The following is a 230,686-nucleotide window of genomic DNA, read 5'->3' on the forward strand; positions in this document are numbered from 1 at the left end:
TTATCGAGTTGCTCGGCGATCGGAGAGAGCCGGCGCGGTTCAAAGACGCCCACAACGATGCAGGCACTCCGCTGTTTCTCCGGGCTACCGCTTTTTACACTGAACTCCATGCACTACGCTCCTGAATCTTAAAGACAACGGCGGCGGCTACGGATAAAATTGCAAGCTTTCGTAACTCGTGTCCGCTGTTGCGGTGACTTCGTGTTAATCTTAATGTTACTTCGGTTTCGGCACGTCAAAATCGGGTCTTACGCGCGTATCCGCTGAGTATATTAATCTTAGCGATCATTTCGACGACTCAAGAGAATAAATGACGTTTAAGCCATGAAACAAGCTATTTTCCAGCAAAAACACTGGTTTTTACGGGCGTATTTAAAGTGATAATCATAAGATATCTGGTACGGGAGACGCTAAAAAGCCAGCTTGCGATCCTATTCATCCTGCTTCTGATTTTCTTTTGTCAGAAACTGGTCAGGATTTTAGGCGCAGCCGCTGATGGCGAAATCCCGACGAACCTCGTGCTCTCACTGCTGGGGCTGGGCGTGCCGGAAATGGCGCAGCTTATCCTGCCGTTGAGTCTGTTCCTCGGTCTGTTGATGACGCTGGGCAAACTTTATACCGAAAGTGAAATCACCGTGATGCACGCCTGCGGCCTGAGCCGCGCGGTATTGGTGAAAGCGGCGATGATCCTCGCGTTATTCACCGGTATTGTCGCTGCGGTCAACGTTATGTGGGCGGGCCCGTGGTCTTCCCGCCATCAGGATCAGGTGCTTGCCGACGCGAAAGCGAACCCCGGCATGGCGGCGCTGGCACAAGGGCAATTCCAGCAGGCGACGGATGGCAATTCGGTGCTGTTTATCGAAGGCGTTGAGGGCAAAAACTTCAAGAATGTCTTCCTGGCGCAGATTCGTACTAAAGGTTCCGCCCGTCCATCAGTCGTCGTGGCGGATTCCGGCCATCTCTCGCAGCATAAAGATGGCTCTCAGGTGGTGACGCTCAATACCGGTACCCGTTTTGAAGGCACCGCCATGCTGCGCGATTTCCGCATCACTGATTTCCAGAACTATCAGGCGATTATTGGTCACCAGGCGGTGGCGCTCGATCCGTCAGATACCGAGCAGATGGACATGCGCACGCTATTTAAAACCGATACGCCGCGCGCGCGCGCCGAACTGCACTGGCGCTTAACGCTGGTGTTTACGGTCGTTATGATGGCGCTGATGGTAGTGCCGCTGAGCGTGGTCAACCCGCGTCAGGGCCGCGTACTGTCGATGCTCCCCGCCATGCTGCTTTATCTGGTCTTCTTCCTGCTGCAAACCACGCTGCGCTCGAACGGTGCGAAAGGCAAACTCGATCCGTTGGTGTGGATGTGGCTGGTAAACATGGCCTATTTAGCGCTGGCTGTGGTGCTGAACTTGTGGGATACGGTGCCAATGCGCCGGGTTCGCGCCCGTTTTACGCGTAAAGGAGCGCTATAATGCAGGCTTTTGGCGTACTTGACCGCTATATCGGTAAAACCATTTTCACCACCATCATGATGACGCTGTTCATGCTGGTGTCGCTCTCCGGCATTATCAAGTTTGTCGATCAGCTGAAAAAAGCAGGCCAGGGGAGCTATGACGCGCTGGGCGCCGGGATGTACACCATTCTCAGCATCCCGAAAGATATTCAGATCTTCTTCCCGATGGCGGCGCTGCTTGGCGCGCTGTTAGGGCTGGGCATGCTGGCGCAGCGCAGCGAGCTGGTGGTCATGCAGGCTTCCGGCTACACCCGCATGCAGGTGGCTCTGTCGGTAATGAAAACCGCTATTCCGCTGGTGCTGCTGACCATGGCGATTGGCGAGTGGGTCGCGCCGCAGGGTGAGCAAATGGCGCGTAACCAGCGTGCGCAGTCGATGTATGGCGGCTCGTTGCTCTCCACGCAGTCAGGTTTGTGGGCGAAAGATGGTAATAATTTTATCTATATTGAGCGTGTAAAAGGCGACGATGAACTCGGTGGCGTGAGCATTTATGCCTTCAATAAAGAGCGTCGTTTGCAGTCGGTGCGTTATGCCGCGTCGGCGAAGTTCGATCCGCAGGAGAAACTCTGGCGACTGTCGCAGGTTGATGAATCTAACCTGACGGATCCGAAACAAGTTACCGGTGCGCAAACCGTGAGTGGCACCTGGAAAACGAACCTGACGCCGGACAAACTTGGCGTGGTGGCGCTGGATCCGGACGCGCTATCGATCAGCGGTTTGCACAACTACGTGAAGTACCTCAAATCGAGTGGCCAGGATTCCGGGCGCTATCAGCTCAATATGTGGAGCAAAATCTTCCAGCCGCTGTCCGTGGCGGTGATGATGCTGATGGCGCTGTCGTTTATCTTCGGGCCGCTGCGTAGCGTGGCGATGGGCGTACGCGTTGTCACCGGTATCAGTTTCGGCTTTGTCTTCTACGTGCTGGATCAGATTTTCGGCCCGTTGACGCTGGTGTACGGCATCCCGCCGGTCGTCGGCGCGCTGTTGCCGAGCGCCAGCTTTTTCCTCATTAGCCTGTGGCTGATGACGCGTAAAAGCTAGTTGATACCTGAAAAGAGAGGCTGAGGCCTCTCTTCTTTTTTCTGCAAGGAGCACTGCATGTTGATACGCGCAGCAACGCATCTCTCAGCCATGATCGTCTCTTGTTTGTTGAGTACGCTGGTTACCATAGCAATGCTTGGCGCGCAGTGGGCGCTTTCCATGCTCAGCGATAGTGCGGTGCTGGTACTTGAACTGCTGGTGGCCATTATTGCGCTGAGCCTGGTACGCTGGCTGATCCAGCGAGCGGATGCGCTGGCGCAGCAGGTTGGCACCGTGCGACGCGGTTCGCCGCAAGAGTCGCAGGCAGACCGGGTGCTCGCCCGTTTTAGCGCGGCGGAAAACACGCTGAGCAGTCTGTGGGTCGTTTTTTCACTTCCGGCCATCGCCGGGTTCTTTCTGCTGGATTCGCATATTGCCAGGTATTTGCACGCAGCGTTGCTGGTACTGGCGATTATCGGCGCGATTGTGCTGGGCAACCGTCTCGACACGCTGCGCAACCTGCGCGGTTACGCGGTGGATTTTGGTCGCAAAGCACCGTAAAACCCATTCAGTAAAATCTGTTCTTTACCCCGTCCCGCACCGCGCGGGCTATGCTTGAGGAACGATTCACAACTTTTTGGAATATTATGTCCAGATTCTTTTTCAATGACCGCAAACAGCTGGTCAATGATGCCATTGAAGGTTTGGTAATTTCTGCACCACACGGCAACCTCGTTCGACTTGATATCGATCCCGCTATTCGTATTGTGGCCCGCGCCGACTGGGATAAAAGCCGCGTCGCGGTGATTTCCGGCGGTGGTTCCGGGCATGAACCGGCGCATGCCGGTTTTGTCGGCAAAGGGATGCTCACCGCCGCCGTCTGTGGTGATGTCTTCGCTTCGCCAAGCGTGGATGCGGTGCTGAACGCGATTGTGGCAGTCACCGGCGATCGCGGCTGTCTGCTGATCGTGAAGAACTACACCGGCGACCGGCTGAACTTCGGCCTCGCGGCAGAGAAAGCCAAGCGCTATGGCCTGAAGGTGGAAATGGTGATTGTCGCAGACGACATCGCCCTGCCGGACAACAAGCAGCCGCGCGGCATCGCCGGTACAGCGCTGGTGCATAAGATTGCGGGTCATGCTGCGGAACACGGTAAGTCGCTGAGCGAAGTGCGCGATATCGCTCAGCAGGCCTGCGACAACGTTTTCAGCCTCGGGCTGGCGATGGAGACCTGCAACCTGCCGGGCGGCGATAGCGAAGAGGGGCGCATTCAGCACGGGAAAGTCGAGCTGGGGCTGGGTATCCACGGCGAACCTGGCGCGACCACTGTTGATACGCACAACAGTAAGGAGCTTATCGATACGCTGGTTAAACCGCTAAAAGCGGCGGTAGGTGACGATCGGGTGGCGGTGCTGATTAACAACCTCGGCGGCGTCTCGGCGCTGGAAATGGCGCTGCTGACCAAAGAACTGGCGCACTCAGCCTTTAAAGAGCAAATCGCCTATCTGATTGGCCCCGCGCCGCTGGTCAGTTCACTGGATATGAAAGGGTTTTCGCTATCCGTCTTGCGCCTGAATGCCACTTTCGAGCAGGCGATTTGCGCCGATGTGCAGACCGTAGGCTGGCAGAAACCGGTGCCGTTCGCGCCGATGAAAACCCAGCCACACAGCGCGGTGTATGACGGACTGGAGATTGAACCATCCGACAACCCGCAGGTGAAAGCGCTGGTCAGTACGGCGGTGAATACGTTGATTGGCCTGGAAAATCGGCTTAACGCGCTGGATGCGAAAGTGGGCGATGGCGATACTGGTTCCACCTTTGCTGAAGGGGCGCGGGAAATCAAACAGTTGCTGGAGCAGAATGCTCTGCCGTTGAACAACACCTCGCAACTGCTGCAACTGGTTGGCGAGCGGCTGGCGACAGTGATGGGCGGTTCCAGCGGCGTGCTGATGTCGATTTTCTTCACCGCCGCAGGTCAGGCCGTACACAACGGTACGCCGTTGCCGGCAGCGTTACTGCTGGGGCTGAAGCAGATGAAACATTACGGGGGTGCGGATCTCGGCGATCGGACACTGATCGACGCGCTGCAACCGGCGCTTGAAGCGCTACGCGATAGCGGGCTGGATGCCGCGGTAGCTGCGGCTAAAACTGGTGCGGACAGCACGGCGACAATGCAAAAAGCGGGTGCCGGGCGCTCATCGTATGTGAACAGCGAAAATCTCGACGGGGTAACCGATCCGGGGGCTGTCGCGATTGCGGAAGTGTTTGCTGCTATTAGCAGGTAAAACCCGCCTTGCTGGAAAGCGGCTTTGATTTCGCTTTTGAAGGGTATCCCGAAAACCGTAAAAGAACCGCCAGCCAGGCCAGTCAGAAGTCAAACCAAAGACATTAAGGTAGCCCAAATTCTGGCACTGGTCGCGTTAACAAGACGGGTTAGCGCAATCAAAAAGCCCGGCAATAGCCGGGCTTTTTCACATCAGAAATCCGCTTTTAACACCACGCGGTAACGGGCTTTGCCGTCGCGCACGTGCTGCAACGCTTCGTTAATCTGCGACATCGGGAACATTTCGGTGGTCGGTGCCACTTTCGCGCGTCCGGCGAATTTCATCAGCTTACGCAGTTCATACGGTGTGCCGGTTGCGGAGCCGGAAACGCTGCGATCGCCTGCGATCAGCGTAAAGGCCGGGACTTCGAGCGGCTTCAGCACCGCGCCAACGGTGTGAAAATGCCCGCCGTGGGTGAGTGCCTCAAAGTAGGGCTGCCAGTTCAGATCAACGTTTACCGTGTTGATGATCAGATCGTACTGACCCGCCAGCGCTTTCAGCGCATCCGCATCGCGGCTGTTCACCACGTAATCGGCCCCCATAATGCGTACTTCTGCCTCTTTCGCCGGGTTCGAGCTAAACGCCGTTACTTCGCAGCCCATCGCGTGCAGCAGTTTAATAGCGATATGGCCCAGCCCGCCGATACCGATCACGCCAACGCGGCTGGTGGCGGTGATGTTGTGCATCAGCAGCGGTTTAAACACGGTAATGCCGCCACATAACAGCGGGCCGGCGGTTTCGATATCAATGCTGTCCGGCAGCGGGATCACCCATTGCCAGTCGGCGCGCAGTTTATCGGCAAAGCCACCGCGATTGAGAATGGTTGGCACCGCGCCTTCCTGGCAGTTGATCTGGTTGCCATCAATACAGGCATCACAGTGCCCACAACTGCGCGCCGTCCAGCCGATGCCCACGCGTTGTCCGATTTTCAGACCTTTATTTTGTGCCGCGCTGCCCAGATCCACCACGCGGCCAATCACTTCATGCCCGGCGACCAGCGGATACTGGGAGAAGCCCCATTCGTTATCGATCATCGAGAGATCCGAATGGCAGATCCCGCAGTAATCCACCTGCACTTCCACATCTTCCGCCGCCAGTGGGCCAGCGTCATACTCCTGCAGCTCCAGGGCGGCGCCAGCCTGCGGTGCGGCGTAACTTTTAATGATGCTCATCACGGATTCCTTTGATTTAGAGAGAGACGCATGAAGTGTAGGGCATTGGCAGGCTCTGCGGCAGCTTGCGGGTGTACATACCGCCCGTTTCGTTAATGTATGGCGGTGTATGGCACGCCGCAGGCCGCTATTTTCGGATTTTCCATACGGCTATTTTGGCGCGGTGACTTTGCAACACGATGTGTCCGAACCATCCTCAAAAGGTGCTGTACCCACCCACAAACCCGGAGCAACTACCATGGTGAATCAACCGCAAAGTACAGGCGCTGGCGGCCTGGCGCTAATTAAATCTTTTGAAGGGCTTAGGCTGGAAAAATACAAAGATGCCGTGGGTAAGTGGACCATTGGCTACGGACATTTGATCTTACCGAATGAAAACTTCTCCCACCCGATTACCGAAGCCGAGGCCGAAGCGCTCCTGCGTACCGATCTGCTGATGACCGAGCGCGGGGTACACAAAGCCGTGAGGGTGGATCTCAATCAGAACCAGTTTGATGCGCTGGTGGCATTTACCTTTAACCTTGGCGCAGGCAATTTGCAGAGCTCGACGCTGCTTAAACTGCTCAACCAGGGGGAGTACGCACAGGCGGCAGACCAGTTTCTGCGCTGGAACAAAGCGGGCGGTAAAGTGCTGGCCGGGCTGACAAGGCGGCGTGAAGCCGAGCGCGCGCTGTTTTTAAAACCTGTTTAACCCGGCACGTGTCTTAGGCCATTTTCCCCGTTTTTTACCGCCATCCAGCCAATATTTTCAGCCTCTTCGCTCTATTACTGTGGGTTTGCGAATTCGCAACGCGATGTTTTCGTATAACCCACAGGAGTATGCATTATGGATTCACAATTTATTGGATCGGTCATTAATGCACTGCCGCTGGAGCACATGATTGGCGGCCCACTGCAGGCAATGATCAAAGCGCAGGTGCAGGCGAGTAAAGCGTACGCCGACTTCCTGCTCTCGGTGTGTATCAAGGACGGTAAGGCGGAGTCGGTGCAGTTTGACTACGACGAAACCGTGGTGGATGACAAGGGCGTTATCCAGGGCGTGGTGAAAAAGACCATGCGCATCCCGCTGCTGGCGGCCATTTCCCACCCTAACATCAGCATCGAAGAGGGCACCATCGACTTCGAGCTGGAAGTCTCCCAGAGCGAAGCCAGCAGTAGCCAGACCGAAGCGGAAGCCTCGCTGGAAGCGTCTGTTGGCTGGGGGCCGTTCAGCGTGAAAATCACCGGTCGCGTCTCGCACAAAGCCCAGCAAACCCGCTCCAGCGATACCCGCGCGAAGTACAGCATCCATACCCAGGTTAAACGTCAGCCACCGCCGGAAGCTCTGATGCGCGTGATTGATTTCCTGACGGATGCCGCAACACGCCCGGCTGTCCTGCCGTCAGAGGCGAAAAAGCTGGAATCGAAACAGCTTGATGCCTACCCCGAAACGCCTGCCACAGCGGAAAAAGCGCCGGCGTAATTCTCGCTATCTCCACCCTGAGGCTGCCTGGCAGCCTCATTTCTCACGGAGTGCACTATGTCAATGAAAGACTGGCTTCGCGGCAACCGTAGCGCGGCACCGAAGGCGGATTCCCCCGCGCCACAGCCTGCGCCGGAGGAGGGGGCCGGGCTGCCACCTGCCGATCCGCCACCCGAAGATATCGCCGGATTACCGCCTGCCGATCCACCGCAGGATCCGCCCCCCTCTCCGGGGGATGGTACGCCACCTTCTGCTTCGGGTGTGACGCTGGCCGATATCACCCGCGGCATGCAGCATGCGGCCTCGGCGGCAAACCAGCTTATTGCGCACCAGTACATGCAGGCGCTGGATCCTTTTTTTGAACACAGCGACGACGGGCGGCTGGTGCCGAAGATCATCGAAATGGCACTTGATGATCGCCACCACTTTGAGTTGCCGCTGGTAGCGCTCGCGACGCCGCGCGGGCTGATGCTCGAGAAAATGAAAGTGTTTCTTACCGTGCGTACCGACGCGGTGGAACAGCAGAGCGCAATGTCCGGCACGCCTGACGACGCGGTTAGCCGTTTTCACGTCAGCATGTCGCCACCGAGCCATGGAAGCAGCGGGCGCGACAGCGGGCATGTGGATATCGAAATGCAGTTCACCGTGCTGGAGCCGCCGGAGAGCGTGCTGCGGCTTATCGAAGAGTACACCCGACAAGTTCTTCCTCAAGTAACCGACAGGAGCGATGACAATGGCTAATCAACCCCTGAGCACCGGCGCTGCCGGGCTGACGCTGATTAAATCTTTCGAAGGGCTAAGCCTTGAGAAGTACCGCGACGCGGTAGGCAAATGGACCATCGGCTACGGGCACTTGATTTTGCCCAATGAAAACTTCCCCCAGGCGCTGAGCAAAGTGGAGGCGGAAGATCTGTTGCGCGCCGATCTCGGGATGACCGAACGCGGCATCCACAAGTATGTGACGGTGGATCTTAACCAGAACCAGTTCGACGCGCTGGTCGCCTTCGCCTTTAACGTCGGGCTTGGCAACCTGCAGAACTCAACGCTGCTGCGCCTGCTCAACCAGGGCCAGTATCAGGAGGCGGCCGATCAACTGCCGCGCTGGAACAAAGCTGGCGGCAAGATTCTGGCGGGGCTGACGCGCCGACGTGACGCCGAACGCGCGCTGTTTCTGGCACCGATTAACTGAGCCCAGGAGTGAAGAGATGAAACGATATCTGCCGATAGTCACCTTTGTCGGTCTGCTGCTAACGCAGCCCGCGTGGGCAGAATTGCCGCAGTGCAGCGCGGTGGTGCAGGCGGCTAATCAAGAGTTAGCAAAACTGAATAAGAAAACCGTTCAGGATGACAAAAAACTGACGGCTCTGCTCAAAACCCTGAACCGCGATGACGTGCTGCCAGCCGATTACGTCACGCGCGATCAGGCCATCAAACTGGGCTGGAGCGGCAAGGCGGAGGACTCGCTATGGAGCGTGTGGGCGCTGAACAAGAAGCAGTTGGGCGGCGACCCGTGGAGCGGTAAACCGCTGCCGGGCAAAGGCAAGTGGTACAGCGCGGATATCGATAGCGTGCGCGGTCTGCGCAGTAACAAGCACCTGATTTACAGCCCGGAAAGCGCGACGCGTTATCTCACTACAGATAACGACGCCACAACCGTCACGCTTCCTCCTTGCCAGTAGTCGCTATTGCGGCCTCATCCCATTCGTTGAGGCCGCCTGTTCAGGAGGGAAATACGATGGCCGCAGATGGGCTGCAATTGCTAAGCCAGGGGCTGGCCGCGCTCGCCGGATTGTTCGGCGGGCTGAGCGTGTCGTTTTTCTGGCAGCCGAAAAAACTGCATCAACACGGGCGCCTGGCCGCCGGGATCATCATTGGCGCGATTAGCGTGAGCACCACTTTCACGCTCGGCGGGTTTATTGCCCGCTGGCTGGGGATGAACTTTAAAGACAGCGATATCGCCATGGGGATCGGCTATTTTGTGGGCGCGATAAGCGTCGGCATGATTGCCTGGCTGGCCAACTTCTTTAACCGCCGCGAAGGGCATGACATTTTACAGGTGGCCGGTGAGTTAAAACGCGCAGCTCGCGGCGTGAAAGCCGCACCGCGTCGCCGTGCACCGCGACGCAAACCAGGGGAATCATCATGACGCTTAAACTCCTTTTTTGGGCCATCACGCTGGTGGATGTGGCGATTGCGGCGATCATTTTTATTAGCGCCCTTAGCAGCCGTATGCTTGATATTCCACTGTGGTATCGCATTGGGCTTTTAATTACGGCGTTCGGTTTTACCGTGCAGGGCTGTTTGAATTTACCCTACCTGTTGTTTAACGTGATATTAATGGCTCAGGAGTTACCTTTCTGGATCTTAAAAGATGTTGGTATTGGGATAATCTCAATTTATTATTTTTGGCACACCATGCACAAAGATGATAAATCCAGCAAAGCACCGATACGTAAAAAAACGGCGGGAGTGAAAAAGACGCCGGTCGCTAAAAAAGTCCCTGTTGCTAAAAAAACACCAACCCCACGCGCACAACGTAAGAAGACGCCCGCCCAATAATTAACGCGGAGTAGTCAATTTGTTTTGCTGCTCCGTGAAGTGGCCCAGGCCATTTATCTCGTCTGCACTGGTCACCTGGCAAATATTCAGCAATTCACTGCGGCGCTAATTTAATCCTGCGAATTCGCACTTCCTTTATTTCACTCGCAGGAGATGATTATGTCTGTAAACTCTGTTTTTTCACGTAAGGTTAAAACGCGCAGCATTATTTCTGTGGCTGCGGTATCACTATTTTGCTTTTCAACAGCGGCGATGGCAGTTAATGTTGGTCCGGCCTGTAACCTGCCCGGTGCGGGCCTGACTGCCGCGCAATGGGCGCAGAATCAGGATAACGCCGGCGGGCATATGACGACGTGCCATGTCGGTAAAGCCGACGCATGGCTGCAGCAGCGCACTGTTGCCAACCAGCCGGGATGCCCGCAAACGAATACCGCTTCGACATGGACGGATGCGAATGTGGCGTGGAATTCGATCGGTAACACCATTCAGGCGTTCTGTGCTGGCGCGGCCAACCATACCGCGGCGGTTAATTTCACCATTGCGCTGGGCGGGAATGGCACTGCGAACGTGGGCAGGGCGTATGGCAATGGGGCTTTTTATAATATCGCCAACGATCGCCACGCGTTTATCCGCTTAGTGAATAACGGTGGACAGTGGCGCGTACAAACAAGTTATCCAAGAAATTAAGTTAAACGACAGGAGCATTATGCCCACGCATAATGCTCCTTTTACGCTCAGGAAAACGAAAACAAGCTAACGTGAATCAAATAACGACAATCAGGACTACTCTTCCGAATACATCATCGCAGCCTGAGTGCGGTTATTCACATTCAGACGGCGGAAAATCGATTCCAGATGCGCTTTCACCGTGCCCGCGCTGATATTTAAATGGCGGCTAATTTGTTTATTTGACTCCCCGGCGGCCAGTAATTTCAGGATTTCACGCTGGCGTTCACTCAGGCGGGCAAGCGCGCTCTGCCCGTTGTCCAGTAACGTAATGCTCTCCTGTGGCAGACAAAACATGCCAAGCGACGCGGTACGGAGCGTTTGCGCGATGGTTTCCGGGGGAGAATCACGCCTGATAAACGCCATGGCATGATGATTTAAAAAAAGCCGTAATAATGTCGGCTGACATTTATTCATCAGCATCACTACGGGGATATTCGGATGACGACAAGCTAAAATATCCAGCAATTCGAGGCTTGAGGTTTTATTACCATCGCCATCGAGCAGAATTAACGATGCCGGAAATTCATTAAGCGTATCATCAATGTCTTTTTGATTATTCAGCCCACGAACTTTTACCTCCGGAATATATTGCGATAGTACTGATGCCATTCCTTCAATAAATATTGACTGCTTGTCAATCATGAGTACATGCATACATTATCTCCACGTAATAGCGTTCGCCATTGAGACTGGTAATCATCAAAGTATTCAATGAAATGCAAAAAAAGAAACAGGCTAATTGTCATAGGTCTTTTAACCGATATGACGGTTTAGACATTATTAGATGGTTTAAAGTGATGAAGAAAATATTATATATTAAGAATGGTCGCATTGCTATTTTACGGATTGTTAGCAGGCTTTGTTTTTACAAATATCGGCAGAGTGGCACGAACGTATATTTCGCTAGTCGGGTTATTTGCGAGACTGGCAGAAGAAGGGAAGGTTGAAGTGCTGGCGGATTGTGATGTTGGAAGGGCAGGGGCTGATGTGGAATGTTCAACGATGGGTGCTGGAAGGATGAACGTTATGGATCGAAGGGGGCAGCGGGTAAGGGATTAAGAGGATAAAAGGGGGTTAAGGAGGAAAGGATTTATAAAGAGAGAGGCGACAGCTTGTAGAACGTTGATTTTTTCAGCACTTAGCGGCGTATGACAACATCGTGACTTGCATAGCCGCCCGCGGCAGGTATAATCCAACACGTTTCCGCATCCCCTTCAGTGCCGAAGTGGCGAAATCGGTAGACGCAGTTGATTCAAAATCAACCGTAGAAATACGTGCCGGTTCGAGTCCGGCCTTCGGCACCATCGGAACATCAATAGACGTCAACGGACGTCTTTTTTTGTGCCTGAAATCCAGTATCCGCAAGGCTTTCCTCGCTTTTTCACTCAACCTAAGTCAACCTGATTCAATCTACATCAACTAACTGATGCGGGTACAACTGCGGGTATATCGCGGTTCGATAATGTCTGTACCCACACAGAACCCTTGAAAGGATACTCATCATGGCTCTGAGTGATGTGAAGGTTCGTTCGGCTAAACCTGAAGCAAAAGCCTATAAACTTACTGACGGCGACGGTATGGTTTTGCTGGTTCACCCGAATGGCTCAAAATACTGGCGGCTGCGTTATCGTTTTGGCGGTAAGGAGAAGATGCTGGCGCTTGGGAAATATCCTGAGGTTTCGCTGGCGGATGCCAGGGCTCGTCGCGATGAAGCCCGTAAGCTGTTAGCTAATGGCGTCGATCCTAGTGAGAACAAGAAAGCCGTTAAGGTAGAGCAGGAGCAAGAGGCGATAACGTTTGAAGTGGTAGCTAGAGAGTGGCACGCCAGCAATCAGAGGTGGTCTGCATCGCATAGCGCTCGTGTATTGAAAAGCCTCGAAGATAATCTCTTTGCTGCCATCGGTAAGCGGAACATTGCTGAATTGAAGACACGGGATCTGCTTGTACCCATCAAAGCCGTCGAGTCATCCGGGCGGCTCGAAGTTGCCGCCCGTTTACAACAGCGAACTACTGCGATTATGCGCTTTGCCGTTCAGAGTGGCTTAATCGACTATAACCCCGCGCAGGAGATTGCTGGTGCGGTTGCTACGGCGAAAAGACAGCATCGTGCTGCTTTGGAACTTAATCGCATTCCTGAATTGCTTCACCGCATCGATCACTATTCTGGCAGGCCGTTAACCCGACTGGCGGTTGAACTCACTTTGTTGGTTTTCATCCGTTCAAGCGAGCTGCGTTTTGCCCGTTGGACAGAAGTGGATTTTGAAACGGCTATGTGGACGATCCCAGGTGAGCGTGAACCGCTGGAAGGTGTAAAGCATTCTCAGCGTGGTTCGAAGATGAAGACTCCTCATCTTGTTCCTTTGTCGCGGCAAGCCTTAGCCATTCTGGAAAAGATCAAAAGCATGAATGGGAATCGAGAGCTGATTTTCGTAGGCGATCATGATCCCCGTAAGCCGATGAGTGAAAATACGGTGAACAAGGCACTTCGAGTGATGGGCTATGACACAAAAACGGAAGTCTGTGGGCATGGGTTCAGGACGATGGCGTGTAGTTCGTTGATTGAGTCGGGGCTGTGGTCGAGGGATGCAGTGGAGCGGCAGATGAGTCACCAGGAACGTAACTCTGTGCGGGCGGCTTACATCCATAAGGCGGAACATCTTGGGGAGCGTAGGTTGATGTTACAGTGGTGGGCGGATTATCTGGATAGAAATCGTGAAAGTAGGGTTAGCCCATTCGACTTTGGTAACCATTTATTCAGTTAAATCAAGATAGTTGCAGATAATGGCTTTACATGTTTACGAACAATATACTTGAGTGCTAAAGCAGAACGAAAGCAGTTTTTTTATCAAAAATGGCTTTTAGTACTCGGATTTGAGGAGGTATCCTGATGAACCATGAGCAGTTAGTTCAGTATGGATTCAAGTTTGGAAAAAATGGACCTCATGCAGCGCGTTGCATGATGATCGAAGAATTGAAGATATTGCTCCAGGCACGGCCTGAGAACACCTTACAAGAAGAATATAGGGTAAGTATTGTGGATGACAATATTCTTCATAAACCCAGTTCTAGTGCCAGGAAACTAACTTATCGGCACATGGTTGGTCTTTATGGGATGTCTCCGCACATACCTTTGTTCAAATTTTTTCGTCAACTTTGGGAGCTATCTGAAGAAGCTCAGCCTCTACTCGCACTGCAATTGGCTATTGCAAGAGATCCACTACTTCGAGAATCTGTTGGGGTCATTACGGCACTTAAGCCTGGGCAAATCTTACCCAGAAGCGTTATGGAAGAACACCTAGCAAAAGACGATCCAGATCGATTTAGTCAGGCATCACTTCAGTCATTTGCTCGAAACATTAGTGGCACATGGACTCAATCAGGTTATCTTTCGGGTAAGGTTAAAAAACAACGTACTGAACCAAAAGTAACGTATGTGAACGTGGTTTTTGCTCTACTTCTTGGGCACTTCCAGGGGCTTTCAGGTAAACGTTTGTTTGATAGCTTTTGGATGAAACTATTACCAGTTGATGAAACAACTTTGTACGAGCTTGCATATAGAGCAACTTTGCGCGGCCTGATTAATTTCAAACAAGCCAGTGAGGTCGTTGAAGTGTCTTTTGCACCTCTGAATCTCCTAGTTAAGGAATAACGTGATGTCTGACAGATTGTCAAAATTACTGAAAAGTTTTTCCAGTCACATCAGTGTGCCATGGGGTAACAATATCTCAGCTGAAGAGAAAGCTATCTTTGTCGTATATGACAAAGAGGATGAGCTTAAGCTTCGTGCTCGCATGACTGAATTCGAGCATGCATGCATCGAAAGCGAGCACCCATGGCTGTTGTTGGACTTGACCAATGAGTTCCCCTACTGGATGGCCAGACAGGACTACAAAGAGGCTTATTTCGAAGATCCAGAGTATCTGGAAGGAAGCTATGACTATTTTGCTGAAGAGCTTGTGTCGAAACTCCATGAGCAGATTAATGCGCACCAAACACCTGAATCTGTAGTAGCTCTTATGGGATGTGGGACCATGTTCGGCTTTGTATCAGTCTCCGCTTTAGTTAAATCTTTAACGACTCAAGTACAGGGACGCTTGGTGGTATTTTTCCCCGGAGAATATCATGAGAATAACTACAAACTGCTCGATGCCAAAGATGGCTGGGGATATCAAGCCACTGCGATCACCATAGCTTAACTAGGTAAAGAAAAATGCTAAACCGCGAAATTTATAAACTTGACCCTCTGGAAAGCAAATTGGCCAACAACGGTGTGGCTGAGGTAAAAGATGATCTCTCCAAAGGGGCTCTTGAAACATTAGATTATGAGCTGCGGACGTTTGTCTGTAGCGGGGCTTATGCCAAAGGCATGGCTGATATTCTTAGCAACTACTTACGAAACGTTAAAAGTTCTGGTGAACAACCTGCAGTTTGGATTTCAGGCTTTTTCGGTTCTGGGAAATCGCATCTAGCTAAAATGCTCAGAACCCTTTGGGTGAATCAGAAAATGGAGAGCGGAGCAGATGCTCGCTCATTGGTTGAGTTACCCGATGATGTACGACAATATTTTGACGAACTTTCAACATTGGGAAGTCGACTGGGAGGACTTCATGCCGCGTCAGGAACTTTGGGGGCGGGAGCAGAAGACAAAGTTCGATTAGCCTTGTTGGCGATCATTTTCAAATCAGCTGGGTTGTCTGAGCAATATCATCTTGCCCAATTTGAACTTTGGTTAAGATCTGAAGGGGTGCTTGAGCAAGTAAAAGCTTACATCCAACAGCATGCCAAAGGTAAAGAAGGCGAAGACCTTTGGAAGAAAGAACTGCGCAATCTCCATGTTTCACCAGTCATGGCGAATGCGCTGTTACATGCTTTACCATCTCTTGGAAGTGATGCTAAAGAAGTACGAGATATGCTGCGTGCGCAATATAAAATTGTTGATGATGTATCAAATACGGAAATGGTTCAGTCGATTGTTGATGCATTGTCAAATGAAGGCGAAATGCCCTTAACTTTGGTTGTTCTTGATGAGGTTCAGCAGTATATCGCTGATGATCCCGATCGTGCTCATCTTGTGCAAGAGACCGTTGAAACATGCTGTAAAGCTGGTGCACTTAAGTCGAAATTACTTTTCGTCGCCACAGGGCAAAGTGCCTTATCCGGGTTGCAAAACCTGCAACGCCTTATGGGGCGTTTCCAGATTTCTGTTCAGCTTGAGGATACTGATGTCGATGCGGTAATCCGGAAAGTTATTCTTCAGAAGAAAGAAACTGCCAGAGCTGAGATCGAATCCGTGGTACATCATAACCTCGGTGAGATTAATCGTCATATGAGTGGTTCTGTTATTGAAGCTCATAAAGACGATGAAAAATGGATGGTTGCAGACTATCCGTTACTGCCAGTGCGTCGTCGTTTCTGGGAGCGAGTCCTTCCTGCGCTGGATAAAACCGGAACCGGATCCCAACTACGAAATCAGTTACGTGTAGTGCATGAGGCCACAAAATCTACGGCGCTTAAACCGTTGGGTTCAGTTGTCCCTGCCGATTTTATCTATGAACAAATTGCAATCAACCTGCTACAAACGGGTGTTATTGGCAAAGAGATCTACGAAAAGATAGCTCGCTTCAAGGCTGGGGACGAAGATGAAGTCCTCCAGGGTAGAGTGCTTTCGTTGATACTACTCATTAGTAAACTACCAACAGATATCAATCACGGTATTGCCTCAACGGAAGCTTTCCTCGCTGATTTGCTTCTGGAACATTTAAGTGATGGTAAGCATGAACTGAGAGCAAAATTGCCACATTTAATTCAACAACTGGTTGATGACGGCGACTTACTGCCAATGAATACTAGTGCAGGTGTTGAATACAGGTTGCAAACACTTGAAAGCCAGCAGTGGCATGATACTTTCAAACAACAACAAAATGATCTACGCGGTAACCCACAGCGTTTAGAAACGTTCCGCAGCCTCGAAATAAAAAACCGTGTTAACATTGCTTTAGGGTTTGGTAGCGTTAATCAAGGGGTCAGTAACGAACCCCGTAAGATCACCGTGTGTTTCGATCAGGATCTTCCTGCCGATGCTAAAAAAAATCTCTATGCTCATGTAATTGAATGTAAAGAAAAAGCTTTCGAGGATGCAGTGCGTAGTGCGAACCCTGATGACGCTACTATTTTCATTCATGTTCCATCCATTCGCCGTAATGAGCTACTGAGCGCAATTGTCGATTTTAAAGCGGCGGAAACAACTCTGGAAGTGAGCGGGATACCCTCTACGGATGCGGGTAAAGACGCTCGCGCTGCAATGGAGCACCGGAAGTATGAAGCTGAGCGCACCAAGAAACTGATCCTTAAAGAAATTATTGATGGTATCCAGGTACAAATGGCTGGTGGGAGCGAAGTACCTGGCGACACATTAGTTGAGCAGTTCCAGAATGCAGGTAAGAAAGCATGTGAACGGCTCTACACAGAGTTTAAGCAAGCAGATCAAAAAGGATGGGATAAGGTATTTGAGCGGGCAAGTAAATTCGCTGATGCAAATGCTCTGGAAGCTGTAGGTCATAATGATGAAGTGGAAAAGCATCCTGTCTGTGTCGCCATTAAACGCTATATCGGTGTTGCAAAAACTGGGGGAGAGATACGAGATAACTTTATGTCTGCTCCATTCGGCTGGCCGAAAGATACCGTTGACGGCGCACTTTTTACCATGTTGGCAGCTGGTGTATTAAAAGCAAGCGATTCTCAGGAGAAATCAGTCGATGCGAAAAGTTTGGAGCGCAGCAAAGTCTCTCAAACTAACTTTCGGCCTGAAACTGTTAGCTTGACGCCACGACAGTTGGCGGGCATTAGAAGTTTGATCCATGCGATTGGTTTGAACTGCACCAATGGTGAAGAACAATCCAAATTAAGAGATGCGATAGAAACCGCCAAGCAATTGGCTCGTAAAGCGGGAGGCGACGCCCCGTTACCATTACCACCAAGAGCAGAATTACTTGTTGAAGTTGAAAGACTTTCTGGTAATGAACAGCTAATGGCTGCCTTCGAACGACATCGCGATATTATCGATGAAGTGGAGAGTTGGAAAGGGCTTGCTGAAAAAGTGTTCGTCAGACAAGCTCGTTGGGGCGAACTAAAATCGGCGCTTAAGTATTGCCAAAATTTAGTTGGTTTTGACGAGCTCATGGACGAGGTGCATGCGATTGAGCAAAATCGAAGTCTGTTAGCCGATCCTAATCCAGTACAGCCGTTGCTGAAGCAGGTAATTGAAAAAATTCGCGTTGCGATTTTGAAAAAGTACGAAGATTTTCAAACTGAATATAACGAGTGTCTAAAGGAATTGCATGAAGATGCAATCTGGAGCCAGCTTTCTACAGAGCAGCAGGAGCGATTGCTGACAAAGCATCATCTGGATAACCTGGAAATGTCACCATTATCTGATAACGACAGAGTACTCGATTGTATTGAAAATACCTCGCTAGAACAGTGGAGTGATAAAACCTCTGCTTTGGCAGGCCGTTTTAGCCGTATGCGGCAGGATGCGGTTGATATGTTGGTGCCTAAAGCAAAAATCGTACTTTTACCAAAATCAGTCATTGAAACAGAGGCTGAGCTCGATTCCTGGTTGGCAAAAGTTAGACAAGAAGTTATGTCCGCTTTAGCTGAAAATCGTCCTGCATCGTTGAAATAACCTCTCATCACACCTGAAGTTCAGACAACCTTGTCTGGGCTTCAGGTGCGAGTCTATATGCAAAATTAGAAGTAACCTCAATTTAAGAGTACTACATGCGACAGTCACTGGATAAAACGCTTAGAAATCAGCTGGAAAAAGTCGTTGTCAGGGCCCGAGAACTGATAGAAAAAGCTGCATCAGAAGCATTAATACGTTTAGGAGTGGAGACGGCGGAAGCTCCGGCATACCTGAACGATGATGAGCGTAAGCTGCGTAATCGCCTACGAGCCCATGCCCGCCAGTTGGGAGATAAGCTGCAGTCTAATGGTGTGCAGGGAACTGAACGCCTGCGGGCGGAGGTCAGCTATGAGCACTGGCATCGTATGTTGTTTGCCCGCTTTTTGGAACAAAACAATCTGCTGATGCTGGATAAATATCTTGCTGTCACGCTGACCGACTGTCAGGAATATGCTGAAGAAGAAGGCTGTAAAGATGGGTGGGAACTGGCCGGTAAACTGGCGCAGAGAATGCTGCCTCAGGTATTTAGGGTCGATTCCCCCATATTTGAGCTGCAAATTCCCGTCGACCGCATTCGTGAATTAGAGGATTTGATTCTGACACTTCCTGGTGCGGTGTTTCAGGCCCAGGATAGCCTAGGATGGTGTTACCAGTTCTGGCAAAGCAAACGTAAAGACGAAGTAAATGCCGCGGGTATTCCGATTGGTGCGGATGAGTTAAGCCCGGTCACCCAGTTATTCACTGAGCCTTATATGGTGAGCTTCCTGCTGGATAACAGCCTGGGGGCGTGGTGGGCGAAAAAACAGCTGACGGATGCGGATTTACGCTCGGCCAGTGATGAGAAAACCTTACGTCAGGCTGCCGCTATCGAGGGTGTGCCGCTGGAATATCTGCGTTTTGTTAAAACCAGCGATGAGCAGGGTGAGTTGTGGCAAGCCGCCGGCGGCTGGTTTGATGGCTGGCCACAGGAAGTTCGTGCACTGAAAGCGCTGGATCCGTGCTGTGGTTCAGGGCATTTTCTTGTTGCATTATTCCTGATGCTGGTGCCAATGCGTATGCAGCTTGAAGGTCTTGATGCCAGAAGCGCTGTAGATAAGGTGCTTGCTGATAACCTTTATGGCCTTGAACTAGACAGCCGTTGTGTGGAGATTGCAGCCTTTGCTCTGGCGCTGGAGGCCTGGCGTTATCCCAATGCCGGTGGTTACCGAGCCCTCCCTACTATAAATATTGCCTGCTCCGGGCTGGATGTTAGTGCTGCCACGCAGGAATGGCAGGCTTTGGCAAAACACAAGCCGGAAATCAGTGAGGCACTTGGCTGGTTCACCCGAACTTTCAAAGATGCCCCTATACTGGGCAGCCTGATTGATGTCAACATGGCATATTACGAAGGAAAAACTGAAGGAAAATCTGCACCTTGGCAAGTACTAATGAATTTACAAGCCACAACAAATGATGAAGCGAAAACGGCTCAGGTAACAGCTCAAGGGCTAGCTATGGCAGCGCATCTTTTGTCACAGCGGTATTATTTAATTGCTACAAATGTGCCATATTTGGGTCGAGGGAAACAATGTAAGATATTACAAGATTTTAGTGAGCAATTTTTCTCTGAAGCGAAGTCTGACTTGGCTACCATATTTATGGAGCGCTGTCTGGATTTCAGCCCAGCTGGTGGTACAACAACGATTGTTTTACCTCAAAATTGGTTATTTCTCTCCAGCTATAAAAAATTTCGCGAAAAGTTGTTGACTCGAGATACGTGGAGTCTTTTAGCTCGTTTAGGTTCTAAGGCGTTTGAAACTATTTCAGGAGAGGTGGTGCAGGCTATTCTTATCACTCTGAACAAAGGTTCAGCTCCTGAGGGTACTCTATTACATTGTTTGGATGTCTCTGAAGTAAAAAGTGCATCAGAGAAAGCAGAACAGTTGAAGATTTCTTCACCGAAAGGACTTGTGCAGTCTAGGCAGTTGGAAAACCCTGATGCAAGAATAATGATTCAAAAAGTTATTTATAAAGGTGGTTTTTTAGGCGAAAAAGCAACGGCTTATCAAGGGATAGTTACTGGAGATAGAAACTCATACATCTTCAAATTTTGGGAAATAGATACTTTAGATTTGGATTGGGAATATTTTGTTGATGGATTTGCTAGCCACGAACAAGTCACCGGACGAGAACAAATCATCCATTGGGAGCAAAGTAGAGGGAGATTATATAAATTCGCGTCAGAAAACCGTGCAAGACTTCATGATATGCATGAGTCTGGAAATAGACATTGGAAAAGAAAAGGGGTAGCAATTACCCGAATAGGGTTGAAAGCGACTCCCTATTATGGAGAGAAGTTCGATAATAACCTTATAACTATTGTTCCAGTTGATGAATGTGATCTTAATGCGATTTGGAGTTACTGCACCTCTGAGGATTTTCGAGTCAGCATCAGAGAGTTAGACCAAAAACTTAGTTTAACTAATGCTACTGCCTGTAAGGTACAAGTTGATTTGAATGAATGGGATAGTTTTTCACTCTTTCCCAAGCTTTATACTAATGACCCTACTCAATGGCTTTTCCATGGTCATCCTTGTGGTTCTGTCGTGTGGGATGAAAAGAAAAAGTGCACCGTCATCACGGATAAGCGTACCGATGAAACTGTATTGCAAGTTGCTATAGCTCGCCTATTGGGGTACCGGTGGCCAGCAGAGCTGGATGACAAAATGGAACTGGCTGATGAAATGCTTCACTGGCTTGGTAAATCTGATGAATTGCTTAAACTCGTGGATGATGATGGCATAGTCTGCCTGCCAGCACTTCGCGGGGAAAAAGCCGCGGCTTCTCGCCTGGAAGCCATGCTTCAGGCTGCCTACGAAGAGGATTGGTCATCCAGTGTTCTCAGTGATCTGCTTGCCAGTGTTGGTAGTAAGAGCCTTGAAACCTGGCTGCGGGATAAGTTCTTTGAACAACACTGCAAGCTCTTCCAGCATCGCCCGTTTATCTGGCAAATCTGGGATGGTCTTAAAGATGGATTCTCAGTACTGGTCAACTACCATAAGCTCAATTACCAGGGTTTAGAACGCTTGATTTATACCTATCTTGGTGACTGGATCCGTACTCAGGAGCACGGTTTCAAAGAAGGCATTGATGGTGCAGAAAGTCGTTTGATGGCGGCTAAAAACCTCAAAGACTCGCTGGAAGCCATCCTTAAAGGAGATGCCATCACCGGCAAGAGTGGTCTCGACATTTTTGTGCGCTGGAAACCGTTACACGAACAACCTATGGGCTGGAACCCGGACTTAAATGATGGTGTGCGCCTAAATATTCGGCCATTTATGCAGGCACCAGATGTAGATAAGAAAGGCGCGGGAATATTGCGAGCAAAACCCAATATTAAGTGGGGTAAGGATCGCGGCAACGATGTTGAATCGGCCCCCTGGTATTACCTGGGCCTGCAATATGGTGAAAAAGAAGGGGCCCGTATCAATGACCACCATATCAGTCTTGCAGATAAACAAGCTGCCAGAGACGAACATGAAAATAAGGAAAATCACGGATGATTAAATCAGTATTCAACTATCCGGTGTCAACCTTGTTGGATATTGAAGCCGGGGTGGTGTATGCCATCCCACGCTACCAACGGGAGTATACCTGGGGTAAATGGCAATGGGATGCCTTGTTTGAAGATCTGTTAGAAAACGACCTTAATTACTACTTGGGGTCGATTATCTGTATCAACCAAAGTACAGATACGCTGGCTCTGCAGCAGTTAGAGTTGGTGGATGGCCAACAGCGAATGACCACATTGTCATTATTGTTAGCTGCTATTTATGCAAGCTACAACCAGTTGGGCATTGAACTTCAGATGGAGCAGCAGATAGAGCTGTATAACCTGAAGCATAAATTGGTGCTGAAAAAGAATGCGGACCAGCCCCGATTAGTACCTCAGGTGCAAAATGCCAACCAGCAGGATTACCTGGCGGTGTTGAAAGAGGCTGGCATTCTTAAAGAAGCTGAGTGGGTTTCCAATGCAGGTAATCGTCGGGTATTTCGCGCCTATCGACATTTTTTAATGCGTATTGAACAGTATGTCAGTGAGAGCGAAACCCAATTGCAGGCACTGAATGCGCTACTTGATAAAGTCAATGCATCTACTCTAGTAAAAATAGAGGTGGCAAGTCATTCAGATGCTTACACCCTGTTTGAGTCACTTAACAATCGCGGTGTGCCTCTTACCGCGATTGATTTAATGCAAAACAAGCTACTGGCGAAGATCGAACAGATTGAGCCGGGCAGTATTGATAAGTCTTTTATCAGCTGGACCAAAGTGATGGAAGCCCTGGGGGATGATTATGGGGTACAAGAGCGTTTTTTCCGTCAGTACTACAATGCGTTCAAGCCTGAGTTAAAAGATATCGTCAATGTACCAGTAGCGACGAAATCTAATCTTATTCAAATTTTCGAAAAATTGATTGCTCATGATCCGCATCAATTCCTACAAGCTATGCGCAGTCATTCTGACTGGTATGCGCAGATTGTAGGGAATTGCGAAGTTCCGGATGAACCTAAACTAACAAAACTGCTTAAAAGTCTGGATAGAATTCAAGGCGCTCCTTCTTATCTCTTATTGCTAATGTTGTTTGCCAGACGACAGAACTTAGCATTGAGCATTGAGCATATTGAAAAAGTGGTCACTTTGCTGATCAACTTCTTTGTCCGTAGGAACACTACTGATGTGCCTGCTACTCGGGATTTAAACCGCATATTTATGGAGTTAACTGAAATTCTGCAAAGCTGCCACGGTGAGCAGGTTGTCAGTGCTATTGCTAATACCCTAGGGTCTGTCAGTACCTCTGATGAGCATTTCCGCCAAGCACTTAGTGGTGGCCTATATGAAGAAAATAGCTGGGTCTGTCGCTTTATTCTGTGTGCTCTTGAAGAGAGTATGATGACCAAGGAAAACCAAGTAGACCTGTGGGCGGTAGAAAGTAAGCAATATGTGTGGACCATCGAGCACGTATTCCCCCAAGGTATAAATATACCGGACTCTTGGGTAGATATGCTGGCAGATGGTGATAAAACGCTAGCGGAGCAGTATCGTCAAAGTCATGTCCACAAGCTTGGTAACTTGACAATCTCGGGTTACAACAGCTCTTTAGGGAATAAAAGTTTTTTAGAAAAGCGCGATCGTACAACTCGTGATAAACGCCCTGTCGGCTATAACAATGGGTTGTATTTAAATCAAGAGTTGGCTGTTGCCGAGACGTGGTCAGTAGAACTAATTGAGCAAAGAACAGCAATGATGGTGGATAAGGCCCTGACTCTTTTTAGTTTGCCGGGTGTAGTCAGGAGATAACGAATGCAAGTAATTGATAAATTGATAGAGCAGCTACGAGGTAGTGCAAATTTTAATCCTGCGGTGCAAGAGGCCCCTGCAGCGGTTCTATGGACAGATGAAGCTTGCCAATGGCAAAGTGCTATGCCTTTGATTAAACAATTCATTCCCGAGCTGCTCGAGCTTGGTGAATATCAACCAGAGCAGCGGATTGGTCCGGCTATTTGGTTAAAGTGTGCCATTGCTGGGGTGTTGGAAGAGGTTATGTTACCTGAAGGTCGCACACCAATTATCTATCTTCCTAAAATTGGGCGAAAAGCGTTACGCGCTATCGAAGATTGTCCGGACTATTTACGACCTTTAGCTGAATTGCAATATCGAGGATGTTGGTGGGCCTATAATACAGCAGGTCGTGACTGGAGTATAAGTTCTTTTCTGACAAACCCACGCGTTGGGCTTGAATTAGACGTAGCAAAAGATAAAAACACATTAGAAATTATCCCCCAAATCTTGAAGGATCTTTTAGAATCCCGTATTGAAGACCTACAAGGAAAGCGGTTAGAGGCTAAAGATTTTCAATCATTAGTATTTAATGATCCTATTAAAGATCTTCTTGGGTGGCTGAATAATCCCGAAGATAAGCGTAAGCAGTGGGACGACAATAAATGGTCGCTTTTCAGTAATACTTGCTCAAGTCAGTTTGGTTATGAACCAACAGATGCTAATTATTCTCAAATGCTCGCATCCCTTTTATCTGCCCAAGGGGCGTGGCAAGAAGTGTGGCAGCGCTTTGAAGATACCGCACATAACCTATCAGGATTAATCCTTGTCCTTCGTGATGTAACCCCTGATTTAGCTGCTGATTTAAGTCATTATCCTATTGAAAATACTCGCGATGAAAAAAGCCTTGCCGATGCGCTTGCTGGCCTTCCTCAACTTGATGTAAACAAAGTTAGAGGAACTATCTGTTCACTATATCAACAGAATAAAGAGCGCGAAAGCTGGCTTTGGTATCGATTAGGAGAATCTAAATACCTCGAGATTTTGGCCCATCTGGCAAAAGTCGCTGAATTGACCCAGCAAGTGTTCAATCATCAGTCACCGGAAGAGATGGCAGAGCTATATCAGGAGTGCTTCTGGCAAGTCGATGCTGCAGCGTTGCAGGCCATGGCATTGGCAAAAGAACCGGGCCAACAGGAATTAGTCGCAAATGTATTAAAAATAATATATTCCCCTTGGTTGAACGAGGTATCGCTCAACTTCCAACAGTTGGTTAAAAGAAAAGGATATCCCGGGAATACTGAAATTAAGGAAGCGACAGCTACTTACCAGGTTAAAGGGATGGTAGTGTTTTTTGTAGATGGTTTGCGTTTTGATTGCGCTAAAGTATTAGAGCGTAAGCTTACTGCGCGTCATTTGATTATCGATACCAAAACACAATGGAGTGCTCTGCCATCTTTAACTGATACAGCGAAAGCTGCGGTTACTCCTGTTGCTGCACTTTTGAACGGTGCTTATGACACTCAGGATTTTAAGCCTTCAGTAGTGGCAACGGGTAGTGAGTTTAGTAGCTATCAATTAAAAAAAGCATTGGCACAACAGGGGTGGCAATACCTGGAAGGATTGGATACTGGTGAGCCTAATGGCTTAGCGTGGCTACAAACAGGTGACCTGGATAACCTGGGACATCAGCAGCAAAGAAAATTACCTCTTGGTATTGATGATGTTCTTGAAGAAATAGCTGATAGGGTTAGCTATTTGTTTGAAGCAGGATGGAAGCAAATCCGTATTGTCACGGATCATGGTTGGTTATGGCTTCCAGATCAATTACCTAAAGCAGATCTTGAAAAACCATTGGTTCGTAAGTACTTATCAAGATGTGCTATTCTCAAGGATAATGCCAGTACGAATTTGCCTCAGGTAGAGTGGTATTGGAATTCCTCAGTGTCACTTGCCATGGCTCCAGGCATCAGTGCATTTACTGCGGGAGATTACTACAATCATGGTGGCCTAAGTTTGCAAGAATGCCTGACACCTGTAATTAAAGTTACTAAGGACTAGAATTTTATTACTTAAAATAAGTTTCATCGAATATTTTCTAAAAGCCGCTTATAACGGCGGCTTTTAGCTATTTGAACACGCTGGAATTGTGGATGCGAGATAGCTGTTTTGTGGTTACTTTTTTTTGTTCTGTCACTCCACTAGAGTAGTTTCCGCGCTGATATAGCACCATAATCGTATCGTCATATTCACAACCTAAGGCTTCACTAATTTCCCGCATATCCTCTCGGTCCATGGCACGTTTGTAAGCATCTTTTTGTTTAGAAAGATTATAAATACTGAATACACACGCAACTATGAGTTTGTCAGCAGTGGTCTCTCCGCCACCAGGGTTAACAATTAAGTTGAATTCTACATCTTCACCCAGCTCCAGGCGTGAATTAAAATCCAGCACTCTGCTCTTCGCACAGCTCGGCGAGAAGTCATTATAGGTGACTCCATTTACCCACTGAGCTTTTATCCAGTTCCTATCATCACCTCTCATTGCACGACCAGCTTTAGGATAGGGCGCTCCTTCATTCAGGAATTCGTCACGAATTAATTTGATTGCCTCAAGCAGCTGTGGATCGTTGGTATAGGCGCTGAAATTAGCTTCGGGCTCAGACAATTTTCCAGGAATGACTAGGTAGCTTTGAGTTAGGAATGTTTCCGAATCATCACGTTTTTTGGTGATTACAGTTTCAGTAAAAGGGGTGATAAACATTCCTCGGTCAAAGCCTCTGACTTGATATTTCGCACAAATATCTTCAAATGAATACCGTAACCCATCGAAATCATTCAATTCATCGCTGGCCTCGAGATGATCAAGTAGTTCTGAATACGCTCGAACAGCTTCCAAGTTTGTAAAATGTTTCGCCTGAGTATTCTGGTGGTATCCACATGCTCTGCCAACGTTGGCTTGCACCACTGCGGCTATATTGGCAATAGAGCTATCCCATGTGTTTATTAGCGTGTTTTTCATTTCTTGGCCAAAGTTAATACCAGCGCGAAATCCAGCCACAGTTATAGCGATTATCTTTTCATCAAACATTGCTGCTGTTTCGTACGCTCGTTTGAAGTCATCGATAGATGAGAGTTCGTGATCGTCAACGCCAACAAGCTTTTGACCTATGATTAAGATTTGCTCCTCATCTACACCTTGATTAATCAGTACTTGTTTGGCTGTGTTTGCTTGACTTGATGGAACCCTAATTAGTGACCAGCCTACGCCCTGATGTTCTTTAAACTGGCGTATAAAGCGCTTTTGTAGCAGTGAATCTTCACAAAAATCGCGCTGATCATCATCAAGTTTGACCAGCTGGTTACCGCGATGCATTTGTCGAATGCCATGATATTCATCGCTAGCTTTGTGAAATACCAAAGACGTATTGAAGCTGTGACGTAGAATGGAATCTTCGCTAGCTGAGTAGAGTGAGCTAAATGGAGTTGCGGAAATAAATACAACTTTACAGTCTACATTATCTTGTTCCAGGTAATTAAATACCTTTTCATAGCGAACACTATCAATGCCAGAACCATAGTGACACTCATCGATGATGATGAGCTTAGGTGGTTGGCGCTTAAAATCCGATTTAAGCGCATTATCTATATTTGTGAAGTTACTAACAACGACATTTTTGCAGGGTGCAAGGTCACGCTTTGCTTGCTCTTGAAGTGCCAGATCTGCCATTGTCACAAGATATAAAGTATCTTTTAAGTATTTCCGGTTAGCCAATAATTCATCGGGTAAAGATAGTCTCTGAAGGCAGGCAAGGGCAAGAGCGACACCTGATTTTCCTGACTGCATTTCCGCAATAAGGATCACTGCTTTTGAACCAGAGTTCAATTTAGTAAATGCTTTCTCAGCAGCGTTGCGTTGGTGTTCAAAAGTATTTTCAGCCATTGAGCTCTGGACATAGTTGCGATACTTATTTGAGCTATTCATATGTCAATATAAAGTTTAGGGGGCATGCAGCCCCTTGTATTAATAAGTAGATTCTACTTTGTCAGAGAAATGGGATTCATCGCTAAGCTCACCTGACTGCTCAGGAAGTTCGTTGTGCTGTTTCTTAGCAAGAGTACGTTCAAGGTCATACTCACCGCGCTTGTAGATAACAAGTAGAGTGTCATCATGCTCAACACTAAAGTAGTCGCACATCTCCCAAACATCTTCAAGAGTCATAATTTTCTTTGCGACATTTCGGCGAGAAATGTTGTAAACGCTAAAAATGGTTGCTACCACAAACTTATCTTCAGATAACTCTCCGGAACCAGGTGCTACAACGCGGTTAAACTCTAAATATTCCCCATTATCAATTTGTTGGGTGTGGGTTTTAGTTTTTTCTTTTTGAGTTCCGTCAGCGCGTGCCTTCTCAGGGTTATTGTAACTATCCCCATTGACCCAATGTGCCTTGATCCAGTTCTTGCCTTTACCTCGCATAGCTCGATTACCTTTGACGCTTGGCACACCTTTAATCGTGAACTCTTTGCGAATAATATCGATCGCCTGAAGAAGATACTTATCTTTGGTGTACTCGGTGAACTCTGCATCATCGTCAAGAAGTTTTGCGGGTACAGCAATGTAGCTATCAGTTTTATACGTTTCAACATCACCGATTGGGCGACGACGTTTGTATTTGATAGTTAACCCAACATCCAAACCGTTGACATGGTATTCCTGGCACACATCTTCAAAAAATTCTTTTAACCCTTCGAAATCAGACGCTGCTTGGTCAGAGCAGGTGTTTTCAAGATGGTCAAGGATACAAGCATAAGCCTCAGCTGCATTTAAGTTAGTGAAATGAGTTGAAGAGTTGTTTTCATGGTAACCACACGCCCTGCCAATGTTGGCTTGCACCACTGCGGCCACACTGGCAACTGTACTATCCCACGTCGAGATGAGATTATTTTTCATCATCGCACCGAAGTTGATCCCAGCTCGAGCTCCAGCAACCGTAATAGCGATTAGTTTTTCTTCGAACAACTGAGCATCATCAAACTCCTTTTTGAATTGCTCAATGCTGCAATGTTCATCTTCTGGTACCCCAGCTAATGAATTACCAATAATGTAAACAGCATTCTCATCGATGCCTTGCGATATGAGAAACTGCTTAGCTTCCATCGCCAAACCAGCGGGCACCCTTACGAGTGACCATCCCATACCTTTATGACTCAGAAATTGTTGAACAAACTCATCGCGTTGAACGGACTTGCAAAGGAAGTTACGACTTTCATCCTCAAGGCCTTTGACCTTACTATTCATTAGCATCTCTCGGACGCCGTAGTATTCATCGCTAGTTTTGTGGAATACCAGACGGGTGTTAAAGTCTCGACGCAAGATTGAGTCTTTTAGGGCCGCTTCAGCAACATTTCGGGCTTGAGTTAATAGTTCTGCATCATTATCATTCTTGGCTTCTTGTTGAAGTTCTAGAGCTTCTTGATATTCAGTCTCTGCTCCATAGAGAGCACCGAAGGGGGTGGCTGAGATGAAGACGACTTTACAACTATCGTTCTCTTGTTCCAGGTAGTCGAAGATCCTACTGTATCGAACAGCAGTGACATTTGAGCCATAGTGACATTCATCAATAATAATTAGCTTAGGTGGATTGCCTTTAAATTCATTTTCCAATGCCTTTTCGAAGTTCACAAAATTACTGACGACAACATTCTTGGCAAGCCTGAGGTCTTCTTCAGCTTGTTCTTTGAGGGCGGTATCAGGCATTGTAACCAGGTAAAGTGTGTCTTTTAGCTGCTTACGGTTGCAAATATCTGTCTCGGAGAGACTTAATCGCTGTAAGCAACACAGGGCTAGCGAAATGCCTGATTTACCTGCCTGCATTTCGGCGGCTGTCACTACTGCTCGCACATTGCCAGTTAAAGCATCAAATACTTTGGTAGCTGCTGTTACTTGGTGCTGATGTAGCGCTTCGCTCTGAAGAACAGAAAGTACTAGTTGTCGATGTTTTTGTGCTTGTGCGTTCAACTTTACATCCTGATTTTGTTTACGTTATTAATACTCGTAAGTGGTGTTTAGTTATCATGCGATAGAGTTCTATGTAACCAAACACTACGCAGATGCAAATGTTGACAGCTCTACACACCGACTTTCCTGAATAAAGTTTGGTCTGGAAGCTTAGGGAACAGGTTTTTTGTTCTTATGGATGTCATTATGAGCGTTTTTTCTAGCTATTAAAGTGTAATATCTTCGTTTTGTTAAGCCTGTTGATGACCCACGCAACAGCGTGATTGTTTGATTCGTCGATCTGCCCCTCCCTCCTAACATGCATAGCTGAGCTTTATGCATAAAGTGATGTGGTGGACGCCCCTCCCTAAGGTTGTCACTGGCTGCAAACCCTGCAAGCGCAGGCGGCATCACCAAAGCCCAAATGGGCCGTCATAAAAGTTACAGTAGGGAGTACAAAGTGGTGCTAGAAAATGCTGCTGGCGGTATACTTGCGGCCCAGGCGCTACCATACCTGACCGCACTTCTTTGATGCTTGTGCAAAATCATTTGAACGCCCTGATTATAGTTCCCAGTAGAGTCCCCCGCACAAGTTAACGGGAATGCGTTAATGTGTTTGACCTGCTCCCCGTTGATTAATACACCGCGATGTTAGTAATGTCTTCATAAGCCACATGAGGACATCCCCATGAAGAAGCGTTTTTCCGACGAACAGATCATCAGTATCCTCCGCGAGGCTGAAGCCGGGGTTTCTGCCCGTGAGCTCTGCCGTAAGCACGCCATTTCCGACGCCACCTTTTACACCTGGCGTAAGAAGTATGGCGGTATGGAGGTGCCCGAGGTTAAGCGCCTGAAGTCGCTTGAGGAAGAGAACGTCAGGCTCAGGAAGCTGCCTGCCGAAGCCATGCTGGATAAGGAGGCGCTTCAGGTGGCTCTGGGGCGAAAGTACTGACGACAGGCCAGAAGCGGGAAGCCGTGGTGTTGATGTGTGATGCGACCGGTCTGTCGCAACGTCGTGCCTGCCGGCTTACAGGTTTGTCCCTGTCGACCTGCCGTTATGATGCTCAGCGTCCGGCTGCTGATGCACATTTATCAGGGCGTATTACTGCGCTGGCGCTTGAACGCAGACGTTTTGGTTATCGGCGCATCTGGCAGTTGCTGCGTAGGGAGGGCCTTCACGTCAATCACAAGCGGGTATACCGTATTTACCACCTTAATGGACTGAGCGTAAAACGCAGACGGCGCCGTAAGGGGCTGGCGACCGAGCGGTTTCCACTTCTGCGCCCGGATGCACCGAACCTTACATGGTCGATGGATTTCGTTATGGACGCACTGGCTAACGGTCGCAGGATCAAGTGCCTGACCTGTGTGGATGATTTCACGAAGGAGTGTCTGACGATCACCGCTGCTTTCGGTATTTCAGGCGTTCAGGTCACGCGTATTCTGGACAGCATCGCGTTGTTTCGGGGGTATCCGACGACAACAAGAACCGATCAGGGCCCGGAATTTACCTGCCGCGCGCTCGATCAATGGGCCTTTGAGCATAGTGTGGAACTACGGCTTATCCAGCCAGGTAAGCCAACGCAGAACGGATTTATTGAGAGTTTTAACGGACGTTTTCGCGATGAGTGTCTGAATGAACACTGGTTCAGCGATATTCTTCATGCCCGGAAAACGATTAATGACTGGCGGCAGGATTATAACGAGTGTCGTCCCCATTCATCACTGGATTACCAGACACCAGCTGAATTCGCAACGGACTGGCGAAACAGGAAATATGAAGAAAAACCAACCGATATTACTAACTGAAGGTTGTATCTAATCCCGGGGGGCAGGTCAGAAATGGCCCGTAAGGTTGCCGAAACAGAAAGTGAAGATGGCTGGCCACCATCTCATCAGGCTGAGGGATAAAACATGATTAATGGAGAACTAGTGTTGCTTGAAATGGCTTGCAAGCAGGGTCACGGACGGAACGGGCAGGATCGGCTAATCATCCGCCCTCCTTCACAACGTTCCGCCTATTTAAGAAAGGCACAGTCCGCTGATCAATATTTTTGAATATCAATGGAAAAAACATCTAAACAATATTGCTAAAATATTCCGTTTAGAAATTAATTAACAGTTTTTGTGATTTTCATTATCCCGCTGATATATTCATTAACTTCATCTTTTTTAGGCTCTCTGTCTTTATTATGATCACATAAATTTCTTATATCGCCGAGGTGCTGTATGAATCTCCATGTGGTAGTGTCGGTAATATCATTATCTTTGAGAGCTTGATTATATTCTGAAATTGATGGATTGGATTTTTTTTGTTTGATTTTATGAACTGAACAAACATGGGCTAAATGTTTTTCAAGCACCACGCCGGCCACTGCACCCGCAGCACGGATAAACCCTTTTTTATTTAATTCGTTAGCCGTATCAAGTTCAGAGTCGTAAATATCAGCCTGAAGAATCTCTTTAATATCAAACAGTGCACTTTTAAATCTTTCTCTTGCAGAGTTAAGTATCTTTGACTGAATTATCATCTTTGGAATGGCATCTTCAGGTCCACGGGTCCTATTGCCATTGACAATGTTTATGAGATAATCAGAAATGGTGTAGTTAGAATAACTTAACTCTTTTCTTTTTGGATCTGCTTTATAAAGGGATTCGAATTCACTCAGTCGTTCAGGAATGATTTGAGATATTACCCTATATGCTTTTGTATACCAGCGCTGATACTCTTGATGTACAGATACAAATTCCCATCCTTTTTCAGTAATTTTTTTTATTGCATCTTCATCAAGCTGATCTTGCTCTTTGTACATTGAATAAACTAATTGTGTGCCCATTTTATCCAAATCGGTTAATTCTTTTTTCAACTGTTCGAATTTGGTAGTCATCATTGACCTCAATATAGAGAAGGAAAGGATGTCAAAACAAGGTGGCCTAACTTTCGTTAGGCCGGGCTTGTTACGCCATCATTTACGCAGCAGGAAAACCAGAGCGATACTTACAGGTATAACAAGAGAGGCATGAAGCCCAACACTTGCCAGAGCCAAGATAAGACCGCTCATAGCACAGATACGTTTAGACAGCAGGTCTGAGCCCTTTTCGACAGTATCCATAGAATACTCCTTGAGGTTGCCTATGAGGGGGCACTCAAACCCGTAGCACTTCTTAAATTTCAGTTGAACGGCTGCTACGACCCAACTGTAGAACACTGAGGAATACTCGGTTATACCTTACTGCGGTATCCTATGGGTATCCTAGAAAAGCAAGAGGACTTACAATATATCTAAGTCCTTGAAAAATGGTGGCCCCTGTTGGGTTTGAACCAACGACCAAGCGATTATGAGTCCCAACCTAAAATCTTAAAAAAACAAGTATTTATAAATTTATCAACGGCTTAAAACTTCGAATAGTGAAGAATGATGCAGCATAGTGATTAGGTCTGCTGCCATTTTGCTGCCAATCCTCTCGCTTCCTTGAGTGGCAGAAAAGCCTACTCAAATTTTTAGTACAGGCAGAAAAAACATTGAATTCGTATTGCAATTGGCCGATCGTATTTACAATTAAATGTCACTTTTTTTGATACTGATAAGGGGTTGAAATGTCAAGTCTAAGGGATATGGAAGAGCTTATAAGTGATATTGTTGATGTGGAATTAAAAGAGTATATGCGCGAAGCATTAACATGCTACATGACCGGAGCTCACCGGGCATGCATCGTTTTATCATTCATCGCCATATTTGAAGATTTATTAAAGAAATTGGACGGCTTAGCATCCACAAATAAAACAGCTAGAGCTATATTGACTGATGTTAATAAAAAAAGAGAAGAGCAGAAGGTGTACGAGAATGACTTACTGAATAAACTAAAAGCTGAAAAAATACTTACTGAGTTAGATGCTGATTTCCTCTCTGTGTTGAGAACTCTAAGAAATAAAGCTGCTCACCCTTCTGGTCACAAGCCAACGGCTGAAGAGGCAAGATATGTTTATTCTGAGACTATTAGACTATTCCTTTCTAAGCCAGTGCTTTCAACCACCCAAGTGGCAGACCAAATACTATCAAAGCTAACAAATGCATATTTGTTTCCCACTACAAATATACAAGATCATGCTACTGTAGTTAACGATGGTGTTAAAACTCTACATCCCGATGGTTATCCTTACCTATTAAAAAAACTAATTGAATCATTGAATGATGCTAATGAGGTGGTAAAAAATAATGCTAAGAGATATTTACTGGGATTGTCGAGTAAGCCTCTTAATCAAGATGTTTTAGAGCAAATAAAAAAACAAGTTTTAGAAGAGAGTAGCTCAGATGAAGGTAAGGGACAGTTGTTAATGGAATGTATTTCAGCAAATGCAAATTTGTTGAATGGGTTGGATGAAATAGTCTATTTAAGATTAAATAAAATGTTCGGGGATATAATAAGAACTACCAAAACAGCAGACCAACATACATACTTGAAACATCCTGTTCAGATAGTAAAAAGTATTCTATGCATAGATAAATCTTTAATTGATAAATACTTCAAGGCTAATATCGATGATGTTCTGAAGGTATATAAATTTAGCCCTGTGTTAATGGGTTTTATAGGGGGTAAAGATTGGGCAAGGAATAAGTTAATAATTAATATATTTGAAATGGCCGGTTCCTCTACCTTTGATGAGGCAAATTCTTTCGCTAAAAGTGCCGGTGCCTATGATAAAGATATTGCTGCTCTTATGAGTGATATAGAATGTTTTGAATTAATTGTTCATGTATGCGATGCAGCTATTTGGGGCTCTTACGGGGCGGACGGAATGATGAAGGGTAGATTTAACAATATACCAAGAATAAAAGAAAAAGCTATAAAAGCTCTTCAAAATAGAACAAAAGATTGCCAAGATTTAATTGAAAAAATAAAGCCTGATTTGCCTGAGGCTAGTGTTTTCGAGAAAGATGTCCTTTGATTTTTTTAAAGGGCGTTGATTTCGCCCTTTTATTGTAATGAGATAAGATTTAGAGGATTCAACTCTACAGCTTCTGTCAGATGGTCTGGAGCAAAATGTGCATAGCGCATTGTCACTTTTATATCCGTATGACCAAGGATGCGCTGGAGTACGAGAATATTGCCTCCACGCATCATGAAATGGCTTGCGAAAGTATGCCTCAATACGTGCGACATTTGGCCGTCAGGTAGTTCAATTCCTGTGCGTTTTAAAGCTCCCCTGAAAGCAGAATAGCAGCCGATAAATACTGGTTTTGATGTTCTTACTTTAGGTAGTATTTCGAAAAGCTCATCACTAATTGGAACGGATCTATTTTTCTTACCCTTTGTTTTTATAAAGGTAATCTTCCCTGGACTGATTTGCTTCCCGGTTAGAGACTCAGCCTCGCCCCAACGCGCACCTGTCGCAAGGCAAATTTTTACTATAGTTACTAAATCTTCCGCTTTGCTCTTCTCGCACTCAGCTAAAAGTTGTCTAACTTCTTCAATTGTTAACCAAGCCAGCTCAACCTCATCAATTTTAAATTCTCTGATGTTTTCAAGCGGGTTCGGTGCATTCCAATCGTCAAGCCGTTTTAGTTCATTGAACATCGCACGAAAATACGCCAGTTCAAGATTTACTGTGCGGGGAGTAACTGCCTTTACGCGATCAGAGCGAGTTATTTTTCCACTCAAACGTTGCTCGCGGTAGGTTGCAAAAAGCTTAGCGTTAAATTCTGTAGCAAGAGGGTTACCCATAGCTAAGCAGGCAAACTCCATAGCACCTTTGCGCTTGATTCCATCAGACAGGGTTACTCCATGCGCATTGAACCAGGTCTCAACCAGATCCGTAACGCGTCGTTTATCTGGTTTCTCTCCTAGCCAGGGTTTTTCCTGTGTCTGATCTTTTATATGGCGTTCGAATGCCAGCGCCTCACCTTTCGTTGCAAACTGACGACGAATACGCCTCCCGTCTCTACCATTGGGGAAAATCTGAGCCTGCCATTTACCATTAGATAATTTTGAAACAGCCATAATTAGAACGGTATGTCATCCTCGATGATTTTTGACAGATAAGGTGAATTAATGCTGACTTTTGACAGGGTTCTACCTAGCTTGAATTGTAGATGCTCTTTTCCATTTTTATCTAGGATTAAACCCTGTAATGTACCGATATTTTTATTTTCTAAAGTATCATAATATAGATTCCCTATAAGGCTTTCAATAGGATAGAAATCAAGTTGGTCCTTGAGTGACTCTCCTATATTTGAGTATCTTTTAGCATCGTCAACGGAAATTAAGGAGCTATTTACATTATTCATCGATTGTTTTGGTGGGTTCAGCTTCTGCTCCAACTCTTTTATCGCTTTGAATAAGAGGGAATTTTCTTGACTTAATACTGTTTTCTCACCAACTTGGGCTGGCTGAATCCTTAATAGCTGTACGATTGAGTTAATATCATTACTATCTGCGCCATAAGTTGAGTTCAGCGCCGAAGATATTGATTGAACGTTTAGTTGTGCATTATCTATTCGTAATGAACTATCATACTCAAAATAACGAAAAGCTTGCACATCAAATGGGCTCGTTGTTTTTTCGTCTTTAATTAATACCGTTTTTTTATTAAAGGCTTGCCTTAACCCAAGCTCATACATCACGTTAGGATTACGCCCGCTTAAGTCACATATGGCAATATCGCATTCAATAATTTTGCGGAGTATATCTAATACAATGAAGTTAGAACTTGTGACATCATCAGCCCGTATTGGATTAAAACCAGCAAGATTACAAGATGGCTTAATTATATGATTGTAGACTCGGTCAAAATGCCTTGATTCATAGCCTTGCATATCTGCGATTGGCATAATTACAAAGCAACTTGGTTTATCCTTATCTGCTTTATTAATAGCAGCTTTTTCTTGATCTTTCTCAGGGGATGTAGTCATGCTAAATCCTTAATCGATAAATTCAGTTTTAGTAATAATTTTACCAAGGACCTTAACATCAGAGGCTCCGCATTCAAATGATGCCTTGCCGTTCTCGATCCTTACACGGCCACCTGGAAATCTGTAAATTTCTCTTACACTGGCTAATTTGTCGAATTCTATTAGCCACAGACCATCTGTTACCTCACCTTCATACTTATCGACTAAATAGCGAGACTTGTCTGTTGAGACAACAAATGGTTCAGTTAACCCTTCTGGAATTTCGCTGTTGTCATAAACAATTTCGTTTTGTGATGTCAACAACCCATTTGTGATTTTAAAATATTTCAAAATAGTTGCACGTTCATCTTTGCCGTCCTCAAACATCATTCCTTCACCACAACTCAGCCAAAGAAGCGAAGCACTGGTTTCAAGGCTGCAAATAACAACCCAATCAGCTGGAAATGTATCTCTTGCATACCGATTAGCCATGGTGCTTTGTGAAATATCTAAGTGATTGCAAAAAGCCTGTCGTGAAGAGAAACCATATGCTTTAAGTATGCGTTCTATAACCTTTTGTCCCCCATGGTTTTTCATGATCGAGGATTTCAACTCATTTTTAATATGGCGAATTGTGATTTTATGTGTTGACATTGGCGTTTTGTGATCCTATTCTCCGATCTGTGAATGTTTGAATAGTTTTGAAAACTATTAAATAGTTTTGACAATACCCAAACTTAGGATAGTGCATCATGAATCGTAATTTTTCAATGCGTCCCTGCTTCAACCTTGTAGTGTCTGAGCCATACATCACTATTGATGAGTTTTGCCGCCGAACCGGCTACAAGCTTAGCTATGCCCGCCAAATGATTCGTGAGGGCAGACTTCCAATCCGTAAAAAAACAAGGCGTTAACAGCCTTATCGAAGTGAACCTGTTCGCCCTGACGGTGGAAGCGGCTCAGGGCTGCGAAATCACAATGCAAGCCTGATAAATCCATTTTGGGATATAAAGGAATTTCCAACATGTTAGATTTTCGCGTTTCGTCACATACACACTTTGATGACGCTTGCAGAAAATTCGCGACTACTCACAACGTGAAAGAGCTGGCTGTTAAGGCAAGTATCAAGCCGCACACTCTTTACAACAAACTCAACCCGGAACAACCGCACCAGTTAACACCACGTGAAATCTGGTTGCTGACAGACCTCACCGAAGATTCAACGCTGGTTGATGGTTTTCTGGCTCAGCTCCATTGCTTGCCGTGTGTGCCGGTTAATGAGCTGGCGAAGGACAAGATGCAAACCTACGTCATGCGTGCAATGGCTGAGCTTGGCGACCTGGCGGGCGGCGCAGTGTCAACAGAGCGATTAACCCAGACAAAAAAATACAGAATGGTTGAAAACGTTAATTCTGGTATCCGCATGCTTTCGCTGACCGCGCTCGCATTACAGGCGCGCCTCCAGGCTAACCCGGCAATGTCCAGTGTCGTCGATACCGTTAGCGGCCTAGGCGCGTCATTTGGCCTGATATGAGGTGAGGATGAATAACGAACCTTCATTCGCGTCTTTACTCGTTAAGCAAAGCCCTGCCATGCATTACGGACACGGCTGGATTGTGGGCGAGAACGGTCAGCGCTGGCATCCGGTGCGCTCACAAACTCAGGCAAAGCCTGTTTCTTTCAAGGGGGCTGCATGGCTATCGAAGCTGTTTCCGCAACGGTTCCGCTAAGCACTGGCGCGCGTATGGCCGGCCTGAATCATATCGCCGAAATACGCGGGCGTTTCTGGGGGGATAGCTGGAAAGAGGTCGAGCAATTCGTCGCGAATATGCGCGATACACGCGACCCACAGCATGAAGACAACGAGCGTGCACTGGCCGCTATTTTCTTTCTGGCAAAAATACCGGCAGTTCGTCACGGGCTCAAATTAAGTGAGCTGACTACTGACGAGAAAAAAGCGCTTATTTCAGCAATGAACCATTTTCGCGCAGTCGTGAGCTTATTTCCCAAACGGCTAACCATGCCGAATTAATATCAACAGAAATTTAATGGCGTAAACCCGCCGGGCATTTCTTTGCCCAAATTCAGGAGAAAGCAAAATGCAAAATATCGAAACCCGCAATTTTGAAGCTGATAACGATGTACTGGTCAGCTTGCTTAATAAAGCTAAAAACGAAGAGCGCCGAGACCGCGCTTTAGCCGTGTCTATCCGTCTTGAGGCGTTGGCTATCCATATCACTAAAAAAGGCCTGAGCGGTAAAGAAGCTGCGGAACTGCTGCGCCTTGAAGCCGTTCGCTACGAAAACGAATCTCAGGAGCTTCACTGATGGCCGATGCAATGGATCACATCCAGCAGCGCGAGCAGGAAGAACGCGAGCGCCACATCAACAACGCGCGCAGCCGTATAAGCGCGCCATCTCGTTTTATTTGCGAAGAGTGTGAATCACCAATCCCTGAAGCCCGTCGCATGGCGATTTATGGCGTATCGCTTTGCGTGACCTGCCAGCAAATGCTCGAACTCAAAAACAAGCATTACAGGGGGGCAATTTGAGCAAGACGCACAACCTCAAAACACAACCTGAACATTTTCGGGATGTTCTTCTCGGTATTAAAAAAGCTGAGCTACGTCTCGCCGACCGTGATTTCGCGGTCGGGGATTCGCTCTGTCTGAATGAATATGGCGAGTCAGAACATGATGCAAATCTTGTCGGGTTTACAGGTGCTTTTATTTTCGTGCGGATTACCCATATCACTGATGTCAGCGAATGGGCGCCGGGATATGTGATGTTAAGCATTGAGCGCCGCCAGGCCAGCGCAACATGACGGTAAACGTAACCTATGCCTGGCCGTGGAACTCGCCACGGTCAGCCATCGCCAGCCCTTATCTGACCTACGCCGAACAGCATCGCCGCGATCATATGATTGCGGCGTTGCTTCATGCCCGCAAGGCGTTATCGCTTCAGCCTGAATGCGTCCGTTATGACGTGTACCGCACCGCCGCCACTCTGGAACAACATCACGACAGCCAGCGAGCCAATGCCTTTTTAATCAGCTTTTGCAAAAAAGCATTGCCGCGCCTTGAGCTGGTCGCAAAAAAATATAAGTCCACCGGCATTAATCACGATGTATCTGCCGCCATTTTTAACAGCCATTTTGATACCGGCGTGTTGCAATATCTGGCCTCACGCCTGGTGAATATGGTGGCGCGGTTTAACCGGCTCCCGGATATGTCGAAAGCCGATATTGACCTCCTTGCCGCCGACATCGCGAATTTTATTCGCGGTGAGCTGGCGAATAATGACGACACCGATGCCGGAGAACTTAAGGCGCTTTATCGCTGGTATATGCGCGCCGGTATGATTGCGATGCAATTCAATATCACTCCGCCTAATTGGGAGCGCGTTACAAACAAATATGTCGGCCAGGATGAGATCGCACCGGCGGTAATGCGCATGTTTAATGAAACGTGGTGGCGTGGCCGCTTGCGCCGTGTTGCATCTGCCTGGCGCGAACATCTGCAAATTGCCGTTGGCAACGTCAGCAAGAAAAAACACGCCTATGCCAGCAAATCATGCGTGACAGACTGGCGCGAGCAAAAGCGCCGAACCCGCGAATTTCTGAAAGGTCTGGAGCTGGAAGACGAGGACGGCAACCGCATCAGCCTGATTGAAAAATACGACGGCTCTGTCGCTAATCCGGCCATTCGCCGCTGCGAGCTGATGACCCGCATTCGTGGGTTCGAAAATATCTGTAATGAGCTTGGTTATGTCGGTGAATTTTATACGCTGACCGCACCGTCGAAATATCACGCCACAACTAAAGCGGGCTACCGTAATCACAAATGGAACGGTGCGAGTCCGTCCGATACGCAGAATTATTTAACCTCTCTCTGGGCGCGCATCCGCGCCAAACTTCACCGCGAAGAAATCCGTATTTTTGGCATCCGCGTCGCCGAGCCACATCACGACGCCACACCACACTGGCACATGTTGATGTTTATGCTGCCGGAAGATGTCGAGCGTGTTCGCAGGGTTATTCGTGATTATGCGTGGCAGGAAGATGAGAGCGAGCTCAGCAGCGATAAAGCCAGAAAAGCCCGTTTTCACGCCGAGGCTATCGACCCGGAGAAAGGCAGCGCTACGGGGTACGTTGCTAAATACATTTCCAAGAATATTGACGGTTATGCGCTTGATGGCGAGAAAGATGATGAAAGCGGCGAGCTGTTGAAAGAGACGGCTCCCGCTGTTTCAGCCTGGGCGGCTCGCTGGCACATCCGGCAATTCCAGTTTATCGGTGGCGCGCCTGTGACGGTATACCGCGAATTGCGTCGTCTGGCTGACACTGAAACCGCCCACGGTCTTAGCGTGGAATTTGCCGCCGTTCATGACGCCGCTGATGCTGGTGACTGGGCGGGCTATGTCAACGCGCAGGGCGGCGCGTTTGTCCGTCGTGATGATTTACAGGTGCGCACGCTCTATGAGTCTCGCGCCGAGTTTAACCAGTATGGCGAGGAGACTGTCTGCATTCGTGGCGTGTACGACGTCACAGTCGGTACAGGTTCACCGATTCTGACCCGCCTCACTCAGTGGAAGATTGTCCCGAAACGCGCTGTTGATTTGGTCGTTGACCTTAAGGGCGCGACCGCGCCCTCTCGGAGTTCTGTCAATAACTGTACGGGGAGCGAAAGCGATCCACCGACGCTGGATTTATCAAAACCATTAAATCGATATCAGAGACGGCAGTTAACTAACAGGTTAAGGGATAAAAAGCCGACCGAGCGCCGCAATTTTATCCACGGAACGCCAGCGCAGGATGGAGCGATAACAAGGACGATTGACGAAATACAGCTTTTAACCGGCATCACTATAAGCCGGTGCGAAGCGCTGCACTTAATGGCGCATGGCAAAAGTTGTTTTAACGGAAAATGGTGTCGGGGATCCGAAGCGGGAGAGGTTTTTTCTACCGCCCCACCTTTTTTTGCAAAGGCTAAGGAAATCCTTGCCCGTGTTGCCGTTTTGTCTGGAATGGTGAAAGAAAACTGAGAAGACGTTCAAATTTATATCTCAAAGATACAAAGGGTTATGGTTGATTTTTTTATTTCACTTTGTACAAACAATCATTATACTGTATGTTTATACAGTATCTCATGTGGGAGAAGTTTTGTGAGAAACGAATTAAAAGAACAGGTCATGCTTGAGCGTGTTGAGTTGATTGCGCGTCTGACTACTGAGGGAGCGTGCCATGAAAGGGATCGCGAAATAGCACTGAATTTAATCGCAGAATTAGCGAGTGGTAATTTAATGAAAAACAATGCATTTTCTATTGCTTTTTCAGCTATTCCTTTGGAAAAACAATAAATAATAATTAAATTGCCGCGTCATTGATTATGTGGGATTTAGATGCATCGGGCTGAGTTAGAGAACCCCGCAATACGATAAATGATTATCGTATTGCGGGGTTGAGCAACGAGCTACGCAAGGCGGTAGGGGGCTTTATGGGGGCGTGAGTACAATTTTCAGATTATCTATCGTGGGGGAACATTACCGTTTTTTGTTGGCGGCGGTTGGGTCTTTTCCCAGCGTTTAAAAGAATATAGCGGCGGTTATTGGCTCGGACGCACGTGCCATGATGCATTTGATTTTGACAGATCTGTATCTTTGTCTCAGGGATTAGATTTTATTTTTTACTTAAGAAATTGCTGAGTGAAAACACAATGAACCTACGGCGCAGAATGCTGATCCAAATTTATTATTATTTTGAAAGTCCAGCGATATTTATTAATAATATCGCTGGAAATAATATCATTTATTAAAATATTCAAGAAGAGTTAACCCATTAGCTCCCAAGCTAACCAACCCCTCAACACGATTGATCGACTCTACGGTTGTCTTCACGATATCTTTTAATTTTGAGCCTGTTTCGGTAGTTTTCATCATTTTATTAAAAGGCTCTGACATGCAGGCATGTCCCATTGTTGCCTCCGTTGCAGAGATAATTGGTTCGATGCCAGTTAGCTCATAATCTTCGAAAGCACGAATCATATTATTGATGTAGTGCAAAATGTCTTTTCTAGTTTCTACTTCAAATTCTGATCCCATAACGGATTTTTTTAGCTCAAGTAATTGTTGCATAATTTCTTGTATTTTATCAGTTTTTAGCTTTCCAACTTGCCCTTTTGTTTTAAAAAGGATAGATAACATTCCAAGATCGTTTAAAGCAGCGTCGCTCACGCGCGACAGCGCATTTTGCAAAGGTTCATTGAGATTCAGACAGGTGAAAAACTGATGGAGCGATGGTCTCCAGTTTGGGGCGGGAATTTCTTCGTCTGGGAAATAGTCTTGTATGGTTTCATTAATTTTTTGGGGGATGCACATAAATTTAGCAATTTTTTCCCATAAAATAGAATCCCTTTCCGGACTTTCTGGTATATCAAAGACATTGATTAATGCTTTCTTAGTAGATAGACCTTGATCTTGTTGCCTTAACTTGGTCAGGAAGCTGCGTAGTGTCTGAGCAGAATTATCGATGTGCATTTTGAAAAAAAATCCCAAAAGCATTAACCCTACTGAATTGCAAGTAAAAGTTCAATAGCAATGCGTCAATAGGATGCATGAAGTCGCATTTATTTTAATATAAGTCTACTTGTCTATGATGCCAGAACTGGCATGGTGCCAATGGCTTAGTACAACTGCATCAAAACCGCCCTTTGAAGCGGGCAGGCGAGGCGGGGAAAGCATTGCGCGCTCGTTCATAAAATGTTTATTGTAAGCGCAACGCCGTGATTAGCTCAGACCCCGAGAAAAAGGAAAATCAAAATGGCAATAGAAGAGCGGTTGAGAAGCCTTGCACAAACTAATAGTAACTATTCGTTATTATTGGCGCAGTGGGAATTTGATAAAAAACTTCTGCAAAGAGCCCTTAATGCTGTATCAACTACTTTCCCTCACTATAGTCTGCATGACTCATCCCATTCATCAACAATAATAACGCAAATAGAAAAGATAATTTTACCTGATATCGATAAACTATCAGCAACTGATTGCTGGTTATTGCTGGAATCATGTTATTGGCATGATGCAGGTATGATTATTACTAAACAGCAAAAAAAAGATTTGGTTAATGATAAGGAGTTTCAAATATTTCTTGATGAACACATTGAATTTCAATCTGATTTAAGTATACATGCTAAGAAAATAAAAAATAAAACTAACATAGAGTCGTTTGATGATATACTTCAGTTTTCTGACTCAATGATGTTTTTAATTGCCGACTATTTTCGCAGAAAGCATCCAAAAGTGTCTGGTGAGTATGTTTATAACCCAGAACTTATAGAAGTTAAGTCACCGAGGAACTATCTAATCCCGAGTAGATTATTTGGAATTATGTCTGAAATTGTAGAGTGCCATGGAAAGGATAGATGTGAGATCTTGAGATTGCCGCATACTAATGACGGCATGGATGCGAACGATTATGCTCATCCTCGTTACGTAGCCGCTCTTCTGAGACTTGGGGATTTATTAGATATTGATGACGGACGGTTTTGTGAAACCTTAATGGCAAGTATAGGTGACGTTCCGAAAACATCAATTGATCATAAAGGTAAGCATGATTCAGTTACAAGTCTTTATATTAATTGTGACCTAATAGAAATTGTCTCTATATGTAAAGAATATGGGAGTTATAACGCTCAAAGAGGTTGGTTTGATTATATCGCAGATGAGTTTCATTTTCAGAAAAATAATTGGAACAATATCTCGCCGAATAATAAATATAAAACCCTGCCAGTAATATCTAAATTGGAATGCAAACTAATAGATCATATCGGGATTGATAATGCCCCCCCAAAGATAAAATTAGATATTAAAAGGGTTTATGACTATATTACGAATACATCCATTTATAATGAAAAATATCCATATATCAGAGAGATTATACAAAATGCCATTGATGCTACGATATATAAGGTCTGGAGTGATATTGATTACAAATTTCAAGGCCGGATTGAGGAATATTGCGATATAGAACTGCGGGAGCAATTTATAAATCTTTTAAATAAAGAGAAAATTGATATTCTATTACACCCTTTGACGTCATTTGATGATAAGTTAAAATATAGATTAAGTGTTAGAGATTATGCTACAGGAATGTCTTTAGAGGATGTCAAAAAAGTATTAAACGTCGGCTCTCCCTCTAGCTCAAAAAGAAAGCGTTTTTTGAATTCAATGCCAAATTGGGCAAAGCCTAATGGTTTTTTCGGGATAGGGCTTCAAAGCGTTTTTACTATGAGTGATGATGTAGTAATTAAAACACGCTGCCCTTATGGTAGTGGCTATATAATAGAGGTTATTAAAACAGGTTCGAATCCTGATTTTAAAATTAGAGAATTTAAAGATGATTATTTCCATGGGACTGAGGTGGCTTTATCAATAAGTGAGAATAAAATACCTACATCAGTTCCCTCCTCTGCTTCAAATGTAGTTAGGAGTTTTGATCCATTCTGCCATGACAAGCTTGAAATTATTCCCTCTATTATTGCGGACTTAATAGGACAAACATTTAGATCATCTCCAATAGAACTTTTATTAAATGGTGATAATTTCTTAAACCAAAATACAAATGATGAGGAAGAAGTTTTTCATACAGATTTTACTAATGGTATGGATTTCGCTCTAAGAGTGGATCTTGAATCAAAGTATACGTCCTCAGTTTATTATAAGCGAAGCAAAATAGAAGCAAAATTCCTGACTTCAGGATTGAGTGGGGTTTCAGGCGTGGTTGATTTATTTTGCGATAATGCTGGTGATTGGGTGACTATCAATAGGGCCGAACTTAAACGTGAGAAGCTTGGCGATCTTTTAGATTTGATAAATCTTGTTGTTAAAGAAAATAGAGTCCATATAACAAATAATACTGATGATAAAAGTGAAGCCGCTTTTTTTTACTACTCTAGGTTTGATATAAAAAATGATAATCTCTGGCAGGATTATGTTATTAATGGCATTCCGGTAAAAGATTATTTTTTCTCAGAGAAGCCAATTGGTTTCCATGTGGGTGGTTTAAGAAATAAAAACTTGATAGATTTTAATAGCTACCTTACTGTTTGTCTCGCGGAATTATGCGTCAGACTTAAGTATAGTGTGAGATTTATTTTTACAGGTGAGCACGAAGAGGATGTAAGATATGGCGGAAAATATCACACTTTTAACGTCATTCTTAATGATGATGGGAAAGAGAATATCAGCGTTGATAAAGCGTTAATTAAGAAAGGATTAAATTCTAAATCACGTCAGTTAAGATATGTTATCCCCTGTTATCATGAAGATTATTTGGATATATCCCTTCCAGTCGACAAAGTGCCTTTATGGGCTTTTAATATGCTTCACCCTTGGGCTTTTAATAAATTTTTGGTTGCTCCGAGAGACGATGTTTTTGGAAGTAGGCTGGAAGATGCTAGGGGGGTGTATAAGTATTATAAAGATCATGATGTTACTGTTTTGGATGTGGATGTCTTTGTTCGGAAATATATGGATATGTGGGAAGATATGTATTCTTAAAATTGCAGGGCGAGGTTTCCTCGCCCTGTCATTAAATTTTTATTTTGTGAAGTCAATAAGTGCATATAAGCTGAAATTCATTACGTCTTCACCAACCCAATTATTGATTTCTTTAAGCTGCTCTTGTAACGGAGTTAATTCATTACGAACAAATACTTGTGCAGCCTTCACGACGTCACCGAAACCACTGGTATTGTTCGGCATCATCCCCATCAGTTGCGGTGGCACACGATGTGCGCTTAACAGGTCGCTTTCGCTAACTTTTTTAATATTAAAAAAGTCATCCTTGGTTGCCACTTCACTTAGCGGAATTATTTTAATGCCGTCGGATTTCCCGTTCGGCGCATAGAAAAACAGGTTCTTAAAGTTTCCGAGCCCTTTCGAATCCCGCATCGCCTTGCGCAGCGCCTCAACATCGGTACTGCTTTGCGCGGCATCGGTGACATACATAATGTAACCCGCGTGCGCACCGTTCTGGTAATACTTGCGCCGGAACAGCGTCGCCGACTCATTCAGCCACGCTGAGTTAAGCGCGCTGAGATATTCCGGCATTCCGTAAATCTCCTGGTTAATATCGGGCTCCAGCAGGTGGAACACGGAACCGGGCGCAAACTGATGCGGTTTCGTGAAGTTCTGAATATACCAGTAGGAATCCTCCTCCACGCCGCGCCGGGTGTACTTTGCCGGCGATGTTTCAAGCTTGAGTGTCTTTCCGGATAGACTAAAGCGTCTCTCCAAAAAAGCGTTACCAAAAACAAGGAAATCTAATACAAATCGGCTGAAATCCTGACGTGATAACAGAGGGTGCGGGATATACGTCGACACCAGAATGTTGCGTTTAACGTACACCGGCGAGCTGTGGTGAACAGCGGCGCGCATACTTTTTGCCAGCCCCGAAAAACTTATCGGCGGCTCGTACCACTGGCCGTTATGGACGCATTCGACATAATCGAGAATTTCGCGCTTATCAAGCACCGGCACTGGTTCGCCGAAGGTAAACGCCTCCATACTCTGTGCGGGCGCGGCAGTGTGCTGGCGCGGTTTCGGTGTGTATTTTTGCTTTTTATTTTTGCTCATCAGTTGAAGTCCAGAATGGAAGATGACGACTGGCCGGTCGCGGCGGTCAGCGGTTCGTTAATCAGTACGTGCATGGTCGCCCAGGCTAAATCCGCGTGGCTGGCTTCCTCGGTGCGGCTGGCCTCATAGGTGGCACTGCGCCCGCTGCTGGTCATGGTTTTGCGGATGGACATAAACGACTGCGTGATGTCGGTGGCGCTGACGTCATATTCGAGACATCCGCGCGTGATGGTGTCCTTGGCCTTGAGCACCATCGCGGTTTTCATTTCCGGCGTGTAGCGAATGTCACGCGCTGCCGGGTAAAACGAGCGTACAAGCTGGAACACGCCCTGACCGAGCCCGGTCGAGTCGATGCCGATGTATTCCACGTTGTATTTTTGCGTGAGCTCGCGGATGGATTCGGCCTGTGTGGCAAAGTCCATCCCTTTCCACTGGTGGCGCTCCAGAATGCGGAACTTGCCCCCGGCAACCAACGGCGGCGCGATAACCACGCACCCGGCGCTGTCGCCACGGTGTGAGGGGTCGTAACCAATCCACACCACGCGATGCCCGAATGGCCGGTCGGCAAATGGCTGAAAATCCGTCCATTCCTCCATGCTGTCGACCATGCAGCGTTGCAGCTCCTCGAACGGAAACACTGACGCCTTGTCATCGACAAATTCACACATGAACAGGTTGCGGAAGTCATCCGCACTGTTTTCCCGCCGCAGGGCATCCAGGTCAAACAGCGTGCAGCCCCCGGCGAGCGCGTCCTCGATGGTGACAATCTGCCGCCACTGCCCGTCAGCACATGCCACGCCGCGCGCTAACGCCGCGTGACTGATATCGATATCAACCCGCTCGCTGGCGCTGGCGCGCCCCCGGTTAAACAGGTCGCCTGACCAGAACGGGTACGCGCCGTGACCGAGTGAGGAGGGCGTCGAAAAATAGGTGGTGCGCAGGTGTTTTTGCGACGCCATGCCCGACGCCACTTTGCGCAGTTTCTGAAAATTGGGGATCCAGAATATTTCATCGACATACAGGTCGCCGTTATGGCTCTGCGCGGTGTTTGAATTGGTGCCGAGAAATAACAGCTCCGCGCCGTTGTTGCCGATAACAATCGGGTCGCCGCTCAGGTCGACATCGACAAGGCGGGCAAAGGCGATGATGTATTTGCGGAACACATGCGCCTGTGTTTTCGACGCCGATAAAAATATCTGGTTCTGGCCGGTTTGCAGGGCGCGTAACAGCGCCTCGCGGGCAAAATAAAATGTTGCGCCAATCTGGCGGGATTTAAGGATGTGCCTGATGCGGTGCTCCAGCCCGGCCTTGTGCCAGCCGAGCTGATAGGCGAAAGACTGGTCGAAGAAAATCTCTTCCAGTTTTTCTATGGCTTCCTCGCTGAAATAATTCTTTTTCGGCTTCCTGCGCTCCCCTTTATTGCGGTTGGCCACGTTGGGATTCAGGTCGGCCTCGTTGCCGGTCTGGCCGTAACGGTTGATGCGCGCAAAGCGCTCCATCTGGCGCGCCAGAAAATCAGCAACCTTGAAATCATGCGCGGTCAGCTCCGGCTTGGCATAGAGCTGAATTAACCGCGCCTCTAAGGTATTTCCCACCCGGTCTAACGGGGCGGTGTCGTCCCATCCGTCGCGCTGTTTCCAGCTCTGCACCGTCGGGCGTTTGGTCTGCAACATTTCCGCGATTTGCGGCACGGAAAACCCCTGCCAGTACAACAGCGCCGCCTGTCGTCGCGGGTCATTTAAGAGTGTGGTGTCGGTGGTGATGGTCATGCCTGCCTCGCCGTCATGGATACAGGGCAAGGCTACTCAAGCGCGACCGGCGATTCGCTAAGCCGCTGATGTGCAGGGGGCAAGCCATCCGTGACTGATGGCGAACCAGCGGACGAGCCGGGAAACTAGCCCCTGAAATCAACGTGACTCCTTCACACATAATCAGGACTGCTGACGATGGCAAAAAAAGTCTCAAAATTCTTTCGTATCGGCGTCGAGGGTGACACCTGCGACGGGCGCATTATCAGCGCGGCCGATATTCAGGAAATGGCCGATTCATTCGACCCGCGTGTTTACGGCTGCCGCATCAACCTCGAACACCTGCGCGGCCTGTTGCCTGACGGCGCTTTCGCCCGTTACGGGGATGTGGTTGAGCTGAAAGCGGAGAAAATCGAGGACGATTCCGCGCTTAACGGCAAGCTGGCGCTGTTCGGCAAAATTGCCCCGCTCGACACGCTGGTCGATATGGTGGCGAAAGGCCAGAAAGTTTATACCTCAATGGAAATTCAGCCGAATTTCGCCAACAGCGGCAAATGCTATCTGGTTGGTCTGGCCGTCACTGATGACCCGGCAAGCCTCGGCACTGAGTATCTGGAATTCTGCCGCACCGCCAAACACAACCCGCTCCAGCGCTTCAAGGCCAGCCCGGAAAACCTGTTCTCTGTTGCCACCCTGGCCGAGCTGGAATTCGAGGACGCCCCCGAAACCCTGCTGAACAAGCTGACTGACTCGGTGAAAGCCATTTTCAGCCGTCGCCAGTCCTCTGATGACGCCCGTTTTAACGATGTCCACGAAGCCGTGACCACGATTGCGGAGCGCGTCCAGACCAGTCAGGACAATGCCGAAACGCGTTTCACCTCACTGGAGAGCGAGCTCACCGCGCTTAAGAAAAGCGTGGCTGATGAGGCGAGCAAAACCACTGAGCAATTCAGTGCGATCACCGCCACCCTGGACAAAACACCGGGTAACACGCAGCCGCGCCGCAAACTGAGCACCGGCGGCGACGGTGCTGCCGCTGCGCTGACCGACTGCTAACCGGCCTCCCTCTTTCATCACAGGACAAACGACACAATGCGTAAAGAAACCCGCTTTAAATTTAATGCCTGGCTGACCCGCCTCGCTGAGCTTAACTTCGTCAGCGTGGACGACCTGAGCAAGAAATTCAGCGTTGAGCCGTCGGTGACGCAGACGCTGTTTGACAAGATCCAGCAATCCTCTTCCTTCCTGCAAAAAATCAACATGGTGGTGGTCGGCGAGCTGACCGAGGAGAAAATCGGCATCGACGTCAACGGCACGATTGCCAGCACTGCCGACACGTCGAACGGCGTGGAGCGCAAGACCGCTGATTTTTCGAAAATGGACGCTTACCGCTATTTCTGTCAGCCGGTGAACTTCGATTTTCACATGAAGTACAACAAGCTCGATCTGTGGGCGCGTTTCCAGGACTTCCAGACCCGCATCCGCGACGCGATCGTCAAGCGCCAGGCGCTGGATTACATCACCATCGGCTTTAACGGCGTGAGCCGTGCGGCAACCTCTGACCGCCAGAAAAACCCGCTGTTGCAGGATGTGGCCGTCGGCTGGTTGCAGAAGTACCGCAACGATGCACCGGCGCGCGTCATGAATAAGGTCGTTGATGACACCGGCGCGGTCATTTCCACGACCATCAAGGTCGGCAAGAAAGGGCATTACAAAAACCTCGACGCGCTGGTGATGGATGCGCATGAAACGCTGATTGCCGAAATTCACCGCGAAAACCCGGAAATGGTGGTCGTGTGCGGGCGGCGCATCCTGACCGACAAATATTTCCCGATGATCAATAAATTCCAGCCGAACACCGAGCAACTGGCCGGGGAGCTGATTATCAGCCAGAAAACCATCGGCCAGTTACAGGCGGTGCGCGCGCCGTTCTTCCCGGCGAACAGCATTCTGATCACCACGCTGGATAATCTCTCGATTTATCTCTACGAGGACGGCCACCGCCGCCACATCATCGAGAATCCGAAGCTCGACCAGGTGGAAAACTACGAGCAGGTGAAAGTCGACTTTGTGATTGAAGATTACGAAGCCGGTTGCCTGATTGAGAACATCGAAATTCTTGAGCCGGAAGAAGAGGAAACCCCGGAAGGCACCACCGCCACTGTGTTTGCGGCGGCAATCGTCGACGCCATGAAAGCCCTGACGGCCGCACCTGCTGGCGGGTCGGAAACTTCCACCACCGGCGAAGGAGCGTAACCGATGGCGAGCCCCGCACAGCGTCACGCGATGCGGGTCTCGGCCATGCTGGCCGCGCAGCGGGATAACGCCCCGCTGCGCCATGCCACCGCTTATGAGCAGATGCTCGTTAAGCTGGCCGCAGACCGCCGGACGCTGAAAGAAATCCACTCGAAAGAGCGTAAAGCCGACAAAAAGCGCGAGCTGCTGCCGTTTTATCTGCCGTGGGTGACGGGCGTACTGGAGAACGGCACCGGCGCGCAGGATGCCATTTTAATGACGGTCATGCTGTGGCGTCTCGATGCCGGTGATATTCCCGGCGCGCTGGAAATCGCCCGCTATGCGCTGCGCTACAACCTGTCGATGCCGGAAAATCATGCGCGCACCGTGCCTTACATGCTGGCCGAAGAGGTGGCGCTCGCAGCTCTGCGCGCCCGCGATGCCGGTCAGCCGGTCAGTGCGGCGATCCTTCTCGACGTCATCAGCATGACCGCAAAAGCCGACATGCCCGACGAAGTGCGCGCCCGGCTGCATAAGGTCGCCGGTCTGACACTGCGCGATGCCGGTCAGCTCACTGACGCCATGACCCATCTGCAACGCGCGATCCAGCTCGACCGTAATGCCGGAGTGCGTAAGGACATTGAGCGCCTCACGCGCGAGCTGAATCCGAAGTCTGTTGCCGCAAAACCCGCGCCGAAAGCGCCCGCGAAAGCGGCGACACAGAAAAAAACAGCCACACCGGCGAAACGCGGGCGGGGACGCCCCCGCAAAAACGCCGGTTAACAGAATGCGCCCCGCGCCAGGGCGGCACGCCGGTCAGTGAAGGTGTTTCACCTTTTCAGCAACCGGCGTCCACCGCCCGCCTTTTCAGAGGTAGTCATGACGACGCTGATTATTAATAAAAACGAAGAGCCGCAGCCGGATAACACCGTGGTCATCCCGCCGCCCGCGGGCGACGAGCCGGTGATTAAAAACACGTTTTTCTTTCCCGACATTGAGCCGAAACGTGTGCGTGAGCTGATGCGCCTTGAGCAGACTATCGCCCCGGCGCGGCTGCGCCATGCCATCAAAACCGGCATTGCCGAGACGAACGCCGAGCTTTTTGAGTACCGCGAAAGCCAGATTAAGGCGGGCTTTGCGCGCCTTGCTGATGTGCCCTCGGATGACATCGACGGCGAGAGCACGCGGGTTTTTCATTACCAGCGCGCCGTGTGTGCGATGGCAACCGCCACACTGTATGAACGTTATCGCGGCGTGGATGCGAGCGCGAAAGGCGACAAAAAAGCCGACAGCATCGATACCACGATTGATGAGCTGTGGCGGGACATGCGCTGGTCAGTGGCGCGCATTCAGGACAAACCGCGCTGCATCGTGGGACAAATCTGATGAAGGTCATCGCGCATCAGGGCGACACGCTCGATGTCATCTGCGTCCGTCATTACGGGCGTACTGAGGGGGTATTCGAGGCGGTGCTCGCTGCGAATCCGGGACTGGCTGAACTCGGCGCGGTGCTGCCTTACGGCACGGCGATCGAACTGCCGGACATTCAGACCGCGCCCGTACAGGAAACGGTGAATTTATGGGACTGAGTATGGAAAAAATCACCTCCTCGCTCGCCTACTGGATAAGCGTCGCGCTGACCTTCTTTGGTGCCATGACGCCGCAGGACTTTGCCGCGTATTTCGGCGCGCTGGGCGTCGTGGCGACTGTCGGGGTGAACTGGTATTACAGGCGCAAAAGCTATGCGCTGCTTGCGCTACAGGTCGGACAAAACGCCCTGAGCAGTAAGGAGATTAACAATGTCATCAATCGTTAAGCGTTGCAGTGTGGTCGCGGTGCTGGCACTGGCGGCACTGTTGCCTGATTTTCGTTTACTCAGTACCTCCCCGGACGGTCTCGCCCTGCTGGCAGACCTTGAGGGGTGCCGTCTGCGCCCCTACCAGTGCAGCGCGGGGGTATGGACATCAGGCATCGGCCACACTGCCGGGGTCGCGCCGAAACGCGATATCACCGAGCAGGACGCGGCAAAAAATCTTGTTACTGACGTGCTGAATACGGAGCGCCGCCTTGCGGTCTGCGCGCCGGTCGACATGCCGCCGCAGGTTTACGACGCGGTGGTCAGTTTCGCCTTTAACGTCGGCACCGGCGCGGCATGTAAGTCCACGCTGGTCTATTTCCTGAACCAGAAAAAGTGGCAACAGGCCTGTGATCAGCTCCCGCGCTGGGTCTATATCGATGGCGTGAGAAATACCGGGATGGAAAACCGCCGCAAGCGCGAGCGGGATTACTGCCTTAAGGGGGCAGAATGAAAACGCTAATCGTGTTGCTGATTCTGACCGTCGTCGGCCTGCTGTGGCTGCGCCATGAAAACGGCACTCTTCGCGAGTCTTTTGATAAAGCCAGCCGCGTTGCCAGCGAGCAGAAAACGACGATTGGCATGCTGAAAAATCAGCTCATTGTTGCCAGTGACCGGGCGGATAAAAACGAACGGGCGCAGGTGGATTTACGCCAGAAGCTGCTTGCCGCCGGGGAGCGGGAAGCCCGGCGGGAACAGACCATAACGAGGTTGCTCAATGAAAACGAAGCCTTTCGCCGCTGGTACAGCGCTGACTTGCCTGATGCTGTGCGCCGGTTGCACAAGCGCGCCGCCTGCGCCAGTGCCGGTGACTGTTTACAACGGCTGCCCGAAAGTGAGCCTTTGCCCGATGCCGGGAAGTGATCCACATACCAACGGCGATTTAAGTGCGGATATCCGCAACCTTGAGCGGGCGCTGGAAAGCTGTGCGCTTCAGGTCGAAACCGTCAAACAATGCCAGGATGATATCGATGCTCAAACCCGACAGTCTGCGAAAAGCCCTGATTAATGCCGCGCCGGTGCTGGCGACTAACCCCGATATGCTGCGCCTGTACGTGGACAGCGGCAACATTGCCGCCACGCTGGCGACCTCGCTGTCGTTTGAAAAACAGTACACGCTGAATGTGGTTGTCACGGATTTTACAGGCGATTTTGATTTGATCCTCGTGCCGGTACTGGCCTGGCTGCGCGAACATCAGCCTGATATTCTCAGTACCGACACCGGGCAGAAAAAAGGCTTTGTCTTCGAGGCTGATATTAACAATGACAGTAGTTTTGATATCAGCATCAGCCTGTTACTCACCGAGCGAACGCTGGTTGATGAGGTTGGCGCGGCGCTGCATGTGCGATGCATCCCGGAACCGCCACTACCGGAGCCGGTGACGCGCCCGGATAAGTTATATATCAATGGTGAACTGGTGAGTCAGTGGAATGGATGAATTTAAGCCATTCGACGATAAGCTCGCGGGGTTGCTTGCTGCTCTTTCGCCCGCAGGCCGCCGACGTCTGACTGTCGATATAGCGAAGAAGCTGCGCCAGCGCCAGCAACAGCGGATTAAATCGCAAAAAGCGCCCGACGGGACGCCATACGCACCACGAAAAAGCCAGTCGCTACGCGCAAAGAGAGGCCGGATTAAGCGGGAGATGTTCGCAAAACTGCGCACTAACCGCTATCTGACAGCCAGCGGTAATGACAGGGCGGCAGTGGTGGAATTTACCGGGAAAGTGCAGCGTATTGCGCGGGTTCATCAGTATGGGCTTAAAGACCGGCCAGCGCGCAATAGTGAGGAGGTGCAATATCCTAAAAGGCAGTTGTTGGGTTTTGATGGGGTCACTATACAAGGAATAGAAGAAGAGATATTACTATGGCTATTAAACACATAGTTTATGTGAGTAAACGGCATGGATAGGAAATTTGGGATTTTAAGAACTAAAATCAAGCAATCGCAAGGCGTTGTGATGGAACGCATAATAGCAGAGCATAATGCAGACTTATGTGTTCTATGTGGAAGCACAGTTGAGATTACAAAAGAGCACATCATCCCGCAATGGGCGTTTGAGGCAAATCCAGCAAAATATTTGGTGAGCGCGAAGAATAATCAGCCTACTACTTACATTAGAGCAACAATTCCCGCATGTAGAACATGTAATTCAGACTTGCTTGGGGCTTTCGAAGATAACTTAAAAAGGATGTTAGTAGAAAAGGAACCTGAAGAGTTCAATAACTATGATCGTGATTGTATTATTTGGTGGTTACAGTATATAGGTTTTAAATTGCAATTAATGGATCTTAGAAATCGCTTTTTAAAATATAAAGGTAATGAATATATACCTTTCTTATCAAATATTCCTGTCGCTATGTTTTGGGGTCGCGACACCACTCCAGGACAGGTATTTCGAATATTGAGAAAGAGTAGGCGAAACCTCACTACAAAGAGGAAGGGTAATAAGTACCATTCTCTGGTTGTTTTTAAAACATCAAACGGGAGCTTTCATTTCTTTCATAAGGTTAATGAGTTTATTTTTATTGAGATACCTCAGATAAAGAAAGCTTTCTTTTTATTCTATAGTAAAGAGTTTAAAGATTATGAGAAAGCATGTGAGGAATGCAGGGAGATGATCGAAAAGTTCTATGACAGATAACTCTAAAGTTATATTGTGCGCTATGTAAGTTGCGTCGTTGCCGAAAAAATTAAGTGTTGTACGTAGCCTAGGGAGTATAAGGCTACGCACTTGTTTTATGTTGGTTATGTATTCTCAATAGAGGCTTTATATTCCCTTACTTTTTTTCCTGCTGTCAAATGTTGCACTAATGAAAATAGCCATATTGTTCCAAGTGTTAAATAAATATACGCTAATGTTGATAAGGACTTTTTAGCTTTGTTAATTGATTTTATTTCATCAGCAAGCCACCATTGATATGACTTACTCTCATCAAGGAATTTTGTGCAGGCTATCGCAAAGATTGATGTGCTATCGATAAGTTCTAAGGAATTTTTACAATCTTCTTTACTATGGATTGTTGGAGGACTGTTTTTAGTATATTTGTTTGTGATGAAAAAGTTATCCTTCGAGATATAATAACTAAACTCTTTATAATCGAATTTTGCATAGCCTTCAATAATGGGCTCTTGTACATACCATGCCACAGAGCCAAGAATAACCAGAGTTAATCCCATCATAAATGAACGGATTTTTCTTGGTAAAGACATAGGGAGTGTTACATCTCCCCATGAGCTCGTGAAATAAAAGTCCGATGATTTTAAAAATCCATCATTTAAACCTTTCTGAATTAGTCTTGCATCTTCTATTTTTGTGATATTTATTCGGTTTATTATTTTGAAAAGCTGAACATTGAACCATTTTTCATCGAGAAATTTCATTTTTCTGTCTGAGTAACCAATGTTCAGGTGGCGGAATAAAAATCTTAATAAGTTGGCTATTCCATAAGCCCTGCTCATTACAAAAATAAAAACAACAATGTAAAGGATGTAGGTTAATATTTCTTTTTTTTCAACTAATGACTCTGGCATAACTCCCTCTCCAAATGATGTGTGGTTATCCATATAACGGCTTTCAATACCATACCTTTAATGTTTTAGGCATTCTTCGTTGTATGAACATACCAGCAAACATCAACGAACTTGCCCGCGCTCTCCGCAATATGGTACGCACCGGCTTTGTGGTCGAAACCGATCTCGCTGCCGGTCGCTGCCGTGTGCAGACCGGCGGCATTATTACCGACTGGCTCCAGTGGCTGACCCAGCGCGCGGGGCGTTCGCGTACGTGGTGGGCTCCTTCCGTTGGTGAACAGGTGTTAATCCTGGCCGTCGGGGGCGAGCTCGATACCGCGTTTGTGCTGCCCGGTATTTTCTCCGATGAGAATCCCGCGCCGTCTGCCTCGGCGGACGCCTGGCATGTTGCTTTCCCCGATGGCGCGGTTATCGAGTACGAACCGAAAACCAGCTCCCTGACCGTCAGCGGCATCAAAACCGCCGACGTCACCGCATCCGAGTCCCTCACCGCCACCGTGCCGGTGGTAACAGTCAAAGCGTCTGTGCGCATCACGCTCGATACGCCGGAGGTGATTTGCACGAACAAGCTCATCACCGGTTCGCTGGAAGTGCAGAAAGGCGGCACCATGCGCGGCGATATTGAGCACAGCGGCGGTGCGCTGTCGTCCAATGGCAAAGTGCTGCATACCCACAAACACCCCGGCGACAGCGGCGGCACGACAGGAACACCATTATGACAGCCAGTTACACCGGTTTGCGCCGCAGTACCGGCGGGACAATCACCGACGCGGAACACATCAGCCAGAGCCTGAGCGACATTTTGCGGACGCCGGTTGGCTCGCGCGTGATGCGCCGGGATTACGGCTCGCTGTTGTCTTCCATGATTGACCAGCCGCAGACCCCGGCGCTGGAGCTGCAAATCAGGGTCGCCTGTTATTTCGCGGTGCTGAAATGGGAGCCGCGCATCACCTTAAGCGCGGTGACCACCGAGCGTCAGTCTGATGGTCGCATGGTGGTCAGCCTGACCGGCGAGATTGCCAGCACCGGCGACGCCCTTTCGTTAACCATCCCTGTGAGCTAACACCATGCCGATTGTTGATTTAAGCCAGCTCCCCGCGCCGGATGTGGTTGAGGCGCTGGATTACGAGAGCATTCTCGCCGAGCGCAAGGCGACACTGGTTTCGCTGTTTCCGGCGGAGCAACAGGACGCCGTCGCCCGCACACTGGCGCTGGAGTCCGAGCCACTGACCAAATTTCTGGAAGAGAACGCCTACCGGGAGGTTATCTGGCGGCAGCGCGTCAACGAAGCCGCCCGCGCGGTGACGCTGGCAAGCGCCGAAGGGAGCGACCTTGATGTGATGGCCGCGAACAACAACACCGCACGGCTGACCATCACCCCGGCAGACGAGACCGCCATCCCGCCGGTGGCGGCGGTGATGGAGTCCGATGCCGATTTGCGTCTGCGCGCGCAACAGGCGTTTGAGGGGCTCAGTGTGGCCGGTCCGGTTGGTGCCTATGAATACCACGGACGCAGCGCCGACGGGCGTGTCGCTGATATTTCTGTCGAGAGCCCGACACCGGCCTGTGTGACCATCACCGTGCTTGCCCGCGAGGGTGACGGCACCGCCGCCGGTGACCTGCTGGCCGTGGTGGAAAAGGCGCTCAACGCGGATGACGTGCGCCCGGTGGGTGACCGCGTGACGGTGCGGGCGGCGGAGATTGTGCCGTATGCGGTGGCCGCCACACTCTGGTTTTACCCTGGCCCCGAAGCGGAACCCATTCGCGCCACGGCTGAGCAGAAACTGAAAGCCTATATTACTGCGCAGCACCGGCTGGGGCGTGACGTTCGCCGGTCAGCCATTTATGCCGCGCTGCATGTTGAAGGCGTCCAGCGCGTGGATCTGAACGAGCCGCCAGGCGACATCGTGCTCGGCAAACATCAGGCGTCTTACTGCACCGGGTACAGCATCACCACCGGGGGAAACGATGAATAGTGACCGGCTGTTACCCGTTGGCTCGTCGCCGCTGGAAGTGGCCGCCGCAGCCGCAGCGGCTGAGATTGCCCGCGTCCCGGTGCCGCTGCGCACCCTGTGGAATCCGCAGACCTGCCCGGTGGCGCTATTGCCCTATCTGGCATGGGCCCTGTCGGTCGGCCGGTGGGATGCCGACTGGCCGGAAGCCACGAAACGCCGGGTGATAACGGCCTCGTTTTTCGTCCATCAGCACAAGGGCACCATCAGCGCCCTGCGCCGCGTGGTGGAGCCGCTCGGTTTTCTTATCGAGGTGCGCGAGTGGTGGGAGCTTAACGAAGAGCCGGGCACATTTCGCCTGGTGGTGGGCGTGCTCGACGGCGGCATCACCGACGAGATGTATCAGGAGCTGGAGCGGCTTATCAATGATGCGAAACCCGCCAGCCGCCACCTGACCGGGCTTGCCATCAGCCTGAGCACATCGGGCGAGTGTTACGTCGACGCGGGAAGCTATGCCGGAGACGAGCTGGTCGTTTACCCCTATTTACCTGAGGACATCACCGGCGGCGGGGAATATTTCCCGGCCTCGGCCATTCATTTTATCGACAACGTGAGAGTAAGCGCATGACCGCGAAATTCTTTGCCATTCTGACCAACCAGGGCGCGGCACTGCTGGCAAACGCGACCGCACTGGGTACAAAGCTCAACATTACGCAAATGGCCGTGGGCGATGGCAACGGCACATTGCCGACGCCGGACGCCACGCAAACGAAGCTGGTTAACCAGAAACGCATCGCCCCGCTGAATATGCTGAGCATTGACGCCAGCAATACCAGCCAGATTATTGCCGAGCAGGTTATCCCCGAGAACGAGGGCGGTTTCTGGATACGTGAAATCGGTCTTTATGACGATAGCGGCGTGTTAATTGCCGTGGCGAACTGCCCGGAAACCTACAAGCCGCAGTTGCAGGAGGGAAGCGGGCGCACTCAGACCATCCGCATGGTGCTGATTGTCTCCTCGACGGCTGCCGTCACGCTGAAAATTGACCCGTCGGTCGTGCTGGCAACACGCCAGTATGCTGATGACAAGGCTATCGAGGTGAAAAACTACGGCGACAACCTGATGAAACAGCATATCGCAGCCAGCAACCCGCATACGCAGTATGCACCCCTTGCCAGCCCGGTTTTTACCGGCGCGCCGAAAGCGCCGACGGCAGCACAGACGGCAAACGACACTCAACTGGCAACGACGGCATTTGTTAAAGCGGCGCTCACGGCGCTGATTAACGGTGCGCCGCCTGAGCTGGATACGCTCGGTGAACTGGCGGCTGCGCTGGAGGATAAGCAACCACGCAACGCTACGCTGACGGCTCTGTCGGGAAAAAGCGCGACTGAAATTCTTGAATACCTTGGTTTAGGTGAGGGTTCTGCGTTGCCGGCTGGTGTTCCGATACCCTGGCCAACGGAGACACCTCCTAAAGGCTGGATTAGGTGTAATGGCGCGGCTTTTACGGCGGAACAGTATCCCAGGCTGGCGCAGGCCTATCCAAACCTTAAATTGCCTGACTTACGGGGGGAATTTATCAGAGGGTGGGATGACGCCGGGAGAGCTGATCCGTCGCGTACTTTGCTGAGCTGGCAGGCTTCCCAGAACGCGGCTCACGTTCATGACCAGACATTGATGTTTGTTCAGGCAAACGGAACGGTCAGAGCCTCGGTCACTATCAATGAGGGACAGGGGCCATATGGTGATCGCATGGCTTCATCGGGTGGCAATGAATCAAGGCCACGGAACATCGCATTTAATTACATCGTGAGGGGGGTATGATGGCGAAAGCAATATTAGATAACAATATGATAGCCACTGTGGCCGGTGATATTACGATCTTTAATTTCAAGGGTGACACGCGGGAATTTCTTTCTTCTTCAATCGAATATATCCCAATTGGCGTTGGTCTTCCTGCTAATTCCTGTACGGATGCACCGCCGGTACGGCGCAAAGGTAAGGTCGTTTGCAGGGCTGTCGATGGTCTTTCATGGGAATCTCTTGCCGATCACCGGGGCGAAATAATTTATTCGACTACCACCGGTCAGCCTGTCGAGGTTTCTGCGCCTGGTGAATTTCCCGCCGGAACAACGATGCTCGCCCCGATAACCCCTTATGACGTATGGAGTGGCACTGAATGGGTAACAGACCGCAATGCGCAACATGCCGCAGAAATATCGGCCGCTGAATCAAAGCGAGCATCATTACTGTCAGCGGCGCAGAGTGCTATCAGTATCTGGCAAACGGAGCTGACACTCGGCATCATTACTGATGACGACAAAGCGAGCCTGATTACCTGGCTTGCCTATGTTAAGGCGCTCAAGGTAGTTGATTGTAGTTCTGCTCCGGATATCAGTTGGCCTGAACAGCCCTGATGCATTGGCGGGGGCGATAAATGCTCATTGCTCCCGTTTTTTGATTATCCGTAATTGTTGTAATACCTCCCAGCCAGCTCTGTTTGCTGGTCTGCAAATAAACCTGCCCTGAAAATATCACTCACCCCCACACCACGGAGTTAAACGGATGAGTGATTATCATCATGGCGTGCAGGTTGTCGAAATTAACGACGGCACGCGCGTCATTTCCACCGTCTCGACCGCCATTGTCGGCATGGTCTGCACCGCCAGCGATGCCGATGCCGCGACCTTTCCCCTTAACGAGCCGGTACTGATTACCAGCGTACAAAGCGCCATCGCAAAAGCCGGTAAAAAAGGCACGCTGGCGGCATCATTGCAGGCCATCGCTGACCAGGCAAAACCGGTGATTGTCGTTGTGCGTGTCGCGGAGGGCACCGGCGACGATGAAGAGGCTGCGCTCGCGCAGACCGTTTCCAATATCATCGGCACCACGGACGAGCACGGCAAATACACCGGCCTCAAGGCACTGCTGACCGCCGAAGCCGTCACCGGCGTGAAGCCGCGCATTCTCGGTGTGCCGGGTTTTGACACGCTGGAGGTGGCGACCGCCCTTGCGCCGGTTTGTCAGAAACTGCGCGCGTTCGGCTACGTCAGCGCGTGGGGCTGCAAAACAGTATCTGATGCCATCAAATACCGCGACAATTTCAGCCAGCGCGAGCTGATGGTTATCTGGCCGGATTTTCTCGCCTGGGATACCGTGAAAAATGCGACCGCCACGGCATACGCCACCGCCCGTGCACTCGGTCTGCGCGCCTACATCGACCAGTCGGTCGGCTGGCACAAAACCCTGTCTAACGTCGGCGTTAATGGCGTCACCGGCATCAGCGCGTCGGTGTTCTGGGATTTGCAGGAGCCCGGCACCGATGCGGATTTGCTTAACGAGGCGGGCGTTACGACACTGATTCGCAAGGATGGCTTTCGTTTCTGGGGTAACCGCACCTGTTCCGATGACCCGTTATTCCTGTTTGAGAACTACACCCGCACCGCGCAGGTGATTGCCGACACGATGGCCGCCGCGCACATGTGGGCGGTCGACAAGCCCATCACCGCGACGCTTATCCGCGATATTGTCGATGGCATTAACGCCAAATTCCGCGAGCTCAAAATGAACGGTTACATCGTCGATGCGAGCTGCTGGTTTGACGAAGAGGCCAACGACAAAGAGACCCTGAAAGCCGGAAAACTGTATATCGATTACGACTACACGCCGGTTCCCCCACTGGAAAACCTGACCTTACGCCAGCGCATCACCGATAAATATCTGGCGACGCTGGTTTCCTCGGTCAACAGCAAATAAGGAGCCAGACTAAATGGCAATGCCGCGCAAGCTCAAATACATGAATGTGTTTCTGAATGGCTACAGCTATCAGGGGATCGCCAAATCCATCACCCTGCCGAAGCTGACCCGCAAGCTGGAGAACTATCGCGGCGCAGGAATGAACGGCGTCGCGCCGATTGATATGGGGCTCGATGATGATGCCCTGTCGATGGAATGGTCGCTCGGCGGTTTCCCGGATTCTGCTATCTGGGAGCTGTACGGCGCAACCGGCGTCGATGCCGTGCCGGTTCGTTTTGCGGGCTCCTATCAGCGCGACGACACCGGCGAAACGGTCGCCGTTGAGGTGGTCATGCGTGGCCGCCAGAAAGAGATCGACACAGGCGAAGGTAAGCAGGGCGAAGACAGCGAGTCAAAAATCTCGGTTATCTGCACGTACTTCAAACTGACGATGGACGGCAAAGAGCTGGTTGAAATCGACACGCTCAACATGATTGAGAAAGTGAACGGCACCGACCGCCTCGAACAGCACCGCCGCAATATCGGCCTGTAATTTTTCACCCGGTCAGCGACGCTGGCCGGTTACCCGCATTCCCGATTATGAAGAGAACACCATGAAAAACGAAAACGTGATCACCCTGGAAACCCCCATCAAACGCGGCGAGCAGGTTATTGACCAGATTACCCTGATGAAACCCAACGCCGGAACGCTGCGCGGCGTCAGCCTCGCCTCGGTGGCAAACTCCGACGTCGACGCGCTAATTAAAGTACTGCCCCGCGTGACTGCGCCGTCACTGACCGAGCAGGAAGTCGCCGCGCTGGAGCTGCCTGACCTTGTGGCGCTGGCCGGTAAGGTGATTGGTTTTTTGTCGCCGGGTTCGGCGCAGTAACCTTCCCGCCCGACCTGTCAGTCGATGACCTGATGGCGGATATCGCGGTGATTTTTCACTGGCCGCCATCCGAGTTATTTCCCCTGAGCCTGACCGAGCTCGTTACATGGCGCGAAAAAGCGCTCCAGCGAAGCGGAAACACCAATGAGTGATGTGAAATTACAGGTATTGCTCAGGGCTGTTGACCAGGCGACCCGCCCGTTAAAATCCATCGAAAAGGCCAGCAAAACGCTGGCCGGCGATATCCGGGCGACGCAAACCACATTACGTGAGCTCAACAGCCAGGCATCCAGAATCGAGGGTTTTCGCAAGACCAGCGCACAGCTTGCCGTGACCAGCCAGTCGCTGGCGAAAGCGAAACAGGAAGCCGCCGCGCTGGCCGTGGCGTTTAAACAGACCGAAAACCCGACCCGCGCACTGGCCGCCGCAATGGAAGCCGCGCGCAAAAATGCCGCCGCGCTCCAGCTTAAACATAACAGTCTGCGTGAAGCGGTACAGCGTACACGGCAGGAACTCAGCCAGGCGGGCATCAACACGCGCACGCTGGCCGCTGATGAGCGCCGCCTGAAAACCAGTATTGGTGAAACCACCTCGCAACTTAACCGGCAGCGCGAGGCGCTGGCGCGCGTCAGTGCGCAACAGGCAAAACTGAGCGCGGTTAAGCAGCGTTATCAGGCGGGAAAAGAGCTTGCCGGTCAATCGGCGGCGGTCGGCGCTGCCGGTGTCGGGATTGCCACGACTGCCACGCTGGCCGGTACGGCACTGTTAAAGCCGGGATTTGATTTTGCGCAGAAGAACTCCGAGCTACAGGCGACGTTAGGCGTAGCGAAAGACTCAGCAGAAATGACCGCCCTGCGTAAACAGGCGCGCCAGCTCGGCGACAACACTGCCGCCTCGGCTGATGATGCTGCCGGGGCGCAAATCATCATTGCCAAAGCGGGCGGCGATGTAGCCGCCATTCAGGCGACTACGCCGGTCACGCTGAACATGGCGCTGGCGAACAAGCGCACGATGGAAGAAAACGCCGGTTTGCTGATGGGGATGAAATCGGCTTTCCAGCTTTCAAACGATAAGGTCGCGCACATCGGTGATGTTCTCTCGATGACGATGAACAAGACCGCCGCCGACTTTGACGGCCTGAGCGATGCGCTGACCTATGCGGCACCGGTGGCAAAAAATGCCGGTGTAAGTATTGAGCAAACGGCGGCGATGATTGGTGCGCTGCATGACGCCAAAATTACCGGCTCGATGGCCGGGACGGGGAGCCGCGCGGTGCTCAGCCGTTTACAGGCTCCGACCGGCCAGGCGGCTACTGCCATCAAGGAGCTTGGTGTCAAGACCGCCGACAGCAAGGGAAACACGCGCCCGATATTCACCATCCTGAAAGAGATTCAGACCAGCTTTGATAAAAATAAACTCGGCACCGGGCAACGTGCCGAATACATGAAAACCATTTTCGGCGAGGAGGCGAGCTCAGCGGCTCAGGTGCTGATGACAGCCGCGTCGACCGGCAAGTTAGACCAGCTTACTGCCGCGTTTAAGGCGTCCGATGGCAAAACCGAGGAGCTCGTGAAGGTCATGCAGGACAACCTCGGCGGCGACTTCAAAGAATTCCAGTCAGCTTATGAGGCGGTCGGCACAGACCTTTTCGACCAGCAGGAATCCTCCCTTCGCAAACTGGTGCAAACCGCGACCGGGTATGTGCTTAAGCTCGACGGCTGGATCCAGAAAAACAAGGGACTGGCGCAGACCATCAGCACCATCGCGGCGGTGGCCGTCGGGATTATCGGGGTTGTCGGCGCAATCGGTCTGGTGGCGTTCCCGGTTATCAGCGGTATCAACGCCATCATTGCGATTGCCGGGGTACTCGGCACCGTCTTCAGCGTCGTGGGTGGCGCGATCATGACGGTACTCGGCGCGCTCACCTGGCCGATTGTCGCGATTGGCGTCGCCATCGTCGCCGGGGCATTGCTGATTCGTAAATACTGGGAGCCCATTTCGGCCTTTTTTGAGGGCGTGATCGAAGGGCTTAAGGCGGCGTTTGCGCCGGTCGGGGAGCTGTTCTCACCGCTGAAACCGATGTTTAACTGGCTGGGGGAAAAGCTCAAAGCCGCCTGGGACTGGTTTACCAACCTGCTTGAGCCGGTGAAATCGTCTCAGGAGCAACTCAACGCCTGCAAGGATGCCGGGATGCGATTCGGCCAGGGGCTGGCTGATGCGCTGATGTTTCCGCTTAAAGCGTTCAACAAGCTGCGCGCGGGTATTGAGTGGGTTCTGGAAAAGCTCGGTGTCATTAACAAGGAATCGGGCGACCTCGATAAAACGGCGGAAAAAGCCGGTGCTGCGAAAGCAAATGCGACGCAAAACCCGGCCATCAGTAACGGCGGGTATATCCCCGCAACCAGCTCTTATGGCGGTTATCAGGCGTATCAGCCCGTTACCGCTCCCGGTGCCGGGAAAGCGTACACCGACAACCGGCAGAGCCATTACAACATCACGCTTAACAACGGCGGCGCACCGGGCGGCGACCTCGGGCGTCAGTTGCAGGATGCCGTTGAGAAAGCCGACCGGGACAAGCGCGCCCGCGAACGCGCCAGTATGCGAACCGACGGATAAGGAACCACTGAGATGATGCTTGCACTTGGCTTTTTCGTTTTTATGCGTCAGACGCTGCCGTTTCAGAGTATGCAGCGCGACGCGGAATACCGCTGGCCGTCAAACAACCGCGTCGGCAAGCGTGATGCCTTTCAGTTTCTCGGCGTGGGTGAGGAGAAAATCACGCTCAGCGGCGAACTGTTCCCGGAGCTCACCGGCGGACATCTGACGCTGACCGCGCTGCGCCTGATGGCGGAGGAGGGGCGCGCTTGGCCGTTACTGGCCGGAACCGGTCTGATTTACGGGATGTACGTTATCAACAGTGTCAGCGAGACCGGCACCGAGTTTTTTGCGGACGGCTCACCCCGGAAAATCACCTTCACCATGACACTGACCCGCGTCGACGAGTCGCTCGCGGCGGTGTATGGCGACCTGAATAAACAGGCCGACAGTCTGGTCGGTAAGGCGAAAGAAGCCGCCACAAAATTAACGTCAAGCTTGGGGTTCTGATGTCAGAAATACTGTATAGCGAAGCGGGGAGCACGCTCACCCCCGCGTTTATGCTGAAAATTGACAGCAAAGATATTACCGGCAACATCAGTGACCGCCTGATTAGCCTGACCATGACCGACAATCGGGGGGTTGAAGCTGACCAGCTCGATATCGAGCTCAACGACGCCGACGGGCGTGTCGTTCTGCCGGTGCGCGGGGCGGTGCTGACGCTTTTTCTGGGGTGGAAAGGCTCGGCGCTTATCGGCAAGGGCAGTTTCACCGTGGATGAGGTTGAACACCGGGGCGCGCCGGATACGGTGACCATCCGCGCCCGGAGCGCCGATTTTCGCGGTTCCCTGAACTCGCGGCGCGAGGAGTCATGGCACGATAAAACGCTCGGTATGATTGTCGGGACCATCGCGACACGTAACAAACTGACGGCGGCCGTTGCGCCGGAGCTGGCAAAAATCGTTATTCCGCATATCGACCAGTCGCAGGAATCTGACGCCAAATTCCTGACCCGGCTTGCCGACCGGAACGGCGGCGAGGTGTCTGTCAAAGCGGGGAAACTCCTGTTCCTCAAACCGGGCAATGCAGTCAACGCCAGCGGTAAACCCATCCCGCAGGTGACCATTATCCGCAGCGACGGCGACCGGCATCAGTTTGCGATTGCCGACCGGGGTGCTTACACCGGCGTAACGGCTCAGTGGTTGCATACCAAAGAGCCGAAGCCAAAAAAGGTGAAAGTGAAGCGCAAACCGAAAGAGCAGCACCTGCGCGCACTGCAACACCCGAAAGCCAAAGCGGCGAAAAAGAAAGAGGCCAAAGAGCCAGAAGCGCGCGAAGGTGAATACATGGCCGGTGAGGCTGATAACGTATTCGCGCTAACCACGGTCTATTCAACAAAAGCCCAGGCAATGCGCGCAGCTAAAGCAAAGTGGGACAAGCTACAGCGCGGCGTTGCCGAGTTCTCAATAAGTCTCGCTGTCGGTCGCGCCGAATTATATCCCGAAACACCGGTAAAGGTTTCGGGATTTAAAAGCATCATAGACGAGCAGGCGTGGATAATTACCAAAGTGACCCACTCGCTCAGCAACAGCGGCTATACAACCGCGTTAGAGCTGGAAGTCAAACTATCGGATGTCGAGTTTGAGGCTGATGATCACGGCGATGATTCAGACGACAGCGAAGAGTAAAAATAACCCGCTTTACGCGGGTTGTTTATTCTCTGTCCAGCTTATTTGGATGGTTTAAATAACCGGGTTTTGGACAGCAACAAAGCTTTTGCGGGCTCGTCCATCAGCTTACCCATTTCACTACAACTCGCCGCCGGGTTCTCAAACGTGTAACCCGTCGCTTTAAACTGATTAACGACGTTGATCTCACTAATATTTTTTAAGAAAGACGCGGGAACATCTTTTGTCCATATAGGGGAACATATGCCTGATGTGGCTAAGGCTTCGTAGGCTTCGGAAGGAATATTTTTCTCTGGCAGGACGATTGTTAAGGCTTTATCTGCCTGCGTGATGGCTGTTGGCTGCCAGGGTTTCAGGCTTTTTTGCAATAGCCTAACCGTATTGTCAGGCGTTCTTGCCATTACTGCAGAAGGTATTAGCAACAATGAACATAGCATACAATGTTTCAAAACAGACATAGAACATCCTTTTTCGATTAATCTGAAAACATATATTACGATTTGTGAATAATAGGGTATGATTAGTTCACGTTTCGTGAATGGAGGTGAATCATGTTCCATTGTCCACAGTGTAAGCACGCTGCGCATGCTCGTACTAGTCGCTATCTTAGTGAGAACACAAAAGAACGCTACCATCAGTGCACCAATATCAATTGCAGTTGCACCTTTGTGACGATGGAGTCGATAGAGCGCTATATTGTGACGCCAGGTAAAATTGACCCTGCACCACCGCACCCAAATCAGACCGGACAGCGCCAATTATGGTTTTAAATTTACCCGCTTTGAGCGGGTTTTTTTATGGGCTTTTCTGCAATCGGGAAAAATTCTGCTGCCATTTTGCTGCCAATTGCGAATCGGATAATAAAAAAGCCACCGTGACAGGTGGCTTAATTAGATGATTTTAAAGCTTAAATTTGGTGGCCCCTGTTGGGTTTGAACCAACGACCAAGCGATTATGAGTCGCCTGCTCTAACCACTGAGCTAAGGGGCCGTGGCGGGGAATTATAAAGTAACTTACCCCTGCAATCCAGCAGGAATCACCTAGCTGATGTTTTTATAAACAACGCATTTTCAATCTCTTATACTGGAGTTTATCGCTTTTGTACGGGAGTTAAGCATGATCCACGATATTCTGGCGCCGGGACTGCGGGTGGTGTTTTGTGGCATCAATCCGGGTAAATCATCTGCCCATACCGGTTTCCATTTTGCCCATCCGGGGAATCGTTTCTGGAAAGTTATCCATCAGGCCGGTTTTACTGACCAGCAACTGCGCCCCGAAGATGAGCGGCATCTGCTGGATACCCGCTGTGGCATCACTATGCTGGTTGAGCGCCCAACAGTGCAGGCCACGGAAGTCGGGTTGCACGAGCTGCGGAACGGCGGCAGGGAACTGGTCAAAAAAATTGAGGATTATCAGCCTGCTGCGCTGGCGGTTTTAGGAAAGCAAGCCTTTGAGCAGGCGTTTAGCGTACGCGGTGCAAACTGGGGTAAGCAAAATATGACGATCGGCGTGACGCAGGTCTGGGTGCTGCCAAATCCCAGTGGGCTTAATCGTGCAACGCTGGATAAGCTGGTGGAAGCGTATCGTGAACTGGACGAGGCACTGGTGACGCGCGGGCTGTAACGGCAACTAGCGGGCAAAAAAAAGCTCCCGTGCGGGAGCTTTTTTATCGCCTGACGAATTAATCGTCGAGGAAGCTACGCAGCACTTCAGAACGGCTCGGATGGCGCAGTTTACGCAGCGCTTTCGCTTCGATCTGACGGATACGTTCGCGGGTCACGTCAAACTGTTTACCCACTTCTTCCAGCGTGTGGTCGGTGTTCATATCGATACCGAAACGCATACGCAGAACTTTCGCTTCACGGGCGGTCAGGCCAGCCAGAACGTCGTGCGTTGCGGCGCGCAGACTTTCAGTGGTTGCAGAGTCCAGCGGCAGCTCGAGGGTGGTATCCTCGATGAAATCACCCAGATGAGAATCTTCATCATCACCGATTGGTGTTTCCATGGAGATAGGCTCTTTCGCGATTTTCAGCACCTTACGGATCTTATCTTCCGGCATCAGCATACGCTCAGCCAGCTCTTCCGGCGTGGGTTCACGGCCCATTTCCTGCAACATCTGGCGGGAGATACGGTTGAGCTTGTTGATAGTCTCAATCATATGCACCGGAATACGAATGGTGCGCGCCTGATCCGCGATGGAACGGGTGATCGCCTGACGGATCCACCAGGTTGCATAGGTGGAGAATTTGTAACCACGGCGGTATTCGAACTTATCAACCGCTTTCATCAGACCGATGTTACCTTCCTGAATCAGATCGAGGAACTGCAGACCGCGGTTGGTGTATTTCTTGGCGATAGAAATAACCAGACGCAAGTTCGCTTCCACCATCTCTTTCTTCGCACGACGCGCTTTCGCTTCGCCGATAGACATACGACGGTTGATGTCTTTTACTTGCTCAATGGTCAGGCCGGTTTCTTCTTCAATCTGTTGCAGTTTCATCAGGCTGCGTTGAACTTCTTCTGCCACTTCATGCAGTTTTTCCGACCACGGTTTGTTCATGGCCAGAGCAGCGTTGAACCAGGTTTCGTTGGTTTCGTTGCCGGTGAACAGCGTAATGAAGTTTTTCTTCGGCATTTTGCACTGTTCAACACACAGTTTCATGATGATGCGTTCCTGGGTACGTACGCGATCCATCATGACTCGCATGCTGTTGACCAGGTAATCGAACTGTTTTGGCACCAGACGGAACTGTTTGAACACTTCAGACAGCTTCAGGATCTCTTCCTGCGCGGCAATGTGGCTTCGTCCTTTGGCTTTGATAGTGTCGCGAGTCAGTTCGTACTGGGTACGTAGCTCAGCGAATTTTTCACGCGCCAGTTCAGGATCGATGCTGTTGTCATCATCGCTGTCGTCGTCTTCTTCATCTTCTTCGTCTTCATCATCATCCATCTCTTCGCTGGAGAGTTCAGAACCGACGTGGGTCGCGGTTGGCGCCATGTCTTCTTCAGCGTTTGGATCGACAAAGCCGGTGATCAAATCTGAGAGGCGAGCCTGTTCAGCTTCAACGCGATCATACTGCTCCAGCAGATAGGTGATCGCTTCCGGGTATTCGGCAACGGAGCACTGAACCTGGTTGATGCCGTCTTCGATGCGTTTAGCGATGTCGATTTCGCCTTCGCGGGTCAGCAGCTCAACGGTGCCCATTTCGCGCATGTACATGCGCACCGGGTCAGTGGTTCGCCCGATTTCAGATTCAACGCTGGAAAGCACTTGTGCGGCGGCTTCTTCCGCATCTTCGTCAGTGTTGTTGGAGTTTTCGGCCAGCAACAGATCATCGGCGTCCGGTGCTTCTTCCATCACCTGGATGCCCATGTCGTTGATCATTTGGATGATGTCTTCGATCTGATCGGAGTCGACGATATCTTCCGGCAGATGGTCATTGACCTCGGCATAGGTCAGATAGCCTTGCTCCTTACCACGGGTGACAAGAAGCTTCAGCTGTGACTGCGGGTTTTGCTCCATAAGACGGTATCCACACTTAATTCATGAGGGTTGGTGTCGGTCGGCGAAATAAACCGCCAACATTTAACGCGAGGGTGTATTTATATTTTTGCCGCTGGCCCTCATCGCGGCTGTCGGGATCTTCCCGATCGGTTATCGGCACTTAAGCCGTTGAATTCACTTTTTTGCCAGTTCCTGGTTCAATTGCCAGAGTTCCCGGCGTTCTTCGCTGCTTAAACCATGTGTGCGGTCACGAGCTATTAACTCTTCTTGCCGCCGTTCAAGCATCGAATCAAACATATGATTGAGCGCGTCGGTGAACGTTTTTTCAGCGATGTCTTTATCTGCTATATCGTCCCACATCGACAGTTTTTCAAGGGTTGCGGCCTCTTTTGTGCCGCGATAGTGCTCAAGCAACTGGCCAGTAGTCAGGCCTGGCTGTGACAAACAAGTGTTGACCAGTTCTGTAAATAAGCCAAGCCCGGCAAGCCTTGAGTGATCCAAACCCTCTAACGGCGGCACCTTCGGAGCCAGTTCCGGGTTCTGGATCAATAACCCTATCAGTATACGCATGGTTGTGCGTTTTAGCTGCGGAGCGGGGCGCGGCGTTGCGCTTTCCACCTGTTTTGGCATTAATCGATCAAGTTGCGCATCGTCGAATATGCCAATTTTATTCCCCAACAGCTGGCGCAGCTGGATGCGTAGCGTTTCGCCCGGCACCTGGTTGATTAACGGCAGCGCTAATGCGGCAAGCTGCGTTGTACCATCCGGTGTGGTTAAATCCGCCTGCGGCAACAGGCTGTTGAACAGAAACGTGGAGAGCGGCAGAGCCTGCTCCATCCGCGCTTCGAACGCCTCTTTGCCCTCTTTACGCACCAGCGTGTCCGGATCTTCGCCATCCGGTAAAAACATAAAACGCAGCTGACGGCCATCGCTCATATAAGGCAGCGCAGTTTCCAGCGCTCGCCATGCGGCATCACGGCCAGCACGGTCACCGTCGTAACAACAGATAACATTTTTAGTTACGCGAAAAAGTAACTGAATATGATCCGCCGTTGTTGACGTTCCAAGCGACGCCACCGCGTAGTTGATGCCGTATTGCGCCAGCGCCACCACGTCCATATAGCCTTCGACGACTAGCAGTCGCTGAGGCTCGTCATTGTCCTGCTGCGCTTCATAAAGGCCATACAGCTGACGGCCCTTATGGAAAATATCTGTTTCCGGGGAGTTCAAGTATTTAGGCGTATCGTTACCCAGAACGCGCCCACCAAAACCAATCACCCGGCCACGTTTGTCACGAATGGGAAACATGACCCGTTCGCGGAAACGATCGTAACTGCGTCCCTGATCGTTTGTGACCAGCATGCCCGCATCAATCAATGATTTACGGTTTTCGCTGTTGCCGCCAAAACGCTTTAATACGTTGTCCCAGCCGGGTGGCGCGTAACCAATGGCGAACCGCTCAATGATTTCGCTGCTCAAACCGCGTCTGGACAGATACTGGCGTGCAGGCTCTGCGGCAGGTTGTGTCAACGATTGCTGATAAAACGCGTTTAGCCCATCCATTAATTGATAGAGCGTTTGCCGTTGATGGCGCTCTATCAGGCTGGGTCCACTGCCTGCTTCAAATGGCACTTCAAGGTTGTGCATTGCCGCCAGTTCTTCGACGCTTTCGACAAACTCGAGCTTGTCGTAGTTCATCAGGAAGTCGAGGGCGTTGCCATGCGCGCCGCAGCCAAAGCAGTGGTAAAACTGTTTTTCACCGTTCACGGTGAAAGAGGGCGTTTTTTCGTTATGGAAAGGACAACACGCGTGATAGTTCTTGCCCTGCTTTTTCAGCTTTACACGCGCGTCGATGAGATCGACGATGTCGGTGCGCGCCAGCAGGTCATTAATAAAGACACGTGGAATTCGTCCAGCCATAAGCCCCGTTTTGATCTTTTATAGCCGTTGTTTTCCGGGCCAACATGATGCGACCGAAATCCGCAGGTTATATCAGGTTATAAACGAAAATAAGCCGCGCATTCCTTTCGGAAGCACGGCCTTACAACTACAACTCGGTCTAAACGAAAGGGCGCTTGCCCTGACAGATTAGTACAGACGAGTACGGCGTGCGTTTTCGCGAGCCAGTTTCTTCGCGTGACGTTTCACTGCGGATGCTTTAGCGCGTTTACGTTCGGTAGTCGGTTTTTCATAGAACTCACGACGACGAACTTCCGCCAGAACACCTGCTTTCTCGCAGGAACGTTTGAAGCGACGCAGAGCTACGTCGAACGGCTCGTTTTCACGTACTTTAATTACCGGCATGTGCCTCTCACCTTTGATTAATTCGGTTTGCCGCTGGCGTTCACGCCAGCTTATTTCAAAATGGTGCGGAATTTTACTGCAAGTGCTGCTGCTTTGTAAAGCACCGCCGCCCTTTTTGAAAGGGGACTTTTGTAAGGGTGAGGAGTATACACGAACTCCGCTGCAGGAGTGAGCAAAGTTTTACTTCGACCCGCATTCGCCCTACACTGCGCGCTATTGCAAAGAGGTAAACAGAGTCATGCGCATACTGGGCATTGAAACATCCTGCGATGAAACCGGCATCGCAATCTATGACGATCAACAAGGGCTGTTAGCCAACCAACTGTATAGTCAGGTAAAACTTCACGCCGATTACGGCGGTGTTGTGCCAGAGCTGGCTTCACGCGATCACGTGCGTAAAACCGTACCGCTGATTCAGGCCGCGTTGAAAGAGTCCGGATTAACTGCGAAAGATATCGATGCAGTGGCTTACACCGCAGGGCCTGGTCTTGTCGGTGCGCTGCTGGTTGGCGCGACGGTTGGTCGTTCGCTCGCTTTCGCCTGGAACGTTCCCGCCATCCCGGTTCACCATATGGAAGGGCACTTGCTGGCGCCAATGCTGGAAGAGAATCCACCGGCGTTTCCATTCGTTGCGCTGCTGGTTTCCGGTGGGCATACGCAGCTTATCAGCGTAACCGGCATCGGACATTATGAGCTGCTTGGTGAGTCGATTGATGATGCCGCCGGGGAAGCTTTTGATAAAACGGCTAAGCTGCTGGGGCTTGATTACCCGGGCGGGCCGATGCTCTCAAAACTGGCGGCTCAGGGCACGGAAGGCCGTTTTGTTTTCCCGCGTCCGATGACCGATCGTCCGGGGCTGGATTTTAGCTTCTCCGGTCTGAAAACTTTCGCGGCGAACACCATTCGTAACAACGGTTCTGACGATCAAACCCGCGCCGATATTGCGCGTGCGTTTGAAGACGCCGTAGTCGATACGCTGATGATCAAATGCAAGCGTGCGCTGGATCAAACCGGTTTTACGCGTCTGGTTATGGCCGGTGGCGTGAGCGCCAACCGTACGCTGCGCGCGAAACTGGCGGAAATGATGCACAAGCGTCGTGGCGAAGTATTCTATGCACGCCCGGAGTTTTGCACCGATAACGGCGCGATGATCGCCTATGCGGGAATGGTGCGTCTGAAAGCGGGTAATGATGCAGGGCTGGGTGTGACTGTACGTCCACGCTGGCCACTGGCGGAGTTGCCTGCGGCGTAAACCGTGATGGCCCGGTAGCACACTGTGCGCCGGGCGATATTATGACGCTTTTCCTTTCTCTTCTTTTTTCTTCTTCAGCTTCGACCAGATTTTGCCTTCCTGATGTCGCCACAGCCGCTGAATATTGTCGTGATGGCGTAGCAGGATCAGGCAGGACAGCATCGCGACCGGGAAAGTGAACTGCGGTTTGAACCACCAGACGTAAAATGGCGCGATCAACGCGCTGACAATCGCCCCCAACGATGAATAGCCGCTCAGCAGCACCGTTAACAGCCAGGTTCCCGCCATCACGCCCGTTAAATCCCAGCCGATAGGTGCGATAGCGCCAAATGCCGTCGCCACGCCTTTACCGCCTTGAAACTTAAAGAAAACCGGCCAGATATGACCCAGACAGGCGGCAATCGCGATAAGGCCGAGCCAGAACGGTGTTACGCCAAGGGCATACGCGCCCCACACCGGCAGCATGCCTTTTAAGACATCAAAAATCAGTACCGTTAGCGCGGCACCTTTGCCACCAATGCGTAATACGTTGGTCGCTCCGGGATTACCGGAGCCACTCTCGCGCGGATCGGGCAGACCGGCGATGCGGCAGACCAGAATGGCGCTGGAAATAGAGCCACAAAGGTATGCAAGGAGAATCATCCCAGGCGCGATTGCACTCATAACGCTGTTCCGTTGTGAAAATGTCGTTTTATTCTCTGCATCCATGGATAATACGCATAAATGATGGAAAGTGGTATCCAGGTTTTGCGCAAAATCTGACAGGTAGCCAATAAAGATGCGGCCTGGCGGCGGCAATGACGGGGCAAATAGCAGGCGAGGTGAAATGGACATTGTATTTATAGAGCAACTTTCGGTTATCACCACCATTGGTGTTTACGACTGGGAACAGACCATTGAGCAGAAGCTGGTGTTCGATATCGAAATGGCCTGGGATAACCGCGTGGCGGCGAAAAGCGACGATGTGAATGATTGTCTGAGCTACGCGGATATCGCTGATGTGATTATCGGCCACGTCGAAGGCGGGCGTTTTGCACTGGTTGAACGCGTTGCGGAGGAAGTCGCTGAGCTGCTGCTGGCTCGTTTTAATTCGCCCTGGGTACGTATCAAATTGAGTAAACCTGGCGCGGTTGCGCGCGCGCTGAATGTGGGTGTGGTTATCGAACGTGGCCTAAATCTGAAAGAAAGTATTTAAATTCATAATAGTTAAACCAAGCGCTAGTATTCAGGTCATAGATCTCGGTCTTTCGCGGCTTCTCCACGGGATAAGCCGTTTTTTATATCTTTTTAGGGGTTTATTTGATGGGCGATATGCATTCATTGCTGGTAGCAGCCATTCTGGGTGTCGTTGAAGGTCTCACAGAATTTCTGCCCGTATCCAGTACCGGTCACATGATCATCGTGGGGCATTTATTAGGCTTTGAAGGTGATACGGCAAAAACGTTCGAGGTGGTGATCCAGTTAGGTTCGATCCTCGCGGTGGTGGTGATGTTCTGGCGACGTTTGTTTGGCCTGATTGGCATTCATTTCGGCAGGCAGCCGCATGAAGGGACTGGCACCGGCCGCCTGACGCTGATTCATATCCTGTTAGGCATGATCCCGGCGGTGGTGCTGGGGCTGGTATTCCACGATACCATCAAATCGCTATTTAACCCGCTCAATGTGACCTATGCGCTGGTAGTCGGGGGTTTCTTGCTGATTGCCGCCGAAGTGCTGAAGCCGAAAGTCCCGCGCGCGCAGGGCGTGGATGATATGACCTATCGCCAGGCGTTTATGATTGGTTGTTTCCAGTGTCTGGCGCTGTGGCCGGGTTTTTCCCGCTCCGGGGCGACGATCTCCGGCGGCATGTTGATGGGCGTTAGCCGCTATGCGGCGTCCGAGTTCTCTTTCCTGCTGGCGGTGCCGATGATGATGGGCGCGACGGTACTGGATCTCTACAAGAGCATGGGCTTTCTCACCGTGGGTGATATCCCGATGTTCGCCGTGGGCTTTATCACCGCATTTATCGTTGCGCTGATCGCTATCAAAACCTTCCTGGAGCTGATTAAACACATCTCCTTTATTCCGTTTGCGATTTACCGTTTTGTGGTCGCAGCAGCGGTTTATCTGGTCTTCTTCTAAGACTTGCGCCCTCAGTCTTTCGGCTGAGGGCAACGATGTTCCTTCCAGACCGCCAGCGCTGCAATCCGTCGACGCGTCAGCTCTTCCCGCACTTCTGCTCCCGTAAACCCTGCCTCTATGACTGCTTTCGTTGGCACGGCGCGCGCCACTTCCCAGGCTTCACGCAGTAAACGCCCCTGCGAATAGTCGCAGGCTTCAAAACCGGTGCGCCCACGCACGTCCGCTTCGCTGGTCAGTGCGATTTGCTCGACACGCTGCGGTTTACGCCATGCGTCGATGGAATCGAACAATTTGACGATGGTTTTCGGCTGCAAAATGGGGAAGGTATGGATCAGGTCGTGAAACTCCGCCACCAGTTTGGCTAAATCGCGGATCTCGTTGGGTACGCGCAGCCGCTGGCACAACCCCTCGACCAGTTTAACGCCCGCCGGGCCGTGCCCATGATGGCGCGGCCAGAGCGATTTTGGCGTCAGCGCTTTGCCTAAATCGTGGCACAATGTGGCGAAGCGCACATCAACATGCGGGCTGAGCATCGCCGCCATCGAGAGCGTCATTAACGTGTGCACACCTGTATCGATCTCCGGATGCCATTTCGCCGGTGCCGGTACGCCAAACAGCGCGTCGATCTCCGGGAACAGCACTTTCAGCGCACCGCAATCGCGTAGCACCTGGAAATAAACCTGCGGATTGCGGGTTTGCAGCGCACTCTCGGTCTCTTTCCACACCCGTTCGGGTGTCAGGTGTTCAAGTTCACCCGCATCGGTCATCGCGCGCATCAGAGCCTGCGTTTCATCGGCGATACGGAAGCTAAGGTGCGCGTAACGGGCGGCAAAGCGCGCGACGCGTAACACGCGAAGCGGATCTTCACCAAAAGCCGGGGAGACGTGGCGCAGAATGCGGTTACGCAGATCCTGCTGGCCGCCATAGGGATCGATAATCTCGCCCTGGCTATCTTGCGCCAGCGCGTTCACGGTTAAATCACGGCGCAGCAGATCCTGCTCCAGCGTCACGTCTGGCGCGGCATAACAGGTGAAACCGGTATAGCCGGAGCCAGATTTGCGCTCGGTACGCGCCAGCGCATACTCTTCGTGGCTTTGCGGGTGGAGGAATACAGGAAAGTCGCGGCCTACCTGCTGGTAGCCCGCGTCGAGCATCTCTTGCGGCGTCGCGCCGACAACAACCCAATCTTTGTCTTTGACCGGCAGGCCCAACAACGTATCACGAACTGCACCACCGACCAGATAACTCTTCACGCCGCCACTCTCCTCTACACATTTGCCGACAGATAATACGTAAGTGTAGAGAAGATGGCGAATCTGCTTAGTTCATCCAGCGATCTTTGCGTTTACGGGTGGGGATCATATGCGGTAACAACAGGCCGAGGATCAGGCCCGCGCCCAGCACGCCGCCGCCATACATAAACCACTGCATAATGATGGTGCGCTGTTTGTCATCGAGTTGCAGGTTCGCGGCATTCACCTTCTTCTGCGCCACGATTAACTCATTTTTGAGCTTTTGATTTTCATCTTTCAGACCGCTAATCACGCCATCGCTCTGGGCGACTTTCTGCTGCATCTCAGCGGTTTTCTGGTTCCAGGTATTATCGATATTGCTCAGTTTATCGGTCAGCGTTTTCACCTGGTTTTCCAGCTCTGGCACGCGGGTGCGCAGACTTGGCTGGCTGTTCAGCTCTTTCAGTGGTATCCACGCGGTACGCCCGGTGCTATCGCGCACCTGGCCGTAATCACTGTTTTCTTGCAACAGCGTGACTTCCTCGCCGGCATTTACCGTGCCGACAAGGCGATAATTATCGCCCGGGCCGCTACGTACCCAGGTATTCAGTTCATCGGAAACATAACGTTTTTCTTCGGCGTGGGTACCAACAGACACGCTAAGTGCAAAAAGGGTTAATCCAATCAGGCGTAATTTTGGCATCAGGCAGTCATTATTTTCATTAAACGTGAGTGATAAACAGTGGCAACAGTCTGACGACACCCGGCTGCTGGCATCAATCGGAATCTTCCAGGTCAAACTGCGCACTTACGCGAACTTTTGCACCCGTCAGATTGCGCATTGCATGGCAATTTGACGCAAAATACTATCTACTGACAAACATCGGGCGCGTTAGTTCGCCGAAATTTTCACTGATGTGACATAACCATAAGTGCAAGGCCATGGCTCAGGAAATCGAATTAAAGTTTATCGTGAAGAGCGATAGCGTGGAAACGCTTCGTCAACATCTGCACACGCTGACCGAAGAACATATCGCGTCCAGCCAGTTACTCAACATCTATTACGAGACGCCGGATAACTGGCTGCGCGGCCACGATATGGGGCTGCGCATCCGCGGTTTTGACGGTCAGTACGAGATGACGATGAAAATCGCCGGGCGGGTAATTGGCGGTTTGCATCAGCGGCCTGAATACAATATTCCGCTTACCCAGCCGGAACTCGATCTGGCGCGCTTCCCGGCGGAAGTATGGCCTGATGGCGTACTTCCGCAAGATTTACAGGCGCGAGTGCAGCCGCTGTTTAGCACCGATTTCTACCGTGAAAAATGGCTGGTTAACGTTGGCGAGAGCCGCATTGAGATTGGCCTTGATTTAGGCGAAGTCAAAGCGGGTGAATTTGTTGAGCCGATTTGCGAACTGGAGCTGGAACTGCTGAGCGGTTCTCCGGCGGATATCCTCAAGCTGGCGCGCCAGCTGGTGAATGTCTCCGGGCTGCGTCAGGGTAGCCTGAGCAAAGCGGCGCGCGGTTACCACCTGGCGCAGGGCAATGCCGTGCGTGAACGCCGCCCAACGGCGATTCTGCAAACCCCTGCCAAGGCCAGCGTTGAGCAGGCTTTTGCCGCCGCGCTGGAACTGGCGTTGTCGCAATGGCAATACCATGAAGAGCTGTGGGTGCGTGGAAATGAGAAAGCGAAAGCCGATGTTCTGAGCGCCATTGCCTTGCTGCGCCACACGCTGGCGCTGTTTGGCGGTATTGTCCCACGCAAAGCGAGCGCTCACTTACGTGATCTGCTGACCCAGTCTGAAGCGACCATTACGTCTGCCGTTTCAGCGAATACGGCGGTGTGGAGCGCGCAGTCAGCCCTGGCGAAACTGGTGCTCACCGAGTGGTTAGTGACGCAGGGCTGGCGAACCTTCCTTGATGAAAAAGCGCAGGCCAAATTCGCCGACTCCTTTAAACGCTTTGCCGATGTCCATCTGTCACGCTGCGCCGCCGAGCTGAAAAAAGCCTTTGCCCAGCCGCTGGGCGACAGCTATCGCGACCAGTTGCCGCGCCTGGCGCGTGATATCGACAGCGTGTTACTGATGGCCGGGCATTACGATCGCGCACGCGCCGTGGAGTGGCTGGAAAACTGGCAGGGGCTTCAGCACGCCATTGAAACGCGCCAGAGAGTCGAAATCGAACATTTCCGTAATACCGCGATTACCCAGGAGCCGTTCTGGTTGCACAGCGGAAAACGTTAACGAAAGGATATTTCGCATGCCGCACCACGCAGGATTGTCGCAACACTGGCAAACGGTTTTTTCTCGTCTGCCGGAAGCGCTCACCGCGCAGCCACTGAGCGCGCAGGCGCAGTCAGTGCTCACTTTTAGTGATTTTGTTCAGGACAGCATCATCGCGCATCCTGAGTGGCTGGCAGAGCTTGAAAGCGCGCCACCGCCGGCGAACGAGTGGCAACACTATGCGCAATGGCTGCAGGCGGCGCTGGAGGGTATCACCGATGAAGCCTCGCTGATGCGCGCGCTGCGGTTGTTTCGCCGTCGCATCATGGTGCGCATCGCCTGGAGCCAGGCGCTCCAGTTGGTGGCGGAAGAGGATATCCTGCAACAGCTCAGCGTGCTGGCGGAAACCCTGATTGTTGCCGCGCGCGACTGGCTCTATGACGCCTGCTGCCGTGAGTGGGGAACGCCGTGCAATCCGCAAGGCGTGCCGCAGCCGATGCTGGTGCTCGGTATGGGCAAACTGGGCGGCGGCGAACTCAATTTCTCATCTGATATCGATTTGATTTTTGCCTGGCCGGAAAATGGCGCAACGCGCGGCGGACGCCGTGAACTGGATAATGCGCAGTTTTTTACCCGCCTTGGTCAACGGCTGATTAAAGTCCTCGACCAGCCAACGCAGGATGGCTTTGTCTACCGCGTCGATATGCGCTTGCGCCCGTTTGGCGACAGCGGCCCGCTGGTGCTGAGCTTTGCCGCGCTGGAAGATTACTACCAGGAGCAGGGGCGCGACTGGGAGCGCTACGCGATGGTGAAAGCGCGCATTATGGGCGACAACGACGGCGACCATGCGCGGGAGTTGCGCGCCATGCTGCGCCCGTTTGTTTTCCGCCGCTATATCGACTTCAGCGTGATCCAGTCCCTGCGCAACATGAAAGGCATGATTGCCCGCGAAGTGCGTCGCCGTGGCCTGAAAGACAACATAAAACTTGGCGCGGGCGGGATCCGCGAAATTGAATTTATCGTCCAGGTTTTCCAGCTGATTCGCGGCGGTCGCGAGCCTGCGCTGCAATCGCGTTCGCTGTTGCCGACGCTTGCGGCCATTGATCAACTGCATCTGCTGCCGGATGGCGACGCAACCCGACTGCGCGAGGCGTATTTGTGGCTGCGACGGCTGGAAAACCTGCTGCAGAGCATCAATGACGAACAGACACAGACGCTGCCGGGCGATGAACTGAATCGCGCGCGCCTCGCCTGGGGAATGGGTAAAGAGAGCTGGGAAGCGCTGAACGAAACGCTGGAAGCGCATATGTCGGCGGTGCGCCGGATCTTTAACGAACTGATTGGCGATGATGAAACGGATTCGCCGGAAGATGCCCTCTCTGAGAGCTGGCGCGAACTGTGGCAGGATGCGTTGCAGGAAGAGGACTCTACGCCTGTGCTGGCGCATCTCGCAGAGGACGATCGCCGCCGCGTAGTGGCGCTGATTGCCGATTTTCGCAAAGAGATGGATAAACGCACTATCGGCCCGCGCGGGCGGCAGGTGCTCGATCACTTAATGCCGCATCTGCTCAGCGATGTATGCTCGCGTGACGATGCGCCAGTGCCGCTGTCGCGCCTGACCCCGCTGCTTACCGGGATTATTACCCGCACCACATACCTTGAGCTGCTGAGTGAATTCCCTGGCGCACTGAAACACCTCATTTCCCTGTGCGCCGCGTCGCCGATGGTTGCCAGCCAACTGGCGCGCTACCCGATCCTGCTCGATGAACTGCTCGACCCGAACACGCTCTATCAACCGACGGCGATGAACGCCTATCGCGATGAGCTGCGCCAATACCTGCTGCGCGTGCCGGAAGAGGATGAAGAGCAACAGCTTGAGGCGCTGCGGCAGTTTAAGCAGGCGCAGTTGCTGCGCGTGGCGGCGGCGGATATCGCCGGTACGTTACCAGTAATGAAAGTGAGCGATCACTTAACCTGGCTTGCGGAAGCGATTATTGATGCGGTGGTGCAGCAAGCCTGGGGGCAGATGGTGGCGCGTTACGGCCAGCCGACGCATCTGCACGATCGCGAAGGGCGCGGTTTCGCGGTGGTCGGTTATGGCAAACTGGGCGGTTGGGAGCTGGGTTACAGTTCCGATCTGGATCTGGTGTTCCTGCACGACTGCCCGATGGATGTGATGACTGATGGCGAGCGTGAAATAGATGGCCGCCAGTTCTATCTGCGACTTGCGCAGCGCGTGATGCACTTGTTCAGCACGCGCACATCGTCCGGCATTCTTTATGAAGTCGACGCGCGTTTGCGCCCATCTGGTGCTGCGGGAATGCTGGTGACCACTGCGGAATCGTTCGCTGATTATCAGAAAAACGAAGCATGGACGTGGGAACATCAAGCGCTGGCCCGCGCGCGCGTGGTGTATGGCGATCCGCAACTGACCGCCGAGTTTGATGCCATTCGCCGCGATATCCTGATGACGCCGCGCGACGCCACTACGCTGCAAACTGAAGTGCGCGAAATGCGCGAAAAAATGCGTGCCCATCTTGGCAACAAGCACAAAGACCGCTTCGATCTGAAAGCCGATGAAGGCGGTATCACCGACATTGAGTTTATCGCCCAATATCTGGTACTGCGTTTTGCCCATGACAAGCCGAAACTGACGCGCTGGTCGGATAACGTGCGCATCCTTGAAGGGCTGGCGCAAAACGGCATCATGGATGAGCAGGAAGCGCAGGCATTGACGCTGGCGTACACCACATTGCGTGATGAGCTGCACCACCTGGCGCTGCAAGAGTTGCCGGGACATGTGGCGCGCTCCTGTTTTGTCGCTGAGCGTGCGCTTATCAAAACCAGCTGGAACAAGTGGCTGGTGGAACCGTGCGCCCCGGCGTAAGTGTGATATCATCGCGCGCAAATTTTGTATCTCTCAGGAGACAGGAATGAAAGTGACGCTGCCAGAGTTTAAGCAAGCCGGTGTAATGGTGGTGGGTGATGTGATGCTGGATCGTTACTGGTACGGTCCAACCAGCCGTATCTCTCCGGAAGCGCCAGTCCCGGTTGTGAAAGTCGATACCATTGAAGAGCGACCGGGCGGTGCGGCAAACGTGGCGATGAACATTGCCTCGCTGGGCGCAACGGCGCGTCTGGTTGGTCTGACTGGCATTGATGATGCGGCGCGCGCGCTGAGCAAAGCGCTGGCGGATGTTAACGTTAAATGTGACTTCGTTTCTGTTCCGACGCATCCAACCATCACTAAGTTGCGCGTGCTGTCGCGCAACCAGCAGCTGATTCGCCTGGATTTTGAAGAGGGTTTTGAAGGGGTTGATCCGCAACCGCTGCATGAACGCATCAGCCAGGCGCTTGGCAACATTGGCGCGCTGGTGCTGTCCGATTACGCCAAAGGGGCGCTGGCAAGTGTTCAGCAGATGATCGCGCTGGCCCGCAAAGCCGGTGTGCCGGTGCTTATCGATCCGAAAGGCACGGATTTTGAACGCTATCGCGGTGCCACGCTGCTGACTCCGAACCTGTCCGAGTTTGAAGCGGTGGCCGGGAAGTGCAAAAGCGAAGATGAGATCGTGGAACGCGGCATGAAATTGATTGCCGATTATGAGCTCTCTGCGCTGCTGGTTACCCGTTCCGAGCAGGGGATGACGCTGTTGCAGCCGGGCAAAGCGCCGCTGCATATGCCGACCCAGGCGCAGGAAGTGTATGACGTCACCGGTGCGGGCGATACGGTGATTGGCGTGCTGGCGGCGACGCTGGCGGCCGGGAATTCGCTGGAAGAGGCGTGCTACTTCGCCAACGCGGCCGCAGGCGTGGTGGTCGGTAAACTCGGTACCTCAACCGTGTCGCCAATCGAGCTTGAAAATGCCGTGCGTGGCCGTGCGGAAACCGGCTTCGGTGTGATGACGGAAGACGAACTGAAAGTCGCTGTCGCGGCGGCGCGTAAGCGCGGCGAGAAAGTGGTGATGACCAACGGCGTGTTCGACATTCTGCATGCCGGGCATGTCTCTTATCTGGCGAATGCGCGCAAACTGGGCGATCGCCTGATTGTTGCGGTTAACAGTGATGCGTCCACCAAACGCCTGAAAGGGGAAACCCGTCCGGTGAACCCGCTGGAGCAGCGCATGATTGTGCTGAGCGCGCTGGAGGCGGTGGACTGGGTGGTGTCGTTTGAAGAGGATACGCCGCAGCGCCTGATTGCCGGGATCCTGCCGGATCTGCTGGTGAAAGGTGGTGATTACAAACCCGAACAGATCGCGGGCAGCGAAGAGGTGTGGGCGAACGGCGGGGAAGTGCTGGTGCTCAACTTTGAAGACGGCTGCTCAACCACCAACATCATCAAAAAGATCCAGAAAGACAGCCAATAACGGCGCTGCTGGTGAACGGTGAAAAGAAAAAGCCCTCTTTATGAGGGCTTTTTACTATTGTTCATCAACCGGTGGAATGGCGGGGGCCGGTTTCACTTCGGCGACGTTGCCACTGCTGCGGCTTTCCAGCTCGCTGAGGCGCTGTTCCAGCAACGCCAGTTTTTCGCGGGTGCGCAGCAGAACCTGCGTCTGCACGTCAAACTCTTCGCGGCTCACCAGATCGAGGCGGGTTAACTGCGATTGCAGCGTCTGACGGATTTTCTTTTCAACGTCTTCCCCAAACTCACGGATCCCTTTCGGCATGGATTCGTGAACCTGTCGCGCAATCTGTTCAATTTTCTTCGGATCAATCATGTTGGGGTCCCTGTTCGGATAGGCTCATAGGGTTATTGTAGTGTGATAACCCCAGGTGATAAACCAGAATTGTTTGAAGCTTATGCATTGCCGAAGATTATCAATGGCGTTATAGTTATCGCGCTTATTCTCAGGGCGGGGCGAAATTCCCCACCGGCGGTAAATCAGCGCATGCTGAAAGCCCGCGAGCGCTTCAGGTTAACGCCTGAAGGTCAGCAGATCCGGTGTAATTCCGGGGCCGACGGTTAAAGTCCGGATGGGAGAGAGTAACGAATCTGTCGGGCAATGACGCCCGCTCGCGTTATTTTTTTGCCGCATTGCGACACTCCTAAGACTGCCCTGATTCTGGTAACCATAACTTTATTGAGGTCTTTTACCATGAATCAGACGCTGCTTTCTTCTTTTGGCACGCCTTTCCAACGTATTGAACACGCGCTTGCCGCGCTGCGCGAAGGCCGCGGTGTGATGGTGCTCGATGACGAGAACCGCGAAAACGAAGGCGACATGATTTTCGCCGCCGAAACCATGACCGTTGAGCAGATGGCACTGACCATTCGCCACGGTAGCGGCATTGTTTGCCTGTGCCTGACCGACGAACGCCGTAAACAACTCGATCTGCCAATGATGGTAGAGAACAACACCAGCGCATTTGGCACCGGTTTTACTGTGACCATTGAAGCGGCGCATGGCGTAACCACCGGCGTTTCGGCGGCTGACCGTATTACTACTGTTCGTGCGGCGATTGCCGATGGCGCAAAACCGTCCGATCTGAACCGTCCAGGCCACGTGTTCCCGCTGCGTGCGCAGCCGGGTGGCGTGCTGACCCGTGGTGGTCACACAGAAGCGACTATCGATTTAGTGACGCTGGCAGGCTTCAAACCGGCGGGTGTGCTGTGTGAATTAACCAATGATGATGGTTCAATGGCGCGCGCCCCGGAATGCATCGCGTTTGCGAAACAGCACAATATGGCGGTAGTGACGATTGAAGACCTGGTGGCTTATCGCCAGGAACATGAGCGCAAAGCCAGCTAACAGTTAACCTTCTCCGTAAAAATCCGCAGCTTTTAGCTGCGGATTTTTTTTGCCTGTCCTGCATCAAAGTTTGGCGCGCTTCTGGTCATCACGCATTGAAAATGAATTGTTCTACTTATAAAGTGGTAAGCGTTGCGGCGAGTATTACAAGGGATTTGAGATTTTTCTAACTCGTTCCATTTAAGTGGCTTTGTAATTAATTTGTGAAGCAATTTTTGCCGAATATATGACGGAGGCAATGTGTTCATTTCCTGGTATTGGATTGTGGCTGTTGTTGTGATTGTCTTTGGTTATATCCACGTGCTTAAACGTAATTGCAAAGCCTGCCGTCATGATCGGGAAGCGATATATAAAGGTTATTTACGCGTGGTGGAGGAGTTGAAAAAACACCGGCGCGTTGGGCAGGGCGATTAATACACCGCTGCCCGTCATCACTCTGACTTACCCGCCAAACCCCATCGCCTGTAACGCCACCAGGCTTAATCCCATCACCGACATGCCGCACAGCACGCCATAGCTTGGGTTGTTATTGGGATCGATCTCTTTTGCCAGCGGCATCAGCTCATCGACCGACAGCGCTACCATGATCCCGGCGACTGCAGCCATAATCGCCGCCATCACTACCGGTGATACCAGGCTTCCCAGAATCAGCCACGCCAGCACCCCACCAAGGATTTCCGCCATACCTGAAATACCCGCCCAGAAAACCGCACTGCGTTTTGACCCGGTCGCCGCATAGACCGGCCCTGCAACCGCCAGTCCTTCAGGAATATTGTGTAATGCGACCGCAAAAGCGATGCCAAAGCCGAGTTCCAGGTCGTTACTGGCGGTAACGTAAGTGGCGATCCCTTCGGGAAAATTATGCAGGCTGATACCGAGCGTCAGCAAAATGGCGGTACGGCGAATGCCGCGCGGAAAAGTTTGCTGTGTGCCCTGCATTAAATCTTGCGGATGCGCGTGCGGCAGCAGGCGATCCAGTGCGAAATAGCCCAGCAACCCGACCACAAACATGCCGTAGCCGAGCATGGGCGACATATTTTCCGTTGCCAGCGCGGCGGGCAGCATCTCCATCAGTGAGATAAGCAGCATGATCCCGGCGGCAAAACCGAGCGAAAACGCCAGTACGCGGTTTGAGGGCTTCTGGCCGATAACACCAAGAAGCGCGCCAATAAACGTCGCCGCGCCTGCCAGGATGGTCAGAATCAAAGGTACTGACATAAGTTACTCCTTTATGATAATCATTCTCATTAATCTAAGATTTTGTTGCAAAAAAAGCGAGACGGAGTGGCGACCTTTACGCATTCCTTACATTCAAAATTACTGATGATCTTCATCATGGTTATCTGAGTTCTTCACCCGCCGAAAAAGCGTAATCTACGTTTATCAAAATAGACACACTCAGTAAGGATATCACCATGTCAGCACCTCGCATGCCTGCACTGTTTTTGGGCCACGGCAGCCCAATGAATGTGCTGGAAGATAACGTTTATACCCGCGCCTGGAGCGCTCTGGGCGAGACGCTGCCACGCCCGAAAGCGATTGTGGTGGTATCCGCGCACTGGTTTACTCGCGGAACCGGCGTGACCGCTATGGAAGCGCCGAAAACTATCCATGATTTCGGCGGTTTCCCGCAGGCGTTATACGATACGCATTACCCTGCTCCGGGCTCGCCGGAACTGGCGCAACGCCTGGTGGAATTACTCTCGCCAGTGCCGGTAACGCTGGATAAAGAAGCCTGGGGTTTTGACCACGGTTCATGGGGCGTGTTGATTAAAATGTACCCGAACGCGGATATTCCGATGGTGCAGCTCAGTATCGACAGTACCAAACCAGCGGCATGGCACTTCGAAATGGGGCGCAAACTGGCGGCGCTTCGCGATGAAGGTATTATGCTGGTGGCCAGCGGTAATGTGGTACATAACCTGCGTACTGCGCGCTGGCATGGCGAAAATACGCCGTATCCATGGGCCATTGCGTTCAATGATTATGTGAAAGAGAACCTGACCTGGCAGGGGCCAGCCGAGCAGCATCCGTTGGTCAATTATCTTGACCATGAAGGTGGTTCGCTCTCTAACCCGACGCCGGATCACTTCCTGCCGTTGCTGTATGTGCTTGGCGCATGGGATGGCAGGGAACCTGTGTCGATACCGGTCGATGGTCTCGAGATGGGATCGCTCAGTATGCTCTCGGTGCAGGTTGGCTAAATGAATGGCGCGTTATGCGCCATTTTTTTGCCTGAAAATGGAAAACTTCGAGGAGGATCGCAAAAAAAAGCACCTGAAATACGGTTTTTTTGAAAATAAAAAGAGCTTCGCTACAAAAATGAAACGCCGTGCTGAATTTCGGCTCTTTTTGTGAACATCATCGTCGCAATAACCCACCTGAGTGACTACGCTTCAGAATGTCTGTTTTTCAGACATACCCATAAAAACAATCCGGTGTAAAGCCACGAACATTCTGTTCGCGGTCGGTCTTTTGCGCCTAAAAAATAAACCCTCTGGAGACACGGAAATATGAACTCAGCGAAAACCTTACTGAAAGTCTGTATTAGTTCCGCTCTGCTGTTTATCTCCCACGCCTCTGTCGCCCAAACCTTTCGCGCTGCCGATGTTCACCCCGCCGACTACCCGAATGTGGTGGCGGTAAAACATATGGGGGAAAAGCTCAGTAAGGCGACAGACGGTCGGCTGGATATTAAGACCTTTCCAGGCGGCGTATTAGGCGATGAGAAGCAAGTCATTGAACAGGCACAAATTGGCGCCATTGATATTATTCGTGTCTCTATGACGCCAGTGGCGGCGATATTACCGGAGATAAATGTCTTTACGCTGCCCTATATTTTCCGCGATGAAGACCATATGCACAAAGTGCTGGATGGCATGATTGGCCAGGAAATTGGTAACCGCCTGTCGGAAAGCAGCAAATCACGGCTGATCTTCCTGGGCTGGATGGACGCCGGGACGCGTAACCTGATCACCAAAGCGCCAGTCACTAAGCCGGAAGATCTTAAGGGTATGAAGATCCGCGTGCAGGGCAGCCCAATTGCGCTCGATACCCTGAAAGCGATGGGCGCTAACTCGGTGGCGATGGGGGTCAGCGAAGTGTTCAGCGGAATGCAAACCGGTGTGATCGATGGCACGGAAAATAACCCGCCCACTTTCGTTGCGCATAACTATTTACCGGTCGTCAAAAATTACACCTGGAGTAAGCATTTTATTATTCCCGAGCTGTTTTTGTTCTCAAAAGCCAAATGGGACAAGCTGAAAAAAGAGGATCAGGAATTAATTCTGAAACTGGCGAAAGAGGCCCAAGCTGAGCAGCGAGAATTATGGAAAACCTATAACGAAAAATCACTGGAAGCGATGAAAACGGGCGGCGTGCAATTCCATGACATCGATACCAAAGCGTTTTTTGAAGCGACACAACCGGTTCGTGATAAATACGGCAAAGAGCATCAGGAGCTGATTACCCGTATTCAACAAGTGCAATAACTTTTGCCGGGCAGGCGCGTTTTGTGTTCTGCCCACTTGCAACTTTCACCGGGAAAACTGCTATGGCTGAACGCTATTCGTTGTTGATGGATATTCTGTACCGGATATCGATGTGGATTGCAGGTCTGGCGCTGTTAATTATGGTGGCGATTATTCCGGTGGGCATTTTTGCCCGCTACGTCATGAACAGCGCGTTATCGTGGCCGGAGCCGGTCGCCATTATTTGCATGGTGACCTTTACCTTTATTGGCGCCGCCGTGAGTTACCGCGCGGGTTCGCATATTGCAGTCAGTATGGTTACCGATCGTTTAAGCGAACCGCTGCGCAAAATCTGCTTTGTGATTGCGGAGTTGATGCTGCTGGCGATCAGCATTTTTATTCTCTGGTACAGCACTGCGTTATGCGCGGAATTATGGGAACAACCGGTCGCCGAATTCCCGCTCTTTACCGCAGGAGAAAGCTATTTGCCGCTGCCTGTCGGTTCTGCCATTACCATCTTGTTTATTATCGAAAAAATGCTTTTTGGCGCGCAATATCACCGCCCGGTGGTGATGCTGGGTTCGTCGAGCTAATCCCCGATCACATCCCGTAAGGAACGTTTATGGATGCATTTATTCTGCTCTTTACGCTGGCTATTATGCTGGCGGTGGGTGTACCGGTGGCTTACGCCGTGGGCATTAGCGCAGTGCTGGGCGCGTGGTATATCGATATTCCACTGGAAGCGGTGATGATCCAGCTGACGAACGGCGTGAATAAGTTCTCGCTGCTGGCGATCCCGTTTTTTATTCTCGCGGGCGCGATCATGGCCGAAGGGGGGATCGCCCGGCGGTTGGTGAATTTCGCCTATATCTTTGTCGGCTTTATTCGCGGCGGACTGTCGTTAGTAAATATTGTCGCTTCCACATTTTTCGGCGCAATTTCCGGATCGTCCGTGGCAGATACCGCCTCGATCGGTTCGGTGATGATCCCGGAAATGGACAAAAAAGGGTATCCGCGTGATTTTGCCGCCGCGGTCACCGCCAGCGGCTCGGTGCAGGCGATCTTAACGCCGCCGAGCCATAACTCGGTGATCTACTCGCTGGCGACGGGCGGTACGGTTTCTATTGCGGCGCTGTTTATCGCCGGGATCCTGCCGGGGCTGTTGCTCAGTTTTACACTGATGGTGATGTGCGTGGCATTCGCCCATAAACGCGGCTATCCAAAAGGGGAGCGCGTGCCGTTTCGCCAGGCGTTGAAGATCTTCGTGGATACGCTGTGGGGGCTGATGACCGTGGTGATCATCATGGGCGGCATCCTGTCCGGGATTTTCACTGCGACAGAGTCAGCGGCGATCGCCTGCCTGTGGGCCTTTTTCGTCACCATGTTTATTTACCGCGATTACAAATGGTCGGAACTGCCTAAACTGATGTACCGCACCGTTAAAACGGTGACGATCGTGATGATCCTGATTGGCTTTGCGGCCGCGTTCGGGGCGGTAATGACCTATATGCAATTGCCCGCTCGCATTACGGAAGCCTTTACCCAAATTTCGGATAACAAATACGTTATTTTGATGTGCATTAACATCATGCTGCTGTTGCTCGGCACGCTGATGGATATGGCACCGCTGATTTTGATCCTGACGCCGGTGCTGCTGCCGGTGACCAATGCACTGGGCATCGATCCGGTACATTTTGGCATGATCATGCTGGTGAACCTGGGAATTGGATTGATCACCCCGCCTGTCGGTTCGGTGCTGTTTGTCGCCAGTGCGGTCAGCAAGCAGAAGATCGAACAGGTGGTAAAAGCGATGCTGCCGTTCTATCTGATCCTGTTCCTTGTATTGCTATTGGTGACCTATATTCCGGCGATATCGCTGTTCCTGCCGAAGCTGTTTGGCGTGTTGTAAGGCAATAAAAAACCCGGCCTGCGTTGCCGGGTTTTCTCTTATTCCACAAAGATATGCGGATAGAAGCGGGAGAGATCCTGCGTTATCAATGCGCGATCTTCGCGAATGCCGATCCCGGCGGGTTGATCGTTGATAAGCCAGCTGCCAATCAGCGTATAGCTGTCGCCGAATTTGGGTAGCGGGCAGAACTGTTGCACGATCATGCCTTCTTCGCCATACGGTCCTTCAACGGCTTCGACCGTTTTGCCATTTTCAATGATCGATACATTGGCGCCTTCGCGGGAAAAAATAGGTTTAACAACGTATTTTTCTATCTCCGGGTGCGCGTCTTCGGCAAAATAAGCCGGCAGCAAGTTCGGGTGATCCGGGAACATTTCCCACAACATCGGCAACAGGGCCTTGTTGGAAATAATGCTTTTCCAGGCGGGTTCCAGCCAGCGTACGCCTGCGTCTTCCAGCTTGGTCGAGAACATTTCGCGCAGCATATATTCCCACGGATAGAGCTTAAACAGGTTACCAATCACCTGGTCTTGCAAATCCGTGAACTGACCTTTTTCCCCGAGACCAATATCTTCGATATAAAGGAATTCGGAGGCCAGCTCTGCTTCTGTCGCACAATCCTGCAAATATTGCACCGTACCGCGATCTTCGACCGTATCGCGGCAGCAGGTGAAATGCAGCAGCTGAAAACCGTGCTGCTCACGCAGTTCGGCAAAGCGCTCAATCAGCTTCTCTTGCAGGCTATTGAACTGATCGCTGCCTTGCGGCAGGTTGCCGGCGTTGAGCTGATCTTCCAGCCAGATCCACTGAAAAAACGCTGCTTCATACAGCGAAGTCGGCGTATCAGCATTGTTTTCCAGCAGCTTAGGTTCGCCCACGCCATCCCAGGCGAGATCGAGGCGCGAATACAAAGAGGGCTGATGCGTGGCCCATGACTGGCGCACAAAACTCCAGGTGTGCTTAGGAATGCGAAACTTCGCCATCAGCTCATCGCTGGCAACGACTTTCTCCACCACCTTCAGGCACATCTGGTGCAATTCTGCGGTGACCTCTTCCAGCTTTTCAACCTGTGCTAGCGTCAGCTTGTAATAGGCATCTTCACACCAGTACGGCTCGCCGTACATGGTGTGAAAGTTGAAGCCGTACTCGGTGGCTTTTTCGCGCCAGTCCGGGCGCTCGGTAATACTGATTCTTTCCATGGCGCTTAGCCGCCCATTGAACGGGTGGTTGTACCGCTGGCGCTACGCTGCATGGTGTTCTGCTTCGCCACAGACTCACCAAAACCGCCGCGCGTTACCGTGGTGGTGGTCGCCGGTTTCGGTGCCATCGCCGTTTTCGGCACGTTAATAGTACGGCCGGGCTGCGCTGCGCCGTAGCCTTTACCGGAAGCATCGGTGTACTGACCGTAAGCCGGGCTGGCCGGGTTACGCGAGCTGAACAGCGGCTGCTGCGCAAAGCCTGCGCCGCCACCCATCATACGGCCCATCATGTAACCGGCCATCAGCGGCATCCAGAAGCTGCCGCTGGACTGCGCCTGTGCCTGGTTTTCCGGCGCTACGCCAGCCTGCACCGGTGCAGCCTGGCACTGACCTTCACCGAACTCGGCAACGCAATCTTCACGCGTGGCATATTTCGGTGCGGTACGCTCGGCTTCTTTCAGCGCGTTGTTATATGCGGCGGTACATTCCGCGCTTTTCCCCGGGTTCGCCGATGAGCAATCATCCGCGTTTTGATACAGGGAAACTGTCTCGTCACTTTTTTCACAACCCGCCAGCATAAAAACGGTGGTAACCGCCAGCGCGACAGGCGTCAGATGGCGCGCGCTCCAGCTTTTGCGGAACGTCGCGTGTTGGATGTTTTTTGTCCGTTTCATTGTAATATTCCTGGACCCCAAAGGCATGAGTAAACGCTCAGGATAGAGGATGAGGGAGGGAAGTTAAAGCAAGGAGGGGAGGCCTTTACGTTGCCTTACGTAAAAACGGGGGCTGGATGCCCCCGTTGTCGAAAAGTACTGCTTAACGTTTCACGCTGGTGCGTGCGGCGGCAGGTTGCGCGTTGCCGTTGAAGTTATCAACGCTGGCTGCCTGCTGCGCATTTTCAGGCGCGACGCTTTCCGGCGAGGTATCGACCGGTTTACCCAGCGTGCTGTTCAGCGCCAGCAGATCCTGCTCGTTCAACGAACCCAGCGCAGCTTTGATGTTCAACTGGTTGATCAGGTAATTGTAACGTGCGCTGGAGAGCTGCTGCTTGGCGTTATACAGCGTGGTGGTCGCGTCCAGCACATCGACGATAGTACGCGTACCCACGGAGTAACCCGCTTCCATCGCATCCAGAGAGCTCTGGGCAGAAACCACTGCCTGTTTGTAGGCGTTGATGCTGCTGATGGAGGCATTCACGTTGTTAAAGGAGGAGCGCACGGTCTGCACCACGTTGCGGTGCGCGCTTTCCAGTTGCTCGCTTGCGCCAACAAAGTTGTACTGCGCCTGTTTGACCTGCGAACTCACCTGGCCACCCTGATACAGCGGCAGGGAGAAGCTCAGACCCACTTTATTCTGGCCAGCGTCAACATCCGGGTTTTGCGCGCTTTTGGAGCCGCTGTAAGAGGTGTTAGAAACACCTGTCGAGGCGGTTAAATTCAGCGTTGGCAAATGACCATCCTGCGCCTGGCGAATTTGCTCGCGCGCCAGATCCTGGCTCAGACGCGCCTGCAGCAGCGTCAGGTTACGGTTTTCCGCTTCCTTCAGCAGCGCATTAACGGCTTGCGGTTTATCGGTCTTGAAGTTGTCGACGTTCAGCGAGGCCAGTTGCGGGTAGTAATTACCGGTGACCTGACGCAGCGCTTCCACCATGTTGTCGAGGTTGTTGCGCGCGGTCACTTCGTTCGCCAGAACGGTATCGTACTGCGAGCGGGCGTTTTGCACGTCGGTGATAGCGACCAGGCCAACGTTAAAGCGTTGGGTCGTTTGATCCAACTGGCGGTAGATAGACTGTTTCTGTGCTTCAGTGTAGGAAAGCGTATCAATGGCGCTCAATACGTTGAAATAGGCGGTGGCCGTATTCAAAATCAACGTTTGCTGATCGGTCTGCCAGGTGACGTCCTGAATACCGGCGGTTTTTTCCTGCAGCGTCAGGGCACGCCATTTTGACATATCAAAAATGGTTTGCGTTAACTGCAGGGAAGCGCTGGTGACATTCGAATTGACACCTTTGCTGTCACGGTAGCCATTGGAATAGTCATAATCTGCACCCAAACCAAGCTGAGGCAGTAACGGGCTACGCGCTTCGTTAATCTTTTCAAAAGCAGCATCGCGGTCAGCGGCGGATTTACGCAGATCCGGGTTGCTCAAACGCGCCTGCTGATAAACCTGTAACAGGTTTTCTGCCTGGCTCATGGCGCTGAAGCCGGTCAGGCTCAGGCCGATAAGGAGGGGGAGCAATTTCTTCATTTGCATTCCTTGTTGTGAAGCAGTATTAGCGCTGGTCTAAATTAGAAAAAATAATCGCCGATTCTACCAGATAGTGGCACCGCTTCAGCTTGGCGTAACGTGCCATCGGCGTAAATATGCATCAATCTATCACATAGCACTTGAAACGATAGCTATACAGGCTTGAAATCAACTGTTTTGTCATTATTTCAAAAGAGACGCCGCCCATGAGTAAGCCAGTAACATCCGCAGTGACTTTCACAAAAAACGATGTAGAAATTATTGCACGGGAAACACTCTATAGCGGTTTTTTTTCGCTCGATCTATACCGCTTTCGCCACCGTTTATTCAATGGCGAAATGAGCGGTGAAGTCCGCCGTGAAATTTTTGAACGCGGTCATGCCGCAGTCTTGCTACCCTTTGACCCAGTGCGCGACGAAGTTGTGCTGATCGAACAGATCCGCATTGCGGCGTTTGATACCAGCGAAACCCCATGGTTACTCGAAATGGTGGCCGGCATGATTGAAGAGGGCGAAAGCGATGAAGATGTTGTGCGTCGCGAAGCCATCGAAGAGGCCGGTCTGCACGTTGGTCGTGTGAAAAGAATGTTGAGTTATTTGGCAAGCCCTGGCGGCACCAGTGAGCGTTCCGCCGTGTTGGTGGGCGAAGTGGATGCCACGCAGGCCTCGGGTATTCATGGTCTGGTGGATGAAAACGAAGATATTCGTGTTCATGTGGTGAGCCGGGAACAGGCTTACCAGTGGGTAGAAGAGGGGAAAATCGACAACGCAGCGTCTGTCATTGCCCTGCAATGGCTGCAACTGCATCATGAGAGCTTACGAAACGAGTGGAAAAAATGAAGCGTTATACACCTGACTTCCCAGAAATGATGCGCCTGTGCGAAACCAATTTCGCCCAGTTGCGCCGCTTGCTGCCGCGTAATGACGCAGCGGGCGAAACGGTGAGCTATCAGGTGACCAACGCGCAGTACCGGTTAACGATAGTCGAGTCCACCCGCTACACTACGCTTGTGGAAATTGAACAGACCGCGCCATCAATTAGTTACTGGAGCTTGCCGTCAATGACGGTGCGCCTTTATCACGATGCGATGGTGGCTGAAGTGTGTTCGAGTCAGCAGATCTTTCGTTTCAAAGCGCGTTATGATTATCCGAATAAAAAGTTGCATCAACGCGACGAAAAGCATCAAATTAACCAGTTTTTGGCCGATTGGCTGCGTTACTGTTTAGCACATGGAGCAATGGCGATTCCGGTTTGTTAGCGTCGTGAAACCTAAGGACACCATTTGGAAAGCCTGTTAAACCTCTCTCTGGCGGGTGAGCCCAGAGTGAGGGTATTACAAATAACTGATTCTCACCTGTTTGCCGAAAAGCATGAAACGTTGTTAGGGGTGAATACCTGGGAAAGCTATCAGGCGGTACTGGAGGCTATCCGCTCTCAGCAGCGTGAATGCGATCTTATTGTCGCCACCGGCGACCTGGCACAGGACCATACCGCTGCGGCTTATCAGCTTTTCGCTGACGGCATCGCAAGCTTTGACGCGCCTTGTGTTTGGCTGCCGGGTAACCACGATTTCCAGCCCGCCATGTACAGCACGCTGCAGGATGCGGGGATCTCGCCAGCGAAACGCGTTTTTGTCGGCGAGCACTGGCAAATTCTGCTGCTGGACAGCCAGGTGTTTGGCGTACCGCACGGTGAATTGAGCGAGTTCCAGCTTGACTGGCTGGAAAAGAAACTCACCGACAGCCCGCAGCGCCACACCTTATTGCTGCTCCATCATCATCCACTCCCTTCCGGCTGCAGTTGGCTCGATCAACACAGCCTGCGTAACGCGGGTGAACTGGATAACGTGCTACAGCGTTTTCCGCAGGTGCGGTATCTGTTGTGCGGGCATATTCACCAGGAGCTGGACCTCGACTGGAACGGCCGCCGCCTACTGGCGACGCCATCGACCTGCGTCCAGTTTAAACCGCACTGCGCCAACTTTACGCTTGATACCATCGCGCCCGGCTGGCGCTGGCTGGATCTCTACCCGGACGGAACGTTGCACACAGAAGTTTGCCGTCTGGAAAGCACCCAGTTCAGGCCGGATACCGCTTCAGAAGGTTACTGATGTCCACGCTCCTTTATCTGCACGGGTTTAACAGCTCGCCGCGTTCCGCCAAGGCGACGCTGCTTTCGCAATGGCTGGCGCAGCATCACCCGGAGATCAACGTGATTGTGCCGCAACTGCCACCTTATCCCGCTGCGGCGGCAGAATTGCTGGAATCACTGGTGCTGGCGCAGGGCGGAAAACAGCTCGGTATCGTCGGCTCTTCGCTCGGCGGCTATTACGCCACCTGGCTTTCGCAATGTTTCATGTTGCCTGCGGTGGTGGTGAATCCCGCGGTGCGACCATTTGAATTGCTGGCAGATTATCTTGGCAATAACGAGAACCCCTACACAGGGCAGCAATATGTGCTAGAGTCTCGCCATATTTACGAGCTCAAAGTGATGCAAGTTGACCCGCTCGAAGCGCCGGATTTAATCTGGCTGCTACAACAAACCGGGGACGAAGTGCTGGATTACCGCCAGGCGGTGGCATATTACGATGCCTGCCGTCAGACAGTGGAAGAGGGCGGAAACCATGCCTTTGTGGGCTTTGAGAATCATTTCACACAGATTATCGATTTCCTTGGGCTGCATTGAGCCATCAGGGAAACGATGCGGTCACTATCTACGAACAAACCATGACGCAATCCTACAACGCTGATGCCATAGAGGTACTCACCGGGCTTGAGCCGGTTCGCCGCCGTCCGGGGATGTACACCGATACCACGCGCCCTAACCATCTGGGCCAGGAAGTTATTGATAACAGCGTCGATGAAGCGCTGGCGGGCCACGCTAAGCGCGTGGACGTGATCCTGCACGCCGATCAGTCGCTGGAAGTTATCGATGACGGGCGCGGTATGCCGGTGGATATCCACCCGGAAGAGGGCGTTCCGGCCGTTGAGCTGATCCTCTGTCGTCTGCACGCGGGCGGTAAATTTTCCAATAAAAACTACCAGTTCTCTGGTGGCTTGCACGGCGTCGGCATCTCGGTGGTTAACGCCTTGTCCCGCCGCGTGGAAGTGACCGTCAAGCGTGACGGCCAGGTCTATAGCATCGCGTTTGAAAACGGTGAAAAAGTGCAGGATCTGCAAGTGATCGGCACCTGCGGTAAACGCAATACCGGCACCAGCGTGCATTTCTGGCCGGACGAATCCTTCTTTGATAGCCCGCGTTTTTCCGTGTCCCGTTTGACCCATCTGCTGAAAGCCAAAGCCGTGCTTTGCCCGGGCGTCGAGATCACCTTTAAAGATGAGGTGAACAACGCCGAGCAGCGCTGGTGCTACCAGGATGGCCTGAACGATTATCTGTGCGAAGCGGTAAATGGCCTGCCGACGCTGCCGGAGAAACCGTTTATCGGCAATTTCTCTGCGGAAACGGAAGCGGTGGATTGGGCGCTGCTGTGGCTGCCGGAAGGCGGCGAGCTGCTGACGGAAAGCTACGTCAACCTGATCCCCACCATGCAGGGCGGCACGCACGTTAACGGTCTGCGTCAGGGATTGCTGGACGCGATGCGCGAGTTTTGCGAATACCGCAATATTCTGCCGCGTGGCGTGAAGTTGTCGGCGGAAGATATCTGGGATCGCTGCGCTTATGTGCTGTCAGTGAAGATGCAGGATCCGCAATTCGCCGGGCAGACCAAAGAGCGATTATCTTCCCGTCAGTGCGCCGCGTTTGTTTCTGGCGTGGTGAAAGACGCATTCAGCCTGTGGCTGAACCAGAATATTCAAACGGCGGAACTGCTGGCGGAGATGGCGATCTCCAGCGCCCAGCGTCGTATGCGCGCCGCCAAAAAAGTGGTGCGTAAAAAGCTGACCAGCGGCCCGGCGTTGCCTGGCAAGCTGGCGGATTGCACCGCGCAGGATCTGAACCGCACCGAACTGTTCCTCGTGGAAGGTGACTCGGCGGGCGGCTCCGCCAAACAGGCGCGCGATCGTGAATACCAGGCGATCATGCCGCTGAAAGGTAAGATCCTGAACACCTGGGAAGTCTCTTCGGATGAAGTGCTGGCCTCGCAGGAGGTGCACGACATTTCGGTGGCGATCGGCATCGATCCAGACAGCGACGATCTGAGCCAGTTGCGTTACGGCAAGATCTGTATTCTCGCGGATGCGGACTCCGATGGTCTGCACATCGCTACTTTACTGTGTGCATTGTTCGTGAAGCACTTCCGCTCCGTGGTGAAAAACGGCCACGTCTACGTGGCGCTGCCGCCGTTGTACCGTATCGACCTTGGCAAAGAGGTTTATTACGCGCTCACGGAAGAAGAAAAAACCGGTGTGCTGGAGCAGTTAAAACGTAAAAAGGGCAAACCGAACGTGCAGCGCTTTAAAGGGCTGGGCGAAATGAACCCGATGCAGTTGCGCGAAACTACGCTGGATCCGAATACCCGTCGCCTGGTGCAACTGGTGATTAACGACGAAGACGAGCAGCAGACCAACGCGATGATGGATATGTTGCTGGCGAAGAAGCGCTCAGAAGATCGCCGCAACTGGCTGCAGGAAAAAGGCGATATGGCGGACATTGAAGCCTGATAATCACCGTTGCAAAACAAAAAAGGGATGCTTAATGCATCCTTTTTTGTTTTTGTGTTATCAGCGACTTGCGATGACCTAAGAATTATCTTAAGGTTTTTGTTGGTCGATAGGGCAGCGATGAAGGACGCAATATGAACCATATGGATGAGTTAATTCTCAAGTTAAAAGACAATGTTAAACAAGCTAACAGCAGCCAGCAAAATAGCTTTGCGTATATCATCGGTAATAATGGCTCGGGAAAAAGCCGGGCATTAAGAGATATTGCAGAAAAAATAGCAGCAGACGATGGTGACGCAAAAATATTGTGTGTTGCCAATACAGTTTATGACAGGTTTCAAGGTCTTAAAGATAAGCGTATTATTTATCTTGGTATGAGGAACGTCAACAACGCTATCTTTTATGCAAGTATCGGCCGGCAGTTAGCTACCTATTTGACTGCGCCAACGCTTGTGAAAGAACAGCTTGAGAAAATTGAAAAAAATATGCAATTAAAATTCAAGCTTTCAATCACAGAGCAAGGTAAGAAGTATACTGAAGTATTAGATCGCAAGAGAAAGAAAACCAGCATTGATAAAATTATATCCGCTGAGAATGGGAAAAATGTTGAAGCACTTTTTGGCAGTGAACATTTTGTTTCTGATTTAAAGCCAGAGCAATCAAAATTCTTGAATACTTTCTTATCGTTAAGGCCAAAAAATATTAAAGTGTTGCTAGATATGCAACATGGGCAGTACGATTTTGATGAGTTGAGCAGCGGTGAACAAACCAAGATTTTGACCAGTTTGAAGATCGCACTCAATGCGGAAGATAATTGTGTCATCTTAATTGATGAACCTGAAATCAGTTATCATCTGCACTGGCAAATGACTTTTCACAACGATCTGGAAGAGCTTCTTTCCCGGAATAAAGGTATCTACTGTATTATCGCAACACACTCCCCGGTTGTGGTATCAGAAGCTATGCGACAGAAAAAAACCGATGCAGTTATTATAATGGATAAAGGAAATGAAACATCACCGATTATCTATAAAAATTCCCATGAAATTGCCAAAGAATCTTATGATCGAGTCATTCTCGATTATTTTTATACTTCGCCCTATCGCTCTACTTTTGTCGAGGAGGAAATTGCCAGAACTGTGACCAACTTGACTCCCGATTCAAGTTCTGCACAGGTTAATGAGGCGGTTGCCAGTCTGAAAAAAATAAAACAAAAGGTGCAAGGCCTTGGAGGGAAAGAGGGGTTAATAAAACAGGCTATTGATATAATTGAAAATATGAAAGAGTGGAATGACTCTATTGCAAATAGGGTAGTAAGCGATAGAGAGAGTCGAGGTGATGATTATGTTGAATAATATAGCGATCACTCAGGATGAGAAAGATATAATAATAAGATTGCAGGCGCTGTTAGCCAGTAATACTCTGAAGCCTTCTGAGGTTTGGACTTGTTTTTCTCTCCCTAAGCGTGAACAATATTTTTTTTCTGGGCGTCAAAAAAACAAAGTCCAAAAGAGAGAAATATTCACGACGCAGGAGATTAACTGTTTAAAAGAGTTAAAGAAACGTCTGGTTGCCGACTTGCTAAAACATAGTAATAAACGATGCTGTTATTGCAAGCGTAGTGTTGGCCGTTACGGGAGAAGTTTGCAAATTGAGCATATACGAGGAAAGACATTAAACCCTTCGCAGATGTTTGTCCTCGATAATATGACCATGGCATGTGTGGATTGTAATCAAACTAAAAGCCATGCCATCGATAAGAATAATATTTCTCATACTATTATTGACCCAAAATCAGCCAATTTTGTTTACACCAATCATTTAAACTATATTCAGATCTCCAGCGCTGATTTTCATTATTTAAAATATAAATGGGTTGCTAACTCACTTGGCAAAAACACCTATGAAAAACTCGATTTCCCGTTTCTTGAAAATATGGAAGTACTGGCCAATATTAGCCCCAGAACGGGCGAGTTGATTGACCGGCTGGATCAGAGTATTGCAGAATTTATTGGGCGACCTGAAGCTGAAGACGTTGCTGAATTTATGATGGTGTTAAAGAGAAGAATAATCAGGCAACCCTGATACCTACCTGCTCCAGTTTATCGTGGTGAAGCCGGTATCCAGTTCGCTTCCCGGATGGCGTGACAGAACCATACCTTAGTAAAAAACACAGTCGGTAAAAGTCAGCGCGGTTTAGCGCGAAGAGTTTTCCGGTATTGCAGCGGCGTTTCGCCAATGCCTTTCTTAAACGCGCTGATGAAGTAAGTCACATCGGAAAACCCCACTTCGCTGGCGATATGATGAATGGCCAGCGCGCTATGTAGTAGCAAGTCGCACGCTTTGCGCAAGCGCAAGGTGTTCAGATACTGGTGGATAGGTTCGCCGGTCTCAAAATGGAAACGGCGCGAGACATAGCTGCGGGATTTTCCTAACTCCTGCGCCAGTTGCGCAAGACTGAATTTCTGCCGGTAATTCTCCTCCAGCCAGAACATCACCGGTGTGGCAATGCCGTTGCGTTCATCCGGCAATTTCTGCTTATCTTCCGGCAACATACTCAACAGATTAAGCAACAAACAGGCGACCTGCTCGCCATTCAGACTGTGGTTTTCGGCAAGCCTAGCGTAGCTGCTAAACAGGTGGTCGATATGCGGGTGAATAGCCGCGACATCCATCACCACTGCCGCGCCACCGCGTAAAGCGAGATGCTGCAAACGCTGGTGATTGTGCGGGAACGCGCGCAGGTTTTGCAGCACGGCATGGTGATCAACGTGAATAATGGTGCGCCGATAAATGGCCTGCGCTTGCTCATCCACCATCACTTTATGGATGGTGAAAGGCGGAAAGAAAAAGAGCCGCCCAGGGCGCATGGTGTACTGGCGGTTATCAACCATCACCACGCCAAAACCCTCTTCAACGTACAGCACCTCCAGACACTGGTGCCAGTGGTGATAACGCACGGTATTGGCGAACAGGCGGCTAAACGACACCACCGCATCGTTTAACGTGATCAATTCAAGCCGTTCGTTCTGCAATGGTGTCGTCATAGTGCAACCCATCTCAATTTTTAACCCGCAGGGTCCATTTATAAACCACGGTTTTAAATTTTTTCAACAGCGGGTTCAGGCAAAGCGTGCCGATGTGACAAAGCTAACATTTCCGGCGGTTGTTCATTCACTATCCTTCAGCCACACCATGAAGGAGAGAACGCTATGCAGGCGGCGGAAGTGAAAACATCAAATCCATTGTCATCCCGCGACGATGTGGTCGGCGCGCTGAAGCAGATGCTGGCGGCGCTGGATAAACAGTTTCCTGAAGGGGCGTCGCATTTTTCGCTGGGAGCCACCAGCGCGCATTACAGCGATGCGATTGCCGAAATGGAAGGGCTGTCCCGTGCGTTATGGGGGCTGTTTCCGTTAATGGCCAGCGGCGACGCAGAACCGTTCAGCCACAAATATCTGGCAGCGATCAAACGCGGTGTCGATCCACACAGCGCGGGCTACTGGGGCGCAACGGAACCCTACGATCAGCGGCTGGTGGAGATGGCGGCTTATGGTCTCGGGCTGGCGCTGTTGGGCGATAAATTCACTACGTTAATGAGCGAAGCTGATGTCCGCAATCTGCACCAGTGGCTGAACCAAATTACCGACGCGCAGATGCCCGACAGCAACTGGAATTTTTTCGCCATCATGGTGCAGCTCGGTTTTAAACGCGCCGGATTACCCTGGGATGCCGCAGCCATCGAACGCCGTTTTCGCATGATGGATGCTTACTACCTGGGTGACGGTTGGTATTCCGATGGCCCGGGCCGACCAAAAGATTACTACATCTCGATGGCATTCCATTTTTACGGGCTGATTTACGCCACGCTGAACGCGGAAGACGATGCAGCGCGCGCGGCGACGCTCCGCGAGCGGGCAACGCTTTTTGCTGAAGATTTTATCTATATGTCAGCGGCGGGGGGCGAATCCGTGCCTTTTGGCCGCAGCCTGACGTACCGTTTCGCAATGGTTGCTTTCTGGAGCGCGGTTGCCTTTTCCGGGCTGGCGGTGTTTTCTCCTGGCGTGGTGAAAGGGATTATCCTGCGCCATTTGCGCTGGTGGTTACGGCAGCCGATTTTCGATCGCGACGGTATTTTAACGCTCGGTTTCGCCTACCCGAACCTGGCGATGTGTGAAGACTACAATTCGCCGGGCTCACCATACTGGGCGCTGAAAGTTTTCCTGATTCTGGCGCTGCCGCAATCAGACGATTTCTGGCAAGCAGCAGAACTGCCGCTACCTGCGCTAAACACGCAGCGCACGATTGCGCCTGCCGGACAGATTATTGTCCACAGCGATCGCTCGCGGCATGTCTGGATGCTCACCGCCGGCCAACTGGAGCTGAACAATTACGTCAATACCGAGGCGAAATACACTAAGTTTGCCTACTCAAGCTGTTTTGGTTTCACCATTGAACGCGGGCGCTACGGAATTAAACACGCCGCTTGCGACTCAATGCTTTTGCTCAGCGACGGGGATAACTATTTTCGTGGCCGCCGCGAGTGCGACGACGTCGTTGTGACAGAACAGGCGATTTTCTCGCGCTGGTCGCCATGGTCAGACGTGCATATCGCAAGCTGGCTTATACCGTGCGGCGACTGGCATCTGCGCGTGCATCGCATTGATTCCGCGCGTCATTTGCAAAGTGTGGAGGGTGGATTTGCGGTGCTGAAAGCGCCGCATCGCAACGAGCAGGGCGGTAGCCTGGTGTGCGCGGAAAATGGTGTCAGCGGCATCTTTGAATTACTTCCCACCGCGCCGCGTGAAGCCGACAGCGTAGTCACACCGCCCAACAGTAGCATTATGTTTTCTCCTTGCGCGTCAATTCCGCTGCTGCGTGGAAATATTGCGCCGGGCAGGCAGTGGCTGGCCTGTGCAGTTCAGGCGGCTATTACCGAGCAGGCTTTTGATTTTGTCTTACCGCAGTTGAATATCGAAGAACAGGCGCTGGTGATTAAAAAACCGGGGCAGAAAAATAATATTGTTATTGCCTTTTAATTCCTGGCTACGGCCGGGCTATAAACTCCGAACCCTACATGCTTTCGTCGAGGATAGTATGGAAAAGATCGCGATAAATAATAAAGCCGAATATTACAAAATCAGTAGCTTTATCTTTCTCTATTTTTTTACCTGGTCGGCAAGTATCGGCTTACTGGCTATCTGGCTAGGGCAAAAAGCCAATCTTAGCGGCACGGTTATTGGTACGGTGTTTGCCATTAACGGGATCTTTTCCGTTATTTTAAAACCGATTTACGGTTACATTCTGGATAAAATCGGTATGAGCAAATATTTGCTCTATTTTGTAGTGCTGATGTCGGCATTAATGGCACCCTTTTTTATCTACGTTTACCAGCCGTTATTAATTTCAAATACCCTGCTGGGCATTATTGTTGGCGCTATCTATTTAAGTTTTGCCTGGTATGCGGGCGTCGCCGCCTGCGAATCTTATACCGACCGCTACAGCCGCTTAAACGGCATGGAGTTTGGTCAAATCAGGATGTGGGGCTCGCTCGGTTGGGCGGTGGCATCCTCGTTCTCCGGCCTGCTGTTTAACCTCTCACCGGCGTATAACTTCATCATGGGATCGGTCGCGTCGCTTATCATGCTGGCGGTGCTGCTGAGCCTGAAAGTCAACGTTAACGCCGCCAACGCCAGCGAGGTGCTGACCAAAGAGAAAATCGCCCCGGCGGATGTCTACGCTCTGCTGCGTAACCGCAAATTCTGGGCATTCTGTCTCTATGTCGCCGGTGTGGCGTGGATGATGTTTATCGCCGAGCAGCAGTTCTCCCGCTATTTCGTCACCTTCTTTGATGATGTTCATCAGGGCAACGCCGTGTTTGGTTATCTGGGTACGGTGCAATCCGGCATGGAATTCGTCATGTATATGGTGATCCCGCTGTTTGTGAATTTCATCGGCGCGAAACGCGGATTATTGATTGTCGGGCTGGTGGTGGGGGCGCGGTTGATTATTTCCGGACTGTGCGAATCGCATCTGCTTATTTCAGTATTAAAACCGTTATACGGTCTTGAGATTTGTCTGCTGCTGGTGTCAGTCTTTAAATATATTGCTGAACATTTCGATAAACGTGTTAATGCCACCATGTATTTATTAGGCTACCAGGCAATGTTATATGTCGGTAATGTCGTGGTCTCTTCCCCGGCCGGTATTTTGTATGACCGCATCGGTTTTGAAAATACCTATATTATTATGGGCTGCGTGGCACTGACCTTCACATTAATTTCGCTGTTTACGTTATCGGCCTGCCAAAGTAAATGGCGTCAGCATCGCGCACTGGATATCGCGGGAAATAACTAGCGCGTTAACGGCTATTTTAAATTACGCACCAAAAAGGAACCGAAATATGTTAAGTAAAATCGTTGAGGAAACGTTACGCGATTATCCCGGCGCACCTGTGGATGCGCAGGTATTTAAAGATGAACTTGATTCGGCGCGTAGCCATACCCTTGAACTGATTCGCCGTCATTTAACGGAATTCGGTGAACGCTTTCCCGCCGAAACCTGCGTACAGGGTTATTACCCGTTAACCGACAATATTGAGTGGACCACCAGTTTCTGGACCGGGCAGCTTTGGCTGGCGTGGGAAATGAGCGGTGATGAGCGGTTCCGGGCGCTGGCAGAGCGCCATGTGCGCTCGTTCGGCCTGCGCATTGCCGGGCGCAGCGACACCAACACCCACGATCTCGGTTTCTTATATACGCTTTCGTGCGTGGCAAGCTGGCGGCTGACCGGCAATCGCGACGCGCGCGGTTTCGCCCTGCTGGCGGCAGAAGCGCTGCTGGAACGCTTCCACCACAAAGCGCAGATCATCCAGGCGTGGGGCGATCTGCGCGATCCCGAACAAGCCGGACGGATGATCATCGACTGCAATATGAACCTGCCGCTGCTCTACTGGGCAACTGAACAGACCGGGGATCGGCGCTTTGCCGATGCGGCGCAAGCCCATGTGCGGCAGGCGGCGAAATACCTGATTCGCGAAGATGCCTCCACGTTTCATACGTACTATATGGATATCAACACCGGTGCGCCGCGTTACGGCAATACGCAGCAGGGCTACGCGGATGATTCCTGCTGGTCGCGCGGGCAGGCGTGGGGGATTTACGGTTTTCTGCTGAGCTTTATCTACACCGGCGATCAAACGATGGTAGCGCTGTCGAAACGGCTGGCGAACTACTTTCTCAACCGTTTGCCGGAAGATGCGGTGTGCCACTGGGATCTGGCGCTGGTCGGCACCGATGCGCTGCGCGATTCGTCATCGGCGGCGATTGCTGTCTGCGGGCTACTGGAGCTGGTTAAGCATCTGCCCGTTACCGATCCGGACAGAGAACGCTACCAGCAATGGGCAATGCGCATAATGTCATCGCTTAATAAGCACTATCTGGCGGGGAAAAACGAACCGACCAACGGGCTGCTGAAACATTCCGTATATCATCTGGCGAGCAATAAAGGCGTTGATGAGTGTAGTAGCTGGGGGGATTACTTCTATGTGGAAGCGCTGATGCGCTTTTCGCAGAGCTGGAAACTCTACTGGTAAAAGCAGTGTCCCTCTCTTTAAACGGAGAGGGACAAACGCTTAGAGACCCGCTTCCAGGATGCGGATATGCGTCTCAAGCACGTCGCCTTTTACCGCTTCGCTCCACGCTTTCATATGCGGTGTTTGCAGGTGCGCTTCAAGATGCGCCACGCTTTCCCACTGTTCCACCATCATGATCGAGTCCGGCGCGGTCGCCTGGAAACTCACATTTGCGACGTGATCGACCAGCGGCGCATAGCCGTGGCAACCCGCTTCCTGCAACACGACCGGCACAATCTTCGCGAACTCATCGAGTACCGCCTGGCGGTGATGCTGTCCTGGACGGGTACGGATTTCTGCAATAACTGTCAACATGATTAACCTACTCCCTATAAGTCCAGCTTCACAGTTAAGCAAAAATCTCACCGAGATGCTTGCGATATTCTGCGATATAGCGCGGCACATCCGGCATTTTAATCACGTCGTTAACGATAAAAGTCGGCAGCGCTTCCATGCCAAGGAACTGGTTCGCTTTATGGAATGGCAGATAAACCCCGTCAACCCCGACGCCGTGGAAGAACTGCTCTTTATCCGTAAATGCTTCCATTGGCGCGTTCCAGGTCAGCGACAGCATATAGGTTTTGCCCTGAATCAAACCGCCGGAACCGTATTTTTTTGAAGCGTCAGAACGTGTGCGACCGTCGCTGGCATACAGCGAACCGTGGCCTTCAGTAAACACATCGTCCATATATTTCTTAACGGTCCACGGCGCGCCCATCCACCAGCCTGGCATTTGCCAGATAATGGTGTCGGCCCACAGGAAGTTTTCCACTTCCGCTTTGATGTCGTAATCGCCGTCGGTACGTACGGTTTTAACATCATGCCCGGCGTCGCGCAGAAAACTTTCCGCGACCTCGGTCAGGGTGTCATTGAGTTGACCGTTAGAGTGCGCGAATTTCTTCGCACCGTTGATAATTAAGATATTGCTCATTAGAAATCCTTGGTTAAATGCGTTTGACCGCGATTTTAACCGTATCAACGGTGCGGAAAAATTGGCAAAACGTGCAAAGACTTTTGCTTGAGCCGCAATAAACGCCGCTACCAGCTTACCTGCGCGATAAAACCGCCTTGCGGATGATTGCCAAACGTGACGCGCAGGTGATGCAGGCGGGCAATGCGTTGCACAATTGATAACCCCAGCCCACTGCCGGTTTGCGTTTGTCCCGGCGGCCGATAAAAACGCTCGCCAATGCGCGCCAGCGCTTCATCGTCAATACCGGGGCCATTATCGCGAACGCTAAAGGCGGTGGCGTCCAGCGTTACATCGACCACGCTGCCTGGCGGGCTGTAGCGAAGAGCATTATCCAGCAGATTACGCACCAGCAGGCTAAGCAAAAGCGGTTGCGCCTGGCGGCTGACTACAGGGGCATTGAGATGCAGGCGTATATCGATACCTGCTTGCTGCGCTGTCGGGTAAATCTCCATTACCGCCGATTGCAGTAGCTCCGCCAGAGAAACCGTTTGCAGATCGTCGAGATCATCAAGCGAGTCGAGCCGCGAAAGGGTGAGTAATTGATCCACCAGGCGCGTGGCGCGATCGATACCCACGTGCAACTGGGCAAGGGCTTTTTGCTGTGCGGCGGGATCATCATCGGAAAGCTGTGCGACCTCGGTTTGCACTTTCAGCGCCGCCAGCGGGCTGCGTAACTCATGCGCGGCATCAGACGTAAAGCGCCGTTCACGCTGCATCATTCTGTGCGTGCGGTCAAAGAGTTGGTTCAGCGCATCCACTAACGGGCGCACTTCATTGGGAACGCCCTCGTTACTGAGCGGATCGGCACGATCCGGCGCCCGTGAGCGCAGCGCCTGCGCCAGTTTTTTCAGCGGCCGCAATTCCAGGCTCAGCAATACGATTAACAGCACCAGCATCAGAGGCAGGGCGATAAGCCACGGTGTGAGCTGCGAGGTGATGATCTCCAGCGCCATCTCGTGGCGATAATCCCACTCCTGGCCGACCACCACACGGAATTTCCCGTTCGGCGCAGTAAGCCACAGGAAACGCCATTGGTCGTCGTCATCACGTAGCTGTCCGTTCTCAAACCCTTCCCGCCGGTAGTTATAGGGGATCGCTTTGCCGTTTTCGCCATCATTCAGCAGCATGTTGCCGTCGGTTGAGTAGATAGCGAAAGCCAGCGCGTCATCATCCAGATGGCCGTGTTTGATCTTCTTTTTACCGAGCGACGGCGCGGCGTTTTTCAGCGGCTCAAACTCCATCACGCTCAGCCGTTTGGCAAACAGCGTTTGCTGGGTATCAAACAGTTTGTCGAGTTTATCGCGGGTTTGTTGCCAGGCAACCAGACTGGCGCTGAGCCAGGCGACCATCGAGAGCAGTAAAAAGAGCATCGTCAGGCGCAGGCGTAAACTCAGCGGGCGGGTCAGTTTCATGCGTCTCCCAGGGTATAACCGATGCCATGAACGGTGCGGATAAACGCCGTACCGAGCTTGCGGCGTAAATGGTGTACATGCACTTCCACCGCGTTGCTGGTGACCTCGTCGTCCCAGGTATAGAGCTTCTCTTCGATTAATTTACGCGGCAGCACGCGCCCGGCATTACGCAGCAGCAGCTCCAGCAGGGCGAACTCTTTCGGTTTTAGCGCCAGCGTTTCGCCGTCAAGCGTGGCGACCAGATTACCGGGATCGAGCGTGACGTTGCCGTGGCGCAGCACGCTGTGCGTCTGCCCGTGGCGGCGGCGAATAAGCACTTCGAGCCTTGCTGCTACTTCAACCAGAGCAAAGGGTTTGCACAAATAATCATCTGCGCCCAGCCGCAGTCCCTCAACGCGCTGGTCGATGGCATCGCGTGCGGTGAGGATTAACACTGGTTCCACGCGCTTTTGCTCGCGCCAGTCGCGCAGAATATCCAGCCCGTCGATGCCGGGCAGCGTTAAGTCGAGGATCACTGCATCATAAGGCGCGCTAAACAGGGCGGCCTTGCCTTGTTTGCCATCGGTAAACCAGTCGACGCTGAAGCCTTTTTTGCCCAGCCCGGCTTTTAAACCGTCGCCGATGAGCGTGTCATCTTCCACCAGTAAAATGCGCATCTTGCCTCCTTTCACTCCGTGTGATTGGCAGTAAAACCGCTGCTGGTCGACAATGTACAGCGGAAAATAATCTTTTTTCCCGTTAAGAAGTCGTTAAGGAGTGACGGGTTAAATGGACGTTAACCATCGTAAGGGAGATAAAACATGAAAAAGATTGCTGCACTTGTCGCTGTTCTCACACTCTGTTCCGCACCCGTTTTCGCGGCGAATACGGGCGGTTTCACCGGGCCGGGCGCAACCTCGCAGAGCGGCGGTTTTACCGGGCCGAACGGCAGCAAAGCCACTGTTGAAAGCGCGAAATCACTGCGCGACGACGCCTGGGTGACGCTGCGCGGTAATATTGTCGAGCGCATCTCTGATGATACCTACCTGTTTAAAGATTCGACTGGCACCATCAATATCGATATCAACCACAAGCGCTGGAACGGCGTGACCGTTGGGCCACAAGATACGGTAGAGATCCAGGGCGAAGTCGATAAAGACTGGAATTCGGTAGAAATAGATGTCAAAGAGATCCGCAAAGTCACTCAGTAAGCGCTAAACGCGCGTGAAAAAATCGCTCATCGCTATGACTCCTCGCCGCAGATAAGGTAGTATCTGCGGCAATATTGCCGCCGCACAGGCGGGCGCATACGTTGAGGAATCACGATTAATGAGCGATATGGCAGAGCGCCTTGCGCTGCATGAATTTACGGAAAACGCATACCTGAACTACTCCATGTACGTCATCATGGATCGTGCGTTGCCGTTTATCGGTGATGGCCTGAAACCCGTTCAGCGTCGCATCGTTTACGCAATGTCAGAACTGGGGCTGAACGCCAGCGCGAAGTTCAAAAAATCCGCCCGTACCGTGGGTGACGTGCTGGGTAAATACCATCCGCACGGCGACAGCGCCTGCTATGAAGCGATGGTGCTGATGGCGCAGCCGTTCTCCTACCGTTACCCGCTGGTCGATGGCCAAGGCAACTGGGGGGCGCCGGACGATCCGAAGTCCTTCGCGGCGATGCGTTACACCGAATCCCGTCTCTCCAAATACGCCGAGCTGCTGCTGAGCGAACTGGGACAAGGTACCGTTGACTGGGTGCCGAACTTCGACGGCACGATGCAGGAGCCGAAAATGCTGCCTGCGCGCCTGCCGAATATCCTGCTCAACGGTACCACCGGTATTGCCGTGGGGATGGCGACGGATATTCCGCCGCATAACCTGCGCGAAGTAGCCAACGCGGCGATTACCCTGATTGAGCAGCCGAAAACCACGCTCGATGAGCTGCTGGATATCGTGCAGGGCCCGGACTACCCAACCGAAGCGGAAATCATCACCTCCCGCGCTGAGATTCGCAAAATCTACCAGAACGGTCGCGGTTCGGTGCGTATGCGCGCGGTGTGGAAAAAAGAGGATGGCGCAGTGGTCATTACTGCGCTGCCGCACCAGGTTTCCGGCGCGCGCGTACTGGAGCAGATCGCCAGCCAGATGCGCAATAAAAAGCTGCCGATGGTCGATGATTTGCGTGACGAATCGGATCATGAAAACCCGACGCGTCTGGTGATTGTGCCGCGCTCCAACCGCGTGGATATGGAACAGGTGATGAACCACCTGTTCGCCACCACCGATCTGGAAAAAAGCTACCGTATCAATCTGAACATGATCGGCCTGGATGGCCGCCCGGCGGTGAAAAACCTGCTGGAGATCCTCACCGAGTGGCTGGCGTTTCGCCGTGATACCGTGCGCCGCCGCCTGAATCACCGGCTGGATAAAGTGCTCAAACGCCTGCATATCCTCGAAGGTTTGCTGGTGGCGTTTCTCAATATCGACGAAGTGATCGAAATCATCCGTACGGAAGATGAGCCGAAACCGGCGCTGATGTCGCGCTTCGGTCTCAGCGAAACGCAGGCGGAAGCGATCCTTGAGTTAAAACTGCGCCACCTCGCCAAACTGGAAGAGATGAAGATCCGCGGCGAGCAGGACGATCTTGCAAAAGAGCGCGATCAATTGCAGGCGATCCTGGCCTCTGAGCGCAAGATGAACAACCTGCTGAAAAAAGAGCTGCAAGCCGATGCCGACGCATTTGGCGACGATCGTCGTTCACCGCTGCACGAGCGCGAAGAAGCGAAAGCGATGAACGAGCACGATATGCAGCCGTCTGAACCGGTGACCATTGTGCTGTCGCAAATGGGCTGGGTGCGCAGTGCCAAAGGCCATGACATTGACGCGCAGGGGCTGAGCTACAAAGCGGGCGATAGCTGGAAGTCTTCCGTGAAAGGCAAGAGCAACCAGCCGGTGGTGTTTATTGATACCACCGGGCGCAGCTACGCCATCGACCCGATTACGCTGCCTTCCGCACGCGGCCAGGGCGAGCCGTTAACCGGTAAGCTGACGCTGCCGCCGGGGGCGACCGTTGAGCATATGATGATGAGCAACGAGGACCAAAAACTGCTGATGGCGTCCGATGCGGGTTATGGCTTCGTTTGTACCTTCAACGACTTAGTGGCGCGTAACCGTGCCGGTAAGACGCTGATCAGCCTGCCGGAAAACGCCAAAGTGATGCCGCCGCTGGAGATCGAGAACGACAGCGACATGCTGCTGGCGATTACTGCGGCGGGCCGCATGTTGATGTTCCCGGTCAACGAGCTGCCGCAGTTGTCGAAAGGTAAAGGCAACAAGATTATCGGTATTCCTTCCGCTGATGCGGCGACAGGGGCAGATAATCTTGCGCATCTCTATTTGCTGCCGCCACAAAGCACGCTGACCATCCACGTGGGCAAACGCAAAATCAAACTGCGTCCGGAAGAGCTGCAAAAAGTGCAGGGCGAGCGCGGACGTCGCGGTACGCTGATGCGCGGCCTGCAAAAAATTGATCGCGTCGAGATTGACGCGCCTTCCCGCCCGGGTGCGGGCGACAGCGAAGAGTAATCTTCGCCGCCAGGCTCCTCACCTTCCCGGTGGGGAGATCTTTCTGAGAAAATTTCCCGTAAAAGCGTTGTTAATTCGTGCATTGCGATTAACAATACGTTTTTTTAAAGGCCGCACACCCTACTGCGGCCTTTAAAAAAATAGCCCAGGCCCGTTGCGGGTCGACGGCGACACAGCCAGTTTCAGCGTGATGGCGCTGGCGTGTATATAATGCTCAAAGGTATGGGCTTCAGAGGTTTGTTATGCTATTCATTTTTCGCGTCATTATTGTCGTCATCTACTCCATTCTGGTGTGCGTATTCGGCTCTCTCTATTGTTTATTCAGTCCGCGTAATCCTAAACACGTTGCTACCTTCGGCCATATGTTCGGTCGCCTTGCGCCGGTCTTTGGTCTGAAAGTCGAAACCCGTCTGCCGGCAGGCGCGGAAAAGTTTGGCAACGCTATCTATATTGCTAACCACCAGAGCAACTACGATATGGTGACCGCCTCCAGCATTGTGCTGCCGCCAACGGTCACTGTCGGTAAGAAAAGCCTGCTCTGGGTGCCGTTCTTCGGTCAGCTTTACTGGCTGACTGGCAACCTGCTCATCGATCGCGATAACCGCGCAAAAGCGCACGGCACCATTGCCGAAGTGGTGAAACAGATCCAGAAACGCAATATTTCCATCTGGATGTTCCCGGAAGGCACCCGCAGCCGCGGTCGCGGTTTACTGCCGTTTAAAACCGGTGCGTTTCATGCGGCGATTGCCGCCGGTGTTCCAATCATTCCGGTGTGTGTTTCCAACAACGCAAACAAAGTTAACCTTAACCGCCTGCACAACGGGCTGGTGATTGTCGAGATGCTGCCGCCGGTTGATGTTTCGCAATTTGGTAAAGATCAGGTACGCCAGCTGGCGACGCACTGTCGCGAACTGATGGCGGCAAAAATTGCAGAGCTCGATAAAGAAGTTGCAGAACGCGAAGCAACCGGCCGGGTTTAATCTGTTTTATTTCGCAACACCGGAGGAGCGAAAACCTCCGGCGCATTGAGTCAGTTTTACACGGAGCAAATATGTCACTCAGTCGGCGTCAGTTTCTTCAGGCATCCGGGGTTGCGCTTTGTGCAGGCGCGGTGCCGCTGAGGGCAAATGCTGCCGGGCCGCAACCGCCGTTACCCATTCCTCCGCTGCTGGAATCCCGGCGCGGTCAGCCGCTGTTTATGACCTTACAACGCGCGCACTGGTCGTTTGCCACCGGCACGCGGGCGCAGGTTTCCGGCATTAACGGGCGTTATCTCGGGCCGACGATCCGCGTCTGGAACGGCGATGACGTTAAGCTGATTTACAGCAACCGGCTGGCGGAAAACGTGGCAATGACCGTGAGCGGTTTGCAGGTGCCAGGCCCGCTTATCGGCGGCGCGGCGCGCATGATGACCGCCAATAACGACTGGGCGCCGGTACTGCCGATCCGCCAGAGCGCGGGGACGCTGTGGTATCACGCCAATACGCCGAACCGTACCGCGCTGCAGGTGTATAACGGCCTGGCCGGAATGTGGCTGGTCGAAGATGAGATCAGCAAATCGCTACCGATTCCTAAGCACTACGGCGTGGATGATTTCCCGGTCATTATTCAGGACAAACGGCTGGATAATTTCGGCACGCCGGAATACAGCGAGCCGGGCAGCGGTGGATTTGTCGGTGATACGCTGATGGTCAACGGTGCGCAAAGCCCGTATGTCGAAGTCTCTCGCGGCTGGGTGCGTCTGCGTCTGTTAAACGCCTCAAACTCCCGCCGTTATCAATTGCAAATGAGCGATGGTCGCGCGCTGCATGTGATCGCCGGCGATCAGGGTTTTTTACCCGCGCCTGTTTCGGTTAAACAGCTTTCGCTGGCACCGGGTGAGCGGCGCGAAGTGCTGGTGGATATGACCAACGGCGATGAAGTGTCGATCACCTGCGGTGAAGCGGCGAGCATTATGGACCGCCTGCGCGGCTTCTTTGAGCCGTCGAGCATTTTGATCTCCACGCTGGTATTGACGCTGCGACCGACCGGCCTGCTGCCGCTGGTCACCGACACGCTGCCGATGCGCCTGTTGCCGTCCGACATTCAGGCCGGTACGCCAACCCGCAACCGCGACATTACCCTGGGCAGCGATCCGGGCATTAACGGCCAGCTGTGGGATACGCAGCGTATCGATATTACCGCCCAGCAGGGCACCTGGGAGAGCTGGATGGTGCGAGCGGAGATGCCGCAGTCGTTCCATATTGAAGGCGTCATGTTCCTGGTGCGCAACGTGAATGGCGCGATGCCTTTCCCGGAAGATCGGGGCTGGAAAGATACGGTCTGGATTGACGGGCAGGTTGAGTTGCTGGTGTGGTTTGGTCAGCCTTCGTGGCCGCACTTCCCGTTCCAGTATCACAGCCAGACGCTGGAAATGGCCGATCGCGGTTCGATGGGGCAACTGCTGGTGAACCCCGCGCCATAACTGAGCTGGCCTGGTGGCTACGCGCTTATCAGGCCTTGACAAAATCCTCCTTCATTTCATGCAAGTTTACGGCGTATAATCGCCGCCCTTTGATGATTTTTTTACCACCTTTGGAAGCAAGATGAGCGCAATATCCCTGATCCAACCGGATCGTGACCTTTTCTCATGGCCCCAGTACTGGGCGGCCTGCTTCGGCCCCGCGCCGTTTTTGCCAATGTCGCGCGAAGAGATGGATCAACTTGGCTGGGATAGCTGCGACATCATTCTGGTGACGGGGGATGCTTACGTCGACCACCCGAGTTTCGGCATGGCGATTTGCGGCCGTATGCTGGAAGCGCAGGGCTTTCGCGTTGGCATCATCGCCCAGCCGGACTGGAACAGCAAAGACGACTTTATGCGCCTCGGTAAACCGAACCTGTTCTTCGGCGTGACCGCTGGCAACATGGACTCGATGATCAACCGCTACACCGCCGATCGTAAGCTGCGCCATGACGACGCTTACACGCCGGATAACGTCGCCGGTAAACGCCCGGATCGCGCGACGCTGGTTTATACCCAGCGCTGTAAAGAAGCGTGGAAAGATGTGCCGGTGATCCTCGGCGGCATCGAGGCCAGCCTGCGCCGTACCGCGCATTACGATTACTGGTCCGATACCGTGCGTCGATCGGTGCTGATCGATGCCAAAGCTGACATGCTGATGTTTGGTAACGGCGAGCGCCCGCTGGTGGAAGTGGCGCACCGCCTCGCTGCCGGTGAACCGATCGGTGAAATCCGCGACGTGCGTAACACCGCGATCATCGTCAAAGAAGCGCTGCCGGGCTGGAGCGGCGTTGATTCCACGCGCCTTGATACGCCGGGCAAAATCGATCCGATCCCACATCCGTACGGCGACGATCTGCCGTGTGCCGATAACAAACCGGTAGAACCGAAAGCGCAGGAAGCAAAACGTGTTACCGTTCAGCCGCCGCGGCCGAAACCGTGGGAAAAAACCTACGTGCTGCTGCCTTCTTTTGAGAAGGTGAAAGCCGATAAAGTGCTCTACGCGCATGCGTCACGCATTCTGCACCACGAAACGAACCCAGGCTGCGCCCGTGCGCTGATGCAAAAGCACGGTGACCGTTACATCTGGATCAACCCGCCAGCGATTCCGCTCTCAACCGAAGAGATGGACAGCGTTTTTGCGCTGCCTTATAAGCGCGTGCCGCATCCGGCATACGGTACCAGCCGTATCCCGGCTTACGAGATGATCCGCTTCTCGATTAACATCATGCGCGGCTGCTTTGGGGGGTGTTCTTTCTGTTCGATCACCGAGCATGAAGGGCGCATTATCCAGAGCCGTTCCGAAGATTCGATCATCAACGAAATCGAAGCGATTCGCGACACGGTGCCCGGTTTTACCGGCGTTATCTCCGATCTTGGCGGGCCAACCGCCAACATGTATATGCTGCGCTGCAAATCACCGCGCGCCGAGCAGACGTGCCGTCGTCTCTCCTGCGTTTACCCGGATATCTGCCCGCACATGGACACGAACCACCAGCCGACCATCGATCTCTATCGTCGTGCCCGCGATCTGAAAGGTATCAAGAAGATCCTCATTGCTTCCGGCGTGCGTTACGATCTGGCGGTGGAAGATCCGCGCTATGTGAAAGAGCTGGCGACGCATCACGTTGGTGGTTATCTGAAGATTGCCCCGGAGCATACCGAAGAGGGGCCGCTGTCGAAGATGATGAAACCGGGAATGGGCAGCTACGATCGCTTTAAACAGCTGTTTGACACCTATTCTAAAGAGGCGGGTAAAGAGCAGTATCTGATCCCGTACTTTATCTCTGCGCACCCCGGCACGCGCGATGAAGATATGGTGAACCTGGCGCTGTGGCTCAAACGTCACCGCTTCCGTCTGGATCAGGTGCAGAACTTCTATCCGTCGCCGCTGGCTAACTCGACGACCATGTATTACACCGGGAAAAACCCGCTGTCGAAGATCGATTACAAGAGCGAAGAGGTGGTGGTGCCGAAAGGGGATAAACAGCGCCGTCTGCATAAAGCGCTGCTGCGTTATCACGATCCGGCCAACTGGCCGCTGCTGCGCCAGGCACTGGAAGCGATGGGTAAAAAGCACCTGATTGGTTCGCGCCGTGAATGCCTGGTGCCGGCGCCTACGCTTGATGAAATGCGCGAAGCGCGTCGCCAGAATCGCCAGTCGCGCCCGGCACTAACCAAGCACACGCCGATTGTGCATCAGCGCAGCAACGGCAAAAACACTGGCGCTGCGCCAGCGAAGAAAAAAGCCTCCCGCATGCGCTAAACATATAAAAATCCCGGCGAGATGCCGGGATTTTTATTTTCTTTAAACAAAAAGGCCACAACGATAGCGTTATGGCCTTTTAGAAAAACTTAACCCCCAAACTGATCCGGGTCCGGCCCCAGCCGTTTACCGGCATCCAGTTTGGCGATCTCCGCCAGCTCGTCTTTATCCAGGCGGAAATCCCAGACGTTAAAGTTCTCGGCGATACGTGCAGGTGTAACCGATTTCGGAATCACCACCAGGCCGTTATCAAGATGCCAGCGGATCACCACCTGAGCAGGCGTTTTGCCGTATTTATCCGCCAGATCGCGAATAATTTTCTGATCAAATACCCCTTCGCCGCCCTGCGCCAGCGGGCTCCAGGACTCGGTCTGGATTTTATGCGTCGCGTTCCAGGCATGCAGTTGCCGCTGCTGCATTAACGGGTGCAGTTCGATCTGGTTGATAACCGGGATCACGCTGGTTTCATCAATGATCTTTTGCAGATGGTGGATCTCGAAATTACACACGCCGATACTTTTTACCAGCCCCTGTTTTTGCAGCTCGATCATGCCTTGCCAGGCCTCAACGTAATGATCGATAGCCGGAACAGGCCAGTGCATCAGATACAGATCGACGTAATCCAGTTGCAGCTTTTTCAGGCTGGTTTTCAGCGCTTCGGCGGGATGTTTTTGATCGTCATTCCACAGCTTGGTGGTAATAAACAATTCCTCACGCGGCACCCCTGCATTGGCTAAGGCTTTGCCAACGCCCTCTTCGTTCTTATAGGCGGCGGCGGTATCAATGGAGCGATATCCCACCTCCAGCGCCTTTTGGATGGCGGTTATCACTTCCTCGTTGCTCGCTTTCCACACGCCAAGACCCAGTTGCGGCATCAGGTTGCCGTCAGAAAGCTTAATCACGGTTGGATGTGTCATGCATTTCTCCTTTGAATAAGCTTACCGGGACGCGCCCGGTAAGGTGATGTGCATTAAGTGTGGTCGAAAAAACCAAAAACGGAAGGCGGGGCAATGAGACCTTAACGTGCCGCTTCGTAAATACGACGGCTCACATCCAGCGTGATATCCTGGCGTTCGCCCAGTTTCGTCATGCCGTGCTCTTCCAGTTTCGCCAGCAGCGCCGGAATGGAACTGCCGTCCAGACCATAACCGGAAAGGCGGGTCGGAACGCCCATCTGCTCGAAGAAGTTGCGCGTGGCTTCGATAGCCGCGTCAATGCGCTCGTTATCGGAACCTTCTTTGATGTTCCAGACGCGCTCTGCGTATTGCAGCAGTTTTTCGCGTTTGGTATCGCGCTTCTCATTCCACAGCGCAGGCAGAACCACCGCCAGCGTCTGGGCGTGGTCAAGACCATGCATCGCGGTCAGTTCATGACCCAGCATATGCGTAGCCCAATCCTGCGGCACGCCAGCGCCAATCAGGCCGTTCAGCGCTTGTGTCGCCGCCCACATCACGTTGGCACGCACGTCGTAATTTTCCGGCTCCTGCAACGCTTTCGGGCCTTCTTCAATCAGCGTCAGCAGAATACCTTCGGCGAAGCGATCCTGAATTTTGCCATCAACCGGATAAGTGACGTACTGCTCAACGGTATGAACAAAGGCGTCGACCACGCCGTTCGCCACCTGACGCGGCGGCAGGGTATAGGTGTAGACCGGATCCAGTACCGCGAAGACCGGCTGAACGAACGGGGAGTGGAACGCCTGTTTGTCGCCGGTCGCTTTACGTGACACCACTGCGCCCGCGTTGGACTCGGAGCCGGTTGCCGGCAGCGTCAGCACGGAACCCATCGGGATGGCGCTTTTAATTTCGCCGCCGCGTGTTTGCAGGATATGCCATGGATCAACGCCCTCGGCATAGTGAGCCGCTGCGGCGATAAATTTGGTGCCGTCCAGCACGGAACCACCGCCTACCGCCAGCAGAAAGGTGATGTTTTCGTCTTTAACGACCTGTACCGCTTTCATCAGCGTTTCGTAAGTCGGGTTCGGTTCGATGCCGCTGAATTCGCGCACATCCAGCCCTTGCAGCGCGCTGTAAACCTGGTCGAGCACGCCGTTTTTCTTCACGCTGCCGCCACCGTAGGTGATCAGCACGCGTGCGCCAGTCGGGATTTGCTCACGCAGATTGGCAATGGCACCTTTGCCGAACAGGATGCGGGTCGGGGTATGCAGATTAAAATTGTTCATTGCTCGTTCCCTTCTTATTGAGGTGAAAAAAAGTGCGGCGGTGTTTTGCCCAATGGCGATTATTGTGGGCGCGGGCACGCGCGCTCTCAATGCACATTCCTGCCGATGTCTTGCCTGTTTCTCCTTGTGGCTGGAGAAAAAGCCCAAAAATTTGCACACTGTACGGGTCGAAATAGTCTACCGGAGTGGCGAAAAATGAAGCGTGAAGAGATTTGCCTGCAGCTCACTGAAAAGATTAAACGATTGAAAGTGAATGAAAATAGGCTCAATGCACTGCTGCCGGATATCCGCTTGCTGTACGGTACTCAACCGGGAACCCGTACGCCGGTGATGTATCAGCCGGGCATCGTTTTTCTCTTTTCTGGTCACAAAATTGGTTATATCAATGAAAGGGTCTTTCGTTATGACACCAATGAATATTTACTGCTGACCGTGCCGTTGCCGTTTGAGTGTGAAACCTTCGCCACGCCGGAAGTGCCGCTGGCGGGGATCCGTTTGAATGTCGATATCCTGCAACTGCAGGAACTGTTGATGGATATTGGCGAAGATGAACATTTTCGCCCGGATGTGGCGGCAAGCGGCATTAACTCGGCGGTGCTTTCAGAAGAGATCCTCTGTGCCGCTGAGCGTTTGCTGGATGTGATGGAGCGTCCGCTGGATGCGCGTATCCTCGGTAAACAGATTATCCGCGAAATGCTCTACCACGTGCTAACCGGGCCGCGCGGCGGGGCGCTGCTGGCGTTAGTTAGCCGCCAGACCCATTTCAGCCTGATAAGCCGTGTGCTCAAACGCATTGAAAGCCAGTACACGGAAAACCTCAGCGTTGACCAACTGGCGGCGGAAGCCAATATGAGCGTCTCGGCGTTTCACCATAACTTTAAATCGGTGACCAGCACGTCGCCGCTGCAATACCTGAAAACCTACCGCCTGCACAAAGCGCGCATGTTAATGGTGCATGATGGTATGAAAGCCGGGGCGGCGGCCATGCGCGTTGGCTATGAAAGCCCGTCGCAATTCAGCCGTGAGTTTAAGCGTTATTTTGGCCTGACGCCGGGAGAAGATGTGGCGAGAATTCGCATGATGCAGGGAATGTAAAACGTCCCCTCTTCATGCCGAAGAGGGGAACACGTTACGCGTTGCAGTACTTTTTCTTCAGCACTACCGTGACGGCGCCAACCAGGCCGACCACCAGCAGGAACACCGGCAGCAGCATCAGGAATGTCATGACCTGATCTTCATGGCGTTTTACAAACGGGATCATGCTGATGGCGTAGCCCAGCGAGGTCACCGCGCCGACCCACAGCAGCCCGCTGAGCCAGTTAAATAACTGGAAACGGCGGTTAGAGAGGCCGGAGATGCCCGCCATCGTCGGCAGCAGAGTGCGGATAAAGGCCAGGAAACGCCCCGCCAGCAGTGCCAGCAGACCGTGACGGTCAAACATATAGGTCGCCCGCTCGTGATATTTCACCGGTAACTGCGATAGCCAGCTTTTCACCACGCGCGTATTACCAAGCCATTTGCCCTGGATATAGCTCAGCCAACAGCCGAGACTGGCGGCGGAAGTGAGGATGGCTAACGTCGCGACGAAATCCATGCAGCCGCGCGCAATCAGCGCACCAGCCAGCAGCAGCAAACTGTCACCGGGTAAAAACGAAGCAGGAAGCAGGCCGTTTTCTAAAAAGAGGGTGGCAAACATTACTAAATAAACAACACCCACAACATGTGGATTTGCCAGCGCAGCAAAGTCGTGATGCCAGAGCGCAGCAATAATATCTTGAATAACAGCCATGGACTTTCCCGTGGAACCGCGTAGAGGAGGCTATTGTACTCCAGTTCGCCTGAAACACCTTGATCGGGGGCGCAAGAAACGAGAATTTTCTGAATACTTACGCCCGTAAGCCAGGTTTACACGATGCGCTGGAAGCCCGCCACTAAATCCTCAATCAGATCGTCAACATTCTCTAAACCAATGTGCACTCGGATTAATGTGCCGGTGAAATCCACTTCGCCGTCCGGGCGAATCGCCGCCAGTTGCTCCGGCTGATTGGCGAGTATCAACGACTCGTAACCGCCCCATGAATACGCCATGCTGAACAGCGAGAAGTGGTCGAGGTAGTTCGCTAACTCTTCATTGTTCAGACGTTTATTGAGCACAAACGAAAACAAGCCGCTGCTGCCACTAAAATCCCGCTTCCAGTACTCGTGGCCTTTACTGCCGGGAAGCGCCGGGTGATTCACGCGCGCCACCTGCGGATGTGCCGCCAGCCATTCGGCAATTTTCAGGCTGCTTTCGTGGTGCTGACGCAGACGAACGCCCAGCGTACGCAGGCCACGGCTGGTCATATACGCCGTGTCGGCATCCACCATTTGCCCCATCAAATAGGCGTTTTCGCGCAGTTGTTCCCAACAACGGGCATTGGACACCGCCGTACCAATCATGCCGTCGGAGTGGCCAATCAGGTATTTGGTCGCTGCCTGAATGGAGATATCAATATCGAATTCCAGCGCCCTGAACAGCACGCCCGCCGCCCAGGTATTGTCGATCATAATGATGGCGTCTGGCGCAACGCTTCGCACCGCCTGCACAATCGCCGGAACATCGTGGACTTCCATGGTGATTGAGCCGGGAGATTCCAGGAACACCACTTTGGTGTTCGGCTGAATCAGCCGCATGATGCTGGAGCCGATCATCGGGTCGAACCAACTGGTGGTGACACCCAGTTTGGTGAGAATTTTGGTGCAAAAATCCTGGCTGGGTTCATAGGCGGTGTTGGTCATCAACACATGATCGCCTTGTTCAACAAACGCCAGAATGGTGTTTGCCACCGCCGCCGCGCCGCAGGGGAAAAGCGTGCAGCCCGCGCCGCCTTCCAGTTCGCACATCGCGTCTTGCAGCGAAAAGTGCGTGAGCGTGCCGCGACGCCCGTAAAACAGCTCGCCGTTGGCACGGTTACGCGTCGCGTGTTTTTTGGCTTCAACGGTGTCGAATACCAGTGAAGAGGCGCGCTGGATGACGCTATTCACCGACCCTTGCGTGTATTTTTTGCTGCGCCCTGCGTTAACCAGAGCGGTATCAAGATGCTTTGCTGTCATTCTCGCTCAACCTGTTTTTATACGTCTGGATGTCCAGACTACCATGATTGTTGGCGGATGCCTCGCAGTGTTATGCCGGTGAGTGAATTTTTTCCAGAAAATGTTCAATGGTGTCTGTTTACTGCGTAAGCGCAAAGAAAATGACTTTTAATTCAGGCACTCTGCAAATACTAATGAGAACTACTATCAATTCGACGACTTTTTGATATCATGGCGCACAGATTTTGTGATTTGCGTCTCGGAGATACACTGTGGGTAATAATTTGATGCAGACGGATCTATCCGTGTGGGGCATGTACCAGCATGCCGACATCGTTGTGAAGGTGGTGATGATCGGTCTGATTCTGGCGTCGGTCGTCACGTGGGCGCTTTTCTTCAGCAAAAGTGTTGAGATGATTTCGCACAAGCGCCGCCTCAAGCGTGAGCAGCAGCAGTTGGCTGAAGCCCGCTCTCTGGATCAGGCGAGTGAAATTGCTTCCGCTTTCCACGCCCGCAGCCTGAGCACAATGTTAATCAACGAAGCCCAGAACGAACTGGAGTTATCTGCTGGCAGCGAAGATAACGAAGGCATTAAAGAGCGCACCGGTTTTCGTCTGGAACGTCGCGTTGCCGCCACCGGTCGCCATATGGGGCGCGGGAATGGCTATCTGGCAACGATTGGCGCGATCTCGCCGTTTATTGGTCTGTTTGGTACCGTCTGGGGCATCATGAACAGCTTCATCGGCATTGCGCAGACGCAAACCACCAACCTCGCGGTTGTCGCGCCGGGCATCGCGGAAGCGCTGCTGGCAACGGCTATCGGCCTGGTTGCAGCTATCCCGGCGGTGGTGATTTACAATATTTTCGCCCGTATGATCGGCAGCTATAAAGCGATCCTTGGCGATGTTGCCGCGCAGGTTCTGCTGCTGCAAAGCCGCGATCTGGATCTGGCCGCCAGCAACGCTCAGCCGGTTCGCACCGCGCAAAAATTACGAGTAGGTTGATTCGTCATGGCAATGCGTCTTAATGAAAACCTGGACGATAACGGCGAAATGCACGAAATCAACGTCACGCCGTTTATCGACGTGATGTTAGTGCTGCTGATTATCTTTATGGTGGCCGCGCCGCTTGCCACGGTTGATGTGAAAGTTAACCTGCCGGCATCGACCAGCCAGCCGCAACCGCGCCCGGAAAAACCTGTTTACCTGTCGGTAAAAGCAGATAACACCATGTTTATTGGTAACAATCAGGTTACCGATGAAACGATGGTTAACGCGCTGAATACGCTAACCGAAGGTAAAAAAGACACCACCATCTTCTTCCGCGCGGATAAAACCGTGGATTACGAAACAATGATGAAGGTGATGGATACGCTGCATCAGGCGGGATATCTGAAGATCGGTCTGGTGGGCGAGGAAGTCGCGAAAGCGAAGTAATGCCTAACACAACAAAAAAGCTGGCGGATGCCAGCTTTTTTTATGCCTGTTATCCAAGGTGCTCGCCGCCCGTCACGCCATGCACTTCGGCGGTAACGTAGCTTGATTCCTGGCTCGCCAGATAGACATAAATCGGTGCCAGTTCCGCAGGCTGGCCGGCACGCTTCATTGGCGTTTGCTGGCCAAACTGCGGCAGTTTCTCCTGCGGCTGACCCCCGGCAATTTGCAGCGCTGTCCAGATTGGCCCCGGGGCTACGATGTTAACCCGAATCCCTTTTTCCGCGACCTGCTTCGCCAGTCCCCGGCTGTAATTGAGGATTGCCGCCTTGGTTGAGGCGTAATCCAGCAAATGCGTGCTCGGTTGATACGCCTGAATAGACGAGGTGGTGATGATGCTCCCGCCCGGTGGCAGCAGCGGCACGGCTTCCTGGGTGATCCAGAACAGCGCAAAAACGTTAACGGTGTAGGTTTGGGTAAATTGCTCCGTTGTCAGGTTGGCAATCTCTTCCACGGCAGTCTGTTTGCCTGCCACCAGCGCCAGGATATCCAGCCCGCCAAGCTGCTCTTTTGCCTTGTGCGGCAAAGAGCGGGCAAAAGACTCATCGGTCAGGTCACCGGGAATTAACACCGCTTTGCGCCCGGCGGCTTCGATTTGCGCCTTCACCTGCTGCGCGTCTTCCTCTTCCGCAGGCAAATAGTTGATGGCGACATCTGCGCCTTCGCGCGCATAGGCAATAGCCGCCGCGCGACCAATGCCCGAATCGCCGCCGGTCACCAGCGCTTTGCGATCTTTTAGCCGCCCGCTACCGACGTAGCTGTTCTCGCCGCAGTCGGGAACGGGATCCATCTTCGACTGTACGCCTGGCGTTGGTTGCCGCTGTTTCGGGTATTCGCCAGTGTAATACTGCGTGGTGGGATCCTGCATTTTCGTCTGGTTATTCGCCATTACGTACCCTCCATATCGGTTGTTGAGTACTTAAGGGTAGAAGCCTGAGCTGAAAATGCAGACTAATTCAGGATTATCTTGAGGCAAAGGTGTACAAGCGAGGGAAAGGTAAAGGGCTATTTTGTGTTGGCGGATCGCTTTGCCGCCGCTTCTTCTTCCAGTGCCACGGTCGTTACATTCGAGGTGCGGAATTCGCCATCGCTTAGTTTGCGACTCAGGCGTAACGTCGCGGTTTCGCGGCTCAGAATGTACTGATAGTTCGCCTCCAGGCGACCCATGATTTTGTCCCGCAACTCCGGTTTTTGCGCGATGATGGCGTCGATCACCGCACCATAAATCTCTTCTTTCACCTGCAGCGGATAAATTTCGCGACGGTTCTGCCATTTCAGGCGCACCAGCGCCGCAGGAATAGAAACCAGTTCACGCGCGATTCGCTGAATAGTCTCGTTTTTACTTAATATCAGGGCTTCTTTATTTTGCTTTAAGATAAATTCATCGCTTTTTTTCTCTTCCAAAGCTAAATAAACGTTATTATTATCGACCTCGTTCACGTTATTCATCCCCAAACTTATAAAACATTGGCGTATCTTTTTCTCGGGTAATGAGGTTAAGCCAAATCTCATTACCTGCTTCATTTATTTGCTGAGTTTTATCCGCAATTATTTGGCTTAATGTTTGGGCATCTATCTCGCCTTCCGCTTGTAAATCATTAAGTAAACGCGCGAAGGTCTCGATTTTTACCACACGCAATAGCCGCTCTTTTATATGGCGGTCGCGTTCTTCCAGCAGCATATTTCTCGACTGCCCGGTACGGTTGGCATTCGCTAATATATCGTTAGCATGTTCAGCGAGTGTTCTTTTACCCTGAGTTAAATTAGGCTCTTTTCCTTCTTCTCCAGGCTTGGTTTCAACGGCAGAAATGTGAAATCGTGCCGGGACAAGATTCTCGGGAAGCATTTCCAATGTCCTTTAATATCAACAGGGAAGAGGGTGTTCAGGCGTGAGGTGCGTTGACAATATCATGGCGCACTTTTAAAATCAAAAAAAAGGAGCCTGCTCATGAACAGTATTTTTTATTCTGTTATTGCTTTATTGCTGCTGACGGGCGGCGTTCTTTTATTGATGCGTGAGTACAATAAAAAAGCTCCCCTTAGTGAAATTGACAATCCGCCTTTACCACCGCAACCGTTGTCAAAAGAGGAGGGGGAAGATCATTTCTCCGCGTTAATGAATGCGATTACTCCAGTGTGGTACTGGCGCGTTAATCATGAATATATAGATTTTCTTCATGCGACAATTAAGCGCATGAATATGGCGGAATTAAATAGTACGCCTGGGTTATTTGAAGCGCAGCGTCGCTGCAGCGATCTCAATTCAGCGGTGTATAAGTATTACGACAATATAAAAAAACGCTGCGTAAATGGTGAAAAAGTACCGCATTCGGATCTGGATGTGCTCAACCTGCGCCAGTGTTTTCGTGAATTCAGTATGGAAGCGTATCCCGCGTTGGTCGTGCTGGTATGGCCAGAGAACCAACGTCCCTGGGTCAATCCCGAAGAGGTGTAGCGCCGTGTTGCTTTAGTGTTGCAAATTGTTTGCCTGGCTGGGATATACTGAACGCCGGTTTAGCAATCTGAAGAGACTTTACGCAACATGGAACGCTTTCTGGAAAACGCAATGTACGCTTCGCGCTGGTTGCTCGCCCCGGTTTACTTCGGCCTCTCCCTCGCCCTGCTTGCGCTGACGGTAAAATTCTTCCAGGAGATTTTTCACGTCCTGCCCAATATCTTCAATCTGGCGGAAGCGGATTTGATCCTGACACTGCTGTCGCTGGTGGATATGACGCTGGTGGGTGGTTTGCTGGTGATGGTGATGTTTTCCGGCTATGAAAATTTCGTTTCGCAGCTCGATATCGCCGAGCATAAAGAGAAGTTGAACTGGCTTGGCAAAATGGACGCCACATCGCTGAAAAACAAAGTGGCGGCGTCGATTGTTGCCATTTCGTCGATTCATCTGCTGCGCGTGTTTATGGATGCCAAAAATGTCCCGGATAACAAACTGATGTGGTATGTGATTATCCACCTGACGTTTGTGCTTTCTGCTTTTGTGATGGGCTACCTGGACCGATTAACCCGCCACCAGCACTGAGTTCATTGCCGGGCCGCGTTCTGCCGCCCGGCATTACCGTTTTACTTATCTGAAGAAGCCTGCCACAGATTCAGCTCGCCATCGGCAACGTGCTTGTCGATTTGCGCTAACTCCTCGCGACTAAAACTCAGATTGTTCAACGCCAGAACGTTCTCTTCCAGCTGTTCCGGACGGCTTGCGCCAATCAGCACCGACGTGACCCGCGCATCTTTTAACAGCCAGCTCAGCGCCATTTGCGCCATCGACTGTCCACGGCGCTGCGCCATGTCATTGAGTAAGCGCAAGCTGTTGAGGTTGCTCTCTGTCAGCATTTTCTCCGTCAGACCACGCACTTTTTTGCCTTCACGCTGCATACGTGACCCTTCCGGAATGCCGTTCAGGTATTTGCCGGTTAGCAGCCCTTGTGCCAGCGGGGTAAAGGCGATGCAACCCACGCCATTATCTTCCAGCGTATCCAGCAGGCCGGTTTTATCCACCCAGCGGTTCAGCAGGTTGTAAGAGGGCTGATGGATAAGCAGCGGGATTTTCCACTCGCGCAGCAGGGCTGCCATTTGTTGTGTACGTTCGGTTGAATAGGAAGAGATGCCGACATACAGTGCTTTACCGCTCTGTACCGCCTGCGCCAGCGCAGATGCCGTCTCTTCCATGGGCGTTTTTTCATCAACCCGATGCGAATAAAAGATATCAACGTACTCAACGCCCATCCGCTTCAGGCTCTGATCGAGACTGGCGAGCAGGTACTTACGTGAACCGCCGGAACCGTACGGACCTAGCCACATATCGTAACCGGCTTTGGTGGAGATAAGGATTTCGTCGCGGTATGCGGCAAAATCCTCACGCAGCAAGCGGCCAAAATTTTCCTCCGCGCTGCCGGCTGGCGGCCCGTAGTTATTGGCTAAATCAAAGTGGGTAATGCCGAGGGAAAATGCTTTTCGCAGTAAGGCGCGCTGTGAGTCCAGGGCGTGCCCGTGACCAAAACTGTGCCACAAACCGAGCGAAAGCGCGGGCAGTTGCAGGCCGCTTTTGCCGCAATATCGGTACTGCATCTGTTCGTAGCGATTTGGGTTGGCGAAGCCAGGCATGATGTCTCCTTTCTTTTTAATCTTATCGATGAAAATTCGAAACAACGTTTCTATCTTACGTCTGTTTTCTGTACATCAAAAGATGAGGTTGTGTCTGGATGTTTTTTGAGCGAAAAGCGGAGCGCTATGCTTTGCTTAGAGAGGCATACAAAGACGGAGATAAACGATGACGCGGTTAACGGCGAAAGATTTCCCGCAGGAGTTGCTCGATTACTACGACTACTACGCACACGGCAAGATCAATAAGCGAGAGTTTTTACAGCTGGCGGGCAAATATGCGGTGGGCGGCATGACGGCGCTGGCGCTGTTCAATCTCTTGAAACCGAACTACGCGCTGGCAACGCAGGTGGAATTTACCGATCCGGACATTCATCCTGAATACATCACTTATCCGTCGCCGAACGGGCATGGCGATGTGCGTGGCTACCTGGTCAAACCGACAAAAACGCAGGGCAACGTGCCGGCAGTGGTGGTGGTACATGAAAATCGCGGGCTGAACCCGTATATCGAAGATGTGGCTCGCCGCGTCGCCAAAGCAGGCTATATAGCGCTGGCACCGGATGGTTTAAGTTCTGTGGGCGGCTATCCCGGTAACGATGATGAAGGCCGTGCATTGCAGCAGAAAGTTGACCCGACAAAGCTGATGAATGATTTTTTTGCCGCCATCGAGTTTATGCAAAAGCATCCGCAGGCGACGGGCAAAGTGGGGATTACCGGTTTTTGCTATGGCGGCGGCGTGTCAAACGCGGCGGCGGTGGCTTACCCTGAACTGGCGTGCGCGGTGCCTTTTTATGGCCGACAGCCTCCAGCGGCGGATGTTGCGAAAATCAACGCACCGCTATTGCTGCATTACGCGGCGCTGGACAAGAACATCAACGACGGCTGGCCTGCTTATGAGCAGGCGTTAAAGGCCCATCGAAAAGTTTATGAAGCGTGGGTTTATCCCGGCGTTAACCACGGGTTTCACAACGATTCGACGCCGCGATACGATAAAGCCGCTGCCGAATTGGCCTGGCAACGCACCCTCGATTGGTTCAAAACGTATCTCACCTAGCGGCTGCTGCACTGGCAGGGATGCCGGAAAACATAAAAAAGATGAATATGTCGCATTGTGTTTATTTATCTGTGTGAGTTAACGGCATAAGCCATACTTACCAGGTTTTTACGTCGTAAATGCAGAAGAACCGATAATTAACGCAATGCCTTTGGTTTTCTGGCTTTTACTGGCAGGCAAAATCGCGTCTTTAATTTACGTTAGGCTCCCGTTCTTTCTGCGAAAATTCCTGGGAAAGCGGCTAAAAAATCGGCGCGACATAAATCGTTGCGGGCTATTCATAATATTTATCAATGTATACAAAAATAACCTTCTGTGGAGGTTTTGCCCTAACCGCTAACGCAGGGCATGGCAAAGTGCGTAAGGTGCCGTACCTTTACAGAGCGCGATATGACTGGGTTTTACCCTTTCACCCTGCATTGTTATCTGCCTGACTATCGGGTTGTGTTGCGTAAAAAAAGATCTTTTTTAACATCACTTCACAGGTGTTTAAAGGTTACTTAACTCTTATTTTTTTGACTTTTCTGGCCAATGATTAGTGATATTTATCGGTGTTTTTCAAACGGTGATAATAACTATTATCGCTCTGTTCAATCGCTTTTTTAATATCGTCATCCGCTGATGAACTTATTTGATAATTGTGGTTTTTAATTTTGTGGCATGGCGTTTTAATAATTGAGCGTTTCCGCGTTTGTGATATTTCTGGTTCTTTTGATAATAGATTTATCAAAAGAAATGTCTTTTATTATTAGCTGGTTATGCGCTTTTTTATAAGCGGTATTGCAATGCTGTTAACAAAATTCATGCTGAAGTAAAGTTAGCAGAATAAGCGTTTTAGCGGCGACTCAAGCGGCAGAGGAAGGAGAAAAGGTCAACGCTGTTCTCATACAAAAATTTTTAGCCAGACATTTAATATTTTCCGCACCTTGCCGATAAATGGAGATAACTCTCGCCCGCAGGCGAGAAAGCACCATTACCGCAAGGACAATATTATGAATATGCTTCGTAACTTTACTATACGAGCCGTGATGCTGGTGATCCTCGGGATCTTCGGCGTGCTGTGGTCTGGCGTCGGCTTATATAGTGTTTTTTCTCTGTCAAAAGTCGCTGATGGCAATGACGTTGATCGCCAGCTGGTGACGCAAATGACCCTTCTTAGCCAGGGTAATGATCAGTACTTCCGATTTGTTACTCGTCTTAGCCGTGTGATGGAAGCCAAAGCTGCGGGTGGCTCGCCAGATATGGCACCGGTGCAACAGGCGCTGGATACCATGTCGCGTAAATTGACGGAGTTTAAAGCCGTATCGCCGGGCCCTATGGATCCCAAAGTATCTGAACAAGTGATTGCCGCCTGGCAGGCGCTGCTGGATCAAGGGGTAACTCCGCAGATGCAGCTGGCGCAGCAAGGTACGCCAGACGCGTACCGCCAGCAGGCCAATAATGTTACGCCGGGTTTGAGCCGCAGCTTTGGTACGGCGACAGAAAGTTTTAATAAAGCGGCCAGCAGCAGCCTCGATGAAACACGCGTGATGGTCGATGCGCGCACCAGCACCACGCGCGTCGCGATTATTACTGCGATGGTGATTGGCTTGCTGATCCTGCTGTTCACCGATCGCTATCTGGTCGCCATGCTGGTGAAACCGCTGAACCGTATTCGCGCGCACTTCCGTTTGATGGCGCAGGGCGATCTCAGCCAGCCGCTGGAAGATATGGGGCGCAACTGCGTGGGGCAGGTGATCCCGCTGCTGTTAGCAATGCAGGATAGCCTGCGCGAAGCGGTGAGCAGCATCCGCCACGGCAGCGAGAATATCTGGCGTGGCGCGTCCGAGATCTCTACCGGTAATAACGATCTCTCTTCCCGCACGGAAGAGCAGGCCGCCGCACTGGAACAAACCGCTGCCAGCATGGAAGAGCTGACCTCAACGGTAAAACTGAACGCGGATAACGCCAACCAGGCAAGCGAACTGGCAGAAGTGGCGTCGACCACCGCCAGCAAAGGCGGCGCGCTGGTAAAAGAAGTGATCAGCACGATGGATGGCATCTCCGACAGCTCGAAGAAAATCGCCGAAATCACCAACGTGATTAACAGCATCGCCTTCCAGACCAACATTCTTGCGCTTAACGCCGCCGTGGAAGCCGCGCGTGCGGGTGAGCAAGGTCGTGGTTTCGCAGTGGTTGCGGGTGAGGTGCGTAACCTCGCCAGCCGCAGTGCCGGCGCAGCGAAAGAGATCGAAACGCTGATCGCGGATTCCGTTTCCCGCGTGGAGAAAGGCGCGAAACTGGTCAATGACACCGGCACCACCATGGAAAGCATTTTGCGTTCGGTGAGAGAAGTGACCACCATTATGAAAGAGATCGCTTCTGCGACGGATGAACAGAGCAAAGGCATCTCTCAGGTGGGCGTGGCGATTACCCAGATGGACAGCGTAACGCAGCAGAACGCCGCGCTGGTGGAAGAGATTTCCGCCGCCGCCGCTGCGCTGGAGCGCCAGACCGAAGAGTTGCAGCGTTCCGTTCAGCAGTTCCGCCTTTCCAGTGACGAGCAGCAGAAACCTGCGGCCACCGCGCTGGTAAAACCGGATTTATCACGCGGAGGATCGCGTAAAGCATCAACCTCTTCGGATGAGTGGGTCGCGTTTTAATCAGCGCTATCGCCGCCACGGAAGATCGTTATATAATTTTTTATATAGCGTTTGTGGGGATGATAACGATGGACAACCATTTTGGTAAAGGCTTGATGGCCGGGCTGAATGCGGCGCAGGCGGACAGCGCCAGTAACGTGGCGCATTTCTGCACGGACTATAAGCGTGGTTTTGTACTCGGGTTTTCGCATCGTATGTTTGAAAAAACCGGCGATCGTCAACTCAGCGCGTGGGAAGCAGGCATTCTTACGCGTCGCTACGGGCTGGATAAGGACATGGTGATGGATTTCTTTCGCGAGAGTCACTCCAGCACTGTGATCCGATTTTTTATGGCGGGTTACCGTCTCGAAATCTAAAAATAAGCTTTGCTCAAAATGTAGTTCTCTTTTGTGAAGGTCACTTTTGTCGAGGGTGACTTTCATTTTTTTTGCCGTTTTGTGCCCCTAAGCCCCTCATTTTTCTGTGACTACTGCAACACTCTCCGCCTTTTTGCATAATACCCTTGTTTTTTATGTGATTATTTGTCGGGGCGATCGCAGCATTCATCTGCCCAATGGGTGGAGAATAATCCTAGTCCAGGCTAAGGGATAACAATAAATGGCAGGAGAGAACCAACAATTTGCGTCTCATGGCGTGAGCCGTCGTGATTTTATGAAACTGTGTGCTGCACTGGCGGCGACCATGGGGTTAAGCGGTAAAGCCGCTGCCGAAATGGCCGAAGCCGTCAGTCACCCTCAGCGTCCACCCGTTATCTGGATTGGCGCGCAGGAGTGCACAGGCTGTACTGAATCACTGCTTCGCGCGACGCACCCCACCGTAGAAAACCTTGTGCTGGAAACCATTTCGCTGGAATACCACGAAGTGCTTTCTGCCGCGTTTGGTCACCAGGTTGAAGAGAATAAACACCGGGCGCTGGAGCAGTATAAAGGCCAGTACGTGTTGGTGGTCGATGGCTCGATTCCGATGAAAGACGGCGGGGTTTACTGCATGGTCGCCGGCGAACCGATTGTCGATCATATACGTAAAGCGGCAGAAAACGCGGCGGCGATTATCGCTATTGGCTCCTGCGCCGCCTGGGGCGGCGTGGCGGCGGCGGGCGTTAACCCGACCGGTGCAGTCAGCCTGCAAGAGGTGCTACCTGGCAAAACGGTGATCAACATTCCCGGCTGTCCGCCGAACCCACAAAACTTCCTTGCCACGGTGGCGCATATCATCACCTTCGGCAAACCTCCGGCGCTTGACGCCAAAAACCGTCCCCGCTTTGCCTACGGACGCTTAATTCACGAGCACTGCGAACGTCGACCGCATTTTGACGCCGGGCGCTTTGCGAAAGCGTACGGCGATCAGGGGCATCGCGAAGGCTGGTGCTTGTACCACTTAGGTTGCAAAGGCCCGGAAACCTGGGGCAACTGCTCAACGTTGCAGTTTTGCGATGTAGGCGGTGTCTGGCCCGTTGCCATTGGTCACCCGTGCTACGGCTGTAACGAAGAAGGGGTTGGCTTTCACAAGGGCATCTCCCAGCTTGCGCATGTTGATAACCCTACGCCGCGCGCCGCGAAACCAGACGTCAACCTGAAAGAGGGCGGCACCGTGTCGGCAAGCGCAGTCGGTTTGCTGGGTGGCGTCGTCGGCCTGGTGGCGGGTGTCGGTGTAATGACCGTGCGTGAACTGGGTCGCCAGCAGAAGAAAAACGACACGGATTCACAGGGAGACTAGCCGTGAACAGACGTGATTTTCTCAAAGTGGCGTCCGGTGGGGCGCTGCTGGTGGGGGGATCGTCCGCGAGTTTTGCCGCCGCGCAAAACCGCCCGCCGATCCCCGGCGCGCTGGGGATGTTGTACGACTCCACGCTCTGTGTCGGTTGTCAGGCCTGTGTGACGCGTTGCCAGGAAATTAACACGCCGCAGCGTAACCCACAGGGCGAGCAAACCTGGTCGAATAACGACAAACTTTCGCCTTATACCAATAACATTATTCAGGTCTGGCACAGCGGCAGCGGGGAGAACAAAGACCAGCTGCGCGACGGTTATGCCTATATCAAAAAGCAGTGCATGCACTGCGTGGATGCCAACTGTGTTTCCGTCTGCCCGGTGCAGGCGCTGAAAAAGGACGCCAAAACCGGCATCGTTCACTACGACGCCAGCGTCTGTACCGGCTGCCGCTACTGCATGGTCGCCTGTCCGTTCGATGTGCCGAAGTATGACTACAACAACCCCTTCGGCGCGCTGCATAAGTGCGAGCTTTGCAACCAGAAAGACGTGGCGCGGCTGGATAACGGCGAGCTGCCCGGGTGTGTGGAAGTGTGCCCGGCGGGCGCGGTAATTTTTGGCACGCGCGAAGAACTGCTCGCCGAAGCCAAAAAACGTCTCGCGATGAAACCCGGCTCTGAGTACCGCTACCCGCGCCAGACATTGAACACCAACGACACCTACGTGCATAACGTGCCCAGCTACTACCCGCATCTGTACGGCGAGAAAGAGGGCGGCGGCACGCAGGTGCTGGTGCTGACCGGGGTTCCTTATCAGGAACTGGGGTTGCCGGAGCTGGACGATCTGGCAACCGGCGCACGCTCTGAGCATGTTCAACATACGGTCTACAAAGGCATGATGTTGCCGCTCGCCGTGCTGGCTGGGCTGACCGCACTGGTACGCCGCAATACGCGGGACAACCATGACGGAGGCGATCATGAGTCATGATCCACAAGCGATGGGCGGCAAACTGCTGAGTAAACCGGTGCTGCTGTTCGCCCCGCTGATCGTGCTGTGCGCGATCTTTATCCTCAAGCGTTTGATCTTCGGGCTCGGATCGGTCTCGGATCTGAACGGTGGTTATCCGTGGGGGATCTGGATCGCGTTTGATTTGCTGATCGGCACCGGCTTTGCCTGTGGCGGCTGGGCGCTGGCGTGGGCGGTGTATGTCTTTAACCGGGGCGATTATCACCCGCTGGTGCGCCCGGCGCTGCTGTGCAGCCTGTTCGGTTATTCGCTGGGCGGCTTGTCCATCACCATCGATGTTGGACGTTACTGGAATCTGCCTTACTTCTATATTCCCGGCCATTTCAATGTCAATTCAGTGCTGTTTGAAACCGCGGTCTGTATGACGATTTACATCGGCGTGATGGCGCTGGAGTTCGCCCCGGCGCTGCTGGAAAGGCTTGGCTGGAAGGTTTCGCTGCGCCGTCTCAATAAAGTGATGTTTTGCATTATCGCGCTTGGCGCGCTGCTGCCGACCATGCACCAGTCGTCGATGGGCTCGTTGATGATTGCCGCCGGATATAAGGTTTACCCGCTGTGGCAGAGCTATGAAATGCTGCCGGTTTTCTCGCTGCTGACCGCGTTTATTATGGGTTTCTCGATTGTCATTTTCGAAGGCTCATTAATGCAGGCCAGCCTGCGCGGCAACGGGCCGGATGAAAAACGCCTGTTTAGCAAACTGATTAACATCCTGAGCGTGCTGTTAGCGCTGTTTCTGGTGTTGCGGTTGGGAGAGATCACGTGGCGTGACAAATGGCATTACGCTTTTGCCGGTGATTTTTACAGCCTGATGTTCTGGCTGGAAATGGCGCTGCTGGCCTTGCCGCTGCTGATCCTGCGCGCGCCGCGTCTGCGCCGTGATTCCCGCTTTTTGTTCCTTGGCGCGTTGAGCATGCTGCTCGGCTGTGCGCTGTGGCGGCTCTCTTATTCGCTGTTGGCCTTTAATCCCGGCAACGGCTACCACTACTTCCCGACAGCGGAAGAGTTATTGATTTCCATCGGTTTTGTGGCAATTGAAGTCTGTGCGTACATCTTACTGATACGTCTGTTGCCGATTATTCCTCCGTTAAAAACATCTGCGCGACATGAGGCGAGTAAAGCATGAGTCAACGTATCACCATTGATCCGGTTACCCGTATTGAGGGTCATTTACGCATTGATTGCGAAATTGAAAACGGCGTTGTATCAAAGGCCTGGTCGTCAGGAACCATGTGGCGCGGGATGGAAGAAATTGTCAAAAACCGCGACCCGCGCGACGCATGGATCATCATGCAGCGCATTTGCGGCGTTTGTACGACGATCCACGCCATTGCCTCGGTGCGGGCGGTAGAAAGCGCGCTGGAGGTGAAGGTGCCGCGCAACGCCCAGTACATCCGCAACATCATTCTGGCCGCCCACTCGATTCACGATCATATCGTCCATTTCTATCAGCTTTCGGCGCTCGATTGGGTCGATATCACCAGCGCGCTGAATGCCGATCCGGCGAAAGCCGCCGCGCTGTTACAGGGGCTTTCCGACTGGCCGCTAAACAGTGAAAACGACTTCAAAGCGGTGCAGGAGAAGATCAAAGCGCTGGTCGCCAGCGGCCAACTGGGCATTTTTGCCAACGGCTACTGGGGCCACCCGGCAATGAAACTGCCGCCGGAAGTAAACCTGATTGCCGTCGCGCACTACCTGCAAGCGCTGGAGTGTCAGCGCGACGCTAACCGCATTGTCGCGCTGCTCGGCGGTAAATCGCCGCACATTCAGAACCTGGCGGTGGGTGGGGTTGCCAACCCGATCAATCTTGATGGCATCGAAGTGCTGAACCTTGAACGCCTGATGTATCTCAAGTCGTTTATCGACAAGCTGGAAGGGTTTATCGAGCAGGTTTATAAAGTCGACACGGCGGTGATTGCGGCGTTTTACCCGGAATGGCTCACGCTCGGTAAAGGCGCGGTGAACTACCTGAGCACGCCGGAATTCCCCACCGACGCCAACAACGGCAGCTTCATGTTTGCTGGTGGCTACATTGAAAATGCCGATCTTGCGACCTACCGTGAAATCAACACCCACACCGATCCTTTCCTGATTAAAGGCATTCAGGAGAGCGCGAAACACGCCTGGTATAAAGACGAGGCGCCGCAGGAGCCGTGGCAGGGCACCACGCTGCCGCAGTACACCGGCTGGCAGGAAGAGGGCAAATACTCCTGGGTTAAATCGCCCACCTTTTACGGCAAAACGGTCGAAGTGGGGCCGCTCGCCAATATGCTCTGCAAACTGGCAGCGAAACACCCGGCAACGGCGGAGAAATTGCACGATATCACCGCCATTTACCAGAAACTCACCGGTAAAACGGTGGCGGTGGAGCAACTGCACTCCACGCTGGGGCGCATTATCGGCCGCACGGTTCATGCCTGCGAGTTACATCAGGTCTTGCAGCAACAGTATCAGGCATTGATAGACAATATCGGCAAAGGCGATGTGCAAACTATCGCCCATACGGAAATCCCGACCAGCGGCGAGTTTAAAGGCGTCGGCTTCCTTGAAGCGCCGCGCGGCATGCTCTCCCACTGGATCGTTATCAAAGACGGTAAAATCGATAACTACCAGGCGGTAGTGCCGTCAACCTGGAACGCCGGGCCGCGCAACTTCAACGACGACGCCGGGCCATACGAGCTGTCACTGGTGGGAACGCCAATTGCCGATCCGCAAAAACCGCTGGAAGTGGTGCGCACCGTTCACTCGTTCGATCCGTGTATGTCGTGCGCGGTCCACGTGGTGGATGCCGACGGCAACGATGTTGTCGCGGTGAAGGTGCTGTGATGTCAATTTTAGTATTAGGCGTGGGCAACATTTTGCTCACCGATGAAGCGATAGGCGTGCGGGTGGTGGAAGCGCTTGAGCAGCGTTACCACCTGCCCGCGCATGTCGAGGTGCTGGACGGCGGCACGGCGGGTATGGAGCTGATTGAGGCGATGGCTAACCGCGATCATCTGATCATCGCCGATGCGGTGGTCAGCCGCAAAAGCGAGCCGGGTGCAGTAATTTGCCTGCGCGATGACGACGTGCCAACGCTGTTCAGCAATAAAATTTCGCCGCACCAGTTGGGGCTATCGGATGTGCTGTCGGCGCTGCGTTTCACCGGTGAGTTTCCGAAAAAACTGACGCTGATTGGCGTTATTCCGTCCTCGCTGGAGCCACATATCGGCATGACACCGGTGGTGGCGGCGAGCCTGGACACCGCGCTACAGACGGTGCTGGCGGCGCTGCGTGAATCCGGCGTGGAGCCTGTTTTACGGGAGACCGAACATGCAGGATGAGGTAATGGGGTTCGACGTTTCGCCGCACCGCGAAGTGCAGGCGGCTTTTATGGCGATAGCCGAGCAGGAGATGCAGGGTCTGCCATTTGTCCATGCAACCATGCCGGTGTATGTCACGCCGTTCACCCGCTTTGAAGAGCAGTGGCTGGGTTGTGTGTTGACGCCGTGGATGCTGAGTCTGCAAATCTACCCCGGCCCGCAGCAGTGCTGGCCTCGCCGCCCGGTGAGCCAGCGGCTGGGGCTGCGATTGCCCTATGGCGAAATGGCCTTTACCGTCGGCGAATTACCCGCATTGGGGCAATACCTGAGCTGCTCGCTGATGTCGCCGCTCGATCGGGGATTGTCTGTTGATGCTGGCATCACGCTTGCCGATAACTGCCTGAAAATGGCGCTTTCGTTGCCGGTCACCGATGCCGCGCTAAGCCGTCGCGCGTTACTGCAAGGGCTACGGGACAAAGCGCATGCATGAGTTATCCCTGTGCCAGAACGCGGTGGAGATCATTGAACAGCAGGCACGGCAAAACGGCGCGCGGCGCGTGACGGGCGTATGGCTGGAAGTGGGCGCGCTGGCTTGTGTGGAAGAGAGCGCGCTGCGGTTTGGTTTTGATATCGCCTGCCGCGAAACGCTGGCGCAGGGTTGCACATTGCATATCCTCCATAAACCGACGCAGGCCTGGTGCTGGAATTGCAGCCAGACAGTGGAAGCCGAGCGGCACGATGAATGCCCGCTCTGCCACTGCCCGACGCTGCATATTGAGCGCAGCGACGGCGTGCAGATCAAAAGTATCGAAGTGGAGTAAAGCAACGATGTGTATAGGCGTACCGGGGCAGGTGGTGGCCGTTGGCGACGATTTTCATCAACTGGCGCAGGTGGATGTGTGCGGCGTGCGCCGCGACGTCAATATCGCGCTGGTGTGCGAGGATTCACCTAGTGAATTGCTGGGGCAATGGGTGCTGGTGCATGTCGGTTTCGCGATGAGCGTGATTGATGAACACGAAGCGCTGGCAACACTGGAAGCGTTGCGCAACATGGAGATCGAAGCGTTTGCCCCTCAGCGCTGAAGCGCGTCGATGTTCGCGTCGGTCACCATCTGCGTGACCTGCGCCAGATTGCCGATCTTCGCTTCGCTGGCGCGATAGAATTTACTCTTATCAATCAACAGCAATGATTGCTGCGCCCGGCGTAACAGCTGGGCTTTGAACGCCGCATTGTGGCGGGTGGAATCCCACATATCGCCGCGTGCATCCACGCCTTCGCAGGAGAAGATAAACAGATCAATCTCCAGCGATTTCAGAAGACTTGCGAGAGCCGGGTTCACATAGCAGCGCTCCGTGCGCGCCAGACGGCCACCCGAGCAGATAAGTTCAATCTGTTCGCGGCGCGCCATCTCCTGGCACACCGGCAGACTGTTGGTCAGCACCGTCAACGGGATATCCGGTAACTGCCGCGCCAGATGAAAACAGGTGGAGCTGGCATCCAGCGCCAGCGTCATCCCGGCTTCTATCCAGTTCAGTGCGTGGCGGGCGATGTCGGCTTTATCCGCGTAATGGCTTTTTAGCCGGGCGCGAAACGGCTCCCCGTCATCATGCGACGCTGCGTGCAATGTACGCGCCAGACCGTGGCGACGCACAATTTTACCCGCCGTTTGCAGCGCGTTGAGATCGCGGCGAATGGTTTCAATACTGACATTCAGCTGCGCCGCCAGCGCCTGGGTTGTGATGCTGTGCTGGCTGGTGAGAAGCTGCAGAATCGCTTGCTGGCGTGCGTGCTTCATGGCGTTTCCTCATGCCGTGGCGAGAGCGAAATCAGGATTTTGCCGATAGCCGCGCCGTTTTTACCGGTGTGCTTAATGTGATACATCGCGCGATCGGCACGCATCAGCGCATTAACGAAATCATCCCCGGCTTGCACTTCATCAATGCCTATCGATGCGCCTACCGACGCTTCGCCATTATCCAGCTCGAAGGGGCTGAGAATGGCGCGCAAACAGCTATGCGCTGTGCTGTTAATCAGCAGGCTGTTGAGCGCAAAGGGTAGCAACAGAACAAACTCATCGCCGCCAAGCCGCCCGATGACGGTTCCCTCCGGGCAGGCAGTACGCAGGCGCTGGCTGAGCTGGATCAGCAACTCATCGCCGCTGCGGTGGCCAAACGTATCGTTTACCGCTTTGAAATCATCGAGATCGATAAATGCCACACACAGCGGCCCGGCGAGATTGAGTTCAGCGAAGTGTTGCAACAGCGCGTGGCGGTTCGCGAGGCCGGTCAGCGGATCGTGATTTGCAAGCAGAGCCAGTTGCTCTTCGTACTGCTTCTCTTTGGTCATATCAATGTGCGTGCCGGTCACTTTCAGCGGCGCGCCGCTGGCGTCCCGGTCGGTGACGCGACCGCGATCGAGCACCCAGGTCACGGTGCCATTTTTATGCTGCATGCGGTGCAACGCTTCGTAAAACGGGGTTTTGCCGTGCAAATGGTCGTAAAACGCATCCAGCACCCGTTGCCGGTCATCTTCATGCAGGTGTTCGCGCCAGACATCAAAATGGGCGCTCAGTGCTTTGGGTTGATAGCCAAGCATCGCTCCCCAGCGGCGGTTAAAGATGATGAGCTTGCCGCTTGGCACATCCAGTTGCCACAAACAGAGTCCGGTGCCGTCGAGCGCGGCGCTGAGTTTATTGCGCGCATCGCGCGCGATCCGCACCAGCCGGGCGTTGTGCTTCTTCAGATTCTGGATCTGCTGTTTTAGCGCGTTTTCAGACATTTGGCGGGCTACGGGTAAATAAAAGGCATTCTTACGAGTTATTTCTGTTATGTAAATATGGTGTGAAAAAAAGAGCAGAAGGTGTGGAGAAAGGCGGGAGAAACCGGGCGGAATGCCGCCCGGTGGGCAAGATCAGGCGTTGCGTTTATCTTCAGTTTGCGTGTCGAAATCGCTGGCGTCGTGGCGCTCGTGCAGTTGCTCACTCGGCTCGCCGAAGGTGCGGTTAACCATACGCCCACGTTTCACCGCCGGGCGCTCTGCAATCGCTTTCGCCCAGCGCTGGACGTTTTGGTAGCTGCCCGCGTCGAGGAATTCCGCCGCGTTATAGACATTGCCCAGCACCACGTTGCCGTACCACGGCCAGATGGCCATATCGGCGATGGTGTACTCATCCCCGGCTACAAATGTGTGCTGTGCCAGTTGCTTATCCAGCACGTCCAGTTGGCGTTTGGCTTCCATGGTAAAGCGGTTGATCGCGTACTCGATCTTCACCGGCGCATAGTTATAGAAGTGGCCAAAACCGCCGCCGAGGAAAGGTGCGGAACCTTGCAGCCAGAACAGCCAGTTCAGCGTTTCAGTGCGTTTTGCCGGATCTTTTGGCAGGAAGTGACCGAATTTTTCCGCCAGATAGAGCAGGATCGCGCCGGATTCGAACACCCGCGTCGGCGGTGTGGTGCTGTGGTCGCGCAGCGCCGGGATTTTGGAGTTCGGGTTAACCTCGACAAAACCGCTGGAGAATTGATCGCCTTCACCGATGCGAATCAACCACGCGTCGTACTCTGCGGCACTGACGCCTTTCGCCAGTAACTCTTCCAGCATGATGGTCACTTTCTGGCCGTTCGGCGTACCGAGCGAATAGAGCTGTAACGGGTGTTTGCCGACCGGCAATGTTTTGTCATGCGTTGGGCCAGAAACCGGGCGGTTGATATTGGCAAACGCGCCGCCGCCGGATTTATCCCACGTCCAGACTTTGGGGGGCTGATAGTTGTCTGACATTTTGGCCTGCCTTTTCGTTGATGTGTTGAAGAAGTTAAGCGCCTGCAAAGCAGTGTAGCAGTCGCCTCAGGCGAGAATACGCTGCGCCCAGACGTTGATATCGTCGCCGCTACCGAGGTCGGCCTGCACCAGCCCGTTGACCATAAAGGTTGGCGAAACATGAATGCCATTCTGGCGCGCGTATTTGCTGTGCCATTTGATCTCGGTTTGCAGTTCCGGGCGGGCAAAAGCCTCTGCCAGCTTCACCCCGCTGTACTGTTCGATGCGTTCAATAATTTGCTGGGGCGTGGCGTGCATATTCGGGCCGCTGCAGTGGTCGGTAAATTCAAACTCTTCGCGATGATCGGCAACCGCTTGCAACACTTTACGCGCGGCGTTTTTGCCGTCCGCAAGCGTCGATGCCGCGAGGATGCAGCGAACAATTACCCCGGAAAACAGGTGCCACGGCTGTGATTGCAGGCGGATTTTTACCGTGACGTTATCCTTGCCGACCTGTTGAAGCAGCGCGTCCAGTTTGTTAAACGCGCGTACAGAAAAAGGGCAAGTAGGTTCGATAAATACTTCGAACGTGCGTGGGCCATGACCCCAACTGAGCGGGGCGGCATGTAGCGGTTGTTGGCTCATTTTTCACTCCTGATATTTTATATTTTTTCGCGTTTCAAAGAGTAGCAGCATGCCGCAGGCAGGGGAAAGTCGCTTTGCCGCCGATGCGGTTAAGCAGTAAAGCGGTCGCGTTATTTTGCCGATGCGGGCGTTAAGACGTTGCGCGCTGACATGGACATTCGTTTGTTAAAATTTAGTGATAAAAATGGGCGGTGCTTCTGCTTTTAATTATATGCCCTGACTTAACGTATATTTTTTAATATCCAACTGATTTAAGTAAAATTATTGTTTTATTAAATATCGCGTGCTTATTTAATTTTTGTATGTAAATCATCCAGCTTCAGCGCTATTTGTTATTAATCTGTTTCTTTTGCCTGTCGATAATCGTTATGAGGATCTTTTTTTCGGCTCAGGCAGAGTCATTTGGCGGAATATCTGGTCATTGATAGCGGAGATAATGATGCAGGAGATTCAGGCGATTCAGGCAAGCCCGCACCTTGCCACAACAAAAGAAAACACAAACCATAAATCGGCGGCTCATACGGATAACGGCGCGGCAAATAGCGCTTCGCATGATGAGAGCACCAAAGTGACGCTCTCCAGCCGCGCAGAAAAGCACAAACACAGCAACGAGATAAAAGCCGAGCAGCAGGTTCAGGAAAAGAAAAAGGTGGAAAATCATGAAATTGATTATTCACTGGCGATGACCGGTATTCCGCAATTCGGCGGACGGCTGGTGACCATTGTTAAATATCCGGACGGCAGAACGGAAATGGTTGATGCGTTTTCGGGTAAAAAAGTAACGCAACAAGAGTTAGCCACCGCGCAGTTACAGAAAGAGAAACGCGTGGCTGAACAGCACAAACAGGACGCGAAAGCGGTCGTGCAGCAAGAGCAGATAACGGCGGGCGAATCTGAACCGACGGATATGCAATAAAGATCTCCCGTAAAACCTGTCTTATTTCAGGGGCATTAACGTTAGCGGTAGAAATCCGGTATCTATATCTGGACCTTATATTTAGCGGTTGTTGATTAAATATATCTTATATTACGCATTCGCTGACCGGAAAATAGAATAGCCTCAGTCATCTATTTGGCTTAAGGCAAAAATAGCACGATATATTTTCAGCAAAATAATGGCTGAGGATATCGGCTTGTTTGCGTTTTATTGGGCATGAATAAAACGCAATGTACCGCCTGAAATACAGGCGGCACATCTCATCAGAACAGAACGGAATAATTCAGGCCAAACGTACGGCCGCGGCCTTTATAGGTATATAAACCCGCTGCGCCGTAGGTTGGGCTGTATAAACCCGGTGCGCGTTGTCCCCACGCGGTGGTGTAATCTTCGTCCAGCAGGTTTTCAACGCTAAAGCTCAACTTACCGACGGGCAGAAGGTAGCTGCCGAGCAGGTCAACGGTGTTGTACCCGTCAATATGTTTCCCATCGGCGTCAGAAAGATCAAAGGTCTGCGTGCTTTGCAGGCGTAACGTCCAGTCGCCTGGCGCCCAGTTGACCCACGCGCTCATTTTCGACGGGCTGGCGCTATCCACGGTCAGTTTCTGCCACTTGCCATCGACGCGGGTTTGCGACTTGATGGCGTTAAAGTTTGCACCGGTGCTCCACTCGCTGTTGCTAAAGAAGTAATCGACCTGACCTTCCACACCGTAAATACGACGCTGATCATCTTCAATATTGATGGTCATGTCGCTTTTGTTGATGTTGATGGTTTTATCCGAAAGCGAGTAGTACGCGGCGATCTGCGTACGCAGGCTATCGCCGGTAAAGCGCCAGCCCAGCTCGTAGGCATTCACTTTAATGCCGTCCAGCTTCGAATCATTAACGTTGACGCTGTTAACCAGACGGTAGTGGCCATTTTCGAGCTTGTAGGTGCCGGAACCGTAATATTTCGCCAGGTCCGGGATTTCAAAGCCTTGCGAGAAGTTAAACCACACCTGCTGGCGTTCGCTCAGATGACCGAGGATGCCGGCGTTGAACAGCAGATTGTTGTAATCCGTTTTGCCGCCTGGCACCGCGTCTGCCGAGATCGCCTTGCCGGTGGCGATGGCTTGCTGCTGCGCGTAGCCCACAAAGTCGTCGACTCTGTTTTCCGTGTACTGGTAGCGCACGCCACCGCTCAGGGTGATGGCCGCAATGTCATAGCTGCTTTGCAGGAACGGCGCGAGGTTCGTGATGCTGTAGCCGGGATAGCGCCCGACGTTATAAGCGTTATCCAGTTTCATCCCACCGCTGGCGGCGGCGTTGCTGAGATTGAAAAATTGCTGGTTGGCATCGAACGTTTCATGTTCGGCGTCCACGCCCCAGGTCAATGTCAGATCTTCCAGCGGTTTGCTGTTGAGAGTGAGTTTGCCGCCGTAGAAATCGGTTTTTTGCTGCGATGCGCCAATGCTGGTCACCGAGCCGCCGGAAAGCGTCGGGAAGGGATAATAGGTCAGGCTTTCGTCACGGTAGTAAATCTGCGCCAGTAAATCCTGGCCCCAGAAATCGCTGTTGGCGTATTGCAGGTTAATTAAGTGGCGTTCGGTGCCGGGGATGCGGTCGGAATCTAGATTGCTTTTGTTGTAAGCGTTGCCGGAGCCGCGCACCGCCGAGAAGTTTTCGCCAAGGAAAAGGCCGTGCTTACCGTCAGACTGGCTTTTGTAATACTGCGTGGTGAGCTGTAACTGCTGATGATCGTCGATATTCAGCGTGCCGGTACCCATTACATCCAGGCGGTCTGAGTACTGCAAACCGGTTTGCGTGTTATCAATGATCACTTCATTGCCTTTGCCGTCGTACCAGCCGCCATAGCGCTGGTACGCCACCGAGAGGCGACCCGACGCGTTATCGTTACCGCCGCTGACCGCAGCCGCGATGTTCTCGTCGTGATCGTTATGGCTGTTAAAACCGCTTTTCGTGCCGGTCTGGAACTCAACCTCGGTTTCCGGCTGGCCTTTTTTGGTGACAATATTGATTAAACCGCCGGTACTGCCGCCGCCGTACAGCGATGTCGCGCCGGAGATAACTTCGATGCGCGCAATGTTAAACGGATCAATAGCATCGAGCTGGCGGCTATCGCTGCGGGACGAGTTCAGACGTACACCATCTACCATCACCATCATTGAACGGCCGCGCAAATTCATGCCGTAATTAGTGCGTCCCTGGCTGCTGACGTCCATCCCGGGAATTAACTGCGCCAGTACCTCTTTTAACTCTTTTCCACCCTGAACCTGCTGCTCAATTTCAGCCTGTTCAATGACCCAGGTGGTTTGCGCCATATCCGTAACGCTGTGGTTTGCGCGGCTGGCGGCAACCACCAGCGTCTCTTCTTTTTGACCTTCCGCCGAGGCGTGAGCGGAAAACATCATGAATAAACAAGGAGTTAATGCCCAAAGATAACGAGATTTCATTGTTATGGTGATCCTGATTTAACAGAAGTACGGCGGCGCTGATCCTCCCGGCCGCAAGCAATATCGCTATTTGTTGATAGCGATTATCAAGATGATATGAATTATCGTTACCATGTAAACGCTTTATGTAAAAAAATGTTGGAATAACCCGGTGATTTCCATGAGAATTTTAGGGTTTTTGACCGTGAATCTGAACAGACAAAGGGCGGGGAGGGCACCGGGTTCGATAACGATACCGCCCGGTATAATAAGGTTGCTGGTATTTATTGCTTGATGCGTTTACGGCAAGTGAAAAGGTATTTTAGCGCGGGTTAGCGCTTCGTTTTGTTATGCTTTTCTTTAAAATCCGCAATCGCCTGATTGATGTTATCTGTTTCGATGGCGTCCACTTTTTCGCCTTCGAAAAAGATTTCATAGTGGCCTGAAACATATTTAAAGGTAAATATCTTACCCTGATAACGCACGCGCTTTTCTTTTACAGACAATCCCCTGCTGCGCATAGCCACTTTTGCCATTGTATCTATCTTTTTATTTTTCATAATAATTTGTCTTACCTGTGCAGGTTGTTTTGCGATGTTTGGTATTAAACCCACTCAATCTGATGTTAATTTGTTATTCATGGAAAAGATAGCCACGGTTGTCTGATTCGCTGGATTGATAATATATGAAACATTTAACCTGATGTTAAGGTTGCCTTAATCTTCTGCGTATCTTGCAATTGTGAATTAGTGGATTAATTCATTTTTTAATTTTTGATGATATTTAATTTCAAACTCATTCTTCTGATAATAGTTTTGATTCTCATTTCATTTCCGCTACGATTAAAATCCAGCCCGGCTCGTATGTGCTGACTGTTACACATAATTTAAAAGGAATGATGATGAAGAACCGCTTTTTGCCGCTCTGTTCACTTGCACTGGTCATCTCTTCAGTTTTTGCTGCTCCCGCGGCGCTCGCCGCCGATAACGACGACGGTATCGTGGTCTATAACGCGCAGCACGAAAACCTGACAAAATCCTGGGTCGACGAATTCACCAAAGAAACCGGCATCAAAGTCACGTTGCGTAACGGCGGCGACACGGAGCTGGGTAATCAACTGGTGCAGGAAGGCAACGTTTCGCCAGCGGATGTGTTTCTGACGGAAAACTCCCCGGCGATGACGCTGGTCGACAACGCCGGGCTTTTTGCGCCGCTCAATGCGGATACGCTGAAACAAGTTCCGGCGCAGTTCCGCCCGGCGCATGGTCGCTGGATTGGTATTGCCGCGCGCAGCACCATTTTTGTCTATAACCCGACGAAACTTTCTGCTTCGCAGTTACCTGCATCGATCATGGATTTAGCCAAACCGGAATGGAAAGGCCGCTGGGCGGCGTCGCCTTCAGGCGCTGATTTCCAGGCCATTGTCAGCGCGATGCTGACCCTGAAGGGTGAAAAAGCCACGCTGGACTGGCTGAAAGCGATGAAAACTAACTTTGTGCCTTACAAAGGCAACAGCACGGTGATGAAAGCGGTCAATGCCGGACAAATCGACGGCGGCGTGATTTATCACTACTACTACTTTGTCGATCAGGCGAAAACCGGCGAGAACAGCAAAAACACCCAGCTTCACTACTTTAAACATCAGGATCCGGGCGCGTTCGTCAGCGTCTCTGGCGGCGGCGTTTTAGCGTCCAGCAAACACCAGAAACAGGCGCAGGCGTTTATCAAATGGATAACCGGCAAGCAGGGCCAGGAAATGCTGCGTACCAACAATGCGTTTGAATACGCAGTAGGCGAAGGTGCGGCATCTAACGAAAAACTGGTTCCGCTGGCGCAATTAGACGCACCGAAAGTGGAACCCTCTGCGCTTAACAGCAAAAAAGTCAGCGAGTTAATGACCGAAGCCGGTCTTTTGTAATCACGCAGGAAAGAGTGCCTGATGTCCAGTTTAAGTCTCCCGGCGGCTAGCAATGCGGCCAGCCATGCCGCCCGGCACCGCCCTTCGTGGGTGCTGGTGGTATTTGCCCTTTTTGTCGCGGCACTGGCCTTACTGCCCGTTGGTTTTGTCATCGGTGTCGGTATTGATACCGGCTGGGCGACGGTGCAGGCGCTCATTTTTCGCCCGCGTGTGGGTGAATTGCTCGTCAACACCTTCTGGCTCATTGCACTTGCTGTACCCGCCAGCGTCGCGCTTGGCACGTCGCTGGCGTGGCTCACCGAACGGACGTCGCTGCCCGGCCGGCGCATATGGGCCGTGCTGGCGGTTGCGCCACTGGCGATCCCGGCGTTTGTACAAAGCTATGCCTGGGTGAGCGTTTTGCCTGGGTTTAATGGATTACCCGCGGCGGTGTTTATCGCCGTGCTGGCCTATTTTCCGTTTATTTATATGCCGGTCGCGGCGGTGTTGCGCCGCCTCGATCCCAGCCTTGAGGATGTTGCGGCATCGCTTGGCACCCCGCCGTGGCGGATCTTTTTTCGCGTGATCTTACCCCAGCTCCGGCTGGCGCTTTGTGGCGGTGCGCTGCTGGTGGCGCTGCACTTACTGGCGGAATATGGCCTGTTTGTGATGATCCGCTTCGATACCTTCACCACCGCGATTTACGATCAGTTTCAGTCAACGTTCAGCGGCCCGGCCGCCAATATGCTCGCCGGTGTGCTGGCGCTCTGCTGCCTGGCGTTGCTGCTGCTGGAGACGGCGGCGCGCGGCAAAGCGCGCTATGCGCGGGTGGGCTCAGGGTCAGCGCGCAAGCAACAACGCCGCGCACTTGGGCGCTGGGGCTGTGGGCTGGGGTTATTGCTGGCGGCGTGCACGGTGGCGCTGTCGTTCGGTACGCCGATTGCTGTGCTCGGCCGCTGGTTGTGGCTCGGCGGGTTTGATAACTGGCACCGCGCGGATCTCTGGCTTTCACTGCGCCAGACTCTTTTTCTGGCCGTTTGCGGGGCGCTGATCACCACCGCGTTCGCCATTCCGACGGCGTGGCTCTCGGTGCGCCATCCGCGCCGCGTATTTCGCTTTCTCGAAGGCTGTAATTACATCACCAGCGCATTGCCCGGCATTGTGGTGGCGCTGGCGCTGGTTACCGTGACCATTCATTACGCGCGCCCGATTTACCAGACCGAAGTGACGCTGTTTCTCGCCTGGCTGTTGATGTTTATGCCCAGAGCATTAATCAACTTACGCGCCGGGATTGCGCAAGCGCCGGTCGAGCTTGAGCAGGTGGCGCAAAGCCTTGGTACCTCGCCTGGCAGAGCGCTGGTGAGTGTTACGCTGCGGCTGGCTGCACCGGGTGCTTCCACTGCGGCGGCATTAGTCTTTCTGGGTGTGAGCACGGAACTGACCGCCACGCTGCTGCTTTCCCCGCTTGGCACGCGCACGCTGGCGACAGGGTTCTGGGCGCTGACCAGCGAGATCGACTACGTGGCGGCGGCACCTTATGCGTTGCTGATGATTTTGATCTCCTTGCCGTTGACCGGCCTGCTGTATAAGCAATCACAAAAACTTTCGGGTCTTTAAGATGTTAGAACTGGCAACAATTTCGAAAAGCTTTGCCGCTGCGCGCGTGCTTGATGACGTGAATCTGGTGATTCCTGCGGGTAGCCGCACGGCGATTGTCGGCCCGTCCGGGTCGGGGAAAACCACGCTGCTGCGTTTGATCGCCGGGTTTGAAATGCCGGACAGCGGGCGTATCGAGTTGCAGGGAAAAACCTTGTTTGGCGACGGCCAGTTTGTCCCGGCTCACCAACGCAACATTGGCTTTGTGCCGCAAGAAGGCGCGCTGTTTCCGCACCTTCGCGTCGGAGAAAACATTGCCTGGGGGCTTAAAGGTTCGCGCCACGAGAAGCAACGCCGTGTCGACGAGTTAATGGCGATGGTGTCGCTGGACAGCAAGCTGGCGGCGCGCTGGCCGCATGAGATCTCCGGTGGTCAGCAGCAACGTGTGGCGCTGGCCAGAGCGCTGGCGCAGAAACCGGCGCTGATGTTGCTCGACGAACCGTTCTCGGCGCTGGACACTGGTCTGCGCGCCGCCACGCGTAAAGCCACGGCGGATTTGCTGACTGAAGCCGGCGTTGCATCCATTCTGGTTACTCACGATCAGAAAGAAGCACTCTCCTTCGCCAGCCAGATTGTGGTGATCCGCCACGGCCGCTTTGCGCAGGTGGGATCGCCGTTCGCGGTCTATTCGCAACCGGTTGATGAGGAGACGGCGCTGTTTTTGGGTGATGCGCTGATTTTATCTGCCGATGTGGCACAAGGGCGTGCGCACTGTCTGCTTGGCGATGTGGCGGTGGATAACCCGGCGCTTTCTGGCGCTCAGCGCATTATGTTGCGCCCGGAGCAGGTAAGTGTGGTGCCGTGCAATGAGCATCAAACCTACCCGCAGGCACAAATTATCGATATGGATTTTGCCGGATACCTTTCGTCATTGACGCTGCTGTTTTCGCAAACCGGCGAACGCCTGACATTACAAGCCATCACCCGCCCGGACTGGCGACCTGGCATGAAAGTGAATCTACAGGTTAACGGTAGCGCCCGCGTATTCCCCCGCTGAATGTAATGCCCGGTTAACGCCGGGTTTGTTTATCAATTGTCATATTCTTGAGACCGATCTCAAAACGATGTTTTCACATGTGTAAAACTTCGTTTCGTTTTGTATCGCCATAAAAATAAAAGCCTTTGTTGACCCGTAATGCCTGATGGCGTTCACTCTTGGCCACATTTTCCAGAAACAGAAACGCGCGATTACACCGGTGCAGCCTGCCGGGAGAACCTGTTTCAGGAGAATGATCCATGCAATACCCTCTGGGACTTAGTGTGCTGTTTTGTTGCCTGCCAGCGATGGCGAATGCGGCAACGATACTTGAAGGCGCGGTTTTCGCCGACGCGCCGCTGGCGGGCGCTCCGGTAACGGTGACCGACAGTTCAGGCAAGCGCCTTACCACCAAAACGCGCAGCGATGGACGCTATTCGCTAGCGGTTGATGCCCTCACACCACCGTTAACCCTTTCCGCCACCCAGAGCACGGGCGGCGCTGAGTCGTGTTTGCGAAGCGATGAACCGCGGGCGCGCTGCATGGCCTCGCTACGGATTACGCTGCAAAAAGAGCGCCGCAATACCGCTAATATCACCCCCTTTACCGACAGACTGGTCTCCGAAGTGGCCGGTCAGTTGGGCTATATCGGCCCACAGCAGTGGGTTGAGCGCGGTGATAACAGCAAGCTGAATGCCGGTTTGCTGGCCGGGCCGCTGGCTAACTTTCGGCATGGCATGGCCGATGCGTTGCGTTTATCTGGCCTGAATGCGCAAACCGCCGATCCGGTGCAGACCCCCATTCGCACCGGCAACGGTATGGCGCGGATTTTGTCGGTGATTAACCACAATCGTAACTATGACAACAACAGCGGCGAGGCGGGCGCGGCAGTGCTGACCGACAGCGCCTTTCGTCCGATTGTCGGTTTACAGAACAGCGGGCCGTGGGAACCGTTAGATTTGCCGCGTGCGCTACGCGACCGGCAGGCTATCAGTAGCGCGAAAACGCGTATTTTGCTGGTCAGTGACTCCACCGCCGCCACCTATGAAGTCGCCCGTTTACCGCGCATGGGCTGGGGGCAAGTTTTCCAGCACGCGTTTCGCGCCGACAGCGGCGTTGTGGTGCTTAACGGTGCGCGTTCCGGGCGCTCCAGCCGCGATTTCTACAACGAAGGCTGGTACCAGCAAATGGCGCGTGATTTGCGCCCTGGCGACTATGTTTTTATCGCCCATGGTCATAACGATCAAAACTGCGATGGCGATAAAGCGGTGCGCGGCGCGGCCGACGTGAAAAACCTCTGCACCTATCCCAATGATGCCAGCGGCAATCCGCAGTTTCCGCCGGGGGAACCATTGTTGTCGTTCCAGCACTCGCTGGAGCGCTATATCACGCTGGCGCGTGCAGCGGGCGCGACGCCGGTGCTGTTGACACCAACCACGCGGGTAAAAAACCGCGCCGGGAAAACGGCTTTTCAGCAGGGTGCCGACGATGTGGTGGTCAGCACTCATTACACGGTGAAAAAGCCGGGTTACCGCTTTGCCGGAAACTACATCGACACCATCAAACAGACCGCCCAACGCAACCACGTGCCGCTTATTGATCTGGAAAAAGCGACCATCGATTTCGCCAATGCGCACGCCAGCGACTGGATGGATTACTGGCTGGCTGTGGATGTGAACGACCCGCGCTACCCCTGGTATAAAACGCAAACTTCCGGGATTCGCAGCAATCCTGATACCACCCATTTCCAGCAACAAGGTGCAGAAGCTGTCGCATCGATGGTAGCTGATCTAATCCGGACCACACCTGAATTGACCTCGCTTGCTGACAAACTAAAACCCTAAGGAGAGACCGATGAAAACACTGCACTGTTCACTGCACTATTCCGCGCTGTTGCTGGCGTGTATCAGCGTTTCCGCTCAGGCGAGCGAGTGGAACGCCATTGTCTCCACTGCGCCGCAAGCCGGTGAGTTCGCCACCATCAGCCAGGCGCTGGCCGCCGCGCCTGACAGCGGTACGCCGTGGCGGATCCTGGTCAAAGAGGGGCGCTGGAACGAACGGCTGGTGATTGAAAAACCGGTCACGCTGGTGGGGCAATCCAGAGAGCAAACACAGATTGAAGCGAATACGCCCGCCGGTGCATTAGGCAGTGACGGGCAGAAGCTCGGCACCGGGCGTACCAGCACGGTGGAAGTGCGTGCCTCTGGCGTGACCATTGAAAACCTGACCATTCGCAATAGCTTTGATTTCCCGGCCAATGCCGCGCTGGCGGATGGTGATGCGAAGAAGCTGAAAGACACGCAGGCGGTGGCGCTGATGGTGTCGGAAAATGTCGATAAAGCGCGTTTCCGCCATGTCCGGCTCGAAGGTTACCAGGACACCTTTTACAGCAAGAGCGGAAGCCGCAGTTATTTCACCGATTGCGAAGTGAGCGGGCACGTTGACTTTATCTTTGGCCCCGGCATTGCGGTGTTTGACCGCTGCGAGATTATCGCCCGTAACCGCAATGATATTGCCCCGCCGTATGGCTATATCACCGCGCCCGCGACGCAGGCCGATGAGAAGTTTGGCTTGTTGATCATCAACAGCAAGCTCAGCAAAGAAGCGGGCGTTCCGGCGAAAAGTTTCGCGCTGGGTCGCCCGTGGCATCCGACAACACAATTCAGCGACGGGCGCTATGCCGATCCGAACGCCATTGGCCTGGCGGCATTTATCAACTGCGAAATCGACGACCATATTTACGGCTGGGATAAAATGTCCGGCAAAGATAAAGCCGGGGAGAAGATCTGGTTTTATCCGGAAGACAGCCGTTTTTATGAGTTTGATAACCGTGGTCCGGGCGCCGGACAGGGCGGTACAAAATACCAGTTAAGCAAGGCGGACGCCGCGCAATATAATCTGGCGGCGATTTTCAGCGGCTGGGATAACACGCTGCTGGAGTAAAGGATTATGCCCCCGTGAGCGGGGGCAATTTATGAAGATCAGTTGCCGTATTTCACGTTAAACCCGAGCGTATCGCCAACGGTAGTGTATTCACGGAAATTGAAAATCAGCGGTTTCCATTTGCCTGAATTAACAATGCCATTTTCATTTAACAGCGCGTTTTCAACCCATAAGTTCACGATATCCAGCTCAGCCAGCATAAAACGGCCTTTATCGCTGGTGGAAACTAAGCGGCATTCCGCCTGGATTGGGCACTCGGCAACGCGCGGCGGCGCGACATCGACAGAGGCTTCTGTGTGTAACCCGGCTTTGGTGAATTTATCGTGGCAAATTTCAACACCCCACTTGGTTTGGTTTTCCGACAGGCTATCGCCGCCGGTAAGTTTGCCGATTTGTTCTACTTTTTCCCAAAGCGTGTGATCGGGAATATTGATCACGGCGTCTGAATCGGCCAATAAATTATTGTAGGTTTTACCGCCTTTGCTGATGCCAATAATCAGTTTCTCACCCAAAGAAATAGAGGAGGATGCCGCTGAAATATTTGTGTTGCCATCTTTATCTTGCGTAGTGACTAAAAAAACGGGAAAGCCATAATAAAAAGAATTGAGTTTGGATTTGCTTTTCATTGCGCGTTGATTCCTGCTTATAAATAATTATCTGTCATTTTTCCCCCGTCATGGTGTATTTATCAATAACCCTTTCTGAGTAACAAAATTCAGCGGAAATAACCCCTAAAAAAAGTAGTCCACAAATTATAAAACAGGTATATCATATGCAACAAATGCTTTTCCCCCTCCCGGCAAACCTGCTTTGCTGAGACACAAAGAGGATGAAACATGCAACGAATTGCGATACCCGCGAACTATGTCCACACCCGTTCGACGCCGTTCTGGACCAAAGAAACCGCCCCGGCGTCCATCTGGAAACGCCATCTCGATGCCGGAACACGCCAGGGCGTCTACCCGCGTTTGAGTGTGCTGCAAGGGGCGATCCGCTATTACGGTTACGCCGATGAAACCAGCCCACAACCGGTAGAGACATTAACGATTAATGCCGGTGAATTTGGCGTTTTCCCGCCGGAAAAATGGCACAACATTGAAGCATTAAGCGACGATACGATATTTAGCGTCGATTTCTATGTTGACCCGAAAATTTTGATTGAAGGCTGAGGTAATTCTGATGACGACTGAAAACAAAGGTTATTCTTTAGCAGTTTCTAACCGTGCTAACAATGAGACGCAGGAAAAGGTCTATCTCAAGCCAATGTCGTTATATGTTCCTGATGTTGCTGTACAGGCGGTTGCGGAACTGATTGCGGGTCTTACTGACGCTAAAGAAAGTTCCAGTGAAATTATCCTGACGGTGACTAACAATAATAACGGGGTTTCAGTGGATAAAGAGTTTTCCTCGCTTAATGAGCTGAAAGATCCGCTTAATGCCGCAGACGCGGTGAAAGAGTTGATTAATATCGTTCGCGGCTATGAATCGGACGAAGAAACTAACGTGTGCGGCTGGTAATCGAAGCGGCCTCAGGAGGTATTATGGCGCATCAAATTCCTGTTCATTTCCGTCATACCCGCTCAACGCCTTTCTGGACGAAAGAGACGGTTCCACAGGCGCTGCTCACCCATCACAACACCAAAAAAGGGGTCTATGGCCGTTTGTCGGTGATGCAGGGGGCCGTGAAATATTTTGGTTTTGCCAGTGAGCATGACACCACGCCGGAAGTGGAATTGGTGATTGAAGCCGGGCATTTTGGCATTAGCCCGCCGCAATACTGGCACCATATTGAACTGTTAACCGATGACACCTACTTCAATATCGATTTCTTTGCCGATCCCAACGAAGCGCTGGAAGGGAAGGGGATTGGCCAGGTTGTGAATACCCATCGCAGCTAAACAATTCACGCCTGCTTTGCGGCGGGCGTTTTTAAAAGTTCTCAATAAAACGTTTTACAGCAGGCGATCGCTCGAACTTGCGCCACGCCAGCGCCACATCCGTTTTTAATGTCTGTTCCGCCATCCGGTGAAATGTCACTTGCGGGTGGCTGAAACAGGCCATGGATTGCGGAACGATGGCGAAACCGAAACCCGCGGCCACCATGCTCAGCGAAGAGGAGAACTGCGACGCTTGTTGCTGATTTTCCATATCAATACCCGCACGCAGACAGGCGTTGTACACCAGTTCATACAGACCCGGTGCGACCTGCTGAGGGAAGATAATACACGGTGTTTGCTGCAATTCGTTAAGCGAGATATCTGCTTTCGTGGCAAGCGGATGCGAACGGTGTAACGCCAGCACCATCGGCTCTTCATCGATCAATTTCAGGTTGAACATTTTGCTGTTTTCGCACGGCAGGCGCACAAAGGCGACATCAATCAGCCCCTCTTCCAGCTCCTGCATCAGCGTCGCCATATTGTCCTCTTTTTGATACAGCGCCACCTGCGGATAGCTTTGCTGAAACTGGCGAAGCGCGGAAAAAATCTGCGTGTGAAACGCATTGGAGCTGGTCACGCCAAGGTACAATTTTCCATTAATTCCCCGCGCAATTCCTTTCGCTTTTTCCATTGCCGCATCGCTCAACGCGATGATTTGGCAGGCATCTTCATAAAACGCTTCACCCGCTTCGGTGAGCTCAACGCTGCGAGTTTGCCGGTAAAAAAGCGGTGTGCCCACTTCCTGCTCAAGACGACGAATTTGCTGACTTAATGGCGGTTGCGACATGCCCAGCATTTCTGCGGCACGGGTGAAATGTTGCGTCTGCGCAACGGCAACAAAATAGCGTAGATAACGGAGTTCCATATTAAAAACATCTCAAACCCTGATGCTTTGTATATTGGAATCTATCGCTGAATCGCGTCAATAATTAATCAGCTTTTCTAAACGACTGCTCAGCGAGGTAAAGGATAATGAGTCATCTAACCGGTTGTTCTTGCGAGGAAAGTCTACGGGAAACATTTCGTGCCTTTTCAGAAACTCGCCCAGAATGTGTGATATATCAAACATCACTAATGAGTGCGCTATTAAGCGGTGTTTACGAAGGAAATACCACGATTGAGGATTTACTTAATCACGGTGATTTTGGTCTTGGCACTTTTAACGAGCTGGATGGCGAATTAATTGCGTTCAACAGTGAGGTTTACCAGTTGCGTGCTGATGGCAGTGCCCGTGAGGCTAGCCCACAGCAAAAAACGCCGTTCGCGGTAATGACCTGGTTTAAACCGCAGCATCGCGTTGAGCTCGACAAACCAGCCAGCCGCCAGCAACTGCACGACATCATCGATAAAGCGATCCCCTCCGATAACATTTTCTGCGCGCTGCGTATTGATGGCCATTTTCGCCATGCACACACCCGCACCGTTCCACGCCAGACGCCGCCTTATCGCGCTATGACCGATGTGCTTGATGATCAACCGGTGTTCCGTTTTAACGGGCGCGATGGCGTGCTGGTTGGGTTCCGCACACCCCAGCATATGCAGGGCATTAATGTGGCCGGCTATCACGAGCACTTTATTACGGACGATCGTCACGGCGGCGGACACCTGCTGGATTACCAGCTTGAAAGCGGCACGCTGACATTTGGAGAAATCCACCATTTGATGATCGACCTGCCTGCAGACGCGGCGTTTCTTCGCGCGAATTTACACCCGGATAATCTGGATGCTGCCATCCGTTCGGTTGAGAGCTGAGAGCCATTTAAAGGAGTAAATGATGAACAAAGAAAACCGTAAACATCAATGGTCGCACGGTGCGGATATGGTGGTGGCACAACTGGAAGCGCAGGGAGTGAAACATGTGTTTGGCATTCCTGGTGCCAAAATTGACAAAGTGTTTGATTCGCTTCTTGATTCAACCATTCAAACTATTCCGGTGCGCCACGAAGCGAACGCGGCATTTATGGCGGCAGCGGTCGGGCGTATCACCGGTAAAGCTGGCGTCGCGCTGGTCACTTCCGGCCCCGGCTGTTCCAATTTGATTACCGGTATGGCGACCGCCAACAGCGAAGGCGACCCGGTGGTGGCGCTGGGCGGCGCGGTGAAACGCGCGGATAAAGCCAAGCTGGTGCACCAGAGCATGGACACGGTGGCGATGTTTAACCCCGTCACTAAATATGCGGTAGAGATAACCTCCTCCGACGCGATTGCCGAAGTGGTCTCCAATGCATTTCGCGCCGCCGAGCAGGGGCGGCCGGGCAGCGCGTTTGTCAGCCTGCCGCAAGATATTGCCGACCAACCGGCGAGCGGCACTATCTTACCCGCCAGCGGTGTGCCGCAGTTAGGTGCCGCGCCGGATGCGGCGATTGACGAGGTGGCGAAACTTATCGCGCAGGCGCAAAACCCGGTGTTTTTGCTCGGGTTGATGGCAAGCCGTGAAGAGAATATTTCGGCGCTGCATCAGTTGCTGGAAAAAAGCCATATTCCGGTTACCAGCACGTATCAGGCGGCAGGCGCGGTTAATCAGCAACATTTCACCCGCTTTGCCGGACGTGTGGGGTTATTTAATAACCAGGCCGGGGATCGGCTGCTGCACCTGGCGGATCTGATTATCTGTATTGGTTACAGCCCGGTGGAATATGAGCCATCAATGTGGAACACCGGTGACGCGAAACTGGTTCATATCGATGTGCTTCCTGCTTATGAAGAACGCAATTACGTGCCGGATTGCGAACTGGTTGGCGACATTGCCAGCACGCTCGACAAACTGGCCGCGAAAATCGAAAAACCGCTGATCCTCACGCCGCGCGCCTCAGAGATCCTGATTGAGCGCCGCAACCAGCGGGAACTGCTCAGCCGTAAGGGCGCACAGCTCTGCCAGTTCGCTATTCACCCGCTGCGTATTGTGCGGGCGATGCAGGATATCGTGAATAACGATGTCACGCTGACCGTCGATATGGGCAGTTTCCATATCTGGATTGCGCGCTATCTCTATAGCTTCCGCGCCCGTCAGGTGATGATTTCCAACGGTCAGCAAACCATGGGCGTTGCGCTGCCATGGGCGATTGGCGCCTGGCTGGTCAACCCGGGCCGCAAAGTGGTGTCGGTTTCCGGCGATGGTGGCTTTTTACAATCGAGCATGGAGCTGGAAACCGCTGTGCGCCTCGGGGCGAATGTGCTGCATATCATCTGGGTCGATAACGCCTACAACATGGTGGCCATTCAGGAAGAGAAAAAATACCAGCGCCTTTCTGGCGTTAATTTTGGCCCGGTCGATTTTAAAGCCTATGCCGAAGCGTTTGGCGCTAAAGGGTTCGCTGTCGAAAGCACGGCAGAACTGGAACCCACGCTGCGTGCGGCAATGGATACGGACGGCCCGGCGGTGGTCGCCATCCCGGTAGATTACAGCGATAACCCTCTGCTGATGGGCCAGCTCAATCTTAGCCAGATTCTTTGAAAACCAAGGAGATATGATGAAAAAAGTTGCATTTGTGACCGGAGCGGGTCAGGGAATTGGTAAAGCCATTGCGTTGCGTCTGGCGAAAGATGGCTTTGCCGTCGCTGTTGCCGATTACAACGCCGCAACGGCAAAAGCGGTGGCTGACGAAATTAATAGCAGCAATGGCAGCGCGATTGCGGTGACGGTGGATGTCTCTGACCGCGACAAAGTGTTTGCGGCGGTAGAGGAGGCCAGAACCAAACTGAACGGGTTTGACGTGATTGTGAATAACGCCGGTGTTGCGCCTTCGACACCGATTGAGTCCATCACGCCAGAAGTGGTGGATAAGGTTTATAACATCAACGTAAAAGGCGTGATTTGGGGTATCCAGGCAGCGGTAAAAGCCTTCAAAGCGGAAAAACACGGCGGCAAAATTATCAACGCCTGTTCACAAGCCGGGCATGTCGGCAACCCGGAACTGGCCGTGTACAGTTCCAGCAAGTTCGCCGTACGGGGGCTCACGCAAACCGCCGCGCGGGATCTCGCGCCGCTTGGCATTACCGTTAATGGCTACTGCCCGGGCATCGTGAAAACACCGATGTGGGCGGAGATTGACCGCCAGGTCTCGGAAGCGGCCGGTAAACCGTTGGGGTATGGCACGGAGGAGTTTGCCAAACGCATTACGCTTGGGCGTCTTTCGGAACCAGAAGACGTTGCCGCCTGCGTCTCGTATCTCGCCGGGCCGGATTCCGACTATATGACCGGTCAATCCTTGCTGATCGATGGCGGTATGGTCTTTAACTAATTTTTATGGCTCGGACACAGCCTTGCCCTTGCGAAAACGCAGGGGCTTTTTTGTTGATGAAAGTCATTCTCATCTCCACACTGTTGTGATAAGTTGCGTGCGAAATGCATGTTATGGTGAGGAGAGTCCGATGGCCGACAGTGATAAAGCAGGGCATACCTTTTTGGCGAGCCTCGGGAAAACGCGTTTGCGCCCCGGCGGGGTGGAAGCAACCGAATGGTTGTTTAGCCAGGTACCGCTAAATGAGCAGAGCCGGGTGCTGGAAGTCGCCTGCAATATGGGCACCACCTCGATTGAACTGGTGCAGCGTTTTGGCTGCATGGTCGACGCCATCGACATGGATAAAAACGCGCTCGCACAGGCGCGGCAAAATGTGATTTCTGCCGGTCTCGACAACTATATACATCTTAGCGAAGCCAATGCGAATAAGCTGCCGTTCGACGATAACACCTTTGATGTGGTGATTAACGAAGCAATGCTGACCATGTATGTGGACAAAGCGAAAGCAAAACTCATCAGCGAATATTATCGCGTGCTGAAACCCGGCGGCCGTTTATTGACGCACGACATTATGTTTATGCGCAGCGGGCTGGCGACAGATAACCAGTCACAACTGGAGCAGGTAGTGAAATCGAATGTCAGCCCGCTGACAGAAGCGGCATGGAAAACATTGTTTATCGACAATGGCTTTGCCGCGGTAGATACGCGCCACGGGGCAATGTCGTTGATGTCGCCCGTTGGGCTGATCCGTGATGAAGGTTTCGCGCGTGCGCTGCGCATAGTTTTTAATGGCTTACGGACACGTGATAACCGGATGCGTTTTCTCGGCATGTTCCGCTTTTTCCGCGCAAATCGCTGCCAGTTAAACTACATTGCCTGCTGTTCGCGCAAGGCGTAACACCTCAGCTTTTGCGCGCCGTCCAGCCATGGATCAGCAGCGACTGGAAAAAGCGCTGTGGCGGGGTAAAACCAGCCTGTTCAATCAGTGCTTCCGTGGTTTCTGCGGGCAACAGCAGCAGGCGCTGCGACAGTTGCGCTTTGATTTCCGCCATATCGCGCGGTGCCTGGCTGGCGGTTTCGTGCATGGTTGTCCACACTTCGAGCTGTTCATCAAACGCCGGGCTGTGCATGTCTCCGGCGATTTCCGCCGTGATCACACGTCCACCATGTTTTAACTGGCTCGCCATTTGTGAATAGATGCCATCGCGCTGCGGATGTTGAATAAAGTGAGTCACCAGCAGACAGAGTACCGCATCATAATCGCCGCTGGCGGGAAGCTCATTAAGATAACCTTCATGCAACGCACAGCGGTCGGCAATGCCCGCCTGGTCGAGCTTTTGCTGGCAGACTGCGAGCATATCCGGCGAGGGATCAATGCCGGTAAAGCGCCATTGTGGATGGTGCTGTGCAAGGCGGATGATTTCGCTGCCGGTGCCGACACCAACACAGAGAATTCGCGCTTGATGCGGCATTTTTTTCAGCAACAAAGAGATAAGCAGGTGCAGATTATTGGCAATTTCGCCCAGCCGCTCGTTGTAAGCATCGTACTGGCGCGAGAATTCGCTGTTAAAAATGTCGTTCGTATTCTGCGCCACGTTATCTCCGGGATAGCTGTCAATCATGTAACTTAAAATATTACATGAAATGGGATGGCGCAAGCCAAATGCGTTTTTCGGCAAACCAGTGCAAAAATGATCGTTTTGGTTATGGCGCGCTTTGCGTTTAACTGAGCACGTCAACCTTTGCTGGAGAACGCGCTGATGAAGACATTGCTGCAACAGTGGCTTAATCGCCTTACCCCGACGCTGCCATTACAGACAGAAGAGGGGGAATATGACTCGGGGCGCCATGTTGCGCTGCTGATCCCGTTCGGCCTGCTTTATGGTCTTGATTATCATCCTTCTGTATGGATTTACGATGAAAAATGAGCGCTTTCACCTGGTGATGCGCTATAGCTACTGGAATGAACTGTGCGCTGAAGCGTAAAACCCGTCTGATATCAGACGGGTTTTTTGTTTGCGCTGCGCAGGGTTTTCGTCACTTCACAAGTGTATTTTTTTAACTGTTCTTTCGATCCCATTTCTGACTTTTTTAGAATTTACGAAGGCGATTTTTTCTGGCTTATGCCTGAGGTCACATTTTCGACAATTCAACTTGTATGGTAGTAGACATAAATTCCCCAAGGGATATAACGTGAAGACTGCGATGTTTTCCGGTGGCAACAGGCGGCCGTTATTAGCGGAGCCGTTCTGGCACAAATAATTCTCTGTGGAGTTTTTATGTCCATGATAAATAAAGAACATTTACAGCCTGAGAGGCTTATAAAGCTGAGCAGTTGCGGGGGGTGGCTATGACCCGTAAAAACAGAAAAGTGACGATTCCTGTCAGCATTGGTTATGGCATGACAGACATAATGGGCGGTGGCGCTTTTACGGTAATTGGTGCCTGGCTGCTATTTTATTACACCACCTTTGTCGGTTTATCACCGATTCAGGCAGCGTCCATTGTCGCGATTGCAAGGATTGTTGATGCTATCGTGAGCCTGTTTATGGGCAGTTTTACCGATCATTTTTATAAGAACTTTTTAGGCAAGAAATTTGGCCGCCGCCGTTTCTTTTTACTTATCGGCGCGCCGCTGATGCTGGTTTATATTTTGTTATGGCTTAATGGCATGAATTTTTGGTTTTATCTTGCCGTTTACCTGGCGTTTGAAATTATTGCTGCCATGGTCTTAATCCCGTGGGAAACATTGCCCTCGGAAATGACCAAAGATTTTAACGATCGCACCAAGCTTTCCACTTGCCGCATGTTTCTTTCTGCGTCCGGCACGTTTCTCGCGACCTTTATCCCCGGTGTGCTAATTGGCTGGCTGGGTGAAAAAAACGCAGATGCTTATTTGATTAACGGTGTGGTCTTTGCTGTGTTGTTTATGGTCTGTGTATTTATTTCCTGGAAAGTAAGCTGGGAGCGCGAAATAACACCAGAAATGATGCAGGAGATGGAGAAAAAACGTCAAACTGGCAATGCGGCGCAAACACTCACCGGCGTGATTAAGTTATTTAAGGATTATGCCTCGACGCTGAAAATTCGTGCGTTCCGCAAGCATCTGGCTATTTATCTTTTCTCTTTCACGGCGAAAGACATTTATAACACGGTGTTTGTCTTTTTCTGTGTCTATTGTTTGCATGTCTCGTCTTCTCTGGCAGGAACCTTGCTGTCAATGAGCATCGTCGGGCTGCCGGTAACGCTCGCCGCGGGCTTCGCCATTATTAAATATGGCCCATCCCGGCTTTATGTTTTTGCCTACAGCATGATGTTGCTGTGCCTGGGCGGTTTCTTCCTGGTGTATCAATTCCCCCCGGAAAACAAAGTGGTGCTGCTGGTGATCCTTGCCGGGTTTTACCAGGTTGGGCGCTGCGTTCTGGAATTCACGCCGTGGAACGTGTTCCCGTTTATTCCGGACATTGACGAAATGGTTACGCGTCAACGCCGCGAAGGGCTATTTGCTGCCGTGATGACGTTTTCACGTAAAACTACGGTAGCAATTGCAACCTTTGCCGTGGGGTTACTATTGCAGAGCGGCGGTTTTGTGAAAGGCAGTCTGCAACAGCCTCAGGAAGCAATCACTACCATTGTGATGCTGCTGTTTATCGGCACCGCCGGGCTTCTGCTGGTGGCAATGTGGCAAGCGCTGACCTTCCATCTAAATAAGCGCACGCACCGTATTTTTGTCGATGAACTTGACCGCCTGAAAGCTAACGGAAATAAACTGAGTGTGACGCCTGAAGCACGTAAAGTTGTCGAAGATTTGACAGGTTACCGTTACGACACGCTTTGGACTGATGCAACAGTAGACGGTGAGGTGATATCCACTGCCGGATTAAGTAAAAGTTATATGCCGAAATAAGATTAATTTTTCGCTATATATCGTGCTGATGCCTTTAAAAACGGATTGGCTATTTTTCAAAGTCATTCATTGATGAAGCAATATCGTTTTGAGTCAGCGGAAAATTCTCGGTGCGAGTAATTTAGCGTGTAGAAAAAATAACTTACATAATGTTGCATATCTGTCATGTGAGGGCTGCGGTTTTCGTGTTTAATAGCCGTGGCTACTGTAACTCAGTGCGTTCCTTCAGAGCGCGCAGAGTTGCAAATTTTAACCGTTAGGTTAATTCATCTTTTATAAGGTTTGCTTAGACCTCCCGATTGCGATCCGGAGGTCTTTTTTTGCTTGTTGTGCCGCCTTTTTTTATTTTTCACGGTTGACACAAAATTGTCATAAATTCGCTCTATGCTGCCGTGGCTCTTAATATTATTCAAAAATTTAATCACTATTTCGATTCGGAGAGACTATGGCAATGCTTAATGCGTCAGTTCGCCTGATGGCTGCTGCTCTTGCACTTTCTACGACTACTGTTTTCGCGGCAACGAATGTGACGGGTGCTGGTGGTACTTTCCCGGCGCCTGTGTATGCAAAATGGGCGGCTGAATACCAAAAACAGACAGGATCTCAGGTGAACTACCAGGGGATCGGTTCTTCCGGTGGCATAAAACAGATTATTGCGAAAACCGTGGATTTCGGCGCTTCCGATGCCCCGATGAGTGATGATGATCTGGCGAAAAATGGCCTGTTTCAGTTCCCGACCGTCATTGGCGGCGTGGTGCTGGCGGTTAATATCCCTGGCGTAAAATCCGGCGAACTGACGCTGGACGGTAAAACGCTTGGCGATATTTATCTGGGCACCGTTAAAAAGTGGAACGACCCGGAAATCACCAAACTGAACCCGAAAGTCAAACTGCCGGATACGAATATTAACGTGGTGCGCCGCGCAGATGGTTCCGGCACCTCTTTTGTTTTCACCAGCTATTTATCAAAAGTGAATGCTGACTGGGCAAGCAAAGTGGGTAAAGGCTCAACGGTGAACTGGCCGGTTGGCTTAGGCGGCAAAGGTAACGATGGTGTTGCCGCGTTTGTGCAGCGTCTGCCGGGCTCCATTGGCTATGTTGAATACGCCTACGCTAAGCAGAACAACCTGACCTGGACAAAGCTGTTTGACGCCGATGGCAAAGTGGTTGAGCCGTCGCAGCAGAGTTTCAGCAACAGCGCCAAAGGGGCAGACTGGAGCAAATCGTTCGCTCAGGATCTCACTTTCCAGAAAGGCAAAGATGCATGGCCGATTTCGTCCACTACTTTTATCCTGGTGTATAAAAAACAGGATGATGCAGCGAAAGGCGCCGAAGTGCTGAAATTCTTCGACTGGTCTTACAAAAATGGCAACACCATCGCCAGCGATCTGGATTACGCGCCGCTGCCGGATTCCGTTACCGCTCAGGTTCGCGCCGCATGGAAAGCCAATGTACAGGACGCTTCTGGTAAGCCGCTGTTCTAATCTCACTATCTCTTAAAAATAAACCCGGTACGCTACCGGGTTTTTTGTTATTAGTCCGCAGCTATTTTCTTACGCAACGTTGTTTATTTTATTAAGTTAATCGATCAAGGGTTGTATTAAGGAGGTTAATAATATTGGCGTTCTTATATTGGCTTAAAAGACAGTTCTGTATCGATATTTCCATTCTCTTAATGCTTTTAAAAATATTCTAAATGATGCGCGTTGAATGTTTATTTATCACCCGACACGCTAGCTGAATCCTCTGATTTTGAAGTGTCGTGTATTGTTCTTGTTCTCAACCCCTGTTATTTTCTCACGCGGCCTTGTTTTATTCCCCTGCTTGCGGGTACTGTTCTATTCAATCCTGATGCTTTTGCTTTCACAGGCTTTATAGAAATTCAGATTTCTTGCGAGGTGCCAGGTTCCCACTTTTATTCCGAACTGGTATCCATAGTGTTGTTTACCGGTGAATTTGTTCGAATAAATAAAATACAATCCTGGTTCATGAAGCAAGGTCGAGAACGTTTTATTTGAAATTGGTTCTGAAAGTTAATTAAAGGGAAGCAAAAGCGTGATTAATCCGGAAAAGAAAGTTCAACGCCTTGTGAGAACTCAGTTGGCCCCGTTGACGGTTGCAATGATATTGGCATTACCTGCTGCCGCGCATTCCGCTGGTTTAAATATGAAAAATGGTACGCTATATAATGCGAATGGCGTGCCGGTCGTGGATATTAATAAACCTAACAGCAACGGCCTGTCACATAATGTCTGGGACAACCTGAACGTCGATAAAAATGGTGTTATTTTTAATAACAGCGGTTCAGCATCCAATACAGTATTGGGCGGTACCATCCAGGGTAACAGCAATCTGACATCCGGGTCGGCAAAAGTTATTCTCAATGAAGTCACCTCCAAAAATGCATCGACGATCAACGGCATGATGGAAGTGGCGGGCGATAAAGCCGCGTTGATTATCGCCAACCCCAATGGCATTACGGTTAATGGTGGCGGTACGATCAATAGCGATAAACTCACGCTGACCACCGGTACGCCAGATATTCAGAACGACAAACTCGCGGGTTATTCCGTAAACGGCGGTACCATTACTATCAGTAAACTGGATAACGCCAGTCCAACTGAAATTCTGTCACGCAATGTAGTGCTCAGCGGGAAAGTTAACGCTGACGAACTGAATATTGTTGCGGGTAATAACTACGTTAATACAGACGGCCAGGTGACCGGCACTGTCACTGCGTCAGGTTCACGTAACAGCTATAGCGTTGACGTTGCGCAAGTTGGCGGTATGTACGCGAACAAAATTAATCTTATCAGTACCGAAAGCGGCGTCGGTGTGCGTAACCAGGGGGTTATTGCCGGTGGTACTGGCGGCATCAGCATTGATGCCAATGGCCAGCTACTGAACAGTAATGCGCAGATTCAATCGGTCGGTTCAACAAAGATTAATACCAACGGCAAGTTGGATAACACTACGGGCGTTATTACTTCTGCTGGTGCTATTTATCTCGATACCAATAAGAACGCAATTGTTAATGCCCGTTCAGGTACGATTTCCACTACGGCAGATATCTACGTTAATAGCGGCGCATTTGATAACACCAACGGCAAAATTGCCGCCAGCGGTATGCTGGCCGTCGATACCAATAACAATACCTTTACCAATGCCGGTAAAGGGAACAATGTCGGCATTGAAGCGGGGATTGTCACCTTAAAAACCGGTACGTTAAATAACAGTAACGGCCAGATACATGGTGGCTATCTGGGGCTGGATACCGGTGCGATTAACAACAATAGCGGTATTCTGGAAACATCAGGCGACATGGATATTGCCAGCCTTGGCAACATCGATAACAACAAAGGCTTAATCCGCTCTGCTGGCGGCCATATCAAAATCGCTGCCGGTGGCGCTGTTAACAACAGTAGCACCAAAACAGCGGATACCGTCAGTTCCGACTCCTTAGGCATCGCGGGCGATACCAGTGTGGAGATCAATGCTAATAGCATCAATAACAGCGGTGGTCAGATCGCATCAAATGGCGATGTTTCGCTAAACAGCAAGGGGCTGGTCAATAACGATTCCGGCAATCTTCTTTCCAATAGCAAAGTGATTGTGAAGGGCGACTCCTATCGTAATGACTACGGTGGCATCGGCGGCAAGAAAGGCGTGGAGGTCTCGGTCAACGGTAACCTGAGCAACTATGTTGGCGTTGTGAGTGCGGAAGAAGGTGATATCTCACTGAGTGCGAATGCGGTAGATACTCACGGCGGTTTCATGTTGGGGCAAAATATCGCCATCGACGCGAAAGCCGGAGTAAACGCCACCCGCTCACTGGTATTAGCCAGTAAAAAACTGACCATCCATGCAGGCGGGAATGTTGATAACCGCGATGGTAATAGCTTTGGCAATGACTTTGGCGTCTATTTCGGCATGCCGCAACAGATCGGTGGCTTGATCGGTAAAGGCGGCGTTGAGATTTCCGGGCAGAATATTTACAACAACAACAGCCGCATCATTGCAGAAAATGGAGCAATGAGCCTGCAGGCGAAAGGGAACATTGATAACACGCGTGCGCTGATGGTCAGCGGGGCTGATACCGCCATTAAAACTGGCGGGGCTTTCTACAATAACTACGCAACGATTTACAGTGGAGGCAACCTCACACTCGATACCGTTTCCCTGGAAAACTACAGCAACGGTACGCTTATCGATAATAACGCCACAGGTTTTATCACCTCAGATAAAGATATTACGCTGAATGTCGACAACAATTTCACTAACTACGGCTGGATCAGTGGTAAAGGCGCAGTGGCGCTGAATGTTGTGAAAGGGGCGTTTTATAACCGCAATACCATTGCCGCTGATAAGTCACTTGCGATCAGTGCCCTGAACGGTATTGAGAACGTTAAAGATATCTCCGCAGGTGGCAGCCTGACGCTGGATTCGCAGCGTCATGTGACAAATAACAACAACAGCAATATGGTCGGTAACGGGATAACGATTAACGCGGTAAACGATATTAATAACCGCGGTAATATTGTTAGCGATGGCGATATTAGCGTTGTGACCAAAGGTAATCTGTATAACTATCTCTATATGCTGGGTGCTGGTGATATTTCTATTACCGCAAACAACGTTACCAACAATAATTCCCTTATTGAGGCTGGAGGTGATCTGACAATTACCTCTAATAGTAATGTAGGTAATAACCGCGGTACGCTGCGCTCCCTGACGGGTGATGTAAATGTGACGGCAAAAGGAACGGTTGATAACTATAGCGGTAAGATTATCTCTGCTGGCGATGTCGGAATTAGCGGGAACTGGTTACGTAATGATTATGGACAGATTGCTGGCGGTACAAATATTGACCTTATCATGGCGGGCAATTTCGATAACTACCGGGGTTCAGTAACCTCGTTGGTGGGTGATATCAAGCTGGTTGCTAACTCGGTGGATAATAACAACGGGTTAATCGCAGGTGAGAACATCTCCATTGATTCCCGATCAAGTGTCTATAACAACACGGCGCTGATTGCGGCAAATAAGTCACTCACCATCAATGCTGCCGGCAGTATCGAAAACCGTGATGGCAATAACTTTGGCCGTAGCAACAGTGAGTATTTCGGCGTAGCGAGTGATGTGGGCGGTATGGTTGGTAAAGCTGGAATTTCGCTTTCCGGGCAGAACATCTACAACAACAACAGCAGCATGATTGCCGAAAACGGTCCGTTGAGTCTGTTGTCCAGAGGAACGTTTGATAATACCCGAGCGATGCTAATGAGTGGAGCCAATGCCCTGATTAAGGTCGCCGGTACTTTCTACAATAACTATGCAATGACCTACAGTGCAGGCAATCTTGATATCAGCGCCGCTTCGCTGCAAAACTACAGCAACGGTAAGCTGGAAGATGGAACAGCGACAGGCGTTATCGCTTCGGATAAGAACCTGAACCTGAGCGTGGATAACAGCACTACCAACTATGGCTGGATCAGCGGTAAAGGCGATGTGAATTTCAGCGTGCTGAAAGGTGTGCTGTATAACCGCAACACCATCGCCGCTGATCACGCGCTGGCGATTAATGCCCTGAACGGTATCGAGAACTTCAAAGATATCCTGGCGGGAACCAGCCTTACCCTCACTACCCAACGGCATGTTACCAACAACAGCAACAGTAATATGCTTGGGCAAAGCATTGGGATTAATGCGGTAAACGATATTAATAACCGAGGCAATATAGTCAGCGATTATGCATTAACCGTGAAAACAGACGGTAACGTGTATAACTATCTCAATATGCTGAGTTATGGCACCGCGAAAGTGACCGCAAATAAAGTCACCAACAGCGGTAAAGACGCGGTTCTGGGCGGTTTTTACGGCCTTGATCTCGAATCGAATACGCTCACCAATACCGGCACCATTGTGGGTCTGTAAGTCGTAACAAAAGGCAGCGGCAATCGCTGCTGCCTTTCCAGATTTGATACCCGGCCACTGCCTTACGCGATCAGCGTAATCACACGATTTTCCCCGATAAGATACAGACTAGTAAACTGGCATCCTTGTCTGCGCTCAGGCGTCAGCGGCTGCGTTAGCTCAAGGGTAATGCTATGTACCGAAGTATCGATACGACAGATTCGCGCCGCTTCAAAACCGAAAAAACGTTTCACCTCAGGATAGAGCGCCTTAAACAGACTCTCTTTGGCGGAAAACAGTATCAGCAACGCCGTTTCATACGCTAAGCCACAGGCGGCAAGTAATCGCCGTTCCTCAGGGCTGGTGAACATCTCCGCCGTCTCCCTCATGGTCTTTGCGTCGAACATTTCAATATCAATGCCTGGCGTTAAGCCTGCGTTACGGGGCGCAATAATCGCAATAGCGTGACCACTGGTATGAGAAAGGCTGCCGCACCAGCCCGCAGGCCAGACGGGCTCCCGGCCTGAAGACGTACCCACATGACCATCACAGCCAGCATTTTGTAATAATTGTCCGGCGGCATAGCGAGCCGCAAGGTACTCCGCGCGCCGTTTTACTACCGCTTTATCAAGCACCGAAGGAAAAGGGATGCCATATTCGCTAAAAAGCGCATCCCGGTAAGAGGCCGCGTCGAATGTGACCTTACAGTAAGCTATTGCAGGGAATTGCGTGATGCACCCAGTTTCTGACTGCATCACGAAAGCAGAAGAGGAATGACGTAGTTGTGGGGTAAACATATTTATCTATCATTAAGTTAACGAGTAAGTACATCGGTAAACATGTTGTCAGCAAACGCAATCAGTGTACCGCAGGTGGTGTCGTCGTCACCTATTTCTTTCGTAACAGGAATGCGATGGTGGAGAATCATCTTGAGGAAATCGCACTATTACCATTCATCAACATCAAGGCTTTCTTTTATATTGTGGTTTATCTATCCATTACATGAATAATTGTGCGGAATAATAAAATAAACTCTTCTCGGAATTTTTCGTTGCAGCGATAAACGTAAATGTGAAACGGTTTTTTTGTCAAATTAAAAATAATAACATCTTTATTATCAAGCGTATGGTGCTGTATATATCAATGAAGTGCTGTCAAGGTGATATATTTTCTTGCCATAAAGACGCAAAAGGTATTTATTATTGTTAACTGCAAAAGTTATTACTCGCTGCAGATCGTTTAATCTCAAGGGAATAACGCCATGAGTGAGCGGATGGGACTGATTTATGGTGTATTTTATATGATGTCAATCTTACGTAATGATTTCCCCCGGTATTATTACGTGCTTTTTTAAAATGGCTATATCTGGTGTTAAGAGTGGACGGTTGCACTAATTGATAGGATTGTCGTTAAGACACATTCAGTTTTACCTCATATGGTTCACGGCGTTGACGACAAAGCATCCAGGGGGACAGTGGATAATTAGCCGTTCATTTAAGGATAAAACATTCATCAGGAATATTATTTGATGGCGCCCTGCTTTGCAGAAATAAGTGTGCTGTCAATTAATTACGACGATTTGGCTTTCATTAATTAGGTTGGAATATATGGACATATCTCCCAATAATAGATTTTTAGACAGTGCATGGGTGGCGGAAGAGTGTACAGTGTTTCCAGCGTCGCCATTTCCATTGAGTTCAGATCAGCAAGCGATTTGGTTCGCTCAGACGCTGAATCCTGAATTAACAAATTACAATATAGGGAGCGTGATGATCATTGATGGCAATATCGTTCCCGATATCATAGTTAAAGCGTTTGATTCCGTCATTAAGCGGCATGATGTATTTCGTCTGCGTATGGTTGCCGGTACGTCGCCAGCACAATATTTTGACTCTTCCGCTTTGCCATTAATGGAATTTAAGGATTTTTCGACAACGGATAATCCAATAAATGAAGCTGAACAGTATGTGAATTTAAACTTTACGCAGCCATTTAATTTGGCTGAAAGGTTATGGCGCAGCGCATTAATCTATGCCGGCAATAACCGCTGGTATTGGCAACTGTGCTGTCATCATATTATTGCCGATGGAACGAGCCTGAGCCTGCTTAATGCAGAGTTGAGCGAAAATTATAGTCGTCTAATTCGCGGGGAGCATTTATCTGAAAGCGCATCGTTATCTTATACCGATTTTGTTGCCAGTGACGCGGCTTATCTGGGGGCGAAGCAGTGCATCAAAGACCAGGCTTTTTGGCTTGAGCGATATACGGCATTGCCGCCGCAATTATTCCAGCCTTTGGTGACGGCGCGGACTCCGGCATCATATCTGCCTGAGCCTGTAAGCTGGATGCTTGAGGAAAGCCTTTTTCAGCGCATTGAACAGGCGGCTTCTTTATATGGGTTATCCGTATTGCATTTCATGTATGCCCTTTTTGCCTGTTATTTTAAAAGAGTAAAAAACATTGATGATGTTGTTTTTGGTATCCCACTCCATAATCGAAAAAATGCCCGACAAAAAGCGGCGGTGGGAATGTATGCCTCTGTTATCCCGGTTCGCATTAGATTAACGGAGAAGGATTCCTTTTATGATGTAATGCAAAAAGCGGCCGATGAATTACGTATTTGCTATAAACACCAGCGGCTGCCGATTACGGAAATTAACCGGAGAATAAAAAAACAGCAACACACCGACAGGGCGAATGTATTTGATATGTCGTTATCCTATGAACCTTACGACGTTAACATTCATCTGGAAGGGGCGATAATACAAACCATTAAACCTCATCACCGGGCGCAATATCCTTTAGCGATAACCATTAATCAGTACGCCATCACCAGCAATAATAAACAGAGCAAATCGGTCTGCGTTGAGTTTAATTATTCCCTCGACTATTTCACACCTGCCGATATTCAGGTTATGCAATCTCGCCTTGCTGTATTACTGGAAGGCGCGTTGCAGAATGTTGATACGCCAGTGTCTCTCCTGCCGGTTTTATCGCCATATGAGCGCCAGCAACTGCTGCAGCCTGCTCATGCTATAGAAAGTGGCGCTTCTAACCTATTAGTCCACGAAATGTTTGAAGCACAAGTCCGTCGCTCGCCACAGGCTATCGCTGCCGTTTTCGAGGGGAGTTCATTAACCTATGACGCTCTGAACCGCAGGGCAAACAGGCTGGCCCATCAGCTCATCAGACTGGGTGTGCATCCGAATGACCGCGTGGCTATTTGCCTGGAGCGCGGCCTCGACATGGTGATTGGCATCCTCGGTATCCTCAAGGCGGGCGGAGCCTATGTTCCTTTGGACCCGGTCTATCCGGGCGAACGGCTGAATTACATGCTGGAAGATTCCGCCCCCGCCGCACTGGTCACCCATTCTGCTCTTGCGCAGACGCTGAATAGCGCTACTCCTGCCGTGTTAATGGATGCGCCGTTACCAGCCGTTGCTGACGAAGATGATGAGAACAATCCTGTGCCATTATCTCTCGGCCTGGCGGCGCACCATCTGGCCTACGTTATTTATACTTCCGGTTCCACAGGTCAGCCCAAAGGCGTGATGGTTGAACACCGCAATATCACCCGCCTTTTAACTGTCTGCCAGCCTGTTTTTAGCTTTAGTAGTAAAGATACCTGGTCGCTATGCCACTCTTTCTCTTTTGATTTTTCCGTTTGGGAGTTATTCGGCGCGTTATGCTCAGGCGGGCGGTTGATTGTGGTATCAACCGCATGCGCTCGCTCACCCCAGACGCTTTATGCACTGCTATGCCGTGAACAGGTTACGGTACTCAATCAAACCCCCAGCGCATTCCGCCAGTTAATTGCTGCCCAGGACTCAACTCCACACACCCTGCGTTGCATCATCTTTGGCGGCGAAGCGCTTGAAATGCGTTCTCTGGTGCCGTGGATTAACAACGCCTCAAACCGTAATACGCGGCTTATCAATATGTATGGCATCACGGAAATCACCGTGCATGCCACCTGGTATGAAATAGCGCCTTCAGACATTACCTCGCACGGTGCCAGTTTGATTGGCGGCCCGCTCTCCGATTTGCGGATCTACATTCTGGACAGTCACCGTCAACTGGTGCCGTTTGGGGTGACGGGCGAACTCTATATTGCTGGTAACGGCGTGGCGCGTGGTTACCTGAACCGGCCTGAGCTGACGGCAGAACGCTTTCTGCCGGATCCCTTCACGCCCGGCCAGCGGATGTACAGAACCGGCGATCTCGGGCGCTGGCTGCCGGACGGCAATATTGAGTTTCTCGGACGCAACGATTTCCAGGTCAAACTGCGCGGGTTCCGCATTGAGCCGGGGGAAATCAGCGCCTGCCTGACAGAATGCGACGGCGTGCGCGACGCGGTGGTGATGGCACGGGAAGACACGCCGGGCGATAAGCGGCTGGTCGCCTACCTGCTGGCAGAACCCGGCCACACGCCGGAGCCAGCCCGGCTGCGTCAGCAGCTGGCGCAGTCGCTGGCGGAGCACATGCTGCCCGCCGCGTTTGTCACGCTGGAGAGTTTCCCGCTCACCCCGAACGGCAAGCTGGATCGTCAGGCGCTGCCCGCCCCGGATCGCACGGCGGTGGTCACCCGCGGGGATGAGCCCCCGGCCGGTGAGGTGGAAACCGCGCTGGCCGCCATCTGGTGTGAGCTGCTGGGGCTGTCGCAGGTCGGGCGGCAGGACAACTTTTTCGAGCTCGGCGGCCATTCGCTGATGGTGGTGAGCCTGCTGGAGCGGCTGCGCTGCCAGGGGATGGCGCTGGATATCCGCGGGGCGTTCTCCGCCCCGGTGCTGGCTGAGATGGCACAGCGCATCACCGTCCGGGAGACGGAAGCGCCGGTTCCGCCGCCGCGTATCCCGGCGCACTGCCGGGCCATCACGCCCGGCATGCTGCCGCTGGTCAGCCTGACGCAGGCGGAGACTGATGCGGTGGTGGAGACGGTGGACGGCGGCGCGGCGAACGTGCAGGACATCTACCCGCTGTCACCGCTGCAGGAGGGCATTCTGTTCCACCATCTGCTGCAGGCGCAGGGGGATGCCTACCTGCTCAGCAGCCTGCTGGCCTTTGACTCCCGCGTGCTGCTGGAGGCGTTTCTGGCAGCGCTGCAGCAGGTGATAGACCGCCACGACATCCTGCGCAGCGCGGTGTGCTGGCAGGGCGTGTCCCGCCCGGTGCAGGTGGTCTGGCGTCAGGCCGTTCTGCCGGTGACGGCGTTTGTGCCGCAGACCGGCCAGGATGTCGCCGGACAGCTGCGGGCACAGGCCAGCCCGCACAGCCAGCGCATGGATGTCAGCCGCGCCCCGCTGTTCAGCGCCCGGACGGCGTACGACCCGGCACAGCAGCGGTGGCTGCTGGCGCTTAACTTCCATCATCTGGTCTGCGACCACATCTCCATGGCGCTGGTCTGCGATGAAATCACGCAGATTCTGGACGGGAACGCCGCCGCGCTGGCGGCGCCGGTGCCCTACCGCAACTTTATCGCCCGCACGCTGCGGGTGCCGCAGAGTGAGCATGAGGCGTGGTTCCGCGCCCGGCTGGCGGATACTGACACCCCGACCGCACCGTATGACATTGCCGACACGCGGGAAAGCGGCGGGGTGTGCGGGGAAGCGCGGCAGACGCTGGATACCGCGCTGGCGGGGCATATCCGCGCGCAGGCACGGCGGCTGGGCGTCAGCCCCGGCGTGCTGTTCCACACGGCGCTGGCGCGCCTGCTGGCGCAGCTGTGCGGACGGGATGACGTGGTGTTCGGCACCGTGCTGATGGGCCGTCTGCAGGCCGGGGACAGCGGCGAATCCGGTCCCGGCATGTTCATCAACACGCTGCCGCTGCGGGTGTCGCTGGCCGGCCAGGGCGTGCAGGAAGCGGTGCTGACCACGCGGGATGCGCTGGCGGCACTGTGTGAGCATGAACAGGCGCCGCTGGCGCTGGCGCTGCGCTGCAGCGGGGTGCCGCAGCCGCTGCCGCTGTTCAGCACGCTGCTGAATTACCGCCACAGCCCGGCGCGCAGCAATCTTGTGCGCGAGGGTATCCGGCTGCTGGAAGCGGAAGAGCGGACCAGCTACCCGCTGGCGTTCTCGGTGGATGATACCGGGGAGGGGTTCATCCTGACGGCGCAGACGGTGGCCGGCATCGACCCGCAGCGCCAGCTCGGCTACCTGCTGACCACGCTGGCGGCGCTGAGCGCGGCGCTGGCGCATGAGCCGCAGCGCCCGGTACTGAGCCTGCCCGTGCTGCCCGAAGGGGAGCGCAACCAGGTGCTGGTGGCGTTTAACGCCACGCGGGCGGCGGTGCCGGCGGAGGGGCTGGTTCACAGGCTGTTTGAGGCGCAGGTGGCGCGCACGCCGGAGGCGGTGGCGGTGGTCTGCGACGATATCACGCTCAGCTACGCTGCGCTGAACCGGCGGGCCAACCGGCTGGCGCACCGGCTGATGGCGCTGGGTGTGCGCCCGGATGACCGGGTGGCGGTGTGTCTGCCCCGCAGCGCGGATGTGCTGGTGGCGATACTGGGCATTCTGAAAGCGGGGGGCGCATATGTGCCGCTGGACCCGGCGTACCCGGCGGGGCGGCTGAACTATATGCTGGCGGATGCGTCCCCGGTGGCGCTGGTGACGCAGCGGGCGCTGGCGGATACGCGGAATACCACGCTGCCGGTGGTGCTGACGGATGCGGCGCCGGAGGACGGTGTGGCGGAACACAACCCGGAGCCGCAGGGGCTGACGGCGGAGCATCTGGCGTATGTGATTTACACCTCCGGCTCGACCGGGAAACCCAAGGGGGTGATGGTTGAGCACCGCAATGTTGTCAGCATGCAAAGCGCCATACAGGCGAGGCTGGGTATACAACATCCCTCGCGCGTGAGCATGAATGCCAGCATTGTGTTTGATGCCTCGGTGCAGAGCTGGGTGCACTTACTGTTGGGGCATACGATGGTCATCGTACCGGAGGCGGTTCGTAAAGAGGGCGGCGCGCTGTTAGCATTCTTGCGCCGTCAACGCGTTGATGTGATTGATTGCACGCCCCTTCAGTTGCAGGGGCTGATTGCCGCAGGGTTACAGAAAGCGTATGAGGGCTATCCCTGTACTGTCATTATCGGTGGCGATGCGATCCCGTTATCGGCCTGGTCGGCCATGCAAAACATTGAGCAGATCCGTTTTGTTAACGCCTATGGGCCGACGGAGTGTACCGTCAATGCCAGTATGTGCGTGGTTGATAAAACGCTGGCGACGCCGTGCATTGGCAAACCGCTCGACAACACGCAGATCTATTTCCTCGATGATCACGGTCAGCCAGTACCGCTGGGGATCTGCGGCGAGCTTTATATCGCTGGCAACGGCGTGGCACGGGGTTACCTCAACCGCCCGGAACTGACGGCAGAGCGTTTCCTGCCGGACCCGTTCACGCCCGGTCAGCGGATGTACAGAACCGGCGACCTCGGTCGCTGGCTGCCGGACGGCAATATTGAGTTCCTCGGGCGTAATGATTTCCAGGTCAAACTGCGCGGATTCCGCATCGAACCGGGGGAAATCGAGGCCTGCCTGACGGCATGCGACGGTGTGCGCGACGCGGTGGTGATTGCACGGGAAGAGGCGCCGGGCGACAAACGGCTGGTCGCTTACCTGCTGGCAGAACCCGGCCACACGCCGGAGCCTGCCCGGCTGCGTCAGCAGCTGGCGCAGTCACTGGCGGAGTACATGCTGCCCGCCGCGTACGTCACGCTGGAGAGCTTTCCGCTTACGCCGAACGGCAAGCTGGATCGTCAGGCGCTGCCCGCACCGGATCGCGCTGCGCTGGTCACCCGCGGGGATGAACCCCCGGCTGGTGAGGTGGAAAACATGCTTGCGGCTATCTGGTGTGAGCTGCTGGGGCTGTCGCAGGTCGGGCGGCATGACAACTTTTTTGAACTCGGCGGTCACTCTTTACTGGCGGTTCAGCTGTTAAACCGCATGGCAAAAACTGGTCTGGCTATCTCACTGGCGACACTCTTTGCCAGGCCATCCCTGGCGCAGCTTGCTGGCTTTATTCAGGACAGGGAAAAATCACTCGCATCACCTTTTGCCGATAATCCTGTTGTGCTGCGGGGGGAAGGTACGCAGCCGCCGCTTTTTCTGGTGCACGAGCCTTCCGGCGATCCGCTGGTCTATTCGCCGCTGGCTACGATGTTGCGGGTCGATCGCCCCGTGTATGCACTTTCGGCACTTGGTCTGCATAACGCAGAGAATCCGCCGACATCGCTGGAAGCGCTGGCCGCCTGCCATATTGAAGCCATCCGTCGCGTACAGCCGCATGGACCTTACCATCTTGCTGGCTGGTCTTTGGGCGGTGTTATCAGTTATGAAATTGCGCTGCAGTTGCAACGAAGCGGGGAAGAGATCGCCTTTATCGGCATGATTGACAGCTATCATCCGGCTGCGCATCAGAAGCGTGATGTCAGCGCGAGCAGCGAGCCGGCAGTGCGTGACGAAATGATCGTCAATTTCTTATCCATGCATGTGCCGGAGAGCGAAAGGCCGATACTGGCACAGCTGCAAAGTCCCCTTGATATGCAAGCCGTTTTTGATCTTTGCAGCGAACATAACTGGTTGCCGAAGGATATTGGCTATGAGGATCTGTTGTTACGTCTGGAAACAGTGTTGTACATCAGGCCGCTGGGGCTGCGGTATCAGCCGATTCCTGCGGATCTCACCATCAATCTTTACACGGCAAATCTGGAGGAAAGCGACGACATCTGGCGCGGCTGGCACGGCACAGTAAGCAGCGATTCGTCGCTGCATGTTATTGGTGGGACGCATTTATCGATTATGCAACCGCCGTTGCTGGCGCAACTGGCGAAGACAATGTCGGCAGACCTGCTCCCCCGATCTTCCTACCAGCCGGTGGTTGTTATGCAGGAGGGGGCCGATTGCGAAACGCCACTATTTTGCATCCCGGGTGCCGGTGCATCCGCATTCAGTTTTCTTGACGTGGTGGGACTTTTGCCTGCAACACTTCCTGTTTATGCGCTGCAGGCACGCGGGCTCACCGATGTGAAAACCATGCCGCATCTGACAATTGAAGAGACGGCACGTGACTACATCAACGCAATGCGTGAACGTCAGCCTTCCGGGCCATATCACCTTATTGGGCACTCCTTTGGCGGCTGGATAGCCTTTGAAATTGCGCTGCAATTACAGGCGAAAGGGGAGACGGTTGCCGATCTGATTATCATTGACAGCCGCTCTCCCGGGGCTAAACCGCCGGTCAGCCACCTCGGGGCAGTGATGAAATTAATCAGCATTTATAATTTGATGCTGAACCGGGAGCTGCCCATTACGGAGGACGCGCTATTAGGAATGGCGCCACAGCAGCGGCTTATCTGTTTGCATCAACTTTTGATTGAGGCGGGGGTTTACACCCGCAACACGCCACTTTCGTTGCTGGCTGGTGTTTTCCATGTGTTGTACGCAAACCTCAATACCTCCTATATTCCCCGCGCGCGTTACCAGGGGAGGTTACATAGCATTAATGCACAAGAGGCTAATGGGGCAGAGCGGGAACAGCGCGAAGCGGTGTGGCGTGAATACGCGACACAATTCACCGCCATGCTGAGCCCAGGAAATCATATGACTATGCTGACCATGCCGCACGCGGGCGCGCTTGCCGATCATATTACGACCGTGATCAGTCAGCCTTAGCCGGGCCCGTTTCTCATAACAAACCTGAACCACCTCGGATGAGGTGGTTTTTTTATTTATGCGTCTAAAAACAAAGATCCGCGCTGCCTCCTGCTTCCGGTTGTATTTGCACGCTGGTAAAGTGATTCGCGGGAAAAGGCGAGGGAACAGAGGCAGACAAAGATGAGCGGGCGCATCGACTATCAGATTGAAAAATATAGTTTCACCGCAGTTGATGAAACGCCGCGTCTGGCGCGTCAGTGGGCAGATGTCATGGACGAGTGCCGCCAGACGCAGGCCGGGGCGCAGGAACGTTTACGCATTGCACTGTTGAATGTGGATTACGTTACCAGCCTGGAGCTACCTTTTCGTTTGTTGCTGGTTCGTGCGCCGCAGCTTATTGACAGCCTGCGCGACGAGCTGCAAATCAGCCGCAAACCCGCCGTTATCAGCGGCAGCCGCTGGGGATGTACTTACAGTCTGAAAAGCGATTTAAGCGCTATCCCGGATGCCTTTAGCTACCGCTTTTCCAATCGTATTCGTCGCCTTGATCCCACCAACGTTACGGCTGCGCCGTACCAGCAAATCGCCAAAGAGGTTAAAGCCCCGCGCGAACGTCTGAAGCTGGCGCTGGAGAGGGGTCTCCAGGTCACGGCGCTTGATGCGTTATTCTGGTTTGGCATTCAGCGGCTGGCCGCCGATGTGGCGAGACTCAGAAAGAAAGGGATGAGGATCAGCACCGCAGAAACGGATGTATTCGATAGCCTGACGGGCACAACGCGGCGGGTACCGTATTATCAACTTGAACAGCGTTAAAGAAATTTTAGCGATGAATTAAAATACATTCAGGAATGCTTTCCGAAAATATTGCGCGGCTTTATTACCGGCAATAATATTATCTGGAAAGTGCTATGCGCTAATTAGCTCATCAATTAATAACTCCGAATATTAATAATTAAGTAAATTTCTTTATTTATTCCTAATCTTTAAAATTCGATGTGAAAAAATGAAACGTTTTGGTTTATTGTTGCCGTGTTATGCGCAGGGATAGTTACGCGCAAATATCACAAAGCAATAAACAGAGAGGGAACGATGAGCGATAGCTTCCAGCGGGAGATACCGAAAGCACGTATCAACCTGAAACTCGACCTGCATACGGGCGGAGCACAGAAAAAAACAGAATTACCATTGAAATTACTGGTGGCGGGTGATTTTAGTAATGGGCAGGAAACGGCGTCTTTAAGCGAACGCGTTAAAGTCAACGTTAATAAAAATAACTTTAATAGTGTTCTTTCTGATTATTCCCCAAAAGTTAACCTTGTTGTTGAAAATACCCTGGCGGGTAATGGTAGCGAAGAGAATATCAGCTTGACGTTCCGCGATATGAAAGATTTCACGCCAGAAGAGGTTGCCCGCCAAATTCCCCAGCTCAAAGCTATGTTGGCAATGCGCAATCTGCTTCGCGATCTGAAAGCGAACTTACTCGATAATCAGACTTTCCGAAAGGAATTAGAAAAAATTCTTCTTAACCCCTCTCTCAGCGCAGAACTGCGTGATGAGCTCTCCTCTCTTGCGCCCAAACAGCCATAAATGCTGGCGAAGTTTTAACAGATGAATAAGGAATGTTGATGTCTGTACAAAATGAAAGTGTCGCCACAGGCGAAAGCGTGGTTTTACAAGGCACGCAAGCGGGAGGTGTGTATGCCTCTTTATTTGAAAAAATCAATCTGAACCCGGTAACAACGCTAAGCGCGCTGGATATCTGGCAGGATGCGCAGGCGATGTCGGATGCAACAGCCGATGAGCGTCTGACCGCAGGGATGCAGGTGTTCCTGGAATGCCTGACAAAATCCGGTTCGAAAGTTGAAAAACTTGACCGCAATTTGATTGATCACCATATCGCAGAGCTGGATTACCAGATTAGCCGTCAACTGGATGCGGTGATGCACCATGAGGCGTTTCAGGCAGTAGAAAGTCTGTGGTGTGGGCTGAAATCTCTGGTGGATAAAACCGATTTTCGCCAGAACGTCAAAATCGAACTGCTCGATCTCTCCAAAGACGATCTGCGCCAGGATTTTGAAGATAGCCCCGAAATTATCCAGAGCGGTTTATACAAACACACTTATATCGATGAATATGACACGCCGGGCGGCGAGCCCATTGCCGCGCTGATTTCCGCTTACGAGTTTGATGCTTCTGCTCAGGATGTCGCTTTGCTGCGCAATATTTCGAAAGTGTCTGCTGCTGCCCACATGCCGTTTATTGGCTCTGCGGGGCCGAAATTCTTCCTCAAGGACGCGATGGCGGACGTGGCGGCGATAAAAGATATCGGCAACTACTTTGACCGCGCTGAGTACATCAAGTGGAAATCCTTTCGCGAGACGGACGACTCCCGCTATATCGGTCTGGTGATGCCGCGTGTGCTTGGCCGTCTGCCATATGGTCCTGACACCGTGCCGGTACGCAGTTTCAATTATGTGGAACAAGTGAAAGGGCCGGATCACGATAAATACCTGTGGACCAACGCCTCGTTCGCCTTTGCCGCCAATATGGTACGCAGCTTTATCAATAACGGTTGGTGTGTACAAATTCGTGGCCCGCAGGCGGGCGGTGCAGTTCAGGATCTGCCTATTCACCTTTACGACCTCGGCACGGGAAATCAGGTAAAAATCCCCTCTGAAGTGATGATCCCGGAAACGCGTGAGTTCGAGTTCGCAAATCTCGGCTTTATTCCCCTGTCGTATTACAAAAATCGTGATTACGCCTGCTTCTTCTCCGCTAACTCCACGCAGAAACCGGCGCTGTACGATACCGCTGACGCAACCGCCAATAGCCGTATCAATGCGCGCCTGCCGTATATCTTCCTGCTCTCGCGTATTGCGCATTATCTGAAGCTTATTCAGCGTGAAAACATCGGTACGACCAAAGATCGCCGATTACTGGAACTGGAGCTGAACACCTGGGTGCGCAGTCTGGTCACTGAAATGACCGATCCGGGCGACGAGCTGCAGGCTTCCCACCCGCTGCGTGATGCCAAAGTCGTGGTGGAAGATATTGACGATAACCCGGGGTTCTTCCGCGTCAAACTCTATGCCATCCCGCATTTCCAGGTCGAAGGCATGGACGTCAACCTGTCACTGGTTTCCCAGATGCCGAAGGCCAAGTCATAAGGCGAAGGAATACCAGGGATGAAGATCTATCGTCCGTTATGGAATGAAGGGGCCTTGCTGGCCCCTCAGCAGTTCCAGCAGCAGTCGGGGTGGGAATCTTTTTCCCGTGCCGGATTATCCCGGCTTTACAGCCCCTTTCCGTGGGGGGTTGAGCGAGTCGAGCTCAATGACGCCCTTCTCGCGTCTGGTCGGGTGCAGGTGCAGACCCTGCGTCTGTGGCTGCCGGATGGCACACTGGTTGACACACAAAACAGTGATTTACCGCCTGAGCCGAGAGAAGTGGCGCTGCCGGACTCCGGTCAGGTGGAGAGTGTGACCGTGCTGATTGCGCTGCCAGTGATGCAACCCGGCATTGTTAATGTCCAGATGGAAACCGTGTCTGCCGAACGTCCGCTGCGCTATCGCGAAGAGTGGGTGGCCGTTCAGGATCTATTCGGTCAGGAAGAAGAGCCAATGGCCGTGGCCCGTTTCAATCTTGCGTTCCGCTTTGATCACGAAAGTAACGATGCCTGGCAGACCTGTGCCGTAGCTCGTCTGTTGCGTGATGGGCAGGGTGGCTGGCGTCAGGATCCGGACTTTGTGCCACCGATGGCAATGTTCTCTGCAAGCAGCCTGTTACGTGAACGTCTGGTGCTGCTGAACCGCCAGTTGCGCTCCCGACGCCAGCGTCTGATGGCGATGCGTCGCGAGAGCAATGACCGCATGGCAGACTTTGCGGTTGCCGATGTCTCGCTGTTCTGGTTGCTGAATGCGCTAAATACGCATGCCCGTGTTTTGACTGAGTTCGAACGCTTCCCGGCTCGTCACCCTGAACAGGTATGGGCAGAGCTGGCGCGACTTGCCGGTAGCCTGCTGACGTTTTCGCTGGATCGCGATCTGGATGCAATCCCGGGCTATGACCATCACTCTCCGGAAAACACCTTCCCGCCGTTATTTGAACTTATCAGTGAGCTACTGGAAGCCAGTCTGCCGTCGCGCGTGGTTGCCGTGAATATGACCCGCCTGGACGAGCAAACCTGGAAAGCGGTGTTGCACGATATCCGTCTGCGCGAAGAAGCCGATTTTTACCTGTCTGTCCGTTCAAATTTGCCGGCCTGGCAGGTGGCCGAGAAATTTACCGAAATGGCCATGGCCGGTACCCCGGATGATGTGGGCCAGATTACCAGTGTGGCAATGGAAGGCATTGGTCTTATCCCGCTTACCCGTGTTCCAGCAGCACTGCCGGTGCGCCTGGAAAATCAGTACTTCGTGCTGGATATGGAGAGCCGTGCGGCGCAGGAGATGCTGGAGCAGGGCGTGTGCTTGTTCTACGTACCGTCACTGTTGGGCGAGCTTGAACTTGAACTGTTTGCGGTGCTGCGCTCATGAGAAAGGATATCGATATCGACGACCTGATGGCGGACTCCTGGCTCACCGTGTCTCAACTGCGTCACGGCGCCAGAGCGCCGGATGGCAAGGCGCTCTATAAAAACTGTTGTGCCCAGGTGGAGAGCGTACGCGAAGCGCTGGAGCACGCTGGTTACGACAGCGAGAGCATCGCGCATATTACTTATGCGCAGTGTGCCCTGCTGGATGAAGCGGTGATGAACCGTAAATCTGTGCCTGCTGGAACAGAGGCGGATTTGTCGGACTCTGAATCTGCAACAGTGGCACCGCAGAAGGCTGACATGGACGAAGGCATCAAAGCCTGGCGCGCAGCGCCGTTGCAGGCCCGTTACTTTGGCTCGCTGCGTGCGGGTGGTGCTTTATATGACCGCATTGCGGAAGTGCTGCGTCAGCCGTCACCGGTTCCTGCGGTGCTGACTTGCTACCAGCGTGTTCTTGCGTTGGGGTTCCAGGGGCAGTTTGCCTTCTCTGGTGCCAGACAGACCCAGCGAGAAGAGGTGATTGCCGCTCTTAATGAGCGCGTACCACCGCTGGAGACTAGCGTTGATCTGGTCGTACAGAAAACCGGTAAGCGCCGCTACAACATTCTGCGCTCCGTATGGTTCTGGATAATCCTGGCGGCACTTGTCACTGCACTGGTCTGGGCTGGCGGTCACCTGTGGTTGAAGGATCTTCTGCGCCAGCAATTACCGGAGTTGCGCTGATGCGAAAATCTGCACTGTCACGGGCTGCGTTTCCGGTGCTGATTTGTCTGGCCGCCGCGCTCTGGGTGATTTGGGGTTTTCTGAATTTCTCTGTGCCGGTCAACGGTGTGCTGACGCTGACAGGGAGCGTGGTGGCGCTGTTGCTGATGCGTCGCCGATACCGTCGCCAGCAGCCTGTGGGGCAGCACGTTGATGAGGGTGTTTCTCCGCCAGCCGGTTTCACCGGTCCGGTTTTACTGGTATGCGGCGATATCGACGACGAACTGTTTGTCGAGGATGTATGCCGCACCACAGCGCAGGGCTGCTATCTGAAAGTGGGGGGAACGGATCAGCTAAGCACATTTGCTGAGCGTTTACTCGCGCGTGAACCCCGTATGGCCGGGCAACTGGTGGTGATGTTCCACTGCCTGCCAGATTTGCACAAAGATGAAGGGCGACTGCGTGTTTCTCTGAAGGAACTGCGTCAGCAGATAAAGCAGCTGAAAAATCTTTCCGGCTATTTGCCACCTGTCGTGCTGGTTGGTGAGTTTTCCGGACCGGAAACACCGTGGATCGTGATTCGCGGTAAAACGCCGCTGGTCTGCCCGACGGATGAACCTGTGCAGACGCTGGAGGCGTGGCGGACTCTGCCTGAAAACGTGACCCGTCTGCCGTATCTGTCGCATGCCATTAGCTTGCTGCAACAGGTGGTGATGGATGAACTGACGAAAGCGGACAGGCTGTGTCCGGTTGTCACGCCGTTTGCGGTGGTTGTGCGCAGTGGGGCTGTCCGTACTGAGGCCGGTGCCATCTGGCCGCAGTGGTTGTTTCGCCATTCCAGGCTGTTACCCCCGGCTTCCAGCTCAATGTATCCGGCGCTGTGGCATTTTGCCGATCCGGTTTTGCCGTTACTTGCGCCTTATGCCATGCCTCTTCAGGGCGGGAAAACCGGGCGTCGTGTGGTGATGTTCCTGCTGTTTTGCATGGTCAGCGCGCTTGGTCTGTCCGTGCTACATAACCAGTCCCTTATCGGGCGGATCGCTGCCGATCTGCAGCGCTGGTACGCCATTCCGATGACGCACTATGCACCGAAAGCCCAGTCACTACAGGCCCTGCAACAGGATGCCTTGCTGCTGGAACGCTGGCAGCGCCAGGGCGAGCCGCAGCGATACGGTCTGGGACTCTATCCGGGCGAGCGTTTGTGGCTCAGCGTTCAGCAGGCCATTGATACCTGGGTTCCACCACCGCCGCCGCCAAAGTCAAAAGCGGTGCCGAAGATTATCCGCCTCGACAGCATGTCGCTATTCGACTCGGGTATGTCCGATCTTAGGCCAGGCTCTACCAAACTGCTGGTCAACTCCCTGGTAGGCATCAAAGCCAAACCCGGCTGGCTGATTGTCGTGTCCGGGCATACCGATAACACCGGCAATCCTGGGCTTAACCAGACGCTCTCCATGAAGCGCGCCGAAGCGGTACGTGACTGGATGCGCGACACCGGTGATGTGCCGGAAAGCTGTTTTGCGGTGCAGGGCTACGGTCAACGTCGCCCCATTGCAACTAATGACACCACGGAAGGCCGTGCGCTCAACCGCCGTGTCGAAATCAGTCTGGTACCGCAGGTCGATGCCTGCCAGTTACCGGGCAAACCCTCAGCGTCATCACAGGATGATGACGTTTCTCAACACTAAATGGAGTAAATCCAATGGCAATTCCCGTTTACCTTTGGCTGAAAGATGACGGCGGCGCGGACATTAAAGGGTCTGTGGACGTCCAGGATCGCGAAGGCAGCATCGAAGTCGTTGCACAGCAGCACAACCTGTACATCCCGACGGACAACAACACCGGCAAGCTGACCGGTACCCGTATCCACACCCCCTTCCTGTTTACGAAGGAAATCGATTCTTCCAGCCCGTATCTGTACAAGGCGGTGACGACCGGCCAGACCCTGAAGTCTGCTGAATTCAAGTGGTACAAAATCAACGACGCGGGTCAGGAAGTGGAGTACTTCAACACCACACTGGAAAACGTGAAAGTGGTGAAAGTGAATCCGGTGATGCACGACATCAAAGATCCTTCTTACGAGAAGCACAACCACCTCGAGCAGATCGAACTGCGCTACGAAAAAATCACCTGGACCTACAAAGACGGCAACATCATTCATTCCGATTCCTGGAACGAACGCGCCACCGCGTAAGTCGCAAGCGGACAGTCCCCCCTGTCCGCTTTCTCTTTTTTGCTGAATATCTGCCGCCCCGGGTTTTCAGCAAAGAACCACACAATCTGCCTGCCTGACCTGATGCGCTTTGGGTTCCCTGTCAAAAGGGAAAGCGATGGGCGGTAGCGTACCCGGCACAACCTAAGAGAGAGAAAAATGGAAAACTCAGCCGCCCTGTTACGTCGCCTTAATCCTTACTGTGCCCGTGCGCTGGAAGGGGCGGCCTCCCTGTGCCAGACCCGCGCCCATGCGGAAATTCTGCCGGAACACTGGCTGCTGAAACTGCTGGAGCAGGGCGAAGGTGACCTGACGGTGCTGGCGCGTCGCTACGAGTGGGATATGGACAGTATGTGGCAGGCGCTGCTGGACTGGCTGGACAGGCTTCCGCGATCGGTACGCAGCCGGCCACAGCTGGCGAGCTCTCTCAACACGCTGCTGAAACAGGCATGGATGATAGCGTCATTGCGGGGCGAAGAAAAAATCCGCAGCCTGCATCTGCTGATTGCGCTGGTTGAAAGCCCGACGCTGATTCATTGTGATGGTCTGTGGCCCCTGCTGACGCTGGGCCAGAGCCAGCTGGAGCGCCTTCGCCCGCTGCTGGATGCGCAGTCTGACGAACGCCCGGACGTGCAGCAGGAAGCAGAACTGACCCAGAGCTACAGTGGCGATATTGAAATGGTCGGCCGCCCTGTGGGGGCAGAGGTAAAAGAGGGCGAACTGAGTGCGGCGCTGCAGAACGCGCTGGATAAATTCACCCTTGATGTCACCGCCAAAGCGAAAGCGGGCAAAATCGACCCGGTGTTTGGTCGTGACACTGAAATCCGCCAGATGGTGGATATCCTCTCCCGACGTCGTAAAAACAACCCGATTCTGGTCGGCGAGCCCGGAGTCGGAAAAACCGCACTGGTCGAAGGACTCGCGCTGCGCATTGCCGAAGGCAACGTGCCTGAATCGCTCAAACCTGTCGTTCTGCGCACCCTCGATCTTGGGTTGTTACAGGCGGGCGCAGGTGTGAAGGGAGAATTCGAACAGCGCCTGAAAAACGTTATCGACGCCGTACAGCAGTCGCCGGTGCCGATTCTGCTGTTTATCGACGAAGCGCACACCATCATTGGCGCGGGCAACCAGGCAGGTGGCGCGGATGCGGCGAATCTGCTGAAACCGGCGCTGGCACGTGGCGAATTGCGAACAATTGCCGCGACCACCTGGTCTGAATACAAACAATACTTCGAGCGTGACGCCGCGCTGGAACGCCGCTTTCAGATGGTCAAAGTGGACGAGCCGGATGATGACACCGCCTGCCTGATGCTGCGTGGCCTGAAATCCCGCTACGCCGGGCACCATAACGTGCATATCACGGACGATGCGGTGCGCGCCGCTGTGACGCTTTCCCGCCGTTATCTGACAGGCCGTCAGCTGCCGGACAAAGCCGTTGATCTCCTCGATACCGCCAGCGCCCGCGTGCGCATGAGCCTCGACACCGTGCCGGAACGGCTGACCCGTCTTCGCTCGCAAATTACAGCGCTGGATATGGAGAAGCAGGCGCTGCTGGAAGACACCGCCATCGGTAATCAGAGCCCCGGTGAACGCCTGGCGGCGCTTGAGCAGGAAGACGCGCGGCTGAGGGCGGAACTCGACGAACTGGAGATCCGGTACGGTCAGGAGCTGAAACTCACCGAACAACTGCTGGCGAGCCGCCAGGACATCTCCCGCCAGAGTGAAATCTGCACGCTGCAGCAGGAGCTGAGCGGCATCCAGCACAACAATCCGCTGCTCTCCGTGGATGTGGATGTACGTACCGTCGCTAACGTCATTGCCGACTGGACGGGGGTGCCGTTGTCATCTCTGATGAAAGACGAGCAGACCGAACTGCTTAGCCTGGAAAATGAAATCAGCAAACGTGTGGTCGGGCAGGATGTCGCGTTTACCGCCATCGCGCAACGCCTGCGGGCGGCGAAAACAGGCCTCACTTCCGGGAACGGTCCGCAGGGCGTGTTCCTGCTGGTTGGCCCGAGCGGCGTGGGTAAAACCGAAACAGCACTGGCGCTCTCCGATGTGCTCTACGGCGGCGAAAAGTCGCTGATTACCATCAACCTGTCCGAATACCAGGAGCCGCACACGGTTTCCCAGTTGAAAGGATCGCCTCCGGGCTACGTTGGTTACGGTCAGGGCGGTATCCTGACCGAAGCGGTGCGCAAGCGGCCGTACAGCGTGGTGCTGCTGGATGAAGTGGAGAAAGCCCACCGTGACGTGATGAACCTGTTCTATCAGGTTTTCGACCGCGGGTTTATGCGCGACGGCGAAGGCCGCGAAATCGACTTTCGCAACACCGTCATTCTGATGACCTCGAACCTCGGCAGCGACCACCTGATGCAACGGCTTGATGAACAGCCGGAAGCCAGCGAAGGCGATCTACACGAGCTATTGCGTCCGATCCTGCGTGACCATTTCCAGTCTGCGCTGCTCGCCCGCTTCCAGACGGTGATTTACCGTCCGCTGGCGCATGCTGCTATGCGCACCATCGTGGAAATGAAACTCACCCAGGTGAGCAAGCGTCTGTACCGCCATTACGGTCTGACCACGAACATTGACGAGGCGCTGTATGACGCCCTGACCGCCGCCTGTCTGCTGCCGGATACGGGCGCGCGCAACGTCGATAGCTTACTCAACCAGCAAATTCTGCCGGTTCTGAGCCAGCAGTTGCTTACCCATATGGCTGCGAGGCAGAAACCAAAAATGCTGACGCTTGGCTGGAGTGAGGACGAGGGGATTGAACTGGTGTTTGGTGTCAGGTAAGCGATAAGCATCTACAAAACTCAATGAGTATCTAAAAAAGGGAATTAAAAAATGTTTAAAAAAATGGCGTTATTAACCGTTGTTGCAGCGTTTTCTAATGCAGCTAATGCCGGGTTATTTGATTCAAACGATTTTAAATGTGGCAGAGATGATGCAGTAAAAGCGCTTGCCGGATATATCAAGGATGAGGCATCGGGTATGTTACAGAGCAGTTTTATCACAAAAAGTCGGTTTAATTACGATAAGCCAGTTTCCGTTTACCAGAATATGTTGAATAGCATGAAAGTCGAACTTACAAATGTCTCAACATCAGGTTCAGGGAATGATGGTCTGGATTGCAGTGCGACGATTTCAATTAAAATTCCACAAGATACGCTGGATGTTGTAAGCAAGGCTCCTCATTATTTGCAATATGTCACGGGTGATAATGGAAAGGTAAACAACAGCGGCGTTACCTGGAACGGTGCTACCTATGTGGCCAAACTTGCTGATAATAATAAAGATATTCTTTTTAGTAATTTTAACTGGACTGACGTTTCTGCGGCTATGTTCAATATGAGCGTACTGGCAGTAAATAAAGACCAGATTATTAGTACGCTTTCGCAGAGTTCGTTGAAGTTAGCACAGTCTGCCTATGCAAGTGCCGATCGTGAACTGAATGCTGTATGGAAAGAATTACCTGACTCAGTACGAAATTCAATGAAGAAAGAACAGATTGCATGGGTTAATAACAAAGTGGCGAAATGCGGAAAAATTCCAGATGGCAAAGCGGAAACAATTCCTATGCAGCAGCGGGTGAATATTTATCAGTGCCAGACCAAAATGACTAATGAAAGAATTTCCTATTTAACTGGCGATAATGAGTAAAGATTTTAATTCACGTCATTTATTTACGTAGATATTGCCTACAGAGAAAGTGCGGGAGAGAGGAGTAAAAGAATGAGTGATTCCGTAATTACCCCGGCGAAGGAAAAAATCGACACATTACTGGGTATGTCTCGTTATAAGCTGGTCGTTCACGACTGCCCGCACTTTCTGGATGTCTTCAATTTTAAGGCAGAAGAAAAACTCAGCGAACCGTGGCACTACACCGTTAAAGTGACCTGTACTGAAAGCGATATCGCCAGCGACAGCATGCTGCTTAAACCGGCATCCTTCACGCTCCAGGTTCCACTGTATAACGGTATGCCAGCCACGCCATTGCGTACTGTCTATGGCGTCGTGCAGACATTCCAGCGTCTTTCGACGTCTGCTGATGAAACCTGGTATACGCTGAAAATTGTGCCGCGCATCGCGCTGTTGCATTACACAAAGCGCAGCGAGATTTACCTTAATCAGTCCGTTGTTGAAGTCGTGGAGAAGATCCTGCGTTTCCACGGGCTGGAAGGGGCTGATTTTGAGTTCCGTCTGTCGCAGGATTATCCGGCACGTGAACTGATCACCCAGTGGCGCGAAACCGACCTCGAATTTGTGCAGCGTTTACTGGCCGAAGTCGGCATCTTCTGGCGCTTTGAAATGGATGCCCGCCTCGAACAGGATGTGGTGATTTTCCAGGACAGCCCGGAGCAGTATCAGTTTGGTGTAACGCTGCCGCTCATCCCTCCATCACGAACCAACGATAACGGGCAGCTCTGCGTATGGGATATTAAAACCGGCCATCAGGTGGTGTCAGAAAGCGTAGCCAACCGTGATTACAACTACCGCGAGGCGCTGACGCCACAGGACAGTTCTGCGTCTGTCAGAACCACGGATGGCATCACCACGGGTGAGGTGTATCACTACGCAGAGCCTTTTCTGAGCAAAGGCGATATCGAAACCCCGGAGAGTGGGGCGTACTATGCCCGTTTGCGTCATGAACGTATTCTGAATGCGCAGCAGAAAGTCACTGGTAAAACAACCAGCCCGGTGCTGGTGCCGGGCGAAGTACTTGAACCGCAGGGGGCGCTTCCTGCCAACCTGAAAGACGGCATTGTTATCACCGGCGTGCAAAGCTGTGGTTCGCGTAAGCAAAGTTTTAAGATGACCTTTACCGGCATCCCTTACAGCGAGGCCGTGTGTTATCGCCCGCCACTTCATCGTCGCCCGGTGATTGCCGGTACATTGCCTGCTCGTGTGGAGAGCACCGAGAAAGGCGATACCTATGCCTGGCTGGACAATCAGGGCCGCTATCGCACGAAACTGAATTTCGATCGCAGCGACAGCGAACAGGGTTATGCCTATCTGTGGCTGCGTATGGCGAAACCGTATGCCGGAGACAATTACGGTTTCCACGCGCCTTTGCTCGACGGCACCGAAGTTTCGGTGATGTTCGATGCGGGGGACCCTGACCGTCCGTATATTGCCCATGCCCAGCACGATTCTGAACACCCGGATCACGTCACTAACGATAACCACACACGAAACGTTCTGCGAACGCCTGCGAACAATAAACTCCGCATGGAAGATAAGCGCCAGCAAGAGCACATCAAGCTTGCGACGGAGTTCGGCAAAACCCAGCTCAATATCGGCCATCTGGTTGATGCCCAACGCGAAAAGCGCGGTGCGGGTTTTGAGCTACGCACCGATGAGTTTGGTGCCGTGCGTGCTGCCCGTGGGATTTACCTGACAGCGGATGCGCAGGCCAAAGGCCAGGGGCAAGTGCTGGAGATGAATCCGGCGGTCAGCCAGATTATTCAGGCCAACAGCGAGATGCAGGCGCTGAACGGCGCTGCTGAACAGGCGAAAGCCCTGACATGTGATATTCAAACGCAGAACAATTTGCTCCAGAAGCGCCTGAAAGATTTGCAGTCTGCCGTGGTACTGGCTTCTGCGCCGCAAGGAATTGCCCTTACCTCTGGTGAGCATCTGCAACTGACCAGCACGAAAAACACCATGCTTACCGCAGGGCAGCATGTCGATATCGGAGCAATGAAAAATGTCACGGTGAGTGCTGAACAATCTTTGGGGCTATTTGCCCATAAAGGTGGGGCGAAGGTCATTGCGAATCAGGGCAACGTAGAAATACGCGCCCAGCACAGCACACTCGAGATGAGCGCTGACCAGCAGTTCACGATCACCAGCAGTAAAGATGAAATCACCATCAGCACTCCGAAAACCCTGACGCTGAACGGTGGTGGTTCCTACCTGAAACTAAGCGAAAGCGGAATTGAGCATGGAACAAAGGGGGACTTTATTACCAGGGCTTCGAATTATCTTGTCCCTGGAACAGGGAAGACCCTTCCCGCTGAAACCCCAGATTTTAAAAAAACCGATATTAGTGTTACCGGGAAAAATTCAGCCAAATGGGCCAGTGAATAACAGGGAGGAAAGCGATGGCTTTAATACCAAAAATCACCTTCCCGATACCTGCCAATGGAAAAGGTAAGGCATTCGGAGATGCGGAAGAACTGTTAAGTCTCCTGGGCTCTGAGAGCTCAGGTCTTTATCTGGTCGGCAGTCAGGGTATGTGGCATGGTGGCATTCATATTACTGATGCCAGCGCCCCGTGGTGCGCGTTGACCGGTAGCAATCCTTCGGAACTGAACTATGTAAACAAGCCTTATGACGGTGCACAGGCAGTCAGATGTATGGCTGACGGTGAAATTGTGGCATATCGCGTCTGTGAGGATTACGACTTTATTGCGTGGCGTGGAGATAAACTTTACTTCTCAACCTCATTTGTACTGGTCAAACACTACATCCAGCCAGGGGAAAATGCATCCGGCGGACTGACGTTCCATACGCTTTATATGAATCTGGCTCCTGTCGCAGCTTACGGCCAGGCAGATATCAATCTCCGGGAGACAGCGAAAGGTCAGTCATATTACACCACCCCGGAGCAGGTAAATAAGGGGACGGCAACGGGCTCGTTACCTGCAGGTACTCAGGTGGAGTTGAGTGACAAGCTAATGACTTCTGCACATCCAGGCCATTATCGCCGCCAGTTCTGTGAGGTGAGGGTCATGAATGATACTGGCTCACTGTCTGCTGGTGATAAAGTCTGGACGGTATCCGACAGGGGCTGGCTGAAACCACTTTCCGGTAAGGCTACACAGCCTTCCTGGTGGAAAAAATGTTCACCCGCCTATCATGCAGGAACCGGCAATGAGCAGAGTTATAAAACCAGTGCGGTTCTGAAAGCTTATTTCAGCACTGAGGATGTAAGTGCAGGAGCTGATCGGAGTACGCTGCCAAAAGATTTTCCTGTCACGGTTGATCCGGGCATCACCTCATTTACCCGACAAACTGATAATCGTATTTTCAGCCTTGTCACCCTGGAGAGGGATAATGGGGGATTAAAAAAAGGGGACCGGGTCTGGGTCGTTTCGGATAATAGCAATCTGATCGCAAAGGGTACACAGTCACAGGGGCAGGGAAAATACGGCGAAGTTGTGGCCCCTGAAACGCCTGTGGCTATTAGTGCCGGAGACTGCATAGGCCATCTTGGTTTTTACGAGTTGCCGGAAGAAAACGGCAAACGTTCACGTTACCAGGTGCATATTGAATGTCTGAGTCCGGACAATAAGCTACCGACCTTTCTGACCAACCCCGATAAAACTGGGGAAGATGATCCTGCGTACCTGAACTATGCAGAAGGGGCTGCATTATTTATGCCGGATGCGTCGGGTAAAATGGTGAGCACTGGGCGAAAAAGCCGTGCACCCGGAGTACTGACTCGTTCAAAAGTGCCGGGTGTGGATGCTGATGGAAAGGTGCTGACGGATAATACCAGTGCAGCGTATTACCAGATAAGGCCAGAAGGCGGCTGGATGGCCGCGAGTGATGTGAAAAAAGTGGCACAGTTCGACCTGGCTTCACTGGGATTTGTCACGCTGGATAAGGCACCAGAAAGCTTCGACCTGATAGATGGCATTCATCATCCTGACAACGTTGTAAAAGGGGTCCTTAAACAATTTTATCAAGCCGCGCAGAATGAAACAGACAGTAGCCGGGCGATGAACCAGTATAATTACAATCGTCTTCTCAAGCAGATCGACTCTAGTAATGACGGCATCTATTCTGAGCAAGAGTATTTGCAGGCAGTGCATAACCCGTCTTACCGCGATCATCTCCACCGCATTATCGTCAGGCACCCCAGTGAATGGTATTACGGAAAGGATGATACCTACTGGAAAAGGTATCTGGATACACTGAATACGGATCCGTCTCTGGCAGTATGGAAAGCCTATACAGAAAGCTTTCTTGAGAAGATGAATTGGATGAAGCAGGTCTCCGGGATGGTAGCTGATCCGTGGCATATGCATCCGGTTGCCTTTTTGAGTGCTTTCCTTACCGGGAATAAGCAATGTTATTGCTATAAGCAAGGCATCGTCGATCGGCCATGTCAGTCGGGTGCGCAAGATGTTACGAAGGATGATTTTGAACTACTTGCAAGCCAATTAGGTGTTGAACGAGAAGTACTAAGGGCAATAGCTGTAGCCGAAACGGGTGATAAAGTACCGTTTAAGTATTATGTAAAAGGCGAGAGACATGCGACAATTCTCTATGAAAGGCATTTCATGAAGAGATTAGCTGCTGCTCAAGGTGTAAATCCTGAAATAATAAGAAATGTCGAGGCGAATGAGCCCAAAATTATTCATTCTTATGATAGTAGCTATCATTATGGTACAGAGAGTGAACAATATGAACGTTTGGTAAGGGCAAGGGATATTAATTATGATGCGGCAAATATGTCGTGTTCTTGGGGGAAATTCCAGGTTATGGGGGAATACTACCGCCACTTATATGGTTCTACTAAAGAATTAGTTGATGCGCAAAATTATTGTGCAAGGCAACATTTACAATATTTCAACGTTTTCTTAGTTAAAGAAAAGAAGATGCTTCAATCAATGATAGATAAAGATTGGTTGGCAATAGCCCGCAAATATAATGGAGCAGGGCAGATTGGATATGATCAGAAAATTGAAAAAGCATATAAATCTTTAAAGGAGGAATGGTGATAAGTGAATGGTTATAAAAAATATTTCCTTGTTGTACTGTCTGCCATTTTCTCAATTTCAGTATGCGCGAAAAGTGTCGTGATTGTTGATGAAATTAAGAATAATGATGGAAGTGCGTGGATGGTAGAAAAAAATGATAAAGGATATTATGTTAAGTATACGAATGCGAGAGGCAAAGAGTACGGTAACAGTACAATAGTTTCATCCGATCTTGAAGAAAGTAATTTGCTGCTGGATACAGCCTCTATCGGTATTGTATCTCTTGTAATGAACTATCCTAGAGATGCGTATATATTCAATTTTTCATCTGGAAACATTCCTCATTTGATTTCTGCTTGTAAAAGGATAACGTTGCCTTCCGCTGATCAACAACAAGTTGTAGCGTTACTAATTCTTTGTTCCAAAGATAACGTAACAAGAAATATGATTTTATCTAGCGCGGATGCAAATAAGTTATTTTCATCTGAGAATTTAATTCTTAATGGTAGTGTTAAAACGCTAATTGGGAATGATAGGGCTTTTTTATTTGATGAGAACAAAAAAAATAAGAAGAACAATCCTTATTTGATAAAGGGTGATGTGGTGGAAATAATTGGTTATGAAAATTCAATGTTAAAGGTTAAATATAATTCAAAAACAAAATCTGATGTCGCGTGGATTAATTTTATAGATGTTTTGTAGTTATCAATACATGGGCCAGGTATATCTAAAATGCAAAGTTACATAAATTTTCACCCAGATAAAGCGAGCGAGGGCAGTCCTGGTTTCCTGAAGTATGCAGAACGAGCATGACTGTATATGCCGGATGCCTCGGGCAAAATGGAGAGCACCCGGAGTACTGACTCGTTCAAAAGTGCCGGGTGTGGATGCTGATGGAAAGGTGCTGACGGATAATACCAGTGCAGCGTATTACCAGATAAGGCCAGAAGGCGGCTGGATGGCCGCGAGTGATGTGAAAAAAGTGGCACAGTTCGACCTGGCTTCACTGGGATTTGTCACGCTGGATAAGGCACCAGAAAGCTTCGACCTGATAGATGGCATTCATCATCCTGACAACGTTGTAAAAGGGGTCCTTAAACAATTTTATCAAGCCGCGCAGAATGAAACAGACAGTAGCCGGGCGATGAACCAGTATAATTACAATCGTCTTCTCAAGCAGATCGACTCTAGTAATGACGGCATCTATTCTGAGCAAGAGTATTTGCAGGCAGTGCATAACCCGTCTTACCGCGATCATCTCCACCGCATTATCGTCAGGCACCTCAGCGAATGGTATTACGGAAAGGCCGATATCTATTTTTAAACTCAATCAAGCAGCTTATGAAGGGGCTCCAGCCGAATTTCTTGATACCACAAATGGTGGCCTTTTTGGCACAATATTTATGATTCATCACATCAATTTTACGAGGGTAAATATGTGTAATCGAATTTATTTAGTCTATTTGTTATTGATATCATTGCTATCAGGTATTGCGCACTCAGATGATGATATAAAAGAAACTCGTTGGGTGTTTGATAAAATATCAGAGCGTGATCTTTTTGGTAAGCACAATACTTACACCGTCAATCATCTTAATATGATTTACAATAAATCCATTTTGAATATTGGAAATAAGAGGTTAATAATAACCAATGATTTCCTGGAAAATAAAAATATATGTTCCATGGAATATGTTAAGTTGAAGAAAAGCGCTCTTTCATACTTCATGTCGGCTAAGACCGTAAATATGTATAGCATGTTGTTCAAATATGAAAACATTCAATTCCCAGAAGATGTTTATGAAATTACATCATTGTTTCCTGGTAAAGAGTGTCCAGTTCCTTATGATGCAATTGTAAAAGCTGGGAGTAATTTGTTTGTTACCGATCAGGATTATGTTGTTTTTTATAAACAGAGCAATGTCATTACATCTCAAGATAATGCTTTGTATTTAAATAATAATTGGGGTAAATATTGTCATAATAGAAATGTTGAAAGCCAATTTGATGGTACATCTGAGTATATTTGTATATTTGACAATATGGGCATAAACGAGTCTTATCAGGAAGTTATTTCATTTGATGAGAACGCATCTGGTAAACTAAGTAAAATTTTACCTAACGATAACAATAGCTATAAAGCTAATGGTTCTTCTGTTGATTATAAATGGATTGATAACGACAGATTAAAGATATTGGTTGTGATGGATTCCGAAACCACTAGTTACTATTTTAATAAGAATAACACAGGGACAAATTTACATGTGTTAGTTGAGGCGCAGTATTAACATGTCCATGGCTGTTGTTTTGTATCAGTATTATTAATTTTATGATGATTGATTCGGTAATTTAGATTGGTTATTGTGATGATTGTTTTTTTATTTAGTGGTTTATTTACTGATTATTTTTAACTCTAAATATACTTAAGTAATAAATTTTAATATAAAATGTAGGGATAATAATCTTGATAGTACGAAATAGTACGAGTTGACGACTAAAAAATTATAATGTCGATTATATCAATATAAGAGTTATGCATTCAATTACAGGATAAATCAGTGGGTTCATAGTTCTTATTTGTTAAGTGAAACCACAGATGTAATTTAGGAATATATATCTATGTTAGCAATCGTTCGTATTGGTGATAAAACCACGCATGGTGGCGCTGTGTTAACAGGATCCTGCACGATGAAGTTTGGCGGCATTGGCGTGGCACGTAAAGGCGATAAGGTTTCATGCCCAAAAGAGGGTCATGGGCCTACGACAATTGTTGAGGGAAATCCAGACTATCTTGATCAGGGAGTTCCTGTTGCGTTCCATGGCCATAAATGTGGATGTGGTTGTACGCTGATCAGTTCATTTTCGGCGGGGAAGGTAGCATAACTATGCCGGTGTTTCTCGATGAAGTCCCTGCGGCAATCCCCAAAGTTCATCGCCCTGATACACGTAAATGGTCAGGGTTATTGGTATTTCTGCTGATTGTAGGCTGTGTGCTGTCCTTTTTATTTTGGACTGGTACGAAAGAGGGACTTGTTTTCTGGTTTGCTGCGCTGGGCCTTCCCCTTTGTTTATGGGGAATGTTTTTTGGCCTGCGCCGTATCGCATATAAAACAGACCAGGTTTGGGCTGAGTCCTGGAATGCTAATCGCAAGATGATCTTGAATGAAGAAATTTTACGTGGGCAGCGTTTTGCATGGCTTATTGCTTCAGGTGTAACAACGCAGTCTGGAAGCAGAACAGACAAGATACTTTCTGCAATACAATCCTCTTATCCGATCATTCAAGTACAAAAAACAAGAGGTGGAAACTATGTCCGCCATTCAAAATTGCCTGGATTTGAAGAATGTCAATCGGCCGAATTCTGCGAAGCCATTAAAACACTTATTATGCAAATTAAGCCTGTACTCGCAAAAATCCCATCGGACATTACTTGTTGGCTGATAGCTGATTTTGACACGCCGGAGATCCCCGATGCACTGCCAATTGCTTTAGAGCTTATCTCGTCAGAGACCGGACGTTCTTTCATTTTATTAAAGAATAATGGATTTGAAGCACTCGACAGTTGGCTTGATAATACTTGGCGTAAACCATCATTACTTTTATCTATTAGCGCAGAGATACGACAAGCCCCCAGAGAAGGTGAGGGTGAAGCAATAACATTAATATTAATGTTAAACAGAAAGCACTCGGATATTCCTGATGCCGTGCAATTACACCGACCTGAAAGATACAAGAATGATTCTCTGACGAAAACACTCTCACGGGCACTGATCTGGAGTCAATTATTACCAGAAGAGGTTAAGGGTAGTTGTATTACGGGATTGAATTTCTCACAAGATGTTGAGTGGTATTCTGCGTGTGCGGAAAATAACTTATCTCTCGATATGACGGAAGATCACAAAAACATAGATGATTTCATCGGTTATGGAGGTGTTAGTGCCCCCTGGCTTGCCGTGGCCATATCCTCACTTGTCGCTCGCTCGGGAGCGGCGCAAGTAATAGCCGTAGGAACGGATACAAATGACATCTGGATTGCCGGTGTTACACCCGGAGATAATACAGGGACACGACAGGGCACATTGTGAAAGTAAAAACACTTATCGGGAGCATCGTACTCACCCTTATTTTTTTCATCGCCATTTTTGTGTACCTGTTTATGGCTTGGCCAGAAAAAATGTCGAGCTGGACTGGCATCGGCCCGCTTGATGATACTCAATTGCTTATATGGAGTCTGGTTTCAATTCTCATCATTGGCCTCATCGGTTGGGTGACCGAACGACTGTTTGAGCGCGCAGGAAAAACGGGGGTCAGGGCGGCTTTCGAGGAAAATAAAAGAGAGTCTACCGGACATCAGACTTCACTCGTTCTCCATGATCAAGGTGAGAAGGGCTTTTTCGATAGTGTAGAACTCACCGATCATCTCCGTCTGCGCTACGGCCGCCGCTGGAAATCTAAAGTCCGCCTGCTGCTGGTTCAGGGTACCGATGACCATATTGAAAAAGTGGTTCCGGGGCTCAAGCGTGACCACTGGCAGGAAAATGACGGCACTGTTCTGATCCATGCCGGGCTGGCAAAAGCCGAGCTTGAGCCAGAATTTGTTGACGCGCTGAATGAGGTGCGCCCTCAGCAGCCGATAGACGGCATTGTGCAGGTAATGGACTGCGCGCAACTTCCGGATGCCGCTGCGCTGGATTCGCTCGTTCGCAGCCGTCAGAAAGGTGATGTGTTGATTGGCTGGCAGGCTCCGGTCTGGCTGTGGTTTATCCGTGAGGAGGCGTGGAGTCAGGAAGGCGAGGGCGTGCCGGCGACCGGCACATTCTTCGGGCCGGGGGCTGCACCAGAAGCCGCTATTGAGTCACTGACGACACTTTCTTCTCGTTTGCGCCGTGTGGGTATACAGGTGTTGCTGCGTAATACCCGCCACGACTGGCTTCTGCAGTTATCCGTTCAGCTGCGCGGACGTCTTAAGCAACAGTTAACCCACTTGCTGACCAGCCTGATGACCGGCCCGGCACCTTACCGCCTGCGCGGGGTCATGTTCAGCCCTGTGCTGCCAGCAACCTCCACGTTGCCGCACGCGCGTCTGAGCCACCCGGCCTGGCAGGCGCTGGAAGAGGATTGTCTGCATGTTCAGGCCCGCAAAATCGGTTTCCACTGGCGGCGTGTTCTCCCTCTGATGTTGCTAGCTGTGGTTCTGCTGTGGGGCGCGGGAACACTGCTTTCCCTGACCGTGAACCGTGCCCAGATTTATCAGGCCCAGAAAACCGCGCGCGTTGCCGCCGATACACAGCAACCGTTGACGGAACGCCTGCGTAATCAGCTCATTCTGCAGCAGGTCATTGCCCGTTTGCAGGACAGGCAAGCCCACGGCGCGCCCTGGTATACCCGCTTTGGCCTGAATCAGGACCGTGAAACACTGAATTCCCTCTGGCCACTGTATGCCCGCAACAACCAGGCGCTGATGCGCGATGCGCTGGCTGACGAGCTCCACCGTCAGCTGACCGCGTTTGTGCGACTCCCCCCAGCCAGTGATGCACGTACAACCGCTGCCCAAAAGACCTATAACCTTCTCAAGGGCTATCTGATGCTGGCACGTCCGGATAAAGCGGATGCGCCGTGGTTTGCTGCAAACATGCTGAAAACCTGGCCGACACGCACTGGCGTTAGCGACGTCGTCTGGCAGACGCTGGCCCCCAAACTGCTCGGGTTCTATGCCCAGAACCTGCCCGCGCACCCGGAGTGGAAAATTAAGCCGGATGCAGACCTGGTTGGCACCGTACGTCAGATTCTGCTCAAACAAATTGGGCAGCGTAATGCGGAGTCTGGTCTGTATCAGGAGATGCTGCAGCGCATCGCCCGCAACTGGCCGGACTTAACACTGGCAGATATGACAGGTGATACCGACGCATCGACCCTATTTTCTACCTCCGAAGTTGTGCCGGGCATGTTTACCCGCCAGGCATGGGAAGAGCAGGTCGAGGGTGCTATTGATGAAGTGGTGAAAACCCGCCGCGCGGAAATCGACTGGGTGCTGACCGATAAGACTCATCAGGCCGGGAGCGATATCTCGCCGGAAGCGCTGGAGCAGCGCCTGACTGAGCGCTACTTTACCGATTTCGGTAATGCCTGGCTGAACATGGCCAACAGCATTCAGTGGCATGAGGCCGAATCGCTGTCCGAAGCGATTGCCCAGCTTAACCTGCTGGCGGATGTGCGTCAGTCACCGTTGGTGGCGCTGATGAACACGCTGACCTGGCAGGGACAGACCGGTGCTGAAGGCGAGCGGCTTGCCGATTCACTGGTTGACTCGGCGAAAAAGCTGGTCGGGAGTAAAAAGAATGCGCAACAGTTTATCGAACAGGCTCAGGGGCCCAAAGGGCCGCTGGATGGCGTGTTTGAACCACTGAACGGCCTGATGGCAGGGAAAGACGGCACGGGCGCTAACGGTAATCTCAGTTTCCAGTCGTGGCTGGCGCGAGTGACGCAGGTGCGCCTCAAACTGCAGCAGGTTACCAGCGCACCTGATCCGCAAGCGATGGCGCAGATGCTGGCGCAGACGGTCTTTCAGGGCAAGGCCATCGATCTGACGGACACCCGCGATTACGGCGGTCTGGTGGCGGCAAGCCTTGGGCAGGAGTGGAGCGGTTTTGCTCAGGCGCTGTTTGTGCAGCCGCTGGATCTAGCCTGGCGCCAGGTGCTGGCCCCGGCGGCAGACAGTCTGAATGCCCGCTGGCAGAGCACGATTGTGTCGCAGTGGAACACGGCGTTTGCCGGACGTTACCCGTTTAAAGCCACAGGAAGCGATGCCTCACTTCCCTTGCTGGCGCAGTTCGTGCGTGGTGATTCCGGGTATATTGCGGCATTCCTCAAAACCAACCTCGGCGGGATCCTGCATCAGGAAGGCAGCCACTGGGTGGTCGATCCTTCTGCAAGCCAGGGGATGGCCGTCAACCCCGCCTTCCTGACGGCTATCAACCAACTGGCAGATATTTCCGACATTATTTTCGCGCAGGGAGATGCGGGTGTGCATTTTGAACTGATGGCCCGCCCTTCACGTGATGTTGCACGGATGCAATTGACCCTGGACGGTCAGAATCTTGATTACTTCAACCAGATGGAAAGCTGGCAGAGCTTCACCTGGCCGGGAAATACCTGGTATCCGGGTGTGGATCTGAGCTGGAGAAGCGTCAACACGGAAATGCGCCTCTTTGAGCACTATCAGGGAAACTGGGGCTTTATCCGTTTGCTCGATAAAGCGCTGATGACGCCGCTCGACAGCAGTCGTACGCAACTGGTGTGGCGCACGCCGGATGGCAGCCCGCTTAAATTTATCCTGCGCAGCGAACTGGGGGATGGCCCCCTGGCGCTACTGAAGCTGCAGGGTTTCCACTTGCCGCAATCTATCTTCGCGGTAAGTGCGGATGCCGTAAATAACACGCTGGCAGCCACGGAGGGAGAATAGATGGCTACTGCAAAAGCGCTGCTGGCGCTGTGTGTTCCCGACGAAGAGCAGCAGTCAACGCTGCTCGTCCATCAGCAGGCCAGCCTGTCACAATGGGATAACTGGCTCAAGCCATTAACGGGCAGTGACGGGGCGGGGGAAGACCCTGCCTATGACGACGATTTCCAGTTGATGCGCGAGGAAATCAACAAACTTTCTGGCACCGATCCGGAAACGCTTTGCCAGCTGGCTGAAAAAATACTCTGTCACACCGCCCGCGACTTAAGGGTGGTCACCTGGTATATCTTCGCCCGTCTGCAAAAGGAAGGTGAGACCGGCCTGTGTCAGGGGCTGCAACTGCTGGCGGCGATGCTGACCCGCTACGGTGAGTACTGTTATCCGCTTCGCCCCAATGCACGCAAATCTGCGCTTGAGTGGCTAAACAGTACAAAGGTACAGGACGCGCTTTCACTATGGCCGGATGCCAACCGGGAGCAAACCTCGCAGACGGCAGCCGTGATGAGTTTGCTGGATAGCCAACTGGAAAACTGGCCGGAGGGCGAACGCCCCTCTCTCGACGGTTTATCCCGCGCGCTGGAAATCCGTCTGGCAGGCTCCGGCGGGCTGGATGGCTTAATGTCGCAAACTACCAGCACAGCCGAAAGTACGCCTGTTACAACGGTCAGGCAGTCCGCTCCGGACATGGTTGTTACGTCTGAGGGGGAATTTTTAAGCCAGTCAAAAGTGCTCTCCCGCTGGCTGGCCGATCAGCAGGATGGCTGGCTGGCATCACACCGGCTGATGAAAGTGGTTCGCTGGGATACTGTGGGGCAAATCCCGGCGCTGGATGCCAGTGGTCGTACCCGTCTTTCACCACCCAAACCGGATTATCGCGCTCAGCTGAAGCGCCTGTATCTGCAGCAGAACTGGACGGAACTGGTGGAGCAGGCCAGCACCATGTTCTGCGAAGGGGGGAACCGCTTCTGGCTAGATCTGCAATGGTATCTCTGGCAAGGGCTGACCCGCGCCGGACAACCATGGGATAGCTGGGCGGACTATATCCTTAGCGATCTGAAGGGGCTGCTGGCCCGTTTGCATGGCCTCGAACAGCTCTCCTGGAGTGACGGCACGCCGTTTGCTGATGAAGTAACGCTGATCTGGATTGCTGAGAAGGTGAACGACGATATGCCGGGGTTTGGCAATCAACCCGCCGCGGTTGCCAGCGGCGGGCAACCGGATGATATTCTCGCGCTGGAAGCCGAGGCGATGGAAAAGGGGGACCGCGACGGCCCGGAGGCTGCGCTAGGTTGGCTTCAGCATCGCCCTGGCATGGAATCTCCCCGTAGCCGCTGGTTGTTGCGTCTGCTGATGGCCCGTGTTGCCGAACAGTTCGGACGCAATGAAATGGCACTCCACCTGCTCGGTGAACTCACCAGTAGCGCACCACAGCTGACGCTTAACGACTGGGAGCCTGCGCTGCTGTTTGAGGTGCAGGCGCGCCGCCTGAAGCTGTTACGCCTGAAAGCGGGGCGTAGCGAAAGCGATAAAACCCGCCTCGCCCCTGAAATGGACGAGCTGCTGGCTGGCCTCATTGCTATCGATCCCGCCCGGGCGATGGTGCTGTGCGGCTGAAAAAGCGGCATGTAATTCTCTCTTTTTTTGACTATCACAACTTTCAGGGAAACCGTGCATGGATGATTTAACCCTGCGCTATTACGAAGCAGAGATGCGTTATCTGCGCGAAGCCGGTAAAGAATTTGCCCGCGCCCATCCCGATCGCGCAGCCATGCTCAATCTGGATAAAGCCGGTGCCCGCGACCCGTACGTCGAGCGCCTGTTCGAAGGGTTTGCCTTCCTGATGGGACGCCTGCGTGAAAAGCTCGACGATGATCTGCCTGAGCTGACCGAAGGGCTGGTGAGCCTGCTCTGGCCGCACTATATGCGCACCATTCCGTCACTCTCCGTAGTGGCGTTCGAACCGGAATGGCAGCAGCTTAAACAGGCTGAAATTCTGCCTGAAGGCTTCCCGGTGCTGTCGCGTCCGGTTGGTCCTGACAAGACCATCTGCCAGTACCGCGCGACCCGGGATATCACCCTGCAGCCGATTCATCTGGCAGATGCCCGGTTGCAGACTGAGCCTGACGGGCGTGCCGCCATTCGCCTGCGTTTTGAGTGTGGCAGCAGGGTAGAGTGGGCCAAAAGTGGCATTGATAAAGTTGCCCTCTACCTTGATGCCGAAAGCCCGGTGGCATCCGCGTTGCATCTGGCGCTGACCCGCCGGGTGCATGCGATTTACGCCCGTCACGTTGCGGCCCGCACCGAGCGCATCCGCTTTGACGGTTGGTGTAAGCCGATGGGCTTCGAAGATAGTGAGCGTCTGTGGCCGAAAGGCGACTCTGCGTTCAGTGGCTACCAGCTACTGCTGGAGTATTTCAGCTTCCGGCAGAAGTTTATGTTTGTCGAGCTGCGTGGGCTGGAGTTGATTGGGCTCAACCAGGATACCACCTGGTTTGAAACCGACATCGTGCTAGATGGCGGCTGGCCGTCCGATATGCCGTTTGAAACCGAAAATTTCCGCCTGCATTGCGCGCCGGTGATTAATCTTTTTACGCTGGAAGCCGACCCGCTGACCATCGACCCTCTGGAAAACGAATACCTGCTGCGCCCGCTGCGTGTGCAGGACGGCCACACGGAAATCTACAGCGTCGATAATATTCACGGCGCGGTAAAAAATGGCAAACACCCTTACGTACCGTTCACCAGCTTCCGCCATCGCGGCGGCATGATGCGCTTTGACGCGCCGGAGCGCTATTTCCACACCCGCGTGAAACGTGGCCCGTCCGGGCTGTATGACACCTGGCTTATTCTCGGCGGCCGTTCGTTTGAGATGGAGCAGCTCGCTGAAAAGCCGGAATCGCTCTCCATTCGTATCACCGGCACTAACGGGCAACTGCCCCGCAAGGCGCTGGAAAGCACACTGCTCGACCGGGTGGTGAAAGCCGGAAAAGTAGCGGTGAAGGTGCGGAATCTCTGTGCGCCAACATTGCCACTTTATCCGCCAGCGAATGATCGCTTCCACTGGCGGGTGATGAGCCATCTGGGATCCAGCTTTCTGAGCATGATGGATAACCCGGAAGTGCTGCGCGGCACGCTGGCGCTGTATGACTGGACCGATGATGAGATGAACCGACGCCGTCTGGAAGCCATTGTGGCGGTGAAGCATACGCTGGTGCGCCGTTTTGAACGTGGCTACATGCTGCGCGGCGTCGAGATTGAAATCACGCTTAATGCTGACAACTTTGCCGGCGAGGGGGATGTGAACCTATTTGGTGAAATGCTGCACCGCTTCTTTGCGCTGTATGCCGATGTTCACCTCTTCAATCAGCTCACGCTGGTGCTGCAACCGACAGGGAAACGACTGCGATGGAAAGAGAATCACAGCCAGCAGGTGCCGGGCTGACGGAACAACTGGGCGAGGATATCTGGCGGGTTAACTTCTACCGGTTCTGCCAGTTGCTGGAGCAGGAGAATCCCGACGCACCATTACTGGGTACCGCCGAGAAACCCACTGCCGACCCGGTGCGCTTTCGCCCCTGGCCGGGGATGGGGTTTCCGGCCAGCGAATTACGCACCGTTGAGACAGATGAAGAACATCCATATTTGCCACCGACGGTCCGCACGACCTTTCTTGGAATGTACGGCGTGGATTCGCCGTTACCGACCGCTTATCTGGATGATATCGCCCAGCGGCGGGAAGGGTATGAAGCCACCACGGCCTTTCTCGATATCTTTAGCCACCGCATCACCACCCAGTACTACCGAATATGGCGTAAATACGCCTACCCGGCGACCTTTGAAGCAGGCGGTAGCGATGAGACGTCGCAATGCCTGCTGGGGCTGGTGGGCCTGGGGATCCCCGGTACGGCTGAACAGGTGGCAACCCCGGTTTCCCGTTTTCTGGCACTGCTCGGGGCGATGCGGCTGCCAACCCGCAATGCGGAAGGTATTCGCCAGCTGGTTAGCCTGCTGGCCCCGCATACTACCGCAACGATCATCAGCCCGGACCCGATCAAAGTGCAGGTGGCTCAGCGCAGTGGGCTGGGGAAAGGAAATCGAGTTTCCCTGTCACAGCGCGCCACGCTCGGAAAAACCGGCAAAGAGGCCTGCAGCCGTATTCTGCTAAAGCTGGCAACCAGTAACCCGTTCGAAGCCGAAGGCTGGCTTCCGGGTGGCCAGCTACACACCGATCTGATGGTGCTGCTGCGTGTATATCTGGGCTATCGCTCTGATGTGCGCTTGCGCCTGACAGTGCCGGTGAGTGTCTTGCCAGAACCGCGCCTCGGGCAAAAGCACCGCATCCAGCTTGGCCGTACCGGCATTCTGGGTTTGAAACGCGACAACCCCGGCAAGCGCCGCCATCTGACCGTCAGCCTGGGGTGCTATGAGGGGCTGGATTGCCAACCCTTACATCCCGCACAGGATGGCGGTTACCGTTTTGACTAATTCTGCTGTTTTATTCTGAAAGGAATCTCTGCATGACATCCGTTTTTTTGCGACAGGTTGTTCTGCTCGCTCTCAGTTGTCTGCTGTCCGGTTGCGGCCTGACGCAGGCCGTCTCCGATGGTGCGGCCAGCATGACCAAATCTATCTTCTACACAAAGATTAAGGTGTTGCATCTCGATTTTGAACCGCGCTCGGGAGTCAATGCCGATGAGGCGCAAACGCCGCTGGCGACGATGGTTCGTGTCTACCAGCTAAGGGAACGCCAGAAGGCGGATGCCGCCGACTACCAGATGCTGCTGCGTGAAGCCGATACGGTGCTAAAGGAGGATATTGTGGCGAGCAAATCCCTGCTGGTGATGCCCAAAGGCAGCGTGATGCTCAATATGCCGATGGATGAAGAGGCGCAATATGTCGCGGTTATCGGGTTATTCAACCGCCCGGATTTGAAAAACAACACCTGGCGGCTGGTGCTGAGCCGCGATGACCTCGACCCGGACAAACCTCGCACCATTGAACTGGGTAGCGGATTCCTGACGCTGATTCCTGTTAAGGAGTGACAACCATGGCGAAGGATAACTGGCTGGCACTGTTCGACGGGCAAACCCGCTACACGCTTGAGATAAATGACAGCTGGGTAAAACCTGACGTGCTGAATTTTTACGGGCGTGAGGCGCTGAGTGCACCATCGAAATGGCGCATTGAGTTCACCACGTCGCAAAGCGATGTGGCGGCAGACGATGTACTGCTGAAATACGCCACGCTGCGCATGCTCAGCGGGCGGAAAGTCCACGGCGTGATCACGGCGTTTGAATGGCTGGGTTCGACCGTTGACCAGACGCACTACAGCGTGACGCTCTCATCCCGCCTTGCGCTGCTTTCGCATACCCGGCGCTGTGCGGTATACCAGAACCTTTCCGTACCGGAGCTGGTGGCACAGGTGCTGCGTAATCATGGTCTGGAAGGTGCGGATGTTGAGTTTCGTCTGCAGAAGCGTTATCCGCAGCGCGAGCTCATCACTCAGTGGCGTGAAAGTGACCTGCAATTTATCCGGCGAATTCTTTCAGAAGTCGGTATCTGGTTCTGTACCGGGGGGAATGATGTCACCGGGCTGGACACGGTGACCTTTGCCGACGGTCAACAGTTCTACCAGTATGGTCAGCATTTGCCGTACGAAGAACCGTCTGCGTTATATGACGGTGCGGCCGAATCGGTATGGGGTCTGCGCACCTGGCATAACACGGTGACCGGGATGGTGCGTACGCGGGACTACAACTACCGCAAGGCAGGCACGCCGATGGATTCTGCTGTCAGCGTCAGAAACAATGCCACCACCATCGGTGAACACTACCGCTACGCCGGGCCATTTCTTGAGGTGGGCGAAGACAGCGCCGTCGAACCGGAAACGGAAAGCGGGGCGTTTTATGCCCGACTTCACCACGAACGCGAACTGAATAAATCGGCCAGGCTGCACCTGTTCAGCAACGCCGCCGGGTTGATGCCGGGCCTGGTGCTGGAAGCAGACGGCAGCAACCTTAACGACCTGAAAGACGGCATGCTGATGACGTTTATCACCTATCGCGCCGCCCGCGACACGCGCTTGCATGTGTCGGTATGGGGAATGCCGTACAGCGAACAGTTCTGCTTCCGGCCACAGGAGGAACCCCGGCCACACATCCACGGCACGTTGCCGGCGCGCATTGAAAGCCGGGAGCAGGGCGATATCTATGCCTGGCTGGACAATCAGGGCCGTTACCGGGTGAAGATGGACTTCAGCCGCGAAGATGCGGAGCCGGGCTACAACTACCTGTGGATACGCCAGGCGAAGCCCTGTTCCGGCGACACTTACGGCTGGCACACGCCGCTGACTGATGGCACGGAAGTTGGAATCGCCTATGAAGACGGTGATATCGACCGCCCGTATATTGCCCACGCCTTCCACGATTCAGAACATCAGGACATCGTCACCCGCGATAACCGCAGCCAGAACATCCTGCGCACGGCAGCAGGCAACGAGCTACAAATGGAAGACCTGCGTGGGCAGGAACATATTGCACTCACTACGCCATTCGGCGACACACAGCTCAACCAGGGCCATATCTCTGATGAGCAGAGCAAACAGCGGGGCTCCGGTTTTGAACTCAGAACGGATGAATACGGCGTCATCCGTGTGGCGAAAGGGCTGTTTATCACCGCTGACGGTCAGCAGAAGGCGGTGGGGGAGGTGCTGGACATGGAAACGGCGCTGAAAGAAATCGACGTCTGCCAACAGCAACTGAAAGCTCTGGCCGCTGCCGCAGAGCAGGCGCAGGCACTTGAAGCCGATATTGCCAGCCAGAAAGCGATGTTCGACCAGCGCCTGAAACCGCTGAACGGGATGATTCATTCCCATGGCCCGCAAGGCGTGGCCTTCACCAGCGGCGAACATCTGCAACTGGCTGCTGGTCAGAATGTGGCAGTGAACGCGGGGGGAGATTTCAGCAGCGGAGCGATGGGGAATGCGGCAATTCTGGCCGGAGAAGGTGTCGGTCTGTTCGCACGAACGGGTTCACTGACGTTGAACGCCAGCGAAGGTCCGGTGCAGATCCAGGCACAGAACGGCGCAATGCACTTATCCGCAGAACAAAAGCTGAGCCTGATATCAGCGAGCGACATACTGTTCGCCGGCAAGAAGAAGGTGACGCTGATCGGCGGCGGCAGCTATCTCGTCATCGACAACGGGAAGGTTGAGTACGGCACGGATATGACCTATACGCGGAGGATAAAGCGGACGCATCATACCGTGCCTGCAGCACAGCCAATGGACTTCCCGGAAATTAATCCGACGATAATGGATAAAATATGTATTCCGTGCCTGTTAAAAGCCATTCAGGCTAATGATGCCATAGTGCAGGGAGCCTAAAGATGGATACCACTGAGCTGTTGGCGGCATTACCTGTTAAAAGTGAGGAGAACCTCTGCCTGCTGTTTGAAGCTGGTGCACAGCCGGAGGCGGATTTTCTGAGATTTAAATCGCAACATCAAAACAGGCTGCATTCGCTGTATATCCACCCACAGTTGATGGAGTTTCAGAACTATGGCCCCTGGCTGCTGGAATTGAATGATCAAGAGCACTTAAAGGGTTATCTGGATACATTGCCAGGTTGTGTTGCTGTGATTATCTCAACCCGCTATCCACCTTCGCTGGCCGTGCAGTTGTCCCGAGGATGTACCATCGTGTCGCCCGAAGGAACGGCGGCACTGGTGCGCTTCTACGCCAGCCATGTTATTACCATACTCGCACAGTGTGCAGACCATGACTGGCACCCTTATCTGTTCAGCGGTATCACGAAATGGTGGTTACCTGGTGAAACGCAGTGGCAGTTGCTCAACATTACTGTCTCTGAAATTGCATATCCAAAAGATCATGTTATCCGGCTCGGGAAAGTCACCTGGCAGCAAATAGCGGATAAACATGAAGTGACCAGCGTGCTGAACGAATGGCAGAAAATGCCGACCAGCAAGGCGTTTCCACCATGCGTACAGCATTCGATGGTGATAAAAGCGCTGAAGAAGAGTGAAACGGCAGGGCTGCTTACCCCGGTGGATCAGAAAGTCTATGCGCTTTATTACCTCAATGGTGGAAAGGCTAAGCTGGAATCAGATTCGCTCAAAGCTGTATTACCGAATGTTATCAGTGGAGCGCGGTCGCTGGCAGACGTGTTGGCTAACCATATGGATGAAAAGCCCTGAATACCCATGCATATATAAAACCGGAAAACACTGGGTACTGGGTAAAAATGGAATATAAAGAATGGGATTATTTAAACTGTTCAGCAAGGTTGATAACGCTGTAAATCGCGGCTATGCCCGTTGGGGAAAATGGATTTGGGCAGCGCTGATTGCGCCTTTTATTATTTATGGTGCCTGTATTGTCTGGGCGTCAGTCTGGGGGCCGCCAGTCGGGCCGGTCACGCTAATTATTCACAGTGAAATTGACCGGCCAATTCTGGGATTTAGTGTTAATGGTGTGGGAGGGGCAAATGCCTTTGCCCATGGTGGTGGTGGTGCTACTTGCTGCGGCAGTATCAGCGGGAAGACGGCCGAAGTTATCTGGACGCTGGACATCACCCATGAACAGTATCTCAAAGGGATGCGCCTGGAAAAGCGTCGTGTCGTGATGCCATTACCGGAACGAAAGTGGGGGGAGAACGATTTGCATGTTCACTTTTTACCCGGAGATAAAGTTCTGCTGGGCTGGAGTGATAATGCCTGGTCGCCTTATGAAAAACGTCCCGATATTCCCGGAAAAGCTGTAAAGCAGGAGCACAACTGATGGATATCGAAAGCATTATTGCAGCTGCGAACCGGGCGCAACAGGCAGAGGATGCCGGGCCGGAAAATTATTCAAGTATGTGGCCTGTTGATGCTCTTCACCGCAATAGTAATTTGGATTCGTTATCAGTTGAGCGTGGTCGCTGGCAGACGTGTTGACTTGCTATAAGGATTAATAGTCCTGATACCCACACAGATATATAAAACAGCAAGCTCAGGGTGTTTGATAAAAATGGAATATAAAGAATGGGATTATTTAAACTGTTCAGCAAAGTTGATAACGCTGTAAATCGCGGCTATGCCCGTTGGGGAAAATGGATTTGGGCAGCGCTGATTGCGCCTTTTATTATTTATGGTGCCTGTATTGTCTGGGCGTCAGTCTGGGGGCCGCCAGTCGGGCCGGTCACGCTAATTATTCACAGTGAAATTGACCGGCCAATTCTGGGATTTAGTGTTAATGGTGTGGGAGGGGCAAATGCCTTTGCCCATGGTGGTGGTGGTGCTACTTGCTGCGGCAGTATCAGCGGGAAGACGGCCGAAGTTATCTGGACGCTGGACATCACCCATGAACAGTATCTCAAAGGGATGCGCCTGGAAAAGCGTCGTGTCGTGATGCCATTACCGGAACGAAAGTGGGGGGAGAACGATTTGCATGTTCACTTTTTACCCGGAGATAAAGTTCTGCTGGGCTGGAGTGATAATGCCTGGTCGCCTTATGAAAAACGTCCCGATATTCCCGGAAAAGCTGTAAAGCAGGAGCACAACTGATGGATATCGAAAGCATTATTGCAGCTGCGAACCGGGCGCAACAGGCAGAGGATGCCGGGCCGGAAAATTATTCAAGTATGTGGCCTGTTGATGCTCTTCACCGCAATAGTAATTTGGATTCGTTATCAGTTGAGCGTGGTCGCTGGCAGACGTGTTGACTTGCTATAAGGATTAATAGTCCTGATACCCACACAGATATATAAAACAGCAAGCTCAGGGTGTTTGATAAAAATGGAATATAAAGAATGGGATTATTTAAACTGTTCAGCAAAGTTGATAACGCTGTAAATCGCGGCTATGCCCGTTGGGGAAAATGGATTTGGGCAGCGCTGATTGCGCCTTTTATTATTTATGGTGCCTGTATTGTCTGGGCGTCAGTCTGGGGGCCGCCAGTCGGGCCGGTCACGCTAATTATTCACAGTGAAATTGACCGGCCAATTCTGGGATTTAGTGTTAATGGTGTGGGAGGGGCAAATGCCTTTGCCCATGGTGGTGGTGGTGCTACTTGCTGCGGCAGTATCAGCGGGAAGACGGCCGAAGTTATCTGGACGCTGGACATCACCCATGAACAGTATCTCAAAGGGATGCGCCTGGAAAAGCGTCGTGTCGTGATGCCATTACCGGAACGAAAGTGGGGGGAGAACGATTTGCATGTTCACTTTTTACCCGGAGATAAAGTTCTGCTGGGCTGGAGTGATAATGCCTGGTCGCCTTATGAAAAACGTCCCGATATTCCCGGAAAAGCTGTAAAGCAGGAGCACAACTGATGGATATCGAAAGCATTATTGCAGCTGCGAACCGGGCGCAACAGGCAGAGGATGCCGGGCTGGGAAATTGTTCACGTACCTGGCATGTTGGTTTCTTTTTTGATGGGATTCACCGCAATATTGATCAGGATGCATCAGAGCAACGCCTTAGCAATGTGGCGCGCTTATTTAGAGCATTTCCTGAAAAGAAGCAAGATACCACGCTAAATACTCATAATAAATTTTATTTATCAGGTCTTGGAACGCCATTTAATGAGGAGTTGGCTGAGAAGATTCACACGATTATGGATGTTGCTCAAAGCTCTGTGCTGGATGATCTCAAGGATCAACCCAAAGACATGGCGAAAGATATTGGCAAAGAGTTAATTAAGGGGGGCAATTGGTGGGAGATCCTAAAAGATTCAGGGAAAAAACTAATTAATCCCGCTGAGTGGAAAAAACTGACGAGTGATACTGCTAAAAATGCAGCAAAGAAAGTCAGTATCGAGGCAACCCCTTGGTTGCGTGACGATCCTGTTATTGCCGATATGTTAGTTACGGGAGTCGATACCCGGATAAATTCTGCAAAGGCTCGCTTTGAGCGTTTTTTTGAGCAAGCTAAAGTTAATAGTCCGGTACCCATTAAATTAATTTCCATGTCTTTTTATGGCTACGATCTCGGTGCAACTCTCGCACGCAAATTTATCGATATGTTGTTAGCTGATATTTTTCAGAAACAGGGTGAGAAATACTTCTATCAAAACATTCCCGTAGATATTGTTTTTGCTGGTTTGTTTGACTGTGCCCGGCATACACCTGCCAGTAATAATAATGGTGTCGGCTGGTTTGTATCAGCATTTGGTGGGCCTGTAAAAGGTATCAGTGTTTTACTGGGTGATAAATCTATTGATCAGGAGTCTGCATTACCCGTTACGGTTAAAAACGCACTGCATCTGGTCGCTGCTCATGAAAATCGCCCCTGGCGTAGCCTTTATTGCCTGGGGGGGAGTAATGATAAACATCAGGAAGAGTTGCTACCCGGCAGTTCAGAGGATGTAGGTGGTGGCCTGAAACCGAATGAACAAAAACCGAGCGCGGAACTCTGCCGAGTTGCATTACACCGGATGTATCGTGCAGCAACCATGGCCGGGGTTCCTTTTCCTGATTTTCAAACTTTACGTGCCCAGTCCGAAACCGTTGCTAGCTATTTCATCTTGCATGATCAGGTCAAAAATAAATCAGTTGCAGAATGGACCCAAATTTATCAGCAAGCTATCCCTTTTAAATCCGTCGATGTCGATGCGCAAAACCATCATCTGGATAGTTATATCGAGTGGCTGGGACGACAATATTATCAATACCGTAGTGAATGTATTAAGTATGAAAAACAGCGCGGGGATTCTTTGGCTTTAGCTGGTGCATCCGCCGGGTTACTCGGTATTTCACCGCAGTCCAGAGTTACGGCTGGTCGCTATCAGAATGAACTTGATGTGTTGCATAAAAACTGGGGATGGCTGGAAGATATCCATGATGCCGCAGTAAAAATGAGAAACAGCATGGAAGGCAATCTTGATGATAAACGCCTCCTGATCGCACCTGATGTCTATGGACCAGCATTGAGGAGAGCGAGACGATTCCTCGATTATGCGCATGCTGCTTTTCTGAACCAGCCACAACCTTTTCCTGAAGATACAGCGCCGCCTGAAATGTATGCCTGGTTTGTTCACGATATTCAAACAGTGGAAAGAGGTGCAGCGATTTCGCAGGATTTTCTTGTTATTCGTTCGATGGAACGTCCCGAAGTGGAGTCTTTTTTGCCCGACGCCAGCGCCACGCCTGGCCATTGTCAGGCTTTCTCGCCATCAAGCGGCTACAACTGTAAATCAACCCGGAAGTGAGACTGGCCTGGAAGCGATGTTTACATGGGCCAGTGGCAGGAGAATATTGAGAGCTGCAGGGCACTTTTGTACAGCCAGTGCGGCGGGTTACATTAATTAAAAGTAATTTATTGATTTTTTTTTTTTGGAAAAAATATTGTGTTGCGGAATGAATTCCTGTTGCAGAATTTAACGCCATTTCAAAAATGCATCGTTATATCCATTAATTTTTATCTCTGGAGAAAGACAATGTATATGCTTATTCGACTTGATTTATGATAAAGCCATAAGAACTATCAGCCATTGAGCAAGTGATTGGATTATTTTTGCGGAAATTTAACGGAAGAGACAAATATCTTTGCCGATTATGGTAAAACCATCATTTTCTATAAATTTAAATAATTTGCACAGGTCATTGTAATATTGATCACCAATGATAATAACTTTATCGCCTGCCTTTGTGAAAAAGGCTTAGATCTACCAGCACCAGAAAATGTATTTCCAGATAGGAATTGGGGTTGTTATGGTAGTTTGCAAGGCGATATGGCGTTTGGGTTAGATGTATACTGGAGACTATTTTCTAATAGTTTAACGAGGGGGGAAGGAATTCACTATCCGAATGAAAAAATTTTCTGAAGATAAACTTTAATTTATTAAATATCATAGGTAATTAATAATAAACATGGAAAATAGTTCACCTTCATTATATGAAACGCTTTATGGTAATTTCACCGGCGGGCTTGATCTCCATCAGGTCAATGAACAAAACCAGGCAATTTTGTCTGTGCTCGATAATATGCAACGTATCCTCAATTGTCGTGCCGGGACGCTGAAGCATCTGCCGGATTATGGATTACCGGATATGACAAAAATTCTGCAGGGCATGCCGGGTACCGCTCACCAGTTGTTGCAGGTATTTTCTGACGTGCTACTCAAATACGAGCCGCGCCTGAAAAAAATAACCGTTGTGCTTCTCGATCAGGAAATCCCCGGTGAACTGCGCTACGCCATTGATGCTGAACTTAATGGTATTGGCCTGGTACGCTATGGCACAGTGTTTATGCCTGAGGGGCGTGTTTTGCTTCGTCATCTTAAACAACAGCAGTATCTTGATGAGACAGATAAATTATAAGGATTTAGGGTTGTGGATATTTTTACTCAGAATCTATGTGCCGACACTGCATCATTATATTTTATTCAATAAAGTCGCAATAATATGCAAGGGTAAGACATTGTTAGCGTAATTAATATATTAATGGTGCGCCTGAGATAATACTCATCGTTCAATTTCTTTTATAAAAGAGACTCATCGCCTCCAGTCCGCAGACGCATATTACTTCGTTAATTAAACTGGCAGACACCGTTTATAAAGGTGTTACTACATCCTGGGTTTTATAGTGCTGATCTGGCAGCACAGCAGTATCCGCAATCTTTCGAATATGCAGAAAATGAAGCTGTATAAACAATAATCTTCCACCGTTGTAGACCCATCAGATGGATACCTGGTCATGAATGACATTTCCCCCCGTAAAATCAAAACCGGTTGCGACCCGCGTACTCTTGCGGATTATGCCATCCTGCGCGATGAGTTGAGCAAACTGACCCATCCGGCGCGCCCGGACGTGAACTGGCGATATGTAGAAAAACTCTGTCTCTCATTGTTTGAGCAAAATGGCGTGGAATTGCAAACGGCCGCCTGGTATACGCTTGCCCGGACTCAACTGGCCGGATTATTCGGTCTGAATGAAGGGCTGGCGATACTGGAGGCCCTGATAAGCCATCAGTGGGGAGTGCTCTGGCCGCAGCCTGTACACGCCCGCATGGAAATCCTCAGTAACCTGAGTCAACGCCTGCAGCAACGGATGCGTACGCTACCGCTGAACTACAGCGATCTCAGCCAGCTATACCGGGCGGAACAACTGCTAACGAGTCTCGGCGCGGTGCTACAGCGCCTGGAGTTAAAACATCTGAGCCAGCTCGATACGTTGCGATCGATGATACATAACAGTGCTGTTCGGCTGGAAAATAGTGACGGCGCATCCGACTCTGGTGCAACTATTCAGGCTGGTATCGTGCTGCCTGCACCAGTAATGAATAGCGCCGGAATATTAAGTGATGCTCTGCCGGGTATTCCTGTTACCGAAAAGCGCGAACCGGCCAACACGGTAAATTGGGTTTATGTTGCCCATCCCGAACATCAGCCGAACGTGGATGTACTGACGGCGATACCGGTACAGGTAAAAAAGTGGAAACCTTTTGCTGCCGGGATGTGCACCATGCTGATAATAAGTGCGGCGACGGTGTGGGGCTGGCATGCCTTGCATCAAGTTGACCCGTTACAGACTCAGCTTGCTGCATCGCTGACACCTTTTCCTGCAATAATCACGCCCGCGCAACTTGATACGCTGCGTCAGCACGCTCCCATACCGCAAACCATGTTCACAGCTACGCAGCAGCAGCTCGTGCGCTTAGGTCAGTTGCCACCGGACTGGAATATTGACTACAGCCGTCAACTGGTCGAGCAGGCGCAGTCGCTCTGGCCTGAACAGGCGAAACCACTGGCACAGCGGTGGTTTCGGCAGTTGAACGCAGCCAGCATACCGACAGAAAATCTGAGTGGCTGGCATCAGGGGATGACGAAGTTACAGCAACTGAGTAACCGGCTGAGTGGGCTGGATGGGCACAAGGGTAAATACATGACGGTCAGTGAGTTGAAGTCATCCGTCTTTGGCATGATGACCAGCTTTCAGCAGACTGAACCGACGGAGGAACAGCTTCGTCAGATTAATTTATTGCCCGTCGCTTCTCCTCTGCGTCAGCAACTTATCCGGCAACTGGAACAGCATCTCCGGGCACAGATTTATACACTGGGGCAGATGAAAAACAGCGCACCTGTAACGAAGTTGCTGCGCGAACAAGCGGTAAATCCCAGCCCCCTGAACGATTAAGAAAACGACTTTTGGTGAGGAGTCTGATGGCCGGCTCTCCATGCAGAAGGTTGCGCCATATTTGGCAACGTTTAAGTGCGGTGTAACAAGAGCGACCTTTTACCCTGGGTTGATAATGAGTTGGATCTGATGGGCTGCTGCACTGATTTTTGGGCTGTGGCAGTTTGACCAGGAGTTCAAAAAATGCAGGGAATTCAGGTGGGGCTATTTATATTCGCAGTGATTTTTTATAAACCTATTTGCGCACCGTAACACAGCAATTGCTACTGATTATGGCTATGCGGTGTTACGGGAACCTTCTGGTTAATCCTGCTTTTTCGTTGCGTTATCCGCTTTCGTATTACGCTTTTTTTTCAGCGCCATATAAATAAAGGCAACCAGTGCTGCCCCGATGATAAACCCTAATGTATGCATGATTTAACCTTTCCTTCAGTTTCATACTGTTCGCAGGAGCGTGACTGAACGCCCTGCGAGCGTGTTTTTTCGCGACAAAATCCTGGCACAGATTTCGGTGTTATTCGACAACTTTTAACGATCATTCTTAAAGGGCAGGGGCGCGTCCTTTATTCAACGCACTTTGCATTATCAGTTCTGAATGGAGCGTGAGGTTCGCGGCGAATAATCGAACGCAGTTCGATGGAGAGCCCGTATCCCCAAAAGCAAAAACCCGCCTTTTGGGCGGGTTCTTTAAATTAGTGGTGCCCGGACTCGGAATCGAACCAAGGACACGGGGATTTTCAATCCCCTGCTCTACCGACTGAGCTATCCGGGCAACGGGGCGCATTAAACCTGATTCGCCGCGCTCCGTCAACGAAATTTCTTCAATTCGTTGCGGACTGCACAATCTATCACCACTTTGTGCATAATGCACGTTCGCTCAGGCAAAAAATGCTGTCCACAGGGCAGAAATCGGCATCGCGATCACCAGCGCGGGCAGCATATTCGCCACGGCAAACATCTTAATGCCGCAGATGCGCAACCCGGTCGCCAGCAGCAGAATGCCGCCTACGGCGGTGAAATCGCCCATCATTGCGGGCGTGGTCAGCGGCAGGATCAGCGTTGCGCAGGTGGCGAGGGTAAGCTGGATAATCAGCATCGGCACGGAAATTATCGCGACAGCAAAACCGAGTGAAGTAGCGAAAATCACGGCGGTAAAGAAATCGAGAAAAGCTTTGGCGATAAGAATACTTGGATCGCCGGTCATCCCTTCACGCATGGCGCCAAAAATCCCGGTGCCGCTGGCACAGAACAGAATAATGATTGCCACCAGGCTCTGAATAAACGACTCGTGAGCACTGTTGGCATCACCATCTTTGCGTTTTTGCAGCAGGTTACGTAGCGCGTTAACACCACCGCTGATACCGCGCTCGACGTAACAAAGCTCGCCAATCAGCGTACCGACAAGCGTGGCGAGCACCATCACCGGCAAATTCACGCATTTGATCACCAGCAAAATACCGATACCCAGCGATGCAAGGCCGAAAATAGAAGGCATGGAGGAACGGATACGCTCGGGCAGGCGGTGGCTGAGCAACGCGCCAAGGGTGCCGCCAATTAATACCGCAGCGGCGTTAATAAAAGGACCGATAAGCACGAGTCACTCCTGTGTTTCACATAACTGAATAATATGCCGCGTAGAATAGCATTTTTATGCGCGACCACGCCCGGCCTGGTTGCGCCTCTTTAGGAAAGGTGACATGATTGCGCGAATTTTATTCCGCCTTACGGGAGCCGCCAGATGACGCACATGACTGCTGTTTGTCACGCATTTTGCACCTGCATGCCTTCGCGCACCCGTATCATTTTCCCCCATACTTCACTCACCATGCGGTGAGGTTAACGCACGCTCACTGTAGGACAACAGTAAGATCAGAAGCTGTCTGCTTTTACTGATGTCTGGCGGTCGGAGCTGGTTCCAGTCAGACACGTTCGTTGGGCGAAGCAACTGCTTTGTCCGGGGTCTTTTACTCCCCTGAAACGGGTATTCGTGCTTATGAAATCAATGAAAATTGCCGTCAGCCGCGAGCTGATATCTGCGCTTTCCACCCACCGCGAAGTGGTGACGCTGGACAGTACCGATTTTACGGATGTGGCGGCAGTCGTCATGACATTAGCGGAGAGTCGCAGCGGCATTCTTGCGTTACTCAAACGGACGGGGTTTAACCTGCCGGTTTTTTTGTTCACTCAAGAGCCGGAGAGTGCTCCGCAGGGCGTGACAGCGGTGATCGGCGGTAAAGATCAGGACTGGCTGGAGCTGGAAACCGCCGCCTGTGACTATGAAGACAATCTGTTGCCGCCATTTTTCGATACGCTGCGCCAGTATGTCGAAATGGACAACAGCACGTTTGCCTGCCCCGGTCATCAGCACGGCGAGTTCTTTAAAAAGCACCCGGCGGGTCGCCAGTTTTACGAATTCTTCGGCGCGAACGTTTTTCGCGCCGACATGTGCAACGCCGACGTCAAGCTTGGCGATTTACTGATCCACGAAGGTTCGGCCAAACACGCGCAGAAGTTTGCCGCGAAGGTGTTCAATGCCGACAAAACCTATTTTGTATTGAACGGCACTTCTGCCGCCAACAAAGTGGTGACCAATGCGCTGCTAACGCGGGGCGATCTGGTGCTGTTCGATCGTAATAACCATAAATCCAACCATCATGGTGCGTTGATCCAGGCCGGTGCAACGCCGGTCTATCTGGAAGCGGCGCGTAACCCGTTTGGTTTTATTGGTGGCATTGACGATCACTGCTTTGATGAGGGTTATCTGCGCGAGCTGATCCGCGAAGTCGCGCCGGAAAAGGCAGACCAGCCGCGCCCGTTCCGTCTGGCGGTGATCCAACTTGGGACTTACGACGGCACGATCTACAACGCACGGCAGGTGATCGACAAGATCGGCAGTCTGTGCGACTACATTTTGTTTGATTCGGCGTGGGTAGGGTATGAGCAATTTATCCCGATGATGGCCGACTGCTCGCCGCTGCTGCTGGAGCTGAACGAGAATGATCCGGGCATTTTTGTCACCCAGTCGGTGCATAAGCAGCAGGCCGGGTTCTCACAAACCTCGCAGATCCACAAAAAAGATAACCATCTGCGCGGACAGGCACGTTTTTGCCCGCATAAGCGGCTGAACAATGCCTTTATGCTACATGCATCAACCAGCCCCTTTTATCCGCTGTTTGCCGCGCTGGACGTGAACGCCAAGATCCATCAGGGCGAGAGCGGACGCCGGCTGTGGGCAGAATGTGTGGCGCTGGGTATTGAAGCGCGCAAAGCGATCATCGCGAACTGTAAAATGATCAAACCCTTTGTACCGCCGGAGATCGCCGGACGGCCGTGGCAGGATCACCCGACGGAAGTGATCGCCCGCGAGCGGCGCTTCTTCAGCTTTGAGCCGGGTGATAAATGGCACGGTTTTGAAGGTTATGCGCACGAGCAATATTTTGTTGATCCCTGCAAGCTGCTGTTGACCACGCCAGGCATCGATGTGGAAACGGGCGAATATACCGAGTTTGGTATTCCGGCCACCATTCTGGCGCATTACCTGCGTGAAAATGGCATTGTGCCGGAGAAGTGCGATCTCAACTCGATCCTGTTCCTGCTGACGCCAGCCGAAAGCGCCGAGAAGATGGCGCAGCTGGTAGCGATGCTCGCCCAGTTCGAACAACATATTGAAGATGACACGCCGCTGGCCGATGTGCTGCCAACCATCTTTAATAAATATCCGGTGCGTTATCGCGACTATACGCTGCGTGAGCTGTGCCAGGAGATGCACGATCTGTATGTGAGTTTTGACGTAAAAGATCTGCAAAAAGCAATGTTCCGCAAAGCCAGCCTGCCAGCGGTCGTGATGAACCCGCAGGATGCAAACAGTGAGTTTATTCGCGGCAATGTTGAGCTGGTGCGCATCAGTATGGCGGAAGGGCGCATCGCCGCCGAAGGTGCGCTGCCCTATCCGCCGGGCGTGCTCTGCGTGGTGCCGGGAGAAGTGTGGGGCGGGGCGGTGCAGCGCTATTTCCTCGCGCTGGAAGAGGGCGTCAATCTGCTGCCGGGCTTTTCACCGGAGCTACAGGGCGTTTATTCCGAGACCGACACAGACGGCATCAAACGCCTGTACGGCTATGTACTGAAGTAGACTTTAGCCCCTCAACCGCACGGTGAGGGGCCATCTCACGCAGCCACCCGGCGGTACATGCGCCTCGGGTGGCCAATTTTCCCGTACTGCATCTCCACCGCCAGAAACCCGGCTTCCACGCAGTGTTCCAGATAGCGCCGGGTGGTGGTTTTGCTCAACCCCGTTTCGCTCACCACTTCATCGACGGAAAAACAGCGCGCGATCTCGTCGGCAAACAGTTTCTGAATCAGCGCCAGCGTACTCTCTTCAATGCCTTTACTGCCGTTATCCTGGCGGAAATTTTTTGCCTGTAACTGGTAAAGTGAGTCCACGTTCTGCTGGTCGACAATTTTCCACACGCGTTGCTGCTCGGCGAATTGCACAAAGCGCTCCAGCGACTGGCTCAGCCGCTTCCACGACACGGGTTTGAGGATATAGTCGAACGCGCCATTGCGGATCGCCTGGCTACAGGTGTCCATATCGCTGGCGGCGGTAATAAAAATCACCGAGCAGTTCGCGCGAATAATCTGCGGATCGTTAATAAGGGTAATGCCTTTGCCATCCGGCAAATAGTTATCCAGTAACACTAACTGCGGCTGCATGTTGCTCAATAACTCGCGCGCTTCGGCAAGCGACGAGGCAATACCAACCAGGCGCAGGCGCGGGTGTTTGCTGACCAGTTCCGCATTAAGCTGCGCAAGCGTGTTTTCATCTTCTACTATCAGCACGTCTATCAGTTCATGTTGCATAATTCTGATCTTCCAGGGTCGGCACGGGACGCGGTACGTTACCCGTTTCAGGAATAAACAAAGAGAAAATTGTGCCGCGAGGCGTGTTAGCGGAGACTTCAATCGATCCGCCCACCTGCGTGACATAGCTGGCGATCAGGTACAGACCAATGCCATGATCGCCACTGCGCTTGGTGGTCATCCCGCGTTCAAAAATATGATCGCGAATCGCCGGATCAATGCCGATACCGCGATCCGCCACTTCAATAATCAACTCCCGTTCGTTCAGCAAAATCAGCACTTCAACCGGTTCGTGAGGCAGCGTGGCGCGCTGGGTTGCTTCAATCGCATTATCCAACAGATTACCGATAATGGAGATAAGCTCCGCTTCACCCAACAACCGGCAGGCTCTGTCCATCTGACACAGCGGATCAAAGGCCAGTTCGACACCTTTTTCACGGGCGCGCGCCGCTTTCCCCAGCAGCAAACCGCACAGCGTGGGTGAGCTAAAGCGCGAAGAGATAAAATCCAGCAACTCCTGCGCGTGCTCTGACTGCGCCTGAATGTAGCGCACGGCTTCATCGTAGCGCTCCATATGCAGCAGGCCAGAGAGCGTGTTCATGCGGTTGAGTTGCTCGTGGCGCATAATGCGCAGGTTATCAACGTAGCGCTTCACCTGGCTGAGTTGCGCGCTCAGCGTGTCTATCTCGTTGCGATCGCGAAAGGTGATCACCCAACCCTGCAATTTATTCTCCAGCATGATGCGTACCCGGCTGGCAATCACCGTTAACTGATTAAAACGGCAAATCTCATCATGCGTATCGTTTTCCAGCATCATCGAACGGTCAAAAAACGGCACCGGGGCAATGACTTCATCGATAGTTTGCCCGCGGAGCTCGCGCGTCGGCTGGCTTAACCCCAGAAGTTTGCGTGCGGCCTGATTGATCACTTCAATGTGCAGTTCGCTGTCAATCGCAATCACCCCTTCGTAGATTGATTCCATCATCGCTTTTTGTTGGCGCACCAGCAGGCCAATCTCCCGCGGCTCAAGGGAGAAGATCTGTTTTTTAATGCTGCGGGTAAAGAACCAGGAAAAAATAAACAGCGCTGCCAGCAGCAATACAGCGGCAATAAAAATGTTGATCACTTTACCGAGCGTGATGGTATCGAGATAACTGGTCAGATACCCCACTGACACAATCCCGATAACGCGCCCGGCATCATCAAAAATCGGCGCTTTACTACGTAACGAAATACCCAGCCCGCCTTTACGGATAGTGGTGATGCTTTTCCCGTGCAACACCTCGGTATTATCGTCACCCACTAATGTTTTTCCGACCACATCAGAATGGACTGAATGAAATAAATGCAGGCCTTTGTCATCGCCAATAACAATAAAGCTTGCGTCGCTATGCGCCACCACTTTATGCATAAATTGCGCGATGGCTCGAATATCTTTATTGGCAACCGATTGGCGTAAATTCGGAATAATCGCTATTTCCTCAGCCTGTATTTTTGCCCGGGCACTCATTTCCTGATATAGCTGACGGCCGACATCCTTATAATAATAAACGCCAAGCAGAACGAACAAACCGGAGAAAAAAAGCACCAGCGAAATAAAAAGTTTGATTTGGAAAGAGACTTTCATGACGGTTCGCACAGCAGCCAGCAAAGCGCCAATGTAGCATCTTTTTGCGCAGGCGTACGCAGTTTACTGGAAACTTGTGATCCCTTGCACAGCCAGCGCTGAAGCGGAAAAATGGTCTGTTAAATATTCTTTTTTGGAAATGTTATTAACTTGTGTTTCTATTTAAAAAAACCATAAAAACCACGCCAATAATTAAGGCGTAAATCACACAAAATAAAAGAAACCATAAAAACCATAGGAGCCATTAAAACTCCGGTTTTAATATGCTATTCCTCACATAAAGTACGCATTTAGCCCTTTACTCTACAGGCACAAAATAACCAAGGGGCTTAATTATGAGCACAACTGACGATTCATTCTCTGTTACCTCTGAATCGCTGGCGATTCAAAAAACATCACTGAAGGATAAGTGGTGGCACATTATGGATACGTGGAAAGTTGGGATTATTCCACTGCCATTATTCCTGCTAGCCGGTGCGTTAATTGCTATCGATTGTCTTGGCGGCAAGTTGCCGAGCGATATCGTCGTGATGGTGGCGACGCTGGCGTTCTTCGGCTTTGCCTGCGGTGAGTTCGGTAAACGTCTGCCGATCGTCGGCAAACTGGGCGCAGCAGCGATTTGTGCCACCTTTATTCCTTCAGCAATGGTTTATTACGGTTTGCTGCCGGACGTGGTGGTCGAGTCCACAACGAAATTCTACAAATCAACCAACATCCTCTATCTCTACATCTGCTGCATCATTGTCGGCAGTATCATGAGCATGAACCGCACCACCCTGATTCAGGGTTTCCTGCGTATCTTCTTCCCGATGGTTTGCGGCGAAGTGGTTGGCATGCTGGTGGGGATGGGCGTAGGCCTGGCGCTGGGTATGGAACCGTTCCAGATCTTCTTCTTTATCATTCTGCCAATCATGGCGGGTGGTGTAGGTGAAGGTGCGATTCCGCTCTCCATTGGTTACGCCACGCTGCTGCACATGGATCAGGGCGTCGCGCTGGGCCGCGTACTGCCGATGGTGATGCTGGGCGGTCTGACCGCAATCATTATTTCCGGCTGCCTGAACCAGTTGGGTAAACGCTTCCCGCATCTGACCGGCGAAGGCCAACTGATGCCTAACCGCAGCAACGGTGATGAACAAGCGGCGGCTGCCCCTGCGTTTTCCGGTAAAACTGATGTTACTACCATCGCGGCGGGCGCACTGCTGGCAGTATTGCTGTACATGATCGGCATGCTCGGCCACAAACTGATTGGCCTGCCTGCACCGGTCGGCATGCTGTTTGCCGCCGTGCTGGTTAAGCTGGCGCACGGTGTTTCTCCGCGCCTGCTGGAAGGTTCTCAGGTGGTGTACAAATTCTTCCAGACCTCTGTGACTTACCCAATCCTCTTCGCCGTGGGCGTTGCCATTACGCCGTGGGAAGAGCTGGTTCACGCTTTCACTCTCGATAACCTGCTGGTGATCGTGAGTACCGTTTCCGCACTGGTTGCCACTGGTTTCTTCGTAGGTAAAAAGATTGGCATGCATCCGATTGATGTCGCCATCGTTTCCTGCTGCCAGAGCGGCCAGGGTGGTACAGGGGATGTTGCCATCCTGACTGCCGGTAACCGTATGAGCCTGATGCCGTTTGCACAGATTGCCACCCGTATTGGCGGTGCGATCAACGTGTCGGTATCGCTGCTGGTTCTTGGCAATTTCCTCGTCTGATTAAGCACTACAGGAACTGATATGAAACTCGCAAGCTTTGTCCATCAGGGGATCCGTAGCTACGGCATCGTCAAGGCTGATGGTGTCATCAATCTGGGCCAGCGCCTGGGCGACCGCTACGGTGATTTGAAATCGTTGCTCGCGGCAGACGCGCTGAGTGAGGCACAACAGCTGAGCGGTGAAGCGACGGATCTGCGCTTTGACGATCTCAACTTCCTGCCGGTTATTGAAAACCCGGGGAAAATTCTCTGCGTCGGCATGAACTACGCCGAAAAACGCAAAGAGTTCGATCAACATAACCCGGCACCGACGCTGTTTGTGCGCTTCGCCGACTCGCAAACCGGGCATAACGCGCCGGTGCTGAAACCGCGCCACTCCAGCGAATTCGACTACGAAGGTGAGCTGGCGGTGATCATCGGTAAAGGTGGCGAAAACATCTCTCGTGACGTGGCGTTAAGCCATGTCGCAGGTTACAGCTGCTATATGGATGGCTCTGCGCGTGACTGGCAACACACCTGGTTCACCGCCGGGAAAAACTGGCGGCAAACCGGCGCGTTCGGCCCTTGGATGACCACGGCTGATGAGATCCCCGATCCGCATCAGCTCACGATCCGCACGTGGTTGAATGGCCGCATGGTGCAGGACGACAACACCGCCAGCATGATCCACAAGGTCGCCGAGCTTATCGAGTACATCAGTACCTTTACCAGCCTGACGCCGGGCGACGTCATCATCACCGGCTCACCGGGCGGTGTTGGTAAAAAACGCAATCCGCCGCTGTTTATGAAAGCAGGCGATCGCATCGAAGTGGAGATCGAAAATATCGGTCACCTCAGCAATGTGATTATTGATGCGCCAGCCCATGCGCTGACGGCAGCGCACTAAGGACGAAGGCAATACGATGCAAGCACGACCCTCCATCGACTTCCGCGTTGCGGAAGTCAACGGCAATACTCAACGGCTGGCCTCTATCCGCGCGTTGCTCGCCGACAGTGGTTTAGGTATGGACAGCGATATCACCACCTTCGTTGAAGCCTGGTCGGGAAACCGGCTGGTGGGTTGTGCAGGTCTCGCCGCCAACGTCATCAAGTGTGTAGCGGTTGAAGAGCAGTTGCGTGGGGAAAACCTCAGTGCGCGGCTGCTGGCGGAAGTTGAGCACCTGGCGCTGGCGCGTGGACATTTTCATCTGTTCCTGTGCACGCGCCCTTGCAATCGTGAGCGTTTCCAGCACAGCGGCTTTTGGCCGGTTGCCCAGAGCGGCAACAATGCGATATTGATGGAAAATACACCGTCTGGCATTCAGCGTTACTGCCGCACGTTGCAGGCGCGCCGCGTTGCCGGAAAGCGCATCGGCTCTATTGTGATGAACGCCAATCCCTTCACGCTTGGCCATCGGCATCTGGTGGAGCAGGCCGCACAGGCCTGCGACTGGCTGCACCTGTTTGTGGTGCGGGAAGATGCCTCGTTCTTTCCTTTCTCCGCACGGCTGAAAATGGTGAAGGCGGGCGTGGCGCATCTGCCTAATGTCACGGTTCACGAAGGCTCTCAGTACATTATTTCCCGCGCTACCTTTCCGGCCTATTTCCTCAAAGAGACCGGCAAAGTGCAGCAGGCGTGGAGCGAAATCGACCTGCTCATCTTCCGTAACCATATTGCCCCGGCGCTCGGTGTTACCCACCGCTTTATCGGCAGCGAGCCGTTTTGCGATATCACCCGCCAGTACAACCAGACTATGCATCAGTTGCTGGCAGGTTCAGTCGAGGTGGTGGAAGTTCCGCGCATTAAAGCGACCGGCACCGCCATCTCTGCTTCGGAAGTACGCCGTTTACTTAAAACACACCAGTTTTCCCGTATTCGGGAAATTGTACCGGATACCACTTTTGCGCACCTTGAGTCTCATTACAGCGCGGAAGTCGCTTAAAAATCAGGAAAATAACTATGAAAATTGTAAGGGAGGCGCTGGCCGGGACGATGGAGTCCAGCGACCTGATGGTGAAAATCGCCCCCGCAGAAGGCGAGCTGGATATTGTTATCCATAGCGAGGTGATGAAGCAGTTCGGCGATCAAATCCGCAAGGTGGTGGATGCCACGCTGCGCGCGATGGAGATCCGCCAGGGCTTAATCATCATTGAAGACAAAGGCGCACTGGACTGCGTAATCCGAGCCCGTCTGCAAAGCGCCATTCTGCGCGCCGCCGAAGGCACCGAAATCGACTGGGGGAAACTGCTGTGAAAAAACTACGTCGTAGCATGCTGTTCCTGCCAGGCGCCAACGCCGCCATGCTCTCCACTGCTTTTATCTACCGCCCTGATTCGATCATGTTCGACCTGGAAGACGCAGTAGCGCTGCGTGAAAAAGACACCGCGCGCCTGCTGGTGTTCCACGCGCTGCAACACCCGATGTATCAGGATATGGAAACCGTGGTGCGTATTAACCCACTGAACACGCCGTTTGGTCTGCCTGATCTGGAAGCGGTAGTGCGCGCCGGTGTTGATGTGGTACGCCTGCCGAAAACCGATACCCCGGAAGATATCTACGAGCTGGAACGTCACCTGGAGCGTATTGAACTGGCTTGCGGGCGCGAAGTGGGATCGACTCGTGTAATGGCGGCGATTGAGTCGGCGGTTGGCGTCATTAACGCCGTTGCGATTGCACGTAGTTCGCAGCGCTTAATTGGTATCGCGCTGGCCGCGTTTGACTACGTGATGGATATGCAAACCGAACGTGGCGACGGCACCGAGCTGTTCTACGCGCGCTGCGCTGTACTGCACGCCGCGCGTGCCGCCGGAATTGACGCGTTCGATGTGGTGTGGTCAGACGTAAATGATGAAGCCGGTTTCCTGCGTGAAGTCGATCTGGTGCGCAAAATGGGTTTCAACGGCAAATCGCTGATCAACCCACGCCAAATCGATCTGCTGCATAACGCCTATGCGCCAACCCAGCAGGAAGTCGACCACGCGAAAGTGGTTATCGAAGCGGCGGAAGAGGGCGAACGCAATGGCCTCGGCGTGGTTTCGCTGAACGGCAAAATGATTGACGCCCCGATTATTAATCACGCGCAGATGGTGCTGGAACGTGCAGCTGCGTCCGGCGTGCGTCGTTAAGGACAGAACAATGAATCAAACAGAGCTTCTTCACGTTAATTTTCCCCATCTGCGTGATTTAAAACCCTTTGAAAGCGCGCATGCGGCAACACCGTGGCTGGCGGATATCAACACCAAACACACGCGCAAACTGTGCGCGACGCTGGAAGACGCGATTGCCCGCAGTGGTCTGAAAGACGGCATGACCATCTCTTTCCACCATGCATTTCGCGAAGGCGATCGTGTGATCAACAACGTCGTGGCAACGCTGGCGCGTCTGGGATTTAAAAACCTGACGCTGGCTTCCAGCTCGCTGATGACCTGCAACGATGCGCTGATCGAGCATATTCAGAATGGTGTTATCTCACGCATTTACACCTCCGGGATGCGCGGCAAGCTGGCGGATGCAATCTCTCACGGCCTGATGGCGGAACCGGTTCAGATCCACTCACACGGCGGCCGCGTGAAGCTGTTGCAGGATGGCGAGCTGAACATTGATGTCGCTTTCCTCGGCGTGCCGTGCAGCGATGAGTTCGGTAACGCCAACGGCACTCAGGGGAAATCCTGCTGTGGCTCGCTGGGTTACGCGATGGTGGACGCGCAGTTCGCCAAAAAAGTTGTGTTACTGACCGAAGAGCTGGTGCCGTTCCCGAACATGCCTGCGAGCCTTGGTCAGGATCAGGTTGATCTGATCGTGCAGGTAGAAAGCGTGGGTGATCCGGCGAAAATCAGCGTCGGTGCGGCCCGCGTCACCAGCAATCCGCGCGAGCTGATGATTGCCCGCTACGCGGCAGATGTCATTGAACATTCGGGGTATTTCAAAGACGGTTTCTCCATGCAGACCGGCTCCGGCGCAGCAGCGACCGCAGCGACGCGCTTCATGGAAGAAAAAATGGAGCGCCACGGGGTGAAAGCCCGCTTCGCGCTTGGCGGCATCACCGGTAGCCTGGTGGATCTGCATGAGAAAGGGCTTATTGAAAAACTGCTGGATACGCAGTGTTTCGATGGCGAAGCGGCGGCTTCGCTGCGCCGTAACCCTAATCATGTCGAGATCTCCACTAACGTCTATGCCAACCCGGGCGGTAAAGCTGCCAGTTGCGATCAACTGGATGTAGTGATCCTCAGCGCGCTGGAGATCGATGTCGACTTCAACGTTAACGTCATCACCGGTTCTGATGGCGTGATGCGTGGCGCATCCGGCGGTCACTGCGATGTCGCGGCAGCTGCCAACCTCACCATTGTCGTGGCTCCTTTGCTACGCAGCCGCATTCCTACCGTTGTAAAACGCGTGACCACGTTGCTGACGCCAGGGGAAAGCATCGATGTGCTGGTCACCGATCATGGTATTGCTGTTAACCCGGCGCGTCCGGATATTCGCGAGCGTTTGCTGGCGGCGGGCCTGAAAATCGTCGACATCGAAGCGCTTTATCAGCGTGCGATTTCACTGACC

207 protein-coding genes, 3 tRNA genes, 2 pseudogenes and 1 riboswitch (2 of these 213 cut by a window edge) are annotated in these 230,686 nt (G+C 52.1%); of the genes and pseudogenes, 157 read left to right on the forward strand and 55 right to left on the reverse strand.

Going from position 1 to position 230,686, the window contains the following annotated elements; translation table 11 throughout:
- Nucleotides 1–110 carry the 5' portion of a leucyl aminopeptidase gene (pepA, locus tag RT644_RS03630; RefSeq protein WP_017459072.1) on the reverse strand. The gene continues 1,402 nt to the left of window position 1, outside the view, so 110 of the gene's 1,512 nt are visible here — the first part of the coding sequence; it begins with the start codon at nt 108–110; the stop codon falls past the left edge of the window.
- A gap of 153 nt (nt 111–263) precedes the next feature.
- On the opposite strand from pepA, the gene RT644_RS03635 reads away from it, so the two are divergent.
- From RT644_RS03635 to RT644_RS03655, 5 genes are all read left to right on the forward strand, one after another.
- Nucleotides 264–314, forward strand: a complete 51-nt coding sequence (locus RT644_RS03635; RefSeq protein ID WP_216848985.1) for a hypothetical protein — start codon at nt 264–266, stop codon at nt 312–314.
- A 63-nt stretch (nt 315–377) separates the two neighbouring features.
- Nucleotides 378–1,478 (forward strand): LPS export ABC transporter permease LptF, encoded by a 1,101-nt coding sequence (gene lptF / locus RT644_RS03640; protein WP_313625720.1) that lies wholly within the window; start codon nt 378–380, stop codon nt 1,476–1,478.
- The gene (lptG, locus tag RT644_RS03645; RefSeq protein WP_017459070.1) at nt 1,478–2,560 is read left to right on the forward strand and encodes an LPS export ABC transporter permease LptG; all 1,083 of its coding nucleotides are present in this window, start codon (nt 1,478–1,480) and stop codon (nt 2,558–2,560) included. The genes lptF and lptG overlap by 1 nt, the downstream gene beginning before the upstream one ends.
- 57 nt (nt 2,561–2,617) lie before the next feature.
- Nucleotides 2,618–3,100, forward strand: coding sequence for a hypothetical protein (locus tag RT644_RS03650; protein ID WP_160271281.1), 483 nt, complete (start codon nt 2,618–2,620; stop codon nt 3,098–3,100).
- An 86-nt stretch (nt 3,101–3,186) separates the two neighbouring features.
- A complete protein-coding gene (locus tag RT644_RS03655; RefSeq protein ID WP_313625725.1) occupies nt 3,187–4,824 on the forward strand; it encodes a dihydroxyacetone kinase subunit DhaK in 1,638 nt (545 codons plus the stop codon).
- A 191-nt stretch (nt 4,825–5,015) separates the two neighbouring features.
- Here the strand turns inward: RT644_RS03655 and RT644_RS03660 are convergent, their stop codons facing one another.
- Nucleotides 5,016–6,035 carry an NAD(P)-dependent alcohol dehydrogenase gene (locus RT644_RS03660; RefSeq protein WP_020456322.1) on the reverse strand — a complete coding sequence of 340 codons (1,020 nt, stop codon included), beginning with the start codon at nt 6,033–6,035 and terminating at the stop codon, nt 5,016–5,018.
- A gap of 238 nt (nt 6,036–6,273) precedes the next feature.
- Here RT644_RS03660 and RT644_RS03665 point away from each other — a divergent pair, with 238 nt between their 5' ends.
- The 8 genes from RT644_RS03665 (at nt 6,274) to RT644_RS03700 (ending at nt 10,743) form a co-directional block, all read left to right on the forward strand.
- Entirely contained in the window at nt 6,274–6,726 is a 453-nt protein-coding gene (locus tag RT644_RS03665; RefSeq protein ID WP_313625727.1) for a lysozyme, read from the forward strand.
- A 135-nt stretch (nt 6,727–6,861) separates the two neighbouring features.
- On the forward strand, nt 6,862–7,497 hold the full coding sequence (locus tag RT644_RS03670) for a DUF2589 domain-containing protein (RefSeq protein WP_017459065.1): 636 nt from the start codon (nt 6,862–6,864) through the stop codon (nt 7,495–7,497).
- A 57-nt stretch (nt 7,498–7,554) separates the two neighbouring features.
- Complete coding sequence (locus RT644_RS03675; protein ID WP_313625729.1) at nt 7,555–8,238, forward strand: DUF2589 domain-containing protein; 684 nt, start codon at nt 7,555–7,557, stop codon at nt 8,236–8,238.
- On the forward strand, nt 8,231–8,686 hold the full coding sequence (locus RT644_RS03680) for a lysozyme (RefSeq protein WP_020456325.1): 456 nt from the start codon (nt 8,231–8,233) through the stop codon (nt 8,684–8,686). The genes RT644_RS03675 and RT644_RS03680 overlap by 8 nt, the downstream gene beginning before the upstream one ends.
- Nucleotides 8,687–8,702: 16 nt before the next feature.
- Nucleotides 8,703–9,176, forward strand: a complete 474-nt coding sequence (locus RT644_RS03685) for a ribonuclease domain-containing protein (protein WP_045513584.1) — start codon at nt 8,703–8,705, stop codon at nt 9,174–9,176.
- 56 nt (nt 9,177–9,232) lie between these two features.
- Entirely contained in the window at nt 9,233–9,643 is a 411-nt protein-coding gene (locus tag RT644_RS03690) for a hypothetical protein (RefSeq protein WP_017459061.1), read from the forward strand.
- On the forward strand, nt 9,640–10,056 hold the full coding sequence (locus RT644_RS03695; protein ID WP_313625734.1) for a hypothetical protein: 417 nt from the start codon (nt 9,640–9,642) through the stop codon (nt 10,054–10,056). Before RT644_RS03690 ends, RT644_RS03695 begins: the two co-directional genes overlap by 4 nt.
- A 159-nt stretch (nt 10,057–10,215) precedes the next feature.
- Entirely contained in the window at nt 10,216–10,743 is a 528-nt protein-coding gene (locus tag RT644_RS03700; RefSeq protein ID WP_020456329.1) for an RNase A-like domain-containing protein, read from the forward strand.
- Between the two features lie 96 nt (nt 10,744–10,839).
- On the opposite strand, the gene RT644_RS03705 is transcribed toward RT644_RS03700, so the two are convergent.
- On the reverse strand, nt 10,840–11,439 hold the full coding sequence (locus tag RT644_RS03705; protein WP_045513596.1) for a response regulator transcription factor: 600 nt from the start codon (nt 11,437–11,439) through the stop codon (nt 10,840–10,842).
- A 565-nt stretch (nt 11,440–12,004) separates the two neighbouring features.
- Here RT644_RS03705 and RT644_RS03710 point away from each other — a divergent pair.
- The 8 genes from RT644_RS03710 to pglZ all read left to right on the forward strand — a co-directional run bounded on the left by RT644_RS03710 (nt 12,005) and on the right by pglZ (nt 25,847).
- A tRNA-Leu gene (locus RT644_RS03710) sits at nt 12,005–12,089 on the forward strand.
- Nucleotides 12,090–12,287: 198 nt separating this feature from the next.
- On the forward strand, nt 12,288–13,547 hold the full coding sequence (locus tag RT644_RS03715; protein ID WP_313625737.1) for an integrase arm-type DNA-binding domain-containing protein: 1,260 nt from the start codon (nt 12,288–12,290) through the stop codon (nt 13,545–13,547).
- A gap of 125 nt (nt 13,548–13,672) precedes the next feature.
- A complete protein-coding gene (locus tag RT644_RS03720) occupies nt 13,673–14,434 on the forward strand; it encodes a hypothetical protein (protein WP_096812546.1) in 762 nt (253 codons plus the stop codon).
- 4 nt (nt 14,435–14,438) lie between these two features.
- On the forward strand, nt 14,439–14,981 hold the full coding sequence (locus RT644_RS03725; protein ID WP_045345931.1) for a BREX protein BrxB domain-containing protein: 543 nt from the start codon (nt 14,439–14,441) through the stop codon (nt 14,979–14,981).
- A 14-nt stretch (nt 14,982–14,995) separates the two neighbouring features.
- A complete protein-coding gene (gene brxC, locus RT644_RS03730; protein WP_313625739.1) occupies nt 14,996–18,469 on the forward strand; it encodes a BREX system P-loop protein BrxC in 3,474 nt (1,157 codons plus the stop codon).
- A 95-nt stretch (nt 18,470–18,564) separates the two neighbouring features.
- Nucleotides 18,565–22,011 carry an Eco57I restriction-modification methylase domain-containing protein gene (locus tag RT644_RS03735; protein ID WP_313625741.1) on the forward strand — a complete coding sequence of 1,149 codons (3,447 nt, stop codon included), beginning with the start codon at nt 18,565–18,567 and terminating at the stop codon, nt 22,009–22,011.
- Nucleotides 22,008–23,807: a DUF262 domain-containing protein gene (locus RT644_RS03740; RefSeq protein ID WP_313625743.1), complete on the forward strand. Its 1,800-nt coding sequence runs from the start codon at nt 22,008–22,010 to the stop codon at nt 23,805–23,807. The genes RT644_RS03735 and RT644_RS03740 overlap by 4 nt, the downstream gene beginning before the upstream one ends.
- Nucleotides 23,808–23,810: 3 nt before the next feature.
- Nucleotides 23,811–25,847, forward strand: coding sequence for a BREX-1 system phosphatase PglZ type B (gene pglZ, locus RT644_RS03745; RefSeq protein ID WP_313625745.1), 2,037 nt, complete (start codon nt 23,811–23,813; stop codon nt 25,845–25,847).
- Nucleotides 25,848–25,914: 67 nt separating this feature from the next.
- Here the strand turns inward: pglZ and RT644_RS03750 are convergent, their stop codons facing one another.
- Entirely contained in the window at nt 25,915–27,729 is a 1,815-nt protein-coding gene (locus RT644_RS03750) for a DEAD/DEAH box helicase family protein (RefSeq protein WP_313625747.1), read from the reverse strand.
- Between the two features lie 81 nt (nt 27,730–27,810).
- Nucleotides 27,811–29,808 (reverse strand): DEAD/DEAH box helicase family protein, encoded by a 1,998-nt coding sequence (locus RT644_RS03755; protein ID WP_313625749.1) that lies wholly within the window; start codon nt 29,806–29,808, stop codon nt 27,811–27,813.
- Between the two features lie 667 nt (nt 29,809–30,475).
- Here RT644_RS03755 and RT644_RS03760 point away from each other — a divergent pair.
- Nucleotides 30,476–31,596 (forward strand): IS3 family transposase gene (locus RT644_RS03760; protein ID WP_313625751.1). Its coding sequence is split into 2 segments (ribosomal slippage): nt 30,476–30,734 and nt 30,734–31,596, totalling 1,122 coding nucleotides; the frame shifts between segments, so codons are not numbered across the junction.
- 302 nt (nt 31,597–31,898) lie between these two features.
- Here RT644_RS03760 and RT644_RS03765 read toward each other — a convergent pair.
- Both RT644_RS03765 and RT644_RS03770 read right to left on the reverse strand, forming a co-directional pair.
- The gene (locus RT644_RS03765) at nt 31,899–32,678 is read right to left on the reverse strand and encodes a hypothetical protein (RefSeq protein WP_313625753.1); all 780 of its coding nucleotides are present in this window, start codon (nt 32,676–32,678) and stop codon (nt 31,899–31,901) included.
- Nucleotides 32,679–32,753: 75 nt separating this feature from the next.
- Nucleotides 32,754–32,900, reverse strand: a complete 147-nt coding sequence (locus RT644_RS03770) for a hypothetical protein (protein ID WP_313625755.1) — start codon at nt 32,898–32,900, stop codon at nt 32,754–32,756.
- 485 nt (nt 32,901–33,385) lie between these two features.
- Here RT644_RS03770 and RT644_RS03775 point away from each other — a divergent pair, with 485 nt between their 5' ends.
- Nucleotides 33,386–34,735 carry a hypothetical protein gene (locus RT644_RS03775; protein WP_313625757.1) on the forward strand — a complete coding sequence of 450 codons (1,350 nt, stop codon included), beginning with the start codon at nt 33,386–33,388 and terminating at the stop codon, nt 34,733–34,735.
- 29 nt (nt 34,736–34,764) lie between these two features.
- Here the strand turns inward: RT644_RS03775 and RT644_RS03780 are convergent, their stop codons facing one another.
- Genes RT644_RS03780 through RT644_RS03790 form a run of 3 tightly spaced genes read right to left on the reverse strand, consistent with a single transcriptional unit; the run spans nt 34,765 to nt 37,331 of the window.
- Nucleotides 34,765–35,787, reverse strand: coding sequence for a tyrosine-type recombinase/integrase (locus RT644_RS03780; RefSeq protein WP_313625759.1), 1,023 nt, complete (start codon nt 35,785–35,787; stop codon nt 34,765–34,767).
- Nucleotides 35,788–35,789: 2 nt separating this feature from the next.
- On the reverse strand, nt 35,790–36,698 hold the full coding sequence (locus RT644_RS03785; RefSeq protein WP_313625761.1) for a hypothetical protein: 909 nt from the start codon (nt 36,696–36,698) through the stop codon (nt 35,790–35,792).
- A 9-nt stretch (nt 36,699–36,707) separates the two neighbouring features.
- Entirely contained in the window at nt 36,708–37,331 is a 624-nt protein-coding gene (locus tag RT644_RS03790) for a phage repressor protein CI (RefSeq protein WP_313625763.1), read from the reverse strand.
- 98 nt (nt 37,332–37,429) lie between these two features.
- On the opposite strand from RT644_RS03790, the pseudogene RT644_RS03795 reads away from it, so the two are divergent.
- The 9 genes and pseudogenes from RT644_RS03795 to RT644_RS03835 all read left to right on the forward strand — a co-directional run bounded on the left by RT644_RS03795 (nt 37,430) and on the right by RT644_RS03835 (nt 42,034).
- Nucleotides 37,430–37,667: pseudogene (locus tag RT644_RS03795) on the forward strand (regulator).
- Between the two features lie 34 nt (nt 37,668–37,701).
- Nucleotides 37,702–38,211, forward strand: a complete 510-nt coding sequence (locus RT644_RS03800) for a phage regulatory CII family protein (protein ID WP_313625765.1) — start codon at nt 37,702–37,704, stop codon at nt 38,209–38,211.
- A gap of 7 nt (nt 38,212–38,218) precedes the next feature.
- On the forward strand, nt 38,219–38,407 hold the full coding sequence (locus tag RT644_RS03805; protein ID WP_313625767.1) for a phage filamentation protein Fil family protein: 189 nt from the start codon (nt 38,219–38,221) through the stop codon (nt 38,405–38,407).
- The gene (locus tag RT644_RS03810) at nt 38,371–38,709 is read left to right on the forward strand and encodes a DUF5347 domain-containing protein (RefSeq protein ID WP_313625769.1); all 339 of its coding nucleotides are present in this window, start codon (nt 38,371–38,373) and stop codon (nt 38,707–38,709) included. The genes RT644_RS03805 and RT644_RS03810 overlap by 37 nt, the downstream gene beginning before the upstream one ends.
- Nucleotides 38,710–38,776: 67 nt before the next feature.
- Nucleotides 38,777–39,004, forward strand: coding sequence for a DUF2732 domain-containing protein (locus tag RT644_RS03815; RefSeq protein ID WP_020455346.1), 228 nt, complete (start codon nt 38,777–38,779; stop codon nt 39,002–39,004).
- Entirely contained in the window at nt 39,004–39,228 is a 225-nt protein-coding gene (locus RT644_RS03820; RefSeq protein ID WP_045514317.1) for a TraR/DksA family transcriptional regulator, read from the forward strand. The genes RT644_RS03815 and RT644_RS03820 overlap by 1 nt, the downstream gene beginning before the upstream one ends.
- Nucleotides 39,225–39,500, forward strand: a complete 276-nt coding sequence (locus RT644_RS03825; RefSeq protein WP_313625772.1) for a DUF3850 domain-containing protein — start codon at nt 39,225–39,227, stop codon at nt 39,498–39,500. Before RT644_RS03820 ends, RT644_RS03825 begins: the two co-directional genes overlap by 4 nt.
- Complete coding sequence (locus RT644_RS03830) at nt 39,497–41,719, forward strand: replication endonuclease (RefSeq protein ID WP_313625774.1); 2,223 nt, start codon at nt 39,497–39,499, stop codon at nt 41,717–41,719. Before RT644_RS03825 ends, RT644_RS03830 begins: the two co-directional genes overlap by 4 nt.
- A gap of 120 nt (nt 41,720–41,839) precedes the next feature.
- Entirely contained in the window at nt 41,840–42,034 is a 195-nt protein-coding gene (locus tag RT644_RS03835) for a hypothetical protein (RefSeq protein ID WP_313625776.1), read from the forward strand.
- 444 nt (nt 42,035–42,478) lie between these two features.
- On the opposite strand, the gene RT644_RS03840 is transcribed toward RT644_RS03835, so the two are convergent.
- A complete protein-coding gene (locus RT644_RS03840) occupies nt 42,479–43,234 on the reverse strand; it encodes a hypothetical protein (RefSeq protein WP_313625778.1) in 756 nt (251 codons plus the stop codon).
- Nucleotides 43,235–43,492: 258 nt separating this feature from the next.
- Between RT644_RS03840 and RT644_RS03845 the strand changes: the two genes are divergently transcribed.
- Nucleotides 43,493–46,231 (forward strand): hypothetical protein, encoded by a 2,739-nt coding sequence (locus RT644_RS03845; RefSeq protein WP_313625780.1) that lies wholly within the window; start codon nt 43,493–43,495, stop codon nt 46,229–46,231.
- A gap of 39 nt (nt 46,232–46,270) precedes the next feature.
- Here the strand turns inward: RT644_RS03845 and RT644_RS03850 are convergent, their stop codons facing one another.
- Together RT644_RS03850 and RT644_RS03855 are read right to left on the reverse strand one after the other, a co-directional pair.
- A complete protein-coding gene (locus RT644_RS03850) occupies nt 46,271–47,308 on the reverse strand; it encodes a phage portal protein (protein WP_313625782.1) in 1,038 nt (345 codons plus the stop codon).
- A complete protein-coding gene (locus RT644_RS03855; RefSeq protein WP_313625784.1) occupies nt 47,308–49,077 on the reverse strand; it encodes a terminase ATPase subunit family protein in 1,770 nt (589 codons plus the stop codon). Before RT644_RS03855 ends, RT644_RS03850 begins: the two co-directional genes overlap by 1 nt.
- A 177-nt stretch (nt 49,078–49,254) precedes the next feature.
- Between RT644_RS03855 and RT644_RS03860 the strand changes: the two genes are divergently transcribed.
- The 12 genes from RT644_RS03860 to RT644_RS03915 all read left to right on the forward strand — a co-directional run bounded on the left by RT644_RS03860 (nt 49,255) and on the right by RT644_RS03915 (nt 55,789).
- Nucleotides 49,255–50,112 carry a GPO family capsid scaffolding protein gene (locus RT644_RS03860; RefSeq protein WP_313625786.1) on the forward strand — a complete coding sequence of 286 codons (858 nt, stop codon included), beginning with the start codon at nt 49,255–49,257 and terminating at the stop codon, nt 50,110–50,112.
- A gap of 36 nt (nt 50,113–50,148) precedes the next feature.
- The gene (locus RT644_RS03865; protein ID WP_313625788.1) at nt 50,149–51,312 is read left to right on the forward strand and encodes a phage major capsid protein, P2 family; all 1,164 of its coding nucleotides are present in this window, start codon (nt 50,149–50,151) and stop codon (nt 51,310–51,312) included.
- Between the two features lie 3 nt (nt 51,313–51,315).
- Entirely contained in the window at nt 51,316–52,074 is a 759-nt protein-coding gene (locus RT644_RS03870) for a terminase endonuclease subunit (RefSeq protein WP_313625790.1), read from the forward strand.
- 96 nt (nt 52,075–52,170) lie between these two features.
- Nucleotides 52,171–52,677, forward strand: a complete 507-nt coding sequence (locus RT644_RS03875; RefSeq protein WP_175273208.1) for a head completion/stabilization protein — start codon at nt 52,171–52,173, stop codon at nt 52,675–52,677.
- Nucleotides 52,677–52,880, forward strand: a complete 204-nt coding sequence (locus RT644_RS03880; protein ID WP_313625793.1) for a tail protein X — start codon at nt 52,677–52,679, stop codon at nt 52,878–52,880. The genes RT644_RS03875 and RT644_RS03880 overlap by 1 nt, the downstream gene beginning before the upstream one ends.
- Nucleotides 52,871–53,107, forward strand: a complete 237-nt coding sequence (locus tag RT644_RS03885) for an HP1 family phage holin (RefSeq protein ID WP_097406025.1) — start codon at nt 52,871–52,873, stop codon at nt 53,105–53,107. Before RT644_RS03880 ends, RT644_RS03885 begins: the two co-directional genes overlap by 10 nt.
- Entirely contained in the window at nt 53,091–53,600 is a 510-nt protein-coding gene (locus RT644_RS03890) for a lysozyme (protein ID WP_313625796.1), read from the forward strand. Before RT644_RS03885 ends, RT644_RS03890 begins: the two co-directional genes overlap by 17 nt.
- A complete protein-coding gene (lysB, locus tag RT644_RS03895) occupies nt 53,597–54,010 on the forward strand; it encodes an Rz-like lysis system protein LysB (protein ID WP_313625798.1) in 414 nt (137 codons plus the stop codon). Before RT644_RS03890 ends, lysB begins: the two co-directional genes overlap by 4 nt.
- A complete protein-coding gene (gene lysC, locus RT644_RS03900) occupies nt 53,910–54,155 on the forward strand; it encodes an Rz1-like lysis system protein LysC (RefSeq protein WP_313625800.1) in 246 nt (81 codons plus the stop codon). Before lysB ends, lysC begins: the two co-directional genes overlap by 101 nt.
- The gene (locus RT644_RS03905) at nt 54,118–54,585 is read left to right on the forward strand and encodes a phage tail protein (RefSeq protein ID WP_313625802.1); all 468 of its coding nucleotides are present in this window, start codon (nt 54,118–54,120) and stop codon (nt 54,583–54,585) included. The genes lysC and RT644_RS03905 overlap by 38 nt, the downstream gene beginning before the upstream one ends.
- Nucleotides 54,578–55,030 (forward strand): phage virion morphogenesis protein, encoded by a 453-nt coding sequence (locus RT644_RS03910; RefSeq protein WP_313625804.1) that lies wholly within the window; start codon nt 54,578–54,580, stop codon nt 55,028–55,030. Before RT644_RS03905 ends, RT644_RS03910 begins: the two co-directional genes overlap by 8 nt.
- A gap of 18 nt (nt 55,031–55,048) precedes the next feature.
- The gene (locus tag RT644_RS03915) at nt 55,049–55,789 is read left to right on the forward strand and encodes a hypothetical protein (protein ID WP_313625806.1); all 741 of its coding nucleotides are present in this window, start codon (nt 55,049–55,051) and stop codon (nt 55,787–55,789) included.
- Nucleotides 55,790–55,893: 104 nt separating this feature from the next.
- Here RT644_RS03915 and RT644_RS03920 read toward each other — a convergent pair whose 3' ends face one another.
- Nucleotides 55,894–56,712 (reverse strand): hypothetical protein, encoded by an 819-nt coding sequence (locus tag RT644_RS03920; RefSeq protein WP_313625808.1) that lies wholly within the window; start codon nt 56,710–56,712, stop codon nt 55,894–55,896.
- Nucleotides 56,713–56,762: 50 nt separating this feature from the next.
- Between RT644_RS03920 and RT644_RS03925 the strand changes: the two genes are divergently transcribed.
- The 13 genes from RT644_RS03925 (at nt 56,763) to RT644_RS03985 (ending at nt 67,542) form a co-directional block, all read left to right on the forward strand.
- A complete protein-coding gene (locus RT644_RS03925) occupies nt 56,763–57,398 on the forward strand; it encodes a phage baseplate assembly protein V (protein ID WP_313625810.1) in 636 nt (211 codons plus the stop codon).
- Entirely contained in the window at nt 57,395–57,742 is a 348-nt protein-coding gene (locus RT644_RS03930) for a GPW/gp25 family protein (RefSeq protein ID WP_313625812.1), read from the forward strand. Before RT644_RS03925 ends, RT644_RS03930 begins: the two co-directional genes overlap by 4 nt.
- A gap of 4 nt (nt 57,743–57,746) precedes the next feature.
- Complete coding sequence (locus tag RT644_RS03935; protein ID WP_313625814.1) at nt 57,747–58,655, forward strand: baseplate assembly protein; 909 nt, start codon at nt 57,747–57,749, stop codon at nt 58,653–58,655.
- Nucleotides 58,648–59,259, forward strand: coding sequence for a phage tail protein I (locus RT644_RS03940; RefSeq protein ID WP_313625816.1), 612 nt, complete (start codon nt 58,648–58,650; stop codon nt 59,257–59,259). The genes RT644_RS03935 and RT644_RS03940 overlap by 8 nt, the downstream gene beginning before the upstream one ends.
- Entirely contained in the window at nt 59,256–60,458 is a 1,203-nt protein-coding gene (locus tag RT644_RS03945) for a phage tail protein (protein ID WP_313625818.1), read from the forward strand. Before RT644_RS03940 ends, RT644_RS03945 begins: the two co-directional genes overlap by 4 nt.
- Nucleotides 60,458–61,051 carry a tail fiber assembly protein gene (locus RT644_RS03950; protein ID WP_313626152.1) on the forward strand — a complete coding sequence of 198 codons (594 nt, stop codon included), beginning with the start codon at nt 60,458–60,460 and terminating at the stop codon, nt 61,049–61,051. The genes RT644_RS03945 and RT644_RS03950 overlap by 1 nt, the downstream gene beginning before the upstream one ends.
- A 148-nt stretch (nt 61,052–61,199) precedes the next feature.
- Nucleotides 61,200–62,390, forward strand: a complete 1,191-nt coding sequence (locus tag RT644_RS03955) for a phage tail sheath protein (protein ID WP_313625820.1) — start codon at nt 61,200–61,202, stop codon at nt 62,388–62,390.
- A 13-nt stretch (nt 62,391–62,403) separates the two neighbouring features.
- Entirely contained in the window at nt 62,404–62,922 is a 519-nt protein-coding gene (locus tag RT644_RS03960; protein WP_313625822.1) for a phage major tail tube protein, read from the forward strand.
- A 61-nt stretch (nt 62,923–62,983) separates the two neighbouring features.
- Entirely contained in the window at nt 62,984–63,259 is a 276-nt protein-coding gene (locus RT644_RS03965; protein ID WP_313625823.1) for a phage tail assembly protein, read from the forward strand.
- A 32-nt stretch (nt 63,260–63,291) separates the two neighbouring features.
- Nucleotides 63,292–63,411 carry a GpE family phage tail protein gene (locus RT644_RS03970; protein WP_020455315.1) on the forward strand — a complete coding sequence of 40 codons (120 nt, stop codon included), beginning with the start codon at nt 63,292–63,294 and terminating at the stop codon, nt 63,409–63,411.
- Nucleotides 63,404–65,875 carry a phage tail tape measure protein gene (locus RT644_RS03975; protein WP_313625826.1) on the forward strand — a complete coding sequence of 824 codons (2,472 nt, stop codon included), beginning with the start codon at nt 63,404–63,406 and terminating at the stop codon, nt 65,873–65,875. Before RT644_RS03970 ends, RT644_RS03975 begins: the two co-directional genes overlap by 8 nt.
- Nucleotides 65,876–65,887: 12 nt before the next feature.
- Entirely contained in the window at nt 65,888–66,364 is a 477-nt protein-coding gene (locus RT644_RS03980) for a phage tail protein (RefSeq protein ID WP_313625828.1), read from the forward strand.
- Nucleotides 66,364–67,542 carry a phage late control D family protein gene (locus RT644_RS03985; protein ID WP_313625830.1) on the forward strand — a complete coding sequence of 393 codons (1,179 nt, stop codon included), beginning with the start codon at nt 66,364–66,366 and terminating at the stop codon, nt 67,540–67,542. Before RT644_RS03980 ends, RT644_RS03985 begins: the two co-directional genes overlap by 1 nt.
- Before the next feature lie 41 nt (nt 67,543–67,583).
- Here the strand turns inward: RT644_RS03985 and RT644_RS03990 are convergent, their stop codons facing one another.
- Nucleotides 67,584–68,000 carry a hypothetical protein gene (locus RT644_RS03990; protein WP_313625832.1) on the reverse strand — a complete coding sequence of 139 codons (417 nt, stop codon included), beginning with the start codon at nt 67,998–68,000 and terminating at the stop codon, nt 67,584–67,586.
- A 93-nt stretch (nt 68,001–68,093) separates the two neighbouring features.
- On the opposite strand from RT644_RS03990, the gene RT644_RS03995 reads away from it, so the two are divergent.
- Nucleotides 68,094–68,312, forward strand: coding sequence for a DNA-binding transcriptional regulator (locus RT644_RS03995; RefSeq protein WP_020455311.1), 219 nt, complete (start codon nt 68,094–68,096; stop codon nt 68,310–68,312).
- Nucleotides 68,313–68,456: 144 nt separating this feature from the next.
- Here the strand turns inward: RT644_RS03995 and RT644_RS04000 are convergent.
- Nucleotides 68,457–68,532 (reverse strand) — tRNA-Ile (locus tag RT644_RS04000).
- Nucleotides 68,533–68,658: 126 nt separating this feature from the next.
- On the opposite strand from RT644_RS04000, the gene mug reads away from it, so the two are divergent.
- Nucleotides 68,659–69,165: a G/U mismatch-specific DNA glycosylase gene (gene mug / locus RT644_RS04005; RefSeq protein WP_045514273.1), complete on the forward strand. Its 507-nt coding sequence runs from the start codon at nt 68,659–68,661 to the stop codon at nt 69,163–69,165.
- A 58-nt stretch (nt 69,166–69,223) separates the two neighbouring features.
- Here mug and rpoD read toward each other — a convergent pair whose 3' ends face one another.
- The 3 genes from rpoD to rpsU form a co-directional block, all read right to left on the reverse strand.
- The gene (rpoD, locus tag RT644_RS04010; protein ID WP_313625835.1) at nt 69,224–71,065 is read right to left on the reverse strand and encodes an RNA polymerase sigma factor RpoD; all 1,842 of its coding nucleotides are present in this window, start codon (nt 71,063–71,065) and stop codon (nt 69,224–69,226) included.
- A gap of 156 nt (nt 71,066–71,221) precedes the next feature.
- A complete protein-coding gene (gene dnaG / locus RT644_RS04015; protein WP_020455308.1) occupies nt 71,222–72,967 on the reverse strand; it encodes a DNA primase in 1,746 nt (581 codons plus the stop codon).
- Between the two features lie 168 nt (nt 72,968–73,135).
- Nucleotides 73,136–73,351 (reverse strand): 30S ribosomal protein S21, encoded by a 216-nt coding sequence (gene rpsU, locus RT644_RS04020; protein WP_001144069.1) that lies wholly within the window; start codon nt 73,349–73,351, stop codon nt 73,136–73,138.
- A gap of 238 nt (nt 73,352–73,589) precedes the next feature.
- Between rpsU and tsaD the strand changes: the two genes are divergently transcribed.
- Nucleotides 73,590–74,603 carry a tRNA (adenosine(37)-N6)-threonylcarbamoyltransferase complex transferase subunit TsaD gene (gene tsaD / locus RT644_RS04025; protein ID WP_313625838.1) on the forward strand — a complete coding sequence of 338 codons (1,014 nt, stop codon included), beginning with the start codon at nt 73,590–73,592 and terminating at the stop codon, nt 74,601–74,603.
- 39 nt (nt 74,604–74,642) lie between these two features.
- On the opposite strand, the gene plsY is transcribed toward tsaD, so the two are convergent.
- Entirely contained in the window at nt 74,643–75,266 is a 624-nt protein-coding gene (gene plsY / locus RT644_RS04030; RefSeq protein WP_020455306.1) for a glycerol-3-phosphate 1-O-acyltransferase PlsY, read from the reverse strand.
- A 163-nt stretch (nt 75,267–75,429) separates the two neighbouring features.
- Here plsY and folB point away from each other — a divergent pair, with 163 nt between their 5' ends.
- Nucleotides 75,430–75,798, forward strand: a complete 369-nt coding sequence (folB, locus tag RT644_RS04035) for a bifunctional dihydroneopterin aldolase/7,8-dihydroneopterin epimerase (RefSeq protein WP_020455305.1) — start codon at nt 75,430–75,432, stop codon at nt 75,796–75,798.
- A gap of 107 nt (nt 75,799–75,905) precedes the next feature.
- The gene (bacA, locus tag RT644_RS04040) at nt 75,906–76,724 is read left to right on the forward strand and encodes an undecaprenyl-diphosphate phosphatase (protein ID WP_020455304.1); all 819 of its coding nucleotides are present in this window, start codon (nt 75,906–75,908) and stop codon (nt 76,722–76,724) included.
- Between the two features lie 11 nt (nt 76,725–76,735).
- Here the strand turns inward: bacA and RT644_RS04045 are convergent, their stop codons facing one another.
- Together RT644_RS04045 and RT644_RS04050 are read right to left on the reverse strand one after the other, a co-directional pair.
- Nucleotides 76,736–77,977: a multifunctional CCA addition/repair protein gene (locus tag RT644_RS04045; RefSeq protein WP_313625840.1), complete on the reverse strand. Its 1,242-nt coding sequence runs from the start codon at nt 77,975–77,977 to the stop codon at nt 76,736–76,738.
- Between the two features lie 67 nt (nt 77,978–78,044).
- A complete protein-coding gene (locus RT644_RS04050) occupies nt 78,045–78,659 on the reverse strand; it encodes a TIGR04211 family SH3 domain-containing protein (protein WP_020455302.1) in 615 nt (204 codons plus the stop codon).
- 239 nt (nt 78,660–78,898) lie between these two features.
- Between RT644_RS04050 and RT644_RS04055 the strand changes: the two genes are divergently transcribed.
- The 3 genes from RT644_RS04055 to hldE are packed head-to-tail and all read left to right on the forward strand — an operon-like array spanning nt 78,899 to nt 84,543.
- A complete protein-coding gene (locus RT644_RS04055) occupies nt 78,899–80,200 on the forward strand; it encodes an inorganic triphosphatase (protein ID WP_020455301.1) in 1,302 nt (433 codons plus the stop codon).
- Nucleotides 80,201–80,216: 16 nt separating this feature from the next.
- The gene (gene glnE / locus RT644_RS04060; RefSeq protein WP_020455300.1) at nt 80,217–83,066 is read left to right on the forward strand and encodes a bifunctional [glutamate--ammonia ligase]-adenylyl-L-tyrosine phosphorylase/[glutamate--ammonia-ligase] adenylyltransferase; all 2,850 of its coding nucleotides are present in this window, start codon (nt 80,217–80,219) and stop codon (nt 83,064–83,066) included.
- Nucleotides 83,067–83,112: 46 nt separating this feature from the next.
- Complete coding sequence (hldE, locus tag RT644_RS04065; protein WP_020455299.1) at nt 83,113–84,543, forward strand: bifunctional D-glycero-beta-D-manno-heptose-7-phosphate kinase/D-glycero-beta-D-manno-heptose 1-phosphate adenylyltransferase HldE; 1,431 nt, start codon at nt 83,113–83,115, stop codon at nt 84,541–84,543.
- Nucleotides 84,544–84,597: 54 nt separating this feature from the next.
- Here the strand turns inward: hldE and ubiK are convergent, their stop codons facing one another.
- Complete coding sequence (gene ubiK, locus RT644_RS04070) at nt 84,598–84,897, reverse strand: ubiquinone biosynthesis accessory factor UbiK (protein ID WP_160268646.1); 300 nt, start codon at nt 84,895–84,897, stop codon at nt 84,598–84,600.
- 122 nt (nt 84,898–85,019) lie between these two features.
- A riboswitch (FMN riboswitch) is annotated at nt 85,020–85,169 on the forward strand.
- Nucleotides 85,170–85,275: 106 nt separating this feature from the next.
- Between ubiK and ribB the strand changes: the two genes are divergently transcribed.
- Nucleotides 85,276–85,929 (forward strand): 3,4-dihydroxy-2-butanone-4-phosphate synthase, encoded by a 654-nt coding sequence (ribB, locus tag RT644_RS04075; protein WP_020455297.1) that lies wholly within the window; start codon nt 85,276–85,278, stop codon nt 85,927–85,929.
- Between the two features lie 441 nt (nt 85,930–86,370).
- On the opposite strand, the gene zupT is transcribed toward ribB, so the two are convergent.
- Nucleotides 86,371–87,147: a zinc transporter ZupT gene (gene zupT / locus RT644_RS04080; RefSeq protein WP_020455295.1), complete on the reverse strand. Its 777-nt coding sequence runs from the start codon at nt 87,145–87,147 to the stop codon at nt 86,371–86,373.
- A 197-nt stretch (nt 87,148–87,344) separates the two neighbouring features.
- Here zupT and ygiD point away from each other — a divergent pair, with 197 nt between their 5' ends.
- From ygiD to RT644_RS04100, 4 genes are all read left to right on the forward strand, one after another.
- Complete coding sequence (gene ygiD, locus RT644_RS04085) at nt 87,345–88,133, forward strand: 4,5-DOPA dioxygenase extradiol (RefSeq protein ID WP_020455294.1); 789 nt, start codon at nt 87,345–87,347, stop codon at nt 88,131–88,133.
- Nucleotides 88,134–88,442: 309 nt separating this feature from the next.
- The gene (locus tag RT644_RS04090; protein WP_020455292.1) at nt 88,443–89,420 is read left to right on the forward strand and encodes a TRAP transporter substrate-binding protein; all 978 of its coding nucleotides are present in this window, start codon (nt 88,443–88,445) and stop codon (nt 89,418–89,420) included.
- A gap of 62 nt (nt 89,421–89,482) precedes the next feature.
- Nucleotides 89,483–89,992 carry a TRAP transporter small permease gene (locus RT644_RS04095; protein WP_020455291.1) on the forward strand — a complete coding sequence of 170 codons (510 nt, stop codon included), beginning with the start codon at nt 89,483–89,485 and terminating at the stop codon, nt 89,990–89,992.
- 29 nt (nt 89,993–90,021) lie between these two features.
- Complete coding sequence (locus tag RT644_RS04100; RefSeq protein ID WP_097406053.1) at nt 90,022–91,308, forward strand: TRAP transporter large permease; 1,287 nt, start codon at nt 90,022–90,024, stop codon at nt 91,306–91,308.
- 38 nt (nt 91,309–91,346) lie between these two features.
- On the opposite strand, the gene RT644_RS04105 is transcribed toward RT644_RS04100, so the two are convergent.
- The 3 genes from RT644_RS04105 to tolC all read right to left on the reverse strand — a co-directional run bounded on the left by RT644_RS04105 (nt 91,347) and on the right by tolC (nt 94,754).
- Complete coding sequence (locus RT644_RS04105) at nt 91,347–92,507, reverse strand: glutathionylspermidine synthase family protein (protein WP_313625853.1); 1,161 nt, start codon at nt 92,505–92,507, stop codon at nt 91,347–91,349.
- Between the two features lie 5 nt (nt 92,508–92,512).
- Complete coding sequence (locus RT644_RS04110; protein ID WP_313625855.1) at nt 92,513–93,181, reverse strand: DUF1190 family protein; 669 nt, start codon at nt 93,179–93,181, stop codon at nt 92,513–92,515.
- A 142-nt stretch (nt 93,182–93,323) separates the two neighbouring features.
- Entirely contained in the window at nt 93,324–94,754 is a 1,431-nt protein-coding gene (tolC, locus tag RT644_RS04115) for an outer membrane channel protein TolC (RefSeq protein WP_020455287.1), read from the reverse strand.
- 206 nt (nt 94,755–94,960) lie between these two features.
- Here tolC and nudF point away from each other — a divergent pair, with 206 nt between their 5' ends.
- From nudF to RT644_RS04150, 7 genes are all read left to right on the forward strand, one after another.
- Nucleotides 94,961–95,593, forward strand: a complete 633-nt coding sequence (gene nudF / locus RT644_RS04120; RefSeq protein ID WP_020455286.1) for an ADP-ribose diphosphatase — start codon at nt 94,961–94,963, stop codon at nt 95,591–95,593.
- The gene (locus tag RT644_RS04125; protein WP_020455285.1) at nt 95,590–96,012 is read left to right on the forward strand and encodes a DUF1249 family protein; all 423 of its coding nucleotides are present in this window, start codon (nt 95,590–95,592) and stop codon (nt 96,010–96,012) included. The genes nudF and RT644_RS04125 overlap by 4 nt, the downstream gene beginning before the upstream one ends.
- A gap of 24 nt (nt 96,013–96,036) precedes the next feature.
- Nucleotides 96,037–96,864 carry a 3',5'-cyclic-AMP phosphodiesterase gene (cpdA, locus tag RT644_RS04130; protein WP_044489489.1) on the forward strand — a complete coding sequence of 276 codons (828 nt, stop codon included), beginning with the start codon at nt 96,037–96,039 and terminating at the stop codon, nt 96,862–96,864.
- Complete coding sequence (gene yqiA / locus RT644_RS04135; protein WP_020455283.1) at nt 96,864–97,439, forward strand: esterase YqiA; 576 nt, start codon at nt 96,864–96,866, stop codon at nt 97,437–97,439. The genes cpdA and yqiA overlap by 1 nt, the downstream gene beginning before the upstream one ends.
- Nucleotides 97,440–97,480: 41 nt before the next feature.
- On the forward strand, nt 97,481–99,373 hold the full coding sequence (gene parE, locus RT644_RS04140) for a DNA topoisomerase IV subunit B (protein ID WP_020455282.1): 1,893 nt from the start codon (nt 97,481–97,483) through the stop codon (nt 99,371–99,373).
- Between the two features lie 134 nt (nt 99,374–99,507).
- Entirely contained in the window at nt 99,508–100,728 is a 1,221-nt protein-coding gene (locus tag RT644_RS04145) for an AAA family ATPase (RefSeq protein ID WP_313625859.1), read from the forward strand.
- Complete coding sequence (locus RT644_RS04150; RefSeq protein WP_313625861.1) at nt 100,718–101,458, forward strand: HNH endonuclease; 741 nt, start codon at nt 100,718–100,720, stop codon at nt 101,456–101,458. Before RT644_RS04145 ends, RT644_RS04150 begins: the two co-directional genes overlap by 11 nt.
- Before the next feature lie 101 nt (nt 101,459–101,559).
- Here RT644_RS04150 and RT644_RS04155 read toward each other — a convergent pair whose 3' ends face one another.
- Nucleotides 101,560–102,420 carry an AraC family transcriptional regulator gene (locus tag RT644_RS04155; RefSeq protein ID WP_313625863.1) on the reverse strand — a complete coding sequence of 287 codons (861 nt, stop codon included), beginning with the start codon at nt 102,418–102,420 and terminating at the stop codon, nt 101,560–101,562.
- A 165-nt stretch (nt 102,421–102,585) separates the two neighbouring features.
- Between RT644_RS04155 and RT644_RS04160 the strand changes: the two genes are divergently transcribed.
- From RT644_RS04160 to RT644_RS04170, 3 genes are read left to right on the forward strand one after another with little or no spacing between them, the layout of a single operon-like run.
- A complete protein-coding gene (locus RT644_RS04160) occupies nt 102,586–104,412 on the forward strand; it encodes a DUF2264 domain-containing protein (protein WP_313625865.1) in 1,827 nt (608 codons plus the stop codon).
- A 58-nt stretch (nt 104,413–104,470) separates the two neighbouring features.
- On the forward strand, nt 104,471–105,730 hold the full coding sequence (locus RT644_RS04165; RefSeq protein WP_045512101.1) for an oligosaccharide MFS transporter: 1,260 nt from the start codon (nt 104,471–104,473) through the stop codon (nt 105,728–105,730).
- Between the two features lie 46 nt (nt 105,731–105,776).
- Nucleotides 105,777–106,967 (forward strand): glycoside hydrolase family 88 protein, encoded by a 1,191-nt coding sequence (locus RT644_RS04170; RefSeq protein ID WP_313625868.1) that lies wholly within the window; start codon nt 105,777–105,779, stop codon nt 106,965–106,967.
- 39 nt (nt 106,968–107,006) lie between these two features.
- Here the strand turns inward: RT644_RS04170 and RT644_RS04175 are convergent, their stop codons facing one another.
- The 4 genes from RT644_RS04175 to qseB form a co-directional block, all read right to left on the reverse strand.
- Complete coding sequence (locus RT644_RS04175) at nt 107,007–107,321, reverse strand: putative quinol monooxygenase (RefSeq protein WP_020455276.1); 315 nt, start codon at nt 107,319–107,321, stop codon at nt 107,007–107,009.
- 34 nt (nt 107,322–107,355) lie between these two features.
- Nucleotides 107,356–107,937, reverse strand: coding sequence for an NAD(P)H-dependent oxidoreductase (locus RT644_RS04180; RefSeq protein ID WP_020455275.1), 582 nt, complete (start codon nt 107,935–107,937; stop codon nt 107,356–107,358).
- Nucleotides 107,938–108,044: 107 nt separating this feature from the next.
- Nucleotides 108,045–109,391 (reverse strand): quorum sensing histidine kinase QseC, encoded by a 1,347-nt coding sequence (gene qseC / locus RT644_RS04185; protein ID WP_313625870.1) that lies wholly within the window; start codon nt 109,389–109,391, stop codon nt 108,045–108,047.
- Nucleotides 109,388–110,047, reverse strand: a complete 660-nt coding sequence (gene qseB, locus RT644_RS04190; protein WP_020455273.1) for a quorum sensing response regulator transcription factor QseB — start codon at nt 110,045–110,047, stop codon at nt 109,388–109,390. Before qseB ends, qseC begins: the two co-directional genes overlap by 4 nt.
- Before the next feature lie 144 nt (nt 110,048–110,191).
- Here qseB and RT644_RS04195 point away from each other — a divergent pair, with 144 nt between their 5' ends.
- The 5 genes and pseudogenes from RT644_RS04195 to RT644_RS04215 all read left to right on the forward strand — a co-directional run.
- Nucleotides 110,192–110,581 carry a YgiW/YdeI family stress tolerance OB fold protein gene (locus tag RT644_RS04195; protein WP_020455272.1) on the forward strand — a complete coding sequence of 130 codons (390 nt, stop codon included), beginning with the start codon at nt 110,192–110,194 and terminating at the stop codon, nt 110,579–110,581.
- Between the two features lie 118 nt (nt 110,582–110,699).
- Complete coding sequence (gene parC / locus RT644_RS04200) at nt 110,700–112,958, forward strand: DNA topoisomerase IV subunit A (RefSeq protein WP_020455271.1); 2,259 nt, start codon at nt 110,700–110,702, stop codon at nt 112,956–112,958.
- A 242-nt stretch (nt 112,959–113,200) separates the two neighbouring features.
- Complete coding sequence (gene plsC / locus RT644_RS04205; protein WP_160268662.1) at nt 113,201–113,938, forward strand: 1-acylglycerol-3-phosphate O-acyltransferase; 738 nt, start codon at nt 113,201–113,203, stop codon at nt 113,936–113,938.
- Nucleotides 113,939–114,009: 71 nt separating this feature from the next.
- The gene (gene ftsP / locus RT644_RS04210; protein WP_313625874.1) at nt 114,010–115,422 is read left to right on the forward strand and encodes a cell division protein FtsP; all 1,413 of its coding nucleotides are present in this window, start codon (nt 114,010–114,012) and stop codon (nt 115,420–115,422) included.
- A 35-nt stretch (nt 115,423–115,457) separates the two neighbouring features.
- Nucleotides 115,458–117,718 (forward strand): annotated as a pseudogene (locus RT644_RS04215) (YgiQ family radical SAM protein); the annotation flags it as partial.
- A gap of 98 nt (nt 117,719–117,816) precedes the next feature.
- Here RT644_RS04215 and dkgA read toward each other — a convergent pair.
- Complete coding sequence (dkgA, locus tag RT644_RS04220; protein WP_020455267.1) at nt 117,817–118,644, reverse strand: 2,5-didehydrogluconate reductase DkgA; 828 nt, start codon at nt 118,642–118,644, stop codon at nt 117,817–117,819.
- 101 nt (nt 118,645–118,745) lie between these two features.
- Nucleotides 118,746–119,909, reverse strand: coding sequence for an alcohol dehydrogenase (gene yqhD / locus RT644_RS04225; RefSeq protein WP_313625877.1), 1,164 nt, complete (start codon nt 119,907–119,909; stop codon nt 118,746–118,748).
- Nucleotides 119,910–120,104: 195 nt separating this feature from the next.
- Between yqhD and RT644_RS04230 the strand changes: the two genes are divergently transcribed.
- Nucleotides 120,105–121,004, forward strand: a complete 900-nt coding sequence (locus RT644_RS04230; protein ID WP_017457477.1) for an AraC family transcriptional regulator — start codon at nt 120,105–120,107, stop codon at nt 121,002–121,004.
- A gap of 34 nt (nt 121,005–121,038) precedes the next feature.
- Here the strand turns inward: RT644_RS04230 and RT644_RS04235 are convergent, their stop codons facing one another.
- Nucleotides 121,039–121,698, reverse strand: coding sequence for a DedA family protein (locus RT644_RS04235; RefSeq protein WP_020455265.1), 660 nt, complete (start codon nt 121,696–121,698; stop codon nt 121,039–121,041).
- Between the two features lie 116 nt (nt 121,699–121,814).
- Nucleotides 121,815–123,002, reverse strand: coding sequence for a cystathionine beta-lyase (gene metC, locus RT644_RS04240; RefSeq protein WP_313625880.1), 1,188 nt, complete (start codon nt 123,000–123,002; stop codon nt 121,815–121,817).
- Nucleotides 123,003–123,253: 251 nt separating this feature from the next.
- Here metC and exbB point away from each other — a divergent pair, with 251 nt between their 5' ends.
- A complete protein-coding gene (exbB, locus tag RT644_RS04245; protein WP_044489488.1) occupies nt 123,254–123,985 on the forward strand; it encodes a tol-pal system-associated acyl-CoA thioesterase in 732 nt (243 codons plus the stop codon).
- Nucleotides 123,986–123,991: 6 nt separating this feature from the next.
- A complete protein-coding gene (gene exbD / locus RT644_RS04250) occupies nt 123,992–124,417 on the forward strand; it encodes a TonB system transport protein ExbD (protein WP_313625882.1) in 426 nt (141 codons plus the stop codon).
- A 49-nt stretch (nt 124,418–124,466) separates the two neighbouring features.
- Here exbD and RT644_RS04255 read toward each other — a convergent pair whose 3' ends face one another.
- From RT644_RS04255 to RT644_RS04265, 3 genes are all read right to left on the reverse strand, one after another.
- The gene (locus RT644_RS04255; protein ID WP_020455261.1) at nt 124,467–125,363 is read right to left on the reverse strand and encodes an SDR family oxidoreductase; all 897 of its coding nucleotides are present in this window, start codon (nt 125,361–125,363) and stop codon (nt 124,467–124,469) included.
- A gap of 116 nt (nt 125,364–125,479) precedes the next feature.
- Complete coding sequence (locus RT644_RS04260; RefSeq protein ID WP_020455260.1) at nt 125,480–125,923, reverse strand: hypothetical protein; 444 nt, start codon at nt 125,921–125,923, stop codon at nt 125,480–125,482.
- Nucleotides 125,916–126,320: a hypothetical protein gene (locus tag RT644_RS04265; protein ID WP_020455259.1), complete on the reverse strand. Its 405-nt coding sequence runs from the start codon at nt 126,318–126,320 to the stop codon at nt 125,916–125,918. Before RT644_RS04265 ends, RT644_RS04260 begins: the two co-directional genes overlap by 8 nt.
- Before the next feature lie 102 nt (nt 126,321–126,422).
- Between RT644_RS04265 and RT644_RS04270 the strand changes: the two genes are divergently transcribed.
- Both RT644_RS04270 and RT644_RS04275 read left to right on the forward strand, forming a co-directional pair.
- Nucleotides 126,423–126,929 carry an ESA_00282 family adhesion-associated protein gene (locus RT644_RS04270; RefSeq protein WP_017457485.1) on the forward strand — a complete coding sequence of 169 codons (507 nt, stop codon included), beginning with the start codon at nt 126,423–126,425 and terminating at the stop codon, nt 126,927–126,929.
- 87 nt (nt 126,930–127,016) lie between these two features.
- The gene (locus RT644_RS04275; RefSeq protein ID WP_017457486.1) at nt 127,017–127,511 is read left to right on the forward strand and encodes a TIGR00645 family protein; all 495 of its coding nucleotides are present in this window, start codon (nt 127,017–127,019) and stop codon (nt 127,509–127,511) included.
- A gap of 41 nt (nt 127,512–127,552) precedes the next feature.
- On the opposite strand, the gene RT644_RS04280 is transcribed toward RT644_RS04275, so the two are convergent.
- Complete coding sequence (locus tag RT644_RS04280) at nt 127,553–128,593, reverse strand: aldo/keto reductase (RefSeq protein WP_313625885.1); 1,041 nt, start codon at nt 128,591–128,593, stop codon at nt 127,553–127,555.
- 166 nt (nt 128,594–128,759) lie between these two features.
- Here RT644_RS04280 and yghX point away from each other — a divergent pair, with 166 nt between their 5' ends.
- The 11 genes from yghX to hybG all read left to right on the forward strand — a co-directional run bounded on the left by yghX (nt 128,760) and on the right by hybG (nt 139,406).
- Nucleotides 128,760–129,647, forward strand: coding sequence for a YghX family hydrolase (yghX, locus tag RT644_RS04285; protein ID WP_313625887.1), 888 nt, complete (start codon nt 128,760–128,762; stop codon nt 129,645–129,647).
- A 992-nt stretch (nt 129,648–130,639) separates the two neighbouring features.
- A complete protein-coding gene (locus RT644_RS04290; RefSeq protein WP_020455255.1) occupies nt 130,640–132,289 on the forward strand; it encodes a methyl-accepting chemotaxis protein in 1,650 nt (549 codons plus the stop codon).
- Between the two features lie 68 nt (nt 132,290–132,357).
- Entirely contained in the window at nt 132,358–132,645 is a 288-nt protein-coding gene (locus tag RT644_RS04295) for a DUF2623 family protein (RefSeq protein WP_313625891.1), read from the forward strand.
- 241 nt (nt 132,646–132,886) lie between these two features.
- Nucleotides 132,887–134,005 carry a hydrogenase 2 small subunit gene (gene hybO / locus RT644_RS04300; RefSeq protein WP_020455253.1) on the forward strand — a complete coding sequence of 373 codons (1,119 nt, stop codon included), beginning with the start codon at nt 132,887–132,889 and terminating at the stop codon, nt 134,003–134,005.
- 2 nt (nt 134,006–134,007) lie between these two features.
- The gene (hybA, locus tag RT644_RS04305; RefSeq protein ID WP_313625895.1) at nt 134,008–134,985 is read left to right on the forward strand and encodes a hydrogenase 2 operon protein HybA; all 978 of its coding nucleotides are present in this window, start codon (nt 134,008–134,010) and stop codon (nt 134,983–134,985) included.
- Complete coding sequence (hybB, locus tag RT644_RS04310) at nt 134,975–136,147, forward strand: Ni/Fe-hydrogenase cytochrome b subunit (RefSeq protein WP_313625897.1); 1,173 nt, start codon at nt 134,975–134,977, stop codon at nt 136,145–136,147. The genes hybA and hybB overlap by 11 nt, the downstream gene beginning before the upstream one ends.
- Entirely contained in the window at nt 136,144–137,847 is a 1,704-nt protein-coding gene (gene hybC / locus RT644_RS04315) for a hydrogenase 2 large subunit (RefSeq protein ID WP_313625899.1), read from the forward strand. The genes hybB and hybC overlap by 4 nt, the downstream gene beginning before the upstream one ends.
- Entirely contained in the window at nt 137,847–138,344 is a 498-nt protein-coding gene (locus RT644_RS04320; RefSeq protein WP_313625901.1) for a HyaD/HybD family hydrogenase maturation endopeptidase, read from the forward strand. The genes hybC and RT644_RS04320 overlap by 1 nt, the downstream gene beginning before the upstream one ends.
- Nucleotides 138,334–138,813, forward strand: a complete 480-nt coding sequence (gene hybE / locus RT644_RS04325) for a hydrogenase-2 assembly chaperone (RefSeq protein ID WP_313625903.1) — start codon at nt 138,334–138,336, stop codon at nt 138,811–138,813. Before RT644_RS04320 ends, hybE begins: the two co-directional genes overlap by 11 nt.
- Nucleotides 138,806–139,144: a hydrogenase maturation nickel metallochaperone HypA gene (gene hypA / locus RT644_RS04330; RefSeq protein ID WP_313625905.1), complete on the forward strand. Its 339-nt coding sequence runs from the start codon at nt 138,806–138,808 to the stop codon at nt 139,142–139,144. The genes hybE and hypA overlap by 8 nt, the downstream gene beginning before the upstream one ends.
- Nucleotides 139,145–139,151: 7 nt before the next feature.
- Entirely contained in the window at nt 139,152–139,406 is a 255-nt protein-coding gene (hybG, locus tag RT644_RS04335) for a hydrogenase maturation factor HybG (RefSeq protein WP_160268678.1), read from the forward strand.
- Here hybG and fucR read toward each other — a convergent pair.
- The 4 genes from fucR to RT644_RS04355 form a co-directional block, all read right to left on the reverse strand.
- The gene (fucR, locus tag RT644_RS04340; protein ID WP_020455246.1) at nt 139,397–140,119 is read right to left on the reverse strand and encodes an L-fucose operon activator; all 723 of its coding nucleotides are present in this window, start codon (nt 140,117–140,119) and stop codon (nt 139,397–139,399) included. The two genes, hybG and fucR, sit on opposite strands and share 10 nt — an antisense overlap.
- The gene (locus RT644_RS04345; RefSeq protein WP_020455245.1) at nt 140,116–141,102 is read right to left on the reverse strand and encodes a sensor domain-containing diguanylate cyclase; all 987 of its coding nucleotides are present in this window, start codon (nt 141,100–141,102) and stop codon (nt 140,116–140,118) included. The genes fucR and RT644_RS04345 overlap by 4 nt, the downstream gene beginning before the upstream one ends.
- A 132-nt stretch (nt 141,103–141,234) precedes the next feature.
- Entirely contained in the window at nt 141,235–142,098 is an 864-nt protein-coding gene (yghU, locus tag RT644_RS04350; protein WP_020455244.1) for a glutathione-dependent disulfide-bond oxidoreductase, read from the reverse strand.
- 66 nt (nt 142,099–142,164) lie between these two features.
- Complete coding sequence (locus RT644_RS04355) at nt 142,165–142,722, reverse strand: thioredoxin domain-containing protein (protein ID WP_313625908.1); 558 nt, start codon at nt 142,720–142,722, stop codon at nt 142,165–142,167.
- Nucleotides 142,723–143,158: 436 nt separating this feature from the next.
- Here RT644_RS04355 and RT644_RS04360 point away from each other — a divergent pair, with 436 nt between their 5' ends.
- A complete protein-coding gene (locus RT644_RS04360; RefSeq protein WP_233500414.1) occupies nt 143,159–143,638 on the forward strand; it encodes a hypothetical protein in 480 nt (159 codons plus the stop codon).
- A gap of 284 nt (nt 143,639–143,922) precedes the next feature.
- Here RT644_RS04360 and RT644_RS04365 read toward each other — a convergent pair whose 3' ends face one another.
- Together RT644_RS04365 and RT644_RS04370 are read right to left on the reverse strand one after the other, a co-directional pair.
- On the reverse strand, nt 143,923–146,112 hold the full coding sequence (locus RT644_RS04365; protein WP_313625911.1) for a TonB-dependent siderophore receptor: 2,190 nt from the start codon (nt 146,110–146,112) through the stop codon (nt 143,923–143,925).
- A gap of 311 nt (nt 146,113–146,423) precedes the next feature.
- Nucleotides 146,424–146,651, reverse strand: a complete 228-nt coding sequence (locus tag RT644_RS04370) for a hypothetical protein (protein ID WP_020455240.1) — start codon at nt 146,649–146,651, stop codon at nt 146,424–146,426.
- Between the two features lie 341 nt (nt 146,652–146,992).
- On the opposite strand from RT644_RS04370, the gene RT644_RS04375 reads away from it, so the two are divergent.
- Genes RT644_RS04375 through RT644_RS04385 form a run of 3 tightly spaced genes read left to right on the forward strand, consistent with a single transcriptional unit; the run spans nt 146,993 to nt 150,641 of the window.
- Complete coding sequence (locus RT644_RS04375) at nt 146,993–148,009, forward strand: iron ABC transporter substrate-binding protein (RefSeq protein WP_313625914.1); 1,017 nt, start codon at nt 146,993–146,995, stop codon at nt 148,007–148,009.
- A 21-nt stretch (nt 148,010–148,030) separates the two neighbouring features.
- The gene (locus RT644_RS04380) at nt 148,031–149,605 is read left to right on the forward strand and encodes an ABC transporter permease (protein WP_170956323.1); all 1,575 of its coding nucleotides are present in this window, start codon (nt 148,031–148,033) and stop codon (nt 149,603–149,605) included.
- 1 nt (nt 149,606) lies between these two features.
- Nucleotides 149,607–150,641: an ABC transporter ATP-binding protein gene (locus tag RT644_RS04385; RefSeq protein WP_313625917.1), complete on the forward strand. Its 1,035-nt coding sequence runs from the start codon at nt 149,607–149,609 to the stop codon at nt 150,639–150,641.
- Between the two features lie 73 nt (nt 150,642–150,714).
- Here the strand turns inward: RT644_RS04385 and RT644_RS04390 are convergent, their stop codons facing one another.
- Complete coding sequence (locus RT644_RS04390) at nt 150,715–150,882, reverse strand: hypothetical protein (protein ID WP_313625919.1); 168 nt, start codon at nt 150,880–150,882, stop codon at nt 150,715–150,717.
- Between RT644_RS04390 and RT644_RS04395 the strand changes: the two genes are divergently transcribed.
- A complete protein-coding gene (locus RT644_RS04395) occupies nt 150,881–152,464 on the forward strand; it encodes a rhamnogalacturonan acetylesterase (RefSeq protein ID WP_313625921.1) in 1,584 nt (527 codons plus the stop codon). The genes RT644_RS04390 and RT644_RS04395 overlap by 2 nt on opposite strands.
- Nucleotides 152,465–152,474: 10 nt before the next feature.
- Nucleotides 152,475–153,563 carry a pectinesterase family protein gene (locus tag RT644_RS04400; RefSeq protein WP_313625923.1) on the forward strand — a complete coding sequence of 363 codons (1,089 nt, stop codon included), beginning with the start codon at nt 152,475–152,477 and terminating at the stop codon, nt 153,561–153,563.
- Between the two features lie 38 nt (nt 153,564–153,601).
- Here RT644_RS04400 and RT644_RS04405 read toward each other — a convergent pair whose 3' ends face one another.
- A complete protein-coding gene (locus tag RT644_RS04405; RefSeq protein WP_313625925.1) occupies nt 153,602–154,189 on the reverse strand; it encodes a flavin reductase family protein in 588 nt (195 codons plus the stop codon).
- A 210-nt stretch (nt 154,190–154,399) separates the two neighbouring features.
- On the opposite strand from RT644_RS04405, the gene RT644_RS04410 reads away from it, so the two are divergent.
- From RT644_RS04410 to RT644_RS04420, 3 genes are read left to right on the forward strand one after another with little or no spacing between them, the layout of a single operon-like run.
- Nucleotides 154,400–154,732, forward strand: a complete 333-nt coding sequence (locus RT644_RS04410; RefSeq protein WP_045512182.1) for a DUF1971 domain-containing protein — start codon at nt 154,400–154,402, stop codon at nt 154,730–154,732.
- 10 nt (nt 154,733–154,742) lie between these two features.
- The gene (locus tag RT644_RS04415; RefSeq protein ID WP_269231761.1) at nt 154,743–155,081 is read left to right on the forward strand and encodes a DUF1869 domain-containing protein; all 339 of its coding nucleotides are present in this window, start codon (nt 154,743–154,745) and stop codon (nt 155,079–155,081) included.
- A gap of 23 nt (nt 155,082–155,104) precedes the next feature.
- On the forward strand, nt 155,105–155,461 hold the full coding sequence (locus RT644_RS04420; RefSeq protein ID WP_313625928.1) for a DUF1971 domain-containing protein: 357 nt from the start codon (nt 155,105–155,107) through the stop codon (nt 155,459–155,461).
- A gap of 31 nt (nt 155,462–155,492) precedes the next feature.
- Here RT644_RS04420 and RT644_RS04425 read toward each other — a convergent pair whose 3' ends face one another.
- Complete coding sequence (locus RT644_RS04425; RefSeq protein ID WP_313625930.1) at nt 155,493–156,365, reverse strand: LysR family transcriptional regulator; 873 nt, start codon at nt 156,363–156,365, stop codon at nt 155,493–155,495.
- A gap of 107 nt (nt 156,366–156,472) precedes the next feature.
- Here RT644_RS04425 and budA point away from each other — a divergent pair, with 107 nt between their 5' ends.
- The 4 genes from budA (at nt 156,473) to RT644_RS04445 (ending at nt 160,639) form a co-directional block, all read left to right on the forward strand.
- Nucleotides 156,473–157,252 carry an acetolactate decarboxylase gene (gene budA / locus RT644_RS04430; RefSeq protein WP_045512191.1) on the forward strand — a complete coding sequence of 260 codons (780 nt, stop codon included), beginning with the start codon at nt 156,473–156,475 and terminating at the stop codon, nt 157,250–157,252.
- A 22-nt stretch (nt 157,253–157,274) separates the two neighbouring features.
- Nucleotides 157,275–158,954 carry an acetolactate synthase AlsS gene (alsS, locus tag RT644_RS04435; protein ID WP_020455227.1) on the forward strand — a complete coding sequence of 560 codons (1,680 nt, stop codon included), beginning with the start codon at nt 157,275–157,277 and terminating at the stop codon, nt 158,952–158,954.
- Between the two features lie 16 nt (nt 158,955–158,970).
- Nucleotides 158,971–159,741 carry a (S)-acetoin forming diacetyl reductase gene (locus RT644_RS04440; RefSeq protein ID WP_020455226.1) on the forward strand — a complete coding sequence of 257 codons (771 nt, stop codon included), beginning with the start codon at nt 158,971–158,973 and terminating at the stop codon, nt 159,739–159,741.
- Nucleotides 159,742–159,871: 130 nt separating this feature from the next.
- Nucleotides 159,872–160,639, forward strand: coding sequence for a class I SAM-dependent methyltransferase (locus tag RT644_RS04445; RefSeq protein ID WP_313625933.1), 768 nt, complete (start codon nt 159,872–159,874; stop codon nt 160,637–160,639).
- Nucleotides 160,640–160,643: 4 nt separating this feature from the next.
- On the opposite strand, the gene RT644_RS04450 is transcribed toward RT644_RS04445, so the two are convergent.
- A complete protein-coding gene (locus tag RT644_RS04450) occupies nt 160,644–161,336 on the reverse strand; it encodes a class I SAM-dependent methyltransferase (RefSeq protein WP_313625935.1) in 693 nt (230 codons plus the stop codon).
- A 165-nt stretch (nt 161,337–161,501) separates the two neighbouring features.
- Here RT644_RS04450 and RT644_RS04455 point away from each other — a divergent pair, with 165 nt between their 5' ends.
- From RT644_RS04455 to RT644_RS04470, 4 genes are all read left to right on the forward strand, one after another.
- A complete protein-coding gene (locus tag RT644_RS04455; RefSeq protein ID WP_020455223.1) occupies nt 161,502–161,669 on the forward strand; it encodes a hypothetical protein in 168 nt (55 codons plus the stop codon).
- A 422-nt stretch (nt 161,670–162,091) separates the two neighbouring features.
- Nucleotides 162,092–163,648 carry an MFS transporter gene (locus RT644_RS04460; protein WP_313625937.1) on the forward strand — a complete coding sequence of 519 codons (1,557 nt, stop codon included), beginning with the start codon at nt 162,092–162,094 and terminating at the stop codon, nt 163,646–163,648.
- A 451-nt stretch (nt 163,649–164,099) separates the two neighbouring features.
- Nucleotides 164,100–165,131, forward strand: a complete 1,032-nt coding sequence (gene pstS / locus RT644_RS04465; RefSeq protein WP_373964313.1) for a phosphate ABC transporter substrate-binding protein PstS — start codon at nt 164,100–164,102, stop codon at nt 165,129–165,131.
- Nucleotides 165,132–165,813: 682 nt separating this feature from the next.
- Nucleotides 165,814–169,578, forward strand: coding sequence for a filamentous hemagglutinin N-terminal domain-containing protein (locus RT644_RS04470; protein ID WP_409521831.1), 3,765 nt, complete (start codon nt 165,814–165,816; stop codon nt 169,576–169,578).
- Nucleotides 169,579–169,640: 62 nt separating this feature from the next.
- Here the strand turns inward: RT644_RS04470 and RT644_RS04475 are convergent, their stop codons facing one another.
- Entirely contained in the window at nt 169,641–170,354 is a 714-nt protein-coding gene (locus RT644_RS04475) for a 4'-phosphopantetheinyl transferase (protein ID WP_313625942.1), read from the reverse strand.
- Between the two features lie 810 nt (nt 170,355–171,164).
- Here RT644_RS04475 and RT644_RS04480 point away from each other — a divergent pair.
- The 31 genes from RT644_RS04480 to RT644_RS04630 all read left to right on the forward strand — a co-directional run bounded on the left by RT644_RS04480 (nt 171,165) and on the right by RT644_RS04630 (nt 217,969).
- Nucleotides 171,165–179,228 (forward strand): non-ribosomal peptide synthetase, encoded by an 8,064-nt coding sequence (locus tag RT644_RS04480; RefSeq protein WP_313625944.1) that lies wholly within the window; start codon nt 171,165–171,167, stop codon nt 179,226–179,228.
- Between the two features lie 162 nt (nt 179,229–179,390).
- Nucleotides 179,391–180,023 carry a helix-turn-helix domain-containing protein gene (locus tag RT644_RS04485; RefSeq protein WP_045512206.1) on the forward strand — a complete coding sequence of 211 codons (633 nt, stop codon included), beginning with the start codon at nt 179,391–179,393 and terminating at the stop codon, nt 180,021–180,023.
- Nucleotides 180,024–180,299: 276 nt separating this feature from the next.
- Nucleotides 180,300–180,797, forward strand: coding sequence for a type VI secretion system contractile sheath small subunit (gene tssB, locus RT644_RS04490; protein WP_313625948.1), 498 nt, complete (start codon nt 180,300–180,302; stop codon nt 180,795–180,797).
- A 32-nt stretch (nt 180,798–180,829) separates the two neighbouring features.
- The gene (tssC, locus tag RT644_RS04495; RefSeq protein WP_313625950.1) at nt 180,830–182,377 is read left to right on the forward strand and encodes a type VI secretion system contractile sheath large subunit; all 1,548 of its coding nucleotides are present in this window, start codon (nt 180,830–180,832) and stop codon (nt 182,375–182,377) included.
- Between the two features lie 18 nt (nt 182,378–182,395).
- Nucleotides 182,396–183,745, forward strand: coding sequence for a type VI secretion system baseplate subunit TssK (tssK, locus tag RT644_RS04500; RefSeq protein WP_313625952.1), 1,350 nt, complete (start codon nt 182,396–182,398; stop codon nt 183,743–183,745).
- A complete protein-coding gene (gene tssL / locus RT644_RS04505; RefSeq protein ID WP_313625954.1) occupies nt 183,742–184,467 on the forward strand; it encodes a type VI secretion system protein TssL, short form in 726 nt (241 codons plus the stop codon). The genes tssK and tssL overlap by 4 nt, the downstream gene beginning before the upstream one ends.
- Nucleotides 184,467–186,134, forward strand: a complete 1,668-nt coding sequence (locus tag RT644_RS04510; protein ID WP_313625956.1) for an OmpA family protein — start codon at nt 184,467–184,469, stop codon at nt 186,132–186,134. The genes tssL and RT644_RS04510 overlap by 1 nt, the downstream gene beginning before the upstream one ends.
- Before the next feature lie 14 nt (nt 186,135–186,148).
- The gene (hcp, locus tag RT644_RS04515) at nt 186,149–186,640 is read left to right on the forward strand and encodes a type VI secretion system effector Hcp (protein ID WP_020455211.1); all 492 of its coding nucleotides are present in this window, start codon (nt 186,149–186,151) and stop codon (nt 186,638–186,640) included.
- 177 nt (nt 186,641–186,817) lie between these two features.
- Nucleotides 186,818–189,457 carry a type VI secretion system ATPase TssH gene (gene tssH / locus RT644_RS04520; protein WP_313625958.1) on the forward strand — a complete coding sequence of 880 codons (2,640 nt, stop codon included), beginning with the start codon at nt 186,818–186,820 and terminating at the stop codon, nt 189,455–189,457.
- 51 nt (nt 189,458–189,508) lie between these two features.
- A complete protein-coding gene (locus RT644_RS04525; RefSeq protein ID WP_313625960.1) occupies nt 189,509–190,324 on the forward strand; it encodes a lysozyme inhibitor LprI family protein in 816 nt (271 codons plus the stop codon).
- Between the two features lie 72 nt (nt 190,325–190,396).
- On the forward strand, nt 190,397–192,754 hold the full coding sequence (locus tag RT644_RS04530; protein WP_313625962.1) for a type VI secretion system tip protein VgrG: 2,358 nt from the start codon (nt 190,397–190,399) through the stop codon (nt 192,752–192,754).
- Nucleotides 192,755–192,768: 14 nt separating this feature from the next.
- Nucleotides 192,769–195,396, forward strand: coding sequence for an N-acetylmuramidase domain-containing protein (locus RT644_RS04535; RefSeq protein WP_313625964.1), 2,628 nt, complete (start codon nt 192,769–192,771; stop codon nt 195,394–195,396).
- A 3-nt stretch (nt 195,397–195,399) separates the two neighbouring features.
- On the forward strand, nt 195,400–196,077 hold the full coding sequence (locus RT644_RS04540; protein ID WP_313625966.1) for a hypothetical protein: 678 nt from the start codon (nt 195,400–195,402) through the stop codon (nt 196,075–196,077).
- Between the two features lie 491 nt (nt 196,078–196,568).
- Nucleotides 196,569–197,663 (forward strand): hypothetical protein, encoded by a 1,095-nt coding sequence (locus tag RT644_RS04545; protein ID WP_313625968.1) that lies wholly within the window; start codon nt 196,569–196,571, stop codon nt 197,661–197,663.
- A 331-nt stretch (nt 197,664–197,994) separates the two neighbouring features.
- Nucleotides 197,995–198,258: a PAAR domain-containing protein gene (locus RT644_RS04550; protein WP_071925228.1), complete on the forward strand. Its 264-nt coding sequence runs from the start codon at nt 197,995–197,997 to the stop codon at nt 198,256–198,258.
- 2 nt (nt 198,259–198,260) lie between these two features.
- Complete coding sequence (locus tag RT644_RS04555; protein ID WP_313625971.1) at nt 198,261–199,460, forward strand: hypothetical protein; 1,200 nt, start codon at nt 198,261–198,263, stop codon at nt 199,458–199,460.
- Nucleotides 199,461–199,549: 89 nt separating this feature from the next.
- Nucleotides 199,550–202,837 (forward strand): ImcF-related family protein, encoded by a 3,288-nt coding sequence (locus RT644_RS04560; RefSeq protein ID WP_313625973.1) that lies wholly within the window; start codon nt 199,550–199,552, stop codon nt 202,835–202,837.
- Complete coding sequence (tssA, locus tag RT644_RS04565; protein ID WP_313625975.1) at nt 202,838–204,448, forward strand: type VI secretion system protein TssA; 1,611 nt, start codon at nt 202,838–202,840, stop codon at nt 204,446–204,448. It begins immediately after the preceding gene.
- 58 nt (nt 204,449–204,506) lie between these two features.
- Entirely contained in the window at nt 204,507–206,276 is a 1,770-nt protein-coding gene (tssF, locus tag RT644_RS04570; RefSeq protein ID WP_313625977.1) for a type VI secretion system baseplate subunit TssF, read from the forward strand.
- Complete coding sequence (gene tssG / locus RT644_RS04575; RefSeq protein WP_313625979.1) at nt 206,240–207,319, forward strand: type VI secretion system baseplate subunit TssG; 1,080 nt, start codon at nt 206,240–206,242, stop codon at nt 207,317–207,319. The genes tssF and tssG overlap by 37 nt, the downstream gene beginning before the upstream one ends.
- Nucleotides 207,320–207,351: 32 nt before the next feature.
- Nucleotides 207,352–207,876: a type VI secretion system lipoprotein TssJ gene (gene tssJ, locus RT644_RS04580; RefSeq protein ID WP_313625981.1), complete on the forward strand. Its 525-nt coding sequence runs from the start codon at nt 207,352–207,354 to the stop codon at nt 207,874–207,876.
- Nucleotides 207,877–207,881: 5 nt separating this feature from the next.
- The gene (locus RT644_RS04585) at nt 207,882–210,218 is read left to right on the forward strand and encodes a type VI secretion system tip protein VgrG (protein ID WP_313625983.1); all 2,337 of its coding nucleotides are present in this window, start codon (nt 207,882–207,884) and stop codon (nt 210,216–210,218) included.
- Between the two features lie 2 nt (nt 210,219–210,220).
- Nucleotides 210,221–211,048, forward strand: coding sequence for a DUF4123 domain-containing protein (locus tag RT644_RS04590; protein WP_313625985.1), 828 nt, complete (start codon nt 210,221–210,223; stop codon nt 211,046–211,048).
- A gap of 61 nt (nt 211,049–211,109) precedes the next feature.
- Entirely contained in the window at nt 211,110–211,631 is a 522-nt protein-coding gene (locus tag RT644_RS04595; RefSeq protein ID WP_020455197.1) for a DUF3304 domain-containing protein, read from the forward strand.
- Nucleotides 211,631–211,789 (forward strand): hypothetical protein, encoded by a 159-nt coding sequence (locus RT644_RS04600; RefSeq protein WP_313625987.1) that lies wholly within the window; start codon nt 211,631–211,633, stop codon nt 211,787–211,789. Before RT644_RS04595 ends, RT644_RS04600 begins: the two co-directional genes overlap by 1 nt.
- An 87-nt stretch (nt 211,790–211,876) precedes the next feature.
- The gene (locus RT644_RS04605) at nt 211,877–212,398 is read left to right on the forward strand and encodes a DUF3304 domain-containing protein (RefSeq protein ID WP_020455197.1); all 522 of its coding nucleotides are present in this window, start codon (nt 211,877–211,879) and stop codon (nt 212,396–212,398) included.
- Complete coding sequence (locus tag RT644_RS04610; RefSeq protein ID WP_313625987.1) at nt 212,398–212,556, forward strand: hypothetical protein; 159 nt, start codon at nt 212,398–212,400, stop codon at nt 212,554–212,556. The genes RT644_RS04605 and RT644_RS04610 overlap by 1 nt, the downstream gene beginning before the upstream one ends.
- An 87-nt stretch (nt 212,557–212,643) precedes the next feature.
- A complete protein-coding gene (locus RT644_RS04615; RefSeq protein ID WP_020455197.1) occupies nt 212,644–213,165 on the forward strand; it encodes a DUF3304 domain-containing protein in 522 nt (173 codons plus the stop codon).
- Nucleotides 213,165–215,042 (forward strand): DUF2235 domain-containing protein, encoded by a 1,878-nt coding sequence (locus RT644_RS04620; RefSeq protein ID WP_313625989.1) that lies wholly within the window; start codon nt 213,165–213,167, stop codon nt 215,040–215,042. Before RT644_RS04615 ends, RT644_RS04620 begins: the two co-directional genes overlap by 1 nt.
- A 661-nt stretch (nt 215,043–215,703) precedes the next feature.
- Complete coding sequence (tssE, locus tag RT644_RS04625; RefSeq protein WP_313625991.1) at nt 215,704–216,153, forward strand: type VI secretion system baseplate subunit TssE; 450 nt, start codon at nt 215,704–215,706, stop codon at nt 216,151–216,153.
- Between the two features lie 376 nt (nt 216,154–216,529).
- Nucleotides 216,530–217,969 carry a VasL domain-containing protein gene (locus tag RT644_RS04630; protein ID WP_313625993.1) on the forward strand — a complete coding sequence of 480 codons (1,440 nt, stop codon included), beginning with the start codon at nt 216,530–216,532 and terminating at the stop codon, nt 217,967–217,969.
- 696 nt (nt 217,970–218,665) lie between these two features.
- Here the strand turns inward: RT644_RS04630 and RT644_RS04635 are convergent.
- Nucleotides 218,666–218,741 (reverse strand) — tRNA-Phe (locus RT644_RS04635).
- A gap of 105 nt (nt 218,742–218,846) precedes the next feature.
- A complete protein-coding gene (locus tag RT644_RS04640; RefSeq protein WP_313625995.1) occupies nt 218,847–219,563 on the reverse strand; it encodes a DUF554 domain-containing protein in 717 nt (238 codons plus the stop codon).
- A 399-nt stretch (nt 219,564–219,962) separates the two neighbouring features.
- On the opposite strand from RT644_RS04640, the gene RT644_RS04645 reads away from it, so the two are divergent.
- A complete protein-coding gene (locus tag RT644_RS04645) occupies nt 219,963–222,098 on the forward strand; it encodes an ornithine decarboxylase (protein ID WP_313625997.1) in 2,136 nt (711 codons plus the stop codon).
- A 35-nt stretch (nt 222,099–222,133) separates the two neighbouring features.
- On the opposite strand, the gene RT644_RS04650 is transcribed toward RT644_RS04645, so the two are convergent.
- Both RT644_RS04650 and RT644_RS04655 read right to left on the reverse strand, forming a co-directional pair.
- Complete coding sequence (locus RT644_RS04650; protein WP_020455188.1) at nt 222,134–222,826, reverse strand: response regulator; 693 nt, start codon at nt 222,824–222,826, stop codon at nt 222,134–222,136.
- Entirely contained in the window at nt 222,816–224,453 is a 1,638-nt protein-coding gene (locus RT644_RS04655; RefSeq protein ID WP_020455187.1) for a sensor histidine kinase, read from the reverse strand. Before RT644_RS04655 ends, RT644_RS04650 begins: the two co-directional genes overlap by 11 nt.
- Before the next feature lie 335 nt (nt 224,454–224,788).
- Between RT644_RS04655 and RT644_RS04660 the strand changes: the two genes are divergently transcribed.
- The 6 genes in view from RT644_RS04660 to citF are tightly spaced (at most 21 nt apart) and all read left to right on the forward strand, a layout consistent with a single transcriptional unit that may run on beyond the window.
- On the forward strand, nt 224,789–226,153 hold the full coding sequence (locus RT644_RS04660) for a 2-hydroxycarboxylate transporter family protein (protein ID WP_020455186.1): 1,365 nt from the start codon (nt 224,789–224,791) through the stop codon (nt 226,151–226,153).
- Between the two features lie 21 nt (nt 226,154–226,174).
- Complete coding sequence (locus RT644_RS04665; protein WP_045512864.1) at nt 226,175–227,038, forward strand: fumarylacetoacetate hydrolase family protein; 864 nt, start codon at nt 226,175–226,177, stop codon at nt 227,036–227,038.
- A gap of 16 nt (nt 227,039–227,054) precedes the next feature.
- Nucleotides 227,055–228,074: a [citrate (pro-3S)-lyase] ligase gene (citC, locus tag RT644_RS04670; protein ID WP_020455184.1), complete on the forward strand. Its 1,020-nt coding sequence runs from the start codon at nt 227,055–227,057 to the stop codon at nt 228,072–228,074.
- A 17-nt stretch (nt 228,075–228,091) separates the two neighbouring features.
- A complete protein-coding gene (gene citD, locus RT644_RS04675) occupies nt 228,092–228,385 on the forward strand; it encodes a citrate lyase acyl carrier protein (RefSeq protein ID WP_045512861.1) in 294 nt (97 codons plus the stop codon).
- The gene (citE, locus tag RT644_RS04680) at nt 228,382–229,257 is read left to right on the forward strand and encodes a citrate (pro-3S)-lyase subunit beta (RefSeq protein ID WP_017457559.1); all 876 of its coding nucleotides are present in this window, start codon (nt 228,382–228,384) and stop codon (nt 229,255–229,257) included. The genes citD and citE overlap by 4 nt, the downstream gene beginning before the upstream one ends.
- Before the next feature lie 10 nt (nt 229,258–229,267).
- On the forward strand, nt 229,268–230,686 hold the 5' portion of the coding sequence (gene citF / locus RT644_RS04685) for a citrate lyase subunit alpha (RefSeq protein ID WP_045512859.1). Its footprint extends 108 nt past the window's final position; the window shows 1,419 of its 1,527 coding nt (coding positions 1–1,419); its start codon is at nt 229,268–229,270; its stop codon lies off the right edge, out of view.

This window comes from Kosakonia sp., from assembly GCF_032104925.1.
In the GTDB taxonomy this organism is placed as follows: Bacteria; Pseudomonadota; Gammaproteobacteria; order Enterobacterales; family Enterobacteriaceae; genus Kosakonia.

What these genes read in the sequence shown, in the direction of transcription:
- RT644_RS03870 (WP_313625790.1), top strand. Translation starts at nt 51,316, where the DNA reads ATGGCGAGCCCCGCACAGCGTCACGCGATGCGGGTCTCGGCCATGCTG.
- RT644_RS03915 (WP_313625806.1), top strand. Translation starts at nt 55,049, where the DNA reads ATGGATAGGAAATTTGGGATTTTAAGAACTAAAATCAAGCAATCGCAA.
- RT644_RS04445 (WP_313625933.1), top strand. Translation starts at nt 159,872, where the DNA reads ATGGCCGACAGTGATAAAGCAGGGCATACCTTTTTGGCGAGCCTCGGG.
- folB (WP_020455305.1), top strand. Translation starts at nt 75,430, where the DNA reads ATGGACATTGTATTTATAGAGCAACTTTCGGTTATCACCACCATTGGT.
- RT644_RS04485 (WP_045512206.1), top strand. Translation starts at nt 179,391, where the DNA reads ATGAGCGGGCGCATCGACTATCAGATTGAAAAATATAGTTTCACCGCA.
- lysC (WP_313625800.1), top strand. Translation starts at nt 53,910, where the DNA reads ATGCTGTGCGCCGGTTGCACAAGCGCGCCGCCTGCGCCAGTGCCGGTG.
- pglZ (WP_313625745.1), top strand. Translation starts at nt 23,811, where the DNA reads ATGCAAGTAATTGATAAATTGATAGAGCAGCTACGAGGTAGTGCAAAT.
- yghU (WP_020455244.1), bottom strand. Translation starts at nt 142,098, where the DNA reads ATGTCAGACAACTATCAGCCCCCCAAAGTCTGGACGTGGGATAAATCC.
- fucR (WP_020455246.1), bottom strand. Translation starts at nt 140,119, where the DNA reads ATGAAGCACGCACGCCAGCAAGCGATTCTGCAGCTTCTCACCAGCCAG.
- RT644_RS04585 (WP_313625983.1), top strand. Translation starts at nt 207,882, where the DNA reads ATGGCGAAGGATAACTGGCTGGCACTGTTCGACGGGCAAACCCGCTAC.
- RT644_RS03750 (WP_313625747.1), bottom strand. Translation starts at nt 27,729, where the DNA reads ATGGCTGAAAATACTTTTGAACACCAACGCAACGCTGCTGAGAAAGCA.
- RT644_RS04155 (WP_313625863.1), bottom strand. Translation starts at nt 102,420, where the DNA reads ATGACGACACCATTGCAGAACGAACGGCTTGAATTGATCACGTTAAAC.
- RT644_RS04510 (WP_313625956.1), top strand. Translation starts at nt 184,467, where the DNA reads ATGCGAAAATCTGCACTGTCACGGGCTGCGTTTCCGGTGCTGATTTGT.
- RT644_RS03820 (WP_045514317.1), top strand. Translation starts at nt 39,004, where the DNA reads ATGGCCGATGCAATGGATCACATCCAGCAGCGCGAGCAGGAAGAACGC.
- RT644_RS04590 (WP_313625985.1), top strand. Translation starts at nt 210,221, where the DNA reads ATGGATACCACTGAGCTGTTGGCGGCATTACCTGTTAAAAGTGAGGAG.
- RT644_RS03990 (WP_313625832.1), bottom strand. Translation starts at nt 68,000, where the DNA reads ATGTCTGTTTTGAAACATTGTATGCTATGTTCATTGTTGCTAATACCT.
- RT644_RS04460 (WP_313625937.1), top strand. Translation starts at nt 162,092, where the DNA reads ATGACCCGTAAAAACAGAAAAGTGACGATTCCTGTCAGCATTGGTTAT.
- RT644_RS03995 (WP_020455311.1), top strand. Translation starts at nt 68,094, where the DNA reads ATGTTCCATTGTCCACAGTGTAAGCACGCTGCGCATGCTCGTACTAGT.
- RT644_RS03705 (WP_045513596.1), bottom strand. Translation starts at nt 11,439, where the DNA reads ATGCATGTACTCATGATTGACAAGCAGTCAATATTTATTGAAGGAATG.
- citD (WP_045512861.1), top strand. Translation starts at nt 228,092, where the DNA reads ATGAAAATTGTAAGGGAGGCGCTGGCCGGGACGATGGAGTCCAGCGAC.
- RT644_RS04535 (WP_313625964.1), top strand. Translation starts at nt 192,769, where the DNA reads ATGGCTTTAATACCAAAAATCACCTTCCCGATACCTGCCAATGGAAAA.
- RT644_RS04440 (WP_020455226.1), top strand. Translation starts at nt 158,971, where the DNA reads ATGAAAAAAGTTGCATTTGTGACCGGAGCGGGTCAGGGAATTGGTAAA.
- tssC (WP_313625950.1), top strand. Translation starts at nt 180,830, where the DNA reads ATGTTGATGTCTGTACAAAATGAAAGTGTCGCCACAGGCGAAAGCGTG.
- RT644_RS03860 (WP_313625786.1), top strand. Translation starts at nt 49,255, where the DNA reads ATGGCAAAAAAAGTCTCAAAATTCTTTCGTATCGGCGTCGAGGGTGAC.
- RT644_RS04605 (WP_020455197.1), top strand. Translation starts at nt 211,877, where the DNA reads ATGGGATTATTTAAACTGTTCAGCAAAGTTGATAACGCTGTAAATCGC.
- tssE (WP_313625991.1), top strand. Translation starts at nt 215,704, where the DNA reads ATGGAAAATAGTTCACCTTCATTATATGAAACGCTTTATGGTAATTTC.
- yghX (WP_313625887.1), top strand. Translation starts at nt 128,760, where the DNA reads ATGACGCGGTTAACGGCGAAAGATTTCCCGCAGGAGTTGCTCGATTAC.
- tssJ (WP_313625981.1), top strand. Translation starts at nt 207,352, where the DNA reads ATGACATCCGTTTTTTTGCGACAGGTTGTTCTGCTCGCTCTCAGTTGT.
- RT644_RS04235 (WP_020455265.1), bottom strand. Translation starts at nt 121,698, where the DNA reads ATGGCTGTTATTCAAGATATTATTGCTGCGCTCTGGCATCACGACTTT.
- RT644_RS03845 (WP_313625780.1), top strand. Translation starts at nt 43,493, where the DNA reads ATGGCAATAGAAGAGCGGTTGAGAAGCCTTGCACAAACTAATAGTAAC.
- RT644_RS03960 (WP_313625822.1), top strand. Translation starts at nt 62,404, where the DNA reads ATGGCAATGCCGCGCAAGCTCAAATACATGAATGTGTTTCTGAATGGC.
- rpoD (WP_313625835.1), bottom strand. Translation starts at nt 71,065, where the DNA reads ATGGAGCAAAACCCGCAGTCACAGCTGAAGCTTCTTGTCACCCGTGGT.
- RT644_RS03955 (WP_313625820.1), top strand. Translation starts at nt 61,200, where the DNA reads ATGAGTGATTATCATCATGGCGTGCAGGTTGTCGAAATTAACGACGGC.
- RT644_RS03905 (WP_313625802.1), top strand. Translation starts at nt 54,118, where the DNA reads ATGCTCAAACCCGACAGTCTGCGAAAAGCCCTGATTAATGCCGCGCCG.
- RT644_RS04355 (WP_313625908.1), bottom strand. Translation starts at nt 142,722, where the DNA reads ATGAGCCAACAACCGCTACATGCCGCCCCGCTCAGTTGGGGTCATGGC.
- RT644_RS04650 (WP_020455188.1), bottom strand. Translation starts at nt 222,826, where the DNA reads ATGCAACATGAACTGATAGACGTGCTGATAGTAGAAGATGAAAACACG.
- plsY (WP_020455306.1), bottom strand. Translation starts at nt 75,266, where the DNA reads ATGAGTGCAATCGCGCCTGGGATGATTCTCCTTGCATACCTTTGTGGC.
- hcp (WP_020455211.1), top strand. Translation starts at nt 186,149, where the DNA reads ATGGCAATTCCCGTTTACCTTTGGCTGAAAGATGACGGCGGCGCGGAC.
- RT644_RS03965 (WP_313625823.1), top strand. Translation starts at nt 62,984, where the DNA reads ATGAAAAACGAAAACGTGATCACCCTGGAAACCCCCATCAAACGCGGC.
- RT644_RS04560 (WP_313625973.1), top strand. Translation starts at nt 199,550, where the DNA reads ATGTCGAGCTGGACTGGCATCGGCCCGCTTGATGATACTCAATTGCTT.
- parE (WP_020455282.1), top strand. Translation starts at nt 97,481, where the DNA reads ATGACGCAATCCTACAACGCTGATGCCATAGAGGTACTCACCGGGCTT.
- RT644_RS03890 (WP_313625796.1), top strand. Translation starts at nt 53,091, where the DNA reads ATGTCATCAATCGTTAAGCGTTGCAGTGTGGTCGCGGTGCTGGCACTG.
- RT644_RS03855 (WP_313625784.1), bottom strand. Translation starts at nt 49,077, where the DNA reads ATGACCATCACCACCGACACCACACTCTTAAATGACCCGCGACGACAG.
- metC (WP_313625880.1), bottom strand. Translation starts at nt 123,002, where the DNA reads ATGACAGCAAAGCATCTTGATACCGCTCTGGTTAACGCAGGGCGCAGC.
- RT644_RS04370 (WP_020455240.1), bottom strand. Translation starts at nt 146,651, where the DNA reads ATGAAAAATAAAAAGATAGATACAATGGCAAAAGTGGCTATGCGCAGC.
- RT644_RS03840 (WP_313625778.1), bottom strand. Translation starts at nt 43,234, where the DNA reads ATGCTTTTGGGATTTTTTTTCAAAATGCACATCGATAATTCTGCTCAG.
- RT644_RS03685 (WP_045513584.1), top strand. Translation starts at nt 8,703, where the DNA reads ATGAAACGATATCTGCCGATAGTCACCTTTGTCGGTCTGCTGCTAACG.
- RT644_RS04420 (WP_313625928.1), top strand. Translation starts at nt 155,105, where the DNA reads ATGGCGCATCAAATTCCTGTTCATTTCCGTCATACCCGCTCAACGCCT.
- RT644_RS04160 (WP_313625865.1), top strand. Translation starts at nt 102,586, where the DNA reads ATGCAGGCGGCGGAAGTGAAAACATCAAATCCATTGTCATCCCGCGAC.
- ygiD (WP_020455294.1), top strand. Translation starts at nt 87,345, where the DNA reads ATGTCAGCACCTCGCATGCCTGCACTGTTTTTGGGCCACGGCAGCCCA.
- RT644_RS03655 (WP_313625725.1), top strand. Translation starts at nt 3,187, where the DNA reads ATGTCCAGATTCTTTTTCAATGACCGCAAACAGCTGGTCAATGATGCC.
- yqhD (WP_313625877.1), bottom strand. Translation starts at nt 119,909, where the DNA reads ATGAACAATTTTAATCTGCATACCCCGACCCGCATCCTGTTCGGCAAA.
- RT644_RS03650 (WP_160271281.1), top strand. Translation starts at nt 2,618, where the DNA reads ATGTTGATACGCGCAGCAACGCATCTCTCAGCCATGATCGTCTCTTGT.
- RT644_RS03850 (WP_313625782.1), bottom strand. Translation starts at nt 47,308, where the DNA reads ATGAGCAAAAATAAAAAGCAAAAATACACACCGAAACCGCGCCAGCAC.
- RT644_RS04360 (WP_233500414.1), top strand. Translation starts at nt 143,159, where the DNA reads ATGATGCAGGAGATTCAGGCGATTCAGGCAAGCCCGCACCTTGCCACA.
- RT644_RS04100 (WP_097406053.1), top strand. Translation starts at nt 90,022, where the DNA reads ATGGATGCATTTATTCTGCTCTTTACGCTGGCTATTATGCTGGCGGTG.
- RT644_RS04415 (WP_269231761.1), top strand. Translation starts at nt 154,743, where the DNA reads ATGACGACTGAAAACAAAGGTTATTCTTTAGCAGTTTCTAACCGTGCT.
- RT644_RS03885 (WP_097406025.1), top strand. Translation starts at nt 52,871, where the DNA reads ATGGGACTGAGTATGGAAAAAATCACCTCCTCGCTCGCCTACTGGATA.
- RT644_RS04550 (WP_071925228.1), top strand. Translation starts at nt 197,995, where the DNA reads ATGTTAGCAATCGTTCGTATTGGTGATAAAACCACGCATGGTGGCGCT.
- RT644_RS03765 (WP_313625753.1), bottom strand. Translation starts at nt 32,678, where the DNA reads ATGATGACTACCAAATTCGAACAGTTGAAAAAAGAATTAACCGATTTG.
- exbD (WP_313625882.1), top strand. Translation starts at nt 123,992, where the DNA reads ATGGCAATGCGTCTTAATGAAAACCTGGACGATAACGGCGAAATGCAC.
- RT644_RS04595 (WP_020455197.1), top strand. Translation starts at nt 211,110, where the DNA reads ATGGGATTATTTAAACTGTTCAGCAAGGTTGATAACGCTGTAAATCGC.
- yqiA (WP_020455283.1), top strand. Translation starts at nt 96,864, where the DNA reads ATGTCCACGCTCCTTTATCTGCACGGGTTTAACAGCTCGCCGCGTTCC.
- RT644_RS04150 (WP_313625861.1), top strand. Translation starts at nt 100,718, where the DNA reads ATGTTGAATAATATAGCGATCACTCAGGATGAGAAAGATATAATAATA.
- RT644_RS04530 (WP_313625962.1), top strand. Translation starts at nt 190,397, where the DNA reads ATGAGTGATTCCGTAATTACCCCGGCGAAGGAAAAAATCGACACATTA.
- RT644_RS03780 (WP_313625759.1), bottom strand. Translation starts at nt 35,787, where the DNA reads ATGGCTGTTTCAAAATTATCTAATGGTAAATGGCAGGCTCAGATTTTC.
- RT644_RS03725 (WP_045345931.1), top strand. Translation starts at nt 14,439, where the DNA reads ATGTCTGACAGATTGTCAAAATTACTGAAAAGTTTTTCCAGTCACATC.
- nudF (WP_020455286.1), top strand. Translation starts at nt 94,961, where the DNA reads ATGAGTAAGCCAGTAACATCCGCAGTGACTTTCACAAAAAACGATGTA.
- RT644_RS04470 (WP_409521831.1), top strand. Translation starts at nt 165,814, where the DNA reads ATGAAAAATGGTACGCTATATAATGCGAATGGCGTGCCGGTCGTGGAT.
- RT644_RS03980 (WP_313625828.1), top strand. Translation starts at nt 65,888, where the DNA reads ATGATGCTTGCACTTGGCTTTTTCGTTTTTATGCGTCAGACGCTGCCG.
- glnE (WP_020455300.1), top strand. Translation starts at nt 80,217, where the DNA reads ATGCCGCACCACGCAGGATTGTCGCAACACTGGCAAACGGTTTTTTCT.
- lptG (WP_017459070.1), top strand. Translation starts at nt 1,478, where the DNA reads ATGCAGGCTTTTGGCGTACTTGACCGCTATATCGGTAAAACCATTTTC.
- RT644_RS04145 (WP_313625859.1), top strand. Translation starts at nt 99,508, where the DNA reads ATGAACCATATGGATGAGTTAATTCTCAAGTTAAAAGACAATGTTAAA.
- hldE (WP_020455299.1), top strand. Translation starts at nt 83,113, where the DNA reads ATGAAAGTGACGCTGCCAGAGTTTAAGCAAGCCGGTGTAATGGTGGTG.
- RT644_RS04275 (WP_017457486.1), top strand. Translation starts at nt 127,017, where the DNA reads ATGGAACGCTTTCTGGAAAACGCAATGTACGCTTCGCGCTGGTTGCTC.
- RT644_RS03690 (WP_017459061.1), top strand. Translation starts at nt 9,233, where the DNA reads ATGGCCGCAGATGGGCTGCAATTGCTAAGCCAGGGGCTGGCCGCGCTC.
- tssB (WP_313625948.1), top strand. Translation starts at nt 180,300, where the DNA reads ATGAGCGATAGCTTCCAGCGGGAGATACCGAAAGCACGTATCAACCTG.
- RT644_RS04105 (WP_313625853.1), bottom strand. Translation starts at nt 92,507, where the DNA reads ATGGAAAGAATCAGTATTACCGAGCGCCCGGACTGGCGCGAAAAAGCC.
- rpsU (WP_001144069.1), bottom strand. Translation starts at nt 73,351, where the DNA reads ATGCCGGTAATTAAAGTACGTGAAAACGAGCCGTTCGACGTAGCTCTG.
- RT644_RS03740 (WP_313625743.1), top strand. Translation starts at nt 22,008, where the DNA reads ATGATTAAATCAGTATTCAACTATCCGGTGTCAACCTTGTTGGATATT.
- RT644_RS04320 (WP_313625901.1), top strand. Translation starts at nt 137,847, where the DNA reads ATGTCAATTTTAGTATTAGGCGTGGGCAACATTTTGCTCACCGATGAA.
- RT644_RS04480 (WP_313625944.1), top strand. Translation starts at nt 171,165, where the DNA reads ATGGACATATCTCCCAATAATAGATTTTTAGACAGTGCATGGGTGGCG.
- RT644_RS04290 (WP_020455255.1), top strand. Translation starts at nt 130,640, where the DNA reads ATGAATATGCTTCGTAACTTTACTATACGAGCCGTGATGCTGGTGATC.
- qseB (WP_020455273.1), bottom strand. Translation starts at nt 110,047, where the DNA reads ATGCGCATTTTACTGGTGGAAGATGACACGCTCATCGGCGACGGTTTA.
- RT644_RS04660 (WP_020455186.1), top strand. Translation starts at nt 224,789, where the DNA reads ATGAGCACAACTGACGATTCATTCTCTGTTACCTCTGAATCGCTGGCG.
- RT644_RS03785 (WP_313625761.1), bottom strand. Translation starts at nt 36,698, where the DNA reads ATGACTACATCCCCTGAGAAAGATCAAGAAAAAGCTGCTATTAATAAA.
- RT644_RS04165 (WP_045512101.1), top strand. Translation starts at nt 104,471, where the DNA reads ATGGAAAAGATCGCGATAAATAATAAAGCCGAATATTACAAAATCAGT.
- RT644_RS04265 (WP_020455259.1), bottom strand. Translation starts at nt 126,320, where the DNA reads ATGCTTCCCGAGAATCTTGTCCCGGCACGATTTCACATTTCTGCCGTT.
- lysB (WP_313625798.1), top strand. Translation starts at nt 53,597, where the DNA reads ATGAAAACGCTAATCGTGTTGCTGATTCTGACCGTCGTCGGCCTGCTG.
- RT644_RS04620 (WP_313625989.1), top strand. Translation starts at nt 213,165, where the DNA reads ATGGATATCGAAAGCATTATTGCAGCTGCGAACCGGGCGCAACAGGCA.
- RT644_RS04395 (WP_313625921.1), top strand. Translation starts at nt 150,881, where the DNA reads ATGCAATACCCTCTGGGACTTAGTGTGCTGTTTTGTTGCCTGCCAGCG.
- RT644_RS04175 (WP_020455276.1), bottom strand. Translation starts at nt 107,321, where the DNA reads ATGTTGACAGTTATTGCAGAAATCCGTACCCGTCCAGGACAGCATCAC.
- RT644_RS04390 (WP_313625919.1), bottom strand. Translation starts at nt 150,882, where the DNA reads ATGGATCATTCTCCTGAAACAGGTTCTCCCGGCAGGCTGCACCGGTGT.
- dkgA (WP_020455267.1), bottom strand. Translation starts at nt 118,644, where the DNA reads ATGACACATCCAACCGTGATTAAGCTTTCTGACGGCAACCTGATGCCG.
- RT644_RS04125 (WP_020455285.1), top strand. Translation starts at nt 95,590, where the DNA reads ATGAAGCGTTATACACCTGACTTCCCAGAAATGATGCGCCTGTGCGAA.
- brxC (WP_313625739.1), top strand. Translation starts at nt 14,996, where the DNA reads ATGCTAAACCGCGAAATTTATAAACTTGACCCTCTGGAAAGCAAATTG.
- RT644_RS04405 (WP_313625925.1), bottom strand. Translation starts at nt 154,189, where the DNA reads ATGAAAAGCAAATCCAAACTCAATTCTTTTTATTATGGCTTTCCCGTT.
- RT644_RS04615 (WP_020455197.1), top strand. Translation starts at nt 212,644, where the DNA reads ATGGGATTATTTAAACTGTTCAGCAAAGTTGATAACGCTGTAAATCGC.
- RT644_RS03970 (WP_020455315.1), top strand. Translation starts at nt 63,292, where the DNA reads ATGGCGGATATCGCGGTGATTTTTCACTGGCCGCCATCCGAGTTATTT.
- RT644_RS04260 (WP_020455260.1), bottom strand. Translation starts at nt 125,923, where the DNA reads ATGAATAACGTGAACGAGGTCGATAATAATAACGTTTATTTAGCTTTG.
- RT644_RS04645 (WP_313625997.1), top strand. Translation starts at nt 219,963, where the DNA reads ATGAAATCAATGAAAATTGCCGTCAGCCGCGAGCTGATATCTGCGCTT.
- RT644_RS04385 (WP_313625917.1), top strand. Translation starts at nt 149,607, where the DNA reads ATGTTAGAACTGGCAACAATTTCGAAAAGCTTTGCCGCTGCGCGCGTG.
- RT644_RS03700 (WP_020456329.1), top strand. Translation starts at nt 10,216, where the DNA reads ATGTCTGTAAACTCTGTTTTTTCACGTAAGGTTAAAACGCGCAGCATT.
- tssF (WP_313625977.1), top strand. Translation starts at nt 204,507, where the DNA reads ATGGATGATTTAACCCTGCGCTATTACGAAGCAGAGATGCGTTATCTG.
- RT644_RS04545 (WP_313625968.1), top strand. Translation starts at nt 196,569, where the DNA reads ATGACGGCATCTATTCTGAGCAAGAGTATTTGCAGGCAGTGCATAACC.
- RT644_RS04345 (WP_020455245.1), bottom strand. Translation starts at nt 141,102, where the DNA reads ATGTCTGAAAACGCGCTAAAACAGCAGATCCAGAATCTGAAGAAGCAC.
- ribB (WP_020455297.1), top strand. Translation starts at nt 85,276, where the DNA reads ATGAATCAGACGCTGCTTTCTTCTTTTGGCACGCCTTTCCAACGTATT.
- RT644_RS03670 (WP_017459065.1), top strand. Translation starts at nt 6,862, where the DNA reads ATGGATTCACAATTTATTGGATCGGTCATTAATGCACTGCCGCTGGAG.
- RT644_RS04410 (WP_045512182.1), top strand. Translation starts at nt 154,400, where the DNA reads ATGCAACGAATTGCGATACCCGCGAACTATGTCCACACCCGTTCGACG.
- RT644_RS03770 (WP_313625755.1), bottom strand. Translation starts at nt 32,900, where the DNA reads ATGGATACTGTCGAAAAGGGCTCAGACCTGCTGTCTAAACGTATCTGT.
- hypA (WP_313625905.1), top strand. Translation starts at nt 138,806, where the DNA reads ATGCATGAGTTATCCCTGTGCCAGAACGCGGTGGAGATCATTGAACAG.
- RT644_RS04365 (WP_313625911.1), bottom strand. Translation starts at nt 146,112, where the DNA reads ATGAAATCTCGTTATCTTTGGGCATTAACTCCTTGTTTATTCATGATG.
- RT644_RS03945 (WP_313625818.1), top strand. Translation starts at nt 59,256, where the DNA reads ATGACCGCGAAATTCTTTGCCATTCTGACCAACCAGGGCGCGGCACTG.
- RT644_RS03880 (WP_313625793.1), top strand. Translation starts at nt 52,677, where the DNA reads ATGAAGGTCATCGCGCATCAGGGCGACACGCTCGATGTCATCTGCGTC.
- hybC (WP_313625899.1), top strand. Translation starts at nt 136,144, where the DNA reads ATGAGTCAACGTATCACCATTGATCCGGTTACCCGTATTGAGGGTCAT.
- hybO (WP_020455253.1), top strand. Translation starts at nt 132,887, where the DNA reads ATGGCAGGAGAGAACCAACAATTTGCGTCTCATGGCGTGAGCCGTCGT.
- RT644_RS03675 (WP_313625729.1), top strand. Translation starts at nt 7,555, where the DNA reads ATGTCAATGAAAGACTGGCTTCGCGGCAACCGTAGCGCGGCACCGAAG.
- RT644_RS04380 (WP_170956323.1), top strand. Translation starts at nt 148,031, where the DNA reads ATGTCCAGTTTAAGTCTCCCGGCGGCTAGCAATGCGGCCAGCCATGCC.
- RT644_RS03715 (WP_313625737.1), top strand. Translation starts at nt 12,288, where the DNA reads ATGGCTCTGAGTGATGTGAAGGTTCGTTCGGCTAAACCTGAAGCAAAA.
- RT644_RS04425 (WP_313625930.1), bottom strand. Translation starts at nt 156,365, where the DNA reads ATGGAACTCCGTTATCTACGCTATTTTGTTGCCGTTGCGCAGACGCAA.
- RT644_RS03865 (WP_313625788.1), top strand. Translation starts at nt 50,149, where the DNA reads ATGCGTAAAGAAACCCGCTTTAAATTTAATGCCTGGCTGACCCGCCTC.
- RT644_RS03800 (WP_313625765.1), top strand. Translation starts at nt 37,702, where the DNA reads ATGTTAGATTTTCGCGTTTCGTCACATACACACTTTGATGACGCTTGC.
- RT644_RS03930 (WP_313625812.1), top strand. Translation starts at nt 57,395, where the DNA reads ATGACAGCCAGTTACACCGGTTTGCGCCGCAGTACCGGCGGGACAATC.
- RT644_RS03790 (WP_313625763.1), bottom strand. Translation starts at nt 37,331, where the DNA reads ATGTCAACACATAAAATCACAATTCGCCATATTAAAAATGAGTTGAAA.
- ftsP (WP_313625874.1), top strand. Translation starts at nt 114,010, where the DNA reads ATGTCACTCAGTCGGCGTCAGTTTCTTCAGGCATCCGGGGTTGCGCTT.
- RT644_RS03910 (WP_313625804.1), top strand. Translation starts at nt 54,578, where the DNA reads ATGGATGAATTTAAGCCATTCGACGATAAGCTCGCGGGGTTGCTTGCT.
- RT644_RS03950 (WP_313626152.1), top strand. Translation starts at nt 60,458, where the DNA reads ATGGCGAAAGCAATATTAGATAACAATATGATAGCCACTGTGGCCGGT.
- RT644_RS03665 (WP_313625727.1), top strand. Translation starts at nt 6,274, where the DNA reads ATGGTGAATCAACCGCAAAGTACAGGCGCTGGCGGCCTGGCGCTAATT.
- RT644_RS04095 (WP_020455291.1), top strand. Translation starts at nt 89,483, where the DNA reads ATGGCTGAACGCTATTCGTTGTTGATGGATATTCTGTACCGGATATCG.
- hybG (WP_160268678.1), top strand. Translation starts at nt 139,152, where the DNA reads ATGTGTATAGGCGTACCGGGGCAGGTGGTGGCCGTTGGCGACGATTTT.
- RT644_RS03935 (WP_313625814.1), top strand. Translation starts at nt 57,747, where the DNA reads ATGCCGATTGTTGATTTAAGCCAGCTCCCCGCGCCGGATGTGGTTGAG.
- RT644_RS04170 (WP_313625868.1), top strand. Translation starts at nt 105,777, where the DNA reads ATGTTAAGTAAAATCGTTGAGGAAACGTTACGCGATTATCCCGGCGCA.
- RT644_RS04655 (WP_020455187.1), bottom strand. Translation starts at nt 224,453, where the DNA reads ATGAAAGTCTCTTTCCAAATCAAACTTTTTATTTCGCTGGTGCTTTTT.
- plsC (WP_160268662.1), top strand. Translation starts at nt 113,201, where the DNA reads ATGCTATTCATTTTTCGCGTCATTATTGTCGTCATCTACTCCATTCTG.
- tssA (WP_313625975.1), top strand. Translation starts at nt 202,838, where the DNA reads ATGGCTACTGCAAAAGCGCTGCTGGCGCTGTGTGTTCCCGACGAAGAG.
- parC (WP_020455271.1), top strand. Translation starts at nt 110,700, where the DNA reads ATGAGCGATATGGCAGAGCGCCTTGCGCTGCATGAATTTACGGAAAAC.
- RT644_RS04110 (WP_313625855.1), bottom strand. Translation starts at nt 93,181, where the DNA reads ATGAAACGGACAAAAAACATCCAACACGCGACGTTCCGCAAAAGCTGG.
- RT644_RS04055 (WP_020455301.1), top strand. Translation starts at nt 78,899, where the DNA reads ATGGCTCAGGAAATCGAATTAAAGTTTATCGTGAAGAGCGATAGCGTG.
- RT644_RS03695 (WP_313625734.1), top strand. Translation starts at nt 9,640, where the DNA reads ATGACGCTTAAACTCCTTTTTTGGGCCATCACGCTGGTGGATGTGGCG.
- RT644_RS04255 (WP_020455261.1), bottom strand. Translation starts at nt 125,363, where the DNA reads ATGGCGAATAACCAGACGAAAATGCAGGATCCCACCACGCAGTATTAC.
- RT644_RS04180 (WP_020455275.1), bottom strand. Translation starts at nt 107,937, where the DNA reads ATGAGCAATATCTTAATTATCAACGGTGCGAAGAAATTCGCGCACTCT.
- RT644_RS03920 (WP_313625808.1), bottom strand. Translation starts at nt 56,712, where the DNA reads ATGGATAACCACACATCATTTGGAGAGGGAGTTATGCCAGAGTCATTA.
- RT644_RS03815 (WP_020455346.1), top strand. Translation starts at nt 38,777, where the DNA reads ATGCAAAATATCGAAACCCGCAATTTTGAAGCTGATAACGATGTACTG.
- RT644_RS03875 (WP_175273208.1), top strand. Translation starts at nt 52,171, where the DNA reads ATGACGACGCTGATTATTAATAAAAACGAAGAGCCGCAGCCGGATAAC.
- RT644_RS04295 (WP_313625891.1), top strand. Translation starts at nt 132,358, where the DNA reads ATGGACAACCATTTTGGTAAAGGCTTGATGGCCGGGCTGAATGCGGCG.
- RT644_RS04665 (WP_045512864.1), top strand. Translation starts at nt 226,175, where the DNA reads ATGAAACTCGCAAGCTTTGTCCATCAGGGGATCCGTAGCTACGGCATC.
- RT644_RS04555 (WP_313625971.1), top strand. Translation starts at nt 198,261, where the DNA reads ATGCCGGTGTTTCTCGATGAAGTCCCTGCGGCAATCCCCAAAGTTCAT.
- RT644_RS03925 (WP_313625810.1), top strand. Translation starts at nt 56,763, where the DNA reads ATGAACATACCAGCAAACATCAACGAACTTGCCCGCGCTCTCCGCAAT.
- citC (WP_020455184.1), top strand. Translation starts at nt 227,055, where the DNA reads ATGCAAGCACGACCCTCCATCGACTTCCGCGTTGCGGAAGTCAACGGC.
- RT644_RS03680 (WP_020456325.1), top strand. Translation starts at nt 8,231, where the DNA reads ATGGCTAATCAACCCCTGAGCACCGGCGCTGCCGGGCTGACGCTGATT.
- RT644_RS03720 (WP_096812546.1), top strand. Translation starts at nt 13,673, where the DNA reads ATGAACCATGAGCAGTTAGTTCAGTATGGATTCAAGTTTGGAAAAAAT.
- RT644_RS04280 (WP_313625885.1), bottom strand. Translation starts at nt 128,593, where the DNA reads ATGCCTGGCTTCGCCAACCCAAATCGCTACGAACAGATGCAGTACCGA.
- hybE (WP_313625903.1), top strand. Translation starts at nt 138,334, where the DNA reads ATGCAGGATGAGGTAATGGGGTTCGACGTTTCGCCGCACCGCGAAGTG.
- tssG (WP_313625979.1), top strand. Translation starts at nt 206,240, where the DNA reads ATGGAAAGAGAATCACAGCCAGCAGGTGCCGGGCTGACGGAACAACTG.
- alsS (WP_020455227.1), top strand. Translation starts at nt 157,275, where the DNA reads ATGAACAAAGAAAACCGTAAACATCAATGGTCGCACGGTGCGGATATG.
- RT644_RS04600 (WP_313625987.1), top strand. Translation starts at nt 211,631, where the DNA reads ATGGATATCGAAAGCATTATTGCAGCTGCGAACCGGGCGCAACAGGCA.
- dnaG (WP_020455308.1), bottom strand. Translation starts at nt 72,967, where the DNA reads ATGGCTGGACGAATTCCACGTGTCTTTATTAATGACCTGCTGGCGCGC.
- RT644_RS04455 (WP_020455223.1), top strand. Translation starts at nt 161,502, where the DNA reads ATGAAGACATTGCTGCAACAGTGGCTTAATCGCCTTACCCCGACGCTG.
- RT644_RS03805 (WP_313625767.1), top strand. Translation starts at nt 38,219, where the DNA reads ATGAATAACGAACCTTCATTCGCGTCTTTACTCGTTAAGCAAAGCCCT.
- RT644_RS04610 (WP_313625987.1), top strand. Translation starts at nt 212,398, where the DNA reads ATGGATATCGAAAGCATTATTGCAGCTGCGAACCGGGCGCAACAGGCA.
- ubiK (WP_160268646.1), bottom strand. Translation starts at nt 84,897, where the DNA reads ATGATTGATCCGAAGAAAATTGAACAGATTGCGCGACAGGTTCACGAA.
- RT644_RS03830 (WP_313625774.1), top strand. Translation starts at nt 39,497, where the DNA reads ATGACGGTAAACGTAACCTATGCCTGGCCGTGGAACTCGCCACGGTCA.
- RT644_RS04090 (WP_020455292.1), top strand. Translation starts at nt 88,443, where the DNA reads ATGAACTCAGCGAAAACCTTACTGAAAGTCTGTATTAGTTCCGCTCTG.
- RT644_RS03940 (WP_313625816.1), top strand. Translation starts at nt 58,648, where the DNA reads ATGAATAGTGACCGGCTGTTACCCGTTGGCTCGTCGCCGCTGGAAGTG.
- RT644_RS03775 (WP_313625757.1), top strand. Translation starts at nt 33,386, where the DNA reads ATGTCAAGTCTAAGGGATATGGAAGAGCTTATAAGTGATATTGTTGAT.
- RT644_RS04050 (WP_020455302.1), bottom strand. Translation starts at nt 78,659, where the DNA reads ATGCCAAAATTACGCCTGATTGGATTAACCCTTTTTGCACTTAGCGTG.
- RT644_RS03975 (WP_313625826.1), top strand. Translation starts at nt 63,404, where the DNA reads ATGAGTGATGTGAAATTACAGGTATTGCTCAGGGCTGTTGACCAGGCG.
- bacA (WP_020455304.1), top strand. Translation starts at nt 75,906, where the DNA reads ATGGGCGATATGCATTCATTGCTGGTAGCAGCCATTCTGGGTGTCGTT.
- RT644_RS04270 (WP_017457485.1), top strand. Translation starts at nt 126,423, where the DNA reads ATGAACAGTATTTTTTATTCTGTTATTGCTTTATTGCTGCTGACGGGC.
- tssH (WP_313625958.1), top strand. Translation starts at nt 186,818, where the DNA reads ATGGAAAACTCAGCCGCCCTGTTACGTCGCCTTAATCCTTACTGTGCC.
- RT644_RS04230 (WP_017457477.1), top strand. Translation starts at nt 120,105, where the DNA reads ATGAAGCGTGAAGAGATTTGCCTGCAGCTCACTGAAAAGATTAAACGA.
- mug (WP_045514273.1), top strand. Translation starts at nt 68,659, where the DNA reads ATGATCCACGATATTCTGGCGCCGGGACTGCGGGTGGTGTTTTGTGGC.
- zupT (WP_020455295.1), bottom strand. Translation starts at nt 87,147, where the DNA reads ATGTCAGTACCTTTGATTCTGACCATCCTGGCAGGCGCGGCGACGTTT.
- RT644_RS04195 (WP_020455272.1), top strand. Translation starts at nt 110,192, where the DNA reads ATGAAAAAGATTGCTGCACTTGTCGCTGTTCTCACACTCTGTTCCGCA.
- RT644_RS04475 (WP_313625942.1), bottom strand. Translation starts at nt 170,354, where the DNA reads ATGTTTACCCCACAACTACGTCATTCCTCTTCTGCTTTCGTGATGCAG.
- tssL (WP_313625954.1), top strand. Translation starts at nt 183,742, where the DNA reads ATGAGAAAGGATATCGATATCGACGACCTGATGGCGGACTCCTGGCTC.
- RT644_RS03660 (WP_020456322.1), bottom strand. Translation starts at nt 6,035, where the DNA reads ATGAGCATCATTAAAAGTTACGCCGCACCGCAGGCTGGCGCCGCCCTG.
- RT644_RS03985 (WP_313625830.1), top strand. Translation starts at nt 66,364, where the DNA reads ATGTCAGAAATACTGTATAGCGAAGCGGGGAGCACGCTCACCCCCGCG.
- RT644_RS04630 (WP_313625993.1), top strand. Translation starts at nt 216,530, where the DNA reads ATGAATGACATTTCCCCCCGTAAAATCAAAACCGGTTGCGACCCGCGT.
- tssK (WP_313625952.1), top strand. Translation starts at nt 182,396, where the DNA reads ATGAAGATCTATCGTCCGTTATGGAATGAAGGGGCCTTGCTGGCCCCT.
- tolC (WP_020455287.1), bottom strand. Translation starts at nt 94,754, where the DNA reads ATGAAGAAATTGCTCCCCCTCCTTATCGGCCTGAGCCTGACCGGCTTC.
- pstS (WP_373964313.1), top strand. Translation starts at nt 164,100, where the DNA reads ATGCTTAATGCGTCAGTTCGCCTGATGGCTGCTGCTCTTGCACTTTCT.
- RT644_RS04400 (WP_313625923.1), top strand. Translation starts at nt 152,475, where the DNA reads ATGAAAACACTGCACTGTTCACTGCACTATTCCGCGCTGTTGCTGGCG.
- RT644_RS04525 (WP_313625960.1), top strand. Translation starts at nt 189,509, where the DNA reads ATGTTTAAAAAAATGGCGTTATTAACCGTTGTTGCAGCGTTTTCTAAT.
- qseC (WP_313625870.1), bottom strand. Translation starts at nt 109,391, where the DNA reads ATGAAACTGACCCGCCCGCTGAGTTTACGCCTGCGCCTGACGATGCTC.
- RT644_RS04375 (WP_313625914.1), top strand. Translation starts at nt 146,993, where the DNA reads ATGAAGAACCGCTTTTTGCCGCTCTGTTCACTTGCACTGGTCATCTCT.
- budA (WP_045512191.1), top strand. Translation starts at nt 156,473, where the DNA reads ATGAGTCATCTAACCGGTTGTTCTTGCGAGGAAAGTCTACGGGAAACA.
- RT644_RS03735 (WP_313625741.1), top strand. Translation starts at nt 18,565, where the DNA reads ATGCGACAGTCACTGGATAAAACGCTTAGAAATCAGCTGGAAAAAGTC.
- RT644_RS03810 (WP_313625769.1), top strand. Translation starts at nt 38,371, where the DNA reads ATGGCTATCGAAGCTGTTTCCGCAACGGTTCCGCTAAGCACTGGCGCG.
- tsaD (WP_313625838.1), top strand. Translation starts at nt 73,590, where the DNA reads ATGCGCATACTGGGCATTGAAACATCCTGCGATGAAACCGGCATCGCA.
- hybB (WP_313625897.1), top strand. Translation starts at nt 134,975, where the DNA reads ATGAGTCATGATCCACAAGCGATGGGCGGCAAACTGCTGAGTAAACCG.